Source organism: Streptomyces sp. NBC_01591, assembly GCF_035918155.1.
GTDB lineage: Bacteria > Actinomycetota > Actinomycetes > Streptomycetales > Streptomycetaceae > Streptomyces.
The window spans coordinates 454,944-682,751 of sequence record NZ_CP109328.1; the positions used below are offsets into that span (position 1 = coordinate 454,944).

Genomic DNA, 227,808 nt, shown 5'->3' on the forward strand with positions numbered 1-227,808 from the left:
GGGGGCCGACCGCCTCCATCGCCTCCACCCGGTGGATCGCCGGCGCCGCCCGCCACGTCGCCGACACCCGCCGCCCCGACCTGTCGTTCATCTACGTACCCCACCTCGACTACGACCTCCAGCGGTACGGGCCCGACAGCCCGCAGGCCGTGCGCGCCGCCCGCGAGGCCGACGCCGCGCTCGCGCCGCTCCTCGGTGACCTGCGCGACCGCGGCACCACCGTCGTGGCTCTCAGCGAGTACGGCATCAGCCCCGTCTCCCGGCCCGTCGACATCAACCGCGCGCTGCGCCGTGCGGGACTCCTCTCCGTCTACAGCCAGCGCGGCATGGAGTACCTGGACCCGTGCACCTCCCGCGCGTTCGCCGTGGCCGACCACCAGGCCGCCCACGTGTACGTCGCCGATCCCACCGACATCCCGCACGTCCGCGACGTCCTGAAGCACACCGAGGGCGTCGACGAGATCTGGGACCGCACCGAACAGGCCGCGTACGGCATCGACCACCCCAACGCGGGCGAACTGGTCGCCGTCGCCGAGCCGGACGCCTGGTTCACGTACTACTACTGGCTCGACGACACCCGCGCCCCCGACTTCGCGCGCGGCGTCGAGATCCACCGCAAGCCGGGCTACGACCCGGCCGAACTCTTCTTCGACCCCGCCGATCCGGCGGTGAAGGCGAAGGCAGCACTCACACTGTTGCGCAAGAAGGCCGGGATGCGCGCACCGCTCACCGTGGTGCCGCTCGACCCGGCCCATGTCAGAGGCAGCCACGGACGGCTGCCCCAGGACCACCGGGACGGGCCGCTGCTGCTGTGCTCCGACCCGGGGCAGGAACGGGACCGCTACCACGCCACCGAGGTGAAGGACTTGCTCCTGCGCCTCAACGGACTGGCCTGAGACCGGCCGTATCGAAAGGATCGAGAGGAGGCCAGATGACACCTCGGCGGAACACCGCGATCAGCGAGGTGCGCATACCACGATCGGCGCTCGAAGCGGTCAGCCGGATGCAGGAGTCGGGCGAGGTCCACGTGTGGTGGTGGCCGCTCGGCGCACGGACCGACCCGGCGGACTACGCCCTGCTCGACGAGGTGGAGCGGGGCCGGGCCCAACGCTTCCACTCCGAGGCGGACGCGGCCGCGTTCACCGCCACCCGGGCCGGCGCCCGGCGGGCCGTGGCCGGGTTGCTGGGCGTCGAACCGGGGGAGGTCGGCTTCGGCCGGCGGATCTGCCCCGGGTGCGGCGACCCGGAGCACGGCCCGCCAGCCGTGGCCGACCCGCCGGTCCCGCTGGCGGTCAGCCTGTCCCGTACGGCGGGGGCCGGAGCCCTCGCGGTACGGGCGGGCGACTGGGTGGGCGTCGACGTGGAAGCCCTCCGGCCGGTCGAACCGGCCGGCCTGGCCGAGGTGGTCCTCACCGCCTCGGAGGGCGCACACGTCCTCGCCATGCCCCCGGGCGCGGCCAGGGACGCCGCCTTCCACCGGGCCTGGACCCGCAAGGAGGCGGTGGTGAAGGCCGTGGGCCTCGGCCTGCTGGGCATGGAGCTCAACACGCTGGACGTCAGTCCGGCGCAGGACGGACCCGTGCGGGTGGTGCACCGCTACCGCGGTGAGGAAACGCGCTGGCAGGTCACGGACGTCGACTTCGGCGACCGCTGGGCGGCCTCGCTGGCCCGCCCGGAGACCAGCCTCCTGGGCCCCGTCCACATTCACGCCCCGGCCTGACCCAGGGCTTCGCGCCGCAAGACCCCGGTTCTTGCGGCGCGAAGTCATGCCCGGACGGCGCCCGTGCACCGCACGCCCACCCACCACCCGGAGAACCGATGGCCCTCACCCACCACCCCACACCGACACCCACACCCGCCACCGCACCTGCTCCCCCCAGCCGCCGGAACGGCCCCCCGCACACCCCTCTCCCCGGCCCCCTCCCGCTCCTCACCGCGACGCTCCTCACCACCGCACTCATCACCACCGCAGCCCTCGCCGGAGGCCCGCTGCGGTCATGGCTGGACGCCATGGCCGGGGTCGTCGCCCTGGTCGCACTCTCGGGCTCCGTGCTCCTCGGCCTCACCACGGTCTTCCGCGACCTCCTCGCCCCCCACCACCGCCGTTACGCCCAGCACCTGCACCGCGCGGCCGGACTCCTCGGTATCGGCTTCCTGGTCCTGCACATCACCGTGAAGATCGCGGGCCACCGGATCGGCCCCGGCGACGCCCTCCTCACCCGGGGCCTGCCCACCACGGCCGCCGACTTCTGGCTCGCCCTGGGCACCCTGGCCTGCTACCTCTTCCTGCTGGCCGCCGCCACGGGAGTCTGGCGCGGTGCCTTCGCGACCCGCCGCTGGATCCGCCCCTTCCGTGTCCTGCACGGCGCGTCGTACGCCGGCTGGGGCGCCGCCGTGGTCCACGGCCTCACCGCGGGCCGGACGCCGGCCCCCTGGGTGGTCGCCTCGTACGCGGTCTGCCTGGCCGCCGCCGTCGCGGCCCAGGTGCAGCGCCGCAGGCGCGTCCTGGCCCAGCGGCGAGCACAGGGGCAATCACCCCAGAAAGTACCGAAGTAGATCGCATATAGAAGTACGGGCCACGATCGGACCGATGCCATATACGCTCGAAAACAATCCCCCTAAGACCCGGAACCCCACTACGGAGAGGACAGGTCGCAACATGGTGACCGAGACGAGCCGCCCTTCCCTCGACAACGGCTACAACACGGTCAACCGGGGGCACGCCCTTCGTCTGGCCGACGTGACCAAGGTGTACGGCAAGAACGGCCGCGGCGTCCGCGCCCTCGACGGGGTGTCCGTGGGGATCGAGCGTGGCTCCTTCACCGCGGTGATGGGCCCCTCGGGCTCCGGCAAGTCGACATTCCTGCACTGCGCGGCCGGCCTCGACAAGCCGACCACGGGCCAGTCCTACATCGGCGACACCCAGCTCAACGACATGAACGAGACCCAGCTGACGAAGCTGCGCCGCCAGCGCATCGGCTTCGTCTTCCAGGCGTTCAACCTCATCCCGTCCCTGTCGGTCCGTCAGAACGTCGAGCTGCCGCTGCGCCTCGCGGGCGAGAGCCTCGACAAGAACTGGCTCGACGAGATCCTCGGACGCGTCGGCCTGGGCGGCCGTGCCGCCCACCGGCCCGCCGAACTCTCCGGCGGCCAGCAGCAGCGCGTGGCCATCGCGCGCGCCCTCATCACCCGGCCCGACGTCATCTTCGGCGACGAGCCGACCGGCGCCCTCGACACCGTGACCGCCAAGGAGATCCTCTCCCTGCTGCGCGCCTGCGTGAACGAGACCGGCCAGACCGTCGTCATGGTCACCCACGACCCGGTCGCCGCCTCGTACGCCGACACCGTCCTCTTCCTGGCCGACGGCAAGATCGCCGGACAGATGGAGGCCCCGACCGCCGACCTCGTCGCCGAGCGCATGACGCACCTGGGAGCGTGGGCCTGATGCTGCGCTACGCACTGCAGACGCTCAAGGCCAGGAAGGGCGGCTTCATCGGCGCCTTCCTCGCCTTATTCTGCGCCGCCGCGCTGGTCACCGCCTGCGGCATCCTCCTGGAGACCGGTCTGCGCGGCACCATCGCCACCGAGCGCTACGCCGCCGCCCCGGTCATCGTCGGCGCCGACCAGAACGTCCACCAGACCACCATCAAGAAGAAGAAGGGCAAGGTAAAGGAGAAGCACAAGGCGAAGCCGCTCGCCGAGCGGGTCTGGCTGCCCGCGGGGACCACCGAGACCCTCGCCGGTCTGCCCGGTGTGCGCAAGGCGGTGCCCGAGACCAACTTCCCGGCGTACGCGGTCGGCCCCCAGGGCCAGATCGTGCCGGGCATCGACGGCAAGCCGTCCTTCGGCCACGCCTGGTCGTCCGCCGAGCTGACCCCGTTCGAACTGACCGACGGCAAGGCACCCGCGGGCGCCACCGAGGTCGTCCTCGACCAGGAACTCGCGGCCCGTACCGGCCTCAAGACCGGCAGCAGCCTCGTCATCCAGTCGACCGGTGCCCCGACGACGTACAAGGTCAGCGGCATCGCCGCGGCGAAGGGCGGCGACCTGCACCAGCAGACGTCGCTGTTCTTCTCCGACGAGACGGCCCGGAACCTGTCCGGGCGGGCCGGCCAGGTCACGACCGTCGGCCTGCTGCCCAAGCCCGGCGTCTCCGCGAGCGAGCTCGCGGACCAGGCCGAGAAGGCCCTCGCCGGCGACGGCCGCAAGTACGCCGTCGCCACCGGTGGCGAGCGCGGCCCCATCGAGTTCCTCGACGCGGGCAAGGCCCGGGTCAAGCTCGTCTCCATGGGCGGCGCCATGGGCGGTACGTCGCTGCTCGTCGCGATCCTCGTCGTCGTCGGCACGTTCGCACTCTCCATCCAGCAGCGCTACCGCGAACTCGCCCTGCTGCGCGCCATCGCCGCGACCCCCAAGCAGGTCCGTCAGCTGATCGGCCGCGAGGCCCTGATCATCGGCGGCCTCGCGGGCGGCCTCGGCTCGGTCGTGGGTCTGCCCATCGCGTACTGGCTGCACAGCAAGTTCATCGACTTCAAGGCCATCCCCGACACCCTCGAACTCACCTTCAGCTTCGTGCCGTTCACCGCCGCCGTCGGCGCTGCCCTGCTCGGGGCGTGGGTCGCGGCCCGCATCTCCGCGCGCCGCACCGCCCGCATCCGCCCGGCCGAGGCCCTGTCCGAGGCGTCCATGGAACAGCGCCACTTCGCGTGGGGACGGCTCGGCGTGGGGATGCTCGTCCTGGCCCTCGGTATCGGTGTGGTCGTCCTGCTGGGCTTCCTGCGCACCGAGCCGGCCTCGCAGCCCGTCACGTTCCTGTCCGTCGTGGTCCTCGCCGTCGCGGTCTCGCTGCTCGGCCCGGTCATCGCACGCATCGCCGTCGCGATCCTCGGGATCCCGCTGAAGTTCTCGCGCGTCGGCGGCCACCTCGCGACCGCCAACGCCCGCGCCAACGCCAAGCGGATGGCCGCGGCGGTCACCCCACTGGTCCTGCTCATCGGCATGGCATGCACGGTCCTGTTCGTGCAGACCACCATGGGCGACGCCGCCTCGGCCCAGGCCAAGGCGGGCAACAAGGCGGACTGGGTGGTCGCCTCGAACGGCCCCGGCGTCCCCGCCGAAGCGACGGACGCACTGCGCACCGTACCGGGTGTCACCCAGGTCACCGAGATCGTCCGGACCCAGGTCCGCGTCGGCCTCGACAAGTACCCGGCGCAGGGCATCTCCGCGCAGGGCCTCACCACGAACTGGGACCCGGACGTCTCCCGGGGCAGCCTCAAGGGCTTCGGGGACAAGAGCATCGCGATGAGCGACGTGTCCGCCGACCACCTCGGCAAGAAGCCCGGGGACACGCTCAAGGTGACGCTCGGCGACGGCACCGTGGCCCGGCTGAAGGTCGCCGCCGTCTACGAACGGGGCCTGGGATTCGGCGACCTGACCATGTCGCACGCCCTGGTCTCCCAGCACGTCGACAACCCGCTCGCCTCCTCCGTCCTCGTCAAGACCGCCGGCGACGGCAAGGCGGGCCGTGAGCAGCTGACCGGCGCACTCAAGCGCTTCCCGGGCATCGGCGTCCTCGACCGCACCCAGGTCGACGACGTCCAGGCCGATGTCCAGCAGTCCAACGCCGAGGTCAACTACCTCGCGATGGGCCTGATCATCGCGTTCACCGCGATCGCCGTGGTCAACACCCTGGCCATGTCGGTATCGGACCGCACCCGCGAGTTCGCCCTGCTGCGGCTCGTCGGCACGACCCGCCGCCAGGTGATGTCGATGCTCAGGATCGAGTCCGCGCTGATCGTCCTGGTCGCCGCGGTGCTCGGCACGGCCATCTCGCTCGCGGTGCTCACCGCCTTCAGCGTCGGGATGACGGGCGCCGCCCAGCCGTCCATCGACCTGCCGATGTTCCTCGGGGTCCTCGGCTTCGCCGCGGTGCTCACCGCGGTGGCGACGCTGATCCCCGGCCGCTTCGCACTCGGCGGCCGCCCGGCGGACGTCATCAGCGCCCGCCAGTAGCCGGGCGCACCGCACCAACACCCCAGGGGTGTACGGGAGTTCTGCTCTCGTGCACCCCACGGTGCTGCGCGCGGGGCGGCGCACACGAACGGCCGAGGGGCCGGCCCCCGGTGCGGGGGCCGGCCCCTCGGCCTGCCGGTCGGATACGCATGTCGGATACGGGCGTCGCGTGCGCCGCCCCGCTCAGCCGAGGACCGCGCCGTCGCCCGCCCGGTCCACCCGGCTGCGCCGGTGGTCCAGGTGCGCGTACACCCGGTGCAGCCAGCGGTCCGCACCGTCGTAGGACGGAGTGAACGACGTACGGCCGTGCACCGCGAGGCGATTGTCGACGACGGCGAGGTCACCGACGCGCAGCGACAGCGCCGACATCGTCTCCATGAACGCGTCCCGCAGCTCCGCCATGGCCTGCCGGGCCTCGTCGTCCAGCGGGTGCGTGGCGGAGAAGTCCACCAGCACATTGGGGTCCTCCGGGTCACCGTTCAGCACCGCGTGGGCGGGCGTCACGCTGTTCAGGACGCCGAAGGACGGCGGCGGCTCGGTCAGGAACCGCGGCTCGGACAGCACCGCCCGCGTCTTCGGGGAGATTCGGGGAAGCGCCCGGCGGATGGACGACGTGCACAGCTTCGCGTCGCCCGTCGGGTCCTCCCGCACACACAGCAGACCGACGAAGTCGGGGCGATTGTCATGGAATGCGTTCTCGATGTGGAGTTCCAGCAGAACGGAACCCGCATTGCTCTGGGAGGCCTCACTCCCCGGCACGGGTACGACATTCTGCACGAGCGCGCCGGTCTTTTCGTTGCGGAATGCTATGACCTCTCCGAGGTGGAGCATCGCGGTGGTGATGACGGAAGCGGCGACCGTGGGAACGCGCTCCACCGACCCCTTCACGGCCGGAGTCGGACGCAGCGGGTCGTCCGCCACCACCGGCAGGTTGCGCAGCAGCAGGACCCCGTCGGGGCCCGCGTCGTGCCGGAACGCGCGCAGCGCGGTGAGGAGTCTGCGCGGGAGCTGCACGGAGGCGTGACGCGCGGCGTCCAGCCAGCGGAGATCGTCGATCCTGCCGTCCGCGATCCCCTTCGTGGTCAGCTGCTCGGCGACGGCGACGAGTGCGTTCTGCTCGGCCTCGGTCAGTTCCACGACGGTGCCGGCCGCTGCTGTCGAAAGCGGTACGGAAAGCGTATGGGTCTCGTACATATGAATATTCCTCGGGTCGTTCGGAAATTACCGACCCAGTCTCCGAGGAAGTGCTATCGCGACCCTACGGGGAATTCACGCACAGGCATATATAGACGACCCGTAGCCGCCAGGCGGACGATCGCACCGTGGCATTTCTGTCCGCACGGTCAGCCGGGCGGAAGAACACAGGGGCCACGAGAAACCGAGAGAGGTCGACAAGGACCGTGAGGGAATGGAGGCAGTCCATGGCGTTCGTACCCGGAACACCGAAGAGCACCGGGACCCGGCAGCCGTCCCGGGCAGCGCCCGGGGTGCCGGAACTCGCCGGTGAGGCCCATGTCTGGTGGTGGCAGCCGCCGCAGCGGGTCGTCCCCGAGGACCTCGCCCTGCTCGGCACCGACGAGTTCCGCCGTGCGCTCAGCCTGCTGGCCGAGCGGGACGTGGCCGCCTTCGTGCACACGAGGGCCGGGGCGCGCCGCGCCCTGTCCGAACTACTGCTCGTGGCACCGGAGTCCATCGAACTGGGCAGGCGCCAGTGCCCCGGCTGCGGGGACTTCGGGCACGGTCCTCCGGTGATCGAGCACCCCGAGGTGCCGTGGGCGATCAGCCTGTCCCGCACCGCCGGGTGCGGTGTCCTCGCGATCGGTGACGGGCCCGCCATCGGCGTCGACGTCGAGGTGGTGCGTCCCATGCGCCAGGCCTCGCTGTACGACTCGGTGCTGACCGACAACGAACGCGCCCATCTGGTGTCGCTGCCGCCCGGACCGACGCGTGACGCGGGGTTCCACCGCGTCTGGACGCGCAAGGAGGCCGTCGTGAAGGCGGCCGGACTGGGGCTGGTGGGCACCGCGCTGAACCGGTTGGAGACCTGGCCGGCCCGACACGGACCGGTCCGCGTCCTGCACACGCACTCCGGCCGCACCACCGTCTGGTCGGTGCAGGACCTGCGGCTCAGCGACCGGGTCGCCGCCGCCATCGCCCGCCCGCCCGGCGGTTCCGTCCTCGGGCCCGTTCACATCCACTCCGCACCCGGCCCGATCGAGGAGGCCGATGTGCCCCACACCGAAGGAAGTTGACCGTCATGACGATGCATCCCCTGGAGACGGCCCCGGCCCCCGGGACCGGCCGTGCCGACGAACCCACCAGTCGCGACCGGTGCGCCGACGCCCTCGTGGAACTCGCCGACGGCCTCGGGGAACTCGACGACACCGAACTGACCGGATACTTCGCCGAGCTCGCCGCCGCCGTCGAGCAGGCCGACCCGGGGCCCGCCGCACGCGGTGGCTGGGAGGAGCGCGAGCGGGTCCGGGTCTCCGTCTGGGTCCGCACCGCCTACGAGCACCCCTTGTCCGCTGCCGTGTTCGGCCGTCCCGGCGGCAGGGCCGACCACGAGGTGCGGGCCGCCCAGGCCGCCGAGCTCGGTTTCCGCATCGACGTCGGCAGGGGCCGCGCCATTCCGGCCAAACCCTCCGCCGAGGTCCGGGCCGCCGCCGCGGTCGCCGCGATGTGGGCGGTCACCGCGGCCGCCTTCGGCCCCGCCGCCCGCCCGCCCCGTGAACGCGTCGTCGCCGACGCGTGGACCGTGGTTCGCGAGACCATCGCTCCCGCGCTCGTCCCCGAGATCCCGACCTACACCTGGAGCCGCGGGACGTGGTGACGCCACGGACGACGTGGTTTCCAAGGACGGCAACGACGCAGACGCAGACGGCTTCCCCCCGGCCACCGCGGTCACCCGACCGCGGTGGCGCCGTCGTGCGCGGCCGGCTCCGCCGGGTCCAGCGACGCCGCGTACAGGAGGACCAGTTCATGGCACCGGTACAGCGGCAGCCCCTTCGGGTCGAGCCCCGAGAGGTCGAGCAGCGCGGTGTCCACCAGCGATTCCAGCAGCCGCTCGGCCTCGTCCTCCGACACCGCGAGGCGCATCGAGGCGTCCCGGGCCGAGAACGGCTCCGTCCCGGCACCGGACAGCGCGGTGAGCGCGAGCGGGCCCTCGGCGGCCACGCGCCGCAGCGACGGCAGCAGGGCCCGGCGCACATCCAGGTCACCGAAGGACAGCTCGGCGAGCCGGTCCGCCGGGTCCGCGAGCCGGTCGGCCAACCGGCCGGCCGACCACAGCGGCCGTGCCGCGAGGCGGGCCCCCACCACAGCGAGCGCCAACGGCAGCCCTCCGCAGTACGCGACCAGGTCGTCGGCGGCATCCGGGTCGTCCGTCAGCCGCTCCTCGCCGGCCGCCGTCGCCAGCATCTCCAGGGACTCGTCGTCGTCCAGCGGCGCGAGGGCCACGGTGTCCGCCCCGGCCACCCGGGCCAGCCGGGCCCGGCTGGTGATCAGTACGGCGGCCTGCGGGCTCGCGGGCAGCAGCGGCGCCACCTGGAGATCACCGGCCGCGTCGTCGAGGACGACGAGGAGCCGCTTGCCGGAGGTCCGTGCACGGTAGAGGCGGACCAGTTCGTCGCGGTCGGTGGCCCGCGGGGAGTCCCCGTCGAGACCGGGCTCTCCGAGTGCGCGCAGCAGCCGTACCAGCACCTCACTGGCGTCCTTGGGCGCACCGTCGGGGTGGCACAGCTCGACGAAGAGCTGACCGTCGGGGAAATGACCGGAGCTCTCCTCGGCGGCCCGCACGGCGAGCGCCGTCTTGCCCACCCCCGCCATCCCGGTCACCAGCAGGCGCCGGGGCCGATTCGTACTGGTCGCCAACCGCGTGGTCAGCAGGGACAGTTCGGCGGACCGTCCGACGAACTCGGCCTCCACGGCCGGAAGCATGGTGGGAACATCGGACCGCCCCCGCGCGGCCCCTGCTTCCTGCAACCCCAACTCCCCGCCCAGCACGGCCTGGTACGTCGCCCCGAGCGCCTCACCCGGGTCCACGCCCAGCTGGTCGACCAGCACCTTGCGTCCCTCGTAGTACGTCTGGAGAGCGTCGGCCTGCCGGCCGCACCGGTACAGCGCGGTCATCAGCTGGGCACGCAGCCGCTCCCGTACGGGATGCTCGGCGACAAGACCGGTCAGTTCGGCCGTCACCTGCTCGTGCATGCCCAGCGCGAGATCCGCCTCGATGCGGTTCTCCAGCGCGAACATCCGCGCCTCCTCCAGCTGCGGCAGCTCGGCCTCCAGCAGGAACTCGGTCGCGTTCGACAGGGCCGGGCCGCGCCACCAGCCGAGCGCCTCGGTCAGCAGGGCCTGCGCGTCGGCGTAGCGCCGCTCCCGCAGGGCCTCGCGGCCGAGCCGGTCGAGCCGTTCGAACTCGACGACGTCGATGCGGGCTCCGGGAGCCCGCAGGACGTACCCGGGCTGGCGCCGCACGATCTCGACCTCGCCGCCGAGGAGCTTGCGAAGTCGCGACATGTACGTGTAAATCTGCGCGCTCGCGGTGACCGGCGGGTCCCAGCCCCACAGCAGCGCGCCGAGCCGGGAGTCGGAGACCACTCGCCCCTGTGCGAGCAGCATCGCGGCGAGGACCGTGTGCACCTTGGAACCGGACAACGCGATCCAGTCCCCGTCACGCCGGGCCTCCACCGGCCCGAGAATCCGGAAGTCCATGCGGCAAACCCCTTTCAGGTATGAGCCTCCTGCATGAACTCCGAAGTTAGGCGGGGCCCTTATCCATGGGTTATCGCCGACGGGCGGGCGCCGATACCGGCCAGGAGACGGGCGATGTCCACGGAGCCGGATCGTCGTGGGCGGCAGGAAGATGACCCCTGGAAACCGCCGAGGGAGGGGAAGGACCCTTGAGTCCTTCCCCTCCCTCGCGGACTTCCGTTCCTGACCCGGCGGATCAGGAACGCGCGGCGGCTGCCGGACCGCCGCGGGCCGTTCAGACCTGGAGCCCCGTGGCCTTCACGTCCTCGACCTTGCGGACCTTGATCTCCATGCGATTCACCTCCTCGTAGCCGAACCTCATCCCCCGCGCCGGCGGTGCACCGGGCAGGGGCGGACTGTGACCCGCGGATCAGGCTCTCGCCGTGAGCCGCCGTGCGTACTCACGGGCCGAGAGAGCCGCGGGCAGAATGAAGGGGGTCAGATACACGGCGGTGCACAGCAGCGCCCACCAGAACCGGCCGTCGGCCGGACCGTCACCGAGGCGGTCGGCGGCCCAGCCCAGCACCTCCCATGCGAAGGGCGCCAGGAAGACGCCTGCCCAGGCCAGTGTCACGACGGCCCCGAGGAACCGCACCCAACGGAACCAGCGCCCGGCCCGCACATCGGCCGGATGCGCGTCGGCCAGCTCGGCGGTCCCGGCGGCGTCCAGCCGATGGACGGCGCGCCGGAGCATCAGGGTCGAGACCCGCCACAGATTGCGGCAGCCCAGCGCGTTGACCAGCACCGCGTAGAGGTCGGTGCGCAGGAAGACCATGCACTGCCAGAGCATCGCGGTGAGCTTCACGTAGATCCACGTGGCGAGGACCGCGTCGAGCAGGCCCGGCGCCGACCACACGCCGGTGTCGATCAGCAACCGCACCGCCAGCGGCACGGCGAGCAGCACCGCGTCGAGGGCGAGGCCGGCCAGCAGCGGTCCGTAGCGCTTGCGTTTCGGCACGGTCCACAGCTGGGTCAAATCGGTCTCGAAGACCAGCAGGAACACCATGCGCCGGTCCACGCCGAACCTGGCCCGCAGCCCGAGGGACCGGGCCGCGGCCCAGTGCCCCAACTCGTGGATCGCCGTGGCGACCGTGGCGAGCGGGACGAGGATCAGGCTGCCCAGACCGATGTCGTCCACGACGAACGCATCGGTGGACGGGTCCGGGAAGAGGCCCGGCCTGAACACGAACGCGGCAAGCGCGAACACCGCGCACGCGGCGTAGCAGCTCCAGGCCACCCGTCCGAAGAAGGGCTGCACGGTTTCCTGGCGGACGCTGCTGAGCCACCGCTTGCCCTGGATGGGTGCCGAGCGGACCGGTTCGCTCTGCTGCCCCTCGTCGAGGAAGCCGAGCCCGCGCAGGGTGTCGACGAAGGACGGCACATCGACGGGCTGGCCGGCGAACTCCTCGGCCACGGCCGCGGCTTCGGCGGTCGTCGCGCCGCGCCGCAGTGCCTCGATGACCACGCCGCCGACTTTCGGGATGGTGACGAACAGCCCGGTCTCGGGGTCGCCCACCAGGACTTCGTCCTCGCCCTCGGGCACCATGCTCAGCGGCCTCAGCCGCACGGTCGCCCGTTCGGGCCCGGTGACCTCGGTCATGCCGCGGCCGCCCGCACCGGAGCCAGCGCGCACACCGGGCAGTCGGGGACATCGGGGAACGGCACCCGGCTGCCCGCGAGACCGTTGCGCAGGTCGAGGCGGATACGGGCACCGGCGGCCAGCGGCTCCTGGAACCCGGTCAGGTAGCGCAGGCTCTCCAGCGCGATCAGCGAGCCGACCTGCATGGCCACCGGGCCGATGAGCGGGTTGGTCGTCCGCATGCCGTACACGATGTCCTCCGCGGCCGCGGAGGCGGTGCCCTCCGCCGGCCGCTGCGAGAACTCGCACGCGAGGCAGGGGCTCACACCGGGGTTCACCGAGATGTACGAGAGCAGTGTGCGGGTCGCGCCACCGGCGACCATCGGCACGCCGGCCCGGACGGCGGCCTCGTTCACCCACAGACCGGCGTCGGGATGGCCGTCCAGGCCGCCCGCTATCAGATCGATGCCATCGGTGACGTCGGCGAGGTCCTCGGGACCGGCCACCCAGCGGTCGACGGTGTGCACCTCGATGTCCGGGTCGTACGCCCGCACCCAGGCCTTGGCGCGCTCCACCTTCGAACGGCCGATGTCCTCGTGCCGGTAGAGGAACTGCCGGGCGAAGTTGCGGGACTCGACACGGTCGTGGTCCAGCAGCGTCAGCTCGCCGACGCCGAGACCCGCCAGACACTGCACCAGCGAGGAACCGCCGCCGCCCACTCCGAGCACGAGGACATGCGCGTCGCGCACCCGCTGCAGGAAATCGGTGCGGTGCCGGTCGAGGTCGGCGAAGGTGCCGAAGAACGCGAGGTTGGAGAAGTGCCGCTCGTCCACCGCCGGATCGTCGGTGGACCGGCCCTCGGCGCGCTCGATCAGGCCCAGGCCGGTCAGTCCCTCGATGCCCTTGCCGAGATCCTCCTCGGTCACGTCGACGTCCTGGGCGGCGAGCTCGGCACGCAGTTCGGAGATGCTCCGCGGTCCCTTCCGGAGCACGGAGAGGAGCGCCCCGATCTTTCCCTCGGGGTCCTCCAGAGTGATCGACTCACGGGGATCGAAGACGATGACCAGGTCCTCTCCCACCGCTCGCCAGGAACACTCCTTGAGCGCGACACGCATCGACCCACTCGCTTTCGGCCAGCAACACCGGACGTCCGGGATGTGGCCGCAACCCTGCGGGACGGGGCTGAACTTTCGCTTTGACGACGCTTTTGCTCGTGGCGCGGCACCGTCCGCGTGCTTCGCCTGCCCGACGGGCACTGCCCGACGCGCACTGCCCGACGGGCTCAGTCCACCGCCCGCAGCAGCCCGCGCACCACATCCGCGTCCGCGTGTTCGAGCTCGTCGAGGATGTCGAGGGCGGCGCGCCATGCCTCGCGCGCGGCCGCCGGGTCGCCGGCCGTGCGGAGGGTCTCGCCGAGGCTGTGCAACGCGTCCGCCTCGCCGTACCGGTTACCGAGCCGGCGGAACCCGTCCCGGCACTGGCGGTAGCTGTCGACGGCCTCGGCGTACTGCCCCAAGGCGCGGCGGGTGAAGCCGAGGGTCTGCCAGGTGTACGCCGCCCCGAGCGGGGTCCCCGCCGCACGGTGCAGCCGCAGTGCCTCGTGACTGCAGGCGAGCGCCTTCTCGTGGTCGCCCAGATGGGTGTGGCACCAGCCGATGTTGTTCAGCGCGCCGCCCTGCCCGGCCAGGTTGCCGACGGCGCGCTGCAGTTCGAGCACCTGCTCGAGGGAGTGAAGGGTGGCGCGGTAGTCGCCCTGTTGCTCGTACGACCAGGCGAGCGTCCGCAACGTGTCGGCCTGCGCCGTCAGGTCGCCCAGCCCCCGCTGGAGCTCCAGCGCCCGGAACAGCTCGCGGCGGGCCTCCTCGTACCGTCCCATACGGATCGCGGCCCGGCCCGACTCGCAATGGCACAGTGCCGTCCCGGCGGGGTCGCCCTGCCGCCGGACCGCGGCGATGGCCGTCCGCTGGGTGGCCACCCAATCGTGCCAGCGGCCGCTGAGATGAAGGAAGTCCGCCATGGCGAGCGGTAGTTGCCAGGCATGGCCGTCGAATCCGGCCGGGCCCGCCGCGACCGCGGCCGCGAGCAGCACGGCGTGCTCCGCCTCGAACCACGCCATCGCCTGCTCGTACCCCTCCGGGCGGTGGGGTACGGAGCCGGGCACCGGCGCCGGCAGCGGCAGCTCGCCGCGGGCCGGGGCGAGCTGCCGACCCGCGGCGTGCGCGGTGTGCAGGCAGTGGTCGAGCAGGCGGTGCAGCGCCGCGGTGCGGTCCGCCCCGGGATCCTCGGCCGCCGTCAGGTCGGCGGCGTAGGCGCGCAGCAAGTCGTGGAAGGAGTACCGGCCGGGGCGGTGCTCGGCGATCAGATGGACGCGGGCCAGCGCGGTCAGCGCCGTTGCGGCCTCCCGGACGGGCAGACATGCCAGCGCCGCCACCGACGACGCGGCGACGTCCCGGCCGGGGTGCAGCCCGAGCAGCCGGAACACCCGTGCCGTGGTGGCGTCCAGCCGACGGTACGACCACGAGAACACCGCTCGTACGCTGCTCGCCCCCTCGCCGGCGTCCAGCGCGTCCAGCCGCCCCCCGGCGTCGCGGAGTTCGGCCACGACCGCGCTCAGCGCGAACCCGGGCCGGCCGGCGGCGCGGGCGGCGGTCACGGCGAGCGCCAGCGGCAGGCGGGCGCACAGCTCGATCAGCTCGGTCACCGGCTCCGGTTCCGCGGCCACCCGGTCCGTGCCGAGCCGGGCGGCGAGCAGTTCGCGCGCCTCCTCCCGCGGCAGCACGTCGAGGGAGAGCAGCAGGGCGCCGTCGGTGACGGCGAGACCGGCCAGCTGGCTGCGGCTGGTGACGACCACGGCACAGCCGGCGCTGCCCGGGAGCAGCGGGCGGACCTGGGTGGCGTCGGCGGCATTGTCGAGGACGAACAGCATGCGGCGACCGGCGGTCTCGGTGCGCAGCAGCGCCGCCCGCGCCTCCAGCGCGTCCGGGATCCGTTCCGGCGGCACCGACAGCGCTTCCAGGAAGCCGCGGATCGCCTCGCCGGGCGGCATCGGTCCGGCAGCGGGGGCGAAGCCGCGCAGGTTCACGTACAGCTGGCCGTCCGGAAAGCCCGGCGCCGCGCGGTGCGCCCAGTGCAGCGCCAGCGTCGTCTTCCCCGCGCCCGCGGTGCCGGCGATCACGCAGACGGCCGGGCCCGGCCCGGTGGCTGCATCGCCGGGCAGCCTGTCCAGCATCCGCAGCTCGGCCCGGCGGCCGGCGAACCCGCCGACAGCGGCGGGCAGTTGCCGAGGCGCCGCCGACGGCCGCCCGGCGCGGGCGGCCCGCTCGGACGGCCGGGGCTCGGGCCGGGGCAGGTCGAGCCGCGGGTCGCCGCGCAGCATGCGCAGCTGCAGATCCCCCAGCGGGGCGGACGGCTCGATGCTCAACTCGTCGGCCAGCAGCCGATGCACCTCCCGGTAGGCGTCGAGTGCTTCCGCCTGCCGCCCCGACCGGTACAGCGCCAGCATCAGCTGTCCCCACAGCCCCTCTCGAAGGGGGTGTTCGCGCACCGACTGCCGCAGCTCCGGCACCAGCGCGTCGTGCCGGCCGCAGGCCAGGTCCGCTTCGATGCGGGCCTGAAGAACGTCGAGCCGTTGCTCGGCCAGCCGCGTGGCCTCCGCCTCCACCACCGGCCCGGTCGGGACATCGGCGAGCGCGGGGCCACGCCACAGCGCGAGCGCCTCCGCGAGCAGGCCCGCCGCGCGTTCCGCATCGCCGACCGCCAGCGCCGCGCGGCCGGACTCGCCGAGCCGGGCGAAGGCGGCGGCGTCCAGGTCGTCCTCGGCCAGCACCACCTGATAGCCGGGCGGCCGGGTGACGAGCAACCGGCCCTGCCGATCGCCGAGTTCGCGGCGCAGCCGCATCACGTACTGCTGAATGAGATTGGCAGCGGCCTTGGGCTCGCGGTCACCCCACAGCTCCGCCCCCAGCCGGCCCGTCGGCACGGGGACATCGCGCTGCACCAGCAGGGTGGCGAGCAGCGTGCGGGGCTTGGCGGCGGAGATCCCCCGCCAGCGGGTGCCGTCGAAGACTTCGAGCGGTCCGAGGATCCGAAAGCGCATCCGCCTCCTTTGTGCTCGGGACCGTATGGCAGGTGATCTTGCCACTGGTGGAGGCGGGGGACCAGGCCTGGGCCCGGTCCTGCCCTGCTAAGTGGTTTCGAGGTGGTAGCCGGCGCGGTCGCGGGCGTAGAGGGCGGCGAAGGCGGTGAGTCGTTCGGCGGGGTCGGCGGCGTCGATGCCGCACAGGCGGGCGATGCGGCCCAGGCGGTAGTCCACCGTGTTGGGGTGCAGGTTGAGGTCGGCGGCCGTGGCCTTGCGGTCGAATCCGTGACGCAGGTAGGCGCGGAGGGTTTTCTCCCAGTCGGGGTGGTCGTCCAGCGGCTGCAGCCGCCGGAGCAGCAGTTCGCGACCGGGGCCGGGACGGGTGAGCTGGTAGGTGACGACGACGTCCAGGAGGTAGGCGCCGGGGGGCTGCCCGGTGGCCAGGGCGATCTGGAGGATCTCTTCGCTCTGGGCTCGGGCGTCGGGAACCGCGTCGGGGACGGCCACGACGGCTGCCGCGTGCACAGGGGTCGCGATCAGAGCGGTGAGCCGGTCGGTGAGGTCACGCAGCAGCGGCTCGGGACTGTTGTCGGAGCCCGGTGGCAGAGGGATGAGAGCGGTGGCGGCCGGGTCCTGGACGAGGGCCAGCGCGTCGTCGCCGGCGTGGTCGGCCAGGATTCGGCGGACGGCGTTGGCGCGGCGGTGCCGGGTGATCTCGGGGGCACGGCCGGGGTCGGCGGACGGTGCGGTGCCGAGGCGGAGGCTGAGCACGAGGTACTGCTCGGGCAGGGCCTGCTCGGCACGGTCCACCACATCCAGGGGCGCAACGACGAAGCACTGAGCTGCTTCACCGGCGCCTGCACCCATGCCGAGACCAACGGCAGACCCCGCACGCTCAGCCGGCCCCTGTCTCCGCCGGGCGCCCACCGACGGACCGACGCCCAGGGCGCGATCGGCAGCGAGACCCCGGTGACCGTGACCTTCGCGAGGTCGTCACCGGGGCCGGGAACGCGTCGCGGCGGCGGTCAGGCCTCCCCGGTGTTGATGTTGACGTCGATGACGGCCCGCTCGATCGCGGCCTCGACCGCGGAGACGATGGTCTCCGTATCGGCACCCGTGCCGACCTGACCCGCGAGCGCGGTGATCGCGGCCGTCTGGGCGGCCATCCGCCTGTCCATGGACCGGATGCGGGCCTGCATGTCCTTCAGGATGGACTGCGGCTGCCACGTCGGGTTCGTCGAATGGTCCGCCGCGTCCGCCGGACCGCCGATCGCGTCGGTCTTCCACACGGCGTCGAAGATGTCGCGCTTGGTGATTCCCGCCATGGGGTCCTCCTCGTGGTCGGAGCCGGGGTTCCAGCTCGCGGGGTGCTTGAGTCGTTCGGAAACGTCGGTGCGGAGCTTGGGCATGGTGAAACCACGGGGGTCGACCTTGTCGTTCGACCACTCCAGATGGCCGATCACGGACTTCGCCGACCATTTGTGCGCCCGGCACAGGGCGGCCTGGACGCGGACGATCGCGTCGTACTGCGCCTTGGGCCAGGGGTCCTTGCCGTCGCCGAGGTTCTCGCACTCCCACCCGTAGAACCGCGCGTTGCCGTCGACCCCGTTGCTGTTGCCGTGGGTGGGCGGAGTCGGCCGGGTGCCGTACGACTCGGCTATGACCTGCTCCAGCACCTTGGGGTCGCCGCCGCCGGCGTGATTCGCGCGGCCCCAGCCGACCATGTGCACCCGGCCGTCCTTCGCGATCATCCCGTGGCACAGCGGACCGGGCAGGTCCGCATAGCCGTCACGGACGATCCGGACCGTCGCCGCGGTGCCCTTGGTCACGGTGTGGTGCACGATGCTGCCGTTGACCGGGCCCCAGGGGCCCTTCGAATTGCGGTTGTGGGTACGCCAGTTGCCGACCTCGACCACACGCACGCCCTCGGCGCGCAGCGCCTTGAGGACAGCAGAGGCGGACAGAGGAGTAGCCATTCGTTTCCCTTTCAGCCCGGGGTGTACGCGACGTTGCGGACCTTGCCGGTGAACCCGATCCGTCACCGTGTACTTCGTATTGTCTGCCACCGTCCGCGTGAACGTGAATCGGGTCGAGATGACGACCGGTTCACAGGAGTTCCATACCCCTGCAACGGCAGCCGGACTCGACACTTCTGCCCGCCATTCCGTCTCTGATCAACACCGGCTTCGCCGAAGGCCCCGCCCGCAACCGGGCGTTGGCGACCTGGGGCGGTGCCGGAGGCGTCGGACTCGCCTCCGGATCCCTGCTCGGCGGTGTCCTCACCAACAGCCTCGGCCGGCAAGCGGTGTTCTACGTCAACGTCCCGCTCGCCCTGGGCGTCGCACTCGCCGCCGCCCGCCCGCACCGCGGCGAACGCGGACATCGGGCGGCCGTTGTATGACAGTTCGGAGGCGTGAACTACCGGGACAGGCGCAGGTTCCGGCTGCTGATCCCAAGTCTCGGCTTCGGTCTACGTCTGCTCGGTGGACTGCGGGGCGGCCTCGTTTCGTGCGCCGGCGCTGACCAGCCCTGTCTCGTAGGCGACGATGACGGCCTGGACACGGTCACGGAGTCCGAGCTTGGCGAGGATGCGGGCGACGTGCGTCTTGACGGTCGCCTCGGCCAGGTGGAGGCGGGTGGCGAGTTCGGCGTTGCTCAGTCCTTGGGCCAGCAGGCCGAGGACCTCCAGTTCGCGCGGGGTGAGCGAGGCGAGGTCGCGGTGGAGGACGGCGGTGTCGCTGCCGCGCTGGGTGAACCGCTGCACGAGACGGCGGGTGATGGCGGGCGCGAGGAGAGCGTCGCCGGTACGGACCGTGCGGACGGCCGCGGTCAGTTGCTCGGGGGTGACGTCCTTGAGGAGGAAGCCGCTGGCCCCGGCGGACAGCGCCGCGTAGACGTATCGGTCGAGGTCGAAGGTGGTCAGGATGATGACGCGGGGTCTGTCGGGGAACGGGGTCTCCCCTGCTCTGTGGGGTCTCCCCTGCTCGAGCGAAGCCGAGAGCTTGGGGAAGGAGTTGAGAGCTTGGGGAACGGCGAGGATGCGGCGGGTGGCCTCCAGGCCGTCCATCTCGGGCATCCGGACGTCCATCAGGACCACGTCGGGACGTGTGCGGCGGACCGCTTCGACCGCTTCGGTTCCGTTGGTCGCCTCGGCGACGACGTCGATGCCGTCGGCGCCGAGGATCAACCGGAATCCGGTACGGACCAGGGTCTGGTCGTCGGCGAGGAGCACACGCAGCGGCTCGGTCACGGTGTCTCCAAGGGGATCAGGGCCTCCACACGGTAGCCGCCGGTCAGGCGCCGGCCGGTGTTCAGGGTTCCGTCGTGGACGGCGAGGCGCTCGCGCAGGCCGATCAGGCCCCGGCCGCTTCCGGCGGCCGCGCCCGCGCCCGGGTGTCCACCGGTGTCGGTGACTTCCACCCGGAGCCGTTCCGGGCCGTATGCGACGGTCACGGCGGCGGTGGCGCCGGACGCGTGCTTCACGGTGTTGGTCAGGGCTTCCTGGACCACGCGGTAGGCGGCGAGTTCGAGGCCGGGCGGGAGGGGACGGGGCGGGCCCGTCACGGTCAGGTCGACGGGCAGTCCGGTGTCCCGGACCCGTCCGACCAGCGCTTCCAGCTGGTCCAGGCCGGGTTGCGGGGCCAGCTCCGCCGCCGTGTCGGCCAGGTCCGCACCTTCGTCCGTCCCCTCGCCCTCGGCGGCCATGGTGAGCAGTCCCATGACGTGGCGCAGCTCGGTCATGGCCGCCCGCCCGCCCGCCTCGACGGCGAGCAGCGCCTCACCGGCCTGCTCGGGGGAGGCTTTCATGATCTTGCGGGCGGCGCCCGCCTGGATGATCATCACGCTGACGTTGTGCGTGACGACGTCGTGCAGTTCGCGGGCGATCCTGGCCCGCTCATGCTCGACGGCCCGGCGCAGCGCCTCGGCCTGTTCGCGTTCCAGGGCGGAGAGCCGGGTGCGGCCCTCGGCGGTTCGGAGTTTCCAGGTACGCAGGCCGACGGCGGCCACGGCCATCGGGGCCAGGATCAGCAGGGCGATGTACTCGTTGGGGACGATCGGTGTCACCGAGTTCCCCGATGTGCCGACCAGGACGACCGACACCGGCAGCGCCGCCAGGGTCGCCACCCGGTACGGGCTGTACACGGCGGCGCTGTAGACGGCGATGACGAACGCGTAGAAGGTCAGCCGCAGAACGCTCTGCGGTGTCGCCAGTGTCGCGGCCGTCACGATGCACAGCACGGCGAGCGGGTAGCGGCGGCGCAACGCCAGGGCACCCGAGGCGATGACCGCGAGGGTCACCATGAAGGCCATGCCGCCGGGGCCGGACGGGCGCGGCACGACGCGCTCCACGCCGGGTGCGATCTCACGCACCACGACGTTGTCGGCGTTGTCGATGCCGTAGTAAACGGTGACGATTCCGAGTGCCAGTGCCACCAGCACGTCGAACTGCCAGGCGCGCCGGGTCGGCCGCAGCGGTGGACCGCTCGGCAGCCTGGCGTCGCGGACCGTCCGGCGGGCGGCTTCCCGCAGCCGCTCCAGCGTCGTACGTACGTCCATCACCGGTTCATTGTCGTCGCCGCGCGGACCCGCGGAGTCCGTCCCGGTGGTCATTCCCACCGCACCGGATACATCACCCGCCTACATCGCAGGGATGACGTTTCTCAGGGCTCATCCCAGCGCGGTACCGCAATGGGTTCGGGCGGGCGACGCGTGGGGGCCGGGCCCGCTCCTAGCGTTCACGCAGCCAACTGCCCGTACCCGAGGAGCCCTCTCATGACCATGCCGGTGATCGAACTGCGCGAGGTGAGCCGCCGATACGACGACGGCCCGCCCGCTCTGCACGAGGCGTCGCTGACCGTGCAGCCCGGCGAGGCCGTCGCGATCCTCGGCCCTTCCGGCAGCGGCAAGTCCACGCTGCTCAATCTGATCGCGGGCCTGGACCGGCCCGATACGGGGACCGTCACCGTGGACGGGGTGCGGGTGGACCAGCTGGGCGAAGCCGGATCCGCGCTCTACCGCCGGTCAAGGATCGGCATGGTCTTCCAGTTCTTCAACCTGCTCGACGATCTGACCGTCACCGACAATGTCGTCCTGCCCGCGCGCCTCGCGGGTGCGGCACGTGGCGAGGCCGACCGTCGGGCGGCGGAACTCCTGGAACTGCTGGGCATCGACCGGCACGCCCGCGCCTACCCGGGGCGGCTGTCCGGCGGCGAGCGGCAGCGCGTCGCGGTGGCCCGGGCGTTGATGAACCGGCCGGCGCTGCTCCTGGCCGACGAGCCGACCGGGGCCCTGGACACGGCCGCCGGACAGGACGTCAGCAGGCTGCTCACAGGCCTCAATGCCGAGGGCCAGACCATCGTCGTGGTCACCCACGACCTGGCTCTGGCCCGGTCCTGCACGAACCGTACGGTCCGGATCGCCGACGGCCGGATCACCGAGGACGTCCGGTCGCAGGCCGTCGCCCCGGAGGCCGTCCGATGAGCGCGCTCGGCAAGGTGGTGCGCTCGGGGGTGGGACGACGCCGGGTACAGACGCTGGCGATCGGGCTCGCCACGATGATGGCGGTGGCCGCCTCCGTCCTCGGCGGGTCGCTGCTCGTGGTGTCCGGCGCGCCCTTCGGCGACGCCTTCGCCAAGCAGCACGGCGCGCATCTGTCCGTCCAGTTCGACGCGGGCAAGGTGAGTGCCGGGCAACTGTCGAAGTCCAGGAACGCCGAAGGAGTGAGCAGTGCGGCCGGGCCGTTCCGTACGGCGACGGTCACCCCGCGGTCGGACGGGGCGGGCCCCGAGTGGCCGATGACCGTGGTCGGCCGGGGCGATCCCGGCCGGGACGTGGACGAGGTGGCACTGCTCGACGGCCGGTGGCCCACGCACTCCGGCGAGATCGTGCTGTCCGCCAACTCCTCGCTCATCCCGACCATGGGCATGAAGATCGCCTTCCCCGATCTGCCCGGCGGCCCGACGCTGACGGTGGTCGGTGTGGCCCGCTCGGTCACGCAGACCGCTGACGCCTGGGTGGTTCCGTCCCAGATGCCGGCGCTCACCGCACCCGGCAGCGGCGGCTATCAGGTGCTCTACCGCTTCACCGACGCGGGCACCGCCGCGCAGATCACCGCGGGCGGCAAGGCCGTGACGCAATCCCTGCCGCATCGAGCGGCCATCGGCGAACAGTCATGGCTCACCGTCAAGAAGACCGCCGAGCGCGACACCGCCCTCTACGTCCCGTTCCTCATCGCGTTCGGCGCCCTGGGCCTGGTCATGTCGGTGCTCATCGTCGGCAACGTCGTCGCGTCGGCCGTGGGCACGGGAACGCGCCGCATCGGCATCCTCAAGGCCGTCGGCTTCACCCCGGCCCAGGTCGTGCGGGCCTACGTTGGCCAGGCGCTGATCCCGGCCGCCGTCGGCACGGCCCTCGGTGTCTTCGCCGGCCACCTGCTCGCCGTCCCCGTACTGGCCGAGACCGAGGAGGTCTACGGCACCTCGTCCCTGGCCATCGCCCCCTGGGTCGACCTGGCGGTGATCGCCGGGGTGCTCGGCCTGGTGGCGGCGACCGCGTGGGCGAGTGCCTGGCGGGCCGGCCGGCTGCGTACGGTCGATGCGCTCGCCGTCGGGCGTACCGCTTCGGCAGGGCGCGGCCGGTGGGCGGCCCGCCTGGCCGGACGGCTGCCGTTGCCGCAGCCGGTCGCCCTGGGCCTGGCCCGGCCCTGCGCGCGGCCCGCCCGCGCGCTGGCCATGGGCACGGCGATCCTGTTCGGCACCATCGCCGTCACGTTCACCGTGGGGATGGGCGCCTCGCTCGGCCAGGTGATGAAAGCCAAGGCCCACGACGCCGCCGATGTCGTCGTGCCCGCGCCCTTGCCGGACTTCGGACCCCAAGGCCCTGGCCCCGAGAAGCAGCCCGAGGCCGATCCCGCAGCGGTCGCCGCGACCATCGATGCCGCGGCCGGAACCGGGAAGTACTACAGCGCCGCGACGGTACGCACGACCGTGTACGGCCTGACCGGCACCATCGACGTGATCGCCTTCACCGGCGACGCTTCCTGGGGCGGATACGCGATGGTCTCGGGCCGCTGGATCGACAGGCCCGGCGAGGCCGTGGTCCCGACCCCCTTCCTGGCCGCCACCGGCATCCGCATCGGCGACACCGTCACCCTGAACGGCCTGGCCGAGCCGGTCACGGTCCGGATCGTCGGTGAGGTCCTCGACCCGCGCAACGACGGCATGCAGGTCTTCACCGACGCCTCGAACCTCACGGACGCACATCCCGACCTGACGGAGACGAGCCATCACATCGCGGTCACGTCGGGCACCGACGTGACCGGCTACGTCGACGCGCTCAACAAAGACCTGGCACCGCTGGGGGCCACCGCCCAAGCCGGCGGGCTCCGCGCCGGCGGCGACATGGTCGTCACGCTCAACGCACTGTCCATGATCCTCACGCTGATGCTCGTCGCCGTCGCCGCGCTCGGCGTGCTGAACGGCGTGCTGCTCGATACCCGCGAGCGCGTCCGGGAGATCGGTGTCCACAAGGCGCTCGGCATGACCCCCCGGCAGACCATCGCGATGGTCATCACCTCGGTCGTCGTGACCGGACTGGTCGCGGGCACTCTGGGCGTGCCGCTCGGCGTAGCCCTGCACGGCTGGGTCTTCCCCGCGATGGGCGACAGCGTGGGGCTCCGCCTCCCCGCTTCCGTCATCGCCGTCTACCACGGGGCCGAACTGCTCCCGCTCGCACTCGGCGGCCTGCTCATCGCCACCCTGGGTGCGCTGCTGCCCGCCGGCTGGGCCGCCAGGGCCCGAACCGCCACGGCCCTGCGCACCGAATAGGAGGTCAGGTTCAGAGATTGTGCCTTGCCCGGCTTCTTGAAGATGGGGGCTCGTCGGACTCAGTCGGACGGACCCCCATCAGGGGTGGGACGTGTCAGGGACCGACGTGGGGAGCGCGCGCGGCGGACGAACCGTCACGGACAACCTCGCCCGTGAGGTTGCCATTGGCTCCCGAGCCGAGGAACAGCACCAGCTTGGCGACGTCGTCCGAGTCAGACAGACGCCGGGTGGGCGTGCCGACAGCCAGCCGGTCGATGAGGGCCTGCGGGATGGGCGGGCGACTGTCGGTCAGCGTGAATCCGGGCGCCACCACATTGACCAGGATGCCGTCACGCCCGGCCTCCCAGGCAACGCTGCGCGCGAGGCCGTAGAGACCAGACTTGGCGGTTCCGTACGGTCCGGGGCCGGGCAGTCCCTCCTCGGCGACGCTGGAGGAGATCAGCACGATCCGGCCCCAGCCGCGCGAGCGCATGCTCGGCAGGACAGCGCGGACCTGGGCGGCGGCACCGATCAGGTTGGCGCCGACCATGGCCTGCCACTCCTCGATCGGCAAGTCCTCGAAGCGGATGCTGGGGTCCGGAGGACCATCGCCGCCCCAGCGGACGGCATTGGCGACGAGCACGTCGATCCCGCCCCACTGCTCAATGACGGCGCGGGCCGCCTCCTCGAACCATCCGCCTGCGGCTGATGCACCCCGAGATCACCGTCATCTGGGCCGACTCCGGCTACGGACTGGTCATGGCTGCGACAGACGGCTGCTCAGACCGTGAACCAGCGATCGACGGCCGCCCGCAGGGAGGCGGCCGACTCGGCCGGGTCCGGGCCGGGGGAGTCGCAGGCCCAGGCCACGTATCCGTCGGGTCGGATCAACAGGCCGGTGAGGCCGGCCGGGCCGCCGCCCTTCGCGATGACGAGGTCGACCGCGTCCTGATCCTTCGCCAGTACGGCTGCCAGAGACCGATCCTCGGTCAGATCTATCAGCAACGGCCGGGCGTTCCGGGCGAGTTCGGCGAGCCGGACCTTCCCCGCCTCGGTGATCAGCTCCAGCTCCGGTGCGAAGTAGCCGACTGCGGGGTGGGGATCGGTGATGCCCATCTCGTAGCGCACGTCGGTGCCCGCGGTGAGGTCGGCGAGGTGCTGGACGACGTCCTTGCGGGTGAGCAGCTCGGTGAAGAGTTCGCGCAGAGCCGTGGTGTCGCTCCCCGGTGCGGTGAGCGCGGACTGCGCCTCGGAGTTGAGCACCATGCGGCGGGCGGCCTGGCGGCGCTCGGTCTCGTAGCTGTCGAGCAGGCCGGGCGGGGCGGTGTCGCGCAGTGCGGCGGCAAGCTTCCAGCCGAGGTTGGCGGCGTCCTGCAGGCCGAGGTTCAGCCCGGGGCCGCCGCCGGAGGTGTAGACGTGGGCGGCGTCGCCGACGAGAAAGACCCGGCGGTCGCGGAACCGGTCGGCGACCCGGGTGTTGCCGCCGGCCAGCCGCCGCAGCACATGCGGGCCCGTTCCGTCCGGCGGGCCGAGCGGCAGGTCGACGCAGAGGACCCGGCGGATACTCGCCTCCATCTCGGCCAGGGTCATCGGCTCGTCCGTCGCGGGCTGGTCCCACTCGGTGGTGCTGACCAGCGGCGGCATGCCGGGGAACGGCGCGTAGGAGAAGCCGCCCCGGTCGGTGCGGTGGGGCAGGAAGGGCAGGACCGGCCCGTGGCCGGGAATGGTGAGGGCGCCGTTGCCCGGGTCGACCCAGTCGGCGGGGACGGTGGCGTGGGCGGTGCGGTTGGTGCGGCGGTCGTAGCTGACGCCGGGGAACCCGATCCCGGAGAGCTTGCGGATCACGCTGCGCGCGCCGTCCGCGCCGACCACGTAGCGGGCGCGGAGCTGCTGGTCGCCGTCGGGGCCGGTGACGTCGAGGGTGACGGCGTCCTCGTCCTGGGCGACGGCGCCGACCCGGTGTCCGCGTCGCAGGTCGACGCCGAGTGCGAGGGCGCGCTCCTCCAGGACCTGGACGATGCGGTGCTGCGGGACGGCCAGGCCGTAGATCGGACTGGCGTCCAGCAGGCCGAGGTCGAGGCCCATGGCGGCGAACATGAAGTAGGTGGAGCTCGGCTGCGGGGGCTCCGGGCTGCCGCTGAGCGGCTCGTACAGGCCGCGGTGGTCGGCCAGGCGCACCACCTGGCCGAGCAGGCCGTTGGCCTTGGGTTCGGTGCTGGGCTGCGGGAGCTGCTCCAGGACGATCGGGCTGATGCCGGCCAGGCTCAGTTCGCAGGCCAGCATGAGCCCGTTCGGGCCGCCTCCCACGATGATCACGTCGGCTGTCACGGTCGTGCCTCCTTGGTGCGGACGGGAAAGGGCGGCGCTGAAAGTGCGGTGGTCACCGCTTCTCGCTACGGGACCGGCAGGCCGGCGGCGAGCTGCTCGAAGACCTGGGTCAGGGCCGCGCCGAGCGGCACGGGTTCGTCGGCGCGCAGGCTGTGCTCGACGGCCACTGCACTGCTGGCCGCGACCACGGCCGCGACCAGCTTCGGGTAGACGTCGCGTTCGGCGTCGGTGCCGGTGCGCCGAGCGACGGCCTCGGCCAGCTCCTGCTGGGCGGCGGCGTTGGCCTTGACGATCTCACCGGCCAACGCGGGCTCGGCCAGCATCAGCCGCACCCCCGCGCTCCACCGCTCGTTCTGCGGCGCGGTGTTTTCCGACGGGACGAACTGGCCCAGGGCGGCGTGGAGCAGCGAGTCCCAGAGCGGTTCGCCGACCGGGCGAGCGAGCAGGTCGTCGGCGACCCGGTGCATCCGCTCCACGTGGCTGGCCGCGATCGCCTCGGCCTTGCCGGCGAAGTAGTTGCGGAAGGTACGTACGGAGACGTTGGCCTCGGCAGCGATCTGATCAACCGTCACATCGGCCCAGCCGTGCAGGACGCAGAGCCGGATCGCCGCCTGACTCAGGGCGACCCGGGTCTCCCGTTTCTTGCGCTCGCGGAGTCCGGGCTGCCCGGTCGTACGGGCTTCGTCTGCGGGTGTCATGCGAGCAGCGTAGAACGAATCTTGCCGTCACGGCAAGATTGCCGAGATGGCAAGAATTATCTCCTCGGGTGGCACGGCAACCAGTGACGGAGTCCAACGAGCAAGCCAACGGCGAGGTCCAAGCCTCGGGCATTCCGGTTGAGGAGCTAAAGGCTGTCCCAAGCACCTTCCTCGCCCGAGCAGTTGACCATCGTCCCGGCCGACGAGGCCTCCTGGGGCGACATCGCCGCAGTAGCTTGGCACTACCGACGCGGGCCGCTGCCAGTGCCGGCGGTTCAAGGTCGTCGGCTGTGATGCGGATCGGCTTTCAGGTCATTTCGCCGGCTTTGAATACGGATGGCTTTGCGCAGCCGACCGGTCCCCGGAGTTGAGGAACCGGCGGACAGTTGTTTTCACTGAGAATGATCACGATTCGAGTTAACGTGAAGATCTTCTACGGCTGTAGCCGACGGGAAGACCTGATCGAGGCTGTGCACCGGCATCAGCCCAAGGAAGGAAGATCTTGCCCACCAAGACACTGCAGATTCCCACCGCGGACGGCCAGGCCGACGCTTTCGCCGCCTTCCCCGATGGTGGCGGGCAGCACCCGGGAGTACTGCTGTACATGGACGTCTTCGGAGTGCGTCCGGTGCTGGAGGAGATGGCCCGCGAACTGGCCGGACACGGGTACTACGTGCTCGTCCCCAACGTCTTCTACCGGAACGGCCCCGCACCGGTGGTCGAACTTCCCGGCCACATCGGAGCAGAGTCCCGGCCCACGTTGTTCGGCCGGCTGGCGCCCGTGATGGAGGCGCACACCGTCGAACGTGCCCTGCGTGACGCCGATGCCTATCTCAGGTTCCTCACCGACCGGCCCGAGGTCGGCGCCGGACCGGTCGCCGCGATCGGCTACTGCATGGGTGCCGCCCTGGCGATGCGCACCGCGGCGGCCCACCCCGACCGGGTGGCCGCCGTCGCCGGATTCCACCCCGCCGCCCTGGTCACCGACGCGCCGGACAGCCCGCACCGCCTCGCCCCCCAACTCACCGCCCAGCTCCACCTCGGCCTCGCCGAGAACGACATGTCGCCCGAGGCCGTCAGCGAGCTCGACCAGGCCCTCGATGCCGCAGGCGTCGGCCACACCTGCGAGATCTACCCCGGCACCGTCCACGGCTTCACCATGGCCGACACCAGCGCCTTCAGCCCCGACGCATTGCAACGTCACTGGGACCGTCTGCTCCCCCTCCTGGACCGCACTCTGGCCAAGAGCTGAGGCTCCGGCTCGGAAACCGAGCCCGAAGTCGGCTCAGACCAGTTCGGGTTGCGGTTCCGGTTGCCGCTCCGGTGCGGCAACCGGTTCCCACCGCTTGGCGGTCCGTACATAGCCGTAGATCACTGAGACCATCGCAAGAATGAGAAGTGGTCCAAACACCCACGGATATTTGGCCATCTCCATCGGAAGATAGCGATAGGACACCAAGAGCGCGGCGAAGACCGCTGTGCCGTAGGCGACCAGCTGGATTCCTGACCGGTCCCAGCCACGTTCGAGCGAGCGCAGCGCTGCCTCGATCGTGAGCGTGAACACCACACCGGCAATGATGTCCGCGCCGTAGTGGTAGCCGAAGCCCAGCGTTGCGCCGAGCGTGGCGATCAGCCAGAACGCGCCTGCGAATTGCAGAATCCGTGGGCCCTTGCGGGAATGAATGAAGATCGCGGTGGCCCACGCTGTGTGCAGGCTGGGCATGCAGTTGCGTGGGGTGATCTCGTCGAATGGCATGAGGTGCGGGGTGCTGATCGACGGCGGCGTGTCCGGCCACAGGTTGGCCACCGCCCAGTGCCCGCCGTCGGCACCGTAGGCGAAGATCGGTCCGACCACCGGGAAGATCATGTAAATGCCTGGCCCGAGAAGGCCGATGACCAGAAAGGTGCGCACCAGGTGATGGCTCGGGAAGCGACGCTCGACCGCCACCTTACGCAGCTGGTACATCGTGACGATGACCGCGGCCGCCGGAAGCTGGGTGTAGACGGCGTCCAGGAAATGGGCGCCGATCGGGCCGGTGGCCGTGACCATCCGGCCCACCAGCCACGACGGGTTGCCCAGCGCGTGATCGGCGGTGGCCACATACTGGTCGAGCACATCCGGTCGGGTCTTTGACGTGATGAGTAGCCAGGTGTCGCCGGTCTTGCGGCCGGTCACCAGCAGCAGGCCCAACCCGACGCCCTTCAGCAGCAGGAGACGTTCCTGGCCTGTGCGGCGTGTGACAGCGATGACCGCATAGCCCAGAATCACCCACAACGCGCCGTTGCCGAAGGGGTGGCCTTCGGTCACCTCGGCGTCGGCCACCCACCGCACCAGCAGGATGGTGGCGTCGATGCCGATCGCGACACCGGCCGCGATGAAGCGTTGCCGCCAGGTGAGCACCACCATCATCAATGCCATGCTCGCGTACAACAGGAAGCCCGATTTGGGGGCGAGTACCACCTCTTGCGCCTGGGTGGTCATCGGCCCGGGTAGCCCGTAGTGACGCGCGGCGATCTCCAGCGCGACGAGGAATCCGAGGGTCACCACCGCTGCCGCGGCCCACAGCTTCGCCCGTGGCCGACGCCACGCGGCGAGCATGGTTCTGCCGTTTATTCGCGAAAACACCCGCGATGCTATAGATATCAATTGTTTGGCCGATTTGTTAGATGTTGGTCAAGTGGGTCACTCTTCATGCCGGATATCACGGATTTCCGGCGAAGAGCGGGCGATGAGGGTGATCGCCATGAATTCGATCATGTTATCGGATCGGCGCGGGTGAGTTCGTTGGTCATGGATGGTGCGAAGATCCAGTCGATCCTGGCCCGCTGGTCCCGCGCCCCGGGAATGGCCACGGAGCTCTCGATGTCCGGCGGGCACCGAAGGCGAATCGGTTTGCCCAGTGGCCGTAAAGCGTGCGCAAGGGCCGTGAACCGGCAGCCTGGGCGGGGGCGTTGGCATCCCGCCGGCGCGCCGAATGCGGTCTGCGCGAGGTACTCCCACGCATTCTGCAGCGGTTCGATCCCGGCACGAAATCCCCTGCGGGCCGGCACCTGGCTGCGGTGGCCGTCGGCGCCGATCACGACATCGGCCGCAAGGATACGGTGGGATCCTCCCGCCGGTGCATAACCCTGGAGGCTGACTCGCGGTCATCCCCCGTGCCGACGGCGGTTCTACCTCGGGGACGATGACCGGCCGTCGAGGATCGAAAAGGCTGAAGCCATGACAGCGATCGACGGACCCTGCCCGACCACAACCGCGCACGGTACCGAACGACCGGTTCCGCAATGCGCCTACTACACGCGCCGCTGCCGCCCCGCCGAACACCAGGGACACGGTGGCGGTTCCGTGGCTGCCTGAAAGCACGTCACGAGCTCCGGCCCGGCGTCGCGGCAGCGCCTGTCCGGACCTCTTCGCATGCTGGAAATCAACAGGCCTCCCGGCCGACGCGAGTCACCCGGAAGAGCGAGAAGCCCTCCGGAACTCCGCCATTTCCTGCCATCCTGAACCCGACCTCGCCGAACCCCCGTCGTCGAGGCCACCCCGGGGAGGTCTGCGATGACATGCGGAAACTGCGGCGCAGCGGCCACCGAGGGCCCCGACGGGTCCTGGACCTGCAACAACCAATGCGGCTGGTCTTCCAACTCGCCCGGACCCGCCATGACCCCGGAGATCACCACCACCCGCTGCCGCGGCTGCGGCGCCGAAGTACACGGCCTCAACGGCCGATACGCGTGCGGACTGTGCAGCTGGTCCAATCACTGGGACGAAGGACATCAGCCGCTCCCCGCCGCAGTCAGTACCCCCAAGGGCACAAACACTCTGCAGTGAACGCACGAAGCGGCGCCGAAGGTTGCCGCTGATCTTCCCCGAGATCGCTCAGGCTTTGCTGCGAGAGGTCACCTCGGCGGCGGGGTCCGGGGTGCTGTGTCGGGTGAACGCCCACAGCACGAGCCCGAGGCAGCTGAACGCGGCACCCAGTGCGCATACGGCGCCCCAGCCGGCCACCGTGTAGAGGGAGGTCGCGGCGATGGCGCCGGTAGCGCTGCCGATCGAGTAGAAGACCATGTATCCGCCGATCAGCCGGCTGCCTGCGTCCGGGTGCAGCGCGTAGATCAGGGTCTGGTTGGTGACGTGGACCGCCTGCACGGCGAGGTCGAGAAGGATCACCCCGACGGCCAGGGCCCAGAGCGAACTGCGGGTGAAGGCCAAGGGCAACCACGAGGCGGCGAGCAGTGCCAGGGCGATGCCGGTGGTCCGCCGGGAGAGTCCGCGGTCGTTCAGGCGGCCCGCCACGGTCGCGGCCAGCGCGCCGACGACACCGATCAGGCCCAGCGCCCCGATCGCGCTGTGGGACAGGAAGTACGGGGCCTCGCTGAGCGGCAGCGCCACGCTGCTCCACAGGGTGCTGAAGGCGGCGAAGACCAGCAGACCGAACAGGGCCCGGAGCCGCAGCAGTCGTTCCCGTGCGAACAGGGTGATCGTGGAGCGCAGGAGCTGTCCGTAGCGCAGGGTTGTCGGCGGCGCGTCACTGTGGCGCGGCAGTACTCGGTACAGGACCAGGGCGAGCAGAGCGGTGAGCGATGCCGAGGCGAGGTAGACGGAGCGCCAGCCCGCGAGATCGGCCATGAGGCCGGATGCGGTGCGGGCGAGCAGGATTCCGATGACCACGCCGCTGGTGACCAGCCCGACGACCCGCCCGCGCCCGGCGAGAGGGGCCAGTGATGCCGCGAAGGCCACCAGCGTCTGCGTGACGACCGCGAGAAGCCCCGTCGCGGCCATGCCCGCGAGCAGCATCGCCGCCGTGTGGGCGGTGGCTACCACGGCCAGCGCCACCACCAGGAGCAGCAACTGGGCCACGATGAGCCGTCTGCGGTCGGCCACGTCGCCCAGCGGCACGAGGAAGAAGAGTCCCAGCCCGTATCCGACATGCGTGAGGGTGACCACGCTGCCGACCAGCGCCGGGCTCATGGCGAGGTCATGGCCCATGGTCACGAGGAGCGGCTGGGAGAAGTAGACGTTGGCCACCGCTGCCCCGCAGGCGACGGCGAACAGAATGACGACGCCACGGGACAGGACGGACTCGGAACCCTCCCCGCTTCGGGCCTCGGTCCGTCGTGTCGCAGCCTCACCGTTGCCGGGCATCAGCACCCCTCCGTACATCTGGTTTCATCTTGCTACCAGTGGTGACGGTAACTTCCTTGGTAGCATGTTGCAACCATCGTGAGAGTGAGTGAGGGACGCCATGGTGACCAGGACGCGCTTCGACGACAGCGAATGCCCCGTCGCCCGGTCGGTGGACGCGATCGGCGACTGGTGGTCCCTGCTGATCGTGCGGGACGCCTTCGACGGAAGCCGGCGCTTCGGGGAGTTCCAGCGCAGCCTCGGCGTGGCGAAGAACATCCTCACCGCGCGTCTGCGCACCCTGGTCGCCGGCGGTGTCCTCGAATCCGTCCCCGCCTCGGACGGCAGCGCCTACCGCGAGTACGTGCTGACTCCGAAGGGCAAGGCGCTCTTCCCCGTCATCGTGGCACTGCGGCAGTGGGGTGAACAGAACTTCTTCGCCCCCGGTGAGCCGCACTCACAGTTGATCGACCGCCGGCAGGGACATCGCCTCCGCGCACTGGAAGTGCTGTCTGCGGACGGACGGCGACTGGACTCCGACGACACCACCGTCCACAAGATCTCCGCCCAGTGACCGGTCGTACGGGAACGCGCCGTCGACCATGACCGTGCCCAGGGTGCGGTCCGGATGCCGGTCGGCCCGGTGCGCCCCGGCGAACGCCCCGTAGGGCCGGCCCGCCAGGAGCGCCCGGGTCCGCACCCGTGGCCCTCCGTCCCGTCAAGTCCCATCAGGCGGCGTCGAGGGCTCCGGTGATCTTGCGGGCCATCTCGGCCAGGGTGGGGCTGGGCTCGCCCTTGTGGGCCCGGGCGGCTGCTTCGCCGGCGACGACGACGGTGCTGCGGAAGTTGTCGGCCTCTTCCGGAGCCTGCTTCTTGAGCAGGCTCATCGCCGCGGTCAGGGCCGGCAGCACGCGGTCGGCGAGTTCGGCTGTGGACTTGCCGTTCAGGTTCATGCCCTTGGACTTCTCGGCGAGCACGTGCCCGACCAGCCCGGTCGCGGAGGACAGGGCGATGCTGCCGTGGGTGGCGGCCTTGTGGGGCGAGCCGGCGGCGTCAGCGGCGGCCAGCAGTGTGACGGCGCCGTACGCGGCGGTCCGCAGGGTGTTCTTGTCCTGGTCGGTCAGGGTGATGGACATGGTGGTGTGCTCCTTCGAATCTGTTTCGGTTCCTGATCTTCGCGGTGGTGGTTGACCGGCCCCGCTTCCGTGACGCCATCATGGCACACGTATGGCGCCATTGCGAGCCATTAGTGGTGCCATGTTTGGCATCACGGGTGCCACGGTCTGGTCGTGATTCATGAAGCCGCAGGTCGGAGGCTGTCTCCCTCTGGCGCCGACGCGGCCAAAATCTCTGTGAATCCCATGGATGGGCTGTGCTTCTTCATGGGCGGCCCGACCACCTGGGGGCCTGACCACCTGGGGCGGTCCCACTGCCGCGGTACATCGACAGCCCCCGAACGACGACGTCGGTCTTCAAGACCACATCCGGGTCTTGGAGACCGACGTCACGTCAGGCTCCGAATTCGCCGACAGCACCCCATGGGTCGGGTGCGGGCCGCTGCCGTACGCGGGACCGGTGGGGTTGTCCGGCCCGGTTGCTGGTCCTGCGCCGGCGCATCCACCACACGAGTGCACCACCGGCGGCTACGACAGCGGCGGCGATTCCGCTGATGAGGCCGATGGGGGGTGTCACCACCGGTGTCGGCGAGGCCGCCGTCGGGGTCCTTGGTGGCCGGGGGCTGGTCGCCGCCGGTCGGGTCGGTTCCGGCGTCGGCTTGCCGGCCGGGCCCAGGAAGTGAGTGCGGACGCCACACTCAACTGGGCCGCGATCAGAGCAAGATGCCGCTCACCGCGACCGGGCCTGTGACGTTCGTAGGAACCGGCCTCGGCGAAACCGGAGACCGACCGGACGACCTCGTCGAGCAACGCCACCGCCCGGCGGGGATAGAAACCCTCGACGTTGTACGCCTGCCGCAGATCGGCAACCGCGGCCGTCAGCCGTCGCGGCTCCGTGTGCCGGCCGGGCCCACCCGGCGCGACGTCCGGCACACGACCTCCGTACTCGGCCCGGACATCGCACCGGCGCGACGTCCGGCACACGACCTCCGTACTCGGCCCGGACATCCCCGAACAGGACGCTCGAACGCCTCACGGAGTACGTACACGGCGCGTTCGACGGGGGAGGGCTGCTCCGTCAGGAGCCGGACCGCGAACTCGAGCGCCTCCCCGCGTTCGGCCTCCCGCACCGGATCGACGGATGCGAGATCTCGTTCCGGACCCCATCCGCCGGTACTGACCTCGCGACGAGCGCGGGCCGAGGTTGCCGCGCTTCCCCGCCCCCAATGGTCTGAACCGCCGGGACCGGATCATCGTGCGCCAAGGCCCGGCTCAGTGACCTGGCCACCGTCGCCCGGAGCGGGTGCCGGGCGCACCCGTGGAAGCCCGGGTGTACCGCCGGGCGAAGCGCGACCCCGTCATCCGGGCCCCGGTGCGGGAGCGGCGTGCCCAGCGGTCGAGGCCGGAAGCGGGAGTGCCGCCACATGAGATCAATTCAGGCCACAAATACGACACTTCAGCGTATCTGCACAGTTGGATGCCGCGCCTCGGATAGTTAGTGGATCTTCCTGATCCCCCGACCGAGGAGCCCTCGTGCTTTGTCGTCGTGTCCTGGGCAAGCGTGCCGTGGCAGCACTCACCGCCACAGCCTCCGCCGCGCTCACCTTCACCGCGTCCTCCGGCGAGGCGGCCGCCGCCGACCGGTTGCTCTCACCGCAACGGCCGACGAGCCTGCCCGCCGAGCACGGCGACGTGCTCAGCTCGGAGCCCGGCGTCTTCTACCTGGATCCGCTCAAGGCGATCAAGGTCAATGCGAGCGTGCACCGGATCATGTACCGCACCACCGATCGCGCCGGGAAGGCCATCGTCGTCACCGGCACCGTGCTGAACCCCAGGACTTCCCAGTACGGCCAACGTCCGATCGTCGCCTTCGCCCCCGGTACCCAGGGCCTGGCGGACAAGTGTGCCCCCTCCCGCCAGCTGGCCGACGGCACCGAGTACGAGGCGCTGCCCATCAAGAAGCTCCTCGACCAGGGCTATGCCGTGGTGGTGACCGACTATCAAGGGCTGGGCACACCCGGCATCCACACGTACATGGACCGCGAGGCGCAGGGCCGCGCCGTCCTGGATTCCGTCCGGGCGGCCCAGCGTCTGAATGCCGTGGATCTCCCGGACGCCGGGCCGGTCGCGCTCTACGGCTACTCCCAGGGCGGTGGTGCGACGGCGTCCGCCGCCGAACTGGCCCCGACCTACGTGCCCGAACTGAAGATCAAGGGCGCCGTCGTCGGCGCTCCGCCCGCGGACATGAACAAGGTGGCCGACAGCATGGACGGCTCCGCCTACGGGGCGTTCTTCAACTACGCCCTCTCCGGCCTCTCCACCGCGTACGGCATCGACATCGACCCGTACCTGAACGCCCTCGGTAAACGCGTGACGAACGACCTGCGGGACAACCTGTGCACGACGCAGGCGCTCGCCAAGTACCCCTTCCTGAACTCGCGTTTCCTGACCGTGGACGGGCGCCCGCTGACCGAGCGCCTCAAGCGCGCCCCGTGGGACACGATCGTGGCCGAACAGCAGCTCGGCAAGCGCAAGCCTGCGGTGCCTGTCCTGCTCTCCCACAGCGCCCTGGACGATGTCGTCCCCCAACAGGTCGGCAAGAACCTGGCCGCCGACTGGTGCCGCCGGGGCACGACGGTGAGGTTCGCCGGCAACTACATCCCCGGCCACATCGCCGCAACCGAGGGCACCAGCGCCGAGGGCCTTCCCTGGCTCGCGGACCGCTTCGCCGGCAGGGCCGCATCGAGCACCTGCTGACCTCGGTGATGCCCCTCTGCCCCTCCGTCCGCAAAGGGGCAGAGGGGCATCACGGCTGACGGAGCATGTCGGGCCCGCGGTCGCTTCCAGGAACTACCGGAGTGATCCCGGAGCCGGCCCACCGCTGCTGCAGGTTGTCCATCACTGCGCGGAAGGACCCACCCGTTCCGTTCGGCGCGTTCTTCGAGTTGACGGTAGCCGCTCCATCATGCCGACGAACTGCTCGATGCTGTGCGCACGTTTGGGCTCGACACCCTCCGTGGTTGTCCATGGCGCCGTCCTTGCCCCTCCGTCCGACAGGCAGCAAGGCTCTGTCGCGGCCCGGACCTTTGTCCGGGAAGTGGCGGTGACCAGCCAGGACAGCAACGGACTGTCCGGGACACCGGGCATCCCTTGCCGGACGGCGCCCCCGGCCAGCAGGGTCGGTGCTGCCGGCGAAACAGTCACGTACAGCCACACGCCACACAGGAGTGTTCTCATGCGAAAGAACGCACGGTCCGCACGCATCATCCCCCTCGCGCTCGCCGCCGTCTTCGTCGGTGGCCTGAGCGCCACCACGGCCGCCCCGGCGCAGGCGCGCACCGAGACCCAGGCGTCCACCCAGGCGTCCGCCCGGACGACCGACGCCTATTACCTGCGCTTCAACAAGGGTTCGGTCACCAACTCCCGCCTCGAGCTGGTCAAGCGCACTCCCGGCCGGGACAAGGTGATCAAGACGTACAAGGCGGGCTCGGGCCAGGTCAAGAACACCTGCGCCGTCGGCAAGGGCTGGCTGCCCAACGCTGGGGCGAGCAAGCCGTACGCCGTCCAGTGGCACCGCAAGAACTTCGACGGCATCATCAACGGCTTCGTCATCAAGATCTCTGACCGCAAGTGCTACAACGGCACCAAGCGCACCGAGCTGTTCATCCACAGCGAGATGAAGCCGAACGGCAAGCAGGGCACCCGCGAGTCCGAGCGGTGGACGAACAGCGGCCCCAACGACTACTACTCCAACGGCTGCATCAAGCTCAACCCGACCAACATCAAGGACCTGTTCAAGCGCCTGGACCGCCTCGGCTGGCCGAAGAAGCTGTACGTGGTGAACTGACCCGCGTCAGTGCTCTGTCCGTGGTGCCCGGGAGGCCCGTCGAGGTGTCCTCCCGGGCACCACGTGTTGCTTGCGGGGCCTGGACGGCCACCGACGGGAGCGGCATGGGCACCGGCCTCGCCCTCACCGGCGCCGAACAGCACACCGCGCAGCACCACGTCCTTGAGCCGCAACCTCGGCAGAAGTACGCCGTCCTCGTCCTTGTCCGGCTGTGCATGGGGGCGCTGGGCGGAAGTCACACCAGCACCGTATGCCGCAGCCATGACAGGATCCGCGGCGGGTCCGCAATGCGCACAACGGTGGGAGCAGCCCCGGCAACGTACGGGACGGGTCGGCACTGTCGTCCTCCCACGCTGCTCATGGACAGCGTGTCACTCGCCCTTGCCACGACTCCCCATCAGCTCGGCAGCATGCTGACCAGCGAGTCGCGCAGGCGGGTGCGCTCGGTGCTCATGAAGCGGTGCAGGCTCCGGGAGGGGTTCTGCGCGTCAGTCCTGGTTCGCTGCGGACAGAGCCTCGGTGACCATGCGGGCGGCGAAGTCGCGGTCGCCGGTGAGCCGGTTGATGTGCTCCGCGAGCAGCAAGGCTGTGGCTTCCAGCGGATTCATCTCGTCCCCGGTCCAGTCTCCGTACTGCTTGCGCCACAGGCTGGGGCTCAGACCAGTGCCGGCCGCGACGACCAGGCCGACCATGGTGGGGATCACTTCGGGACGGATGCTCTTGGGCATCATGCGCATCGAGGCCACGAAGCCGGGCACCACGTACTCGATGACGTCCTTGTCGTGCTCTTCGTAGGTCATCCGCAGCCACTGCATGAACATGTAGATGAGCGTGCACGCGCCGTCCACCACGTCATTGGCTTCCTCGGGGCCCAGTGACGCGGTGAATTGGTCCATCAATTGCTGCTGTTCGGAGTTGGCCCCGGCCTGGCCGTCGTAGATGGCTTTGAGCCGAGAGTCGATCGCCATGAGCGCTACACCCACATCGCCGGCAGGAGCGTACGCGGGGTCGCAGGGTGATGACACAGGATCCTCCTTGGGTGACCGTGGGCAACGCGGCATGTTCGTACGGTAGTCGCTGATGGGGGTGCCCTGCGTCAATGTTCGGTGTTACCGGACAGCGGGATCGGATCGTTCCTGCGGGGCGGCGCAGCGCCGTGAGCCCCGCGCCGACGAACGCGGTCGCCCACGCCGTCCGTCGCGGGCCATCCGGGCGGGGCGCCCGGCCCGTACGGCATGGCGCTCGGAGCCCCGACGCCCGGCGGGGGATGCTGATGGCTCCCTGCGCAGGAGAGGTCTGTGAGCGATCCCAGCCCCCGAGTGACCCAGAGGCCTGCGTCCGCAGTAGCAGGCGAATTCATTCCCGCTCCCGGGGTCATCGGCATCGGGCTCGCCGCGGTGCTGACGTTCGCACTCGCCCAGGGCTCGTGGCAGTGGTTCGCCACGTTCATCGGGGTGACACTCCTGGCGGTGATGTTCGCCTTCCAACGACGGGCGGAGTGGGCGCCGGGCATCCGCTCGGCGTACATGCGCGGCCTGGTCGCGTACGCGCTGGTCGTCGGCCTGTGTGTGGCCATCGCACTCGCCCCCCTGCTGCAGCGCCAGGCCTGGCTGTTTCCGATGCCGGGCACGCGCGGCGACTGCGAGCTGCTGGGCAGGTACCAGGCCCTTCAGGCGGAGGCCGCGCTGGGGAACCTGGCCGGCAGCGACGGTGCGGCCCTGGCGTTCGCGCAGGAGGACCAGGCCCGTGAGGCCGTTGCCGACTGCCTGGCGGCCACGACGACGATGTGACTACCTCTGTACGGGGTGGGTGTGGCGGTGCTGGTGGGGACGGGTGTCTGGTTCCGCGACCGGGCCCGGTCGCGGTCGCGGGGCAGATCAGGCCCTGTGGCGCGAGTGGAACGCCACTCGACTCGGTAGCGAAACCCGCGCCGTGCTTGACCATCTTGCTGATCAGGAGGTGCTGCCGCGTCGGGCGTAGGCGCGGGCGGCGCGGGCTCGGTCGCCGCAGCGGGTGGAGCACCAGTGGCGGCGGCCGTGCCGGAGCAGGTAGCGGTTGCAGGGCGGGGAGCCGCAGGCGATGAGGCGTTCGGCGTCGGGGGAGGTGAGCAGGTCGGCGGCGTCGGCGGCGAGGGTCGCGAGCGCGTGGTCGACGATCTGCGTGGTGGGGTGCGGGGCGGCGCGGTAGGGGCCGGTCTTGTCATCCCACTGCAGCAGTGGGGCGGTGGGAACTCTGATCAGCGCGTCATTGACGGCGCCCAGGGCGGCGGGGAGGGCGGGCAGCCCGTCGACGCGGGAGGCGAACAGTGCCCTGATCTGCTCGCGCAGGGAGCGCAGCTGCGTCGCGCACATCTCCCGCATCCCGATCTCGACCGGGGCGAGACCGCGTTCGGTCAGCCACTCGTTCGCCGCTGCGGGCGTCCCGAGCTGGTCGATGTAGTGCCCGCCGGGCAGCGCGATGGCGCTGTTGGCGAGAGCGAGAGCCGGGTACTGCTCCGCGCCCGGTGCGGGTGGCAGGCCGGATTCGGGGGGCGCGATCTCTTCCATGACCCTCATGGTACAAGCTCCATTCATCCATGACTCTCACGGTTTGGTTTGAGTTTATCCGTGAGGTCTGGTTATGGTGACCTCACGGTTCAACCGCAACTATCCGTGAGGTGCGTTTCTCATGCCTTCCCCCACCGCAGTGTCCGAGCAGTTCCCCGTCCGCGTCTTCGGCGGCCCGACCGCCCTCTTCGAGTACGGCGGCCTGCGCTTTCTCACCGACCCGACCTTCGACGGCCCCGGCGACTTCCAGGCGCCGGGCGGCCCGGTCCTGACCAAGACCGCGCCCTCCGTGGGCAGCCCGGCTGACCTCGGCCGCGTCGACGTGGTCCTGCTCTCCCATGACGAGCACGCCGACAACCTCGACGACTCCGGACGCGCCCTGCTCGCCGATGTCCCGCTCACCCTCACCACCCCCGGTGGCGAGAAGCGCCTCGCGGACAAGGTCAAGGGCCTGGCCGACTGGGAGTCCATCGAGCTGGACCGCCCGGGCGGCGGCACGATCACTGTGACCGGCGTGCCGGCCGTTCATGGGCCCGGGGTACGCGAGGAGGTCGAACCGTTCGTCGGCGAGGTCGTCGGCTTCGTCCTGACCGGTGTCGGCCTGCCCACCGTCTACGTCAGTGGCGACAACGCCTCGCTCGACCTGGTCAAGCAGATCGCCGAACGGTTCGGCCCCGTGGACACCGCCGTCCTCTTCGCGGGCGCACCCCGCTTCCCCGTCCTCTTCGACGGTCAGTGCATCGTCCTCGACAGCGCCCAGGCCGCCGAAGCCGCCCAGCTTCTCGGCGCCCGCCGCGTGGTGCCCGTCCACTACGACAGTTGGGCCCACTTCACCGAGGGCCGTGACGACCTGGCTGCCGCGTTCACCGCCGCGGGGCTGGCCGACCGCCTGGACTGGGGTCACCGGGGCTGACCCGGGTGTGAATCGATGTCGCTCAACAGTTGTGCGGCCAACCCGCGGTGCGGAGAGCTGGGCCACGGTTTGGGGCCCTGGGGCTCTGCACGTTGAAAAGGGGCTGAAGGGCGAACCAGGCCCGTGCTTACATGGGCGTCATGGTGTCTGTTGAGCGCTTGCTTGCCTTCGCGGCTATGTCATTCCTGCTGATCGTGATTCCAGGGCCCAGTGTGCTGTTCGTGATCGGGCGGGCGTTGGCGCAGGGGCGGCGCGCCGCGCTGACGACGGTCCTGGGGAACACGTTGGGCGCCTATGTGCTCACCGTGGCCGTGGCTCTCGGCATCGGGTCGGTCGTGGAGCGCTCCGTGCTTGTCTTCACGGTGCTGAAACTGGCCGGTGCTGCCTATTTGGTGTATCTGGGCGTCAAGGCGTGGCGGCAACGTGGCTCGCTGCAGTCCGCGTTCACTGCTGACAAGTCCGCGCAGGGCGGCATGCGTACGTTGTGGGAGGGGTTCGCCGTCGGCGTGGCCAACCCCAAGACCATTGTGTTCTTCGCTGCCGTGCTGCCGCAGTTCGTCGACCGCGCTCAAGGACACGTCGTGGTTCAGATGCTGGTGCTCGGGCTGGTCTTCAACATCATCGCAGTGGCCTCCGACAGCCTGTGGGGACTGATCGCGGCAACCGGACGGGATTGGTTCGCCCGCTCACCTCAGAGGCTCTCCCTGGTCGGAGGAGTCGGCGGGCTCACGATGATCGGCCTCGGTGTCACCATCGCCGCGACAGGACGCAAGGACTGATCCCGCACCAGAGGGGCGACCGGGTCAGCCGGCGGCGGGTTCGGCCCGGTTCCACCCGCGCGCTGACCTCGCCACCGGCTGGAGCCGCAACCAGGGGTGGCCACGGTTGTGAGATGAAGATCGGCGGTGCCGCTGCCGTCCGCCGGCTTTCCGTCTCACCGCCGGGCAGGCAGGTGACGCACCCGCCTTCGCCCGTGTCATGGCCGGGCTGCGGGTGCTGCGGGTGCGGGGGCGGCCCCGCGCCCGGCCCGAGGTGGTCCTGGCCGACAAGGCCTACTCCTCCGGGCCGGACAACCGAACTCGGTCAGGTGCGTGATGTAGCAATGGCTTGTGCCCGCAGAGGCCGTGTGCGGGTGACCCGGTGCGGTGATTGAGCAGGCGTGTTGTCGCGGACCACCTCTGCGACGCAGGCAGTCGAAGGTGTTGCATTCCGAGACCGTGGATATGATGTGGACCACTCTCCGGCGGCTCCGGGTCAGGCGTACGCGATCATGACCGGAATGGACACTCGTTTCGTTGGCATCCCTGATCTGGTCGAGGCCCCGTCCGTGGCGGTCGTGGTCGACGTCATGCGTGCTTTCACCGTGGCTGCCTGGGCCTTTGCCCAGGGGGCGGAAAAGATCATTCTTGCTGAGTCGCTGGACGACGCTCTGGCGCTCAAGGCTCGCCACCCGGATCGGGTGGCGATCAAGGACGGGCCGCCCGCGCCCGGGTTCGACATGGTCAACTCGCCGGGCCTGCTGCGGTCTGTTGATCTTGGCGGACGGACCGTTGTGCAGAAGACCACGGCAGGGACGGTCGGCGCCCTTGCGGTCAAGGAGGCGTCGCTGGTGCTGTGCGCCGGCTTCGTAGTGGCGGAGGCAACGGCTCGGCTCTTGCGGACACGCAAGAGTGACAGTGTCACGTTCGTGGTCACTGGCGAGGATGGGCAGGCCGATGAAGATCTGGCGTGCGCTCAATACATCGCTCGGAGAGCCACCGAGGCTGGGACGGATGCTGCTGGGTTCCTTCGCCGCGCTGCCGAGTCGCGCGCCGCCGCCGAGCTGGCGGAGGGAGTGCGTCAAGGAGTCCATCCTGATGACGTTGCACTCTGTATTGAGCTCGACCGGTTTCCCTTTGCCATGGTGGCGGCCTTGGAAGACTCGCTCATGGTCCTGCGTCCGTGCGCCGTGCCTTCGCCGGCCGACGACGCCTCGGCCCGGAGACCGGCATGAGCGGAACAGCCGAAGGCCCCGCGGCAGGAGTTCGCTTTGGCGCCGGAGGTGCTCAGGCCTGCCCGGGCAACTCCTACTCGATCCGTCGACTGAGGTTGTCCCGCGATCTTTGGCCGCTTGTTCCCGAGGGTCTTCAACTTCTCAACCGTTGCACGGCGATGAGCGCGGTTCCCGGCGGACGGTTCTGCCCACGTCGTAGTACCGAACGCGGCCGGCCCTCACTCCGGGCTTCGTCCCGCTGAACACCCGTGCCCATGACAGGGGTGCTCAGGTTGCCGCCCGGTACCGCCTTCTCACGCCCGGCGGCGAGAACATGTTCACACAGGCTGACCGGGCGGGTTCGGCCCCCGGTCGGCGAGCAGTGACGTTGAGACGGGCCTGACTTCGGGCCGGGAATTGAGGCCCACCGCTGCGTGATCAAACGGCCGACTGCGATGCTCGGACTGGCCAACCACGGTGATCAGTCACCTGTGCAGTCTCGGGACAGCGGTGGGAGCAGCCCGCCACGGTCGCCATCACGCCCCAGGGCGTCAGCTGCGCTCTGCAGCTGTTGTCCTTCCGATCCTGGGCAATCATGTCCGCCCCGCACCGGTCAGCGCGGGACGGACGCATTCGGCGAGTCAGCTGCAGAGAAGGGCCCATGAGGTGTTGGGACGCCAGGTCTTCTCGCCGGAGGCCGCACCCTTCCAACTGAACGTCGCCACCACGCTGAAGCTCGACTGTGGCCAGTTACACGGGTTGACGGTGCTGGTGCCGGCCAGGTCCTCGGTGCCGTGCCAGCCGTCGTAATCCTTCGCGGTGCGCAGCGTCACCCAGCTACCCGTGCTGGTAAAGCGCTGAAGCTTCACGTTGGTGACCTTGACCTGGTAGCTGCCGCCACCGGCGACATCGGTGATCTTCGCCCGTGCTCGGTAGGTGTCGGCGGTCTCGTCCCACCAGACGGTGGCGCAGCGCTTGACCGCGGTGCCGTAGCACTTCCACTCGCTTGCTGCGGATGCCGGCGACGGGGTGATGACGATCGACGCGCCGAGCGCCGCGGCGACCAACGCGCCGGTGGTACCGAACCGGCCCGCACGCTTGAGCCTCATGAAAATCCTTCCTGATTTGCCAGTGATTCCGGTGGCACCGTATCCAGCAGGTCGGAACAACTGCCCAGCCGTGCGAGGCGGTTGCGCTGCTGTGACAAAGTCAGAGTTCGGTCTCCTTCGGCCAGGGTGCGGGTGAAGGAGCGGCCGAGAGGCCGTATTTCTATCGATGGCGCGAACGTCGGCGATGGCCCCTTCCACGCGGCCGAGCAGGGCCTCGCAGTCCCGGCCTGCGGGCTTCAGTGACGAGTTGTGGTGTGTCATGTGTGGCTACGGGGCAGTTCCGGCTCGTGCTGTGGCATGTGGTCCTGTCGGGGGAGCAGCAGTGGGGTCGCCAGCAGGAGCACGCCGGCCAGGCCGATGGCCGTACGCGGGCCGAGCAGGCTGCCCAGCACGCCCCAGACGGCTGTCAGGAGCGCGGTCGTGGCCTTGGTCGTCACCGCCCATGCGGACAGTGTGCGGGTGACCCGGTCGGTCGCGGTGCGTTCGAGGCGGTAGGTGGCGTAGACGGGGTTGAAGACCCCGCAGCAGAAGATGAGTCCGAGCTCGACGCCGACCACCAGCAGCAGTCCTCCGGTGCCCGGCCCCAGGAAGGCCAGGCCGACGGGCCAGATCGCGCGCAGCCTCCCGGCCACGATGAGCACCTGATGCTGCCCGAACCGGGTGACGAGCGGCCGGGCCAGTCGCGAACCGAGCAGTCCGCCGATCGAGGGCGCGGCGAAGGCGAGGCCGTACTGCCATGGTGCGAACCCGAGTTGGCTGAGCATCAGGACGGCCAGCAGCGGCTGGGCGGCCATCACCAGGGCGTTGAACAAGGCGGTGTTGAAGAACAGCGGGCGCAGCGTCGCGTCGGCGAGGATGTACCGCCAGCCGTCGAGGAGGTCCCCGGCCCTCATGCGCGGGGCCTCCCAGCGCTCGGGCCGCGGCTCGTGCCCGCCCGTTGCGCGGATACCCAGGGCCGAGAGCAGGTAGCTGACCGCGTCGGCCACCACCGTCGCCACCGGACCGAGGAGCCCTATCGCCGCGCCGCCCAGGGGCGGTCCGATGATCGTGGTCGTCCAGGCGGTGGACTCGAATCGGGCGTTGGCGACGAGCAGGTCCTCGGCCGACAGCAGTGTCTTCAGGTACGCGCCGGAGGCGGCGCGGAAGGTGATGTCGGCCGCCGCGACGACGACCGAGACCAGCAGAAGCTGAAGAAACGTGAGGACGCCGAGCGCGAACGCGGCGGGGATGGTCAGCAGCGCCGCGAACCGCACCAGGTCCATCGTGATCAGCACCGGCCGCTTGCGGCGGAACTCCACCCACGGGCCGAGCGGCACCGCCACGGCCGCGCCCACCGCAGCCCCCACGGAGGCGAGCGTGGCGACCTCGGCCGGTCCGGCGTGCAGCGCACCGATGGCGATCAGCGGGAACGCGCCGAAGGCGAGCCATGTGCCGAGCGCGCTGGTCGCGTACGCTCCCCAGAGCCACCCGAACCGCCGCCCCAACCGGTGCCCGCTTCTCATGCCCGACGCCCCTTGCCACTCACCTGCACAACCGATCCGCGATCGGAAGCATCAAAGCGAGCACCGCACCCGGGGATCAAACAACCGCAGGACCACCTGGCCACAACCAACGGTTGTACCCATAGGGTGTCCGGCATGGACCTCGACACCGTCAGGACTTTCGTCGCCGCCGCCGACGCGGGGCAGTTCCAGGAGGCCGCCGCCGAGCTGGCGGTCACCCAGCAGGCTGTCTCCAAGCGCATCGCCGCACTGGAGCGCAACCTCGGGGTGCGGCTGTTCACCCGCACCCCGCGCGGCGCCGAGCTCACCATCGACGGGCAGGCGTTCCTGCCCCACGCGCGCGAACTGCTGCGCGTCGCCGAGCGCGCGGTCGCGTCCGTGCGCACCGGCCGCCGTCCGCTGCGCGTCGACGTGATCGCCTCGCGCGGCGCGCAGTCGGGCCTGATGCGCGGCTTCCACCGCGCACACCCCGACATCGAGCTCGACGTGATGATGCTCTTCGAAATCGAGACGGCCGTCGCCGCCATCCGGTCCGGTGCGATCGACGCGTCCTTCCGCGCCGTCGCCGCGCCTGGCCGGCCCTTTCCCGAGGACATCGAGTCCGTCCGGGTGCTCGACGAGCCGCTCCAGCTCCTCACCGGCCCCGCCCACGCGCTGGCGGGCGCCCGGTCGGTGCCCCTCGCTCAGCTCGCCGGGCACCGGATCTGGATGCCCGGCATCGTTCCCGGTACCGAGTGGGCCGCCTACTACGAGGATCTCGTCGCCGAGTTCGGCCTCACCATCGAGGCGACCGGCCCCAACTTCGGCTCCGACGCGCTCCTCGACACCATCGCCGACACCCCGGCCCTGGCCACCTTCATGGGCGAGCAGACCCGGCTCGTCTGGCCCGCCGGCCACGGCCTGCGCCGCATCCCGGTGACCGACCCGACGCCCGTCTACCCGCACTCGCTCCTCTGGCACCGCGACAACCCCCACCCGGCGCTGGCCACTCTCCGCGCCCACCTCGCCGCCACAGCAGCCGGCCACGACGCCGCCGGGACCTGGGTGCCGGGGTGGGTGATTCCGCGCTGAACGCCGCCGCGTCCTCGACCATCGTCGCCGCGGCGAACGCCGCCCTGATCAAGGCCCAGGCCCAGGACCAGGTGCCCATCGACCAGCACTGGGGCAAGGGCCTGCTCGCCTCCGTCGACGGCCTGCGCTTCGTCGTCCCCGTCCGCACCAGGGATCCACCATGAAGCCGGCACTCGCGATGTGCGAGGCGCCCCCGCGGTGATTGCGGACGCTGTCGGCGGTGCCGAGGAGCTCGCCACCGTCGCCCACGGCGACTCCCGACGTGCGCGGCTACGGCCGCTCCTCCAAGCCGACCGCGACGGACGCGTACCGGATGCTCGCCCTGGTGGAGGACAACGTCGCGCTCGTGCGCGCCCTGGGCGAGGAGACAGCGGTGATCATCGGGCACGACTGGGGCTCGAACATCGCGGCGACCTCCGCGCTGCTCCACTCCGAGGTCTTCCGTGCCGTCGGGCTGCTGAGCGTCCCCTACGCCCCGCCCGGCGGGCCCCGCCCCACCGATGTCTTCGCGCAGATGGGCGGCGACCAGGAGTTCTACGTCTCGTACTTCCAGGAGCCCGGCCGTGCCGAGGCCGAGATCGAGCCCGACGTCCGGGGCTGGCTCGCGGGCTTCTACGCGGCCCTGTCCGCCGACACCATGCCGACGCAGGCCGAGTCCGACCCGCACTTCGTGAACCGCACCGACCGGATCGACCACCCGCAGCAGGTGCAGGGACTGGGCGATCCGCCCGTACTCCGCGAACGCCGTGCCCAGCGGCATCGGGCGTGAGTCCCGGTCCATCCCTGGTGGGCCTGCTGCGGAGATATGCACGAAGCGCGTCAGGCATGCCTCGTGCATATCTCCGCAGACCTGTTACTCGCGGAAGTAGCCCCTGCCGGTGCAGCCCTTCTTGGCGCCGTCGTTGTAGCCGCACACCTTGAAGTAGATCTTCTTGCCCTTCTTGATGTTCACGTCGATCGTCGCGGTCTTGCCGTTGTAGACGTGGACCTTCTTCCACAGCTTGCCGGTCTTGCTCTTGTAGACCCTCAGCTCTGAAGAGCGGGCGTCGAGGTTCGCGTCATCGATGGTGAGACTGTCCACGTCCGCACCGTTGGAGGTGTAGTCGTCCCAGACCACGGTGGCGTAGCGGTGGTTCTTGATGTACGCGTCCCAGCCGTAGCCATCCGGAGTGCCCGCCGCCTTCGTCTCCGCCTTCGTCTCCGCCTGGACGACGGTGGCAGCACCACCTGCCCGGGATCCGGAGCTGTCGGCGAGTGCCGACGTCGCACCGAGTGCGCCGGCCGACAGCAGGACTGCCGCGCCGGAGGCGACAAGCGTCCGCTTGAACATGCCTGACTGTGCCATGGGTCTTCCCCGTTTCTCGTTGCTGTTGATGTCCGCCGGTGCCGGGGTGCGGCGTCGACGCTGAAGTGAGCATGCTGCCGAGCGGCCGACGGGATCCATGTGTTTCGGGCCGGGCCGAAAGAGCACCGGGTCCGAGTAGTTACCGCGAGGGCCAGGAGGATCGGCACGCCGTCCTCGGCCCGGTCCTCGACGCCGTGGTTCTGTGGAACACCCGATACCTGGACGTCGAGCTGAACGCCATTCCGGGTAGGTGCCGGGGCCGATGTGCGGTGTCGGTCGTCTATCGGGGGCTGTTGGTCCATGTCGGCGGCTCGTCGGCGGGGCTTGGCACCTTTCCAGAGACGGCCGGCCGGAGTTCGCCGGGCGGCCTGATCCCGAAGGAGCCACCATGCACACCCCTGTCACGATCACCGGCGCCGGGCTCGGCGGCCTCACACTGGCCCGCGTCCTGCACGTTCACGGCATCCCGGCCACGATCTACGAGGCCGAGTCCTCCCCGAGGGCGCGCACGCAGGGCGGGATGCTCGACATCCACGACTACAACGGGCAACTCGCCCTCGCGGCGGCCCGGCTTGATGGACAATTTCCACGCCATCGTCCTGGAGGGCCGCGAGGCGATGCGGGTCCTCGACAAGGACGGGACCGTCCAGCTCGAGATGGCCGACGACGGTAAGGGCGGACGCCCCGAGGTAATGCGCGGCGAGCTGCGCCAGATCCTGCTCGACTCGCTCCCGGCCGGGACCGTCCGGTGGGGCCACAAGGTCACCGGCGTCCGCCCCCTCGGCGGCAGCCGCCACGAGGCAGCCTTCGCTGACGGCAGCACCGTCGTCACCAGCCTGCTGGTCGGTGCGGACGGCGCGTGGTCACGGGTCCGGCCGCTGCTCTCCACCGCCACACCCGAGTACGTCGGCAAATCGGTCGTCGAGACCTACCTGTTCGACGCCGACACTCGGCACCCAGCCGCCGCGAAAGCGGTCGGCGGCGGGTCGATGATCGTGCCCACGCCGGGCAGGGAGATCTTCGCTCACCGGGAAAGCGGCGACACTCTGCACGCCTACGTGGGGCTGTCCGAGCCGCAGGACTGGTTCGCCGCCATCGATTTCGCCGATGCCGCCGCGGCCACCGCGCGGATCGCGCAAGAGTTCGACGGCTGGGCGCCGGAGCTCACCGCGCTGATCACCGACGCCGACATCGCGCCGGTCCTGCGCCCCCTCTACGCTCTGCCGACCGGGCACCGGTGGGACCGGGTGCCGGGGGTGACCCTGCTCGGCGACGCCGCCCATCTCGCGCCCCCGAACGGCGAAGGCGCCAACCTGGCCATGCTCGACGGCGCTGAACTCGGCAAGGCCCTCGCCGCGCACCCCGACGACATCGAGGCCGCGCTCACCGAGTACGAGCAGTCCATGTTCCCCCGCAGCGCCGAGGCCGCCACATTTGAAGGTGCCGAGGTCCACGGGATCGACTCCGACGACAACACGGCCCACGGACGGAGCGGTGGACGCCGCGCTTGAGCTTCTTCTGGGTGAGCTCGGCGAACCACCGCTCGACCAGGTTCAGCCAGGACGCGCTGGTCGGCGTGAAGTACAGGTGGAACCGTGGATGCGCCAGCAGCCATCGCTTGATGTCCACGCTGCACGCGGACGGTATTTGACGCGGAGGGAGTGAGCACCGACGAGGAGGCCCGGAAGCTGTTGGCGACTGAGAAGTTCGGGGTGCTGATCATTGGCGGGTTGTGGAGCCGGACTCCCGCGCAGCGATCAAGGAGTTCGCGGCGGAGCACCGGGTGCGGCGGGTGATCGACGGCGCGCTGACGGAGCCGTTCGACACCTGTGTGCGACGGGAGTTCGAGCCGCTGATCCGGGAGGCCGCCTCGAAGGGGTAACGGCCATGGTCCGCCCGGGCGTTGATCCGGGCGGACCCCTCACCCGCACAACGCTGGGTGTTCTGTCCGGCGGATCAAGGCGTCGTAGGCTCCAGGACATGCACAGCACCTTGACGGCGCATGCCCGGTGTCTCTACGGAGATGAGTACCGACCCACGCAGGAGTGTGGCCTCGAACACCGAGAACACTACTTCGTCGAGGAGTTGACCTTCGCCGACGCGGATTCGATCCTCGCCATGCTGCGTGAGCTGTGCCCGCACAGAGTTGATGGCCGCCTGCCGGTCTGGGTCCGCAACCTGTCCTATCGACTGGTGCTATTGCAGCGACCGGACGAACCGGCGCTGATGCGAGAGGCTGCCGAGAACCTGTGGCTGCACGGACCGGACTGGGACGACATCGCCACAGACCTGACGAGGCAGGCAGACGCTCTTGGCTCAGGCTGATCACAGCCTGAGCCAGAGGTGGATCGAGGCCACGGTGACCGTGCGGTGGAAGACATACGCGCACTTGTCACAGCGCGTGGCCACGGCTCGGGAGTGCTTCAGTCGGTTGATCGTGCGCTCGATCTCGTTCCGGCGCTTGTACATGCCCTTGTCGAAGCCGGCGGGCCTACCTCCTCGGCTGCCGCGGCGCTGGCGGTTGGCCCGCTGGTCCTTCGGCTCCGGGATGGTGTGCTTGATCTGGCGCCTGCGTAGGTAGCGGCGGTTGCGGCGAGAGCTGTAGGCCTTGTCGCCGCCCAGGTGCTCAGGGCGGGTGCGCGGATGGCCACCGCCGGGGCGCTTGACCCGGATGCGTTCGAGGACGGGGACCAAACTGCGGGCTGTCACCCCACCGGCCCGGTGTGACCGTCCAACGCGAGGCGGTCATGTGATCCGCCGGACAGAACCTCACGCCGGGGATGTGGCGGGCGGCTTCGTAGGGGCCCATGTTGGTGCCCTTGACGAAGGTGGTGATGACGTACCGGCCGATGGGGTCCTTCGGGCGACTCGCATAGGATGCGATTTCCTGGCATCTGATGCGAGTCACGGAGAGTGGTGAAGCGGTGGGGTTCAGCGGATCGATACCAGGGGCTGCGAGGTTGCACCTGGTCGACGGGGTCGCGTTGCCGCGGCCGGAAGAGCAGGTCTTCGCGGCGATGCTGACTGGGTTCGCCAACCGGCAGCTCGCTCGGAATCCGGCCCGGACGACCGTGGAGGGCCGGGAGAGCACGGTCAAGGCGTTCTCCGCCTACGTGAACACCTATCCCTGGCACCGGACGCTGGCGATGGTCGACGAGTGGCTCGGTGACCTGCGCTCACTGCGGGACCTGAAGCGCTCGACTATCCGCTCGTACTGGCCGTGCGAGCCTTCTGCCACTTCATCCCAAATCCGCTCTACGAGTGGACGGCGACCTGCGAAGAGCGGTTCGGTACCCACCCGGCAGAGTCTGCTTCCCCGTGTGCTTTTGATTCCATGGCGCTGAAAGTCGTTACGGAATTCTCCTCCTTCAGTGCCACTGCGGCCGACGAGGGACGGGCGTCATTTGCAAATACGATGGTGCAGTGCGGGCAAATGATGACATCGGCCTACGGTGCAAAAATGTTTATGCGAGGGGTGCATCCATGAAGTTTGCTGTCATTATTTCCGTTATTCTCGTCGTGGGCAGCATTGCCTATATCGTTCATCTTTTTAACCGCGACCATAGGATCCGGTCGCAGGGGCGGGATCTTCGGGCCCTGGTGGAGGATGTTCGTTACATCAGCTCAAACGATGGCGGGAGCGCCAACATAAAATACCGGCTTTCGTGGTGCGAGGGCGGCGTAACCAGACATGTGGAAGGAAGGGATACCATTCCCGCCTTTTACTCATCAAAGGTACAGAAAGGCTGTGAGGTTGATATCACGTACTTGGATGATGACCACATTTTGTTTGTTTTTGATAAGTAGATAATGCAGGAACGGGTGGGTGGAGTGATGCTCCAGGGCAACAACGCTTCCTGGAAAGCGCTGAAAAATCACGCTTGAAGCACCGGAGTCGCGATCGAGGGCGAGGATGTGCGCGCGACCTCGCCGCCCAGCTCGATGAACTGGCCGACTTGCCCGTCGGCGACGGTGGTACGGCCGTGATCGGCAGAAGATCGCGCTGCGGGACTGCCCGGACCCCGCAGAGCCTTCAAGAACCCTTTCAAGAAACCCTTCAAGAACCAAGCGCATTCAACGGCTTGAAGTCGAAACCGCTCAGGAGACTCGTCTCTCTTCACCCAATGTGTCAGGGACGCGCTCGACGTACCGCGCCGATAACCGCCCCCCCGCAGGGCAGGGGACACCAGCCGGACCTCGACCACCGCGTCGCGGTTCCGGCCGCGATGACGCACACCAGAGCAAGGAGTGCGTCGACGGACAAGGCGGTGAGTCTGCGCATCTCTGTGCTTGCCGGAAGTCCTCTGCGAATGGACCTGCTCCGTGACAGAGTGCTGTGATGACCATGGTGACGGTGGAGCCTTTCCTGCCGCGGCACGCGGCCGCAGTTGATCTCGCTGCCTGGTGTGCGGTGTTCAGCGACGGCTACAGGGATTCGTCCGGAAGCACGGTCCCGCAATCTGCTCTGGCCGAGCGGCTCCTGGCTGAGGAGCCACCGGCGATGCGCTGGGCCGCTCGCGCCGGTTCCGGCGACGCGGTCAGCGGGGTCGCGCAGTTGCGGTCGCAGCCGCACCAGCCAGGTACTGGTTTCCTCCGCTTGTTCGTTGCGCCGTCGACCCGCCGTAACGGCATCGGCTCCGCGCTGCTCTTCGAAGCCATGCGGACTGCTGATGAGGCCGGGATGGACCGGCTGCAAAGCACGGTGCTGGCTGGTGCCACCGGAGAGTCCTTCGCTCGCACCGTTCCCGGTCTACGCGTCGTGCTGCGCCTGGAACTTCAAGAACAGCGGCTCGACCAGGAGTGGGTGCTGGCACGCTGCCGGGAACTGGTGGCGCGCCGGCCTTCCGCCTACCGGCTGGTGCACTGGATCGGACCGGCGCCCGAGCAGCTGGCTGCCTCTTTCGGGCGGGTGATGGGCCATGTGCTGGATGCCCCGGGCGCCGCGCTGCAGATGTCGTCCCGGACGTGGGATACCGCTGCGGTACGCGCATGGGAGGCGACGATGATCACAGGTGGTGAGCAACTGTTGGTGAGCGCTGCCGTGCACTCGGCCTCCGGCGAGGTCGTCGCTGCCACAGTGGCCACCGTCCCGGCGAGCGGCGGCCCCGTGGCAGACCAGCACGACACCGCCGTCCTCCCCGAGCATCGACGACAAGGACTGGCTCGATGGATCAAGGCTGAACAAGCCATCCGGTTCCACGAGCACTTCCCTGGAGTCCGTGCCGTCGTCTCGACCGTCAACCAGGAGAACCTGCCCATGACAGCGGTGAACCGATTGCTCGGATACCGGCCGCTTTCCGGAAGACTGCTGGTGGAAGCACCGGTAGTGGCTGGACATGCCGGCCCGTGATCGAGATTTGTCGACTTGCCGGCGGCGTCACCACGCACGCCGCCGGAGAGGCGCTTGTGACTTCCTGGGAGCTTGGTCCAGACGCCCTGTCACTGTCTTGTCCACCTGCCCGGCTGGTGCGTGCCACCCCCGGAACGGACTCGCGAGGACGGACACAACAAACATGACGTACGACAGCCGTGAGATCACCTGCGGAGTCGACACCCGCGCCTGACGCACGATGCCGCGGTGATCGATTCCGTGGGCACCGACGCCGCGGCACCGGGCCAGTCACCGACCCTGTTCAGGCGGATTCGAGGATCGGGCGGATCTCGATCGTCTCCGGGGTGGGCAGCCCCTTGGCGGTGACCATCGCGCCGGCCGCGATGATGGCGCCGTCGCCGATCCGTACGCCGGGCATGACGGTTGCCTGGTAGCCGAACCAGATGTCGTTGCCGACGACCGTGTCGCCGCGGCTGGGCATGGCGGTGACGATGTCCAGGGTCTGCTCGGCCCACCGGCCGCCGAACATGGTGAACGGGAACGTGGACACACCCATCGCCGGATGCTCGGCACCGGCCATCAGGAACCTGGTTCCCGAGGCGATCGCGCAATACCTGCCGGTGATCAAAACGCTCCGGCCCGTTGGCGTAGAGCACATTCCGGTGCTCGAAGTCCGTCCGGGTTGCGGGATGTCGCACACGGTCCGGGCCGTGTGTTGCCGAGCCAGGGCCCGGGTTTACCTGACGCGGTGGGGTGTCAGGCGTTCTCGTGTCCGGACGGGGCGACCCACTCGACGAATTGGACGATCACGCCGTTGGGGTCGGTGACCTGGAAGAGGCGTTCACCCCAGGGCTCCTCGCGCAGCGGCATGGTGATCTCGACACCCTCGGCGCGCAGCCGCTTCTCCTCGTTCTCGATGCCGGTGCTCGTGAAGGCGAGGATCAGGCCGGAGGCGTGCTGGTCGCGCTGGTCGGCCGGCAGCACCTCGGTGCCGCGTGCGAGCAGGACGATGTCCACTGCGGCGTCGTCGCGTGACAGGGAGGCGAATCCATCGGCGGCGGCCTGCTCGCCGTAGCCGAGGTGGGTGGTGAAGAACCGCTGGGACGCGGCGACGTCGTCGACGGTGAGCGAGACGGTGGACGCGGTGATCTGCAAGACGGTTCTCCTCATGGCTTCGGGGAGCCCGTCGCCACCAAGTCGGCGAGGCGGTCGGGCGTGGTCGTCGGTGTGGTTGTGGGTGTGGCTCAGTAGCCGCCGCGGCGCGGCAGGCTGTGGACGGGCGGGGCAATGCGCCGGGCCGCGGGCGGCTGCCATCCGGGCGAGCAGCCGCCCGTCACGGCGACGCGACGCAGGGCTCGGTGCGGAGCTATGGCCGTCGGACCCGGTCAGGGCCTCGCCCGAGGTCGACGGTGAGGGCGGAGGCTGCGGTGCGGTTGAGCTCGGGCATGGACTCTCCTCTTCGCACACCGGGATCTCCTGGGAACACCAGCCGCAGGGACTCGGCTTGGCTCGGGTATGACCTGCCTGCGCCGTCCGGCCGAGTGGACCGAGGCCGGTGTGTGGGTCTTTCGTCTGGATCAGGCCGGGCTCGATCCAGACGAAAGACCCTGGCCCTCCCGTGCCCACGGCCGCAGCTTCTCCGGGTTGCGGACCGCCCAGATCCGGGTGACGCGCCCGTCGGAGACGTCGAACGAGGCCACGGTCATGACGACGCCGGCACGCTGGGCCACCAGGCCCGGCACACCGTTGACCGACCGCTCCAGGAGTTCGAGCCCCGGAGCCTTATCGGCAATGGCGACCATGTACTGGGCGATGCGCGCGCTGCCCTCGACCGGGCGCAGGACGGTGCCGACCATGCCGCCGCCGTCGGCGGTCATCACGGCAGCCGGGTCGAGGAGACCGACGAGGGCCGCGATGTCCTTGGTCTCCCAGGCCTCTTTGACGCGCCTCACCACGTCGGTCCGGCCGGTCGTCGGCACCGGAGCGCGCGCGACGTCCACCCGCCGCCGGGCGGAGGCCGCCAACTGCTTGCAGGCTGCAGGGGTGCGGCCGAGAACGCCGGCAATCTCGGCGAACGGGTACCGGAAGACGTCGTGCAGGACGAACGCCACCCGCTCCGCGGGCGTCATCGACTCCAGGACGACAAGGAAGGCCATGGCCACCGACTCGTCCATGACGATCTGGTCTGCAGGGCCGGTGGGGCCGGCGCCGCCCGCAAGGTCCCACTCTGCGCGGTCGGGCAGCGGCTCGGGCAGCCACGCGCCGACATAGCGTTCACGGCGGGCCCGCGCCGAGCCGAGCAGGTCCAGGCAGATGCGGCTGGTCACCGTCGTCAGCCAGGCGCCGGGGGACAGGATTTCCTCCCGTCGGCTCCGTGACAGCCCGTACCAGCGTGCGTAGGCGTCCTGTACGGCGTCCTCGGCCTCGGTCACCGAACCGAGCAACCGGTAAGCGACATTGATCAGTTGGCGTCGCTCGCCGGCTATCTCATCTGTGCTGGTCCCGACAGTCCCCATGCTTCCGGCCGCCCCCGCCTTACCTTTCGCAGGCCCGCGTCGTCGGGCTGGTGAGACCTTATCGATCCACTGCCCGAGGGCGGAAAAGGGGACTGTGACATGGCCACTCAGGTGACGGCGACGGCGACGGCGAGCGCACAGCGCAGATCCTCGTTCCTGCAGGTCGCGATCGCCCTGCAGACCCTGACCATCTTCCTTCAGGCGGTCTCCGCCGGACTGCTGCTGACCTCGTCCTACGGAGAGACGTTGCACAGTGTCGGAGCCCGTGTGATGTACGGGGCCTCGATGCTGTACGTGCTCGCGGCGGTGCTGGCGTGGAAGCCGGGCGGCGGCTCACCCCGGCCTGTCTGGCATGCGTCAGGTTTCCTCGTACTCGCCTCGGTCCAGGTCGTGCTCGGCATCGCGCACGTCCCGTCGGTCCATCTCCCCCTGGGTGTCCTGATGTTCGGTCTGAGTGTGCTGGCGCTGGCCCGGCGCTGAGGTCCGGTACGGGGCCGCCGGGATCAGCCAGACCGCTTCTTGCGAATCATCTGATCGTCGGTCCGGGTGCGTTGTTGACTGATGCCCAGTGGGCACGGATCGAGCCGTTGCTCCAACGCATGGCCGATTCCCCGGACCATCGCCGCCCGCGCGGCACGAGCCGATGTCGACCAGCGGGGAAGACTCCGTGAACCGTCAGCCGCGACGGGGGCCGGGCTCGTGGCCGCGGGCCTGTTCCCCCTCCTCGGTGAGCCACAGCTTGTTCTCGGCGTCCCGGGCCAACCAGCCGCGCTCCACGAGCACTTCGGCCTCCGCCGCCAGGTCGTCTTCGGGCCGGATATCGGAGTTCATGGCCTCCCGGAGCTCGGGGAGGGTCCTCCCCTCGCCGTCGGGCGAGATGTCGTTCTCCGACAGGTTGCGCAGCAGCCAGAACTGGGGCTGGGCACAGCCCTTTTCGACCTGCCGGGCCCGGGTGTACGCGATGAGCGCCGCGTAGGCGACACCGGTCCAGTATGCGGCGGGTTGTCCGGCGAGTTCGGCATCGGACAGCTGCTGGGTCGTCATGGGGTGTCCCTCTTGGTGCTTCGGTGCGGAGTGGAGCCTGCGCACCGTGCAGGTCATGCGGAGACCGTAAGACCTCAAGTGTGGTTGAGGGCAAGTGGGTGATCGCTCCGTAGAATCATGGCAAAGTCGGAGCAGAGGGAGGTCAAATGGCAGGACGGCGCAAGGACAGCAGGGACGGAAGGGACGGCAGCCGGAAGGAGAACTGCGGCGACGCGTGCGCCGACAGCTGCTTCTGGGGCCGTACGTGCTGCCCCGACATGTGGCTCGTCTCCCTCCTCCTGGTTGTCCTGCCCCGGGCGGCAGGGCCCTTGAGGCCCGCTGGTGATGATCCGGCGGCGCCCCGCCCGGTCGGCCGGGCGGCGGGCGCGCTGTATGAGGTCGTCCGGCGTTACCGGACGAAGGCCAGTCCACTGCTGCCCGCGTGCTGCCCGTACACGCCGAGCTGCTCCACGTACGCCGTCAAGGCGCTGCACCGGCATGGTGCGTTGCGTGGTGGCCGGCTGGTTCTGGGGCGCCTTCTGCGGTGCCGGCCGGGAGCTGCCCGACGGCGGGGGTTCCACGACCCGGTGCCCGGCTGACGGGACGGGATGTGAGAAGGGGCCTGACCAAGGGGTGTCCCGCATGTCACCGCCAGCGGGTGGGCCGATCCCAGGAAGTTGCGCGGCGACTCCCTGGAACCGCCGAACGCCGAACGCCGACCGCCGAACGCCGAACGCCGGCCGCCGCGCTCGCCGCCCAGGAGCGAGGAGTCGGATGAATCAGCGAGACGGTGTCGGCGACCAGACCCCGGCAGCGGTCCCGTCGCGGACGTGCCTCTCGTAGGCGACGACCTTGCCGTGGATGACCTTCAGGTCGGCGTTCAAGTCGGAGATTTTGGCCCGTACGGCCTGCTCATGTTCCCGCAGCAGCGCCAGACGTTCCGCTTCATTGCCCGGGCCCGACCGGACGAGCCGGGCGAACTCCTTCAGCATGACGATGGGCATGCCCGACGCGCGGAGCCGGTTGCACAGCAGGAGCCACTCCACGTCTGCGAGTTCGTAGACCCGCTGCCCGCCGCCGGAACGGGGGATCGGCCGGAGGAAGAGGCCCTCGCGTTCGAAGAACCGCAGAGCGTGCACGCTCAATCCGGTCGCTTCGGCGACCTCCCCGATCGACAGATCACCCGCATGCTTGCCCATGCCGCCGACAGTACCTTGACCTAGAGCGCAGTCTAGATTTTAGCGTCGCGGTCATGACGACGCAGCAACACAAGTCCGGCACCGGATTCGGTGCCCACAGCACGGCGGACGACGTCCTCGCCGGAATCGACCTGTCGCGCAAAACCGCCCTGGTCACTGGCGGCTACTCCGGCCTCGGGCTGGAGACCACGCTTGCCCTCATCCGGGCGGGAGCACATGTCATCGTCCCCGCACGCAGGTCCGCCGCAGCGGAAGAGGCCCTGCGAGGCGTCCCCCGGGCGGAGGTGCACGTCCTCGACCTGGCGGACCTGGAGAGCGTCCGGACGTTCTCGGTCGGCTTCCTGGAGACCGGTCGCACCCTCGATCTCGTCATCAACGGCGCGGGCATCATGGCCTGTCCGGAGACACGCGTCGGCCCGGGCTGGGAGGCGCACTTCGCGGTCAATCACCTCGGCCACTTCGCTCTCGTCAACCGTCTCCGCCCGGCACTGACGGAAGGGGCACGAGTGGTTTCGGTGGCCTCGTCCGGTCACTTTCTTTCCGACATGCGCTGGGACGACCTCCACTTCCGTGATGGCTACGACCGGTGGCTGGCCTACGCGCAGTCCAAGACCGCGAACGCCCTCTTCGCCGTGCACCTCGACGCGCTCGGCGCCGACAGCGGGCTGCACGCCTTCGCGGTCCACCCGGGCAGCATCCTGACCCCACTGCAGCGGCACATCCCCCGTGACGAGCAGATGGCCCAGGGCTGGATCACCCCGGACGGCACGCCGGCAGCCGGATTCAAGACGCCGGCGCAGGGCGCGGCGACGGCTGTATGGGCTGCGACATCACCGCTGCTCGACGGCCACGGTGGCGCGTACTGTCAGGACTGCGACATCGCCGACCCCGCCCACACCGACGACATGCTCATCGGTGGGGTCAAGCCCTGGGCCGTCGACCCGGACGCGGCATCCCGGCTCTGGCAACTCTCCAGCGAGCTCACCGAGTTGGACCTGTTCACCTGATGGCAGCCATCCCGTCAACGGTCCTCAAGTGGATGCGGGCCATGACGGGCCTGACGCGGGGTGCGTGGGACGGAGCCGTCCACGCCCGCACCTGCCCCGCGCCTCTCCCAGGACGTCCTCAGAACCGGCTGCCGAGCCACTGGTGGATGGCGAGTGCGGTGGTACGGGCATGTTCCTCCAGCATGGTGAAGTGGTTCCCCGGCACAGTGACCTCGGCGTGCGGCCGGCTCCAGTCCGGGGCGGGGTCGGCGCCGGGCAGCGGATCCCGGGCCCGTACGTACAGTGTGGGACAGGCGAGCGGCGCGGGTTTCCAGTCACGGAAGAGCTCGAAGTATCCGGCCATGGCGGTGAGCCGATCGGGACTGGCAGAGGCGAACTCCGCCGCCCGGCGCAGCATGTCCGACGTCATCGTGGAGAGCGCCTGCTCCTGGTCACCGTGACCGGGGGGATAGGTGTCCACCAGGACGACGGCCGCCGGGGCAGCACCCTCGGACTCCAGACGCTCGGCCACGGCATGGGCCACCCAGCCACCGGCCGACCGCCCCAGCAGTGCCAGGGGGCCTTCGGCCGCGGCTGCGCGGACGGCAGTGGCCTGGGCGGTGACGAGAGCGTCCAGTGTGGCGGGCAGAGCCTCTCGGGGCTCGAACCCCGGGTGCCGCACTGCGGAAACCGGCCGCAGCCCTCGCAGCCGGGCACCGAGGCGCGCGTACTCCTGCGGTCCGGACAGCGCGCTGAGCGCGGGGGAGCAGACCAGCCGGGGCCCCGTGCCGCCCGCCGCGAGCATGACGGGTTCGTGCGTCGCACCGGGTGCCCCGGTCCTGTCGAAGACCGGGCGGAGGCGCGCGGCGATGGTGAGCAGTGCCATGCCGTCCCAGCTCTGGCCCAGGGCGCATGCGGTACGGAAGAGCGCGCCCAGGGAGTCCGGAGATTCCCCGGCATGCGGTGCCTCGGCGATCTGCACCCGGGTGTCCGGCGGAGCGCCTGCCCCCGGACCGCTTCCCGGACCACCGTCCGGACCGATCCCCGGACCGATCCCCGGACCACCGTCCGGACCGATCCCCGGACCGATCCCCGGACCGATCCCCGCGCCGACGCCCGCGCCGTCGTCCGTCGGCCGGCCCGGGGAGCCCGGCGAGCCGGCGTCCTCAGGCTGTGCCCGGCCGTCGGACGCGGCACCCGCAGAAGGCGCCTCGGCGGCATACCGCCGCGTCAGCTCGACGGCGAGCGCGCGCGGCGTCGGGAAGTCGAACAGCAGCGTGGACGGCAGTGCCAGACCCGTCCACGCCGCGAGCTCATTGCGCAGATCGACAGCGGCCAGGGAATCCAGCCCCAGATCCGCCAGCAGGGCGTCCTCGTCGATCTCGCTCGCCTCCTCCCGATGGCCCAGGACCCGGGCCGCCAGGATCCGGATCTTTGTGAGCAGCACCCCGCCCATCTCGCCGGGGGAAGCAGCCGCCGACGCCCGGCCGAGCCGGTCCCCGCCCCCGTCGCCCGTGCCATCCCGGTCGGCGGCAGGGGTTCGTAGCCGGTTCGCCGCCGTGCCACCGCCTCGGAGAGCGGCCGGGGCGAGGCGGGCCGCCACCACCACGGGTTCGTCACCGGCCACGGCCGCGTCGAAGAGAGCCAGGCCTTCTTCCGGCCCGAGCGGGCCGAACCCGGAGCGGGCCATCCGCTGCCGGTCCGCGTTGCCGAGGTGCGCCATCATGCCGTCGTTCTGCTGCCAGGGGCCCCAGACGATCGACGTACCGGGCAGTCCGAGCCGCCCTCGGTGCCGCGCCAGGGCATCCAGCACACAATTGGCCGCGGCGTAGTTGGCCTGGCCCGCAGAGCCGAAGGTACCCGCCACCGAGGAGAACAGCGCGAACACGGCCAAGTCGTGACCCCGGGTCAGTTCGTGCAGAGCGAGAGCGGCGTCCGCCTTGGGGCGCAGCACCTGCCTCACCCGGTCGGTGGTGAGCGCCGCGACGACGCCGTCGTCCAGCACCCCCGCAGTGTGTACGACGCCGGTCAGCGGGTGGGCCGCCGGTACCGTGTCGAGCAGGGCCGCGAGCGCGGTCCGGTCCGCGACATCACAGGCGTGAACGGTCACCCGGGCGCCCGCCTCGCACAGCTCCGCGACGAGTTCCCGCGCCCCCGGAGCGTCCGGCCCGCGTCGGCCGGCGAGCAGCAGATGCCGGACGCCGTGAGCGGTGACCAGGTGCCGCGCCACCAGCATGCCCAGGGAACCGGTGCCGCCGGTGACCAGGACGGTGCCCTCCTGGTCGAGCGGCCGCCTCTTCCGTGGCTTCGGTGCCGCCTCGGCCAGTGGCACCAGCTTCGGCACGTACACCGTCCCCCGGTGTACGGCTGCTTCCGGCACCGAGGCAGCCAGCAGGGCGGGCAGGGCACTCCAGGAGTCGGGGTGCTCGTCCACGTCGATCAGAGCGAAGCGGCCCGGATTCTCCCGCAGGGCCGAGCGGACCAGTCCCCACACCGGCGTGTGCAACGGTACGGACGCCGTCTCGTCGGACTGGCCGTCACTCCTGCGACCGGCGGCATCATCCGTTGGGAATACGTCACCTGCCGAAGCGACGGCACCGGACGTCACGAGGACGAGACGGGAGCGGGACAGGCGCGGCTCGGCGAGCCACTCCTGCACGAGCCTCAGCGCCCAGTCCGCTGCCCGCAGCAGACCGGCGGCCTGGTCCTGCCCGCCGCCGGTCGTGCCCGGCTGCGGGCACGGTGCCACGACGACGGCCGACGACGCGTCGCACGCCGCCGGGCCGGGATACACCGGGACGCCGGAACCCGGCGGCGCGAGAGCATCCACCAGCCGTGTGCCCGCCGCGCCCAGAACCCCCCAGCGGGGCATTGCCACGGGTGCGGGCGGCTCGCCCGGTGGCACCCAGTCCGTCCGGTGGAGAGTACCGGTGACCGCGTCCGCCGTCGTCGAGCCGGTACGCGGAAGCTGCCGGAGCGTCAGCGAACGTACCGTCGCCACCGGTGAGCCCGTCTCGTCGGCCAGCTCCACTCCGGCCCGACCGTCCGGCCCGGGGGCCACCCGTACCCGTAAGCGCTGCACACCGGTGGTGTGCACGCGCACCCCGCTGAAGGCGAACGGCAGGGACAGCCCGTCGGCCGCCGGACCGGCTGCCCCGGAACCGTTCGCGACAAGGCCGTTCAGGGCCAGGGCGTGCAGCGCCGCGTCGAGCAGTGCGGGATGCAGGACGAACTCCGGGCCGTCCGCCTCCCGGCGCGGAGTCCGGGCCGCTTCGGGCAGCGCGACGTCCGCGTACAACTCCTCCCCGTGCCTCCAGACGGCGCGCATGCCCCGGAAAGCGGGGCCGTAACGCAGCCCGTCGGCGGCCAGTTGCTCATACGGTCCGGTTCCGGTCCCCGGACCGTCGGCATGCAGTGGCATCGCCGCCTCCGGTGGCCAGGGCGCGTCAGGCCGGGGCACGCCGCTGGTCTCGCCTGCGGCCGCTCCCCGGTCCGTAGGCGGCTGCGCCGGCGAAAGAGTGCCGACGGCGTTCCGGAGCCAGGGCCCATCACCCGCCGGAGTATGTGGCCGGGAGTGGAAGAGCACGGCCCGCCGCCCCGCGTCGTCCGCCCCCGCCACCCTCACCTGCAAGGTGACAGCACCGTCCGAGGGCAACGGCAGAGGCGCGGTCAGAACGAGCTCGTCCAGGACAGCAGCGCCCGTCAACTCACCGGCGTGGAGGGCCATTTCGACGAAAGCAGTCGCCGGCAGCAAGATCTCCCCGGCCACCACATGGTCGGCGAGCCACGGCTGGTCCTGCACCGACAGCAACCCGCTCAGCAGCAACCCGTCGTCGTCGGCCGTGCGGGTGCACGACCGCAGGAACGGATGGGTGGACTCGGCCGTCGGGGACACGGGCAGATGCTCCGGGACGGTCTCCAGCCAGTACCGGCGGCGCTGGAAGGCGTACGTGGGCAGCGCGACGCGCCGCCCGCCGCACCCGGCGAAGACAGCCCGCCAGTCGACGGGAACGCCATGGGCATGTAGCGCGGCCAGCGTGTCGAGCAAGGCATCCGCCTCCGGCCGCTTCCCGCGCAGGGTCGGCAGAACCAGCGGAACCGGGCCCCGCTCGCCGCCGCCCGCTTCGCCCGTGTCCGGGCCGGCCCCGGACGGCCCGGACACGGCGAGGCAATCACGTACCAGGCCGGTGAGCACCCCGTCCGGCCCCAGTTCGACGTAGTGTGCCGCGCCCTGCTCACCCAGGTACGCCACCGAATCGGCGAAGCGAACCGGACGGCGGACATGGTCCACCCAGAACTCCGGCGTGCACACCTCCTCGGCGGAGGCCGCCCGGCCCGGCACAGCGGTGATCAGGGGCAGCCGCGGCGCGACGAAGGACAGACGCCGGACCACGTCCGCGAACTCGGCCAGCACGGGCTCCATCCGAGCGGAATGGAAGGCATGACCGACCCGCAGCGGCGTCACCGAACGGCCCCGCTCCCGGAAGTACGCGGCCACCTCCCGCACCGCGGCCGCGTCGCCGGAGACAACCACCGAGGCAGGCCCGTTGACCGCGGCGATCTCCACCACACCCCCGGCCGCGGAGAGGTGGGCAGCCACCTCGTCCGCGCCGGCGGCCACAGCCGCCATCGCGCCGCCCGAAGGCAGCGCGTCCATCAGCCGACCCCGGGCCGCCACCAACGTGCACGCGTCCGCGAGGGACAACACCCCGGCGACATGCGCCGCCGCCACCTCGCCCACCGAGTGCCCGGCCACCAGGCCGGGGCGTACCCCCCACGCCTCGAACTGCCGGAACAACGCCGTCTCCAGAGCGAAGAGCGCCGGTTGCGCGAACCGGGTCGTATCCAGCAACGCGCCCGTCTCCGTACCGGGCGCGGCGAACATGACGTCCCGCAGAGGCACCGGCAGCAGCGGGTCGAGCAGGGCACAGCACTCGTCCAACGAACCGGCGAAGGCCGGATGCAGGCCCCGCGACTCGTACAACTCACGGCCCATGCCGACACGTTGACTGCCCTGACCGGTGAACAGAAAGGCCGGCGAGCCGTGCTGTCGGGACGTGCCTGTGTGCACTCCGGACCGGCCGCCGCCCTCCGCCACGGCCCGTAGGGAGCCGAGCAGTTCGGCACGGTCCCGGGCCGCCACCACGGCCCGGTGCTCCAAGGCCGCACGCGTGGTGGCGAGTGAGTACCCGAGGTCCACCAGGGACGCGTCAGGAGCGGCGACCACATGGTCGTACAACCGTTGCGCCTGGGCCCGCAGCCCCGGAACGCTCCTCGCCGACACCGGAAAGGCCACCGTGGCCCGCCCGGGACTTGTCGCACATTCCAGCCCCGCCCCGGCTCCGACACGGCCGCCCCTCGCAGCCCCGCCATCCGCCACGGCACACGGTGATGCGGCCTCCCCGTCGCCCGGAGGCTCTTCGAGCACCACATGGGCGTTGGTGCCACTGATTCCGAACGACGACACCCCCGCCCGGCGCTGACGGTCCGTCGCGGGCCACTCCGCCGCCCGGGTCAGCAGCGCGATCCGCTCCGACGACCAGTCGACACGGGGCGTCGGCTCGTCGGCGTGCAACGTACGCGGCAGCACACCATGCCGCATCGCCTGCACCATCTTGATCACACCGGCCACTCCGGCAGCGGCCTGGGTATGACCGATGTTCGACTTCACCGAGCCCAACCGGAGGGGACTCTGCCGCGCCTGCCGCCCGTACGTCGCGAAGAAGGCCTCCGCCTCGATGACGTCTCCCAGCCGGGTGCCGGTGCCGTGCGCCTCCACGGCGTCGATGTCCCCAGGATTCAGCCCCGCGTCCGCGAGCGCCTGCCCGATCACCCGCTGCTGCGCCGGCCCGTGCGGTGCGGTCAGCCCATTGCTCGCGCCGTCCTGGTTCACCGCCGAGCCGCGCACCACGGCCAATACCGGAAGCCCCGCGCGGCGCGCCTCGGACAACCGGCTCAGCAGCAGCATTCCGGCACCCTCGGCCCACCCCGTGCCGTCGGCGGACGCACCGAACGCCTTGCAGCGGCCGTCCGGCGCCAGCGCCCGCTGGCGACTGAACTCCACGAACGACGAGGGCCCCGACATCACCGTGGCGCCACCGGCCAACGCGAAAGCACACTCACCCCGGCGCAGCGCCTGGGCCGCCAGATGCAGGGCCACCAGGGACGAGGAACACGCCGTGTCCACGGTGATGGCCGGGCCTTCGAGGCCGAAGGCGTACGCGATACGACCCGAGGCGACGCTTCCGGCGTTGCCGAGGCCGAGGTACCCCTCGACCTGCTCCGGCGTTCTCGCCAGGCGGCGCGCGTAGTCGCTGTACATCAGCCCGACGTACACCCCGGTCGCCGAGCCGCGCAGAGTGCCCGGGACGAGACCGGCGTACTCGAAGGCTTCCCACGCCACTTCGAGCAGCAGCCGGTGCTGCGGGTCCATGGCCAACGCCTCGCGGGGCGAGATACCGAAGAAGGCGGGGTCGAAGCGGTCCACACCGGAGAGGAAACCCCCCTCGCGCACATACGTCCGTCCGGGCCGCCCGGGGTCCGGGTCGTACAACGACCGGACGTCCCAGCCCCGGTCGGTGGGGAAGGGACCGATGGCGTCCCTCCCGTCGGCCACCAGCCGCCACAGCTCCTCGGGAGAGGTCACATCTCCGGGATAGCGGCACGCCATCCCCACGATCACCACGGGATCGTCGTCCGACCGGGCCGCACTCCGGTCCACGGACCCGGCGCCGGCCGGTGCGACGGCGTTCCGTTCCCCGAGGTGGGCGGCGAGTGCTGCGGCAGTGGGGAAGTCGAAGGCGACGGCCTCGGAGAGCGGCAGGCCGGTCACCGCCGACAACCGCTCCCGCAGCACCGTCGCCGTCAGGGAGTCCATCCCCAGGTCCCGCAGCGCCGTGCTCGGCTCCACCGCCTGAGCCGTACAACCGAGCACGGCCGCCACCTCGCCCCGCACCAGGGCGAGCAGGTCCTCCGACGATTTCCCGTTGCCGGCGGCCTCCGCACCCAGCGCCCGTGCCGGCAGGTCGGCAAGGTCCCGCCGCAGGATCTTCCCGGAGGAGGTGCGGGGAAGGTCCTCCACCTCGAACAGCTCGACGGGCACCTTGAATCCGGACAGTTCCGCACGGCAGGCGGTGAGGATGCGCCCCCTGTCCAGCACGCCGCCGGGCTCGGCAACCAGATAGCCGACGGGCACCTCGCCGAAGACGGGGTGCGGGCGTCCGGCCACGGCGGCGTCCGCCACCCCCGGCAGCCGCCGCAGCACCGCCTCCACTTCCGAAGGATGGATGTTCACCCCACCCCGAATGATCAGATCACTCGCCCGGCCGGTGATCGCCAGTGCACCGAAGGCATCGATCCTGGCCAGGTCACCCGTGCGGAACCAGCCGTCGCGCAGTACCTCCGCGGTGGCTTCCGGCCTGCCGTGGTATCCGGCCATCACCCCGGGCCCACTGACCCACAACTCGCCCTCGCCCGTGTCCCGGCCGTCGGGGCCCCCGCCGACCCGGACCCGGACGCCGGGCAGCACCCGGCCGCACGCCCCGGACGGCGTCGCCCCGTCCGGCGCCGGCATGGTGACCGGGCCCACTTCCGTGCTGCCGTAGTGCTCCAGATAAGGCACACCGCAGACTGCCCCGAAGGACTCACGGAACCCGGGCCCCGCCGCCGCGCCACCACTGACACAACCACGCAGCGTGGGGCCGCCGAGACCGCCGCCGCCCTTATCGCTCTCCTCGCCCCGGACCGCGTCGAGCAGCGCCGAATACGTGGTCGGAACCCCGCCGAGCAAGGTGAACGAGGCGTCCCCACCACGCAGTTCGCCGAGCACCCCCGCCACCGAGAACCGGGGCAGCAGCACCGCGCTCGCCCCCACCGCGGTCACCCCGAGGAAACACACAATCTGGCTCATCGCGTGATGCAGGGGCAACGGCCACAGCACACGGTCCTGTTCGGACAGACGCAGGACACCGACAAGGCCCGTCGCGACCGGCGAGAGCCGGTTGCGCTGGGTGGACAGGACGCCCTTGGGCGCGCCGGAGGAGCCCGAGGTGTAGAGCAGCCAGGCCACTTCGTCCAGCGCGAGATCGTCCCGGGCCGGCGTCCGCGGCTCCGTACCCGCCAACTCCTCGAACCGCAGAACGCGGTCCGCGCCCGCCGCCTCCTCGATGTCCGCGCCCGAAGCCGAGTCCCCGGCCCTGTCCTCGACACCGCCTTCGGCCACCACCACAATCAACCCGGGTCGCAACGGCAGCGTTCGCCTCCGCGTCAGGCAGGCGTCATCGGTGATGAGCACCCGTGCCCCGCTGTCGTCCAGCAAGCGGGTCAGTTCCTCCTCCGAGTTCCCGGGGTCCAGAGGTACGCCCACGCCGCTCGCCCGGGTGACGGCGAGCAGGCTCTCGACCGCCTCGACACGGTTGCCGAGCAGTACGGCCACCCGGTCACCGCGCGCCAGGCCGAGTCCGGCCAGGTGACCGGCCAGCCGTGCGGTCCTCCGCTCCAGCTCCCGGTAGGTCACACGCCTGAGCCGGTCCTCGAAACAGATCTTGTCCCCGAGGCGCCGGGCGTGGTGCCCGAGCAGTTCCGGCAGTGGTTTGACGATGTCGGCGTGCCTACCCACCGCATGACCTCCTTGAGACGACCCTCCGTTGAGGACGACGGCACGGTGGACCAGGTTGCCTCCCGGCGATGGGGTGACACAGACGGGGTACGACTCACCTTCCATTTCCATGCACGCGGAGTGCCGCTGGACCAGGTGGAGAGCGACGAGGACCTTGAAGGGTTCGTGTTTCCCGTGCCGGGCGGGCGGCTCCGGGTCCCGGCCGTTGACCCCCGTTCAGCCTGCGCCGGGCGCAGTGCGTTAACAGGGCGGTTACGGCCACTCGCTTCCGGCCGAAATCCGGAAACCAGCGGCGCATGACATGGCCTCACCTCCAGAATGATCCGGGAGTACTCGAATTCTGCTGCAGCCAGAGCCCGTTCCGCCTCGACGGCCAACGACGGCCGGACGCAAGGGTCCCGCCCCACGCGACGGCGGCCCGCAGATGACACACGGGGGAGACCATGACGGAGCACGACGACATACACCGGCCACCCCAGGATTCCCCCTTCGGCCCGCCGCCCGGCGTCTTCGGGCCACCGTCTCAGGGCCCCTACTCTCCGCAGTTCCCGCCTCCTCCGCAGGTACCGCCGCAGTACGCCCCCTACGGACCTCCGTACGGCCCGCCCCCACCACTGCCGCCCGGGCAGGGTGTCGGGCGACGCGGACGGCTCCTGTTGTTCGGCGGTGTCGGTGTGCTGGTCACGGCGCTGGTGGCCGGACTGCTGGTCTGGAACGGCGTCTTGGGCTCGGAGGAATCGCAGGCCAAGCGCGACCTGAAGCCGTTCCGGCAGGCCGTGGCCGCCATCGCCGACGCCCCCGGCCTGCGGTACCAGGACTCCGGCTCGGGCCTGAAGCGGGACGTCACCGTGACCGCCTCCGGCAGCCGCTTCGGTACCGCGGGCTCCGAGCGCGAGATCCTGCACATCGGCGGCAGGACCTTCACCCGGCAGAAGGACCCGGCCGCCGGTACGGAGTCCGGCGAGGGCGCCTCGGGCAAGTGGGCGGCCGCGGAGGAGAGCGACAGTGTGACGCCCGAGGTGGTGAAGCACCGGCCGGCGCCGCCCGATCTGGCCACAAAGCTCTCGAAGGCTCTCGACAAGCTGGAGGGCACACCCGCCCCGAGCGAGCCCTCGAAGCCTCCTGTCGTCGACGGCACACCGGCTCTCGCGGTGGACACCTCTGCGGGCCGTCTGCTCGTCACGGAGAAGAAGCCCCACCGGGTGCTGCGCCTGGAGTCCTACGACGCCTCCCAGCCGGCCGGGCCCTCCGGCGGCTCGACTGATTCGTCCTCCGTCCGGTTGACGACTGCCGCGGTGCAGGAGGACTCCGAGGACGAGGGTCCCACCGAAATACCCGAGGTGACGGACGGTCCCCTTGAGGACAGTGATGCCGAGGGCCTGGACCTGGAGCCGGTCACCGGGGATGACGTCGCCCCCATGTTCGACTCCCTGGAGAAGCAGACAAAGGAGCTGAACAACGCGACCGACAGCGGGGTCACGCTGGCCCTCAGCGGCTCGGGAACGGTGAAGTGCAGTTCCGGTGGCTGCACAGCCAGGAACAGCGTCGCCGGTCAGGTCACCACCAGTGCCAAGAGCCGCCTGGCGGACGGCAAGGTCACCGCGGTCATGACCGCTACCTTCAGCATTGACGGCAAGTCCGCGGGCCAGTGCACCAGCCCGCGGAGCTCCTTCCCCGTCACCGGCACCAGCGTCTCCGGCAGTCTGTCCTGCTCCAACCCGGGCGCCGGACCGACCTTCGCCTCGGTCGAGTCGCAGAAGAAGGCCGAGGCACGGGCCCGCTCCCGGGCCAGCGGTGGCCGTCTGGTCCAGTACCGCATCCCCTACCGCGCCGAAACACTGATCACTGCCTATGCCTTGGCTACGACCGAGGTCAAGAAGCTGGTCGACAAGGTACGGCAGGAACGGGACGACATCGGCTGCAGGCCCGGCAGCTCCGTCTCCGGCGCGGGAACCCGCTCGGGCGGCACCGCCGAGCCCATGGTTCTGCTGTACGCCGCTGTCCCTGTCCACCGCCCGTCCAACTGGGCCGAATTCCTTGCCGCCGGCGACAAGTGCCCGGACAAGAAGGCCCTGAGCGCCGCGGACACGATCACCGAGCGGGCCAAGGAAGGCAAGGTACGCAAGTCCAGCAACTACCATCCTCACTTCAGCGACGAACGCGTGAAGGAGATCCTCACGAACCCGGACGCGGTGTACGTCTCCCAGGGACAACGTGGGAACCTCATCTTCCGGCAGGGCGAGGACATCGTGGTCACGAAGGGCCCCGGAGCCGGTGCCGGCGACGTGATCACGGGCTACGGCCCCTCCGGGAAGAAGGGGCCGACGGGAGCCAAAACTTTCGGTGGGTCACCTGACGACCCGGGGCCTCCGGTGAGCCACGAAGACATCGTGAACGGGACGGTCCCCAATACCAAGGGCGGCTTCTTGCCCGCCGCCAGACCCATCCGACGATGAGGCAACGAGCACGGTGAAGATCACGATTGGCGACACCCTGATCGCCGAAACGACGGACAGGCCTCTCCTGTTCACCCCGCGCTTCGACTTCCGCGATCTCCAGCTGATCGTCGCGGGGTACGAGGATCCGGCCGGACGGGAGGGGCAACTGCCGGACACCTTCGGCAGCATGCAGTGGTTGTGGTCGCAGGACGAGCACTTCCGTTTCGACCGGGGCAGCCGGGAACTGTGCAGTCTCACGTTCTTCGTGCCTCCCCAGTACGTCTCCGTGCCACGGGGCCACGCTGTGCACGACAAGCCGCGGACGCAAGCGTGCGGGCTGCGCGCGGACGCTGCCCGGGAGTTCGCCATGCCCCAGACCACGGTCTTCAACTGTGACCCCGGGGCCACCGAACTTATCTGCCTCCGGGACATCGGCGTCCTCGACCGGGAACTGGACGCGCGGCTCGGCATCGCCCCTGACGTGGCCCTCCTTGTCCAGGAGGGGGCGGTGGTCGGCTGGAGCCTCGGTGATCCCGTGCGGTATCTGACGGACGGGTTCGCCGACCCCCGGCCCACCCCGCCGGACCCCGCCATCCGGCTTCGGCTGGCCGAGTGCCTGGAGTTGGTCTCCTCGCCACTCGTCGACCTGGTGATGGACGAGGACGCGGACGCCTGGCACCGGCTCCGGGCGACTGAACACGCCCTGCGTGAACAACAGGACGACCGGCACCGCGCGGAGATCCTGCGAGGGGTCATCAGCCGCCTCATCGAGGACTACGAGGCCTGAGAGGGCGGTAAGTTCCCGTACGCAACTGGGGAGCCGGGGCCGTACGCCGACATCCCATAGAGGACTGGTAGCAATTGATGACGCCCACTGAAGCCCTTGAACCGTTGGAACGTCTCATCGCAGAGCGAGCCTGCGAGCGGCTGATCGTCGAGTTCGTGCGCCGCCTTGACCTGGGAGATCCGAGCAGTGTCGCGGACCTCTTCACACCTGACGGGGTGTGGGAGTGGCCCCACGGCGACCGCAGGGTGGAAGGGCGTGAGGCGCTCCGCAGCTACTTCGGTTCGCGTCCCAAGGACCGGCTGTCACGCCGCATGACTACGAACATCCTGGTCACGGTGAATTCCGCGTCGGCGGCCACCGCCACCTCCTACTTCGCCACTTACCGAGTCGACGGCTATACCGATGGCATGGTGCCCCCGAGGCTTCCCGCCAACGTGGGCCACTACGAGGACACGTTCCGGAAGATCGAGGACACCTGGCTCCTCACCAGCCGAGTCACGCACCTACCATTCGGCGGAGAGACGGTGCGAATCAGTCACCCCGACCAGTCCTGACTGCGGGGCCCAACCTGGCTATGTCCACCGAGTGGGTCGCCCACTCCAAGACCGACCAGGCCGTGGCCCACCCCTCCGACGAGATCGATTACGTACCGCCTGTTCAGGAAGCAGGACAGCAGCTACGGGGAGATCAGCGCCGAGCCCGGCATCCCGAAGGCCTTCCTGCACCGCTGCCTACAAGGGGGGCGGCACTGGAGGTGCTGCGGCGTTCAGGCCGGACGGCGCCTCCACCGGAGACAGGTCAGCCACGGCGGCCCGCACCCGTGGTTGCCGCGGTGCGCGGCCTCGGGGCCAGTGCCGCGCGCAGCGCCGGGGTGAGGATGTGGCGGGTCTCGGACGGGGTGAGGGTGGCGGGGGTGGGGAGGGGGTTGAGGTAGCGGGTGTAGATGAGGCCGCCGAGGATCGTCACCACGGCCGTGGCGCGTGCGGCCGCGTCCCGGCCGCCGAGGAATTCAACAAGCCGGGCCAGCAGCTCGTGTTCCAGGTACTCGCGGATCACCTCGGCGGCCTCGTCGCCCCGGGCGGTGAGCTGTCGGAAGTCGGCGTCCTCCCACAGGTCGGTCACCGCGTCGATCAGGCGGTCGGGGAGGGTGGCCGGGTCGCCGCCGAGGACGTCGTCCACCGCCAGCGCGTTGGCGCACTGGAACTGCATCACGTCCGCGAACAAGCCCTTCTTCGAGCCGAAGTGGTACGCGATCAGCGCCGGGTCGACCTCGGCGGCCCCGGCCACCGCGCGCAGAGTGGTGCGCCGGTAGCCGCGCTCCAGGAAAAGCGCACGGGCCGCCGAGACGATCGACTCGCGGGTCGGCGGGTTGCCGCGGGGGCGGCCTCGGGTGCGGGCGGAGGCAGGAGCGGCGTTATTCATCAGCGTTGAGCCTGCGTTCGGTGATCGGGACAGTCAAGGGCGTTCCGCGAACCACACGAAGGGATGACCCGACACCATGCCTATCGCAGTCTTCGGCGCCAACGGACCGACCGGCCGCCACCTCACCGGCCAGGCCCTCGCCGCCGGCCACGAGGTCGTCGCCGTGACTCGCCGCCCCGGCTCTCTCACCGAGCGGCCCGGCCTCGCTGTGGCCGTAGCCGACGCGACCGACCCGGCGGCCGTCGACGCCGCGATCGACGGTACCGACGCCGTCCTCTCCGCGCTGGGCGCGCGCTTCAGTTCCCGGCCGCCACACGGGCCTTCCTCACCCGCCCCCGTACAGCCACCCTTACCTCCCTGCGCCCCGACGGCATCCCGCACGTCACCCCCGTCCGCTTCACCTTCGACGCGGCCACCGGCCTGGTCCGGGTGACCACCCGGGCGGGAGCGCGCAAGGCCCGGAACGGGCGGCCCGTCAGCCCGTGTCGCGCTCTGCCAGGCGGACGGCTTCCGCTGGGTCACCCTCGAAGGCCGGGCCACCGTCACCGACGACCCCGTACGCCTGGCCGAGGCGGTCCGCCGCTACACCGCCCGCTACCGGGTGGCCCCGCCCACCCCGCCGGACCTGGCCGTCATCGAGATCGCCGTCGAACGCGTTCTGAGCCTCAACCTCTGAATCCCCTTACGGAAAGCGAAGTGACACCGCGATGCCCACCCTCCCCGTCCTCGACTCCACCCTCCACTACCGCGAGTCCGGCGACCCCGACGGGCTGCCGTTCGTCTTCCTCCACGGCAACCCCACCTCCTCCCACCTGTGGCGGAACGTCCTGCCAGGGGTGGCCGCGCCCGGCCGCCGCCTGCTGGCCCCCGACCTCATCGGCATGGGCGACTCCGGCAAGCCCGACCTCGCCTACTCCTTCGACGACCACGCCCGGTGCCTCGACGCCTGGTTCGACGCCCTCGGCCTTGCCGAGGCCGTCCTCGTCGGCCACGACTGGGGCGGCGCGCTCGCCTTCGACCGCGCCGCCCGTCTCCCGGGCCGCGTCCGCGGCCTCGCCTTCACAGAGACGATCATCAAGCCGCTGGTCGGCAACGAGTTCCCGGCGGCGGGCCGGGAGCTGTTCACCCTGCTGCGCACCCCCGGGGTGGGCGAGGAGATGATCCTGGAGAAGTCGCTGTTCATCGAGGGGCTCCCGGACACGCTCGCCACGCCGCTCGACCCAGCCGACCTGGAGGTCTACCGCCGCCCCTTCCCGACCCCGCACAGCCGCCGCCCGGTACTGGCGTGGACGCGCATGATGCCGCTGGACGGCGAGCCCGCCGACATCGTGGCCCGCATCGAGCGCTACGACGCCTGGCTGGCCGCCAGCCCCGAAGTCCCCAAGCTGCTCGCCGCGTTCGAGCCCGGCCCGGGCGCGATGACCGACCGGGGGACGGTGGCCTGGTGCGAGGAGAACATCGCGGGCCTGGAGGTCTCCCACCACGGCCTCGCCGGCCACCACTCCCCGGAGGACCGCCCCGAGGAGCTGGCCGCGGCGATCAGCGCCTGGGCGGACCGCCACGAACTGGTGTGCCAGTAGGCCCAGTTCTTGCTCCCGGCCGTGCCGGATCGTCCCGGAGGCCGGGACGATCCGGCACCAGCGCAATCAAACAGATCAGCGACTGTGCTGGTGCTGATCAAGCCAAGCAGGCTCACGTCTTCTGCCGAGGTTGAGGCGTTCGCTCTTCGAACTCAGTTCTACGAGGTCCTGCTTGCTCACATACTTGATCGCTTCGGGCAGCTTCTCAGGCATGGGAGCAGGTCAGCCATCAACGGCCAGAACGCGATCTGCTGCACAGGACGCTACACAGACGGCCCACCCCGTGATGCCCCAGCACAAACAGTGACGACACCGACGTTTGGACAGCAGTACTCGCGACAGTTGATTACGCGACCTCACCAGCATCACTCACGGCCGGTTTCGGTGAACTCGCGAGGGTCTGTGAGACACGGACCAGGGGCCGAGGCCGGACTGGTGACGGCCCGCGCTGGGGGATATCCCCCGTTCCGAACCCGGGGTGTTCCGGATCGTGCGCCAGTCCGTTCGGGCCCGGACTGCTGGGAGTATGGGTCAAGATGGCCTAGGCAAGTGGCCGACGCGGATGAAGGAGGACACCTGTGAGTGCCCAGCCGGAGCACCCCTCGGACCCGAGAGTCCGCCCGATCCCGCACACGATCGACGCGGTGGCCGGCGCGCTGGCCGGGGCCAAGCGCATGGCGTTCTACGCGGAGATCGGCCGGGCCGAGGAGGGCGAGGCCATCAACCGCGTCCTGCGGAAGTGGTGGATGGAGGCGATGTTCGAGAGCCGTCCCGGCCGCGACCAGCGCCTCGCGGACACCGCCGCAGGCCTCCGACTCATCCCTCTTCCGCCCCTGACCGGTGAGAACGAGTGAGCGCTCCCGGCCGCCGAGGCTGGACCCTGTTCCTTGCAGAGGACCCTGCCGGTGTCCTGGAGACGATCCGCAGCGAAGACCGCGAACTGCACGACCAACTGGTGCGTTTCCTCCGGGCCCTTGCCATCGAGGCCGGCGCCGCGATCGACGCCGACAAGGAGCCGCCCGGCCTGCCCATGGGAGATGGCCGGTACAACCTCGACGTCCCCCGGCTCCCGGTCCTGATCAGCTACACCCAGTACTCGGGCCTGCGAGAGTTCCGGGTGACGGACCTCCTCTGGCTCGGCTGACAGGCTCATCACAGAAGCGACCCCCGGCAGGGAAGTGTTGGGCGGCGAGGCTGCGAAGGTGGAGATTGTCGTTCCCGAGGGCGGCGGACGCGCCAAGTTGTCGGTGGACAAGCTCGGCGCGGTGGGTGAGCCGGAGCCGCTGACCTGGCTGAAGAACACCACGGAGGCGATGCTCCCCAGGATCGACCTGCCGGATCTGTCGTTCGGGGTCCACTCCTGGACCCGGGTTCCTCGACAGCCACGTCTCCGAGCGACGCACCCGCGTGGAGGACCTGCTCGTTTCCCTGGTCGGGCTGCTGGTCGCGCTGCTGTCTCGCAGAGCTGCGACGAGGCCGCCGTCCTCCACCAGGACATCACCCGCCGCCGCACCGCCGTGCTGAAGCGGGCCCAGACCGACAAGCTCATCGAAGAAGCGGCCGACCTCGACTGGGTGCGCCGGGTCTACTACGCGCTCATCGGGGAGTCCCTGCGCGGCAACGCGGACGGCGCCGACCCGGACGCTCTCGCCGCCCGCATCATCGACACCTTGCTGGGCGGCGCCGGCCCGCGCGCCTGGGTGGAACAGGTCATCGGCCGGATGCGGGACCGGCTCGAAGCGGGCTCAGCGCAGGCGTGGCAGCAGGCCGCTGCGGCGTGGCACCGGGTGGTCGACCTCGCGGCCCCCGGGCCCATCCCCGGCTTCCTTCTCCGAGCTACGAGATCGTCCGCCAGGGCAAGACGGTCCAGCTGCCCCGGGTCACGCCGCACCCCGGTGCGGTCATCTCCCACACTGCGGTCGTACGGGTCGGTCAGCTGCTGTTCGGTGCGCACTGGCAACCGGAGGAGCGGCCCGGCGAGCCCCGGTCCCGTACTGTCTCGAAAAATCGCAATCAACACCTGGCGGTACTCAGCCCTTGCCGGACCGCCACACCCAGCGGAGGGCATCGGGGAGCAGGACGCCACCATGGTTGGGGCTGTGACCGCCGTCGCCCAGGACCAGGCGGAAGTCGTAGCCGGCTTCCGCGAGCGCGGCCGCGACGCGCAGGTTGTTGGCGAGCCAGTTCCTCTCGGGCTCGTTCCAGCGCAGGTCACGATGGCCGGCTTGAAGGAAAGCGCGCAGCGGCTTGCGGGGAACGCGGGGAATGAGTTCGGGGTAGGGGTTGCCGCCGGGCATCTGCGTGAAGCTGGACAGGAACGCGGTGATCCGGCGGAACTTGTCGGGGCGCAGCCATGCTGCGGTGAAGGCACAGTTGCCGCCGCTGCTGCCACCGCAGATGCCCCACCGATCGGGGTCCTCGGCGATCGAGTAGCGCTTCGTGACCTCAGGGATGATCTCGCTCAGGAGAAAGTTGACGTACCGATCGTCGAACGCGTCGTACTCGGTGTTGCGGTTCTTCGGATCCTCAGCGCCGGGGAAGACACCAGGGTCGACGAACACCCCGATGGTGACCGGGATGTCACCCCGGTGGACGAGGTTGTCCAGGACGATCGCGCCGCGGACTTCCCCATCCGGGTCCAGGTACCACCATCCGTCCTGGAACACCATGAGCGACGCCGGCTTGGAAGGGTTGTAACGTGCGGGCACGTGGACCCAGAACTTCCGGGACGTGCCGGGGTAGATCGCGCTGTCGTTCCAGTCGAACTCGATCGTCTCGCCGGCGGGCACGCCGGGCTGTGCAGCAGAGTCGGGGCCGTGGGCGTAGCGAACGTCTGACTGGTGAATCGGAAGCGGCTGGTAGGGCACCTCGATCGTCACGCGGGCCAACCTAGGAGGGATCGCGACCCGACTCAAAGGGGTTTAGGGTCTGTTGTGAAAGTGCTGGTCACAGCAATTCGTTGAGGCCGTTCAGAGTCGATCTGCTCGCGAGCTTGCGAACGTCGGTGATGCGGCCTCCGTCGACGCCGGAGTCGTAGGCGGGATTCCCTGGACGACAGCGTTCTGGTCTTCGCGCAGGGCGGAGTTGATTCCCGCGAGGTCGCGAGCCCGCTGTAGGGGATTTCGTCGAGCCATGTCGGTAGGTGTGAGGCGTCGCGGTCGTCGAGCATGTCGGCCAACTGGCGTACCGGTTCGTGGGTGGGACGTAGTTCGGCGGCGTGCGTTCTCCGAGGGCTCGCACGTGCCGCAGCAGCGTGTCCAACATGCGGGTGAAGCACGGCTCCCGCGGTGGTCGTCCGCCGAAGTTCGACTCGGAAGACCACAAGGCCCGGCACGCAGTCGAGTGCGGCATCAATCAGCGGGGTTCACGTTCCATGCCGTGGGCAGATCGCTGCCGCAGAAGACACAGACGAAGTCGTCTTCACGCACGATCGAGTGTTCCTGGCAGTCAGGACAGCGTCGGAACACCACCGCGTGGGTGAAGCCGGACGGCCGCCCGAGCCTTACGCAATCCAGGGCCTGGGCGACCGCCGGCCATGAACTGGTGTCCGGGCAGTACCCGGTCGAGTGGTTGCTGACATCGCCCACGACCCACCGGCCTGCCTGGCGGTTGAATCCGACCTCGCCGGCGCTCAGGACCGATCCGCCACCGGCACAGGCCACATGCTCGCTTCGTCGTGGCGCCAGCCGAAGCATGCCTTCCATGTCGACCACGAAGGTGAACGGCTCGACAAGCTCGGCCGCCGATCGCTCTGAAATCCAGCTGTTGAAGTCAGCCGCCGAGCCGATCCGACAGCCGCCACTGCCGGGCCGGACCGCAGCTTTCAGATCAGCCGGCCCCACGTACCGATAACTGCGCCCCTGCATGCTCACACGAGCCAACGTAGAACACTTCCGACACACGCCCTGGTCCCGGCCGCCCAGGCAGGCCCGAGGCGACAACCGCGTGCGCGCCCCACACCACCGGCGTGTGCAGGGCCGTCAGCGCGCCGCACCCGGCAGGTGCGATCGCCGAATTCAAGGACGGGACCCACAACTACGCGTAGCTTCTGCATCGTTGTGACCGTGGTGTCGGGGGCATCTGTGATCTGGGTGGCAGCGCATTGCCCTCGTAGGCCCGCTGCGAGGCATTCAGGCTGCTTGGCGTCGTGGGCGCATACCCGCAGGGTCCGGTCTCCCTGACGGGCGCGGTACGGCCGGTATGTCCCCGTGCCATTGCGGGACGGGCAGGACCGGAGTGCAGCGGGCTCGGAGCTTCTGGTCGGTACTGCCCGTCGATCACGGACGATCACGGAGGATCACGGACCAGCGTGGCGGCGGGGATCTGAGCGGCCTGATCAACGCTCCGCGGTGCAGTTGCAGCCACTCGCGGAAATCGAACCAGAAATTCGGAATACCCGAATGTGTGTTTTATCGAAATTGTGGGTTCATGGCTGCATCGAGCCCCGGTGTATTCGGTCGGATGCTCACGATCAGGTGATTTCTTCCGGGGTTCTCCCGAAGGGGTGGGCCGCTTCGTAAGATGCTTATTAAGTACCGATGCGCCCATAATGGCAAAGTGGGTTCTTGGTTCCATATTCAACTCAAGGGAAAATATGTTCTCGAGGAAGAGGAGCGTTGCGCGCACCATGGCCGCAGCGCTGGCCGTAGCCGCCACGTTCACCCTGGCCGGGCCGGTCGGAACGGCTTCCGCCATTGACCACGTCACCTGCGACCCCGACGCAGACTTCTTGAAGATCTGGTCGCACAGCGGTGATCGTCAGAGCGTGGACTGCTACGCGAATGGCGGAAAGATCGACTTCGGTAATTGGTGGATCGACCAGATCTCCACGGGGAACAACGACGTGAAGTACTACGACGCCAATGGCGATGTGGTGAAAATCCCGCGGTGGAGTAATATCAAGTACACGAATACGCCGAAGGTCAAGGCCATCGAAATTCTGTAAGGGCTGCTTCCGGGGACGTTCGAAGTCCCGCTGAGCACAGGCATCCGCAGGCCGTAACGGGCTGAGGAGTCCGCGTCGGCCCGCTACGGACGCAACGAAGCTCCGGTCGAACGGGGTGACCTTCCCAAGTCACCCTGAACCGCCGGAGCTTCGGTGTGCCGCCACCTCTCCTGTAGGTCGCGCTCCTTGGCAACAAAGGTGTTCGTCGCTTCCTTGCCGAGGACGAGGAAGTCGGAGTAGCCGGCGAGGTTGGCGAGATGCATGTCGAGAGGAACGCTCCGGGGCCACGGCACGTGCCGGTGGACGAAGCCGAGCTCGGGCGGCAGTCCGCGGAACCGAGCGGGCCTGCGAAGTGATGGGCATACGAACATTGTTGAGGGCCCACCGTCACCGTCACCGTCGTCATTGCCTCGATCCGGTTCCGGTTCCGGCTCCGGTTCCGGCTCCGGACCCGGCTCCGCCCATGATCCGCCGGACAGAACCTGGCGGTGAGGCGCCCGAAATCCAGTGGAGCAGTGCCGCTGTGCGCCATTACCGTGCTGCCGAGCCAAGTCGTCTGGTCAAGGACATGCCGTTGTACACCTTGTGAGACCTCCCGAGTGCTGATCTGTCGCGCGTCGCACATGTGCGCCGTGCTGATTTCTGCTGCGGTCTTCTCACTGGAACCGGTGTACTTCTGTGCTCAACAACTGGGTTGTCATGCCCACCTGCCTGCCTCTCGTCCTCCGCCGTTGCCACACGTGCGCGTCCGAGCGCTTCCGGGCGAGCGGCAAATTCCGCGTCAACGCAAACCACAAGCTCCTCGACGCCTGGCTCCTCGTGCTCTGTACCGCTTGCGGGGAGACTGCAAAGCTCACGGTCCTGGAGCGGGTGAATGTGCGCTCCGTACGGCCTGAGTTGCTGGACCGGCTGCATGACAACGACCTTGGTCTGACGGCTGAGTTGCTCCAGGATCCGGTCGTGCGGCGCCGTAATCGCATCGCCCTCGACTGGGACAACGCTTGGCGCCTCGACACCGGCGGATCGGATCACCTGGACCGCGAGGTGATCGACGTCTCGGTCCGCTTTGCGGCGCGGATCCCTGTCCGGCCGGTGCGACTGATCGCTGAAGGTTGCGGTCTTTCGCGGGCCGAGGTCGAGAGACTGATCACGGAGGGGAGTCTCGTTTCGGCAGTCCGGCTGAGCGGCAAGCTCTCCGGCGACTTCACCTTCACGCTCAAGCGCTGAGCCCTCCTCTGGACCAGGGCCTGTCCGGCGAGCTCTGCCGGACAGGCCTCAGCGGTCTCCCACGGGGTGGCCGGCGGATTGCGCGGCCCATGAAGCGAGGATGCGCAGACGGTCGTGGCTGGGTGTGCCGGGCTCGGCGGTCAGGGTGATGAGTTGCTGGTCGGGGTCTTCGGTGCAGGTGAGGAAGGACCAGTCGAGGGTGAGCCGGCCGACGATCGGATGGTGCAGGACTTTCGTGCCCGTGACCTGGACGGCGGCGTGATGGGCGCCCCACCACCGCCGGAAGTCGGGGTCCTGAAGTGACAGCTCACCGGTGCCGCCTTCACGTGGCTGTGCCAGTTCGACGGAACCTCGGTAGAAGCGGAACGGTCCGCTCACGTTCTCGTACACGAACCGCCTGTCGGTGATCAGCTCAACGATCCTCTCGTGCGAGACGGCTCGGCCGGTACGAAAGACTCTGGTGTCTCCGGCCTGCTGCGGATCGCCCGGAGCGCCGACTCCGACCTCAACGGCGTCGATCGGTGACCACAGGGGCCACGTACCTGCGCGGACCCGCGAGGAACGCCGCAGCCGACTCGGCGTACAGGTCACCCGCCTCCCGGTGGGCCGGCAGCGACCGCAGGAGGTGTTCGACGACCGGGTCGTCCATGCCCAGTCCGGCGGATGACGGCTTGTCCCGCCGTGCACAGCACGAGATGCAGGTCGGAGGTTCCAGGCAGCAGCAGGTCCTCGACTTGGCGCGCGTGCGCGTAACTCTGCACGAGCAGCGATCGCCAGTTGGCGTCATTCCAGCTGCAGTAGCTGCGCCGTACGTACTTCGCCATGTCGATATCGCCGTACGGTGCCGAATCGAGATCAGGTGAATCGAACACAGGTGGTTCCTAGTGGCATTCGATGCGGACGCGAAGCCCGGCTGCCCGGACGAAGCCCGGCTGCCCGGACGAAGCCTGGCCGCGCGGACGAAGCCCGGCTGCGTCCTTCCCCGCCCGGACAGGACCTGACCGCCGCCGACTTCGGTGTCAGCCGGTCTTGGTCGCGAAGGGGGAGCCTTCGCCGAACGCGAGCCGCCCGAAGTTCTCGCCGATGCGGCGGTGTCCTGCCGGATCAGGGTGGACCTCGTCGGGCAGCGGGAATTCGGCGTAGTCCTTCTCGCCGTAGAGGTCACGGCCGTCGAGGTAGTGCAGGTTCGGGTCGTCGGCCGCCCGCTGTTCGGCGATCCGGGCGAGTTCGTCGCGGATGATGTTGAGCGTCAGGCGTCCGGCGGCGCGTTCGGCCGGATCGCCCGTGGCCCTGAACCGCAAGGTCCCGCCGTCGAAGTCGGGTGCGAGAGGGCCGGGGGTGTCCTCCTGGACCGGGCACAGGATGGGCGACACGACCAGCAGCGGCGTGGTCGGATGCCCCTCGCGGATGGTGTCGAGGAATCCGTGCACCGCAGGGCCGAAGGCACGCAGGCGCATCACGTCGCTGTTGACGACATTGATGCCGATCTTCAGGCTGATCAGGTCCGCGGGGGTGTCCCGCATCGCACGGGCGGTGAACGGATCGAGCAGCGCGCTGCCGCCGAACCCCATGTTGACCAGCTCCACTCCGCCCCGGGCGGCTGCCAGGGCCGGCCAGATTGCGGTCGGGTGGGCGGCGTTCGAGCCGTGGCTGATGGAACTGCCGTGGTGCAGCCACACCCTGCGCCCGCGGTCCGGCGCCGGCTCGACGGGGGCATCGGTGCGCAGGGCGATCAGCTCGGTGATCTCCGTATGCGGAAGCCAGATCTCGACGTCCTTGTCATGCCCGGGCAGACCGGTGAACCGGGCGGTGCCGACAGGCCCCTCGGACAGCTCGGAGGACTGGGTGATCATGTCGGTGATCGTGCGCACGTTTCCGCCCGCCACCGTGGCCTGGGCAGCGAGACGGCCATCGACCAGCAGGTCGTACACGCCGTCGGCCGGGGCCGGAAAACCTCGGTGGACCCGCTTGGTGGGCAGCGTGTCCAGATCGATGTTCGTGGCCCGGGTGCGGAAAGCCAACCGCACGCCGGAGGGCTGGGCCTCGGCCGTGGCCATTTGGTCGTCAGGCATCTGCCGGCGCGCCCGGGCGGGCAGACGATGCGGCAAAAGACCGTGTGCGGTCGCTTCCACGTCGAGGTGACCGCGCAGGATATCTGCGGTGACAGGTGTGGTGATCCAGTCGTGCTCGGTGTTCATGGCCTCAGCCTTGCTCAAGATTTTTGGTATCAGATGCGCCGGTGCCCGGCGCGGCCTACCGCCTCCGGCGGTGCGGCCCTCATCCGGTCAGCGTGTGGCGCGGTTCCGTAGCAGAGCGTCGAGGGAGCCCACGATCCAGGCCCAGGACTCCTGCGCGTCGGGGGCGCTGTGCTCGAAGCCGCCGGCCAGCTCCAGGCTGACGTAGCCGTGGAAGACGCTGCCCAGCATCCGGACCGCGTGCGTCTGGTCCGGCTCCGTCAGGTCGTAGCCACGCAGGATCGCCCGCGTCATCTGTGCGTGCCGCACCCCGGCGCTGGCGGCCGCCGTCTCGGGATCGAGCCTGAGACGGGCGGCGGCGTAGCGCCCGGGGTGCTCCCGGGCGTAGTCGCGGTAGGCATCCGCGAAGGCGGCCAGGGCGTCCTTGCCGGCACGTCCGGCCAGGGCATCGGCGACCCGGTCGGCGAGTTCCTCCAGCGCGAACAGCGCGATCCTGGTCTTGAGGTCCTGGGAGCCCTTCAGGTGCGAGTACAGACTCGCGACCTTGACGTCGAACCGCCGGGCGAGCGCCGAGACGGTCACCTGATCGAAACCGACCTCGTCGGCCAGTTCCGCCCCTGCCAGGGTCAGACGCTCCGATGTCAGTCCTACTCTAGCCATAACCTTCCTCCTATCTAGCGAGAATCATTATGCATTTGCCTAAAGCTTTTAGGCAAACTAGCCTGCCGTTTATGAGACCCCTGACCGCGCGGGAGATCCGCACCGCCTTCGTGAACTGCACCAAGGGCGAGGCCAAGCGCCTGTTCATCCCCCACGACCTGGCCGAGCGACCCTGGGACGACCTGGACTTCCTCGGCTGGAGGGACCCCCAAGCCCCCGACCGGGCCTACCTCGCCACCGAGCTGGACGGCCGCCTGATGGCGCTGGCCCTGCGCTGCCCCAGCACCACCTCCTGGCAAACGCGGCGCAGCATGTGCTCGATGTGCATCACCACCCACACCGGCGGCGTCTCGCTCATGGTCGCCGCGAAAGCCGGCAAGGCGGGACAGCAGGGCAACTCCGTGGTCGCCTACATATGCAGCGACCTCGCCTGCCCGCTGTACGTGCGGGGCAAGAAAGACGCAGGCATCGGTGCACGGCTCCACGAGTCGCTCACCTTGGAGGAGAAGATCCAGCGGACCGTTACGAACCTCACGGCGTTCATCGCCAAGGTCACCGCATGACACAACCAGCCACGCACATCACGCTGTGAGTTGTCGCGTTCACTGTGCTGTTCAACGTGTCGATCATCGGCTGGGGCATGTTCGTCCGCTCCGAGCCGCGATAGAGGACCGGGGGAGGGGGGCAGGGCGGGCTTCTGGTGTGAACTGACAGCATGGGCTCATGGATGATGCAGTGGGCCCCGGTGAGTTCGTTGTGCGCCGCGCGAGTGAGTCGGAGTCGGACGCGCTGGTCGAAATCGACGCGGTCGCGGTCGAAGGTGACGTCGGGCGACGGGCGAGCATCCGAAGGTGGTGCGAGCAGGGCCTGGTGGTCGTAGCGGAAGACGCGTCCGGCCTGGTCGGCTACTGCGTGGTTGAGTACACGTTCTTCGAACAGGGCTTCGTCACAATGCTGATGGTGGCCCCATCGGCCCGCGGCAGAGGGGTTGGTCATCGGTTGCTGGACGCCGTGGCTGCCTCGTGCACGACCTCGAAACTGTTCACCTCGACCAACGTCTCCAACCAGCCGATGCAGCGACTGCTCCAACGAGCCGGATGGAGCCCGGTCGGCCTTCTCCACGGCCTCGACGAGGGCGACCCCGAGCTGTTCTACCTCTGCCGACCGCAGACCGGGCGGATGCACCTGTGATCGGTGACCTGTGACGTGAAGCGGACCGCACGGGTTCATGGGATGTGTCGTCCCGATGGGCCCGCGCGGCCTCAATCGCGGACCATGCCCGCTGGCGTATCGAAGGCACACCCCACGTAGCCTTTCTCCCGTGCCAGCCTCCCGCCTGTATCGCGTCGCCGTCCTTGTGCTCGAAGGTGCGAAGCCGCTCGATGTCGGAATTCCCGCGCAGGTTTTCGCGACCCGCGCGAGCATGCCGTACGAGGTGCGGGTGTGCGGGGCGGCACCCGGTCTCGTGACCGGCGGCGACGGCCTGTCGTACGGCGTCGCCCACGGCCTCGACGCACTTGCGTGGGCCGACATCGTCTTCGTCCCCGGCTACCGGTTTCCGGACCGCGACGACCCCCCGCGGGCCGTCCTCGACGCACTGATCGCTGCCCATGCCCGGGGCGCGCGGCTCGCCGCCATCTCGACGGGCGCCTTCGCGCTCGCCGCCACGGGCCTGCTCGACGGCAGGCGCGCCACGACGCACTGGCACTACACGCGGGCACTGGTGGCACGGCATCCGCTCGTTCAGGTCGACGAGAACGTTCTGTTCGTCGACGAGGGCAGCGTGCTGACGTCGGCCGGCGCCGCCTCGGGCATCGACCTGTGCCTGCACATCCTGCGCGGCGACCTCGGAGTGGCCGCGTCGAACCATGCGGCCCGGCGCCTTGTCGCGGCCCCTTACCGCAGCGGCGGTCAGGCGCAGTACGTGCCACGCAGCGTGCCCGAGCCACTCGGCGAGCGGTTCGCCGCCACCCGCGAGTGGGCGCTGCACCGGCTCGGCGAGCCCCTCACCCTGGAGGCGCTCGCCCGGCATGCGGCGGTGTCGCCGCGCACGTTCTCGCGGCGCTTCGTCGAGGACACGGGATACACGCCGATGCAGTGGGTCATGCGTGCCCGCATCGACCTGGCCCGCGAGCTGCTCGAGCGTTCGGAGCGGAGCGTCGAGCAGCTCGCCACCGACGTCGGTCTCGGCACCGGTGCCAATCTGCGGTTGCACTTTCAGCGGATCCTCGGCACGACACCGAGCGAGTACCGGCGCACCTTCACCCAGGGCGAGTAGTCCGCTGCCACGTGGCGAGATCCTTTTGAACCGTGGCGATCATGCCGCTGTCGCGGGCGGACGCAACACGCGAAATTGATGGCGAACCGAAGGGACACCATTCATGACTCGCATCGCCATCAACGGATTCGGCCGCATCGGACGCAACGTGCTCCGCGCGCTGCTCGAGCGCGACAGCGACCTCGAGGTCGTCGCCGTCAACGACCTCACGGAGCCCGTCACCCTCGCGCGGCTGCTCTCCTACGACTCGACGGCCGGCCGGCTCGGTCGCCCGGTGACCGTCGATGGGGACGCCCTCGTTGTGGACGGCCGCCGCATCACGGTGCTCGCCGAGCGCGAACCGGCGCAGCTGCCGTGGGCCGAGCTCGGCGTGGACATCGTGCTCGAGGCGACCGGCCGCTTCACGTCGGCCAAGGCCGCCCGCGGCCACCTCGACGCGGGCGCGAAGAAGGTGCTCGTCAGCGCTCCGTCGGAGGGCGCCGACGTCACGCTCGCGTTCGGGGTCAACACGGATGCGTACGACCCGGACGTGCACACCATCGTCTCGAACGCCTCGTGCACGACCAACGCGCTGGCGCCGCTGGCTGCGGTGCTCGACGACCTCGCCGGTATCGAGCACGGCTTCATGACGACGGTGCACGCCTACACGCAGGAGCAGAACCTGCAGGACGGTCCGCACCGTGACGCCCGCCGGGCCCGTGCCGCCGCTGTCAACATCGTGCCGACCACGACGGGCGCCGCCAAGGCGATCGGCGTCGTGCTGCCGAACCTCGACGGCAAGCTGTCGGGTGACTCGATCCGCGTGCCGGTTCCGGTGGGCTCGATCGTCGAACTCAACACAACTGTCACCCGCGACGTGACGCGCGACGAGGTGCTGGCCGCATACCGCGTCGCAGCGGAGGGGCCGCTCGCCGGCGTACTCGAGTACTCGGACGACCCGCTCGTGTCGTCCGACATCACGGGCAATCCGGCTTCGTCGATCTTCGACTCGGCCCTCACCCGCGTCGACGGGCGCCACGTCAAGGTGGTTGCCTGGTACGACAACGAGTGGGGCTTCTCGAACCGCGTGATCGATACGCTCGAGCTCCTCGCCACCCGCTGACCGGACGCCAGGGCGGTACCCCACCTCCGGTGACCGTGCCGCCCAGCACCTTCTGTGAGCGCTCTGGTCGGTCAGTCGGGCCGACTGGAGCGCTCAGTCACAACAGTCCGATGGACGGGCCGGTGCGGACGCTGGTCGACCTGGCGCTCGCGTCGGTCGCGGGCGGCTCCGCCTGTCACCCGATCCACAGGGAATTCACGTTTCCTTTCGGTGGCCGTGAGCGCCGGATCCGCTGTCCGCCCGCCGGTCGAGGCGCAGCGTCGCGACGCCGTGCGAGCCCAGCCATTCCAGGAGACCGTCGAGAACCGGCAGTTGCTCGATGTGATGGACCCCGGCGGGCAGGGTGCCGCCCATCAGTTCCCGGGCGACATAGGCAGCGACCAGGCCACTGACGCGGCTTTGCGCACGCCCGGAGAGGCCGTACGCGGCGTGCCGGTCACCGTTCCGGGCGTCGGCCCGTACGGCGAAGGCGTCACCGCCGGTGTGGATGCGGCGGAAGAGACCGGTCAGCATCCGCCGCGCACCTGGCCGGCGAGCGACGCGCAACAGTCCTGCACGCCGCAGAGCGAACAGCATCCCGGTCAGCGGCCGCGAATCGAGGCAGAGCCGGGTGGTCACGTCCGGCACGCCGAGAGTATGCGGCAGCGTGTGCTGATCGGAGAACGGGAACTGGTGCGCGGTCCGGGTTCCGAAGCCGGGGAGGGCGGCCCGCTCCGGGGGAGCGGTGGCGGGCTCGGCCAGACCTTCGACCGTCCAGCGCACGGCGTCGACTCCGTGCCGTTCACCGGAGCCGAGCAGCACCGTCAGGCGGAGGCTCCTGGCGCCGTCGACGGCGTCATGAGCACGTCGGGCGAGCAGGTTCGTCAGGCCGGGAGCGACTCCGACGCTGAGCAGTGCGGTGGCTCCGGCGTCGACAGCCAGATCGTTCAGTTCCGCAACCGCGTCGAGCCGCCGCCGGGTGGCTCCGACGTCGACGAGGTGGATCCCGCGTTCCAGACAGATCCGGGCGGCGCCCGCGTCCGGGGGCTCGACGCACAGAACGATTACGGCGACATCGCCGAGCCCGTCCAGCACTTCCCGGAAGTCGTCGGTGTCGGACACGTCGACCCGGACTCCCCCGCTCTGCCGTGCCCGCGCCTCATCGCGCCCGCCGGGAATCACCCGGCCGGGAAACCATGTGTCGAGTGTGGACGTCACGGTCGCGCCGACGGATCCGTAGCCGCCGACGACCAGGATCCGTCCCGTGGAACCACCAATTTTCGCTGTAGTCATGCTCCAATGAAATACACTGTAGTGTCACTACAGTCAAAATGTGGAAACAAGGAGAGTGCACGTGACAGCCCCCGTCACCCGCGCGGAGAAGGCCCGCCGCACGCGCCTGCGGATGCTTGACGCGGCCACCCGGCTCTTCATCGAGCGCGGCTGGGCCGGTGCGACAGTGGAGGACATCGCCCGTTCCGCGGAAGTCGGCACGCAGACCGTCTACTTCACCTTCCGCAACAAACGCGCCCTGCTCAAGGAAGTCCTGGACAGCACGATCGCCGGCGACTCGGACCAGGTGGCGACCCTGGACCGACCCTGGGCCCGGCAGGTCGTCGAGGAGCCGGACCCGGCCGCGCAGCTCGCCCTCCAGGCCGCCGGAGCCCGCCGGATCCTGGAACGCGCCGCGCCGGTCCTGGAAGTCGTACGCGGCGCGGCGGCCTCGGACCCGGCACTGGCCGAGCTGTGGCGGATCAACCAGGAGCAGCGGTACGCCGTTCAGCTCCGCTTCGCCCAGGCCCTCACGGAAAAAGCCGGCGGATCGCTGCGGGACGGACACGATGCCGCGTCGGCCGCCGATGTCGCACTGGCGATTCTCGGCCCGGAAACCTACGGCCTGCTGATCACCGGCCGCGGCTGGTCCCCGTCACGATGGGAGCAGTGGGCCACGGACACACTCGTACGGCAGCTGCTCCCATGAGGCCCCGGTCGGCACCGCTGGAAGATCGCGTCGGGCTCAGTCGGCCGACCCCACGTAACCCGGCAGCCGCTCCATGAACTGCCCGACGGTGGCGACGGGCTCCGGCCAGTCCAGGCCGCGCGCGAGGCGTGTGATCTGCGGTGGCTCCAGGCCGTACCGCTCGAGTTCCCGGTCCGGCCCCAGCCAGTCGGTCGTCGGCACGTCCAGGTGGATCCGGCCCTCGGCCATGACCAGCACCCGGTCGAAGTTCTCGGCGCAGAAGTCCATGTCGTGAGTGATGGCGAGGACCGTCTTGCCGCGTCCCGCCAGCTCGGACACCAGCCCCCCGATCGCCTCGACGGACCGGTGGTCCTGACCGGTGGTGGGCTCGTCGAGGACCACGACCGCTGAGTCCATCGCGAGCACGGACGCCAGGGTGACGCGCTTGCGGTCGCCCAGCGAGAGGTGGTGCGGATGCGCCGCGGCCAGTTGCGTCAGGCCCATCGCCTCCATGGCCCAGGCGACCAGCTCCGCCGTGCGCCCGGCCGAGAAGCCGAGGTTGCGCGGCCCGAACCGGACCTCCGCCTCGACCGAGCGGGCATGGAGCTGGTCGTGCGGATTCTGGAAGACGTATCCGACCTTCCGGGCCAGTTCGGCCACCGAGTGGTCGGCCGTGTTCCAGTCGTCCAGCCACACGCTTCCGCTCGACGGCCGGGCGATTCCGATGAGGTGCCGGGCGAATGTGCTCTTGCCGGCGCCGTTGGACCCGACGATCGCCACCCGCTCGCCGGGGTCGATGGTGACCGACACCCGGTCCAATGCCAGGGCGCCGTTGGGATAGCGGTAGACCAGGTCTTCGACACGTATGGTCATGAGAGACCTCCGGTGGCGATCGCGCTGCGGGACATGGCCGCGAAACCGGCCACCGCGGGTTCGAGAGAGACGGGCAGCGAGCGGCCGTCGGGCCACAGTCCCTGTTCCTGTGCCAGTCGCGCCGCGCGGGTGTAGCGGGTCGTGCCCACCGCCCATTCGTCGAGCCGCGGATCCGCGAGTACGACGTCCGGCGGCCCGTCCAGGACCAGTCGGCCTTCGGCCAGTACCAGCAACCGGTCGGCGAACCGGGCCAGTTGCTCCAGTTTGTGCTCCATCAGCACCACCGTGATGCCCCGGCCTCTGAGACCTTCCAGCACATCGAAGACCAGGCGGCTGCCTGCCGGGTCCAGCTGGGAGGTCGGCTCGTCGAGCACCAGCACCGACGGCCGCATCGCCAGCATCGAGCCGAGCGCCACCATCTGCTGCTGGCCGCCGGAGAGTTCGTAGGGCGAGCGGTCCGCGAGCTCGTCGATACGCAGCTCGTGCAGCACGTCGTCGACCCGCCGGATCATCTCCTCGCGCGCCACCCCCAGGTTTTCCAGGCCGAAGGCGAGTTCCTCGCGGACGGTGAACTTGGCGCCGGATATCTGGTTGAACGGGTTCTGCAGCACCATGCCCACCGTGCCCGCCAGTTCATTGACCGGCGTCTCGGGGACGATCCGGCCGCCGACCTTCACCTGGCCCACCAGTTCGCCGCCGGACAGATGCGGGATCGTGCCGCTGATCGCTCCGGCCAGGGTGGTCTTGCCCGCTCCCGCCGCCCCGACAACTCCGCAGATCTGCCCGGCCGGAACAGTCAGAGTGATCGAGCGCAGTGCGGCGTCGTTCGCGGTCGGATAGGCATAGGACAGGTCTTCGAACTCAATCACCGTACGACTCCCAGTACGTTGACCGCGACAGCGCCCGCGGCGATGACGCACATGACGATTCGGGCCGCACGCTGGGCGCGCGTGTCCGGAACGGGAACAAGAGCGGTGGGTTTGCGGGTCGCCCCGAAAGCGCGGGCCTCCATCGCGGCCGCCCGCTCCTCGACTTCGGCGAACGCGCCCAGGATCAGCGGTCCGACCATGGGCAGCAGGGCCCTGGCGCGCTGGCGCGCGGTCCGCAGCTCCAGGCCGCGGGCCTGCTGGGCCCGCAGGATGCTCTGCGCCCGGCCGCGGAAGGCCGGAATGATCTGAAGGGTGGTGGAGACGACGTAACCCGTGTTCGACGACATTCCACGCTGGGCCATGGCACTCATCAGCGTTCCGGGGTGAGTGGTGAGCATCAGGAAGAAGAAGCCCCCCATGAGCACCAGAATGCGCAGCGAGGTCTGGGCGGCGAAGATCAGACCTTCCTGCTTCACGCTCAGGGGGCCCCACTGGGCGACGATCGCGGATGGCTCCGGGAAGAACAGCCCCTGGATGAGAAAGACCACGACGAGTACGGGCGTGTAGAAGACCAGCATGAGTCTGAGGAACCGGCGCAGCACTCCGGCGGCCAGGACGGCCGGGAGCACGGTCACGGTAAGCAGCAGCAGTGGCCACCAGACCATGGTCAGGGCGAAAGCAGCGACGGTGGTCGTCAGGGCGAAGACGAGTTTGGTGACTGGATTCAGCCGGTGCATCGCGCTTTGGCTCCGGACTGCGAGGGCGAGGGCCATGGCACTCACACCCCCTTCGCGGCGACGGAGCTGCGGCCGAATACACCGTGCTGTCTGGCGAAGGGGAAGCGGTGGCGGAAACTGGCCGGCAGCCCGCCGAGGATGGCGAGGGCGAGAGCGACGGTCAGCGCCTTGTCGAGGGGGTCGGCGACCAGTCCCTGGAGGCTGGCCGCTTTCAGCATCCCGTGCCCGTAGGCCTGGAAAGTCGCGATGAGCGCCGACTGGCCGACGGAGCCACTCGCGTTCCCGAATACGAACGCCGTGATCGGCGCGGAGATCGTGCCGGCTATGACACCGATGAACACACCGGCCAGAAGAGCGGTGGCAGTTCTGCGGAACCAGCCGTAACGGGCGAAGACGCCGGCGGTGAATCCGATCGCCGCGGCGGTGACGGCGTACGGCAGCGCGCCGGGCGTGATCGTCATTCCGACGATGATGTTGGCGAGCGCCCCGGTGGCCGCACCGGCGGCCGGACCTGCGAGAACCGCCACCAGCACGGTGCCGATGGAGTCGAGCTGAAGCGGAATTCCGCTGAAGTAGACGATCTTCCCCATCACGATGTTGGTGGTGATCGCCATGGGGAGCAGCGCCACTGTCGAGGTGGGCATTCTCGCCATGGAACCGGACACGATCAACATGGCGCCGACGGTATAGCCGACCAGTGCGAGAAGTGCCGCGGAACCGCCCACTCCGTGCGACGAAGTGGGTCGCGCAATGATGAGACCCGCGTAAGTAATAACGATAACTAGGGCGCCTGAACCAATGCGCCACCGTTCGGAAAGATACAGCGATCCGACTTTATCAAGGTCCGTCATCGCGTTATTCCGCCCCTTTTTGGCCCCCTTTCTCTCGAGAGGGGAAATGGACCGAAGAAAGTATTACAGGTGAGTTACGGGCTGGACGCTAACATGATCGTCCGGGGGCCACAAGGGCGCGTCGGCAAGGTGGCTCGATCTTGTTTTGACGGGGAATTATTCGTTGACAAGCGGCCTTCTGGGCTGGAAGTGTCGGCCGGGCTGCGGGGTCGGAGCGCTGACCGGGGGGAGCTGGTCGTAGTGACTGATAGTTCGGTTCGCCTTTACTCGGATTTAAGGTTTCGGTACTGCGCGCACAAGGTGTGACGCCATCCACCACCCCCCCTTCGGCGAGGACCCTTCCGCCCCCTCCGCTTTCTGGCTGTCGCGCACGGCGTTGTCGTTGTGCGGTTTTACTCAAAGAGGGAAGGTCGCTTTGTCCACCTATGAATCCTTTGCGGACGCCTATCTGGGCGGTCTGCACGCTGTCCTCACCGAAGGGAAAGAGGTTCCCTCGGTTGTCGACCCGCTGTCCAAAGCATCCGATTTCGGCAAGAACGACCGTCCTTACCGCGAATTGATAGCCAATACGTTGCGGGTGAACGACCCGCAGTCCTCCCTCGCGGTGACGCCGGCTCTGCCGGTGAACCTGTCGTACTGTTTCGGGTTGCTGGCCTGGTCGCTCGACGGCCGCAACGACGTCGACACTCCGGCCTACTACCGGCGCGGGGCGCATGAGTACTCCGACGACCAGCACACGCTCAGCGGCGCGTTCGGCCACCGGCTGCTGACCTCCAGCGGAGACCAACTGGAAGCCGTCGTCGAGCGGATCCGCAAGGACCCGGCGCACCGCCGCACCTTCGCCCTGGTGCTGGAGCCGGAGGACAACTTCCGCATGTCACGGGAGTATCCGTGCGCTGTCGGCGTTCAGCTCTTCCTCCGCGACGGGGCCCTGACCTGGATCACCGTGATGCGCGCCCAGCAGGCCCTGACGGTCCTGCCCTACGACGCCTTCCTGTTCATGGGTATGCACCAGTACGCCGCCTCGCTGCTGAACGTGGCCGTCGGTCCTTACATCCACCAGTCGGGCACGTTCCACTTCTACGAGAACGAAGTGGAGCTCGCCCGCAAGATCGTGGCCGAGCCGCCGACCCCCGCCCGGCTTCCCGCCTTCCCCGGATCCGCCGACGGCGCACGCGAGACGGCCCGCGAGCTGATCGACGTCGAGCGCCACCTGCGGGAGGCCGTCGGGGCCGGGGACAAGGCCGCCGTCGACAAGATCGCGGCGACCGAGACCTTGTCCGGCTTCGCCGATGTGGCGCGCGCCTGCCTTGCCACTCTCGCGTACCGCAAGCTCGGCGAGGCGACCGTCGTGGTGCAGTCGCCGGCCGCCTCCCGCGAAGTGGCCGACCTGATCGCCGCCATCTGACGCCCCATCACCAGCATCCCCATTTGCAAGAGGAATGAGACGCATACGTGAGGATTACGGTGCGGGAGCCGTCGGACCCCCTCTGTCCCCAGCCCGGCGTGCCCGAGGAGACGCTGGCAACGCGCCTCGCGCGCAGACGTGAGCGATTAGCGCACTCGTCCCCATCCGCGGGCGACGCGGCGTACCGCTACCCGATCATGGCCGCCCTGGTGCCGGTCGCCACCAGCCGCGGCGGTGAAGTCGCCTACCCCGGCGACCCGATGTGTCTGTACGCGGCCCTGTCCCTGAACATCGCGCGCTCGGTGGGACGGCGGACCGCGGGGCTGCCGGCCGAGCCGGACCTCGACGACGTCTACCCGGACTGGGGCGTCTACCCCGACGACGAGTACCGCAGGGCGGCCGGCGGCCGGCGGCAGGGCCTGATCGCCGACAACCCGACGACCGACGGCAAGGTCTTCGACCCGCGGGTCTGGGACGAGCAGGCGCGCGAGCGCTACGTCGCCGAAGTGAAAGCGCTGCGTCCCGAGGTCGTGCTGCTCAGCGCGGTCTCCGCGGGCCACCGCTACGCCCTGGAGATGGCGGAACTGGCCAAACGCCACGCGCCCGGCTGCCTGGTGATTCTCGGCGGCCGGCACACCGACGAGACGCTGCGCTACAACCAGGCCTCCAAGAGCGTCGATCTGGCCTGGTGCGGCACGGTCGAGGTGATCGGTGACGGGCGCTTCGAGCCGGTGGTCGACTTCCTGGTCTCCGGCGACGGCGCGCCCGGCCTCGACCTGCTGTTGCAGGCCGTCGCGCTGTGCGCCGGCCCGGAGGCCGGGAGGACCCCGGTGCGCGAGATCGTCGACGCACTCTGTCTCATCGCGCGCGAACGCGACGAGCTCGTCGGCGCCGCCACGATCGTCGGGCTGGAGGCGGACGAGGCCATCGTCGTACCCGTCCTGGGCAGACGGCTCTCGTCGGCCGAGATCTGCTCACCGTACGAGGCGTTCTCCATCCGGTCCCGGTTCGACGTCTTCGGGGGAACGGGGCTCGGCAGCCGTACGGCGCACATGATGACCCTGGACTCGTGCCCGTTCAAATGCACCTTCTGTTCCGAGAGCATCCAGGTCTCCAACCGGCCCACCCGGTTCGCGGTGAGCGAGACCGAGCATGTGGCCTCCCGCGTAAGGCAGTTGATGAGCTGGGGGGCCGAGGCCGTCTTCTTCGACGACCCCGTCTTCTGGGGCGGCAACTGGAAGGCCGTCATCGACTTCTGCCACGACCTGAGCGCCCAGCGCGCGGCGGACCCGGCGGACGGCCCATTGGAGTGGGGCGCCCAGCTCACCGTCGACGTCGTGCTCAACCGGGCCAAGTGGGCACAGGTGAAGGCCGGTCTGGACCTGATGCGTGAGAGCGGATGCACCTACATCTACATCGGCATCGAGAGCATGGCCGACCAGGTGATGGCCCACGTCGGCAAGAACCTGCTGCGCAGAAACCCCGAACCGTGGGTCGGCAAGGTCCGTGAGGCCCTTCAGACCATCAAGGCCCACGGGATCCGCGTGGGCAGTTCGGTGCTCTTCGGCCTCGACGGCGAGGACCGGAACACGATCGAGGAGACCATCGAGCAGATCGGCCGGCTCATCGACGACAACCTGCTGATCATGGCGAGCCCCAACATCCTGACCTACCACCCCGGCACGGCCATCACCGCCGCCCACGGCCAGGACCGGCTCGACTACCACTCACGCAAGCAGAACCGCCCGCCCTACACGTACTTCGAGGAAGCCTATCCGGAGGTCGTCTCCCAGCTTCTGACGGAGGATGACATCTGGTACATCCACGAGACCTCGGCGAAGCGATGGGGCACGGTCCGCAACAGCGCGGCCGAGCCCCTGTCCGAGGCGGCGGTGTCGTGAACCACTCCCCGAAAACCGGCGTACAGCACACGGACCGAACGCACCACGAGAACGGCCGCGAGAAGCGGCCGAAAGGAAGCCCCATGCTGGAAGTGGACCGTAAGAGCTACTGGGGAAATCTCTTCACGTACTTTCCCGCGCTCAGCCGCTACATTCCACTCGGCGACTACGCCGTCAACGTCCGCCCCCGCGCCTGCGTACTGGGCGCGTCCGACGGGAAGTTCGCACTGCCGCTGCTGCGGGCCGGCTGGGAGGTCGTCGCGGTCGAGACGGACGCCCTCTTCCTCGACGGCGGCAGCTTCGACCTCATCGACGGCCACCACGAAGTCACCGGGCTGCGCCAGCGACTGGCTTCGGAGAGCCTGGAGGACCGCTGCACGGTGGTCGAGCAGGACTACATGACGCTGCCCGCGGACGGCGGATTCCAGCTCGTCATGGGCAGCGGCCTGTGGTCGATGCCGCCCAACCGCGTCCACACCCTGCAGGCCCTGATCGACCAGGCGATGGGCATGGTCGCCCCGGGGGGAATCTTCTTCGGCGACTACCTCATCGCGCTCAACGACGAGGAGCGCGCCTGCGGTTACTACCCGAAGACGGACGAGATGGAGAAGATCGTCTCCAGGCCCGGCTGGGAGCTGTTCGAGAACGCCGACCTCGGCATCTACGGCGAGAGCCACCTCGGATACGAGCAGTGGCACTACCACCGGTACGCGGCCGTGATCGCCCACCGGATGCCGCTGCCCAGCGTGCCGGCGGCTGTCACCAAGTGACCACCGCGCACACAGCGACGGCAGGCGGCCATCCTCCTCACCGGGAGGAAGGCCGCCCGGCCGTCGTCGTCACCGACCTGGACGGCACCCTGCTGCGCTCCGACGGCGGCGTTTCCCCCCGCACAGCCGGCGCCCTGCGGGCAGCGGCGGAGGCCGGGACCCGCATCGTCTATGCCACCGCACGTCCCGCCTGGTCGGCCCGCGCCGCCGTCGCGGCGGTGGCCGTCGAAGCGACGATCATCTCTTCCAACGGAGCGGTCGTCAGCGATGCGGCGACCGGCCGGACTCTGCGCGTACGGGCCATGGACCCGGCGCGGGTCCGTGCGGCCATCGCGGCCCTGCGCGCCCTGGGGCCGGGCACTGTGTGGGCGGCGGACCGTCAGCACGACCGGCTCCTGTCACCGGCCTGGCCCGGTCTGCTGGCCAGCACCGGTACGCACGTCGTCCACACCGAGCGGGTGCCGGACGGCGAGCCCGTGCTGTGCCTGATGGTCACCGGCGGCCCGGACGACCCGGGCGCCGCACTCCGCGCACTGCCGGAATTGCAGTGGACGTCCTCGCAGCCCGGTCTGCTGGAGGTCTCGGACGCGGGCGCTGACAAGTTGTCAGCCCTCGACTGGGTACTGGCGAAAGAGGGGCTGACCAGAGCGGACGTGCTCGCATTCGGCGACGGGGAGAACGACTTGGCCCTACTGAAGGCCGCCGGGTACGGTGTTGCGATGGCGAACGCCTGCCGCCCTTTGCTGGACATCGCCGACGAGACAACCCTCGGCCATGACGAGGACGGTGTCGCGCACTGCCTTGAAACGAGATTCCGGTGACCGTGAAACGAACGGCTACGGCCGTGCCCGTCCGCGCCTCTATGCCACCCTCCCCATCACGCAAGGAATTGAAGGATGCTGATCTCGGCTTATACGTCGCCCGGTGACGTCCCCGCCAAGGAATGGGATTCGCTGACGGAGGGCTCCACCATCTACTCCGCCGCCGGATGGCTGTGGGTGAGGGACGAAGAAAGGCCGGAAGGGGCGCGGGCCGAGTACTTCATCGTCCGGGACGAGGACGGCGTCGCGTCGGCAGGCATGGAGACGTACTCCTTCGCGCAGCCCCCGCACGTCCTCTACACGCCCGCGTTGCTCCTCGACGGTCTGGTCGACGCCGACCGGTTGCGGCACATGAGTGAACGGCCGCTGGTCATCGGCGCCGGCTGGTCGGAGTTCCGCGGACAGCTGCCCGTGCGCGAAGGGCTGCCGGACAAGGAGAGTTCGGCCGCCGTCGACATGCTGACCGGACGGGCGCTCGCCCACGCCGAGTCCGTCGGTGCGAGCGTCCTCAGCTACTTCTACCTGACACGGGAGGACGCCCTGGAGGTCGCGCGCGCACACGGCGACGCCGACCCGGTGCTGCTCTTCCACGACGTCGAGACCGCCCTGCCCGTCGGACAGTGGCAGGGCTTCGACGACTACGTCTCCTGGCTCCCGGCGGGCCGTCGCCCGCGCGCCCGCAAAGAGGCCCGCATCTTCCGGGAGAGCAAACGCACCATCCGTGAGGTGTCCCTGCCGGACGTGGTGGACATCATGGCGCCGCTCAACAGCTCACTGATGCGCAAGCACGGCCACGACTACGGAGTCGAGCGGGCCAGGGCGGTGTACGGCAGGCAGGGACGCTTCCTGGGCGAGAGCAGCACCCTCCTGCTGGCCGAGGAGGACGAGCGCGCCGTCGGCTTCGCCCTGCGCTACCGGCGTGGGGACATGCTCTACGCGCGGGTCGCGGGCTTCGACTACTCGGCCCCCAACCTGGCCGACTACTTCAACCTGGTCTTCTACCACCCGATCACGCAGGGCTTCGACCGGCCCACCCGCGAGATCCACCTCGGTCTCGGCACCTTCCAGGCGAAGCTGGCGCGCGGAGCCCAGCCCCAGGCCCTCTACAGCGTCTTCGTCGGCGTGGACAGCCCTCTGAAGGCGTCGGCGGGCACTGTACGCGACCGCAACGACCTGCAGATCGCCGCTTTCGCCGACGAGAACGGCCATCATGTCGTGGGCGGGCTGGACACCTCCGAATGGCTGCGATGAAAGTGCCCGTCCGCTCACGACCGACGAAGCAGGAGGAGAACACCGGTGTCTGACGCCAGAGTGGTGCACCGTATCGAGGACATCGCCCCGCAGGCGTGGGACGCGCTGGTGTCGGACACCGGCTTCTACGAGAGCCATGGCTGGCTCAGGGGACAGCAGCGTCCCGAGTTCGCGGCTCCCGCGTATCTGTGCCTGGAGCGCGACGGCGCCCTCGTCGCGGCCGTCCCGACGTACGAGTTCCCGCCGGAGAACGCGCCGCCGCTGCCGGCGGTCGCCGCGGGCCGCAAGGTGCTCAGGGTCGGCACCCGCACGGGATACCACAACGAATTCCTCGTGGACGAATCCGCGGGCACCGCCGAGGACCGGCGCCAACTCGTCGCCGAGCTGCTGGAATTCACCGCCGAGTACGCGGCCGGGCGAGGCTACGACACCCTGCTGTTCGACTGCCTGACGACGGACAGCCTGCGGACCGTCACCGGACTCTTCCCGGCACGCGCCCAGTTGCGTACCGCGGAAGCCGTGGTGCACAACGAGGGCGGCACCTTCGCGTCGTACCGGAAAATGCTCGGCCGCAACGTTCTCAACCGCGACAAGGAAATGCGGCGCTTCGAGAAAGCCGGACTCCGGCTGGAGACCGGTCCGCTGTCTCAGTCCGTCGACGAACTGGCCCCGCTGATCGGGCAGACGATGGACCGCTACGGCGCCGGACTGGATCTCGGTGAGATCCGTACCTTCCTCTCCGAGCAGGCCCGCGCTCTCGACGCCGACAGTGTGGTGTTCCGCTGCGTGGACGAGTCCGGCCGGCTCCTGGGAGGAAACGTCTCCTTCGTATGGCGGGATTCACTCTATTTCCGCGTGGCGGGGTTCGACTACGACCGCACCGGAAAGGCCAACGAATACTTCAACGCCGTTTTCTACGGGCCGGTGAAATACATGGAGCAGGAAGGTCTGAAGACGCTCCATGTCGGGCTTGCCTCCCTTGAGGCCAAGGTGCGCAGAGGCGCTTCGCTGCATCCCATCTGGTCCTGCGCGGTGGACCTTCCGCTCACCCGGGGCGTGAAAGTGGACCGCGACCTCCGGGCCGACCTGGCGCTGATGGACAGTGTGCGCGAGGAGGCGGGCGCCGGAATGGACGCCGGGGAGTGGGACATGGAGGCCGCCCTCCGGCCGTCGTAACAGCGGCACACGGCGTTACGTTTCCGGATTCGGCCTTGCTACAGGGAGCTGTGCAGTGTTGTTCGACAAAGAACTCCGGGGCTTGTTGGCCGACAACAAGAACTTCCGGCAGATCTGGCTGGGGGAGACCACAGCCCATTTCGCCACCCAGCTGACCAACTTTCTGCTCCCGCTCGTCGCCGTCACCATGCTTCAGACGAGTGCAACCGCCGTCGGCGCCATCTCCGCGGTGCAGTTCATTCCGATCGTGCTGTTCTCCCTCTTCGCCGGCGTCGTGGTCGACCGCCATCCGCCGCGCCGCACACTGGCCCTGAGCAGCCTCGTACGCGGAGCTGCCCTCGGCGCCCTGGGCCTCTTCCAGGCCATGGGAGGGGTCACCCTCACGCAGATCCTGGTGGTCGCGGCCGTCATCGGCACGGCCACCGTTTTCTACGAAGTCGCCTACCAGTCCACGATCCCCAAGGTCGTACCGACCGAAGCGATCGCCCCGGCGAACGGGCTGCACCAGGCGACGTACTCGGTCAGCCAGCTCGCCGGTCCCGCCGCCGCCGGAGCGCTGGTCAGCCAACTGGGCCTCTCCCTCGCGCTGAGCGTGACCACCGCGCTCTTCTGCGGCGCCATGGTCAGCGGCCTGCTGCTGAAAGGAGTCGAGGCCCCCGGCGTCCCCCGCCAGTCCGCGCTCAAGACGATCGGCAGCGGGCTGCGCTACACATGGTCGCTGCGCCCGATCCGGGACCTCTGCGTCCAGGCGGGCCTGTCGAACATGCATGAGCAGGCGTTCCTGACCGTCTTCATGGTGTTCGCGGTACGGGAGCTGGGCATGTCCGGGACGACGGTCGGCGTCATCATCGGCGTCGGCAGCGTAGGGGCGCTGGTCGGCTCGCTCACCGCCACCCGGATCGCGGCGCGCTGGACGGTGGGTCTCGTGCTCGCCTCGGGAGCCGTCCTGGCGGCCGTCGGCTTCCTGCTGGTCCCCGCGTTCGCCCGCCTGGACGTGTACGTCGCGGTGCTGGCCGGAGTGGCCTTCGTGGTGAACGGCTTCGGAGTGGCCCTCTTCAACGTCTTCGCGGTGAGTCTGCGGCAGTCGATCCCGGTGGAGCACCAGCTCGGAGCGGTCACCGCGAGTTACCGTTTGGTGGCCCTGGGTACGCTCCCCGTCGGCGCGATGCTCGGCGGCGTGCTGGCAGACGCCGCCACACCGGGCAACGCCCTGTGGATCATCGGCATTTCGTACCTGCTGGTCTCGTTCTGGCTCATGTTCTCGCCCCTGCGGCGCGCGCGGACGATGGAGGAGTCGAAGGTCCTCGGCCAGACGCCCCAACAACGGACCTCGAAGGCCTGATCAGTCCCTCAGGGGGCTCTGTTCACTGCCCTCGTCAGCCGGTCGACGGGGAGGCCGGTTCGGCCGAGGGCTTCATCACCCGGGGCCGACGCCCCAGAGCGATCAATTGGGTACCGCTCTCCTCGGATCGGCCGGAGCCATGTCCCGTGCGATCTCGCGTGCTGTGCGACCGAAGAGTTCTATCGCCCGGTTGCCGCCGTCGGACCGCCACATCAGGCCGTGTCCGAGGGGCTTGTCCCCCTCCACCGGGACGTAGGAGATACCGGGTCGGCCGTGGTGCAGGGCGACGTGCGCCCCTGCCGGCAAAGCCCCATTGCCGCCCGCGACGAGTGTCAGTGCCTCCTGGAAGTCGGTGACGGACGGGCCCTGCTCGATCGGCCTGCCGCTGGGGGTGCTCGTCGGCAACCGATGCTCCAGCCAGTACTCCGGAATGTCTCCCGCGATCGTCAGCAACGGCACACCGGTCAGGTCCTCAAGCGTCACCGTGTCCCGTCCGGCCAAGGGATGCCCGGCGGCGACTGCCAGCACCCTGTCCTCGGCGAGGAGCGTCGGTCCGCGGGTCAAGTCGTCCTCGTGCAGCGGGTGCCGGTAGCGGGATCGAGAGATCCGTCCACGATCTGACCGGCAATCCAGTAGGCCATGGCCCACTTCGCGGCCCGAGGGTCGGCCGGCGGTTGGAAGAGGAGTCCGAGCTCCTCCAGGACCTGGTCGAAGAGAGCTGGGGCTCCGGTTCTTCGCTTCGCAAGAGGCCGGCGAGCATGGCGAGCGAAGGGCTCTCAACCCCGGCCATGAGCGCGTCCAACCCCATCTGGATGAGACGGTCGGACCCGACATACCGGCCGAACGCCCTCTCGTGCGCTATGTGGCTGAGCTGCTGGAGAGCGTCGTCGTGGTTCATCTCGGTCTCTTCGTTGGTGGCCGTGGCGAGAACCTTTCCACAGCCGCCAAAGGTGACGCCATCCAGTTGCCTGCTCGCTCGGTTGAGGCTGGTGATCAGGACATCAAGACGCGTTTGCGGAGGAGGTGAAGGCCTGCAGATACGCCTGGCCGCATCTGGATCCGGGCCGACGGTCAGAAGCCGCTGCCGCTGCCGCTGCCGCTGCCGGTCGTCCGAGGCTCCTGCCCGGCGGGTGCGCGATAGGTTGCCCCCCATGACTGAACTCGGACCCGTTGCCTGGCCACCTGCTCCGATCAGAGCCGAACGGCTCGTACTCCGCGAGCCCGAGGCCCGAGACCGTGCGGCGTTCATCGAGCTGCTCGCCTCACCGGAGGTGCATACCTACCTCGGTGGCCCTCAACCGCGTGATGAGCTCGAGCGCGCGGTGCCCGAGATACCCGGACGGCGGCCTGGCCTTTTCGTGATCGATCTCGACGGAGCGATGATCGGCATGGTCAAGCTCGATCGGCACGACGCGGAGAGTCCGGGGCACGTCCGTCCGGATGTCGGGGAGGCCGAGCTCGGCTACCTGTTCCTGCCGGAGGCATGGGGACGCGGGTACGGCGCCGAGGCGTGCGCAGCGGCACTCGACTGGTTCGCCGACGCGCTTCCCGGCGCGCCGGTGGTGCTGCGCACCCAGACCGCCAACGAGCGCTCGATGCGCCTCGCGGCAAAGCTGGGGTTCACCGAGGTGGAGCGGTTCGAGGACTACGGCGCCGAGCAGTGGTTCGGCGTCTGGTCCTCGGTCACGCCGTCCGGTTGAGCTCGTGATTGAGCAATCTCATCAGGAGCTGGGTGCCGGACGCGTGAGGAAGACACCCCTGGTGGAGCACCCGGAGCCGGGCGGGCCGATCGCGTCGGAGCGGCGCCGGGTGCGGCGGGAGGATCGCTTCCCGTGGAGCCCTGCCTACGGTGCCGAACCACCCGGACGCCAGCCTCGGCGGCGGGCCCGGGGGAGGGCGAACGCGGCGAAGGCCGTGACCAGAACGGCCGCCCCGGCGGCGGAGGTGATGACGACGGCTGTGGTGCGGCCGGAGTGAGCCTCGGGGGGGCATTCGGAGGCCGCCCCGGGCGTGGGGGATCGGGGGCGCGGGATCGGGGGCCGGGGCGGTGACGGCCGCCGCGGGCCGGGCTGCCCTTGGCCAGGGCGATCGGGCTTCATCGTCGGCGCCACGCGGTGCAGCAGTGCTGTCGAGTGCGAAAGCCACTCCTCGGGGGCCGAAAGCCGGACCACGCTGAGCGACCACGCCTGTTGGAGGACGAGCGTGGAGAACAAGGCCCCGGGGTGGTCACCGGAAGCCGGGCATTCGAACTGGAGAGCCTGTCGAGAAGATGAGTACGACTACTCACGCCCAGGTCGGCGCTTGCCTCGACGATGAAGATCGACACCGTCGAGACGGGGAGACCGTTCATGCTCAGCCGTATCGCCGACATCCTGGTGCCCACCGTCGGCCGCCTGTCGGTGACCACCGCCCCTGGTGCCGAGTTCGCGCCCGGCAGCATCATCGCCGCGAACCACACGTCCTTGGCCGATCCCGCGATCGTGGTCGCCGCCCTGCACCGCCTCGGCGCCGAGCCGGTCATCATGGCGGCCGCGGGGCTGTGGCGCGTCCCGCTGCTCGGTCGCGCGCTCGCCCGCGAAGGACACATCCCCGTGATCCGCGGAGACCGGCGCGCCGCGGCCGCGCTGGACGCTGCGGCGGAAGCCCTGGAACAAGGACGGCTGGTCCTCATCTACGCCGAGGGAGGCCTGCCCCGCCGCAGGGACGCGGCGGAAGCGGCACCCGGCATCTTCCGCAGCGGCCTGGCCCGGCTCGCCGAGCGCACCGGCGCCCCCGTCGTACCCGTGGGCCAGGCCGGCGCCCGCCGGGTCACCTCGGGCAACACCGCCAAGCAGGTCGCCGGCCTCGTCACAGCCCCTCTGCGCCGACCGGACCTCCACGTCCACGTGGGCGCCCCGCTGGAACTGACCGGCGACCGCACCGTCCGGACGGCGCGGGCCCGCACCGCGGTGACCACCGCATGGCGGACGGCCGCCGCCCACCTGCACGAGCCCGCCGCGCCCGCCGCGTAGTCCCCATCGCCCGCAGGCCACTCGCGCCGCACGGGAACGCCCAGGTCCGGCCGGGTTCGGCGGACCTGGGCGTACCGGTGAACGGGGCGCGCTTCACTGCGCGTTGATCGCCCGCAGCATGTTCAGGCGAGCCGCCAGCCTGGCCGGCCAGATCGCGGCGAGGACGCCGATGAGCAGGGCCAGGGCGAGGAACAGGGCCAGGCGTGGCCAGGGCAGCTGTCGTGTAGTGGGGCAGGCCCGAGACTGTGAGGCTGCCGCCGGTCCAGGCGAGGAAGACGCCGGTGCCAATACCGAGGATCGCGCCGAACAGGGAGATGACGACCGACTCCAGGCGGACCATCCGGCGGATGCCCGTGCGGTCCAGGCCGATGGCGCGGAGCATGCCGATCTCGTGGGTACGCTCGTACACCGACATGGCGAGGGTGTTGATCACGCCGAGGACCCCGATGATGACGGCCATGCCGAGCAGCCCGTACATCATGTCGAGCATCAGGTCGATCTCGCCGAAGCTCTCCTTGGTGAGCTGTTCCTGGCTCTGCACCTTCAGCAGCGGGCTGTTGCCGAGCGCAGAGCGGATCCCGCGTTCGAGGCCCGCGGCCTCGCCGGGTTCGGCCTTCACGAGGACGCTGTCGTACTTGCCGCCCACGGCGTACGGCAGGACGTCGCCGAGGTCGCCGATGACGCCGCCGGCCACGACGGGGGTGCCGCCCTGCAGCATCCGCCGGATGACGGCGCCGGTCACGCCGGGGGAGAGGACCGCGTCGCCGGCCGCTGCCGCACGTACCGACAGCAGGACCGTGCGTACAGTCCGGTGCATGGCGACCAACGACGAGGCCCGGGCGACCCGGCGAACCTTCCCAGTCACAGCGGGTCGAGGAGCGGGCGGGGGCATACGGCAGAATCCCGCTGTGGCGTCTTCGGGGAGCTTGGCCGAGCTGGAAGTGGGCATGGCAGAGCTGTCCACGCCGATGCGGGTGTACGTGGAGGCCGGGCGGTTCACCGAGCCGGAACCCGACTTGCCGGAGCTGGCGGCCCGGATCCGTGGGCTGCTGGCCGCGGTCGCAGAGAACGAGCCCTGGCGGCGCTTCCTGCCCGGATACACCCCGCCGTCCGTTCCGGAAATCTGTGCCGCTCTGGAACCGGTGGAAACGCACGGCGCCGCCTCGTTCCTGGCGCGGGTCGCGGCTGTCGACCTGGTCTGGCCGAGCCACCGGCACCTGCCCGCCGAGGCCGCCGAGCGCGCGGCGGGCCGGGTGGTGTCCCTGCTCGGACCGGAGGCCAGCTGGTGGACCAACCACGACGTCGGCTGCGGTGCCGTGAACGGGCTCACCCCGCTGTTCGACAGCCTGCTCGCCGGGACGAACGGTGAACACTTCACGCTGGCCCTGCAGATCGCCGACGACTGAGAGCCCCGACTCGCAGGAATGATCGCCGGTATCTCCACCTACCGGTCTCCCACGTGGGTACGTCTCGGAGGAACACCGTGTCGATGGCGTCCTTGCCGCGAGCCCCGGCCGTCAACGCCTGCATGGACTCCGGCCGCGACGAGACCGGCTTCGTCGACTCGGACGACGTTCTCGGCGCCCGCCGGTGACCGGTGGGCCGTGGGCGGTGCGCCTGGCCCCGCAGGCCGCGAGGACGCTCGCCGGACTGCCCGAGCACGCGAAGGAGGGGCGGAAGTGTGCCGGGTTGGCGCTTCGCCCGGTGGGCTTGTCACCGGTTGTGGTCAAGATTCGCCGGGTTACGGATCTGTGCCAGTGGGCGGCGGCCGCGAACAGGTGCGGAACGGTGGCGGGAACCGCCGTCCCGACCCATCGGTGGCGTGCCCCGGAGTGGTGTGGCGCACTGTGTTCGGGCCCCGTTTCCCGCGCCGGACGGCGGCGGGGGAGGGGGTACGGCAGGGGTGCGGGAGGGGCGGTGCGGGCGGGGTGTGCCCGGTCGTGGTGCGCGTTGTGCCTGGCTGTGCGTGTAACAGGGATGTATTAGGGGGCGGTTGGGTGGAACGGGCCGCCGGGCCGGGCAGGTCTTGGTGATCAGAAACGCTCGCTCGTACCGAGCAGCGGCACCCCCCACCGATACTGAGGAAGAAACGATGCGCGTTCACAAGCTGACCTTCGCCGCCCTGGCCGTTGTCGCGGGTCTCTCGCTCACGGCCTGCCAGAACGGTGACGAAGACATGGGACAGAGCGCCCCGTCGTCCGCGTCTTCCGCGAGCGGCGGTTCGGGCTCGGGCGGTTCGGATCAGGGCGATGCGAAGGACTCCGCCGGGAAGGACTCCGCCGGTAAGGCCTCCGGCGGGCAGGGCACGGCCGCCGGGACCGGTTCCAACGAGAACGGCAAGGTCGGCAAGTGCCGCACCGACGAGCTGGAGATCACGGCGATGGACAGCACCATCGACGGCGACACCGATGGGACCGTTGCGGTGGAGCTGAAGAACGGCGGCGGCCGGGACTGCGTGCTCTCCGGGTACGCGGGCGTCGACCTGAAGACCAGCTCGGGGTCGCTGTCCGCGGAGCGCACTGGTGAGAAGGCCACCCCGATGACCCTCAAGGACGGGAAGTCGGTGTACTTCGGCATCAACTACCCGATCAACACGTCGGGCGGCTCCGGCGTCCGTATCACGGGTCTGGTGGTGACCCCGCCGGACGAGACGAAGTCGGTCACCCTCGACTGGCCGGGCGCCGACACGCTGCCCGTCACGGACGGCTCCGGCTCCCAGGTGAAGGTCGGCCCGATGGGGAGCGCCGGTCAGGGCGGCTGACCCGCACGTTCCAGGGTGCTCAGGCCGCACCGTGCCGCTGCCCGAGCACCCGCCAGCGCGTAATGCAAAGCCCGCTCCAGCCGAAGCGGATGACAGGGCCGTCTGCCCTCATGTGGGGCCGCCCCCCGGTGGTGATTTCACCTCGAAGCCGATGCCACCACTGGGCTCAGCCCCGGCCCCGTGAGCCGTCCCAAGTCCGCTCGGCAACCCCAGTTCAATCGCCCGTCGGCCTCACCATCCAGCAGTCCCACCGCCCCGGGAACACTCCGTGTGAGCGTGAACACGGAGGGCACGAACACGCAGCGCGAGATCCCTATCCCCACCCTGGCCTCCCGCCGACGACAGCCCGGGCCTCTGAGCGGGCTCGCCCAACAGAAAGGGCGCCCGCAGCCGGCTTACAACGACCACCTGGCGTAGTGCGCCGGGTCCATGCCGGCGTCGTCGGGCCCGTGGTCATCACCCGGGCGGGTGGTGACGGAGCACTGCAGAGCGGAGAGCCTCTGACCGTTCACACGACTGCGGTTCTCTTGGCGTACGGAGCTGACCCGCAACTCGCCGATCCCGATGGTCGAACTCCTTTGGACATTGCCCTCAGCTACGACCACGAGCTGGCCATAAGCCTGCTAAAGAAGCACATCGAACGCCCAGCACGGCCGGGATCAGGGGGCTGACCGACTGACGAGTCCGCTGGACCTTCTCCGGACCAAGGAAACGATCAAGGGTGAGGGCTTGTTGTGCCTGAGCGTCCCAGTTGGCAATTGCGCGCTCCGGTTGGCCAACGCGACGCTCAGCGGCGCGGTGCGGCGATGAGCCAACGCCGCGTCCGCGGGATGTCGGCCGTCCGGCGGGACTGTCGGTGATCCATAGGCGATGTGTCGGTGGCCGCTGGAACCGTGGGGTTGTCGAGTTACCCAAAGGCAGCAGCCGCAGCCGCCTTCAACAGCAAGGAACCCCCGTCGCCATGTCGTCCACATCCTCAACCCCGCGCTGGAATGTCCGACGACTGCCCGGTGCCGATGGCCGAGTCTTCCTGGTCACCGGCGGTAACGCCGGCATCGGGTACTTCACCGCGGAGCAGTTGTCGGCAACCGGAGCCACCGTCGTACTCGGCAGCCGGAATCCCACCAAGGCCGAAGCCGCCACGGCCTCGATACGTGCGCGTGTCCCCGGCGCACGGGTGCGGGCTGTACGGCTGGACCTCGCCGACCTCTCGTCGCTCGAAACAGCAGTGGAATCACTGGAGGTGGAACGCCTCGACGCGGTAATCCACAACGCTGGCGTCGCGCTTGACGACCCGCCGCGCAAGGAGACCGGGGACGGTCACGAGCTCATGTTCGGCACGAACCATCTCGGGCACTTCGCCTTGACCCAGTGGCTGATGCCGCTACTGTCGGCTGCGCCGGCGGCCCGCGTCGTGACCATGGGCAGCTTCGCGGCAAAGTCCGAACGGCTCGACCTGGACGACCTGCAGTCCCGGAAGGACTACCGGCCCAAGCGCACCTACGGACGCTCCAAGTTGGCACAGATGTACTTCGGCGTCGAACTCGACCGCCGCCTGCGTGCTGCCGGCAGCACGGTAGCGAGCGTGGTGGTCCATCCCGGCGGCGCGCTGGACTCCCTCACCCCGTCACGGCCACCGGTCCACGTGCGAACCACCGGCGCACGGCTGAGCGCGGCACCTGCGGCCCTCCTCATTCAGGGCAAGCACGCCGGCGCATGGTCCGCAGTCCGAGCGGTGCTCGACCCGGCCGGGCGTGGAGGCCAGCTGTGGGGACCGCGCGTCTTCGGCCTGCGCGGCGAGCCCCGACGTGAACCGGTGTGGAACCACCTCGCCGACCCCTCCACCGCGGCACGGTTGTGGGACGCAAGCTGCGATCTGACCGGCGCCGACCTCAGCACCATCTCCGGATAGCTCAGGCACGCGCGCGTTGGCCAACAGGTTGTCGAGCAGTCCCTGGTCACCTGAGGTGTGCAGCAGGACGGCCTGGACGCGTGGGTGGAAGCCGTCGAGGTCGAGGATGTCGCGGGCAGCTGCCGGGTCGCACAGGCGGTCGCGGACGTCTTCGACCCGGACGGCCCGATGAAAGACCATTTCCACGGACGATCCACCGGTGCGATGGGGCCGAAGACGCCCGTGCTCGGCTGTGAATGCGGCGAGTGGGGGTGCTGGCCGCTGATGGCCGATATCACCGTGACTCCTGACCACGTGACTTGGAACTCCTTCGAACAGCCCCACCGCACGACACGCGACTACTCGGGGTTCGGCCCGTTCCAGTTCGACCGCCGTCAATACGATGACGCCGTGAAAGTCCTGAGTGCAGCGGTCAGTTCTGACGACACGTGAGTACACCCCATTGATTCAGCACGGGAACGAGAGGTCATGTTTGACCACGCCATCGGACTACGCCCCGAGGAGGCCGCACGCCAGGCCGCGCTGGTCCAGCAGTCCCGACCAGTCCTTGAGAGTGACAGGACGGAGGCTGTCCAGACCTTCCTGGCCGAGCGCGGTATGAGCATCATCCAGGCGATCGCAATCACCCGGGCGCTACTTGGGAATGCGGCGACACCGCTTCGAGTCGCCATCCACACCGTGGCCACGAGTACGGCTCGGCAGTAACTTCAGAGAAGCAGGCGTGTTCGTGCTGGCAGAGGGTTCTGTAGGGCCGCCCACAGGTGCCCTGTGACACCTTGCGGAGCTCGAAGTGCTGCTGGAAGCCGTGCCACTCCTGCTCGGTGGGCTCGCGGTACTCGTCCTGCGGTCGATCAGCCCGGCGCCGGTCGAGGAAGCCCGCGGTAGGTCCGCATGAGGTCGTCCTGGAAGACCGCTGATGGTGGAGTCGGGTATTGGAACTGTTCGAATACCCTCTTCAAGCGCCGGTGGCGCCGATTGCGGCGCGTCAGTCGTCAGCTGCAACCAGGAGAGTGAGTGTCCCTGCCGCGCGGTCGATGAGGACGAGTTCGTGGTAGTCGATGTGAATAGGGCCGTAGTCGTGGACCGCATCGTCGGGAAGCTGTCCGAGCAGGTAGCTGCTGGTTGCTTTGCGGATCGGGGCGTCGATCTCCTGACGCAGGCGAGATGCGAGTGATTCTGGGACGTCTCCATGCTGGTTGGCCCAGGAGCCGATGACGTCGATGGCCTTCGCGGCATCGACGGTCTCGTAGGCGTCAGGGGTGATGCGGGCTAGCCACCACTGACCGTGCCGTGGCCAGTCCTGAACGCCGGCTCCGTCGTACGTGTCCCGAAACTGAGGATGTGCGATCAAGGCGGCCAGCACGTCTCGGTCGTCCAGCGCCTCGGACGATAGCTGGAATCGCTTGGCGTTGACCCAGCGGTAGCCATGGGAGCCCTCTCCGAAGTCGAAGTCTCGGAAGTTGATGAAGGGGCTGTCCAGGTGGACGAGGGCGGACACTGGTTCCATGGTGGTCATCGTAGGTCTCGCCGCTACTCAACTCCGTCAGTGATCTTCGGCCTGACCGGCGCCTGCACCAGTCCCGTCTCGGGCCGGCACACCTCGCACGGCTCGATGTCCGGCTCGGCCAGGGCGATGAGCGCGTCCTCCCGGTTCAGGAATCCGAGCTGCGCGCTGTACAGGCCGCACCTGCCACGGTGCAGCAGCGCCGTCTTGCCCGACCGTTGCGGCTGGGTCTTCCACGACTGGTCGGCCCGCGCCCGCTCCCTTGCGCGAGCCTCCTGCTGCTCCTTGACCTCGCGGATGCGAATGGCGCGCCGAGCACCCCACTGTGGTCGGGTAGCTGGAGACCATTGCTGATCTCCGGCTACCCGGCCTCGGCGCCCGCGGTGGCGATCGCATGGAGACGAGGCTGGAAGACACGCCTCAAGAGTCAGCCGAGCAGCGCAGTTGCTTCGACTTCTACGAGCACATCCGGCTCGAAGAGGTACTCGACACCGATCAGGGAGGCCGGCGGCATGGGGAGCTGGAGCCCGATCTCGTCGGCGACGTCCTCCACACCGGCCATGAAGTCGCCGATCTTCTCCGGGCTCCATCGGGTCACGTAGAACGTCAGGCGCAGCACGTCTGCGAACGACGCGCCCGCGCCCGCCAGCCCGACGTAGGTGTTGCGCAGTGCCTGGGCGACCTGCCCGGCCAGGTCGCCGGGTGCGACCGGAGTCCCATCGGCCCGGCGTGCGACCTGCCCGCTGACGTGGATGTGTGTCGCGCCGGTGCCGACGGCCACGTGGTGATACGGAGCCGGTTGCAGCATGCCTTCCGGCGTGAAGTGCTGGACAGTCATCAGTGTTCTCCCTCTGATCTAGGTATCCGTAAGATACTTAGTGGAAGAAGGACACTTCAACGAGACCAGGTTTCTCCATGGATACCGAGGACGAATTCCTCATCGGCCCTCCGCATCGCGAACTGCTCGACCAGGTCCTCGACAAGTGGTCGCTCAGTGTTCTAGGCGAACTGTGCGAACGCCCATGCCGTTTCAACGAGTTGCGCCGAGCCATCCCGCAGGTCACGCAGAAGTCGCTGACCGCGACACTTCGGCGACTCGAGCGAAACGGCGTGATCGAGCGCGAGGTCGTCTCCACCCGCCCGGTGGCGATCAGGTATCGGATCACGCCACTCGGCAAGACTCTGCGGCCTCCCATCGACGTGTTGCTGGCGTGGGCCTCGGAGAACATGCCCGCTATCACACGCGCCCGTGAAGCCTTCGACACGCGGGAAGAATCAAGCCGCTGAGTCCAACGCCGCAGCAAACTCGGCTCAGGAGCGAAGAGCCTGGTTGAGTCCGTCGGTGGTGGCGGCCCGCAGCTCCGGCGTGTATGCGGCGGTCACCTCGTCCGGCGTGACGCCGAGCCCGCGGGTAGGTGACACTTGGTCGGGCTGGTTGACACTGGCGGTGGTGTCGCGGGGCTGTGCACGCGGTGACGCGGGATGACGGGTCATGCCTCGGATTTCTCTGAGTCAGCCGAAGTTGGTTCCGGTGTTGTGGGGGCGGGCGCAGTGGGGCGGCGCGTGGTTCCCAGGTGCCAGAGGAGGGTCAGGGCGGTGATGCCGGCAGCTACCGGTCCTAGTTCGGCCGGGGCAAGCCCGAGCCACTTCTGCGCCAGCCCGCCGAATCCGCCGCTGAGGGCGATCCCGATGTAGAGCGCGGAGGAGTTGAGGCCGAGCAGGACCGGCGCGGCGGCGGGGCTGAGGGAGATGAGCCGGTGCTGCTGGGGGACAACGATGACGCCGACGGTCGCACCCCAGACCACAGCCCAGACCAGGGTGGAGGCGAGGGCTCGGGTCGCCAACGGGGTCAGCACCAGGGCGAGAGTTGCGAGGGTGAGGGCGCCGGTGAGGACGCGCGCGGAATCGTGGCGGTCGACCAGGCGCCCGGCGGTGATGTTCCCGGCCAGGATGCCGACTCCCCAGGCCAGCAGGATCAGGGTCAGGAGCGATTCGTTGCCGTCGGTGGCATCCCGCAGGGCCGGGCTGATGTAGGTGTAGAGGGTGTAGGTGCCGAGGAAAGCGAGTGAGGTGACTGCCAGCAGCGCCAGTACGCGGCCCTGTTTGAGCTCGACGAACTGTCCGTGGTCGAGGGACACGACCGTCGCCACTTCGAGGCTGGAGAACCATCCGAACGACGCCACGTCGCGCATGGGCGACAGTCGGCACCCGGGTGCGCTGGAGCGAATGCCCCACCGCGGTGTCCACGGCCACGTAGGCACCAGACCGCTGCCCGACGGCGCCAGACCCACTGCCCACCTGAAGGTGTGACACGACTTGCCGTACGTGCCGATAGCCGCCTACCAGCGCATTCCCAACTGGTCAAGGCCGATGCGGCGTTGTTCGGCAACACTGCCAGCAGGCGCAGCTGTCGGTATCTCCCCGGGCGTCCCTGGCGCCAAGGCCGGCGGCGGGCCGCCCGGGGCACCGGGAATGCCTCAGACGAGACCGGTCAACAGCTCCGCGAAGAGCTGCGGCCGGCTGAAGTAGCCGACGTGCGAGGTGGCCAGCGTGTGCACATCGAAGGGGTTGTGCGGGGTCAGCGCGTCTGCTTTGCGGATCATGTAGTCCTGGACGGCCGGGGTGATGCTGCGGTCCGCGGAGAGACGGACGTAGGTGTGCTGGACGCGTCCCCATCCGTCGGCCCGGACCAACGCCGCCGGCTCCAGCACCGAGTGGTTCTCGTCCGGGTCCATGGAGTCCAGCAGCAGCCGGAACTGGTGGTCGGTGGAGTCGGCCATGATGGCGGCCTTCAACTCGGCGAACAGTGCCGGATCGGCGTGAGCACTGCGCCAGTTCAGCCGGGCCACACCGGGATCGCGCACGTCCGGCACGGTTATCCGCGCCGCCACGGCGTCCAGCAGGCTGTCGTCGACCACGTCCCACGGCTCGGTGAGCATGGCCGGGTCGCTGAGGCAGAGCGCGGAGAGGTAGACCACGCGGTCGAGCAGTTCCGGTGCGGTGTTGGCGACGGCACTGATCGTCAGACCGCCGAGACTGTTGCCGACCAGGACGACCGGACCCCATTCGGCGAGCCGACGCAGGGTGTTCACCACATGCCGCACGTTGTCCTGCAACGTGACGCCGCGCAGCGGAGAGGGGGCGGCGGCCAGTGCCGCGACGTCCTGGGGTTGCCGGTAGTAGGCGGCAGGGCCGTCGGCACGGTCGCCGTGGCCGGGCAGGTCAACGGCGTGCGAGCAGTGCCCGAGCAGGGCCAGCTCGTTCTGCAACGGGCTCCAGGCCCGAGCGTTGCTGGAGCTGCCGTGAACGAATACGAAAGTGGGGCGCGAGGTTGCGCGCATGGTGAAGATCCTCGTCATCCTGAGGCGTACGGCGAACGGTGGACGTGGGGCCCTGGTGCCGACAACGGCCGACACCACGGTCAGAGTGTCGACCGGGTGCGGGTGGCCTGCCAGTTGTGGATGACGGAACACATGATGACGACCATAGCGGATGTGACGGCCCTTGGGTGCCCCGGGCCGAACCGACGGGAGGATTCGGCAGGTTTGGCGAGCTGGACCAGGCGGCACCCATCGTCACGGGCCAGATGGTGTCCCGAGAAGAACAGTCACCTGCGCCAGCAGGCGCCGGCCGCCATGCTGTGATCCGCGCGCTGCCCACGCAGGCCTCAACTCCGCACGTAGCCGGTCAGCCGCCCTCAACCGGGCTGGTGGCAGCCTTCGCCGTAGCCGGGGCCTTGGAAAGGTCGACGGCTTGTCTCTCCGAGGTGCCGCGGACGGGGCGCATCCACAGGTGCGTGGCATCAGTCGGCGTCGAGACCGTCAACCAGGCGGCCCAGGAAGCGGGCGAAGGTGGCTTCGGCGGTGAGTGGGCGTCCGGGGGCGGAGAGGGCTTCGGCGAGTTCCGGGTGTCGGCCGTCGGCGGCGACAGCGGCGAGGTAGCGGGCCTCGGCTGCGACCTGGTCCGGGGATTGTGAGGCTGCGGCCTGCACGATCTCGTGAGCGACGTGTCCGGCCACGAATGCGGTGAGCTGGGCGAAGACCTCCAGCTTCGCTGCACCGTCCAGCCCGGTGGGCTGCAGGGCGGCGAGAGCATGTTCCAGAAAGGCCAGCGTGTTGGGGCCCGGAACGCGACGGGTGGACAAGGCGGCGGGCAGCCAGGGGTGCCGCAGCATGTGGGCGCGCTGCAGGTGGGCGATGGTCTTCAGATCGGTACGCCAGTCACCACTGGGTGGGTCCGTGACCGTGAGTTCGCCGCTGACGTGGTCGACCATCAGTTCCAGCAGTGTCTCCTTGTCGGGGGCGTAGCTGTAGAGCGACATGGCACCGGCTCCGACCTGGGCAGCCACCCGCCGCATGGTGACCGCTTCGAGCCCTTCGGCGTCCGCCAGCGTGACGGCTGCCACGATGATCTCCTCCCGGCTGAAGGAGGGCCTGCGGCCCCTGCGGGGCCCGGTGGGACGCAGCCAGAGCTGTTCGGGGTCGACGCCTGCGGCGCCCGACCCCCCGTCACGGGACACGGTCTCGCGCTCCTTCCCCTGGTTGTTGAGGCGGCTCTTGCGAAGGTCATCCAAGCATCCTCTATTCTCGTACATCGTACGGAATAGAGGAGGGGAACGATGCCATCACGCACGCCCGACGCCGTAGCCGGACCGGTATGGGTGCCACCTGCCGGAAAGGCACCGCTGTCCTCACGGATGATGAGGGCGACCTGGCGAGGCCTGCCGGCGAAACGGCACGAGGTCGGGTGGGAACCGGGGCTGGTGGTGCCGGCCGCCGACGGAAGCCCGTTAGTCACGGACCACTACTTCCCGCGTACGGAGGGCGACTTCCCGACCCTCTTGGTCCGCTCTCCTTATGGCCGCGGCCTGCCATGGTCTCCCCAGTACGGCCTGCTCTTCGCAGAACAGGGCTTTCACGTGGTCCTGCAGAGCTGCCGCGGCACCGGCGGTTCGGGAGGCGCGTTCGACCTGTGGCGCAACGAGGTCGCCGACGGGCAGGCCACGGTGTCGTGGCTGCGTGAGCAGCCCTGGTTCAACGGAACACTGGGGACCGTCGGCCCCAGTTACCTGGGTTACGTGCAATGGGCCCTTGCCCTGGACCCGCCGCCGGAACTGAAGGCAATGGTGGTGCAGGTGGGCCTGCACGATCCCTACGCCCTGTTCCACGCGGACGGTGCGCTACGCCTGGAGAACGCCCTCGCCGTCGGTATGGGCATGACGTACCAGCACCAGGGCATGGGGCCGTTCTTGAGGGCGACGCTGCGCCTTCAGCGCCGCCTGCGCGACGTCTCCACCGCGCAGCCCTTGCGCGGGGCGTACGTGTCCGCCCTCGGGAGCGAAGTGCCCTGGCTGGACGACGTCATGACGCACCCTGACCCCAAGGACACGTACTGGCGCGGCGCGTCGCTGGCGGAGCCAGCAGAGCGGCTCAGCGTGCCCACGGCTCTGATCACCGGATGGCATGACGCGCTGGTCGACCAGACCTTCGAGCAGTACGACCGGCTGCGTCAGGCCGGATGCGAGACCGCCCTGCTCGTCGGCCCCTGGACCCACACCTCGGCCCTGCAGCGGGGATGGCCAGAGGTGTTCGCCGAAAGCCTCGCCTGGCTGCGCGCCCACCTGTACGCCGACCCATCCGGCCTGCGCCCCACAGGGGTGCGCGTGCACATCGGCGGCGAAAACGCCTGGCGGGACCTCGACAACTGGCCGCCGGCCTGCGCTGCCACCTCGTGGTATCCCGCCTCGGGCGGGCACCTCACCCAGCAGGCCCCCACGGACTCCGCCCCACTGACGACGTTCCGCTACGACCCGGCCGACCCCACCCCTTCCATCGGCGGCCCGCTGCTCTCCCGCACCGCCGGCCCTCGCGACAACAGCAGCCTGGAGGCCCGAGACGATGTCCTGACGTTCACCGGCCCACCGTTGACCGAACCCGTGGACATCCTGGGCCAGGTCTCCGCACGGCTGAGTATCTCCACGGACACCGGGTACGCCGATGTCTTCACCCGCTTGTGCGACGTGGACGCACAAGGACGCTCAGTCAACGTCTGTGACGGGCTGGGCCGGCTTCGAACGACTGGACATGCGCCCTCGCAGGTCAGCGTGCCGATGAGCTCCACCGCCCATCGCTTTGCCGCGGGTCACCGCATACGCTGGCAGATCAGCGGAGGCGCCCATCCGCGCTACGCCCGCAATCCTGGCACCGGGGACTCGCCGGTGGACGCCACCATCTCCACACCAGTGCGCATCACGGTCCACACGGACTCGGCACTGATGCTCCCCTTTAGCTCTGGGCTCACGTAATTCCTCTGCTCTCCGGAGAACGGACTGACGAGCCGGGCCGTCCGGCCCGGCTCGCTCCTCGACGACCAACTGCTCGCGCGCCCCGGCGACACCGACCATCACCTCGACCAGGTCCGTGCTCCCGGAGCAGGCGCCAAAGACAAACTGACCACGGCCGACAGAGTCCTGACCACCGTGCTCTACCTGCGCAAACTCGGGCCCCGAGGCCTGCTTGCCCAGCTCTTCGGCGTCAACGGCAGCACCCTCACCAGGGCAATCCACCAGGTTCAACCGCCCTCGCCGAACGCAGCCGCACCATCCCACCCTCAACGGCCAGATTCCGAACCCCCGCTGACGTGGCCGCATTCCTCGCCACAACTGACGACGGAACGGAGATCAAACCAGCGTGTTGATTTTCTGCAAGCCCTGGAAGACATCCTGCGGGGATTGCATGAGAGGCATCCTTCACCGGCGGTGCAACTCTGTGATCGGGTACCTCGGCGATGACCCAGACAAGTTTGAACGGATAGCCGACTACCTCCGGGGCTACTGAGGAGCCACTGCCACCGGGCAGTCATCGAGTCGTTGCCCCGCCTCGTAGCTGAACCGGCGTTCATCCAGGGCTCATTGACGGTGGTCGTCCGCCGCTGCTGTAATCCACTCGCCCCCGAAAAAGCGACGTTCCGCATTGCAGAACAAAGGGAGGGTGGAATCAGATGAAGCTGGGCAGGGTCTCGGCGGTCGCGGCAATCGCGGCCGCGACACTCATCGGGAGTGCGGCGTCTCCCGCCATGGCCGCGACCTGGACACGGACGGCGGACTATCAGCGGTGGACAGGGCTCAATGCGCTGGAGCGCGGGCAGGGTGTGGCGACGGACGGGACGTATTTCTACTATGCCGGGCCCGGCGGGATGGTGAAGGCCGCCGTCGCAAACGACTCGGAGGTCGCATCATCGGTGGCCCCGATTCCCTGGGAGCTGAGCGGGACGTACGGCAGCGATCACATAGGGGACGTGGAGTACTACGGCGGCTATGTGATCGCGCCGATCGAGGATGGTGACAGTGGCTACCAGCATCCGCTGCTGGCGCTGTACAACGCGAGTGACCTGAGCTACACGGGTCGCTATGTGCAACTGCCCCTTGCGCAGATGCCGGGCGGGGTGCCGTGGGTCGCGGTGGACGCTGCTGCGGGACTGGTCTACACCTCGCCCTGGGATCAGGATGCCGCGCAGGGCACGAACAAACTAGTCGCCTATAGCCTGAAAGACCTGCTGAATCTTCCGGCCGGTTCGACGCTTCCTGTGGTGAGGACCGTGACGCTGTCACAGCCCCTGAGTAGGATCCAGGGCGCCGCGATGTGGCAGGGCAAGCTCTATGCCTCCGTGGACGACTCGGCGAAGTCGGTTCACTCGATCGACATCAGTTCCGGTCGGGTTGCCTACGAGTTCCATCAGGACGTCGAGTCCGGAGATGAGGTTCAGGGGATCGCCGCCTGGGACTTCGGTCCGTCGGGCGGTCAACTGCACATCGTCAACGTGGGATCGGGCTGGAAGTCGATCTTCCTCTATCTGCAGCACTACACCCAGACCGGCTGAACCGGCGCAGCATCAGGAATTCATGGATGAGCAAGATGGTGTCCCATATAGCGATCGCGCGTTGTGCTGTCCACGGAGCGGGGCACTTGGAGTTGGATTGTTCCGGACAGGCTGCGGGAGATCGCGAAGCCGCTGATCCCGCCGTCGAGGGTGCGTCCGCAGGGCGGCGGGACGCAGGACACGCCTGATGAGACGCTGTCCCAGATGCCGGCTTCGTTCCATGAGTCAAGCCGCCGCCGGCACGTCATGCCAGAACCGAAGCGCAGCTCCTGCGGCGGGCCATCTCGCCGAGGTCGACCAGCAGCGCCGGACGCGCGATCGGCTCCCACACGTCATAGCCGAGCATGGTCGCCACCCATTGCGGCTGGCCGGTAGTGGCGTAGTTGCGGCTGCCGGACGGCCCCGGCATCCATGGCTTCCGGATGGGCCGCTGCCACGCTGACACCCTGCTGGGCACTCCAACATTCCTTTAGCGACGGTGGGGGTGGCCTCCGGCGGCGGTGCGATGAGTCACGGGCCGGGATGGTGAGGTCGTCGCGGGGCAGGAGCCGGAGCGGGGTCTCCTGTTCTCTGTTCCCGTGGAGGGCTGGGGCCTCATGTGATCGCTCGGCCCCGAGGCGGCTTCCGGGCGAAGTGCCCGCTCGATGTGGCCTGGTGCCCCGCCGGTGGTTCCGGGCTGCATGACCGGTGCCACCGGCGGGGCTGAGTCCGAGGCTGAGGTCAGTCCTCGTTGGGGTTGAGGATGCGGCCCTTGAGTCTGGTCGGGCTGGCGTCGCCCACCTTGAGCTGGGGTGTAGCGGCCCGGCGTCGGCCGGTGTGATGGCAGGTATGGGGGCTGCCGATGTCGGCCTTGTGAAGCCGCCGCGGGGGTCGAGGGTTTCCTCGCGGCGGAGTGAAACCTGGCAGACCTCCCTGGGGCATGGACCCAGGGAGGTCTGCGATCCTTCGCCCATTCAGTTCCGCCGGTCGTCGGCGCGGGCCTCGGCGGCGGTCTTCAGTTCGTGCAGCCATTCTTCGAGGCCCTGGCGGAGGATCTCCGTCGCGGTGGGCACATCCGCGTCGACCTGGGCACCGGTGTGGGTTTCCTCGGTGCTCACGCGGACGCCGCCCTCGACCGCGGTGAAGTTCCATACATGGACACCGTCGATGCGCAGCCCCTCGCCGATCGCGGGGCCGGTCCAGCGGATGCAGGAGTTGGGCCTGAGCTGCTCGACGGTCGAGGTGATCTCCAGCTCGGTCGCCGGTGTCGCGGGGTTGGGGGGTATCGGGGTCATCCACCGGAACGCCGAGCCCTTCCGGAAGGGGCCGTGATCGAGGCGTTCGGCAGTCTTGACGGAGGCCTGCCAGGACGGCCAGCGCGTCACGTCCGTCTGCAGTTTCCAGATGGTGCGCAACGGCGCGTGGATCAAGGTCTCGGTCCTGTGGCGAACACGCGCGTCGGGATCGACACCTTCCCCGTGGCAGGTGAGGGACGTGCCGGGGTGGTGGTGGGCGGCTCCGGCGGGTGCGGCAGCGGTGCCGAGGACGGCGAGGGCGAGCGGGACGGTGAACAGGACGGTGCGGATGCCGGGCATGGTGTTCCTCTTGTCGGTTGCCGAGCGGAGCTGTCTGTTGAGTGCGCCCTGACTGTCGGGCGGATGTTTGTCGTCGGACGGGCGGCGAGCGGGACGGCCGCGCGGCGCACCCCGAAAGAGCTAGAAGCTTGTATGTTCGTTAGAGGTTATAACTAGCGATGTGATGGAAGGTCAAGGCCTGCGTGATAGCTTCTAACGAAACCTTGAAGATGTAGCAGAGAGAACAGGGAAGGTGGCGGGCCGTGGGGGAACCGGATCCGAAGACCCCGCGGGCGCGGTACCGCGCCCAGGTCCGTTCGGAGATCAAGGAGCACGCCTGGGAACAGATCGCCGCGGCAGGAGTGCCCGCGCTGTCCCTCAACGCGGTCGCCAAACAGATGGGCGTGAGCGGCCCCGCGCTTTACCGCTACTTCGCCGGCCGCGATGAGCTGATCACCGAGCTCATCCGGGACGCGTACCAAAGTCTCGCCGACACCTTCCGCACGGCCTTCGCCGCCGGCGCCGACGTGACCGGGCTGGCGCACGCCCTGCGCGACTGGGCCCTGGAGGACCCCCAGCGCTACTTCCTCATCTACGGCACCCCCGTGCCGGGCTACCACGCCCCCGAGGACACCACCAGGATCTCCTCCCAGATCATGGCCACCCTGCTCGACGCCTGTGCGGCCCTCACTCCGGACGGCCCTGCGACACCGTTCGGCGCCCACCTGGAAGAACACCGGGACTGGGCCGACGGCCACGCAGCCCCGCCCGCGGCCCTTCACCGGGCCCTGACCTTCTGGACCCGGCTGCACGGCGTCCTGTCCCTGGAACTCGCCGGTCACTTCACGGGAATGGGCCTCGACCCAGCCCTGCTCTTCGCAGCCGAACTCGATGACCTGCTCACGCAGCGGGCTTGACGCCACCAGGCCCCTGCCCCATAAGTCAGGCACCGCATCAACGTGCTCGGCCGGTACGCATCCCCTCTGCCGAACCTGCAGGGCGGCCTGCGGCCGCGTGGGCAACCGCGCACAGTGCTGGTCGCGGCGCCCGCGACGCTCGCCAAGGCGGTCAGGCCGGGACGTCGAGTCCGGCACCGAGCAGCGGGCTGAGGACCGACTGCTCATACTCGCCCGAGCGGATCCGGCCGTGGAGAAAAGAACTCCCTCATCATTCTGGCAACGTGAGGATTCTCCACCTTGGACTTTCGCCTGCAGTGCACATCGTGAAGCCACGACACAATGCTGGGCAGCACACAGGGATGGTCGGGGCGCGAGGTCATCCGGTCAGAGTTCCAGTTCTGCATGTCCGCAGTGGCACCTTTCGAAGGGATCGTCAGATCAGAGGATGTGAAGGGGCGAGAACGTTCTTGCGCGCCCGGCCCACCACGCCGAGGCGCCCCGGAGCCCGTGCGCGACCCACGAACGACGAGCCCGGCCCGGTACCGGCTGCGCAAAGTCTGTGAGCGGGGGACCGGACCCGACGCACTGTCACGACGCTCCACTGCGGCCCCCGGTACGACTTCCCACCTGCGCGGGTGACACCTGCCGGGCAGCAACGATTCTTCGCTGATCAGACCCGGAGCACGATCGGCATGACTCGTCATCTGCGCCGTACCGCGTTCCTCACGGCTGTTTCGGCTCTCGCCGGGCTCGCGTTGACCGTCGCCCCGGCCACCGCCACCGCCACCGCGGCCGTCGCCGGCCCCACACCTTCACCAGTCTTGATCCGGCCCAAGGTTCAGCGCCGGTCCTCCCAGCCATGCGCGCGGCCGGGCCCTTGGTGAGCTCCCGCTCCAGCTGAGCGAACTGCTCGTCACTCAGCCGAGGCAGCGACGCCGGGCCACCCGAGTTCAGAGCCCGCGAGCCGCCCTCCGCCCAAGTCCGGCGCCACCGCTGCACAGACTGGAGGCTGACCCGCAACTCCTTGGCGATCACCGCGCTCGTCTCACCCCGCTCGAACCGCTCAGCGGCCTCCAGCCGTAACCCGCTCCCGGAACTCCCGACGCTCAGCGGTCAGTCCGCCCCCTTGTGGATACCGCATCCAACGGTGATACCGCACAGCACAGGGCCCGGTCAGCCGAATGCGACAGCACGAGTTCAAACTCAGTAGCTCGGCGACGGCCGCCGGTGAGGGCGTTGAAGTACCGGCGGCCGTTCTCCGTCTTCTTGTGCCGCGACTTGGCCATCAGCATCAGCAGCGACGCCCCCTGCTCGCCGAGGTGGGTCAGGGCAGTGTGCCTTGTGTCCGCAGAGGTCGTGTGCGGATACCTCGTGTGGCGATTGAGCAGGTCGCTATCCGAGGCTCCGTTTGCGACGCAGATCGTTGACCGTGTTGCATTCTGCAGGATCTTCTGTGATGCGAATCACTCGTCTCTAGTGTTCGCGGGCCCTCGCTGTCAGTGAGGGCTGAGATCGTGCCTTCGTGAGCGAACTGGTTGAACATGACCGCGTGTTGGGAGTCGTCGAGCGGGATGAGGCGGTGCGTGAGAACTGGCCGCATCGCATTGCAGCGACGATCTGTCGTGGTGGCCAGCAGGTTGAGCACATCGCGGTCACTGCGCTGGGTCTTCGGCGCCGCCGCTGCCATCGGTTCGAGCTTCGCGTCGATGCTGGCGAAGAATTCGGTCAGGCTCCGGGCTCCCGGCCCGGATGGGAGGACGCCCTGCTGGTAGTTCAGCGGCGCGTCGATCCGCCGGGCGCTCGACGATCGCGGCGCGGTCCCGCGCGGGCAGGCCCGCGTCAGGTCGAGTTGCTGCCGCTGGCTTGAGCCGGCCGTGGTCGTCAGGCCGGCATCAGGCAAAGGAGCCGGAACGTGGCTGCCTACCCGTGATCGTCTGCACTGCCGGCCCGGGTGGAGCGGTCGAGGAGGCGTACGGCGAAGTCGATGGCGCGGTCCGCTCGTGCGCGGTCCCCGGAGATGAGGAGATCGAGCTGCAGGCCCCGCACCTGCGCGAGGACAAGGGTGGACAATGCGGAGGCATCCTCGGGCGGCCAGCCGTCCGCGGCAAGCCTGTTGGCGATGATCCCGATCCAGTCGTGGACGATCGACCGGGAGAGTTTCTCGTCTTCCCCGGACCTCTCCCCGTGATGTCCGACGAATTCGAAAAGCAGGAGGAACTGGCGCTGTTCCTGCGGTTCGCACAGCCGACGCCATAGCGCCCTGACGAGTTCGGCCGTCGAGTGTGCCTCACGGAGTTCCACGTCCGACATCAGCCATGCGGCCAGATCCGTGCGGACCTTCTCCGCGATGGCCAGGAGCAGTTCGTCCTTCGAGGAGAAGTGCCGTAGCAGTGTCGCGTGGGTGACACCGAGCGCCTGCGCCACGGGGCGCAGGGACAGGCCGCTGACGCCGTGTTCAAGGACGTACTCGGTCGCCGCGGCCAGCAACTCGGGCCGCCGGTGCTGGAACCGGAGGGTGCGCCCGTCGACGCGGGAAGAACTCATCGCTGCCTTCCCCTACTCGTGTCAATGGAACTTTAACAGTACCACCCGGTTGCCCTAACCAAGTGGTACTGCTACTTTCGGTATCGCAGCCGGGTCCTCCGGCCCCCAGGACGAGCCCACCCCAGCAGTGGTGTCGGCCCGCCCGCTCCCCCTATCTCCTTCCGGATCCCTCGTTCCACTCGAAGGACGGCAATGACTGATCAGAAGCGCATGACCCTGCCCGACCTCGGCCTCTTCACCGGCGCGCCGCAGCACGAGCACTTCTGCCGGATGAAGGACCTCCTCGACACCCGCGAGATGGCCCCCTCCGCGCAGCCTCATCCCTGGCCACACGGTGAGACGACCCCCCTGCCGGAGACCTACGACTACGACGGCACCTCACGGCCGACCAAGGAGTTCCTGGCCCGCACCGACACGTCCGCACTGCTCGTGCTCGTCGACGGGGTCATCAGACACGAGAGCTACTTCCTGACCGGTGGCCCGGACGTGCAGTGGCTGTCCATGTCGGTCTCCAAGAGCTTCATCTCCGCGCTCGTCGGTATAGCGGTCGCCGAGGGGCACATCACGAGCATCGACGAGCCCATCAGCTCCTACGTGCCGGTGCAGCCCGGTTCCGCGTACGACGGTGTGTCCATCAAGGACGTGCTCCAGATGTCTTCCGGCGCCCGGTGGAACGAGGACTACAACGACCCGACCTCCGACATCTACCGGCTCACCGCCGCGACGGCGGGCATCGGCGGCACGCTCGACGACTTCGTCGCCCACATGGTGCGCGAGAGCGGGCCCGGCACCGTCTGTCGCTACAACTCCGGCGAGACGCAGGTACTTGGCGCCTTGGTGGCCCGCGCCACCAGCCGACCGGTCGCCGACTACATGAGCGAGAAGCTGTGCGGGCCGCTCGGCATGACGTCGGCGGGTTACTGGCTGCTGGACCCTGCCGGGACGGAACTCGCCTTCGGCGGGCTCAATCTGACCGCCCGCGACTTCGCCAGGCTCGGAGAGCTGTACCGCAACGGAGGTGTGTGGCAGGGCCGGCAGATCGTGCCCGCGCAGTGGGTGCGCGACTCGGTCACCGTGACCGCGCCGCATCTTCGACCCGGCCGCCCCCTTGTCGGCGGCCAGCAAGCCGATGGGGTCGGCTACGGCTACCAGTGGTGGCTCCCGGCGGGAGACCGTGGCGAGTTCAGCGCGGTCGGCGTCTACAACCAGTTCGTCTACGTCGATCCGGTCAGCCGGACCACCATCGTGAAGCTCTCGGCCAGCCGCCGGTACGGGACGTCCCTGGACGAAGCCACCAGCGGCGAGGAGGAGACCATCGCCTTCCTGCGCGCGATCGCCCGGCACGGCCACTGAGCTTGCCCTACCTTCTTACAGGCCCCAGCCCCGTGGACAGGGGCAAGCCCGGTTCCAGGATGCACGTCCTGTCGGACGCGGCCGGACTGCCCCTGGTCGTCGGCGTCTCCGCCGCCAACACCCACGACAGCCAAGGCCTGAAGCCCATGGTGGCCGGTCTCCAATCGAGACACGACCCCCACCGCGGCTGGAACCAAAAACCCCGCAAACTCCACGCCGACAAGGCAGTACGACACACCTGAACTGCGGAAGTGGCTGCGCGGTAAACGCATCGGCGTCCGCATCGCCCGCAAAGGCATCGAGTCCAGCGAACGGCTCGGACGCCGAAGGTGGGTCATCGAGCGCACCATGTCGTGGCCGACCAGCTACCGCAGACTCAACCACCGCTACGAACGCCACCCCCGCAACTACCTGGCCTTTCTCTGCCTCGCCGCGGCACTGTGCTGCTACAAGCGACTTCTCCGGCTCACCACATAGGACACCGTCTTACTCCCAGCGCGGCGGTCCGGTGGACAGCGAGGCGGTCTGGCGTCTTGCGCCCAGACCGCCTCGCTCCACACGGCTTGGAAGAGGTGACCGCGCCGCCCGTGCCCGCTCACCCAGCCCGGGACGGAATGACGGGTCGGGTCCACCCGGAAGGCCGGGGTCTGTCGGGTACCGGCCTTCACGGCGCTCATCAGTGGCGGGCTGATCGGAGTTGTGTGCTGTTCGGCGGCCGGGCGGGACTGCAGGGCATTGCCGTGACCGCAGTCGCTGTCACCGTGTTCTGTGATTCGCGGGGCGGTGTTCCTGGGGGTGTACAGATGAGCCGGATTGGCTGGTCTATTGTGGCTGTGCTCGTACGACCCTTGGATTGGTGATGATGAGGCTGCCAGCGGCACGCGGACCGGCGCTCGCCGGTTTCCGCGCCGTGCTGGGCCTGCTCGTTGCCGTGGTGGCGCTGTTGTGCGTGTCCAGCCAGGCGGAGCAGGCAGATCACAGTGCCGCGCCGACGCCAGCTGGGTTTTCTGCCGACGTCGAACAGTTGCAGTTTCAGGAGCGGGTCTCGCTCGTTGTGGAAGGTGACGTTTCCGCGCCGCCGTGCGGTAAGAAGATGGTCCTCGAGCGGCGCGCCCCTCGCGTTGACAGCCATTCCTTCGTGACTGTCTCGTCATGCCTGTCCGCCCAGGACCTGGCATTCATGCCGGGGTCAGAGTTCGACTTCCGGGCCTCGCCCGCGGGGCCCGCACCGCCTCGCCCGTCTGCGCTTCACTCCGTTCTGCGGATTTAGACCGACCGCTGCGTCGTGTCCCTGAATCCGATGGAACGGAGTAACTGAACATGTCTTCTTCCCCGCGCTCACTGAGCCGGGCGGGTATGGCGCTACGCGGTTGGCGGCCCCGGCAGTGGGCCACGGCCGGCGCCGGCGCACTGATGACCGCAGTAGTGGTCGGCGTGCCAACCGATGTGGTCCCCAGCCCGCTGTTCTCCCGGTCGGTTCCGGTGCAGTGGTGGAACTATCCGGCACTTGCCGTCACCGCCGTCCTGGCCGGCGGCCTCGTGCTGGGCACCTATGTGCGCCAGCCCGCCACGACCGGAACGGAGCAAGCTCCGCGCGGCAACCGTCTGGGGTGGCTGGGCGGCCTGCTGTCGTTCCTGGCAGTTGGCTGCCCGGTCTGCAACAAAGTCGTCCTGCTGCTGCTCGGTGCCTCCGGGGCGCTCAGCTACTGGGCGCCTCTGCAGCCGCTGGTGGCTCTCGTCTCTGCCGCCCTGCTCGCCGAAGCCGCGCTGCGTCGTTTGTCGGCACAGGCTGCGTGCCCCGTGCCGGCTTTCGTCTGAGGTCAGGCGCCCCTTCTTCGCTCTTCCTCCGCCTTGGGAGATGTGCTGTGTGAATTATTCGCTGTGACGTGACGAGGAACGTCCATAGGGTTCGCGCATGGGAAACGAGAGTGAGTGGGACGTTCAAGCGGCCATTGAGGCGGAGATGCGGCTTCTCGACGCTGACGTGCGTGCTTCGCCGGTCCTGGTCTCGGAGCTCCTGGACCCGGAGTTTCTCGAGATCGGGGCGTCGGGGCGGCGGTGGGACGCGACGTCGATTCTCACGGTGACCAGCGACGGTTCGGTGGTCCCCGAAGCTCCGGTCAAGGTCAGCGAGATGTCAGGGGTCGTGCTCGCTCCCGGCATCGTTCACCTGACGTACTTCGCTGACCACAGCGGGCGCCGGGCATGGCGGAGCTCCGTGTGGCGTCTGACGGAAGTGGGCTGGCGTATGTACTTCCACCAGGGCACGCCGGCCGACGATGGCGCACGCCGACCTTAGGCGAGGTTGCGCAACGGGTTGCCCAACGGGTTGCGCAACGGGTGGTGCTGACCTGTTGCGCAACAGGGGGCCCGAGGTTGCGGGCGGCGTCATGAAGGGGGGTGTGATGGTGCGGCTGCGCCGGATCGCGGTGACCGGACTGATGTCGAACCTGTGGGGGAGCTTGGATGGTGACGGTACGTAAAGTGTGCGCGGCCCCCTCTGCCGAACCCCGGCCCCGCAGGCAAGCTCCCTTCCGCCCCAGTGAAGAACGGACCGGCCCACCTGCGCACTGCGCAGATACATCGAGCCACACCATGCGGTGAAACACCCTTCGACCAGCCTGAACGCGTCTGTGGCCGGTGGGTCGGGGTCAGGAGGCGGGCAGGACCTTCCAGGAGCCGGTGCCGGTGCCGCGGTCCCAGTAGTGGCTGGTGGATACGTCGTACTTGGCTCCGCCCTGCTGGTTGGACAGGCCGTTGGTGTCGAGGAAGCCGCCGTTGGCGGAGCCGTAGTCGTTGAGCAGGTGCACGATGTCGTTGGTGCGGATACGGCCGTTGGTGGGGGAGGAAGTCTTGCCGAAGATGTGCCACTTGCCGGTGCCGGGGCCGCGGTCCTTGGTGGCGGTGGTGGACACGTCGTACTTGGCACCGGAGCGGGCGGAGCGCCCGTTGGTGTCCAGGTAGGTGCCGCTGGAGTACTGGTTGACGAGGTAGACGACGTCGCCGCTGGTGACGCGGGTGCCGTTGGCCTTGCCGGTTGCGGAGACGATCTTCCAGACCGACGTCTTGGGGCCGCGGCTGTTGGGGGTCTCGTTGGTGCTCACGTCGTAGGTGGCGCCGGACTGCGCAGAGCGTCCGTTGGTGTCCAGGTAGCCGCCGTCGCCCTGGTACTGGTTCTGCAGCAGGAAGTCGCTGCCGTAGGTCAGTTCGTTCGGGGCCACGGAGCCGGCCGCCGCGGTCGGAGCGGTGAACGTGGCGGCCGCGGCGGCCAGAGCGGCCGTGGCCGCGAGGACGGGCATGGCGAAGCGGATGCGCATGGGGGTCTTCCTCTGCTGTCTACGGAGGGATGGACACGGACAACCGACCCACAAATCACACAGGGTGATGGGGGGTGCTGAGCGTAGCAATGTGTGATCTTGGTTCGGTTGGGACGCGCCCGGGCCTCCGTCCGCCCCGGTAGCCGTGGGCGTACGGCCAGGGGCAACCGCAGCCGAGGGGCTGCCGAAGCCAGGGGGGTCGCGTGCGTCGGCCGATCCACCGGCTCTCCGGGCAGGCCTCCCGCCGCTCACGATCGTGCCTCGGGCTCGGTGACGACGAACTCCTCGCCGGGTCCAGGGCGGGGCCATGCCGACGATGACGTCGGCGTCATCATCTGAGGCTGAGCACCCGCAATGCCGCCGGTACCAGCCCCCGCCCACCGACACCACCGACACCACCGACACCACCGTCGCCCAGGTGCGCCTGGTCTTGGTCTTGGTCCTGGTTCGTGATGATGTCGGAGGCGAACTCCTCCAGCACGGCGCGCCGGTGGACACGGGTGTTCGCCGTACAGCCAGTCCGCCCATACCCGCCCCGGTTCCGGGTACTGCCAGGGAATCCGGCGACCGAAGAGGAATTCGCCTCGATTGCGGCGGGTAGGGCCATCGCCGCGGCCTGCGGGCAAGGCCTCAAGCGGGTGACGCTGGAGCTGGGCGGCAAGTCCGCCGCAATCCTGCTCGACGACGTCGACCTCTACGCGTTCAAGCCCTTCGTGGCCTCGGCCTGCATGCCGAAATACCGGCCAGGTCTGCCGGGCGCTGACCCGCGTCCTGGCCCCCCGATCGAGGCACTCCTGGCTGCCGCCCACCGCTCGGCCCGCGCCGGAACAACCCGCCCGTGGCCCTGGACGACGACGGCCAGGCCCACCACGTGAACAGAAATGCGGCAGCGCAACACCCTCTGCCTTCGCCCAGCCGCAGACTGACCAGTCGCCAGGTCCTGCGGGCCCGGTCAAGACCGTGTGCGCAGGCGGGGAGCCACACCTGGTCGGGCCGACGTCAGCTTCGCCGCCCCGGCCCGCCAGGAGGACGACAACGGCTCTCTGCCCTGGGGGACCGTGACGGACTTCAGTCCTGCCGAGCAGCTGCTGACGGACGTCTCCGAGCCGGACAGGGCCGCTGTGATCCGGCTGTCCCTTACTGCCACTCCGGAACAGATGGGCGGCGCACTGCTGGACTTTGAGCACTTCCTGTCGACCGTGTGCCAGGACGATAGATCCGTCCGCCTAGCGCTGTGGTCCACCGTCCACGGCCGGAGCTTCTCGGGGTTGCGTACGGCCCAGATGTGCGTGATCTGGTCGCCTGCGATGCCGAATGCGTACACGGTCACGATGACGCCGTCCTGCTGGGCGACGAGGCCGGGCTGACCGTTGACGGTACGCTCCAGGATCGTCAGGTTGGCAAGCCTGCCGGCGAGATCGACGAGGCCGCGCGCGAGCTGCTCGGCGTCTTCGAGCGGGCGGCGCACGGTGGTGGCGAGGCCGCCTCCGTCGCTGGTTGTCGTGACGTCCGGGTCGAGGAGGCCGATGAGGGCGTCGATGTCCTTGGCTTCCCAGGCCTGCTTCAAGTTCCTGACGATGGCAAGTTGCCGGGCGGCCGGGGGCGCGGGTGTTTGCGAGGTGCGGATGCGCCGGCGGGCCGATGAGGCCGGCTTGTGGCAGGCCGCCGGCGTGCGGCCGACGATGTCGGCGACTTCGGCGGACGGGTAGCGGAAGACGTCGTGGAGGATGAAGGCGACGCGCTCGGCCGGGGTCATTGATTCGAGTACGACGAGGAAGGCCATGTTGATCGACTCGTCGAGGGTGACGCGGTCGGCCGGGTCAATGGTGGTGTCGCCCGCCCGACCGCCTGACCACTCCGCAGGTTCGGGTAGGGGCTCGGGAATCCAGTCGCCGACGTAGCTCTCCCGTCGGGCTCGTGCCGAGCTGAGCAAGTTGAGGCAGATGCGGCTGGCGACCTTGGTCAGCCAGGCGCCGGGGGATTCGATGGCTTGTTGCTGCGGAGACAGGGTGTACCAGCGGGCGTAGGTTTCCTGCACGGCATCCTCGGCTTCGGCGAAGGAGCCGAGGAGCCGAGGAGCCGGTAGGCGAGGTTGATCAGCTGACGCCGCTCGCTCGTGATCGCGCTGAGGCTCGGGTTGGGTCGGCCGTCTCCCGGCTCGGGGGTGGTCATGGTGTCGCCGGCTCCCTTGGTCGCGCCTGTCCTCACCAGTCCGACAAGACAGCGCCCCTGAACGTGACGATGTACCCACAGGGGCCCGCAGCTCCTGATCAGCGGCCGAGTCGTCGTGAGGCGCCGGGCGGCCAGGTGACGTGAACCATCGACGGCAACCCAATCAGAGCCGTACCCGGCGCCTCTGGATCCCAGGACCATACGACTGGCCCGTCCGACCCACCAACAACGTAGGACCCAATCAAGTTCAGTAGCGCTGCCATCGCCGCGCCAAGCACATCCGCTCGTCGCGGTCCCCCCGCGCTCCCCCTGGCCTAGGACAAGCCATCGAGCGGCCGGAGGAAGCGGCGCTCATACCGCTTGATGCAGCGGGTGCTACGAGCCAGTTCGAACGCGTCCTGGCACTCCGGGTCGGACATGCTGTCCGCACGGTACTGCTCGTAACTGGCCAGGCTAGCGAAGGAGAAGAGGGCGTAGGCGATGTCGCTGTCGCCCTCACTCGGCAGGAAGTAGCCGTGGTGCGTGCCGCCGAAACGGTTGACGAGCCCGACCCAACGGCGACCGTACTCTTCGAAGTCCTCAAGCTTGTCGGGGTCGATCTCGTACTTCAGATGAATGGTGATCACGCCTACATGATGCCGCGTGACCCAGCCGTACGGGGTGGAGATGACCTGCACCTTCCCGCCCAGCGGCGCCGCACCACCATTCCCGAGCCGTTGCCGTCCGCCCCCAGACCGCCGGACCTGGTCCACCGGCGCTTCACCGCCCACCGTCCCAACCAGTTGTGGGTCGCCGACCTCACCTGTATCCGCACCTGGTCGGGCTGGGTCTTCGTCGCCTTCGTCCTGGACGTGTACTCACGGATGATCGTCGGATGGCAGCTCGCCACCCACAGGCGCACCGATCTCCCCCTGGACGCCCTGGAGATGGCGCTCTGGCGGCGTGGAATCAAGAAGGGATCGGGTCTGATACGTCACAGCGACCGCGGCTCGCAACCCGGACTCAATCGGTTACGGCGAGCGGTTGCTGGAGACCGGTGCGACCGCGTCCGTCGGCTCCGTCGCGGACAGCTACGACAATGCCATGGCCGAGGCCCTCAACGGCTCGGTCAAGGCTGAGCCAATCCCGCACCAAGGACCCTTGGCGGGACGCTGACCAGGTAGAACGTGCCGTCGTCCAGTGGGTCGGCTGGTACAACACCGAGCGCCTGCACTCAGCCCTCGACTACCTCCCGCCCGAGGAATTCGAGGTCCAGCACTACCGATCCCAGCAACCACGAACGCCGCCTGAAACCACACAAACCGGCTGCTACGAAACTCGGAACAGCTCATGGCTGATGCCCGTAGCGGGCGTGCCCAATGTGCCACACGTAGGAGGCTGCGACGGCTTCCATGGCGTGAGCGTGATCCGCGAGTGCGTTCTTGCTGTTGGCGGCGAGTTCGGTGATTCGAAGGCGTGCGGTGGAGGCTTGGTCTTCACACATGCGGGAGGCCAGGCGGAACGCCCCTTCGAGGTCGCACTCGCGGTGTCGGATCAGCAGTGTTGGCAGGCTCAGAGGAGTCGGGTCACCGCGACCCGTCTCCTTCGCGTACGAGGCAAGGTCGTTGATCCACCCGGCAAGGTCGGCAACGGCCTTCTCCAGCTCCCGCACTCCTGCCGAGGCTCGCTGATCCTCGGTGAGTTCGTACCCGAGCACGACTTCCGCGGTCGCCATAACGGTCCGGACGAAGACCGTGTGTGGGCGCATCGCGCAATAGTCGCTCAGGGTGACCTGGTCGAGCCTGTCGAGGTGATGGGCCTCCCAGAGGATGCCGAAGAGGTTGTCCCGCAGGTGTGCGGTGAGCCGTAGGTACTGCGTGGGCGTGGCCCGTTCCCGGAACCGGTGCAGGAGGTCCCGCAGGGCGGCGATGCAGGCGTCGTCATCGGCCGCCGGCTCGTCGTGGCCGGCCAGCAGGTGGACACAGTGACTGATGCGGCGGACCAGACGGGCGGTGTCACGGCCTCCTTCGGCCTCGCCGTGTACGTCGTCGAACGCGGTGAGCCACAGAAAGAGATCGGCGCAGAGGAACACGCCGTCCCGGTCCGCCGTGGGCAGGACACGAGCCACCCCCTGGGCCGTGATGTTGCAGAGGGCCTTCGCCTCGCCGGGTGAACCGATCAGGGGGAAGGTCCGGAGCCAGTGGGTGGTCTGTTCCTCGATGGCGTCGGCATACGGGCTGGTGGCGAAGGGGCCGGGGAAAGAGCCTCGGAGGTCGGGCATCGGCAGGGTACGCGCGTCCGAGCTGCGGGTGTGGCTCATGCGGCTGTCCCCGCGACGGCCCGCTGCCTGGTTTCGGCGACCATACGGGGGTCCGACGGGTGCACGGTGAGCAGGCCGACCGGCTCCACGGTGGCGCCGGGAACGGGCCGCAGCCGCCAGCGGGACGCGATGAAAGCCGTGATGACGATCGCCTCCGTCCAGGCGAACGCGTCGCCGATGCACATGCGTTTTCCCGATCCGAAGGGGATGAAGGCTCCCCTCGGCGGCTGGGGGCGCTCCGGCAGCCAGCGGTCGGGGTCGAAGCGCAGCGGGTCGGGGTACAGGGCCGGATCCCGGTGCAGTGCGTAGGGACTCCACAGCACCTGCTCACCCGCCGGGAGGCTGACCTGCCCGAGGCGCACGGGCTTGGTGGCCTGCCGGGTCACCAGCCAGCCGGCGTGGTGCAGGCGCAGGGTCTCACTGACCAGCCTGCGCGTGAAGGCGAGTCGGGGGACGTGCTCGGCGGTGATCGGGCCCTCTCCGACCACGGAGTCGACCTCCTCGTGCAGCCTGCGCTCCAGCTCGGGGTCGCGGCCCAGCTCGTGGAACAGCCAGGCCAGCATGACTCCCGTCGTCTCGGAGCCCGCAGCCAGCAGCCCGATGATCTCCGACAGGATCTCGTTGTCGGGCAGTGGCGCACCGGTTTCGTCCCGGGCCTCCAGGAGCAGTGTCACGAGGTCGTCGTGGGCGTCGGGGACCGCCCGGCGCTCCGCGATGATGTCCGCCACCTCGCTGCGCAGCAGGCTGCGGGCGGCCTTGAGCCGCCGGTTGCTGCGGGTGGGCAGCCGTTCCAGCGAGGACACGGGCACCATGGTGCGCCAGATGGCGGCCGTGAAGACCGTGTCGACGGCGTCGAGGATCGCGCGCGCCCGCTCCTGCTCCGCGCGGAAGGAGCACAGCACTGACATGGCCACGTCCTGGGCCATGAGCCCCATCTCGGTCTTCAGGTCCAGCAGTTCCCCCTCACGCCAGTCCGTGATGGACGGCTCCACCGTTTCCCGCATCGTGTTGACGTACCCGCTGATCCGCTCGCGGTGGAAGGCGGGCTGGAGCAGACGGCGCCGACGCAGGTGGGGCTCGCCTTCCGCGACCGGCAGGGCCGACTGACCGAAAAGCTTGAGCTTCTCGCCCAGCAACCCCTTGGAGAATGAGCCGGACTTGCTGGTGAGCATTTCGTGGATCAGCTCATGAGAGTTGACCACGGTCACCTTCTTGAGGCCGACCGACATACGGACGATCGGCCCGTATGTGCGCAGGCGTTCGACGAACTCCAGGCGGTCCTTGAGCAGGGGCACAACGTGTCCGATGAGCGGCAACCGCCCCGGAGCGGTCGGCGGAACGTTCATGTCGGCAGTCACATCTATGTCAGGAGTCACGCGTCCGTCCTTTCCACATATGCTTCTGTACATGCGGCTGCGCGACGTGCCCGCAGCAACTCCCGCGCAGCGAGCACCTCCGCTTCGATCACTGCGATGGGCGCATACAGGGTTTTGTCGTGCCACAGGGCGGGGTGCTGGTGGCTCGGGTGCGAGGCGGCGCGCAGATACGTTTCGGCAAGGTCCAGGGCCCGGGTGTGCTGCGGCTGCGGTGTGGGTGTGGCGGCGCTCAGCAGGATTTTGACGGCGTATGCGGTTTCTTCGACGGTGCTGCCCCACACGCCCCAGGAGCCGTCGGCGCGCTGAGTGTCAGTGGTCCACGCGGCGGCGCTCCGGACGGCGCTGGACGCGTGGTGGCCGCCGTACTGTGCGAGCGCGGTGACGCTTCGCGCGGTGGCGTAGTAGGGGGAGGCATGCCACTTGTCGGTCCAGTGCCCTTCGGGTTGCTGCTGGCCGGTCAGCCAGTCGCAGAGCTTCGCCGCTCGGGGGCCGTATGTGTGCTCTGCCGTCGGGCAGCGCCGCAGGTAGCTCACGAGGGCCTGGAGGGCGTGGGCGTTCGCGGTGACCGATCCGGTGTCCTCGCCGATGTAGCAGTCGTAGTGGCTGCCGTTGTGGAACAGGTCCAGCGGTGCCGGGTCGTACGGCAGGCCGACGAGCGAGGCAACCAGCACTGCCATGGCAGTGTCGTCGGCATCGGTCATGAGGCCGGGCGCACCGCGCACGCCTTGCGGATCGTAGATCTCCTCGGCCCACCCACGGACAGTGGGAAGAGCGGCAGCGGGCAGGTGGGCGCGCGCCAGTGCGGCGGCGACCCATAGCCGTTCGACCACGCGGAGGGGCGCGGCCTCGGGGAAGAGACCGCCGTAGCGCTGCGCCACCGCGGTGAGGTCGTCGACGGCCCGAGCGGTAGTGGCAGGTGACCGCGTTGCCCGTGCCGCGGTGGCGGCCGGCGAGCTGCCCAGCAGGCCTTCGACGTCAGGGACGAGCGACGGTGGTATGTAGCTGCCTAGGCCTTCGAACGTATGGTGAAACTTGACGGGCAGGCTGCCCGCCGACTCGTACCGCCTGGCAACGGAAGCGGGTGCCGACGCGTGGAAGCCGCCCGGAACCGGCAGCCGGGGGCCACCGAAGCCGGGCATGTCCCCGCCGGTGATCAGGGAGCCCAGCTTCTCGTTGATCTCGGCCACCAGGCTGGGTACGAGAATTTCCGCTGCGGCCGTGTCCGGCCACGGGCCCGCCGATGGCATTGATCGCAGTACGTCGAGGCCTCTGTTCACCGCGGCTGTGAGCCGGCCGGTGACCTCTGCGGACGCGGTGCCCCTTCGCAGGACGGCCAGTGCGGCCTCCACCCCGCTGAGTGTCGGCAGCAGCCGGTAGGGCAGCGGCCCCTCCCCCCAACTGCCGTCGGGCGCCTGCTGTTCCAGCAGGTACGTGATCCGCCGTGGCTCCTCGGGCAGCCACGGCGCCGCCGAGAGGACGCGGGCCGTCTCGTACAGGGAGGGACGGACGCTTCCCCACCCGTCCTGGTCGGCCCTGGCCACCAGGCTGGTGGCTCGTTCGGCGTAGGACGTGCTGATGGGCGTGCTGATGCTCATGGGGCGACTTCCTCCTCGGGGTTCTGACTGGCGGAGTGCGGCGATGCGTTATGTCTGCCTGGCCGTCGCGTCCAGGGCGAGCCGGCGCAGGGAGGCTGTGGCACTTCCCGGGAAGGGGGCGTCGTCCAGGGCGGCGAGGGCGGCGGCCCGTCGTGTGGTGATCATTTCCTCCACGGTCTGCCGGGCGCCGGTGGAGTTCAGGATCGTGCGGACCGCGGCTGCGTGTTCCTCGTTGAGGTCGCTTCGGCCGACGAGCTCGCGCAGTGTTTTCAGTTCGGCCGTGGAGGCTCGCTGGACCGCGAGCGCCATCAGGACGGTGGCCTTGCCCTCGCGCAGGTCGTCCAGTACTGGTTTGCCCGTTTTGGCAGGATCACCGAAGACCCCGAGCAGGTCGTCCCGCAGCTGAAACGCTTCTCCTAGTGGGATGCCGAAACCGGTGCAGGCATCGAGTACGGGCGGGGTTGCTCCGGCCGCTGCTGCCCCTATGTGAAGGGGTCGTTCTATGGTGTATTTAGCCGTCTTGTATCGAATAACGTGCAGTGCCGTATCCACATCACCGGTGAGGCGGCCGGTGGTCTGCAAGTCCAAGAGCTGGCCGTACATGACCTCGCTCCGCATCTCGGCCACCAGTGGCAGCACCTGCGCCAGCCGCCCCGGGCTGAGGTCCGCTGTTCGGAGGAGTTCATCGGACCACACCAGGGCCAGATCGCCGAGCAGGACGGCCGCGCCCAGACCGTGTGCCTCGGCCCTGCTGCCCGGGCCGCCGCTGTCGGTATACGCGGTGGCCAGTGCACGGTGGGCGGACGGCCGGCCGCGGCGGATATCGCTGTCGTCCATCACGTCGTCGTGTACCAGGGCGAACACCTGGAAGAGTTCGAGGCTGGCGGCAGTGCGAACGGCAGCAGTCATGTCACCTGTTGCTCCGGCGGCTTGCCATCCGTACAGGCACAGCAGGGACCGAAGTCGTTTTCCGCCGGTCAGGAGTCCGCGCAGGGCGGTGGTCAGGTAGAGCAGCTCGATTCCTGGCGCAGCACGTTCCTTGTCGTCCAGGAATCCGGTCAGAGCCGCGCCGACCTTCTGTCGTAGGGAAGAGAGGTCGGGCAGTCCCGTGGGAAGGGTTTGTGTCACCGGCGGTTGATCCTCTTTCGTTCGGGAACCGTCGTCGCGGTTCCGTTCTTGCAGAGGACGGGTCAACGGACCCGCGTCTCCTCCCTGAGGTTGTAGCGGTGGTGCCGGCCGGCTCCCGGGCGGCACCACCGCGACGTGACGATCGACGGCAGGTGATACGGCTTCTACGCCTCAGTGCCGCCTGACGTCGGGGAGAACGGTGTGTCCCGCTCGGGGCGGGAAGGGCTCCGGCTCCAGGGGGTGGCCCCGTTGGCGTCGGGGGTCAGCGGGGTGAATCGGGCCGGGAGCGAGGTGAGCGTCCGGTGGACAGCCCCGGGGCGGTAGGTCAGCCTGTCGGCGGGAACATCCAGTTCGATGTCCGGCAGATAGGTCAGGAGCCTCTCGATGGCGGCCGTGGCGATCAGTGTGGCGACGTCACGGGCAGGACATGTATGGGGACCTGCGGCGAAGGCCAGGTGGGCCTTGTTCCCGGAGCGGTAGCCGTCCGCCGGAATGCCCGAGTGGGGACAGGTGTTGGCGGCTGCGTACGACACCATGACGGGCGAGCCCGCGGGGATGCGAGCGCCGTGGAAGGTCACGTCCTTCTTGGGAAAGTGGACGCTGTAGTTGGCCAGCGGCGCGTCGTGCCACAGCGCGTCGTCGATGGCGTTCTGGATGGGCAGGCTCCCGGTGGTCAGGGTGCCGAAATAGCGGTCGTCGCTGAGCATGCGGACGAGCGTGTTGGCGATGAGGTTGCCCAGCGGCTCGTTCCCGGCCCCGAGGGTGATGAGGATCTGGTTGACGGCCTCTTCCTGGCTCAGCCCATTGGGATGATCGATGAACCAGGAGGTCAGATCGTGGCCGCGCTGTGCCGCCTTGGTCGCGTAGAGCGTTTCGAGGTAGGCGCCGAACGACTGCCCGCCCGCAGCTTGCGTCTCCGGATCGCTGTCCATCATCGCCCCGAGCGCCCACACAAGCCGCCGGCCCTCCTCGTCCGGCATGCCGAACAGAGCGTTGAAGACCATCAGGGGCAGCTGCTGCGCGTACTGGCGGACGAGGTCAACCGTCCCGGTATCGGCGAATTCCTGGAGCAGCGTGTCGGCGAAGCGGAATGTCAGGGCGCGCACATCATGGGGATCCAGGAGACCGAAGCTGTCCGTGATCACACGTCGCAGGTGCGCGTGTGCCTCGCCGTCGGCGAAGAACAGACTCGGCCGCCACTCCACCAGGGGCCGGATCGGGCTGTCCTCCGGCACCTGGGGCAGCCAGCTCCGGGTGTCCTTGGTCCACGTATCGGTGTCCTGGAGGAGGTCGAGGGCGGCTCGGTAGTCGGTGACCAGGTTGACCACGACACCGGGGGCCACCTCGGCTACGCCGACCGGTCCCTGTCTGCGCAGCAGTTCATAGCTGCGCTGCGGGTTCGCGGCGTGTTCGGCCCCGTGCAGGGACACGGGGGCTTCGGCTGGTGTGAGCGTCACGAGGCTTTGACTCCGGCAACGGATATGGAATGGGCGGTCAGTTGGGCGAGGGCGTGCAGGCCGCTGTTCTTCTCTCGTGCGTCACAGGTGACCAGTGGTGTCTCCGGGGCGAGGTCGAGCTTCGAACGGATGAGCGCCAAGTCGTACTTGGGTGAGTCAGGGAAGACATTGACAGCGACGGCGTACGGCAAACCGCGCTCCTCGATGAGTTCCATCACTTCCCAGGAGTCCTTGAGCCGCCGGGTGTCGACCAGGATGAGGGCACCGAGTGCTCCGAACGCGATGCCTTCCCACAGCGGAAGGAAGCGGCGCTGCCCCGGAGTTCCGTACAAGTACAGAACGATCTTGTCGCCTGGCAGCGTCAGACGGCCGAAGTCGATGGCGACCGTGGTGGTGGTTTTGTCGCGCAGGACATCGTGGCTGAGGTCATCGGTAGCGACCGCCGCGTTCGTCATGACCTCGTCGGTGTGCAGTGTCGGAATCTGCGACAGCGACTTGACCACGGTCGTCTTGCCGATACCGAGCGGGCCGGCAACGAGGATCTTGATCCTTCGGTGTTCCCCCTCGGGCAGGTAGACGGGGGGCGAGCTAGGCGGCAAGGAGAGCGTGGAGTCCACTCAGAACCTCCTCCAGGACTTCTTTCGACGGTCGGCCATCGTTCGACGCGCGGAGGGCGTCCGGAAGCGGGACGGTGGCCTTTAACTGACCGTCACTGACGAGTTGTTCGGCGAGCACCAGAGTCACGCTGACCGGGAGGCCGAGGTAGCCGGCCAGTTCGACGACGCTGAGCGATCCGTCGGTGAGGAGCTCGATCACGCGCTGGTGCACCGCTGTGTGGTACCTCGCGAGGGGCAGACCACTGGCACGCAGAGCGGCCAGCGAATCGAGGGTGCCCGAGAGGCCGGCGCCGGGGCTGGTCCCGGTCGCGAGGTAGGCCGGCAGCAGCCGTCGCTGTTCCTGGCCCCGGCTCATGACGCCCCGTCGCTGGTACGGGCGGGAACGGACATTATCTGTTCCCCGAGTTTCATTGCCTGGCGGGCCATGGTGGCCGCGACCACTCCCATGGGCATGTCCTCGTCGCCCGCCGCCGCGATCAGGGTGTTGGTTCCCTCGCCGACCGGCATGACCATGTAGATACCCCGGTCGTTGTGCGAGGTGACGGTCTTGAGCGGAGTGCTTCGAGGGGCTCCCAGAACGGCGTTGGTGGCGGCGCGGGAGGCGGAGTGCAGCGCGGCGGTCATCGCACCGATGCCGTCTGCCTCGTCCTTGGTGAGATCCTCGGAGATGGCCTGGACCATCCCGTCGAGAGTCATGGTCAGGGCGTGCCGGACACCACGGATTTCGGTGATGGGCTTCAGGACCCAGGCGGACGGGCCGGTCTCTTCGTGGGTTTCAGGCATGGTCACAGTGTTGACTCCGAATCGGTGACGGACCGGTCGCCGGTGAGGCCACTTTGGAAATCGCTCCACATGGCACCGGTGTCTTCCGGGTTCAAGGGGCGGGGCGCTGCGGCGGCCTCATTATCGGTGGCTGTCGCTGAGAAACGGCGGCGGCGCTGCGGAAGCGCGGCCGCGCCGGTCGGCGCGGGCGATTGCGCGGGCGAGTCGGCAGCGGCGGGCCGCTTGTGGGCCTGTGGCGCCACGGCAGGTTGGGGAGCCATGACCGACGGAGGTGTGGCGTTTTCGTCGATCGAGGTCAACAAGTTCTCGGGAACGGACACCACAGCGCGCACCCCGCCATAGGGAGAGGAAGTGTCGATGGAGACATGGAGGCCGTAGTCGGCGACGAGACGGCCGATGGCGGCGAAGCCCATGGACGGCGGATCGCCGAGTTCGAGGAGCAACACCTCCTGCTGGTCACCCGATATCAGACTTCGGCCGCGGGCGAGCGCCTCTGAGGTCATGCCCTTGCCGGCGTCGTCGATCGTGATGCACACACTGCCGTTGCCGGTCTGGATCAAGCCGACGTCCACCATGAGGTCGTCACGGGAGTGCTCCAGCGCGTTGGCCATCAGCTCGGCGCAGACCACAGCAACAGGCTCGGCCGCACGCCCGACCACGCCGATGTTGGAAAAACCCAGCCGAGAAACGATGTTGATGCGGTCGAAGCCGCGCAGTCGGGAGGAGGCGCCACTGACGACCTCGCTCACGTAGGTGTCCTTGCGGACGTGACCCGGCCAGCCTCCGCACACGATGGCGGATCTCTGCGTGAGGCGCAGGTTCTGCTCATTGATGTGGTCGGACTCAAGCAGACTCTGCGTCAGACGGGGCGGCGCGCTGAACTCGTGCTGTAGACCCACGATATTCGTCTGCAACCGGTAGGAGAGGGCCTGGGACTCCTGAGTCGCGCCACGCAGAGCAGCCCGAGCAGCGGCGTCGATGCGGCGCCTTTCCTTGAGGACGATGCCAGAAACCGCTTCGGGTAGGGCGTCGAGGAGCTGTGCAGCCTCGGACCCCGCGAGGTGCTTGTGCAGGAGTCCGGGGACGGGGTGATGAGAGCTGATCAGGTGCAGTGCGAGAGCGGGAAGCCGATCGGAGACGAGGTGACGAACTTCGTCGAGAAGCTCCGCCTCGCGGGTACTGAGTTCCTTCGTGCGGGACTCTGCGGCCTGCCTGTTCTGCACCTCGGTTCGGGTGCGGCCCTCGGCAGCCTGCACACGGGAATTGGCGGCCTGCGCCTCCGCGGACAAGTCTCTGACCCGTCGTACGTGCTTGCGGCGCGAGCGTGCCAGGAGCAGCGCCCAGACTGCTAGGAGGAGGGACAAGACGCCGAGGGCAAGGGCGATTTTTGAGGACAAGGTCACGGAGGGTGGTCCTAGAGGTCGGTCGAGCCTTCGAAGAGCGGCGCAGCGGTTCACTCCCCCGTAGGGGTGGTGAGTGCGGCCTCCGGAGAACTGGCGGACAGGAGAACAATGTGGCAATTGGTGAATAGTGCGTGGACCGTTCATACAGGGCGAAGAAGTGCACCGCAGACAAACGACTGCGAGGCCGAGACGGGGCCCGGTGAATCGCCCGAGCCGGCCAAGGCTCCAGCGGCGCGATCCCCACGGGCAGCGTCGGCCGTGCGGCCAGCCCTCGCGCAACTCCCGGCCCCGGAAACGGTCGCAGGGCGGAGCCCGCTGAACGCAAATGAACAGGTTCATCAGAGCTCCGTTGATGACTGCGAACGTCGGCTACATCGGGTGCTTCCCGCCATCGCACGCAGTCGCCGCGGCCCTGGCACTTCCTAAAGCGCCGTCAGTTTACTGGAGTTGATCTGTGCACGCGGCGTTGGTGGGCCCGCGCAGTTACGAACCGGACGATCTTTGCTCGCCGGGTTCTCGCTGATCGCACGGCGTAGACAGTGGCACTCTCCGGCAACTCGCCGTATCGCCCCGTACTGGGTGATCGTTGGCGGCGGTGTCGAAGAGAGCGACACCAGCCGGGAGGCCGCGCTCCTGAGTGAGGTCCGTGAGGAGATCGCCGGTGATGCGGACATCGTGCGCCTGCTCCACGAGATGGAGAATGCAGAGGGGGAGAAGGAGTACTTCAGAAGTTGCTCGCCTTCCTACCGGTCTTCCGTGCCTCCGCACGCCTTCAGCACCTGCATCTCCGGGGCGGTGAATCTCCTCGACCCGCGCGCGGTGGTGCTGGGCGGCGAGCTCTCGCGGCTCGCACCGTGGCTTCTGCCGTCCCTGGAGCGGGAGTTGACGCGCCGGATGGCGACGTCTGCGCCGGCGGTGGCGTTACAGGCGCAGATCGTGCTGGCGTGTGCAGGCCCTGACGTTCCGCCGATTGTTGTGGTGGCGCGGGATCTTCGGGTAGCGGCGGATGCGGTCCGCAAGTGGTGTCGGCGGACCCTCGCCTGGACGCGGCACGTCTCCCTCGGTGGGCGCGTCGCCGATCTCCAAGATCCCGCCGAGGAGTTCCGTGACCCTGACTCTCCGCTGTGGGGCGTGCGGTTCGAAGACCCGATGGGCGTCAAGCATCACGCGTACCACGAGACAGTCCTCAGGGGCCTGAGCACGGCTGTGTACACGGACGACGCGAAGGAGTCGGCCCCCATCTCCACGTGGGTGCAGGACGGCCGAGAAGCGAAAGCTGGAGCCGCTCCCTGCATCGGGGCCTTCCCGGTCGTGCAGCTCGGGCTGTTCTCGGACGCCGCTGTCCGATTCCCATACCAGGGGCATAATGCTGACACGGCCGAGTGACATTCGGGCGTGAGCGCGAGCCGCGTACGTCGGGCGGGCGGCACTCACCACAGGGTGCTGCCCGCCGACGTGTGAGGTCACCGCCAGCCACCCCCGACTATCGCTGCTGCGCCGCACCCACCCCCGGAACACCTCCAGGTGCTTCCACGGCTGATCAGCATCCGCATCCAGAGCCCACCCGCCCGTGCCTCCCGCACATCCGCTCCCACTGTGGTACGTACCGCCGAGACCGTCACACCCCCGGCCCCAGGCGCCTCGGACGGCGCTCGAAGCGACCGCTCCGGTGTCCGGGCGGGACGCATCCCAATGGCCGTGGTGCCCGGCGTAGCCCCCGGTTCGGCCGTCACCGACCCCCGGAAGTCGAGCCGTGCGAGGTGGGTCCGGGCTCAGTTGCCGGGCGGAAGCAGGTTCCTGGTCAGGGTGAAGGCGGAACTCGCAGTTGTGAGAAGGGCGTTGACGCGACCGAGGACGCGGTTGGCCCGGTCGGTGTCCTGCGCACCGGCCGCGTCCGTCAGGTCTTCGGCATACTCCCGTGCCCTGACCGCCTCCTCGGGCTGGGCACTTTCCGAGTCGGCCCTGAGAGCGGTGGCCAGCTGATGGTACGAGATGCCGGACAGGTCGGCGCTGCTGTCACGCCCGCTGCTCTGGGCCACCCCGTGAGGGCTGTTGACGTTGACTGCCGCGAAGCCGCCCGCTGAGGCCGTTATGTGCATGGATTCGTCACTGATCCCTGTCCACATGAAGTGCTTCCGGTACTCGCGCCAGCCCTTGCGGGTGAGGGCGTAGGAACCGCGGAGAAGCCTGCGGATGGACGAGCTACCTTGCGGACAGCTGCGGGTTTGGACGCGGATGGACGGTCGACCGAGCCGTTGGCGCGCTTTGGCCTGCTCCCGCTCGGCCAGCGTCCACTGATCCGGGGCCGGGAACTACGCCACCGCCAGCACGACCACAGGGCATTCGCCTCACGAGGCGCGGCGGGATGAGCGCGACCATGCGCAGCGCACGCCCACGAAGCTCGGCGGGGTAGGGGGACGGACGGGCCATGGCTCGATCCTCTCAGGGAATCGAGCCTCCAACAGACCCGGAGCGCTTCATCCCAGGATGCCCCGCACAGCAGATGCTGCATGCCGTGCGGACTTGCTTCCTCGGCCCATACCGGCTCGACCAGCAAGATCACACCACGCGAGCTGCGGAAATCCTTCCTTGAACCCGTTGACCCCCCTGCAACCCGCGCTTAATATCGTCAGTACACCAATGATTGGTGTACTGACTATTTGGCTGGCAGTGGGCGCCGCCCCGCGTTCCGCTCGCCGCCCATCCCCCGTCTCAACGAGGAGGCCGTATGCCGTCGTCCTTTACATCCCCGCAACTCGCCGTGGTCGGTGGAGGCATCGGCGGGCTGGCTGCCGCCCTGGCCGCCGCCCGCGCGGGGAAGCGGGTGACGCTCGTGGAACGCGCGACCGAGTTCGGCGAGATCGGAGCCGGCCTGCAGTTGGCCCCCAACGCATCCCTCGCGCTGGAAGAGCTGGGCGTTCTGCCCGAGGTGCGGCAGACGGCCGTGGTGCCGCCCCGACTGGTCATGATGGATGCCCTCAACGGCGACCGGATCACCGAACTCGACCTGCACAGCGACGCGTTCCGCGAACGCTTCCGCCACCCGTACCTGGTCACCCACCGCACGGACCTGCACACGGCCCTGCTGACCGCTTGCCGGGCACATCCCGCCATCACCCTGCACACCGGGTGCACTGTCGTCCGCGTCGAGCAGGACGGCTCCGGCGTCCGCCTGCACTTCGCGGAGACCACGGAGGTCCTGGAGTCCGACGCGGTGGTGGCCGCCGACGGGCTGCGCTCCGTGTTGCGCCAGGCGCTGGTCGGCGACGGTGATCCGGTCTGCTCCCGCTACGTCGCCTTCCGCGGCGCGCTGCCCACCGTCCGGATGACGGGCCGTATGTCGGAGATTGCCGCCTCGGAGGCGGTGATGGTGTGGGCCGGCCCCCGTATGCACCTCGTGCAGTACCCCGTGCGCCGTGGCGAGCTGTACAACCAGGTCGCGGTCTTCGAAAGCGACCACTACAGGCCCGATTCGGACGACTGGGGCACGGAGGCCGAACTTGAGGAGCGGTTCGCCGACACGTGCCCGGCCGTGCGTGCCGCACTGCCGCTGGTCTCCCGCGACCGTCGCTGGCCGTTGTTCGACCGCGCACCGGTCGACACCTGGGTATACGGACGCATCGCCCTGCTCGGCGACGCGGCACACCCCATGCTCCAGTACCTGGCCCAGGGCGCCTGCCAGGCCCTGGAGGACGCCGTGGCCCTCGGCCGTGCGCTTGCCGAGTCCGAGGACGCGGCCGACGCCTTCGCCTCCTATGCAGAGCGGCGCCAGGGACGAGCGGCCCTGATCCAGACCACGGCCCGCAGCTTCGGGGAACTGTGCCACCTGGAGGGCATGGGCGCCGCCGTCCGCAATGCCCTGCTCGCCACCCGTTCCTCGCACGACTTCGACGACATCTCCTGGGTGTGGACACCGGCCCCCGACACCGTTTCCGCCGCCTGACCGACCGTACGGAGGACCACCATGACCGACGACGCCGCCTACAAGGCCCTGGAGAACCTGGGCGCCGCCCCGCTGTGGCGCTTCTACGGCAACCTCTTCCCCGCCGAGCCCCGCAGCCGTGCGCTTCCCCATCGCTGGAGCTGGCAGGACCTGCGCCCTCACCTGCTGCACTTCTCGCGGACTCTGTCCCTCGACGAGGCCGAGCGCCGGGTACTGATGCTGGTCAATCCCGGTCTCATCGACCCGCCGGCCACCGTCAACACCCTGTACGCCGGGCTCCAGATCATCCTCCCCGGCGAGACCGCCCAGGCCCACCGGCACACCTCCAACGCGTTCCGTTTCATCCTGGAGGGCACCGGCGCCTGGACCACCGTCAACGGGGAACGCGTCCACATGGCCCCAGGCGACCTGCTGCTGACCCCCGGCTGGAACTGGCACGACCACACCCACCAGGGTGACGCGCCCATGATCTGGCTGGATGCCCTGGACTACCCGCTGGTCAACGCACTGGAGGCGGGATTCTACGAGCAGTACCCGCAGCGCCTGCAGCCGGTCACTCGACCTGACGACGCGGGCAGCCGGCAGTTTCTGCACGGCCGGCTCACACCGGCCTGGCTGACCCCCGACGGGCCCAACTCACCCGTCACCCGCTACACCTGGGAGGAGACCGCACGAGCCCTCGAGGCCGTCGCGGACACCGCCGAGGGCAGCGACATCGACGGCATCGTGCTGGAGTACACCAACCCCTGGACCGGTGGCCCCGTGATGCCGACGATCGGCTGCCGGGTGCAGCGTCTGCGCCCCGGGTTCCAGGGAGCGGGCCGCCGGCACACAGCGTCCACGATCTTCAACGTGGTCCGCGGCGAAGGTGCCACCGTGGTCGACGGCGTACGGCTGGACTGGTCCGAACACGACACCTTCGCGGTCCCCGGCTGGGCCTCGTACCGGCACCTCAACGCGTCCGCCTCTCAGGACGCCGTCCTCTTCTCCTACAGCGACGAACCGGTGATGCGCTCGCTCGGCCTGTACCGCACCGAGACATCCGACCCCGGCGCCTGACATCCCGGACGTCCAACCGCTCACCACAGCAAGGAACATGACATGCGTCTGACTCTCTTCAACGAGGGCCGACTCGGACTCGTCGACGGCAACGACATCATCGACGTGACCGAACAGCTCGCCGGCACCGGCCCTTACGGGCCCGAAGGCCCGCTGCACCGCCACATCGAGCGCCTGGCCGACGGTCGTACCGGGCCGCTGGACCTCACCGGAGCGCCCCACACGCTTCTGGCCGAGGCGACGCTCGAAGCGCCGCTTCCCCGCCCGGGGAAGATCATCGGCGCTCCCGTCAACTACCTCGATCACAAGGCCGAGATGGAGTACACCACCTCGGTCGCCGACCTCGGCGTCTTCCTCAAGGCGAACTCCTCCGTGATCGGGCCAGGTCAGGACATCCTTCTGCCCTACACCGACAAGCGGACCGACCAGGAGGGCGAGCTGGGCGTCATCATCGGACGCACCGCCTCCCACGTCTCACGTGACGACGCTCTCGATCACGTCTTCGGATACACCTGCGTCCTGGACATCACCGTCCGCTCCGGCGAAGACCGTTCCACCCGCAAGTCCTTCGACACCTTCACTCCCATCGGACCCTGGATCGTGACCGCGGACGAGATCCCGGATCCGGACACACTGGACCTTCGCTGTGACGTCGCCGGGACCACACGACAGCGGACCAATACGGCAGATCTCATTTTCGGCGTGCGAGAGCTCATCGCTTACACGAGTTCCGTCATGACCCTGCACCCCGGTGACGTGATCGCAACCGGAACCCCAGCGGGTGTCGGCCCGCTCAGCCATGGCGATCGCGTGGTGCTGGAGATCGAGCGCGTCGGACGCCTCGAAGTCGGCGTGGACGGGTCGGGGGCCACTGCCTACGCGCAGCGTCCCGGGTACCACTCCCGCTGACGGACGGGACAGCGCACACCGAGGCAATGCCGCTCGCTCGTAGACTCCCGGATGGGCCCGCCGTCCGGGAGGAGGGCACCACCTCAGCGGAAGAAAGATGGAACACCGTGGTACGCGCATTGAATCTGGAGAATTACATCGGGCATCTGATCCGCCGAGCGGAGCAAGTGCATACCGCGATGTGGGCTGCTCAGGTTTCCCAAGAGATCACCTCTCAGCAATTCGCCGTTCTCAACGCTCTGCGGCAGCAGTCCGGTATCGATCAGCGCACTCTCGCCTCCGTCACCTCGCTGGACCGCTCCACCGTCAATCTCATTGTCCGCCGCCTCACCGATCAGCAGTACGTCACCCAGGTGCGGGACGCCGCGGACCGCAGACGCACTCTGCTGAGTCTGACCGACAATGGCGACCGCCTTCTGGGGTCCCTCATCCCGCCCGCGCAACGCGTCAACGAACAGCTTCTGTCGGCTCTGCCCGCCAGTGAACGCGCTTCGGCCGTGAGCGTCCTGCGCACCATCGCCGACATGGAAGTCACGTCGCCAATGGGCAGTTGACAGCCTCCTGCACTGCGGCTCATCCACCGGCCGGATCAGGACGACTTGCGAACTCTCTATCTGTCCGAGGAGTCAGCCGTTGCTGCAAGACCACTCTCGCGCCACCAGGGACGACGGACCGGAACACAGCCCAGTAGCACAGGCCCAAGGAGCCACCGGTACAGGACCTGTGATCAGCCGCGCCCTGCAGATCCTCGACGCCTTCAGCGCTCAGTCCCCTCACCTGTCACTCAGCGAGCTGGCGCGAAAAGCGCAACTGCCCGTGTCGACCGTCCACCGGATGCTGGGAGAACTGCTTGCCTGGGGAGCACTGGAGCGTGACGCCCAGGGACGCTATCGCATCGGGCTGCGCCTGTGGGAGCTCGGCTCGCTGGCACCACGCGGTCAGGGGTTGCGCGAGCGAGCCTTGCCCTACCTCGAGGATCTCTCGCTGGTCACCCGCGAAAATGTGCAGCTGGCCGTGCGCGAAGGCACGGAGGCGGTGTTCATCGAGCGGATCGGGGGAAGCTGCGCGGTACCGACACTCACGCGTGTAGGCGGCCGGCTTGCCATCACCGCGACAGGCGCGGGGCTGGCCCTGCTCGCCCACGCACCGGCCTCTGTCCAGAACGACGTGCTGGAACGGCCCATCGTACGTAGCACGCCTTACACGATCACCGATGCCAACCGGCTGCGAGGGGTGCTGGCACAGGTTCGGGCACGGGGCTACGCGGTGAGCGACCGACAGCTGTCGCTCGACACGCTTTCGGTGGCCGCGCCGGTGCGGTCCCCGCAAGGAGAGGTCGTCGCGGCCGTTTCACTTGTCGTGCCTTGCGGCTCTGCCACCCCGGCTGCCCTGGCTGACCTCGTCCTTACCAGCGCCCGTGCCATCAACCGCGCACTTCACATGCCCGTTTCCTGACCGGCTCTCCCGCGAAGTAAATGGTTTCCCGGCATACGGAAAAGCGGCTGGTTGCAGCCGCGCCGGATTCAGACCATGTGTGCGCCGACTGCTGGAGCGAGCCACTGGATGTGAGCTGGTTCAAAGGCGTCGGTCATATCGCAGTCGACGACGGAGTGCTCCCATGTTCATGCGTTTCGAGTTCCATGCCGCCCAGCGAGTCGTCCGGTGAGCGCGCCCCTGCGCGAGGCCGTGGACAACGGGCCCATGACCCGTTTTCAGTGGACCGCGATCGGTGTGTGTGTCCTGCTGAATACGCTCGACGGGTTCGACGTCCTGGTCATGGCCTTCACCGGGAAGACCATCTCCAGTGAGTGGAATCTGAATTCCGGCACACTGGGGCTTCTCCTCAGCTGCGGCCTCATCGGAATGGCTGTGGGAGCACTGCTCGTGGCACCCTGGGCGGACCGGATTGGACGGAAGCCCGTCATACTGGCCGGTCTGGCGCTGGCGGCTGCGGGCATGCTGCTGTCCGCGGCAAGTCAGAACTGGCAGCAGTTGGGATTGCTGCGTATCGTCACGGGCATCGGCATCGGCGCTGTCCTTGCGTGCAGCAACGTCATCGCCGGCGAGTTCGCCTCCCGCCGCTGGCGCGGCCTGGCCGTCAGCCTGAACTCCACCGGTTACGCGGTGGGCGCGACAGTCGGCGGCCTCGCGTCGGTCACCCTCATCGACCATTTCGGATGGCACTCGGTCTTCCTCGCCGGCGGCATAGCCACCGTGGTCGTCATTCCCCTGGTGATGCTCCTGCTGCCGGAGTCTCTCGACTTCCTCATCACGCAGAGGCCACCAGGGGCTCTCTCCAGAATCAACAACCTTGCCCGGCGCATGGGACACGCGGAAATCGACTCGTTTCCCCCCGCTGCTGCTACTCACCGGCTGAGTGCGGGATTCCGTCTCCTGCTGGCACCAGGCCTGCGCCGTGTCACGCTCGTGCTGTGGTCTGCGTTCTTCCTGGTGATGGCCGCTTTCTACTTCGTGACCAGTTGGACGCCGACCCTGCTCGTCGAAGCCGGCCTGTCCTCCACCCAAGGTCTCACCGGCGGCACTCTGCTCAATCTCGGCGGAATGTTCGGCACCGCGCTCCTTGGCGTAATGGCTGCCCGCTACGCACTGGTGAAGGTGAACCGTGGCTATCTGTTCGCGTCCGGTCTGCTCGTGGTGGCGTTCGCGGTCTCGACCGAGAACCTTGCCCTGGCCTTCAGTTTCGGTGCGGTCGTCGGTGTCGCCGTCAACGGGTGCATCGCGGGTCTCTACGCGCTGACCCCAGCCATCTACGAAACCCGTCTGCGCGCTACGGGAGTCGGTGCTGCCATCAGCGTCGGCCGCGTCGGGGCCATCGCCGCCCCCACTGCCGCTGGTTGGCTGCTGGATGCCGGCTGGACACCGCACGCCCTCTACATCGCCGTCGGCGTGATCTTCGCGGCTGCCGGACTGCTGTTGTTCTTCATGCAGCCCGGCAGTAGGCCCGCTGTCACAACTGCGGATCAGGCCGCCGCTACGATGTAGACCGACCGGCAGATGGATCACTTGAGGCGTCGGGTGATGGGACGGCCGCCCCGGCGACAGCGGCTCGCCGAGCTTCGGATGACCACGCGGAGCGTGACGGAAGCGGCTGTCCCAAAAGCCCGGGGCGATTCACCCTGCTGCTGCGACAGCGGGTTGGTGCAGGTCTTCCACCTCCACTCGAACCAACAGCGCCTCACGGCGCAAATAGAAGTTGAGCCAGAACCAGGGAAAAGACGGCACTTCGCGGGACGGCCCCTGGAATTCGCCGTGAGGGCGGCGGGCCGTCGAGGTGGGCCTGCCGTTGTCAGTACGTGTTTGGGTCAAATGAACTCGCATTGACTGATTAGCGATCACCCGATGGAGTGGCGGGCGAATGGGTGAATACTGCCCAGGGAAGGACCCCTGCGTCCGCCGTCGATGACGTTGGAATCCGAAGCCGCAAGGACGCAAGGAGTCACACATGTCCATGGTCCAGACTGGAAAGCTCGACCTGTCGTCGAACCAGCCCATCGAGACACGTGGGGGGAACACCTCCACTTTCACCCGCGTCAACTTCCCCACCCCGTTCCCCAACGGATCCCAGGTGATCGTGCTGGCCCAGACCCAGACGTTCAACGGCACGGAGACGCCCGGCATCCGCCTCCATGACGTCACCCCCAGCGGATTCCTCATCCGCTTCAACGAGGTCAACGTCAACGCCAACGTCCGCAGCGACGGCCACCACGTGACCGAAACCGTCGGTTGGGTGGCCACCACCGTCTGACAAGACTCCTGCCGTCTCTGGTCCCGCCCGCACCCAGGACCAAGGCGTCAGGCGCTGCTGGCACCAGCGGCGAACCAGCCCGCTGAACCGCGGTCGGCCCGGTGAAGATCGGACATTCCTGGGTGCGCCGGCGCACCCGCGGCATGACCCACATCGCGGCGGCGGCCACCCTTGACGCTGGAGGCAGATGGACGGGGCGGGTGGCGTGATCGGGGGTGATGGTGGGTGTTTGGGCTGATCGCCGGGGGGTCAGCCCATGGTGATGAAGGAGAACCCTCTGTCGGCGTAGTTGTCGTCGGCGTCTCCGGTCACCAGCCGGGCTCACGTGCGGGGACGGTGTGGTCGGCAGGGACGGAGCTGAGCTCCTTCTCCAGTGCCTCACGAGGGTGTGGGGGATGAGAAGTCGGGGTGACCCGGGCAGTGACCACACCAGTGGCTGGTCAGCACACGCCGGTGCGGCGGCTCGGTGCACAAGCAAGCGAAAGGACCGCCCGCTCCCGCCTCACCCGCTACATACTCAGCCGCTGCCCCCGTAGAACGTCGCCGACGGCGCTCTGCGGGCTGGTGAAGCCCACCACGTAGCAGGAGGTACCGCCGTTGGCGAAGAATCCGTAGACGGCTTCGGCCAGAGGGAAACACCGCTCCAGCGCGCGAATCGCGGCCGGGTCGGTCGCCTCCGCGAGCTCCTCGGCGATTCCCTTCACGCTGTAGCGGTCTGTGAACTCCTGCCAGCCTCTGACCAGCTGCGGGTGCTTGCGCTCATCCTCTGTGAACGGCGGCGTGGACGGCGTTGGGTCGCCCTTCGCGGAGACCTTCGTGTAACCGAGGAACGCCGGAGTAGATGTGCCCACCCCGACGATCACGCGCATACCGGCGGAGGATTCGCGTGCATAGATCCCTGGTGGTTTCGAGCTGGACATCTGCGCTCCTAGAAGAGGGGTGGCTACGTGCTGGTGGCGCCTTCGCGGACCTGGCATCCTCGAGGGCCTGGTGAAGCGGGCGATCTCGGCAAGGCGTACACGCCGATGGCACAAGCCGAGACAGCCGTACCCATCCCCGCACACTGCACTGAGCGGTGACCCCGTAGAGAGCGCAAACCATTCTCCCGGGTGAAACCCCATGAGACCCGGACACGAGGCAGCAGGTACCCAACGGGCTTGCCGCCCGCGGGGGAAACGTGGTTCAGCCCTGGCTGCGTGCCGCCGGTCGAGATACTCACCCCTGTGATCAGCGGTGCGCTCGTGGTCATCTCAGGTGATGGGCGTCGTGGGTATGTCAGTGGTGAGGTCATGGGTATTCACACGGGTCCCGAAGCATCGTGATACGCCGGGGCACTCCGACCATGAGGGAGAGACTATGGCGAGGGTGGTAGTCGAGGGGACCGATATCGTCGTACACCTGTCCTGGCGGGAGAAGGCGCTCGCACGCCACCGCAATGTGCGGGTTCCGGTGTCGGCGCTGCGCCAGCTCCATATCGAGCCCGACTGGTGGCGTGCGCTTCGCGGTGAGCGTGATCGGGGCACGTGCATCCCCGGACAGGTGTGCGCGGGTGTCCGGCACCTACGGGAGGGGCAGGACTTCACGTTGGTACGGGCCGGCACACCGGTGCTGTGTGTGGAACTCCGCCGGAGCGCGTCATTCAGCCGGCTGGCGATCTCTGTCCCCGATCCTGAGAAGGCGATGCGAACTCTCTTGCCGCTGGTCCCACGGGATCGGCTGGGATGAAAGCGAGCGGCCCCCGCTTCCCACTGCGTACCGTTCTCGCCCCTGGCCGACAGTCGTTCGACGATTGTCCGGTCGACGGAGGCCAGGAGCTGTCCGCCTCGGCCGCTGGCGTCGCCCGCCCCGCCGCGCCGACGCGCGCCAGCGCGCGGCCCTCTCCTCGGCCGACGAGGTTCCGGTGCCGGTGGAGGCCCTGGTCGAGGCGGCACTCAGCGAGACGGAGCCGAACGTCGCCGGAGCCCTTCGATGGGCGCTGGCACGATCGGGCGACGGCGGCCCGGCGCTGCTGGCGCAGGGCCTCGGCTCACCGGTGGCCGCGGTGCGGAACGTGCCGTTCAAGCCCTCGCCGAGATGCCCGGTGGTGAGGCTGCCGCGCAGCTGCGGGACGCTCTCGCGAACCCCGACGTCGTGGTCCGCGGGCATGCGGCTCTGGCGCTCGGGACATGTGGAGTGGCCGATGCGGTCCCGACGCTCATCGACATGATCGTGGAGGGAAGAAACGACACCGATGCAGCCGATGCACTGAGCGTGCTGGCGAGCGACACCGCGACGGCGGATCGGATCGCCACCGGGCTCGTCGCCCGCCTCGCCCACGACACCACCCAAAGCGCCTGCGCGCGGGCGGCTGACCCAGGCGCTGGCGGACATCCCGGGGACGAGGGCGTCAGGTGCCCTCGTGGAGCTGTCGCATGACGTGGACCGTGCTGTTGCGCTGACGGCGGCGTACCCTTTTCAGCTGCGCGACGCACCGTGACGGATCTCTCCTGGGGGGCCGTGTACGCGGCCCGCGGGGCGAAGTGGTCCCGGACTTATCACCGTCCGCCGAAGGAGGACAGCGGACCTCCTGGCCCGGGCACTACCCCGACAGCCGCGGACGACGAGGTCACGGTCGTCCACTTTGGGATGCTGCTCCAGCGCCCATGGCTACGGGACGTCGTCATCCCAGCACGCCACAACTGAGGTTCAAAGAACACCCACCACCCAGCCCGCCCCCGAGTGGCCAGGTCAGCAGCGCTCGCCCCATCTGGCGGGCCAACCGCGATGCTCAGCCAAGCCACCTCGGGCGCTACTAAAGGTCCTGTCCGGCGGATCATGTGGCTGCCGGGGTGGGGCGGGGGAGTTGGGGTTGACCTCAAGTCTGGTTGAGCTTCTAGGTTCGGGTGCGCCGATGTCGACGTACCTGAGGGGAACAGCCATGAGGACGCTGGTGCTGGGAAGGACGCCCGCTAGGGTGACGGAGGTGCTGGCCACGCTGCGCGCGGACGGTTTTGACGCGGAGGGAGTGAGCACCGACGAGGAGGCCCGGAAGCTGTTGGCGACCGAGGAGTTCGGGGTGCTGATCATTGGCGGGGGTGTGGAGCCGGACTCCCGCGCAGCGATCAAGGAGTTCGCGGCGGAGCACCGGGTGCGGCGGGTGATCGACGGCGCGCTGACGGAGCCGTTCGACACCTGTGTGCGGCGGGAGTTCGAGCCGCTGATCCGGGAGGCCGCCTCCAAGGGGTGACGGCCATGGTCCGGGCGTTGATCCGGGCGGACCCCCTCACCCGCACAGCACCAGCGCAGCTCCGACCGAACGACGCATTACGAGGTTCCGCCCGGTGGATCACGGGCGGAACCAAAGTCGGATCGCTGCGAGGGCGGCGGTGCCATGGAAGATGTAGGCCCTTTTGTTGTACCTCGTGGCCACGGCCCGGAAGTTCTTGAGCCGGCTGATCGTCCGCTCAACTTCGTTCCTGCGCTTATAGATCGTCTTATCGAATCCGGCGGGCCGCCCGCCGTCGCCGCCGCGACTCAGCCGGTGCCCTTCCTGGTCCGCCGGTATGGGGATTACGGCGCGGATTCCACGCCTGTGTAGGTGCTCACGGATCGCGCGGGAGGAGTACGCCTAATGGCCCAGCTACTCGGACTGAAGCCGCATCAGTGCATGGGGTGTTTCCCGAAGCTGGACGAGGTCCCGGACGCGGTCGTCGGCTTCACCCATTGCGAGGCGGCGATCCATCCGCGTCGGCGACGGCCAGGCTGCCTGGTCCAGTCTGCTGCGGGCCGAGTTCAGATCCTGGTCATGGTCGATGAATATCCGCCCCCTCCGGGGTAGACCCAGTCACCGGTCATCGTGGTGCCGTCGGCGCTGAAAGTGCCCTCGAAGAAGGCTGGGCTGCCCTTCGCCCCGGCCCAGATGGTGAGCTTGTCGCCGGTCAGTTCGTAGACGTAGTCGAAGGTGTTGCCCGTCGAGTCGTAGTACCGCGACATCACGTCCGAGCTGGTCGGCTCCCCGAACGGGCGCAGGTTCCCGATCAGCTCCAGGCCTCTGATCGGCTCGCCGAACTGGGTGAGTTCGACGTGCTGGCTCAGGAAGAACCGGCCGGGCATCCACTCGTACTGCACGGTTCCCTCAGCTCCGCCCGTCACTGCCCAGGTGCCGACCAGGCGATCCAGGGCCTTCAGTTCGGCGCTCGGCTGGTTGGTCTCAGACATCTCGTCCTCCTTGGTGGGTTCTCGTGGCTACCTCGAAGTCGCCGACCCGTTCTCGACACCCCTGAAATGCGATGTGGATCACATTTTGAAGGTGTCGAGATCGCGGACCCGGCCACGAGGTAGCCGCGAGAACCCGCCAAGGAGGAAGCCATGACAGCCACCATCGCCGTCCCCGTCGTCCGCCGCTCGGACCGCCTGCTGATCGCCGGAGCGCTCGCGGGGCCGGCTTTCTTCGCATCGGCCGTCATCCCGATGGCCACTCGCGAGGGATTCGACATCACCCGGCACCCGATCAGCCAGCTCGCCACCGGCGGTGCCGGCTGGATCCAGATCGTGACGTTCGTGCTCGCGGGCCTCGGCGCTCTCGCTCTGGCCGTCGGCATCAAGTGCACCCTCACCGAGGGAGTCGGGCGGCGAGCGCTGCCGATCCTCGTCGGGATCTTCGGCGCCGGGCTGATCGCCTCCGGCCTTTTCCCCATGGATCCGGAGAGCGGTTTCCCGGTCGGAACCCCGGACCAGCCGGTCGCCCGGATGTCCTGGCACAGCGTCGCGCACTCGGCCTCGGCGGTCGCCGCCTACAGTGCCCTGGCCATCGCCGCCATCGTGCTCACTGTGCGATGCATGCGCCACCGGGCCGTCCTCCCGGCCGTGCTGAACGGCGCCACCGTATTTGTACTGGTATTGCCCATGTCGCCGGACTACATGAGTATCCAGATCGCCGTGAACGGGCTGGTCGCCTTCACCTGGACGACCGTCCTCGCACTTTCCCTGCGCCGCACGCGCTGACCTGCCCTACGATCGCCAAGCATGATCGGAGAGGGGAACCCGTGAAGTACCTGCTGCTCGGATACACGTCAGCCGCCGGCTGGGACGCCGCGACCGCCGACGCCCCGACGGAGGAGGCGCTGGCCGCGTTCGCCACGTACCAGAAGTTCGAGAAGGAACTGCTCGACAGCGGCGAGCTGGTGACCACCGAGGGCCTGGGCCACCCAGCGGTCAGCATTACGGTGAACCGGACCCCGGACGGCGTGACGGCGACCGACGGACCGTTCGCCGAGCTCAAGGAGGTCCTGGCCAGCTTCGCCGTCATCGACGTGGCCGGCCAGGAACGAGCCGTGGACATCGCCTCGCGGATCGTAGAGGTGCTGGGCGAGCCCATCGAGATCCGGGCGATCATGGGAGAGGACTTCACGGCATGACCGGCCGTCCCCCACGAGGCCCGGCGCGGACAGCGCGCCACCCCGACCGGTGAACGACGGACCGGACACGACCACGGACGTCGAGCCCCTGCTCCGCGCCGAAGCGCCGCAGGTGCTCGGCGCGTTGGTACGGCGCTTCGGCCGCTTCGACATCGCCGAGGACGCGGTACAGGAGGCGCTGCTGGCAGCGAGCCGGACGTGGCCGGCCGAAGGTGTGCCGGAGAATCCGCGCAGCTGGCTGATCCGGATCGGCTACCGGCGGATGGTCGACCTGCTCCGCTCCGAGCAGGCACGGCGCCGACGTGAGCAGGAAGTCGGCATGGCCGAACTGGCCATGCAGGAACCGGCCCGCCAGGCGGGTCCTGCGCAGGAGACTGACGACGGTCTCACCCTGCTGCTGCTCTGCTGCCACCCCGTGCTGAGCACCGCCTCCCAGGTGGCTCTCACCCTGCGCGCGGTCGGCGGTCTGACGACCGCCGAAATCGCCCATGCCTATGGAACGACCGAAACCACGCTGGGGACGCGGATCAGCCGCGCCAAACAGCAGCTGGCCCGCTCCGGCGCCCGCTTCACCACGCCGACTGCCGCCGATCGGGACAGCCGCATGACCGCCGTCATGCGGGTGCTCTATTTGATCTTCAACGAGGGCTACACGGCCTCCGCCGGTGACGAACTCGCCCGCATCGACCTGACCGGAGAGGCGATCCGGCTGACCCGGATGCTAGGCACCGCGGTGCCGGAAGACACCGAGATGACCGGCCTGCTGGCGCTGATGCTGCTCACCGAATCGCGGCGTGCGGCCCGCATCGGCGACGACGGCGGGCTGGTGCCGCTGGACAAGCAGGACCGCACGCGCTGGAATCGCGATCTGATCCGCGAGGGGACCCAGCTGATCGACGGCGCCTGGAGTCGGCGCGAGACGGGCCCGTACCAGTTGCAGGCGGCGATCGCCGCCCTGCACGCGGCGGCCGCGACGCCGGAGCGGACGGACTGGCCGCAGATCGCGATGTTGTACCTATGGCTTGAACGGCTCACCCCAACCGCGCCGGTGCGGCTGAGCCGGGTGGTTGCGGTGGCCCAGGCTTACGGACCGGCCCGAGGGATGGCACTGCTCGACGATCTCAACCAGCGCCACGGACTGGATCAGGACCCTCTCACCCGGCAACGGGAACGCGCGGTGCGCGCCCACCTGCTGCAGATCACTGGCGACGCGGGCGGTGCGACGACGCTGTACCGCGAGGCGGCCGCCCTGACCGACAACCAGGTCGAGCGCCGCTACCTGCTCGACGAAGCCGACCGCCTCACCTGACCGTCTCAGCGAGCCCCGATCATCGGCTGCGGCTCGCTCGCCGTTGTTCGGCACTGAGCTGCTCCTCGGCATCGCTCATACGGCGGGGCGCGTCGTCATCGAGACTGCGGGGCACGAACTCCTCCTCTCCTCTTCCTATCGGGTCAGCGGGCGAAGGCTTCGGTGAGGCGCACGCTGTAGCCGTCCTCTTCCATCAGCACGACGGTGACGCCGAACGGGTCGGGATGGTTCAGCTCGATGGGGATGAAGGCGAAGTCCACCGCGGCCTGGATGGGCGGCACCAGCTCGCCGCCGGGCTGCGGCGCAGGTACTGGCCTCCAGTCGGGGGCGACCGACGCCCAGCCCTCGGGACTACGGGACAGGAGCTGCTCGTCGTAGGGGAACTGGTGCAGCACATGCCCGTTGCGGGTGGCGAGCACCATGTTCATGCACGGCGCCGGGCCGACGACGGGCAGCTCGCAGGCGGTGGCGACGTCGTGGGTCTCCCAGGCGAGGACGACCTCGTCCGCGCCGGCGGCCGCGGCGATGTTCGCGAGCTCCGCGATCCCGGCGAGCGCGTCCTCGCCGACCTTGATCGGGCGGACCCAGATCAGCCCGACCAGCTCGCCGCGGACCAGCGGCATGATGACCGGACGCGGCACGGTCCCCTCACCCAGCCCCGCGGTGTACGCGTCCTTCATCACGCCGACCAGTGCGTCCCACATCCGCGCTTCCACGGAAGCCCCTCCATCTGCCGATCCGATTACCCACCCTGCCACGGGGGTTGAGGTCGTGTCAGCGGGATGATCAGCCGGCCCCTGACCGCGTGCGTCGGGGAGGAGAAGCGCGGTCGCAGGCGGTGACCGCCTGCGGGGAGCCGGTGCCGCTGTGCTGCTCGTCCCACTCCTGGATGACCGTGCGCAGCATGGCGGCGTATTTGAGCGTGTGCCATCGAAGGTTGGTCGCGAGGACCTGAGATCTCGTCAAGGTCAGGCGTTCTACCACTCGTCAGTACCGCGGCCGACTTCGTAGTGCCACCAGCCTTCCTTCTGCCCTCGATCCAGAAGTGCCTTGATCCCGGCGAAGTCCGCGCCGGCCGGAGCGGTGAAGGCCACCATGGGGAAGTCCGCACTGAAGACCTCGCCTCCGAGCGCGAAGGCGGAGAAGCTCTGGTGCACCGCCTGAGGGCTGGGCCCCAACGGGCGACGGCTCGGATCCAATCAGATCCGATGGCTTCTGATGACAGGGTTTGATGACAGCAAGGTCGGTTCCCTCCTGCGAAAGAGGGCGTGATGGCCAACCTGGTCTACAAGCGGGTGTCGCCCGATCAGCAGTTGACCGACCGTCAGAATCTCGTCCTCGCCGAGGCCGGGATCGAGGACCCGATCCCGTTCGAGGAGGAGTCCGGTACCTCCAGCCGCCTCCACCCGCTCCAGCGCCCGAAGTTCGGCGAGCTCCTCACGTACGGGCGGCCGGGCGACACCGTGCACATCCCTGAGATGTTCCGCCTCGTGCGCGGTACCCAGCACATCCTCGACGTGCTCGACGTCCTGCACCGCGACCGTCTCGCCCTGCGCATCCACGACGGCGCGTTCTCCGCCATGGACCTCACCGCCCGCCACCCGCGCACCGGCGAGCTGCTGTCCACCGTGAAGTTCATGGTGCAGACCCTCGCCGCCGCCGGCGAACTCCAGCGCGACCTCCAGGGCGAGCTGACCTACGACGGACTGCGGGCCGCCGAGGCCAAGGGCAAAAAGGGCGGCCGATGCCCGGCGATCAAGGCCGACAAGACCAGCGACGTGCGCACCGCATACCTGGACGGCCGGTCCATCGCTGCCCTGGCCCGCGAGCACGGCGTCAGCCGGGGCGCCGTCCGCACGGCCGTCGGCGACCTCATGCCCGAACACGCCGCGGGCCACGAGGACACCCCGGCGCTGGAGCTGCCGGTCACCCTCGACATGCCGGGCAAGGTCGCCGACTTCCTCCGTGCCGCCGAACTGGACGACGCCGAGCGGGCCGCGCTCGACCACGGCGTGACCGTACGGCGCGTGCCAGGGCTACACCCTGCGCGTCAGTACCACGCCCGCAGTCCACCGCCAACTCCTCGACCGCTGCCAGCCCCTCGGCGGCACCCAGGGCGCCCGGCGATCCCGGCACAGCGCAAGGCCCGCCGCGAGTACGGGAACCACGTCAACGCCCTCACGGTCGGCACTCGACGCTGAGTGGACCCAAGCCCTGGCTCACCTCGGCGATAAGCCTTCGGCGAGACCGATCCTGCGCGGAGCCGTCCCAGGTCAGCGATAGCGCTGAAACCTACTGGCGGGTTGCTTGCTCCCTGGTGTCTGGGCTAGGACTCCGGGGCCGTGCCGGGTCATTCAGCGGTTGCGGCCGCTCCTGGCGATCGAGCCGACCACTCGCCCGGCCAACGCCGTGGAACGGCTGTGGATCGCGGACGGCACCCTGATCCCGGTGCGGGACCGGAAGGTCGGCGCGTCCGATCCGAGCCGCAGAGACACGTTCAAAAGCCGGGGTCAAGGTCCCATAATGACCGCTGGTCAGGTTGTCATCAACTGACCGCCCAGTCAGTGGGGCGGCGGAGTCGGGGCCGTCATGAAGTCCCGTACGCGCAGGGGGCGTTCGACGATCCGGATGTCGCCGAGCCAGCCGTGCATCAACTGGTCGAGCCTGCCCCCGTATTCATAGGCGCCGAGCAGCCAGGGCAGACCCGCGGTGGCGAGACCGGTGGTGCGGGTGGCGGGGTTGCGGGCGACGACGCAGCCGTCGACGTACATCGTCGTGTGTTTGCCGTCGTTGACGACCGCCACGTGCCACCACCGGTCGCGCGGCAGCTCATGGCTCCAGTTGGTGACGGCTCCCGGCTGGTTCAGCGGCGCCGCCGCCCACTGGAGCCCGGGGCCGTCCGACACGGAGAGGGTGGCGACGGGCTCGTCCAAGTCGCCGGACGTCTTGCCCGCGGCCCCGAGCGTGCCCCGTCGGCCGAGTACGGCGCTCCAGGCATTGCGTCCGGCGTCCCAGTCGGCGGGGAGACGGAGGAAGGCCTCGATGGTGTAACCGGATCTGAAGGTCTTGGTGTTGAGCGGTGCGTTGTTCTCCGTACGCAGATACGCGCCCCGCAGTGGCGGCTTCGAGCCGTCGAAGTAGAGGCTGCCGTGGCCGGGCTGGTCGGGGTGGTGGCCGGTGGACCAGCGCAGCGCATCGGGCGCGCTTCCGGGCACGGCTTCGCGCACCAGGTCGTTGCGGTGCCCGGACAGGTCGGGGACGCGCAGATCGGCGGCGGCGGAACCGTCCGGGTGCGTGGGCGAGTCGAAGCGCCAGTAGGCGACGGTGCCCGGTATCAGCAGTCGCTCCGCCGGGCGGGGGCCGCGCACCGGCACGGGCGCGAAGCCGGCGAACCGCTTCTCGAAGTCGATGGGGACGGCGAACCGGTCCTGCGGGCCGGTCAGCTCGATCTCGCCGCGTTCCAGTTCGTTGAGCCGCTCGCCCGCCCGGCCGAGGATCCACGGCGAGATCGTCTCCACGTCGATGGTGTTCCTGGCCAGGTCGAAGCGGTAGAGGCGGATCATCGCGCTGCCGCCGTAGTAGCGGTTCTGGTAGTTGGTGAGGTGCAGATGGACGTCGTTGCCCGCGGTGTTCTTGCGGGTGGTGCGCCCGGCGGGCCAGTAGTGGCCGTTGAGGGTGAGGAAGATCTGGTCGTGCCCGGCTATCAGCTCGTCCCACAGATGCTCTCCGTGGTCGGAGAATTCGGCCTCGTCGCCGTCCGCGTCGGCGTACACCAGCTCGTGGGTGGTGAGGACGACCGGCGTGTCCGGGTGCTTGGCGATGACGTTCCGGGCCCAGGTGAGGGACGCCGCCGACGGCCGCCAGTCGAGCGCCAGCACCAGCCACTCCCGCCCGGCGGCGCGGAACACGTGGTACGTGTTGTAGCCGTCCGGGGTCGCCCCGCCGAACGTGGGCAGCTGCCGCATGCGCCGCGGACCGAAGGTGTCCAGGTACGGGGTGCGGCCGCGCCCGTCGTCGGTGGACGACTTGATGTCGTGGTTGCCCGCGACGACGCTGTAGCCGACCTGCCGCCGGTCGAGCAGCTCGAAGGCCTCGCCGATCGCCTCGAATTCGTCGGCCCGGCCGCTCTCGGTGAGGTCGCCCAGATGGGACAGGAACACGATGTTCTCGTCGCGCCCGTGATCGAGGACGTAACGCAACGAGGCCTCGACCGGAGCCTTGTTGATGCTAGCCCCGTCGAAGAGGTACTGGGTGTCGGGCATGACGACGAGCGTGAACCGGGGGCTCTCCGGATCGGGTCGCCAACGGGACGTGGCGGCACCGGCGTTCTGCTGGGGGAGAGCCGCGGCGGGGGTGGCGGACACGAGCCCCGTGGCCGCGGCGGCGGCACCGGTGAGCGCGGCCGCCCGCAGGAACGTACGACGCCCGGCGTCGGGCAGGAGTGGTCCGTCGGGCTGGTGGAGGGGGCTGCACATGGGTGTCTCCGCGAGGACGATCGTCGGGGGTGATCGTCTGCAAGCTAGCCGCGGGACCGGGGAGGAATGGCCTGTAAGGGCGACATCCGGGCGAAGACTCCATGAATTGCCCGCTCCGGGGCCCGCGGTGGGGCCGCAACGCTTCACGATCCGGTCGGTTTCCGCGTTCGACTCCGACGTCACCTCCCCGACCAACAGGGTCTGGTCGGGGAGGAGTGCCCCGCCGCCCTTGGTGAGTTCAGGCTCCCTCCGGTACCTCGTGGCCGGGCCGGTGGCGGCCCTGATGGCTACCCCGATCGGGTAGCTGCTTCGATGCGACGCTTCACCTGTCCGAACGCGCTGTATCGGATCTGACGTGACGGCAAGAATGGAGTCCGATCCGTCGAAAAGATGGCATTCGCGAGAGTTCATCGTTGAGTCGCCGTCGCCGCCACACCCGGAAAATCGACTGATCCGGATGATTCGACTGACTTCGGCTGACGAATATTCCTCACCTCGGCTTGAGAGGACGAACGAAATGAATCTGCATCTGGAATCGTATTCCGATGTGGCCACTGATGCGGAGCTCTCGGAGTGCCGGCTCGAGAACATGGAAGTCGGGCGGCGATCCGGCCGGTTCCCGCAGGCCGATGCCCGGCTGGTCGGGATGGAGTCGCAGATCAAGGTCTGGTGCAGCAACGACTACCTCGGCATGGGGCAGAACTCCAAGGTCATCGCTGCCATGAAGACCGCGATCGACAACCACGGAGCGGGTTCCGGCGCTTCCCGCAACATCGGCGGGACCAGCCAGTACCACGTCCAGTTGGAGCGGGAACTCTCGGACCTCCATGGCAAGGAGGCCGCGATGATCTTCACGTCGGGGTATACGGCCAACGATGGAGCCCTCACCGTTCTGGCGAGCACGCCCAAGGACACCATCGTTTTCTCTGACGCGCGGAATCACGCATCGATCATCGACGGAATTCGGCACAGCGGATCGCAGAAGAAAATTTACCAACACAATGACGTCGCACACCTGGAAGAACTGCTGGCGGCCGCTCCCGCCGACCGTCCCAAGCTGATCGTGCTGGAATCCGTCCATTCGATGCTGGGCGATATCGCGCCGGTCCGCGAGATCGCCGATCTCGCGGACCGGTACGGTGCCACGACGTACCTCGACGAGGTGCACGCGGTCGGCATGTACGGTCCTCAGGGTGCCGGCATCGCCGCGCGCGAGGGCATCGCGGACCGGTTCACGATCGTGATGGGCACCCTGGGGAAGGGCTACGGCACGATCGGCGGATACGTCGCGGGACCGGCCACCGTCATCAATGCGGTCCGCAGGCTGTCGCGCCTGTTCGTGTTCACCACCTCGTTGCCGCCGGCGATCGTGGCCGGCGCGCTGGCGTCCGTCCGCCACTTGCGGACGTCCGAGGCCGAGCGCAAGACGCTGTCGGAGAACGCGCGGATGATGCACCGTCTGCTCGGTGAGGCCGACATCCCGTGCCTGTCGCCCGACTCGCACATCGTCTCCGCGATCGTAGGGGACTCCAAGGTCTGTCGGCAGGCGTCCGAACTGTTGCTCGACCGGCACGGGGTCTACGTCCAGTCGATCGCCGCTCCGGATGTGCCCGCCGGTGAGGAACTTCTCCGGATCACCCCGTCCGCGATCCACGAGCCGCAGGAGGTCGAGCAGCTTGCCGACATCCTGCGCGGTATCTGGCGAGAGCTGGGCATCGCCACGGCAAGCGATCGGAGCGGGCGTTCATGACCGGGTCGATGGCTTCCATCCTCGCCGATTCCGCTGCCCGCAGGCCCGCGCATCCGGCTGTGGTGTACGGCTCCGAGCAGTTCTCCTACGTGCAGTTGTGGGACCGGGCCCGCCGGTACGCCGCGACACTGAGAGAGCAGGGGGTCGGCCCCGGGGACAAGGTTTCGCTGCTGCTGGCGAGCTCTCCGGAGTACGCGGCCCTGTACTTCGCCGTACTGGCGCTCGGTGCCGTGGTCGTGCCGATCAACCCCCTCCTGAGGCCTGCGGAGATCGATCATGTGCTGAGGGACTCCGGATCGCGGGCCCTGGTGTTCGCTGGCGCCCTCTCCGCGGAGACCGCCCGCAGCGCGAAGGAGGCCGGGGCCTACCTGCTCACGGTCGGGGACACGCACCCCGAGGCGGTCCGTATCGGCGAAGCGGCCAAGCCCGTCGACACGTTCGTGGAGCGCGCGCCAGGGGACCTCGCCGCGATCCTGTACACGTCCGGCACCACCGGCAGGCCGAAGGGGGTGCTGCTGACGCACGGCAACCTCGTATCGAACATCCGGAGCGCGGCTGTGGCACCCTTCGCGTTCGATGGCGGCGACGTCCTCCTGTGCGCTCTCCCGCTGTCGCACAGCTTCGGCCAGATCTGCTGCATGGCGGTCAGCTTCCACGTCGGCGCGACCATGGTCGTGATGCCGCGCTTCGTGGCGGGCGAGGCCCTGCGGCTGATGCGTGTGCACGGGTGCACGGTCTTCATGGGCGTCCCGACCATGTATTACACGCTGCTCGATGAGGTCGCGAACGGCGCGGAGAGCCCACGGCTCTCCCGGGTGTACAGCGGCGGGGCCGCTCTTCCGGTGCCCGTGCTGGAGCGGGTTCGGACGATGTTCGGTTGCGAGGTCTACGAGGGCTACGGGCTGTCGGAGACGTCCCCGGTGGTCGCGTACAACATGCCAGGCATTCCCTGCAAGCCGGGCACGGTGGGCCTGCCCATCGAAGGCGTGGAAGTGGGCATCGCCGACGCCGAGGTGGAAGGCCGCATCAAGTTCGTGCGGCAGGGCGAGGTCGGTGAAGTCGTCGTGCGCGGGCCCAATGTGATGGCCGGATACCTCAACCGCCCGAAGGAGACCGCGGAGGTTCTGGTCGACGGCTGGTTCCGCACCGGTGACCTGGGCATGCAGGACGCGGACGGATATCTGTCGATCGTCGACCGCAAGAAAGACATGATCATCCGCAGCGGCTACAGCGTCTATCCGCGCGAGGTGGAGGAGACGCTGCTGGGCCACCCGGCCGTGGCCGGCGTCTCGGTGGTCGGGGTGCCGAGCGAGAAGTTCGGGGAAGAGGTGTGCGCCGTTGTCGTGGTCGGCGCCGACTACACCCCGGGCGACGACCTCGCGAGCGACATCATGGCCTGGAGCAGGAAGCGGATGGCAGCCTACAAGTACCCGCGCCGCGTCGAGTTCGTCGAGACCTTCCCGCAGGGGGCCAGCGGGAAGATCCTCAAGCGCGAACTCGCCAGCCGCTACGCGTGACGTGAGCCGAGGCACCACCCGTCGACGCCAGGGGTGCCTTGTCGCCCAGGTCGGGGAGCGGGTCCGGCAACCGGCGTCGGCGCCACTCCCCGATGAACGCCGTCGATGCGGGAAGGTGATGCGGAGAACGGGCCGGACCCGCGGCCCTGCCCCACTTCCGGCGGTTCGGTGCCGGGGCGTCGAGGCGGCGGTCCGCCTCGACGCTCGGGTCAGAGGCTGGACTTCACAGGGGTGTCCTGGGGCACCGGTTCCACGGGCTGCCGGTCCGGACGCAGTGCGATCGCCAGCAGGAGCGCGCCGCACAGGGCGATCAGCATGGTTCCGGCGGCGCTGACGTGCATGGCTTCGATGAACGCGTCGTTGGCGACGCGCACCAGGTCGGGTTGGTGGATCGTGGCTGCGGCGTGCCGGGCCTGCTCGGCGGAGATCTGCGCCTGGGCCCGCACTTGCTCGGGATACCCGCTCAGCGAGCCGTCGACCGCGTACCGGTAGGCGAGCGACATGATCGTGCCGCCCACCGCGATCCCCAGCAGACTGCCGCTCTGGCGCACGGTGCTGAGGACGGCCGATCCGGCGCCGGCCCGCTCCAGCGGCAGGGTACTCATGAGCCCCCCCGTCACTGGGCCGATCACCATGCCGATCGACAGCCCTTGGATCAGGTAGGCGATCTCGTTGATGACCAGCGGGGTGTGCAGCCCGAAGAACATGTTGCAGCCCATGGCCAGCCCCGCTGTGGTCAGCGCCGTCGCAGTGACCGCGCGGAGCGTCCAGCGGCGGGCCAGCTGGACGCCGAGCGGCGCTCCCACGATCGCCCCGAGCGCGGTCGGGGCGAACGCCAGGCCCGCCTGCAGCGCGGAGAAGCTGCGTGCGCCCTGCAGGTAGAAGGCGCCGTAGAAGCTGGCGGCGGTCATGGCGAACATCAGCAAGCCGAGCGCCACGTTGCCGAGGCCGAACATGCGCTGGGCGAGCAGCCGGGGGTCGAAGCTGGGCTGACGGTGGCGCAGTTCGACGAGTGTGAAGGCGGCCAGGAGGGCCACTCCGACCGTGATCGAGCCCCAGACCGACACCGAGCTCCAGGAGGCCACCTGCCCCGCGTGGATCAGCCCGTAGGCCAGGAAGGCGAGCCCGCTGATCGACAGCAGCAGCCCGGCCGGGTCCAGCGGACGCGGGGTGGGGCTGCGGAAGTTTGGGACCAGCGTGGCGATCCCGATCAGTGACAGCACCGCGATCGGGATGTTGACCAGGAAGATCGAGCCCCACCAGAAGCGGCCGAGGAGGACGCCGGCCAGCAGCGGGCCCGCGGCGATTCCGACGCCGGCCGACGTCGAGGAGATGCCGATAGCGGTCGCCCGGGCGGGCCCGCTGAAGGCCCACATGAGGACAGCCATCTGCGCGGGCATGATCAGCGCGCTCCCCAGACCCATCGCGGCCCGAGCCGCGATCAGTTGGTTCGCGTCGCCCGCGTATGCCGCCCACACCGAGGCGCCGGCGAAGACCGCCATCCCTGTGGCCAGCACGGTCCGGTGGCCGAAGCGGTCACCCAGGGCGCCGGAGGTGAACATCAAGGTGGCGAAGACCAGGGTGTACGAGCCGGTGGCCCACTGCAGCTGGCTGGGGCTGGCGCCCAAGCCGCGGACCGGGTCGGAGAGGGTCTCGAAGGCGGTGGTGAGGATGGTGTTGTCCAGCCAGATCAGCAGCGAGGACAGCAGGAGCACGGCGAGGATCAACTGCTGCCGGGACTTCGGCAGAGTTGGAGACGTCGTCATGGGAGACCTTCAGTGAGATCGACAGGAACCTGACGAACTGATTGTGTGCGATCGTCAAGAAACCTGTCAATCTCGGGGTCCGTCGCACATCCACCGGACCGGCGGCGGCTCCCTGTTCCGGCCAGGGGTACCCGGGCGGCTACACCGGTCGGGCGGTCGTTTCGATGCGCCGGTCCAGCCGGTCGAACGTTCTTTCCTGCGCATCCGGTGAACCGGCAGGATCGGGCTGCACCCGGGCCGGCAGATCGCAATCCACCGGGGTATATACCGAGAGGCAGGGCCATGACCCCACAGGACCAATGGTGGCGCGAAAGCGACAGCTACGTTTCAGATATTCTTTCGGCTTTTGCGGCGGCACCGGATCGTCCTGCCCTTTTCTGGCGCGGCCGAGTGTTTTCCGGCAGTGAGCTGATCCGGTCCACCGCCGAGATATTCTGCGCGCTGCGCGACCGCGGCGTGGGCAGAGAAGATGTCGTAGCGATTCTGGTCGCTCCCAACAGTCCCGAGATGCTCACCGCGCGGTATGCCGCGCACCTGCTCGGCGGCACTATCTGTTACCTGCGGTCCACCAATCCGGGGACCAGCTCGACGATCCTCCCGCTTGACCACCAGATCCAGATCCTGCGCGACACCGCGGCCGCGACGGTATACGCGGATGCCGAGAACACGCAGCGCGCACTCGAACTCTCCGAGGCCGCCGGCGGACTTCGAGTGACCCGGATCGGCGGCACCGGCTACGACGCGGCGGGCCGAGCCGACACCCCGCGGGCCGCGCCGTGGGATCCGGGCGCCGTGGCAGTGATCGGGTTCACCAGCGGGAGCACCGGGCGGCCCAAGGGCATCCGGCTCTCCGCCCGGGTCTGGAACGGAGCGGTCCGCGGTATGGCGGCGGCCGATCGCGCGGCTGAGGACGTGAAGCTGCTGGTGACGACTCCGCTGAGCCACACCGTCGGCACCATGGCCGACGCGGCCCTGGCCCTGGGCGGAGAGGTCCACCTCCACGAGCACTTCGACGCGGGGGAGTTCACCAAGACAGTCGAGGAGTCGGCGATCTCGTGGACCTTCATGGCGACGGTCCAGCTATTCCGGCTGCTCGACCACCTGGAGGAACTCGGGGCGCACGACCTGGAATCCGCCGGCCTGTCCTCGCTGAATCGGCTGATCTACAGCGGCAGTGCGGCGGCGCCCGCCAGGATCGCACAGGCAGTCCGCATCCTCGGCCTCATCATGGTGCAGGCCTACGGCACCTCGGAGACCGGCCGTATCACGTCGCTCAAGCGCGAGGAGCACCTCGACCCGTGGCTGTCGACCACTGTCGGCCGCCCTTTCCCCGAGGTCGAGGTCGTCGTTGGCGAACTGGTCTCGGGAGCGCCGGTGCCCACCGGGGAGGCGGGCCAGGTCCGCGTCCGCTCACCGCACCTGATGGACGGCTACACCGGTGATCCGGAACTGACCGCGAAGGTGCTCCGGGAGGGCTGGTACTACACCGGCGACATTGGCTATTGCGACGAGAAGGGCTATCTGCACCTGCTGGGCCGGGTGGCCGAAGTGATCAAGGTCAACGGGGTCAAGGTCCACCCGACGGTGGTCGAGAGAGAAATCCTCTCCCTGCCGGGAATCCGACATGCCGCCGTCTACAGCGTGCCGGACCGGAACGGTTCCGAGCACATTCACGCCGCGCTGGTCTGTGACCCCGCGGCGGAGGTCGAGACGGAGAGCATTCGTGCCCACATCGCCGAATCGCTGTCGGTGCTGCACGCGCCGGAGAGGATAACCATTCTCAGTGCGCTGCCGCTGAACGAAAACGGAAAGCCCGACAAGCTGCGCCTGCGGTTGCTCGATATCTGATCCGGAGAATTCGACGTCCGGAACCACAAAATTCGACAGAGAAGGCGAACGGAATGAATCCTCACCTGGAGTCGTATTCCGACGGCCCCATCGCCGAGCGGGTCGCTACCCACCGGCGCGATTTCCTGGAGATCGCCCGCCACTCCGGCAAGTTCCCCACCGCCACCGCGCGGCGGGACGGAGTAAGCCTCCAGATCAGTGCCTGGTGCAGCAACGACTACCTCGGCATGGGCGAGAACCCCCGGGTCATCGAAGCGATGACGAGCGCGATCCAGGCCCATGGCGTAGGTTCCGGCGGTTCCCGCAACATCAGCGGAACCAATCAGTACCACGTCCAGCTGGAGCGGGAGCTCGCGGAGCTGCACGGCAAGGAGGCCGCACTCCTCTTCACCTCCGGCTTCACCGCCAACGACGGAGCCCTCACCGTGCTGGCCGGGCTACCGAAGGACACCGTCGTGTTCTCCGACGCGGAGAACCACGCATCGATCATCGACGGCCTGCGGCACAGCGGCGCACAGAAGCACGTCTTCCGGCACAACGACGTCGCCCACTTGGAAGAACTGCTCGCGGCCACTCCCGCGGACCGTCCGAAGCTGATCGTCCTGGAGTCGGTCTACTCGATGTCCGGCGACATCGCACCGCTGGCCGCGATGGCCGAGGTCGCGAACCGCTACAACGCCACGACGTACCTCGACGAGGTGCACGCGGTCGGCATGTACGGCCCCGAAGGTGCGGGCATCGCCGCCCGGGAGGGCATCGCCGACCAGTTCACGGTCGTCATGGGCACCCTGGCCAAGGGCTTTGGCACGGTCGGCGGCTACATCGCCGGACCGGCGGCCCTCATCGAGGCTGTCCGTACGCTCTCGCGCGGCTTCATCTTCACCACCTCGCTGCCGCCGGCGATCGCGGCCGGGTCGTTGGTCTCGGTCCGCCACCTACGGAACTCCGAGGCCGAACGGCAGGCACTGGCCGAGAACGCGCGGCTGCTGCACCGTCTGCTCGACGAGGCGGACATCCCGTTCATATCCGCGGACTCACACATCGTGAGCGCCTTCATCGGGGACGACCAGGCCTGCAAGCAGGTGTCCAGGCTGCTGTTCGAGCGGCACGGGATGTATGTGCAGCCCATCAACGCCCCCAGCGTGCCGGTCGGTCAGGAGATCCTGCGAATCGCTCCGTCCGCGGTGCACACTCGCTCCGACGTAGAGGACTTCGCCGAGGCGCTCCGCGACGTCTGGAAGGAGCTGGGCATCCCGTCGGTGAGTGACCGGCGGCTGGCCCTGCAGAGCTGAGACAGGCCCTTATTCCCCTGCCTCGTGCGCCCGAAACACCTGTGCCGGAGCGCACGAGGCCGCCACGCGTCCGCCTCCGACCGGGCCCCCGGCGCGCCGTTGCAGGCCGCGGGCAGATGGCCACGGGGCGGAACGACCGGGGTCGACAGGTTTTTTGGCACGTACCTGCCACTGATCGGGAGAGCCGTCCGGGCGGCCATAGCATCGACTGCGAAAGGCAATTCAAGGGGGCGAAGATAATGGGCGAGCGAGGGTCCGCAGTTGTCACCGGCGGCTCCCGGGGAATCGGTCGGGCGGTCGCCATCCAATTGGCGGCGGACGGATATGATATTGCGTTCTGCTATCGCTTCGGCGGTGACGCGGCCGTGCAGACCGAGAAAGAAATTCGTGATCTGGGCGTGGAGTGCTATCACGCGCCCTGCGATGTGGTTGACCTCGATTCGGTGCAGGCGTTCCTCAAGACCGCCGAGGAGAAGCTCGGCGACATCGCCGTGCTGGTCAACTCTGCCGGTATTGTCAAGGACAATCCCATGGTCCTGATGCCGGCTGCGGACTGGCATGCGGTCATCGACACCAATCTCTCCGGCACCTACAACTTCTGTCGCAGCGCGGTTTTCGGATTTATGAAACGCAAGAGCGGCACCATCGTGAACATCTCGTCGGTCGCCGGCGTGTTCGGAAACCCGACCCAGGCCAACTACTCGGCGGCGAAGTCGGGTATCCACGGCATGAGCAAGGCGCTCGCCAAGGAAGTCGCTAAATACGGCATCCGCGTCAATGTGGTGGCGCCCGGATTCATCGAGACGGACATGACCTCAGGGCTCGCCGAGAAGGCCAGGAAAGCTGCACTCGGGATGATTCCGATGAATCGGATCGGCGACCCGAAAGACGTCTCCGACCTGGTGTCCTTCCTCGTTTCGAAGCGCGCCTCATACATCACCGGACAGGTCATCCAGGTCGATGGCGGAATCGCCTTCTGATGCCGGAAATACGCAGGTTTTCCGCACCTCTGGACGCGGTCGACGACGTCATTCAGGTCAGCGAATCCGGGATCACGGCGACAAAAATGGTCCACGCCGGGGAACCGTATCTCGAAGGGCATTACCCGGACTTCACGATCTATCCCGGCGTGTTCATCATGGAATCGGTGAACCAGGCGGTCGACGCATACGTGGCACGCGCGTTCGGCGCCGACCGGATCGCGGATCTGGTCACTGTCACGTCCGCGCGCTTCACCTCACCCGTCCTGCCGGGGGACACGCTGCAGGTGTCCTGCGAGCTCGTCGTCCAGGGTGACGAACTGGTCGTGGACGCGAACTGCCGTACCGCCGCCGGTGCCGCCGCGGCGCGATTGAAACTGATGTACCGGATTGCGGGCGGAGGCACCCGGTGATCGACCACGCCGGAATTCGGAATGTCATCCCGCACCGTCACCCGATTCTCCTCGTCGATGCGGTCCTGGAGCTGTATCCATTCGACCGTATCGTCACCGTAAAAGCAGTTTCCGGCAGCGAGCCATGCTATGCGAATATGGCCGAAGGTCTCGGTTCGAGTGCTTTCGCTTATCCGAAGTCGCTGCTCATAGAATCTTTCGGCCAGAGTGGTGCCGTGCTCTGGCTGGAAAGCGTCAAAAGTCGTGGTGAGTCCCTGAACGGAACGCTCATATTTGCCGCGGCCAGGAATGTCGAATTTCATTCGCCGGTCCATCCGGGCGACACCGTCCGGCACACCTTGAAGATTGACCAACTGGTAGGCGGCAACGCATTCCTGTCCGGCCAGAGTTTCGTCGGTGACGAGCTCGTCATGACCGTCGGCGAGGCCATCGCGGTCGTGCGCCCGAATGAGGGGATCACCCGCCGGACATGACGTCCCACGGGCGGAATCCCATCGAGTCGAAGCCCATTATCCGGCTCGGAGATTCAGCAGGGCATTCAGTAGCGAACAGACATCCCAGAAAGTTGTGACGCAATGACGACTGCAATCAACCAGCAGCTGATGGATGAACTTCGCGAGATGATCGCAGAGGTTCTCGAGGAGGAACTGGAGAAGATCACCGAGACCAGCCTCTTCATCGACGCCCACGAGGCCGACTCGCTCCAGGCGATCGAGATCCTGGCCCGCATTGAGAAGAAGTACAAGATCTCGCTGCCGCAGGAATGCCTTGCCGACATGGTGAACCTGCGGGCCGTGTACAACACCCTGGTCGAGCACTCCGACGGGAATTTCTGACATGACCCGCCGAGTGGTAATCACCGGCCTCGGACCTCTGTCAACCATCGGTGTCGGTCCGGACGCATTCGCAGCCGGTTTACGCGCCGGCAAAAGCAACAGCGGGCCCATCCGCAGCTTCGACGCCTCCGGATTCCCTCACAACATCGCGAACGAACTGGGCGACGTTCACCCCTCGGACTACGTCACGAACATCGACCCGGAGGCCTGGGGGCCGGCCAGCCTCGCCGCGGCCGCCGTGGCGAGGCTCGCGGCCGACGACGCCGGCCTCGACCGCGCCGAGCTGCGGCGCGGTCGGGCCGGGTCCGTCTTCGGCACGACCGGAGGCGAGACCCGCCTCCACGAGGACGCGTACAGGAAGTGGCTGGATGAAGGGCCCGCTGCCGAGTTCGGCGACCTCGTGCAGAAGATCCCCGCCTACCGGCTCGCTGTCGCGGCCAACCGCGAACTCGGCATCGACGGCGAGGCGGTGACGCTCGCGACCGCGTGCTCGGCGAGCAACTACGCGATCGGCTACGCCTACGACGCGATCGCGGGCGGTGACAGCGACTACATGATCGCCGGCGGTTCGGAGGCCATGTGCGCGTTCGCCGTGGCCGGCTTCTACCGGCTCGGCGCTCTCGCGAAGGACGTGTGCACGCCCTTCGACGCGAACCGCAAGGGCATCCTCATCGGTGAGGGCAGCTCCGCGCTGCTGCTTGAGTCACTGGACTCGGCGCTCGCCCGAGACGCCAGGATCTACGCCGAAGTGCTCGGCTACGGGCTCAACTGCGATGCCAACCACATGGTTTCCCCGCTGGCCACGTCGATCGCCGAATGCACCCGCCGGGCCCACAAGAACGCGGGGGTGAAGCAGGAGGAGATCGACTACATCTGTGCCCACGGCACCGGTACGCCGTCGAATGACTCCGCCGAGATCGCCGCCATGCGCGAGGTCTTCGGCGACGGACTCCCTCCGATGAGCTCGATCAAGTCGATGCTCGGCCACTCGATGGGTGCGGCAAGCGGCTTCGGAGCGATCGCGTCCTGCCTGGCGATCCAGGACGGCTTCATCCCGCCGACCATCAACCTGAACACGCTCGACCCGAACTTCGCGGGGGTCGACGTGGTGCCCAATGTCTCGCGGGACGCCGACGTACGGATCGTGCAGAACAACGGGTTCGCCTTCGGTGGCAACAACGCCATCACGATCTTCGGGAGGTACGAGTGAGCGTCATGGCTGTGACCGGTTGGGGGGTGCTGTCCGCCATCGGTACTGGTGCGGAGGAGTTCTCCGAGAACTGGGGCCAACGCCTCAGCGGCCGCAAGGACGTGACGGAGATGTTCGAGCAGAAGCTCCCGTCCGAAACCGCTTGTGCCATCCCCGACTTCAACGCCAAAGCACACCTGAGCCGGAAGGGGAGCAGCTTCTTCGACCGCTCGACGGCGCTGTCCGTGGTCACCTGCAAGCTCGCCCTCGAAGACGCCGGCCTGGTCCATGACCCGGCGGACGAGAAGACGGACCGAGACATCGGGCTGGTGCTCGGCCTGAGCAGCGGTGGGCCCCAGGCGATGTCGGACTTCATCCACGAGATGTACACCAGTGAGAAGCCCTACCTCGTCAACCCGGTGCTGTTCCCGTACGCGGTGATGAACGGCGCGGCGAGTGCCACGGCGATCTGGCACCACCTCAAGGGTGTCAACGCCACGGTGTCCGGTGGGCAGATGGCCTTCCTTACCGCGCTGCGCTACGCCCGTAACAAGGTACGCAACGGCTATGTGAACGCCGCGGTGACCGGTGTGGTGGAGGAGTTCTCTCCGACCCGGGCCTGGGCATCGCACCAGGCCCGGGCCGGAGAGGAGGCGCGTGTCGACCTCGGCGAGGGCGGCGCCTTCTTCGTGCTGGAGGACGCCCAGACCGTACGGACGGCCGGCCGTGACCTCGACGCGGAGATCCTGGCGGTCGAGTGCGGCCTTTACGGAGAGCCCGGCGACGAGGACGACCCGACCGTCGGCATGACACAGTGCATCGTCCGGGCACTCGAATCCGCCGGTGTCGCGCCGGGCGACGTCTGGGCGGTCGCACCGTCGCTCTCCGGTTCGCCCAAGCGCGACCGGATCGAACGGGCGGCCATCACCGCCGCGCTGGGCACCGACACACCGGACCTCCTGCCGGTCAAGGAACTGGTCGGAGAGACCTACTCCGCAGCAGGCGGACTGCAGCTGGCCGCGCTGCTCGCGGAGCACCGCAAGAGCCCCGAGCGCGACGGCGAGGTCTCCCTGGTCACGTCGCTCACCTCCGAGGGGATGGCCGGCGTGGCCGTGATCCGGGGGTGGAGCCGTGCGACGAGCGCATAGCGCCTGGGAACCGGTTGCCCGGTCCGTGGTCGACGGCGTGTCACTGAGCGCTCACAGCGCGGCCCACCGTCCGACGATGGTCATGCTGCACGGCCTGGAGGACGACTGGCGGAGCTGGAAGCCGATGGTGGACGGGCTCGGCGACCGGTTCCACTGCTACGCGATCGACCTGCCATGGCGGGCCGGCGGCGGCTACGAGTGGCGCGCGGGCGGGACGGCAGCGCAGTGGGTGGAGCACTCCCTGGCGCTGGTCTCCCAGCCGATCTCGGTCATCGTCGCCCACTCCATGGGAGCGAACGCCGTGCTGCACTGGCTGGCATCGGGTCCGACGCGGCGGGTCGATGCCCTGGTGCTGCTGTCCCCTTTCTACCGCCTGGTTTCCGCCCCGGTGGACTGGGCGATGTTCGACCGCTCGCTCGCCGACTTCCGGACCATCATGGAGGCCGGGCTGCGGGCGCGTCTCGGTGAGCGCGCCGAGCGGCTTGAACCGGAGATCGTCGACCTGATGGCCAAGAAGGCCCTCGACCGTATCGGTCCGGAGGGCTTTCTCAGCCTGTTCGACATCTTCATCTCCTCGTCCGGGATAGACCTCTCCTCGAACACCGTGCCGACGCTCGTGGTCGGCGGGTCGGCAGATCCCGGCATCAGCGGTCCGCGCGCCGAGGCCCTGGGCCGTGAGATGCCGACCGCGGAGATCCGGCTCGAGGACGAGCTGACCCACTTCTGTCACATCGAGCGGCCCCACCGGGTGACCGAACTCGTCTCGGAGTTCCTGCTCCGCCACCTGCCCGCCGACCCGAAGGGCGGGCGGCGGCCGGTACCGGAAGGAGTGCGTCTGTGAGCAGCCGCTACCCCCCGAAGTTCTACTTCTCCCTGCACAGTCCCTACAGCTGGATGGCGAGCAGGCTGCTGGCCGAGCGCTGCCCGGAGGCACTCGACGCGCTGGAATGGATCCCGTACTTCTACCCGGACGAGCAGACCTGGAAGTCGATGGCGGAAAGGGGGATCGAGCTGCACTACCGGGACATGAGCAAGGCCAAGCACCTCTACATCCTCCAGGACGTCAAGCGGCTGTCCGCGCGGTTCGGTTTCGGCGTGACCTGGCCGGTCGACCGCGAGCCGTGGTGGGTGCTGCCGCACCACGCGTGGCTCGCCGCCAAGCGGACCGGCGACCAGAACACGCTGTACTGGGCGCTGGTCGAGGCCCGTTGGGGGCGTGGCGAGAACATCTGCGACCGGGAGACGGTGCGCAGGATCGCCGATGCTGCCGGGCTCGACGGCGAAGCGCTGAGCGCCGCCCCCGAGGACCCGGAGCTGCGGGAGGAGGGCATGGCCGCTCAGGAGGCGGCCTACCTGGACGACGTGTTCGGCGCGCCGTACTTCAAGGTCGGCTTCCAGCGGTACTGGGGCCTGGACCGTCTCGACGACTTCATCGCGGGATTCCGTCAGTGGCAGCAGAAGGGCAAGGCGGCATGACGACGCAGCCGATCGCCGACCGGGCACCAGAGACGGAGAGCCTGACCGGCCTGCGTCGCCCGGTACCGGTCGTCCTCGACATCGACGACGATCCGATGGAGGGCGTTCCGGCCGAACTGGCAGACCTGGTGGGCCGGTTCGACCAGGACACCGCGGGTGGCTGCGGCTGATGGCGTCCCTACCCGTACAGACACACTGGATCGACGGAGCCTGGACCACCGGGCACACCCGATGGATCGACGTGGTCGACCCGACGACCGAGGAGCGCCTGGCGGCCGTGCCGGCGGGCACCGCGGCGGACGTGGAACTCGCGGTTGCTGCGGCCGGGAAGGCCTTCGGCCACTGGTCCGCCGTGCCGCTCGAATCCCGCGTCGCCGCGGTACGGGCGATCGCGAAGGGACTGTCGGCCCGGCACGACGAGATCGCCGCGACGATCACCGCGGAGGTCGGTGTGCCGACGTGGTTCTCGCAACGGGTACAGGCGAGCCTGCCGGCCGCCACGTCGGCTGCGGTCGCCGCCATCGCGGAGAAGTTCGCCTGGATCGAGCAGATCGGGCATTCGACCGTGGTCCGCGAGCCGGTCGGGGTAGTCGCGGCGATCACTCCGTGGAACTTTCCGCTGCACCAGGCCGTCGCCAAGGTCGTACCGGCGCTGCTGGCCGGGAACACGGTGGTGCTGAAGCCGAGCGAGACCGCCCCGCTGACCGCGCGTTTCCTCGCCGAGGTCATCCGCGACGCAGGGATCCCCGACGGCGTCCTCAACATCGTCCATGGCAAGGGCCCGGTGGTCGGCGAGGCGCTCGCCACCCACCCCGATGTCGACATGGTGTCCTTCACCGGATCGACGGCGGCGGGCAAGCGCGTCGCGGCACTCGCCGCGGGGACCGTCAAGCGGGTCGCCCTGGAACTGGGCGGCAAGTCCGCCAACCTGGTGCTCCCGGACGCCGACCTCCTCGCCGCCGTCCGGGCCGGCATCGCGAACTGCTTCATGAACGGGGGCCAGCTGTGCTGGGCCTGGTCCCGCATGCTGGTGCCCGCCGCGCTGCACAGCCAGGCGGTAGCGGCGGCGGCCGCGGAAGCGGAGGCCTTCACTGTGGGTGATCCCACCCAGCCGGACACCCGCCTGGGCCCGCTGGCGTCCGCCGCCCAGCGCGACCGCGTACGGGGCTACATCGAGCGCGGAATCGCCGACGGCTCACAGCTCGCGGCCGGCGGCCCGACGCCGCCGGACGGGTTCGAGCGCGGCTACTTCGTCCGGCCTACCGTCTTCGGAGGCGTCGACCCGACCGCGGTGATCGCCCAGGAGGAGATCTTCGGGCCGGTGCTGTCGATCATCCCGTACTCCTCCGAGGACGAGGCGGTGGAGATCGCGAACGCCACCCGGTACGGCCTCGGCGGCGCGGTGTTCTCCGCGGACCCCGACCATGCGCTGGCCGTCGCCGGGCGACTTCGCACCGGACAGGTCGACATCAACGGTGCGGCCTTCAACACGGTTGCCCCGTTCGGCGGCTACCGCCAGTCGGGCAACGGCCGCGAGCTCGGCCGCTTCGGGCTGGAGGAATTCTGCGAGGTCAAGTCAATCCAACGACCGGCATCCGTGTGACGGCCGCTGCAGGGAAGTGAGACACCGTGCCGACCCGCACGCTCGACGACGGCATCGAGATAATCCTGATGATCCGCGACGACATGCAGCGCTACGGGATCGAGGGAATGTTCCGTTCGCTCGACACCCCGCCGGCGACGCATGCCTGCACGGACTTCGACGAGCTCGCCGGATTCTCCAACGGCCAGCTGATCATCTCCTCCAACGACGTCGCGGGTCCCATATCCGACGAAACCGCCGAGGTTCTGCGCGCACACCGTATCCGCATGCTGATCCTGATCGACTCGGCCTCCGCGCTCGACCAGTCGTGGGCCGATCGCGCTCACGGTTTCCTCGACTGGGCGGACCTCCGCCCGGATTCCCTGCGCGAGGCGATCGCCGACATCGCGTCCGGGCGGTTCCACATGTCGGAGACTCTGGCACGGCGGTCGGTGACGGCATCCGAGTCGGCCGCGAACGCCCCGGCCGCGCGGCGGGTCTCGATCTCGCTGACGGCACGTGAACTCCAGGTGCTGCGGCTGATCGCCGGCGGGCTGAGCAACCGGCAGGTCGCGCGCTCGCTGAGCATTTCCGAGCACGGCGTCAAGCGCTTGGTCGGAATCGTCCTGGCCAAGCTCAACTGCCCGAACCGCACCCTCGCCGTGGTCCGGGCCATCGAGTGGGGGCTCCTCACCCTATGAACCGACCGTTGCTCGGAAGGAGCATCGACTCATGTCACAGGTCCACCGCGGCCGCCATACCGCACACATCGAGGGCGACTTCGTCGTCTTCCTGATCGGCATGCACGTGAACCGCCCCTGGCGGATCCACAGGTGGTGGCCGGTCTTCCGGTCGATGTTCGGCATGGTCAAGGACCTGCGCGAGCATCCCGAGAAGGGCGCCCTGTGCACCTACTTCGCGCTGATCTCCGGCGTCGGGCCGACGGTCGTGCAGTACTGGCGCAGCTTCGAACAGCTCGAAGCCTTCGCCCGGAACACCGACGACCCGCACCTGCCGTCCTGGCGGCGGTACAACCAACGGGTCCTCAAGTCCGGGGACGTCGGCATCTGGCACGAGACGTACCTGGTGAAGGACGGGCAGTACGAGACCGTCTACGCGAACATGGGACGCATCGGGCTCGCCCGGGCCGGCGGGCTGAAGCCCGTACAGGCCAAGGGGCACACGGCCGGGCGCCGGCTCGGCCGCACCGCCGAGGACGACTTCCCCGTCGGCACCCGCCCCGGGGACGGGGCGCCGTCGTAGTACCCGGAAGCGCCATGGCCGGTGACCACGACACGGCGTCCGGCCGACGTATCGGGACGACCGCCCTGCCCCTTGGACACGACCCCTCGATCTTCTCGAACTTCTCGGTCTTCAACGGCCGGTGCGACAGAAAGGTGATGCACGATGAACGCTGCCACGACAAGTGAGGCGTCACTGCCGCCCGTCGACAGGTCGTGGCGGACCTGGTCCGGTGCTCTCGGTGGTCTGGTGTCCACGTTGATGCTTCGGCACGCGGGTGACCAGCTGACCGTGGACCTGGCGCCCAGATCGCTGCACAGCTCCTTCCTCGCCCCGGTGTCGGATCACCCGCTGCTGGTGCGGTCGGAGGTGGTACGCCAGTCGCGGACCAGCGCAGTGGTGCGCTCGATGCTCGAACAGCACGAACGGCCGGTGGCGCTGGCGACGGCGCTGTTCGGCACCACTGGGGACAAGCCGACGCTCCAGGCGGCCGAGACACCGGTCGTGCCGTCACCCGCGGACTGCCCGGATGCCGGCTTCCCGGCCCAGATGTTCCCGTATGCGGCCCACTTCGAGACCAGAATGGCGGGCGAGGAGCGGCCGTTCGGCGGAGGGACACACCCCGAGATGACCGCCTGGCTGAGGCTGCGGGACCCCGACCTGCCGATTGCCGAGGCGGCGCTGGTGCTGCTCGACGCGATGCCTCCAGCGGTATACGCGGCGACCTCCGAGCTGGTCGCGGTACCGACCGCCGAGTACTCGGCGCACTTCACCGACGGACTGTCGTTCGCCGAGAGCGGCGACTGGGCGCTGGTCCGGGTCGGGACGGATCAGTCGAGCGGCAGCTGGGCGGTGGAGTCCAGCAGCCTGTGGAGCGCGGACGGCACCCTGCTCGCGGTCGGTCGGCAGACCCGTCAGATCCTGCGCCCGACGGGGCGCGAGGGTGCCCTCAAGGTTCCGCCTACCTGGTGGCAGGGCGCCTGACCCCGCTCACCCGGAACCGACCAGAATCCCTTCAGAGAAGAACCACAAAAGTAAATCAAAAAGAAATGCCTGCCTCCCGCCCTCGACTGACCGAGGGCGGGAGGCAGGTTTCAGGCAGAGCTCGGGTAAAGGAATTCTTCCTCGCGCCCTCCGCGGCTCACCAGGCCGTCCCGCAGTGCATGAACACCGGCTTGGAACCGGGAATTCGCATCTAGTCGGCTCATTATTTCCGCCACTCGTCGTCGATAGGTTCGGAGCGATATTCCCAACCGGCGGGCGGCCACCTCGTCCTTGAGTCCGCATGCCAGCTCGTTGATGATCTGACGATCCGCCTCATCGAAATTGGACCGGAGGTAACGCAGGTAACTCACCGGCTCGCTGGCACCATTCCAGGCGGCCACGAGCAATGACTGTAAATTCTTGATCAGTGGCGGTGCCCAGGTCGCCAGGTAGTGCTCCTGGGAGAGGCCCACCTGGGTCCGCATGAAGGCGACCTGGGAGTCCACGATCACGAGTTCCTGCAGTTTGGTGTCGGTGATCCGGACCTGGCTGCCGCGCTCTGCGGCGGACAGCAGGTATTCCGGAGTGCACCAGTGGGGGAGGTCGTCGCGATGATAGAGCTCCCGTACGGTGACTCCCCGCCGTTCCGCTTCACCAACAATTTTCCGTACCGCCCGGCCTCGTTCACCGGAATACCACTCCGGGCTCAGTGCCGATAATGTAACGTCATAGCGGGCCCGCGTGACGGACTTCAGAGCAGAAACTCGCATCTCGTTCGCACTGTCGAATTGCTCAATGAACCTTCCCCGCTCAACTCCCGAAAACCTTTCCGGGCGGGTTGCCTGATGAGTCCCCGAAGGCGCCGACAAGAATTCCCCCATGACCTTAGTCTCTGGACTTTCTCCAACTAAACTGTAAGGCGGTCAACAATTCAGCTCAAGTGGTCTAGGTAAAATTCGTGCATATGTTCAGGCGGATTGGGGTCAATTACGCGTTCTGGAGATCCCTTCAAGCCATTCGCGGATCGCGACGCGCTGCTTTGGCGTGAACGAGGCTTCCAGTTCGGCTTCGCAGCGGTCGACGGCTTTGCGGGCATCAGTCAGACGTGCTCGCCCGGACTCGGTGACGAAGATCTGATGGCTGCGCCGGTCGGACGGATTCGGCCGCCGCTCGATCAGCCCCTCCTGTTCGAGCCCGACGAGCATCTCGTTGGCGGCCTGCCGGGAGCTCGCCACCTCTCGTGCGATGGCCGACGCCGACATCCCGGGCTGCGCCTCGGTCATCAGGAGGGTGGCGTACTGCGAGGTCGACAGCCCGAACGCCGTGAGTTCCCCGGCGATCGCCGACCTCATGTTCAGCCAGGCCCTGCGGACCAGAAAGGTCAGCGAGCCGACCGCGGCCCTGCGGGGATCCAACGCTCCGCCTCCTCGGCTAGTGGCAAGTTCCCGATGACCGCAGATCACCGAGCTTGTCAAGTTCTTGTCGATCATAGCGGAGCTCCCGATGTTCAGGGGCTCCGATTAGGACATAGTTTCTAGTCTTCTGAGTCAGGAATTCTGTTTAGACAGCTGGCGAGGCATTCGAGGATCTCGTCGGCGGTCTTGGTCCAGACGTAGGGCCTGGGGTCGGTGTTCCAGGCGGCGATCCAGTCGCGGATGTCTTTCTCCAGGGCCTGGACGGACTTGTGGACGCCGCGCCGTATCTGCTTGTTCGTCAGCTCGGCGAACCACCGCTTCACAAAGTTCAGCCAGGACGATCCGGTCGCAGGCCGGGGTGCGGTGCGCAGTGGGGGATGGTCGTGCAGACGCAGATCGGAGGTGAACAGGACGACCGCGACGGTCATGGCGTCACTCCTGGTGTCATGAGGTGGTGCTGAGCGGCGCCAGCGGCCGACTCATCGCCGGGAGTTCCGGGCGTGGCCGCCGTGCGACGAGGTTCCGTGCGCGCTCATGCCCTGGGCGGACAGCAGCACCATCTGGGCCCGCCGCCAGGTCACCACCGAGCGGGTGCCCCTGCGGATCATCCGCAGCAGGCGCTTGCCCTCGTCGTCATCGATCTCGCGGACGCGTACTCGTTCTGCCACCCGGACAGCCTGGCGGGACGGCGCTTGCCGGACCAGGAGGTGACTTCGGTTGGTCAGCCTGCTGTTGGGCTCTGCAGGACCTACGCTCGCATGAACCCGTGGCTCCGCTCCACTTTCGCCACATGCAGCGTATAGCTCTGGTACCACTCGGCTTGCCCACGCTTTTGCGCCGCGCGGTGCTCGGCGTTGCACCGCCACTCCGTGAGGGCGTCGGCGTCGCGGAAGTACCCGACGGTGATGCCCAGCCCGCCGGGAGTCTGCGCGTGGTCCATCCCCAGGAACCCAGGGACGTCCTTCACCAGGTCTTCCATGCGTGCATTGGTCTCGCTGTAGCCGCTCTGATCCTGGGTTCGCACCGTAGTGAAGACAGCCACGTAGTAGGGGGGTCATAGGCCTCGACGGGCGCGACAGGCGCTTCCGAGTGATCGCTCATGGCGCCACCGTAAGGCGGGATGCGCCCAACGATCCAGCGTCTTTCCTGAACGGGATACATGAGGGATCGGGCTCTTGACCAAAGCCGTCTGAGCTCTCCCCCAGCTCCCGGAAACGGCCACGAGCCCACCGGCTCACAGAGCGGCGCAAGGGACGGAACGGGGCTGGCCGAGGGTGATGTTCTCCCGGGCGGCGAGCGGCCAGCGAGTGTAGTCCTGCGGGACGAGCGCCACCTTGGCAAGTACCCCGGCGGGGTCGGCGTTTGTCAGGTCGATTCCGTCCCACCGCACCGATCCCTCGGTGGCGAGGAACAGGCCGGTCAGGATCCGGGCGAGGGTGCTCTTGCCGGCGCCGTTCTCGCCAACCAGGGCGATGACCTCGCCGCGCTTGAGGTCCAGGTCGATGTCGTCGAGCGCGGGGGTGTCGGCGCCGGGGTAGGTGAAGGAGACTTCCCCGGGCGGTGATCACCTGGGGTCCGTCCTCGGTAACGGCAGTAGTGCCACGGCGGGTCGTCCACGGCTTGGTTACCGTGAGGAAGCGGGCCCAGTCGTCCAGGGACAAGGACGTGCGGAACAGCCGGGCGCCGGCCCGGACCGTCGTGGTCGGTGCGGCCCCGGAGGTCCGCTCGGCGAGGGCTGCGGTTCCCGCAACAGCGAGGTCCATGCGGCCGGTGGTCACGAGGAGGACGAGCACTACCCAGGTGGCGGCGGTGCCAATGGCGGTGAGGGCGTCGCCGATGCCTTGGACGACGAGGGCCTTGCGGGTGGCTTTGAGCTGTTCGGTCTCCAGGCGGCTGGAGACGATGCGGTACTGGCGGGTGAGGAAGTCGGCCATGGTGCCCGCGCGGACCTCGTCGGCGGTGTTTCGCTCGGTGGTGTAGGAGTGGAAGACGTTCCGGAGCCGGGAGTCGGCGAGGTTGCGGTGGTGGGTGGCGTGTTCGATCCGCGCTCCTCGTACGGCGCCCCACGCGCACGGGATGACGGAGAGGACCAAGAGGGGCAGCATCGTCGGGTGCAGGACGGTGACGACGGTCGCGGCGGCGGCCATCTGGGCCGCGGCGGAGGTCAGGAGCTGGGCGTCGAGGATGAGGTCGCCGGTCTTTTCCGCGCCGTCGGAGGCGGCGGCGTGAGCGTCCTCGAAGTCGGGGTCCTCGTACGCGACGAGCTCGGCGGCGGTCGCCGCGGTGACGACTTCCAGGTCGGCCTCGCGCACGGCCTTCGGCGCGAGCCGGGCGGCCGACGCGCGGGCGGCGGCGTCGAACAGGTAGCGGGCGGATGCGGCGAGGGCGAGCACAACCAAGGCGGTCAGGTTTTCGCGCAGAACGGCGGCGATGTCGTCCCCGGTGAAGATGGCGGACAGGACGCGGGTGGTGGCCGCGAGCGCGGTCGCGGTGAGTACGGCGGCGCCGGGGCCCCGACGTGACGATACGGAACGACACGTGACGACCCGTGACGAGTCGTCACAACCGGGTGGGCACCGCGCGGGTGAGGCAGGCGGGCTAAAAAACGGGGTGGAGCGCCACATGCTTCTATGAGTCTGTGTGCAGGTCACAAGCACAGTCCGGGGCCTCCCTCGGATATCAGAAGGCGACCCTACGAACCGAACAGGACATGTCGTCTGCCATCAGAACGTCAGTGGGTTCTGCCAGTGAGTGTCAGTGGTTTCACCAAGAGGCGTGTCAGTAGGCAGAGGTCTCGTCGGCTTGGATGACACGGAGGCCGTACTGGGCGTCGTCGGCCAGGACGGCGGCGTCGGCTTCGGTGAGGACGAGAAGGCCGGCTTCGGTGAGCCCGGCGAGGGCGGCGGCCCATTCCGGTGGCACCCTGTCGTGCGGGGATACGGACCCGGCGTAGAACGCCTGGAACAGCACAGTGGCGTCCATATCGGTGAGGACGTCGCGCTCAGCAAGCACCCCGAGTTCGGGTACCTCACCCGCTCGGAACCCGAGCCGGACTGCAGCGCGGCTTCACCCCCGCAGCGTAAGCAACCGCTGTCCGGCATCAGGGGGACTTCAGTACACCGCTGGGCCCTCGGCCCCGTGGCTGTCGTAGGCTGACCATCCGTGGACCGGTCCCAGCCATGCGGTGATCCGGTGAGCATTTTCCCGGCATACGGCACACGGACCCAGAGAGCGGCGCCCCGATGACAGAGACAGCACCTACCGCGCCAGGCTCCCCCTTCGGAGTCCTTGCTCCCGGCTCCGCCACCCCCGCCCTCGACTCGCCCGGAGCCCCCTGCCCCGGTACGGCGACCTGGCCTCAGCCCAGTCGGCCGGACAGGATGCACAGTCTGCTGGATGCCGTGATGAGTCTGGGGCGGGGCCTGGAACTGCCCGAGGTGCTCCGCGGGATCGTGGAGGCCGCAGTGACCCTGACCGACGCGGAGTACGGAGCGCTCGGCATTGTCGGTGACGGGCAGAAGCTGCTGGAGTTCCTGCCGGTCGGCATATCGGAGCAACTCGCCGCCGTGATCGGCCAGACGCCGTGCGGACGCGGAATCCTCGGTGAGCTGATCCATCACCCGCAACCGCTGCGGCTCACCGATCTGAGCAGCCATCCGCGCAGCTTCGGATTTCCACCCCATCATCCCCCGATGCGCACCTTCCTCGGGGTGCCGGTGCGGGTTCGCGACGAGGTGTTCGGCAACCTCTACCTCACCGAGAAGCGGGGCGGGGTGAGCTTCGACGCCGACGACGAGGCGGTGCTGACCACCTTGTCGATCGCGGCCGGCGTCGCCATCGACAACGCCCGCATGTACGACGAGAGCCGTCGCCGGGAGCGGCGTCTGGAGGCACTGGGCGAGATCACTCGCACCCTGCTCTCGGGGACGGACGCCGACGAGGTTCTGCAACTGATCGCCGAGCGGGCGATGGAGGTGGCGGGGGCCGACCGGGCCGCGATTCTGCTGCCGACGCCCCCCGTGTCGCTCTCCGGAGCTTCGGAGACATCCGGGGCTGAGGCACGTCTCACCGTTGCCGTCGCCCATGGCAGGGACTCCGAACGCGTGACAGGGTTGTCCGTACCCGCGCGGGGATCGCTGGCCGGTCTCGCCGCCCGTACCGGGACACCGGTGCACTGCGCCGATGTCCGTACCGATCCCCGGGCCCACCCTTTCGGCGACGGTGCCGAGGACGGTCTGGGGCCGGTTGTGACGGTGCCTTTGCGGGTCGATACGGGGACAAGGGGCGCACTGCGCCTGGGGCGGCCGGTGGACCGCCCGCCGTTCGACGACACCGAGGTCGCGCTCGTCTCGGGCTTCGCCGACCAGGCGGCCATCGCCCTGGAACTGGCCCGTAGGCGGGCCGAGTCCGAGGAACTCGCCGTCATGCACGACCGGGACCGGATCGCCCGCGATCTGCACGATCTGGCGATCCAGCGTCTCTTCGCGACCGGGATGACTCTCCAGAGCACCACGCGCGCCATCGCGGACCGGCCGGACGCGGCCGAGCGTGTCAGCCGGGCGGTGGACGATCTGGACACCACGATCCGGATCATCCGGTCCACCATCTTCGATCTGCGGACAGCGGACGGTTCGGGCCGCGACGGGCTGCGGCGCCGGATGACGGAGACCGCTCACACGGCGGCACACGCCCTTGGCTTCCGGCCCTCCGTGCGGATCGACGGACCGGTGGACACCACGGTGCCGGACGAACTGGCCGAACACGTGGTGGCGGTCGCCGCCGAGGCGGTGTCCAACGCCTCTCGCCATGCCCATGCCACTTGTATCGCCATCGTACTGTCCGCCAACGACGCGGTGACCCTGACCGTCACCGACAACGGCATCGGGATCCGGGACGGAGTCACGACCACTCCCGGGACACGGGCAGCGGTTGCTGACGATCCGGCAGCCGGGCGCCTCGGAGGGCTGGCCAACATGCGTACGCGGGCAGAGCTGTGCGGCGGCACACTGGCCGTCGAACGGCCGGCGGACGGCGGAACCCGGATCATCTGGCGCGTGCCGCTCCACGACTGAAGCTTGAGTGCCTGTCAGCTCCCCGGGACCGGGGGCCGCCGCTGGCGGTCCTTGAGCCGGCGGACGAGCATCGCGGCCTGGATCCGGCGGCCCACGCCCAGTTTGGCGAGAATCGAGGAGATGCGGTTCTTGACGGTCTTCTCGGCCAGGAAGAGACGCTCCGCGATCTCACGGTTGGTGAGGCCCTCGCCGATGAGATCCAGGATCTGCCGTTCCCTGGGCGTGAGCCGGTCCAGTTCCGATGTCTCGGACTCCTCGGCAGGGGTTCGCTGGGTGCCCCGCAGCCGTGACATCACGCGGGCGGTCGTCCGTGGATCGAGCATCGACGTGCCTGACGCGACCGTGCGTACGGCGGCGATCAGATCGGCCCCGTTGATCTGCTTCAGCACATACCCCGCAGCACCCGCCATGATGGCGTCGAACAGCGCCTCGTCGTCATCGAACGACGTCAGCATCAGGCAGGCGAGTTCGGGCATCAGGGCACGCAGTTCCCGGCATACCTCGATACCGGCGTGGTCACCGCCCTGGTCGTCGCCGAGGCGTACGTCCAGCACGGCGACCTGCGGCCTGCTGGCCGGTACGCGGGCCAGCGCCTCACGTGCGTTGGATGCCTCGCCGACGACCTCGATGCCGTCCTCGGCCTCCAGCAGATCGCGTACGCCGCGCCTCACGACCTCGTGGTCGTCGAGGATGAAGACGCGTACGGGGGCCGCAGACTGCGACGGGGTCGTGCTCAGTGGGGACTTCGCGGATTCGTTCACATCATGCTCGATCGGTTCGGGGAGAGGGCCTGAACCAGTATGTGCCCGTCCGCAGGCCTGCTCCCGCAGGGGTGCCACAGCATGGCAAACGGTGTTTGAACAGGGCCGAAAGGCCCTGCCGCCAGGGCCGGTCAGCGGGCTGGACGCGGTGCCATACTGGGCGCCGCCAAGATCGTCCGGGCGCCACGGACATCTCCCTTTCCCGGCCACCCCACTGCGCTGCACCGAGGAGTCACCGGCCCATGAATACCCCGAGCGAGGACTACCACGCACTGCTCGCACGGCATGACGCGATGCGGCTGCGACGACGCATCCTGGCCCCGTCCGGCAGCCGTCCCGAACCGTGGAGCGCCAAGGCTCCGCAGGCGTACGACGGAACAGCCGACCAACTGCTGATCCACGACTCCCTACCACTGGTGAGCCCTCTGGAGGAACTGATCGACGAGCTGTACCGGCTTCTGTTCGAGCGGCATCCGTATCTACGGTCGCTGTTCCCCGAGTCGATGGCGTTCCAACAGGTCCATCTCGTTGGGATCTTCCGCTATCTGATCGACAATCTGCACCGCACGGACGAGATGATCGGCATCTTCGGGCAGTTGGGGCGCGACCATCGCAAACTCGGTGTGCGCCCCGCGCATTTCGAGGCCTTCGAGACGGCGCTGATCGAGGCTCTGCGCGTGCGCGCAGGCGCCCGGTGGACCAGTGGGCTGGAGTGCGCCTGGCTGCGGATGCTGCGGCTGGCTGTTTCGGCGATGGCCAGGGGCGCGGACGAGGCGATCGCCGAACCGCCCAGCTGGGAGGCGACAGTGACCTCGCACGAACTCCGCACGCCCGATCTCGCGGTGCTGCGGGTACGGCCCCATCAGCCCTACGCCTTCGAGGCCGGGCAGTACGCGTCCTTGGAGTCGCCGCTGCTGGAACAGGCATGGCGTCCCTACTACCTGGCCCGTGCGCCGCATCCGGACGGTGAGCTGGAGTTCCATGTACGGGCCCGGGGCGCCGGAGGGGTGAGCGATGCGCTGGTGCACGGTACGCGGGAGGGCGGCGCCGTCCGTCTCAGCGCCCCGCGCGGCGCGCTGGCGCTGCCCGATGACATTCCGTCCGCAGACATTCTGCTGATCGCCTCCGGTACAGGCTGGGCTCCGATGAAGGCGCTGCTCCAGCAGATGGACGCCGACCGGTCCCGTGCGCACCAGGTACGGCTGCTGCTGGGTCTCGCCGCGCCGGAGGAATGGGCGGCGCCCGAAGAATTGTACGACGCGGCGTATCTGGAGGCGTTGCGGCGCGGACGCCCCTGGCTGACCGTCATCACGGCTGATGCGGCGGCTGCTCGCTTCGCAGGGGCCGGGCTGCGGGCCCTGAACGGAATACTGACCCCGCATCCCGGGGCCGCCGCCCGGCAGCACGCCTTCCTGGCCCTGGCTCCCGAGGCCTCCACGACCGGGCCGGTGCGGGCCATCGCCGCGCGGCTGGCCGCCGCCGGAGTGCCGGCCGCGCACATCCATCACGAGACCACCGGCATCGTCGCGGTCACAGAAACGTCTGCCAGTACGACCAGAACCGGGTTGCTATCAGCATGACGATGGCCAGGCACCAGGTCACCGGCACCACGAGCGGGAACTCCAGCACCGCCGCGACCAGGGCGCGTGGGGCGGGCAGGACGCCATGGCGCAGATTGTGCACCGTGGTGTGCCAGAACATGAAGATGGTGGCCCCCCACACGAGCACGCACCACAGGCAGAGGGCGCCTATGTCGTACAACGCCTGCGTCATCAGCCACATGCAGAAGCCGACGCCGAACAGCGTGCCGAGGTTCAGCCCCAACCAGTACCAGTGCCGATAGCTTGCGCCTGCAAGCAGGCCCGCGCCGGTCCCCATCACCACCCCGAAGGCGACCAGCCCGATGAGCGGGTTGGGAAAGCCGAACACCGACGCCTGCTCGCTGCGCATCACATTCGTGCAGGACACCACGGGGCTCAGCGAGCAGGCGGGCACGAAGCCGGGGTCGGCGAGCAGTGCGAACTTGTCGATCGTGATGACGAACGAACCGAGCAGCCCGAGCGCGGCGGTGATCACCAACAGCCACCCGAACCCCCGCCTCGCCCCGGCACACTCCCGGTCGTAGCGCGTCGCGGACGCACCGGCGCAGACCCGGTGGTCGGCCTCGGGTCCTTCCGCCGCCCGCCCTGCCCCATGCTCCGACAGTTTCATGTCCGCCCCCGTACGGAACCGTCCGGCCAGACGACCTCCACCGGAATTCCTCGCGCACGCGCGAAGGCAACCAGATGTGCGGTGGCGTCCCGGCCGTCCGACGGCGATCCGTCCCACACGGCGAGCACGGTCCGGCACGTCTCCACCAGACGTTCATCGGCGCTGACACACGCGTTGCGGTCGGCCGGATCGAAAGCCAGCAGCCGTACGTGTTCGGCCAGGACCAGCAGTTCGCCCGCGGCCGACCGGTCCCGCTCGGGCAGCACTGCGGGAACAGCTCCCTGGGTCGGCAGCAGCACTGTCAGCTTCCGCCCGGCCTCCCGGGCGGCCCGCCCGAACACCAGCGGCAGCCCCGCCCCGACCCGTACCAAGGCAGCCGCACCCTCTGCCAAGCGGTCCAGCCGCGCTCTCAGTTCAGCTTCCACCAGTTCCAGGGTTCTGTTGCCGAGGTCTCTGTGCCCGACGACTGCGATCACCACGATTCCCTCCTGCGCGCACCCGCGCCGTCCGAACGCTCGCGCATGCCACGGACCGGCCCGGCCCGGGAGGCGATACCGGACCGGCCCGCAGCATGCGATGTACTGCAGTGAACCCATCGGAGGTCCGACGCCGCTAGGGCCGTTCGGCCCTGGCGTGGGGGCGGCGTCACACGTTGTACTCGTGCGGCAGGTGAGCAGACCAGGAGACGAGGCAGCCCCATGAGCCACTCATGCCATCAGCCGCCCCAGCCATCCGTGCGCACGGCTGTGACCACACCATCGGAGGCGGCACCGTTTTCGGGTTCGGCGGCCACCGGGACGCGCAGCACGGTCGAGTTGACAGGTACCCAGGCACTGAGCCTGCTCGGCGGGGCGTCGCTCGGGCGGATCGTCTTCACGCAGCACGCGCTGCCCGCCATCCGACTGGTGAACCATCTGCTGGACCACGGTCAGATCGTCATCCTGACCCATGAGGACTCGGATCTGTTCGCCCAGGCCCGCAACCATGGCGATCGGGGAGTCGTGGTCGCCTACCAGGCCGACGACATCGATCCGCTGACTCATCTGGGCTGGAGTGTCGTCGCCACGGGGTACTGTCGCCCGGTCGCTGATCCGGACGCGCTGACACGCTACCAGCGGCTGCTCCGCCCCTGGTCGGGCCCGGCGATGAACTGTGCGGTACGCATCCGTCCACATCTGGTCACCGGAATCCGACTGGCCGTCTGACACCGTCCTTGCACGCGGCGAGTCGGCCCACGCGTGCTGCGGACCGTGGCCGTGGACCCGAGCGGCCGTAGCCCGGAGTGAGAGGCCCCGGCGGGGAACGGCACGTCGGGACATCTTCGGCACGGCCTGTTTCAGTGGGTGGTGGCCCAAGGCGCCGTCACGGCCACAGGACGGTGGTCGGTGTCGGCACGGTGACCGGGAGGCGGGGGTTGATACTGGTGGGCGCGCGTAATCGTCTGTCGCCAGTTGTCGGGGGAAGCGAGGGCGATGGTAACCGCGTGTAGTGAAAGCAGCTCGTGGCCCGTTGCCTTGTCCAGGCCGGCGTGGGCGGTGCCGCCGAGTGTGTTCGGCGGCTTCCCTGCCTTGATGCTCAGTTGTGAGTCACCGAGGGGGTGTTGAACGAGATCCAGATGTCAGGAGGCAAGTCGGGCCGACCGGGTATCGGTCTGCGTTCCTCGGTCCACGCCTCGTCGGCGATCTCCGTGGCGACGCGACGCCAGAAGTGCACCGCGGCGATGTTGGCATCCTGAAATGCGACTTCCCACGAGCCCGGGTGCCTGGCCGTGATCTCCTGAACAGCGTGCAGCCCGATCCCTGTCCGCCGTGCCCCGCGCACCACGAAAAAGCTGTTCAGCACGCGCGTCGGGTCCGTCAAACTGCGGACGAACGCGAATCCGGCAGGGCTGTCACCGCTTGTGAGGAGGTATGGCGCCCAGTCGGGCTCAGAGAAGGCCATGTGGAGCCGGTCGCTGCGGAAGGTTCCGTCAGCGTTGGGCAGCAGACTGTGGAACTCCGACATGTCATGGCGGAACATCAGCCACAGCCGCTCCACTACGGGACGGTCGGCGATGCCTGCGAGGCGAATGGATACGTCTGGCACGAGACTCCTTTGCAGAGGTGGTCAACCGGCGCGCTCCGCATGCCCGGATCGGCGATGCCCAGGCTCGGGGCTGACGCCCGTTCAATCAGCGCTGTTCCCCGGACAAGCGGCCCCAGGGCAGGAAAAAAGCCTCCCCGGCGGATGTTGTATCCGGGCCAGGAAGGCTCACTACTGGCGGAGATCTTAGCAGGTGAGTGCGCGAGCCTGCCCTTCGCATGACCGCGGGCACAGGTCTGGCGCGCGCATGGTCACCGTGTGTGGTCGCCTTGGGCGTAGCGGCTCCATGTCCCGCCGGTCTCCTTGAGGAGCCGGGTGGTGGTCTTGTCGTGGTAACCGAGAGCGTCCGCGACGACGGGTGCGGGAAGTTCGAGGAGTTGCTGCCGGATGGCGGCACCGCGGGCGGCGGTCGGGATGCCGACCTTGTTCAGGAGCGCGGACAGGTGGTGAGAGCCGAGCGGCTGGCCGGTCCGGCGGCCGGGGAAGAGCCATCGGGATGCCGGGTTGGTGGCGGTGTTCATGTTGCCGCGGTTCGGGATGTGCTCCAGCTGCAGGGCGGCGACCGATGCAGGAACGGGCGAGGGCGGCTCGCCGAGCCGCAGAGCCGGACGGCATCAAGGCTGAGCAGGTCACTCCACACCTCACCAGGAGTCTCCTCGGTATCCCGCCCCAATTGCGGCGGACGCTCACCCGGGACCGGGCCGGGAGATGGCCGAGCACCAGGCCATCACCGCCGAGACCGGAATGCCGATCTACCTCTGCAAGCCGCGGAGCCCATGGCAGCGCGGCACCAATGAGAACACCAACCGGCTGCTTCGGCAGTACCTCCCCAAGGGCGCGGACCTCCGCACGTTCAGCCAGGCCGACCTGGACGCCATCGCCCATGAGCTCAACCATCGTCCGCGCAAGACCCATGGCTATCGCACTCCGGCAGAGGTCTACGCTGGCCTTCTGAACAGCGGTGATGCGCTGACCGCTTGAGCTCGCCATCTGAGAAGGCGACCAATTCGTCATCACCAAACTTGACCGGTTTGGTCGATCCCTTGAAGATCTGCTCGCGCTCTCCCACAAGCTTGATGAGGGCGGCGTCGGCCTCACGGTCCTTGATCAGGGGATCGAAACCTCTACTCCTGTCGGCCGGATGTTCTTCCAAATCCTGGGGGCAGTGGCGGAGTTCGAGCACTCGCTTATGTCGCAGCGCACGATGGACGGAGTTGCTGCGACCAGGGCTCGCGGGCGCACCGGCGGGCAGAAGCCGAAGCTCCGCCCTCGCCAGATCCAGCTCGCCCGGGAGATGTACGACGAGCTCGGCCCGGACGGCAAGCGCAAGTACACCGTGCAGCACATCGCCGAAGAGTTCGGCGTCAGTCGGCCCACCATCTACCGGCACCTGGAGAAGACGTGACAGCGGTCGCCACCCAGAGCCCGTCAAGTCCTGCCGGGGCTGCTCCGAGGTAAAGCCGGCCGAGGAGTTCTACCGCCACCAAGGAGGTCGGCACCCTCCAGGGGAGGTCATGCGGGCGAGCGCAGATCCGCCATCTGCGGGCCCGCGCCCAACGTCTCCACCTGACGCAAAGGGCCCCCGCAACCATTGGAGCTGGCTGCGAGGGCCCTTTGCGCACTGTACGCGGCCGGCCAACATCGTCCGGCGGACAGGATGCGCGAGGAATCAGGTGTCCGAAATCTGCTGACGCGCCCGCTCGATGCGCTGGGCTCGGCAGTAGGGGTGTCCTATCCCCGATGCCCCGCTTCTACAGGGGCCAGTTCACCAGGTCGTCACGGACCCAGCCGTAGGTGCCGGAGTGAGCCCCTGAAGTGACCTTGAGGTAGAGCCACGGCTGCACGGTGACGCTCGTCTGCCGATAGCAGATGACGGTCACCTTCGTCCCCGTGGACAGCAGGCCATAAGACGAGTAGGGCGTCGCCGGCCCACTGCGGAGGTTGGTGCTGCTCGCGCTGACCTTGCCACTGAAATCGGCGGTGCACTTCGAGTTCCCCCCAACAGCGGCGGCCGACGGGGCCAGGGCTATCGCCCCACCAGTCAGGAGGCTGGCCGACAACGCCAGTGCCGCTACGCGCTTCCGGAATTTCAAGACGTAGTCTTTCCGCTCGATTCCCCACGGGAAGTCTGGCCGTACTGCGGTCCGTGGAGCCCCGCCCTTCCAGTGATCTTCCCATCACGCGTGGTCAGTAGGGCCCGTGCTGTGATGACGCGGGGGTGCGCTGACCGTGCGGGTAGAGGAGCCGGCGTGGATGCGTCAGAGTAGGGACAACGGGCTCAAAGCTTGGAGAGATCTTGATCGCCAGCAGGGCAGTCGATGCCAGCACATTGACCGGAGAGGAGTGCCCCGCGCTCGGTGAGCCGTAGGAATCAAGCTCAGAAGCCGAGACCTGGACCTGCCGGGCAACGTGGCGGTGCACTTGGTGGTTCATAAGCTGACAGCACGGTGCCCGGGCCAACCAAGGTGGACCTCGCCGATTCGATCCCTACGGAGTCGACCGGCTCGACTGCGTGTCTGTCTCCTTGAGGTGATACAGCTCGGGCACGGAGACCTTGATCGGCTCTTGGGTGGTCCGAGCGATCACGACGACTGCGGGCTCATTCGGGTCGGGGTTCTCCTCTCGGTGCGGGACGAACGGGGGGACGAGGAAGAAATCGCCCGGGTTGGCGGCGAGCCGTACCTCCTGTGTGCCGTCGTGGTAGACGAACACGGGGTGACCACTGACCACGTAGATACCAGCCTCCGAATCGCCGTGATGGTGGTTGTCCGTCGAGCTCAGCGGCGGGTTCTCCACCAGGCCCATCCAGAGCTTCTTCGAGCCGACCGTGCCTCCGCTGATAGCGGCGTAACCGTCCAGTTCGCCAGATGCCACGTGGTGGACGCGGTTGTTGATCGGCGCGCGGTCACCAGAGTCCGGTGCGGGCCCGGCGCCTTCATGGGTAGTCATTGTGCAGCCCTTCGGGTTCGATTGCCTTGACCGGAACCAGACTGCAACTCCCCTACTGAAGCGGGCAATTACTCTTGCTGTTCCGGCAAAGTGCACGCTTCCGGCACATGGGAATCCGATTAACTTCGATGGCACACGCTCAACATGCGATGGCACAGGACAGACGGGTCGTAGCCTGCCGCCGTGGCCTTTCACCTGACGCTGTCGATCGGAGCCCAGCCCGTCATGCGCGGCCGGTGGCCCGGCCTACCGACGGCTGAGCGGAAGTATTTGCGGTGGATTGGCGAGCGCGGTGGCAGGGCAGGCGCCCGGATCACGCTCACCGATGAGGATGATCCTGTGGAGTGGACACCCTGACAATGGATCTTGACGGTCCAGGGAGGGATGTCCAGGTGGGACGCAAGTCTTCGTATCCGGAGGAGTTCAGGAAGGATGCCGTCGCGCTCTACCGCGCCGCGGCCGGGAAGCGGACGTACGCGGCGGTGGCCGCAGATCTCGGCATCACCGCGGAATCGCTGCGGACGTGGGTGCGCAAGGACGAGATTCGGGCCGCGCCCGAGGGCCGCGACGGCAGTGTGAGCGCGGCCGAGGAGCTGGCTCGGCTGCGGGTGGAGAACGTCCGGCTGCTCAAGGCGGAGAAGGCGTGGCAGCTGGAGCGCGAGATCCTGCGCCGGGCAGCCGCCTGTTTCGCTCGGGAGGTGAAGTGAGCCCCCGCCGCTGGGGCTTCATCTCCGACAACCGCGCCGACTTCGGCGTTACTGTAGACGTCAACCATGCCGCGTCTGCCATTACTTGACGGTTTCAGGCCAAACACTGGTTCTCCTCATTGCCCACACGATGCGCACGGTCAAGCTGATGCGCGCCCGCCGGTACAACCGGCGCCAACAGATGGGTGAAATAGTGAGAAAGTCCGTCATCCCCCTTGCCGCGCTCGCCATGCTGGCGCTGCCCCTGGCAGGCCAAGCGACAGCCTCGCCAACGGGGATCCAGGGGGCCGAATCGGAGCCCTGTCCCCAAGAAGTGTGGGTAGGGGGAGACCTTGCATGCACCATCAGCTACACGGGGTCCAAGTGGTACAACGGCGACTGGGTTGCGCTTCACGCTACTGCAGACAACCTCTGGGTCAACGGGTACACCCCCAACAACGTCGACTTCAAGGTTCGTGTGGTCAACGCGGTCGGCTACAACGACTCACCGTGGGCGCGAGGCGGCACGGGCAACGGACTCTCTGTGGGCGGGATCTACCCGTCAGACATCCGTGGTGGACATCTGATCTACGCAAACGGACAGACCCTGTCCGTATGGTGATTTAGCCGCAATACCGTTCAGTTAGTGGATTTGGATGGTGATGTGGGGGTTGTGTTTGGGTTGGGGCGAGTGTGTGTGGTGGGAGCGTTTCGCGGCCCATTTCAGGATCTTGCGTTTGACGACTCGTGGGTGTGTGCGCTTTCGGCGTGGTGGGTTGAGGTGTTGGGTGAGCCATCGGATGGCGTGATGCCAGATCGTGTCGGCCGTGTCAGTGCTCGGAGGGGGGAAATGCGCTCTGCGCGACTGAACGGCGAGCGATGCGGAGGGCTTTGACGAAGGAGACTCTGTCGGGGTCGTGGCCGGCGTGTGCGGCGGTGTCGGCCATCAGGGTGCGGATGGCGTAGTGGCAGCACAGGTGTCCCCAGATTTCTTGCTGGACGAGCTCGGGGGCTTTCGAGCGCAGTACCGCGCGGGGCCCGCGCTGGTGGGTTTTCAGTTCGTCGAAGGTGGTCTCGATTTCCCACCGTTGGACGTAGGCGGCTGCGAGGTCCTCGGCGCCGGCCTCGGCCGGGTCGAGGATCGTGGTCAGCAGACGGTATTCCTCGGGGTTGTCCCGGCCGTCATCGACCGTGTAGTCGATCACTCTGACCGTGAGTGGATCCGTCGTGGCCCGGTTCGGGCCCGACGTCGGGACGATCCTGGCCAGCCACGACCCGTCGGCCAGGGTTTCCAGATACCGGGGCCTCAGGTTCGTCTTCACTCGCCAGAGCAGATCCGCGCCCGTGGCTGCGGACTGCTGCCAGAGGCGGAACCCGTAAAAGCCCCGGTCGGCCAGGACCAGCTGGCCCGGCTCAAGTCGCCCGACGAGCTGCCGGGACAACTCGATCTCCGACACACTGCACGGGCCGGTGACAGCGTCGAAGACCGCATGAGTACCGCATTCCGCCAATGCCACCAGGCGGGCCTGCGGAAACGCGGACCGCTCCCCCCTGCTGGAAGCGGGCCGCCCGAAGAACTCCGCGTTGGCCGCCGTGTCCGCCACGTCCAGGCACGTCCCGTCGATCGCCACCAGGCGACGCCCGGCCAGCCACGACCCCGGCGTGTCCGGCCCCGCCAGCGGACGCGCGACACGGGCGAAGAGATCCCGCACTGGCTCGAACCCCAGACGAGCCCTGGCCTGGAAGATCGCCGACTTCGAGGGCGGCGGAAACGACTCCGACCACCCCGACGCCCACGACAGCCCGTCCGTGAGCTGCGCGAACACATCCTCGTAGGAACCATCCGAATACAACGCCATCCCCATCGAGAAGTACGCCATCACCCGGGCAGGCAACGACCGGTGACGCCGCTCAGTACGCCCCGCCTCCTCGATCACCGCGTCAACCACGTCCGCGGGAAACACCCGCGTCAGCAACCCCACAGACACCAAATCCGACAACCGGACATCAGAAGACGGCTTCACCCAACCAGAACGCGGCATGCACCCACGATAACCCAGCAGGGCTTAACTGAACGGTATTGGATTTAGCCGAGGCAAATACCTCAGATCCGATGCCCATCACAACACCTCACCGCTGAGGAGCACCGCCGGGAGAGCCGACGGGCCACCCTGGCACGGCCGGGGCGGCTGGGCCGACGTCTCTGTGATGCGATCACGCCCGTCCCGCACAAGGGGGTGAGCCAGCTGGTCACGTCACGCACGGACGGGTTCCTGCGGGGCGGATCGTTGTGCGGGAAGGCTTCACGGAGCCGGTGGACGTACTGCTTCACAACGCTCTCGCCGCCGGTGTAACCGCGCTCGCGGAGTTCCTCGAACAGGCGGCGGGCAACGGTGCAGCCCTCGGCCCACCGCCGGTGCAGATAGGGCTTGCAGGTGTCGAGGATGCTGGTGCGTCCGGTCCGCCGTCCGACGAGGAGTTCGTCTGCGGTGGCTGCGTGGGCGAGGCGACGCACGGTGTTGCGTGCCAGACCGAGCTGGCGGGCGATCGGTCGCAGCCCGGCTCCCTGATTGAGCAGGGAGTGGACAGCGGCGTGCTGTTCCCGGACCCGGTCAGACGGTCGGCCGGACTGCCGCGGTCCGGCCGAGGTGCGCGGGTCCAAGTCCGTGGCCTGCAACGACACTGCAGAGGACGTCGGGGCGGTCTCCTCCGGTTCGCGGAGCAGGGCGCGGTGTTGGGTGACTGTCTTCTGAACGGCCTCGGCCAGGTTGTGCCAGATGTGCCACCGGTCTGCGACATGAATCGCGTTCGGGGCGCCGAGGCGCCCCGCCTCAGCGTAGGCGACGGAGCGGTCCCGGCATATCACCTCGACCCCGGGGTGGTCGAGGAGCCATTGGGCCACCGTTGAGGTGGTCCGGTCAGGCAAGAGGTCGACCGGCTGGCGTGTCTCGATGTCGATCAGGATCGTGCCGTAGTTATGCCCCTTGCGCAGAGCGAAATCATCGACCCCGAGCACGCGCGGAGTGTGACTCATGGGGGCGGGCAGACGGCGTATCAGCCGCAGGAGAGTCGACCGGCTCACACCGGCCACGAGCGCATGGGCGAGGCGAGCGGTCATGTCCCCTGGTGTGGTGTAGCGGCGCGCAGCTGTTCTCCGCCCTGGGCGGTCAGCAACCTGTCGCGGTGCCCGTCGCGTCAAGTGGTGATGGCATGGACCGTCGCGTGCGCCGGGCCAGGAAGCGGTTCGCGAAGAAGGTGCTCCATGGGCTATTTGCGGCCTGACCGCGATCGGCCGCTGTGGTTGCGGTACTCGCTGCCGTACCGCCTCACGCCTCGTGAGGAGTGGCCGCCGACGACTGAGACTTGAACGTGTTCAAACTCCGTGCCAGAGTACGGCATGAGTTCTTGAGCCCATCGGTCGCGCACGCGGCCTGCGGAACCCGCTAGGGGTGGAGTGCGCTGCGTTACTGTCGTACTGCGCTGATCTTGCTCGCCATGGCCCTCGCCCTGACGGCCTGCGGCAGGTTCACCGTCATGCCGCCGCCCGACGGCGAACCGGTCGTTCTGAAGCCGGCCGAACTTGCGACCACGTGGACCGATGCCGACGGCGGCACCCTCACGCTGAAGCAGGACGGGACGTTCATCGCCGATAAAGTCTGCGTCGCCGTCGGCTGGTACGACGGTTTGGCCTGGTCCGGAACAGGCTCCTGGGAGCAAGGCTCCAACAAGAAGCAAAGCTTCGTCGCTGTTTCCTTCGACGCCGCTCACCCCGTGGGCTTCGACGCCGCTCACCCCGAAACGGGTGAGCGGGAGCCCGACTCCTACGCCGCCTTGAGGCAAGGCAAGGTCCTGATGCTCTGGGTTCCCGTCGGCGATCCGGACAACGATTATCCACACTGTCAACTGACCAGCCCGGCGAGCTGACCCGGCTGTCGCGCGGCCGGGTGAGCTGCACATGGTCCGGCATCGCAAAAGCGCGGTTCTCGTCGATCGTGTCCCCCTGCCGTGATGGAGGGGATCAGCCCTCGGTAGTGCCGGGGAGGGCCTCGGTGTCGGCGGTGGCGTAGACGGTGGCCATGCTCTCTTCGGAGAGGTAGCGGCGGGGGAAGGCGATCCATTCGTCGTGCATTTCGGCCAGCACTGCGGTGGCCAGTCGTAGGACGGCCTCGGGGTTGGGGAAGACCTGGACGACGTCGGTGCGGCGTTTGGTCTCGCGGTTGATCCGTTCCAGCGGGTTGGTGGACTGGATCTTTTTCCAGTGCGGCTGGGGGAAGTCGGCGAAGGCGGTGAGGTCTTCCTTGGCATCCAGCAGCATGGTTTTGACCTTGGGGGACTGTCTGCCGAGCATGTCGGCGACGGTGTCCGGCTGGGCCCGGACGGCTTCGGCGGTGGGCTGGGCGAAGATGGTGCGGATGGTCGCGGCGACCATCTCCCCGGTGCCCTTTTCGATCACCGAGAAGACGTTGCGCACGAAATGAACCCGGCAGCGCTGCCAGCCGACACCGAACATGACCTTGCGGATGGCCTTGACCAGCCCCGAATGGCTGTCGGAGACCACCAGCCGCACCCCGCAAAGCCCCCGCTCGCGCAAGGAGCGTAAGAACGCGGTCCAGGACGCGTCGCTCTCGCTGTCATCCACCATCACCCCGACCACCTCGCGGTTTCCCTGCTCGCTATGGTTCACCCGGGCCTTGACGTAGGTGGCGTCCAAGAACAGATAGGGAAAGGGGTGTGATCCAGCGGCCGGGTACGGAAAGCCGTCAGTTCCGCATCCATCCCGGCACAGATCCGCGAGACCTCGCTCTTGGAGATGCCGGTGTCCGCGCCCAGGGCATTGACCAGGTCATCGACGCCGCGGGTGGACACCCCGAGCACGTATGCCTCCATCACCACCGCATACAAGGCCCGGTCGATCCGGCGGCGGCGCTCCAGCAGCGAGGGGAAGAAGCTCCCCGCCCGGATCTTCGGGATCGCCAGCTCCACATCGCCGGCCTGCGTGGTCAGCGTCTTCTCGCGGTGCCCGTTGCGCCAGGTGGTGCGGGACTCGGTGCGCTCGTTCCACTCGGCGCCGATCCGGGCGGTGGCCTCCGCCTCGATCAGTTCCTGCAGAATGCGCTCGCACACCGCGCGGATTGTCTCGACTCCATCCGCCGCACGTAGTGACTCCAGCAGCCGCAATAGGTCAGACTGGGACAAGGCCATCGTGCACTCCCCGGGTTGGACTTAGCCGTTTTCCCGGAGCGTTGCACGATGGCCGTTGCCTGTTCAGGGGGCACGAACCGGAGCAGCGGAAGCACATGCAGGGCGCACCGACCCAGGCTCACCGCCTTGATCCCCTACACCACGGCAGGGGACACGATCAGGCGAGCTCCAGCCCTGCCCGCCAACATCACGGCCAGGTGCTGCAGCATCGTCTGCAGCCCGGCGCTTCGCCTCCCGTGCCGGAAGGTCAGACCTTCGACCTGCTCGACGAACGTGGCCTGCGAGCACGCGTGTTGGCGGCAGCGGAACCTGCGTACCTGTAACTCGATCGCAACGGGGCGACCGCCGACCGCGCTGTCAGCGAGTCGGCGGACGTACCGGCTATGCACCCGGGCCGACGCCGTCCCGCAGGCAGGACACGCAACCCGCTCCGCTGACGTGCGGGCCTGTACGACCACCAACTCGCCGTCGGCCAACACCTTTTCGATCACAACGTCGTCGACCTGGTGAAACCACAGATCATGAAGGAGGACATCAGCCACGGCGGTTCATGATCCCGGTTGTGGTGACCCTCCGTGGCCCTGGCACTGAAAGTGATCCAGAACCCAAGTTCAGCCGCCGCCGACAAGCGGCAGCCCGGAGCCGGAGCCGCTCGCGGGCGGCACGTCGTTGTGCGGTCAAGCCACCGCCTTGCGGAAACCTCACGACAAGGGCATACCGCAGGCTTCACGACCCGTCAGCACCCCACGACATCACGCACTGAAGGTCAGTAACAAGGTCTCCGGACACTCCGGGGCAGCTCAGCAGGAGACGCCGTCGGTAAGGAGAAATGTTTCGGATTTATCCTTGCGTGCCCCTCGCAGGCCGTGGCATGGTACCGGCATTGATCTGAAGCTTCCGCCACGGGAACACACACGCGAGGATGGTTGCAGAATGCTCGACAGGAGACACTGCCTTTCTCTGCTGGCGGCCGCCGGGGTCGGTGCGAAGATCACTCTCGAACCGACGATCTCGCGAGCCCAACCGCTCGACGCAGGGGTTGGCGGGGCGGGTGGCCCGGCTGCCGAATTGAGCCGTTCTCTGCGAGAGTTGCACGGCTCCCTGCGGGTGTTGATTCGGAAATATGAGGGCACGACGCTGCGCCAAGCCCAAGAATTTGACGGCGACACGCTGACCGACGGCCCGCGGCAGTGGCAGCTGGAGTGGGAGACGCGGCGGGTGCCCGATGATCACGGATGGGAGGTCACCCTGACATGCACTCTGGAGAAGGGGGAAGCGGAACAAACCGCGATCTCTGTCGATTTCCCATTCAAGAACTGGGAGACCGCGAACTACGTGATGATTCCCGGAATAGTCTATAACGGCAATCGCTATCGCGCCATCGGCGATGGATATAATCCGGACTACCCGGTCGACATGTACTACAATCCCCGGACGCCGCTGACGATATCGAATAACCCACGACTGGCCTCTGATGTCGCGATGCCTTCGCGGATCGAGCTGGAAACCTGCTCTACTGCCGCCCCAGCGATGAGCTTCTTCTCGGCTAAGTTGAGGAAGGGCTGGATCGTCCTCACGGAGCAAGGAACCCGACTGGGCAATAGTGGACTCTCGGTTGAAGAGAGCGCGAGCAGGGCAAGCTGCGAATTCCGCATTTCGACGCCCGTCATGCGCCAGCAGGTGGCCGGTTTCGGCGACTTTCGACCGAGCGACGATAGGGCGTTGAACTGGGCTCCCGGTGACTCGGTGTCGATTCGCTTCCAGGTCTTCACCTTCGATGCTGACGGAATTCCGGCAGTCCTGCAAAAGTTCATGGATGTGCGAAAGTCGCTTACTGGCCCCACCATGCCTCGCAACCTGCTTCCGATGAGCAAGCTGGCGGAGCTTGGCACCGACATCTGCCGGGGAAATTTCACCGAAACCAAGGCTGGCAGGTACTATCTGCCGGAAAACTCTAAGCACTTTCAATTGGGTTGGGTCAGCGGCCTGATCAACACCTACCCCATGTTGGCTCTGAATGACCCGACGGAACGCGGCAGGGTCTCCGATGAGCTTGACTTCGTCTGTTCCCGCATGAAGGGGCGAAGCGGATTTTTCTACGGCTTCATCAGCGAAGATGGCGCGATCCGCTCAGAGAAGGATCACCCCGACTTTCCGGCGGTACAGGCGATGGTGCGCAAGAACGGAGACGTACTCTTCTGGCTGATCAAGCATTTGATGCTCCTGAAGGCGCAAGGGCATGGCGGCGCCATCAAGGAATCCTGGGAATTGGCCGCGGGTGGCCTGGCCGCGGCCTTCACCCGGATCTGGCGAAAGCACGGAGAATTCGGTCAGTACATCGTGCCCGAAACAGGCGATATCGCCGTCTACAACTCGACGGCCGGCGCCATCGCTCCGGCCGGGCTTGCCCTGGCAGCTGAATACTTCCATTGTCCGGACTGGTTGGCCGTAGCCGAGGAAGCGGCCGAATTCTACTATGAGCGCGACATCAAGTCCCGTGGATTCACCAGCGGAGCGTGCGCGGATATTTCACAGGATGCAGATTCCGAATCGGCATTTGGTTTCCTGGAGTCATTCATGGCTTTGTACCAGTACACCGGAAAGAAGGGTTGGCTGGATCGCGCGAAGGTCCAAGCCGCACTTTGCTCGTCCTGGACGCTTGCGTACGATCCTCTGTTTCCGGCAGACAGCGATATTGCGCAACTGAATGGAAGGATGGCCGGCGCGGTTTGGGCAAGCAGCCAAAACAAGCATGCCGCGCCCGGCGTCTGTACGTCCTCCGCGGACCACCTGTTCAAGCTATATCGAGCGACTGGGAACAAGAAGTACGCTGAACTCATCAGGGATATCCAGCATGCCCACGCCGAGGCCGTCAACATGCCGGGACATATAACAACCGACTACCTAATCGGTTCGAGCATGGAGCGGATCCAGCCCAGCGATGCAGAGGGTAAGGGGGCCGTCGGCAATTTCATCAAGACGAGAAACTCCTGGACCGAGACCAATGGCATCTTGATGGCACTCGAACTTCCCGGAATCTACGTGCGACCCGGGGAAGGGGTCCTCTTTCCCTTTGACCATGTCGAGGCTGAATATGTCCGCGAGAGCCGCCATGCCGCCGTAGTCCGCTTGACGAACGACACGGCCTACGCGGCACGGGTGTCGGTCCTGGCGGAAACGGCCCACCAATCGGCCCGCCCCCTTGGGTACACGGCGTTCCTCGGGTGGCCGCGAGTCGAAGTCCCGGCCGGCGGGGTGGTCACCGTGAGGGTCACGAGGGATGGCAAGGTCACAGGTCAAGCCTGATCCGGCTGCATCCGACCTCAGGCAACGGGACGACGGCCATGGCGACTGGTCACACACCCCGAGCCGTTCCACGAGATCGTCCATGGTGACGGTCTTGAAGCGGCGGCGCCTAACCTCCAGACCGCCAACTACATGGTCAGACGGCGATGGCAGATGAGAACGGCGGCTATGCCGACGAAGGCGAGGAAGTGTTCGGCCTTGCGTTCGTAGCGGCGGTGCAGACGTCGGCAGCCGGCCAGCCAGGACACGGTCCGCTCGACCACCCAGCGGTGGCGTCCGAGTCGTTGTGAGGACTCGATGCCCTTGCGGGCGATGCGGTGTTGGATGCCGCGTTTGCGGAGCCATCGGCGCAGGTGATCGTAGTCGTAGCCCTTGTCCGCATGGAGCTTGCCGGGCCTTCGGCGGCGTGGGTCTCGCCGGGATCGGATGGGTGGGATGCCTCGCACGAGCGGCTCAAGGCCGAGGCTGTCGTGCATGTTCGCGCCGGAGATACCCAGCGACAGTGGCAGTCCGTTCCGGTCAACAATCAGGTGGATTTTCGATCCCGGCTTTCCGCGGTCGGTCGGATTCGGTCCGGTCAGTGGCCTGTGGGGCTCGAAAAGTCGTCGTTGCAGGTCACGCAGCGTATCGATACTCGTTGTTGATGCCGCCGGGGACCCTGGTGCGGAGCATGCTTCGGTCGTCGGGGTCGTGCACGATTGCGGGCTGCTCGGTCGCGCTGGGCGGTAGCTGTTGCCGGGATCGGTGCGGCCGGTGTCCGTTGTAGTGGTCCTGGTGGTCAGTCAGGACCTTCCTGGCGTGGTTCCCGCCCAGGATCAGGGCGTGGTCGAGGGCCTTGCGGCGGATGGTGCCGGTCACGCGTGCGCAATGCGCGTTCATGCGCGGTACCCGGGGCGCGCTGAGCAGCACCTGAGTCGCCCATCGAGTCCGCCGCCTCGGCAACGACGGCTCAGCCGCGACAGGTGCCTGACGGGCCGGTAGTGGTGACTCAGAGCAGGGACGGGGCTCCTTCGATACGGCACGCGAACTACTGCAACAACTTCGTCAACTACGGCACGTCGTGGAGAGCGGACTGCAACGTCGACTATGGAAGTTCCGGATCGTGGACCCAGTGCTCGGACGGTACCGAAGTCTGGGGTCCGTTGGTCGGCCCGGGCTACTGGGTCTTCGGCGGTGACTGCTCCGGTCACGGCAGTGTGCGGGACTGGGGGGTTTACGACGGTTAGCAATCCCGCATGTGCACTCCTCCCGTTCCTGCCCGTCACGGCTGCACCGTAGGAATCGAGGCAGGTCTGCGCAACTGCAGCGGACCCTTGTCGGTATCGGCGTAGCCGAAGATCTCGCGGCGTGTTCCGCCCGGCCGGAGTCTCTCTTCACGACCGGTCGAGGAAGTGTGCCGAGAGCCGACATCCGACGAAGGCGCTGGCGACTGGAATGCGGTGGTGCCCTCAGCCACGTGTGGCTGAGGGCACCACCGGCTGGGCTCAGCGTGGAGTCGGCGTTTGGGTAACTGCCGTCTCGTCGTGCAGCAGGTGGGGCTGGTCGGACGTGCCCCCAGGACCCGCGCCCCGGAGGGGCCGGGATGTTGCCGTGCCAGTCCCACCTGCCCAGGTCAACAGGCCGTGGCTCGTAGTCGGCCCGGCCGACCGCCCCCGTACCGCCCGACCTCGCAGATCAGGGCCCGGCAACTCGTCACGCGTCAGCTGGCAGGCTTCTGGAAAGGGGTCGGCTCGGTGGTGAGCAGTGCGGTGATCTCCTGGGCGAGTTCCGGGCCGAGTTCGCCCCAGCCGTCCTTGTAGCCGTAGACGCTCGCCAGGGTGCGGGCGTCGTAGTCGCCGTTCATGATCTCGATGTCGGTGGTGATGAGTGCCGGGTGGGCGACGCCGACAGCTCTCGAGACCTTCAGCAGCTCCTTACGCAGGGTGCGCAGGTGGACAGCGGCCCGGGTGGCTTTCGATGAGGGACATGTCGGATGCCAGAGCGCGGGCAGTGTCCGCCAAGTACTGCTCGTCGGCACCGTGGGCGAGGCCGAGGGTGAAGCTTCCCCAGGGCCGGGTCGCGCCCACATCCGGGCAGAGCAGCCGGCCGCCGACAGCACGAAGCCCCGGGCGATGACGCCGCCCGGGGCCTCTCACCAGACGGTGGGAACAGGACGAGTGGGCCGCGAACCTCGTCGCGGCGAAGTATTTCCGCAACGAAATCGGCATCGACCTCGACCACGGCCTCGCCGCCCGCCGCTACGCCCTCACCTCCGACCGCCGCGCCCTGCGCGGCGGTCTTGCGGACCCTGATGTGACGTACGTCTCGTCTCTCGGGTGTGTTTTCCGGCATGGCGCTGTAACGATCAGCCCGTTCGGCCCACTACCCAATGACAGAACACACCAGGAGGGACAGGAGGTGCGGCAGTGCCCGACTACGACGCGGATCGTTTCACCGCTATCTATGACGGCTGTCGGCAACGTGTGTGGGCCTACGTGGTCAGCCGTGCGGGACGGCAGGTCGCCGACGAGGTGGTGAACGAGACGTTCACCGTGGCCTGGCGCAAGCTGGACGACGTCCCCGAGCCGCCGCTGCCATGGCTGCTCGGGGTCGCCCGCAACATCCTGCGGGACAACATCCGGGCGGAGGCCAGGCGCGCGTCGTTCGCCGCCGAACTGCGCTCCTGGGCGGAACCCGCCGAGGCGGACATTGCCGAGGAGGTATCCGAGCGAAGCGCGCTGCTCAAGGCGCTGGCCACGCTGCCGGAGGACGATCGGGAACTGCTGATCCTCTCCGGGTGGCAGGGCCTGACCCCGGCACAGGCGGCCGCGGTGGTCGGCTGCTCGCCCATCACCCTGCGGGTCCGTCTGCACCGGGCGCGCAAACGTCTCACCGAGGCCGCTTCCGCCTACCCGCTCATGGAGGAAGCCGCAGCCGTGCGGCGCGTGTCCACCCGAGTCCGGATCACTGTAGGAAAGGAAGCCCGGTGAAGAACGACATCCTGCACCGCCTGACAGCCGCCCGCCCCGCCCACCTCGACCCCGGCCGCCCCACGCCGTCACCGGTTCGGGAAGAGGAGCTTGCAACAGTCATGACCCGTCCGCGCGCAACGCGCAGGGCTCGCGCCACCCCCCAGCCGCGGAGGGTGGGCCGCCCTCTCCTCTCGGGTCTCGCCCTGGCCACCGCGGCGGCGGTGGCGGTTCTGGCGATCATCGAAACCGCGCCGCAGGAGCCAGGACCTGCGCCCTCCGCGACATCGGGCTCCGGCAGCCAGGTCCTTCTCGCTGCCGCCTCCCACGTTGAGCAGCAACCGGCCGGTTCCGGCACGTACTGGTACGTGGAGAAACACCTCGGTTCCCTCCACAAGGTCCCCGGCAAGAACTACACCGTCGCCGTGCGCACCGAGCAGCGGTACTGGACCGCCGCCGCCAGGAACAAGCAGTGGTCGCAGCTCCTGGACCTGGGGGCCCGTCCGGCCACGAAAGCCGACGAGGCGGCGTGGAAGGCGGACGGTTCCCCCACGTCGTGGAACCTGAGGGGTGAGACCGTCACCTACGCCGGCAAGGGCGAGATCCAACACGACGCCCCCGGCGGAATCGCGGACATCGGCACGATGGGCGACCTCCCTCTCCGCCTCCTGGCCACGCTCCCCACCGATGAACAGGCCCTCCGCAAGCGCCTTTTCGCCCTGGTCGACAAGGACTACAACGCCCCCGAGGAAATCCTCGACCGGACCGTCGTCGACACAGCCGTCCGAATCGCCACGACCCTCCCGTCCACTCCGGCCCTGCGCGCCGCCGCCTACCGCCTCCTCGCCGCCGAACCCGGCGTGCGCTCCCTAGGCGACGTCAAAGACCACACAGGCCGCACCGGCTACGCCGTCGCCCTCCCCAGCCCCCACGGGCCCGCCGAACTCCGCCTGATCTTCGACAAGTCCACGGGCATGCCACTCGGCACCGAGACGGTCGCCACCCGGAGCGGTGACGGTGTGAGCAAGGGCGAGCTGCAGGGCTACACGACGATCACCTCGATGAAGTGGACCGAGGACGCACCGCCGTTCGACACCGACACCGAGGACCCGGGCCCGATTTCCGCTCCGGGCGAGGAGCCGGATGCCGAGCCGGCCCGCTGAGGCTGTTCTCGCCTTTGAAGGCACATGTGATCAGTTGGATCAACCGACCACATTCGAGGGCCAGTTCGACTCCAGTTTGGAGAATTTGCTGTGGATAGGTGAGTCTGGAGAACCATTCTGCTGCCGACGGTGGCATGTCTGTCGCTGACCGGCTGCGGGGCGGAGGAGCCCTCTGGCCGGACCCCTTCTGCGGCAGGATCCAGTTCCGCAGCCGGGGACGTTGCGGCTCCTGAAGTCCCGAAACTTCCCGCGACTCCGGAGGACTCCCACCCCTCACGACAGCCGGACCCGGCCCTCCCTCCGGAGGACCGGGCATGGCGTGTTTCTGGCGCTGTCAACGGGCGTTGCCCTCGGCTTCCACGCGATAGCCGTGGGAGAGCCTGAGGGCATCCGGCAGGCGGCGGGTCAGTAATCGGGTCAGCGGGATGATCCTGGAGGTGGGAGGTCGTCGGCCAGATCATCAACTGGGCGCAGGAGACCAACTACTACGCCCCGAACAAGAAGTTCAAGTCTCCGGAGCAGTACATCCGCGGCGGCTACCCGACCAGCATCGAGTACGGTCTGCGCACCACCTCGCTCTCCGCCCGCGTCGTGTTCAAGGTCAAGGAGCACTGCCTGGCGGCCGGCACCGCCTGCGACGAGGCCAAGTTCGACAACACCAGGGACCCCGCTTCCTACCGCCCCTGGTGGGACGGCCCCGGCAACCTGAGCTTGACTCTGTCGGGGATCTTGAGAGTGCCGAGTCAGCCGCTGACGGCTCGCCAGGATTTCAGGCGGGGGATCCCGTGCTGGTCCAGGAAGTTCTGGAAGGCTGTCGGTGGCCGGGGCCGGGGTGCTTCGCCGGTGGAGCGTAAGTCGCTGAGGCGCTCGATGTTCACGGCGATGGCCGTGAGGACGTGCTGCAGGTGGGCCTTCGGCTGCCCCCGGTAGCGGCAGCGGCGCATGCCGTGTCCGTGGGCGAACTCGTTGACGGTGCCCTCTACTCCGGAGCGCAGGGCATACCGGGCCTCACAATCGGGCGTCTGCTGTTCGGCGCCCCTCGCCACCCGATGGGCCCCTGGTGCGGAGGCGGGCCCATCGGGTGGCGGTGTCTTCGGCCTGGCTCGGTCCCACGGGCCCTGTCCCCTCACTGCGCGGAGCCGCACGGCGTCGGTACGGGAGACCGGCCAGGTAGCGGTGCCAGTCGGCGGGCGTCAGGCCGGCGGCGCCGTCCGTCCGTCGGCGCGTGGTCGGGGACCTTCCGGGCCCCATCCGCGTTCAGCTTCTTCGGGATCGCCACGGCCTCCATGAGGCCCTCGGTGCCCGTACCGCCGGCGAAGCTGATCGCCTGCGGCACATCCCGGGTGAACTGCCGCAGGTATGAGTAGGAGTTGTCCAGCATGGCCAGATGCCCGTTGTCGCGCGGCAGCCTGCCGGTGGCCGGGGCGAGCGCGGCCCGCAGCCGGTCCCAGAAGGTGCGGTAGAGGGGCTCGTCAGTGGTCGGGGTCTCGAGGGTGACCAGGAGGTGCAGGGAACTCGTCGTGCTCGCGTAGAGCGGTTCGTCGAGCTGTTCGACGTTGCCGATGTGCAGCCGGGTCAGACCGCCCCTGCGGGTCTCCGCGCGGACCTTGACCCAGTGCAGCGGGGCCCGGTACGAGCCGATGATGCCGCCCCGCCGGAACACCTTGAAGACTCCGTGGTCGACCGCATGTGCACGGTGTCGTGCTCGAAGACCACCGGTTCCACGTCAGACCACCGGCCGGTCGGCGAGCCGGGCCACCTCGGTGAAGTAGGCGCGAAACAACGGCTCGTCTCCGGGCGGTACTTGGAGCGCGGGTGAGGTCGAGTGCCGGAAGGCGAGCCGGTCGGTGTTGTAAAGGGCGGCCTGCGGATCGCGTACGACACCGAAGTACAGTGTGCCGGGTCGGTCTGGCTTCTTGTGGTGCAGCGACACCCCGAGCCAGCGCAGCGGGACACGGAACGTGTGCGCCGAACTGTCCAGGTTGAACAGCTCGAACACCCCCCGGTCCACACGCGCATGCAGGTTCTCGTAGTCGAACGTGAACGGTTCCATAGGGGAGAAGGTAACCCACCTGGTCCAGAGCCCCTCCTGGGCATCAAAGCAACACCACTCCGACCACGGCCGTCGCCACGAGCACGACGAACACCAGGACGTTGAACCTCACGTCCCGCTCCTCCGAGCGGTGATCGGCCGCGCGGTCCAGCGTGAATTCGGCCGGGTCGGCGGGCGTGTAATGAACCGTCACATCGCGGCCGTACGCGCCGGCGGGGTCCGGAAGGTTCGACGTGCAGTAGGCCGTAACGGCCGTGCCCTCGCGAGTGGTGAACGACACGACCGGGGTGATCGTGGTCCAGGTGTGACCGTCGTCCTGGTCGACGCTGACGTCCTTGAGGACCGCGACGACCCGTCCCGGGACGGTCTCCATCGCAGCCAGCCTCTCGATGCGGCGGTTCTTGGCGCGTACCGCCCCGGGCAGGTGAACGGCGCCGGAGACCGCCCAAGGACCGCCGAAGCCGATCAGCGCCCACGGCCACCCCCAGTCGACCGCGGCGAGGACCACCAGCCCGACGTAGACCAGGAAGACCGCGAAACCTGGCCAGCCCAACCCGCGACTGGGCTCCTCGGGGATGTTGGAGAACCGGTAGGCGTGCGGTCTGCCCCGCGGGTGGCTGACCCCGATCTCCCGGCCCTCCCACGCGGAGGTGATCATCTCGCCGCGCTCACCGTCGTTCGTCACGGTGACCTCCTGACCGGAGGCCGGGTCACGGTAGGAGACGACCACCGATATCCCGCCCACCCGGGACCCGCCGTGCCGCGGCTCCCGCACCCGCTCGATCCACCCCGTGAGCCGGACCGTCCGCTGCGCCTTCGTCACCCCGGCCAGCGACCGGACGAACCCGACCACCGCCACCACACCCCACACCCCGCACCACAGCACCAGAAACTCGTCCCACCCCATGCGCCCTCCTCCTCCGGTTCCGATCAACTGCCGCTGCGCCGCATCACTTTGCCCCGCCCGTCCGCCTCCAGCGTTCCCGTGCCCCCGTCACCGGTCACCACGACCCTGAGTGTGAGCGAGCCGGTGACGCCGTCGGCGGTCAGCTGCCAGCTCCGCGGGGAGTCGACGCCGAGAGTGGTCCTGGCCTTCTCGACCAGCGCGGGGACGCGATCGTAGGGCAGGGACCTAGGGTCGAACCCGGCGGTCTTCACACCGGTGGGGGAGAAGACGACCGTCAGCAGGTGGTCCTGCACGACGACGGTGAGTGCCCGGCGCTTGTCCCCGCCCTGCGTCAACGACTCGACGGCCTTGCGCAGTTCGCCCTGGTCGAGCATCGACTGGCCCGGCCCGAGGGTGACCGTACCGGTCGCCGACGTCACGGTGGTCGTGGACGACGAGGAGGAAACGGACGGCCTTGGGGAGGCGCCGCTCTCGTCGGGGCCGAACAGATCGGCGCGGAACAGCAGGAGCACGGCGGCCGTGCCGAGCAACAGGCCGAGGAGCGTGAGGAGACCGCCGGCACAGCCCGCCGGGGGATCGCTCTTCATGACCGGTCCGGGCGCCGAGTCCAGGCGCGCCCCGGCTGCCCGCTCCTCCCACTTCGGCGTTGGCCGTTTCACGATCCGCACCTTCCACGGCCTGTCCGGCGGATACTCGACCACCACGACCCCGCGCGGCCGGTAATCGGGCAGCTCGACGAGGTTGACGTCCTGCCGTATCTCGACGCGGAACGCGGGCGCGTCGTCCGGCGCGACGGACAGCTCGAACCGCACCGGCACGTCGCTGGTCTCACCCCCGACGGCCTCCAGGCTCTCGATCACCGCGAGCGCCGTGCGCGGTGCGACGGCCGCCTCACGGGCGCGGCGCGGCAGGGTGCAGAGGAAGAAGAGCAGACCGTAGGCCGCGGGCAGAACCAGCCCCGGGACAATCAGGGACGCCTTCTCGACGACGCACCCGCTGATGAAGGCGGTCAGCGACGCCCCGATCACACCACCCGTCAGGAACCCCAGGGCGAGGTCGGCAGGCGTGCTGTGCGTGGGCGGCGCGCCCGCTGTGATCTTCATGTGGCTGATTGTGCACATCCTAGACTTCGAGCCAGACCGCGTGATCCGTTGCCAGCACACTGTCCTCGACAGAGGCGCTGCCGAGGAGGACGGAGGAGTGGTCGGGGAGTGGGTTCGGGGCGGCGGAGAGGTTGACCACGCAGACGAAGCCGGGGTCGCGGCGGAAGGCGAGGACGCCGGGTGGCGCGTCCAGCCAGGTCATGGTGCCGTCGCCGAGGGCGGGGTGTTCGCGGCGCAGGCGCAGGGCGGTGCGGTACAGCTCCAGAATGGAGGTCTGGTCGCCGGCCTGTGCCTCGACAGTGAGCTCGTTCCAGTTGGCGGGCTGGGGCAGCCAGGGTGTGGCGGTGGCGTTGTCGGGGCTGAAGCCGAACGGCGTGTGCTGCCCGGACCAGGGGATGGGCACCCGGCAGCCGTCGCGGGCCGGTGTCGGTGTGTCCGGAGCGTTCCCAGATGGGGTCCTGCAGGACGTCCTTGGGCAGGTCCTCGACTTCGGGGAGGCCGAGTTCCTCGCCCTGGTAGATGTAGGCGCCGCCGGGGAGGGCGAGGGTGAGGAGGGCGGCGGCGCGGGCGCGGCGTGTGCCCAGGTCCAGGTCGAGGGGGCCGACGGGTTCGTAGCGCTCGCCGGCGACCCAGCGTTTGGCGGCGTTTCGGCCGTAGCGACTGGGGTGGCGCATGACGTCGTGGTTGGAGAGCCCCCAGGTGGCGACTTGAGATACGGCAGGCGGGAGCGGATGCCGACGATGTCGCCGACGCCGACGATGTCGCCGACGCCGTTGCGGTCGGCGAAACTGCGGATGTAGACCTGGTAGATGACGGCGCTGCGCCACCACGGTGGGGTACCGGGAACGGACATGCGGCTGATTGCTCCTTGGACGCGGGGGTGTGGGGCGGCTGCTTCGCCGCGCCGGCGGTCAGTCCGGCGACGATGCGGCGCTGGAAGAGCAGCACCGTGGTCACCAGGGGGATGGTGACCAGGACCCCTGCCGTCATCTGGCTGCCGGATGGGGTCTCGAACCGGGTGGCGCCGGCGAACGTGGAGACGGCGGCCGGCGCTGTCTGCATGCCGGGCTGGTTCGTCATCGACAGAGCGATGAGGAACTCGTTCCAGGCCGCGGTGAAGGTGATGATCGCGGTGGTGAAGATGCCCGGTGCGGCGAGCGGGATGATCACCTTGCGGAACGCCTCTCGGATGGTCCGGGCGGCTGCAACGGCCGGTCGCTGGGTTGTTCGCCGGGCCTCCGCCAGCGGCAGCCCGCCAGCGTATTGGCGCCGGGCTTGGCCAGTGGTGTCAGGCCGTAGAAGATGCGTGGTGAGCCGTCGAGCGTGAGTGTCACCTGGCCCGGGGCCGATGACAGCTGCCAGCTGCGGCCGATGGCGTCCAGCTGGCGTACGGCGTTGCCGGCAGTGACCGTGAGGAGGGTCTTGGTCGGCCAGGGGTCGACCCAGACCTCGGGGGCGGGGAAGTGCCAGTCGGTGCGCTGGCCGGAGGTGTTCAGCAAGTAGCCGTCGGCCCGGTTCCACAGGACGACCGCCGGGCCGTCGGGTGTGTCGAACCACAGGCCGAAGGTCTGCGGGTCGGGGAAGGTCAGCCAGCCCTGGAAGGTGGCCTGATCGAGTATGCGGGCCGCGGTCGCGTACGCCAGGAGCGACGGCTTCGGGCTGAGGTCGCGGTTCATCAGCCCGTAGTGGTATTCGACGTTGTCCGGATCGGCGACCTGCGGCATGCCCAGCACGCTGTCGTGGAACTGGTACCAGCACACGCAGGCGATGCCTTCGGCTTTCGCCAGTGCCAGGCTGAGCAGGACGTTCTCGGCGGCGTGCCGGTAGGTGTCGTGCCACCAGCTGTTCGGCTTGGTCGGCGCGTAGGCCTCGGTCAGCCAGACCTCCTTCTCGCCGTGCTGCGCCATCAGCGTCTTCAGTTGCTTCAGTCCGCCGTAGAAGTTCCAGTACGTGCCTTCGGGGCCGGTGCTCCAGTCGTCGCCCGGAGGTATGTAGTCCGGGGTGAAGTTGCCGCGGCCGGGGTGATAGGCGAACGCATCGATCAGGTCCCAGCCGCCGGCGGCGATGAAGGTCTCCACCCAGGGTTTGTCCATCCCGGCGAGTCCGTTGTTCATCAGCTTGACGGCGGCGCCGGTCGCAGCCCGTCGGTCGAAGACCGGGCGCAGCGCCTTGTCCAGGTAGGTCTGGGCGGCTGCTCCGGTGTTGAACGGCCGGTTCAGTTCGTTGCCGACCTCGAAGTAGCCGGCTCCGGCCCCTTGCGCCACGGTCAGTTTGTCGGCTGCCCAGGCTGCAGCCTCGGTGTCGGTCGCGTCGAGTGACGGTTGCAGTTCGATGTTGTGGCGGATGCCACGTGCGTCGAACGCGGAGGGCGGCAAGCCCGGGCCGCCGTCGTAGGCGATGCGGACCAGTGCGATGCCGACCCGCTGCCAGAGGTCGAGTACGGCGTCGGCGCTCGGCCGCTGCAGCCACGGGTAGTTGGCGATCCCGAACATGCTGTCCGCGCCGGCCTGGTAGGCGAACGGTGGCAGGGTCGCGAGGTTGGTCCGGGCAAAGGCCTCGTCGTCCGCGGACCGTACGACGACCTCGGCGAGCGCGATGCCGGCGGCCGGCGCGGGCACGGTGAAGGTGTGCTGCCAGGTGCCCGCCGCGGCGATGCTGCCGGTCACGTTGGTGGCGGCCAGTTGCGCGCCGTCGAAGTCGCGTACCGACAGCTGCAGTTCGGCCGGGCGTGCGGTGCCGCCGTTGGCGACCAGGGCGGTGAGCTGCATCGGCTCGCCGGGGACCTGGTAGAGGTTGAAGTCACGGTCGGTGGTCAGCTCGAGGCCGAGTTCGCGGCCGCGGCCGATGGTGGCTGTGGCCGACGGCCTGGTGTCGGAGAAGAAGAAGTCGGCCCGGCTGGTCCACCCGCCGGCCGGGTCGGCCGTTCCTGGTGCGTGGACCCAGGTCGCGTTCGTCCAGGCCTGGCGTGAGCGGGCCAGCAGGAACAGTCCGTGCCGGCTGCCCCAGGTCGAGGTGTGTGCGACGCCGACGGTTTCCTCGTAGGGGATGCCGCCGCCGGCGTCGCGGACCCATTCGGTGATCGCGATGCAGTCGTCGGGCGCGGTCGGCGCCTGGATCGCCCGGCTGAACAGGAAGCCGTCCGGCACCAGGGTGTCCGCGCCGGTGATCCGCCACTCCAGCCGGGCGTGCTCGGTGGTGACGCTGAACCAGCCGGTGACGGTGGCCGGCCCGGCGGCCGCGTCGAAGGCGTAGTCCATCCGGATCGCCGGTGTTCCGTCCTGCAGGGTGGCCAGTGCGGGGGTGCCGCCGGTCGACAGGTGGATGCCGGTGAGCTGGTCCTTGATCTGGAACTTCGACCCGGCGGTACGGGTGACACCGGCCGCGTCGCGTATGGCGAGCCGGCCGCCGATGCCGGCCAGCAGGCTGATCCCGCCGGCGGTCAGGGTGACATCGCCGTCCGCGGCGTGGGCCGTCACGGGGGTGGGCTCGGCGATCAGTACGACGCCGGCCGCGAGCGCCGCGCCGAGAAGACCGCGACGGCTGAGGTGGGCGCCCTTGGCATGTGGGGTTGTCATCGTCTGCTCCTGTCTGGGCCGCGCACTGTCGTGATAATGCCTATCTTCAATGTCGTGACACGGACGGTCTCAACCGGGCAGCCCGTTGGTCAAGGGGTATTGCGCTCTTGTTTCCAGCGGTTTAATGTCGCCGACGTCTGTTGAAGTTACGCATTATCACCGGAGGATCGATGTCAACGAAGCCGCGCCGGGTCACCCAGCGCGAAATCGCCAAGATCGCGGGGGTCAGCCAGACCACCGTCTCGGTGGTGCTGAACGACCGTGACGGCACGAACGTGCGTATCCCGGAAGAGACGCGGGCGCGGGTCAAGCGGGCGCTTGAGCAGGCCACCTACGTCGCCGATCCGGCGGCCCGCCGGCTGGCCGGTCTGGACAACCAGATCATCGGCGTCTTCACCTACGAGGAAGCCCTGTCGCCGGAGAGCCTGGACTTCTACGGCCCGCTGTTGAACGGGATCGAACGTGCGGCCGAGGCGATCGGCTGGGACCTGCTGTTCTTCACGTCCTCGCCGGTCGAGAACGGCACCCGCAGTCTGTTCCATCGCAAGACCCGGCTGCGGCTCACCGACGGCTGCATCCTGCTCGGCCAGCAGATGGTCGGGTCCGAGCTGGAACGGCTGGTCGCAGAGCAGTTCCCGTTCGTCGCGGTCGGCCGCAGGGACGAGACGGCTGCGGCCGTGCCGTACGTCGGCATCGACTACGTCACTCCGGCGGACGCCGTGATCGACCTGGCTGCGAACAGCGGACACCGCCAGGCCTTGTATGTGCACCGCGGCCGCGACACCGCCACTGCGCGGGACCGGCGCGGCGTGGTCGAGGCCGCCTCGGCGGCGGGCCGCATGGCGTTCATGCTGGTGGGTGAGGAGCGCGTCGCCGAGCTGCCCCGACTGGCCCGGGCCACGGAGGCCACGCTGATCATTGCCGAGGACGCCTTCCTCACCGAAGATGTCATCCTCTCGCTCGTCGGTGCCGGGGTGGACGTGCCTGGCGAGATCTCGGTCGCCGCGTTCGGTGAGGTCCGCGGTCATCGCACCGACGGACGGGCGCTCACGGGCTTTCGTGTGCCACGCAAACAGGTCGCCGCCGAAGCGCTCGAGCTGCTGCAGCAGCTGGTCACCACCGACCCGCAGGAGTGGGCCGATCTGGACACCCAGCGGCTCCTGGTGGCCGAGGTCGAAGCGGGCGACACCATTGTCGCCCGGTCGGCAGGGCTGTCGTGAACAAGATCGCCACAGAGGTGGCGGTCATAGGCGGCGGTCTCGGATCGGTGGCAGCCGCTCTCGCGCTGCTGCAGCGCGGACACCGGGTGGTGATGACCGAGGAGTACCCGTGGCTGGGTGGCCAGCTGACGTCGCAGGCGGTGCCACCGGATGAGCACATCTGGGTGGAGCAGTTCGGCGTAACCGCCCGCTACCGGAGGCTGCGGGAGAACATCCGTCGCTACTACCAGGACCACTATCCGCTGTCGGCGGCGGCTCGCGCGGACCGTGAGCTCAACCCAGGGCGCGGCCGGGTGAGCCGGCTGTGCCACGAGCCGCGGGTGGCGCTCGCGGTGATCGACGCTCTCCTCGCGCCGTATCGGTCGAGCGGCCGGCTGACCGTCCTGCAGCCCGCGGTTCCGGTCGGGGCCGAGGTCGTGGACGGGGTGGTCCGCACGGTTACGGTCGCGGATCCGCAGACCGGGGCGCAGAGCGTGATCACTGCGGAGTTCGTGCTGGACGGCACCGAGACCGGTGACCTGCTGCCGCTGACCGGCACCGAGTACGTCGTCGGTACCGAGGCGCGGTCCGAAACCGGTGAGCCGAGCGCTCCCGACGTCGCCGACCCGGCCAACGTGCAGTCGATCGCGTGGTGTTTCGTCTTCGACCATGCCGCCGGGGATCACACGATCGCCCGGCCCGACGACTACGACGACTGGCGCTCGTTCGAGCTGCCCTACTGGGGCGCGCCGATGCTGTCGTTCACCGCGCCCAATCCGCGCACCCTGGTGCCGGAGCAGCGCACCATGATCGTAAATCCGGAGCAGGACGTCTCCGGTGATCCGCGGTTCGACGCCGGCGATCAGGACCTGTGGCAGTTCCGGCGGATTGCCGCCCGGCAGACCTTCACCGACAGCCTGTACGACAGCGACATCGTGCTGGCCAACTGGCCCCAGCTGGACTACGTCGGCGGCTCGATCATCGACACCGCCGAACGACTGCAGCACTTGGCCGCGGCGAAGGCGCAGTCCCGGGCCTACGTCTACTGGCTGCAGACCGAGGCGCCCCGGCCCGACGGTGGCCGCGGGTGGCCGGGACTGCGGCTGCGCGGGGATCTGGTGGGAACCAGCGACGGCTTCGCGCAGGCTCCGTACATCCGGGAATCCCGCCGGATCAAGGCGCTGACCACCGTCCGCGAACAAGACATCTCGATCAAATCCCGCGGGTCCGGCGGGCCGGCCCGGTTCGACGCATCCATCGGGGTGGGGATGTACCGGATCGACCTGCACCCCTCGACCGGCGGCGACAACTACATCGACGTCGAGTCGGCGCCGTTCGAGATCCCGCTGGGCGCCCTGGTCCCGGTCCGGACCCAGAACCTGATCCCCGCCGCCAAGAACATCGGCACCACCCACATCACCAACGGCGCCTATCGACTCCACCCGGTCGAATGGAACGTCGGTGAGTCCGCGGGCGAGCTCACCGCGTTCTGCCTCGACCGCGGACTGAGCCCGCAGCAGGTCGCCGCCGAACCCGCACTCGTCGATCAGCTTCAACGTCGCCTGGTCGAGGCCGGCGTCGAACTCCACTGGCCCGAGGTCGTCGGCTACTGAGCCGGACAGATCGACGTCGAACTGCACTGCCCGAAGTCGCTGGCTACTGAGCCGGACCGGCCGACCAGCACGTCGAAGGGAACCCACTCATGATCAGAACCAGAAAGGCGCTGAGCGCTGTCGCCTTGACGACGGTCCTTGCACTCAGCGCGGCCTGCGCCGGGCCGGCGGCCGACACCCCGGACAAGGCAGCAGAGCTGCGGATGACGGTCTGGACCTCGGACGAAGCTCAGCTGAAGCTACTCGACAGCATCGGCGACGCCTACCGGGCCGACCATCCCGACGTTGCGAAGATCACCTTCGAGAGCCTGCCGTTCGCCGACTACAACACGACGCTCACCACGCAGATCGCCGGCGGCAACGCCCCGGATCTCGCCTGGATGGGCGACCTGTCGCGGGATCTCATAGCCTCCGACGCACTCGTCGGTCTGACCGACGAGCTCAAGGCCGCCCCGGGCTGGAAGTACGACGACCTGCTCGACAGCGTGACAGCGGAGTTCAGCCGCGATGGCACGCTGTACGCCTACCCGTTCTCCAACTCGCCGTACGCCCTCTACATGAACACCGACCTGCTCGCCAAAGCCGGACAGAAGATCAATCCGGCCACACTGACCTGGGATCAAGTCGCAGCCGCCGGAGCGGCCGTCCACGCCAAGACCGGCAAGGCCGGCTTCGTCGTCCGCGACTTCGACTACAAGGCGTGGAACATGCTGGCCACAGTGTGGACCGGCTGGGGCGCGTCAGCGTGGAGTCCGGACGGCAAGACCTGCACCTTCGCCGGCCCCGAGATGCAGCAGGCCTTCACCTTCCTGCACGACGCGGCGTTCAAGACCCAGGCGATGCCCGGCCCGGGCACCACCGCCGACTTCTTCGCAGGCGATGCCGCCTTCACCATCGCGCAGGTCTCCCGCGCCTCGCTGCTGACCGGCACGTTCGACTTCGGGCTCTACCCGCTGCCCGCGGGCCCCCGTGGGAAGTACTCCGTCCTCGGCCAGGCCGGGGTGGGTGTACTGGCCTCCAGCAAGCATCCGGACCAGGCGGCGGACTTCCTCGCGTACCTGACCGATCCGGAGAACGCCGCCAAGCTGGCCCAGTACTTCCCGCCGCCGCGGAAGTCGTTGCTGACCGGGGACAAGCTCGCCGCGAACAACAAGGTCCTTAACGCCGCCCAGCTGCAGGACGCGGTGGTCGACCAGATGCCGGACGCCGTCACGCTGCCCAACCACACCAGCCCGGCGGAGATAGCCCAGAAGGGCAAGACGGCGCTTGATGCGATGTGGCGCCCGGATGCCGACATCCCGGCCGTCCTGCGCTCGGTCTGCGCCGCGATCGATCCGATTCTGGCCAAGTGACCAGGACACGGGCCGCTGAGCGGGCCACCCCGCAGGCCGCCGGGCAGGCGGCTGCGCCGGCCGCCGCCAAGGCCGCACGCGCATCCGGGCCGACCTTCTGGACGACCGGCCGGCGGGACGTGCTGACCGGCTACCTGTTCATCCTGCCGCAGCTCGTCGGGGTGGCGGTGTTCGTCCTGCTGCCGGTCGGCATGGCGATCTGGTACAGCCTGAACGACTGGAACGTCTTCACCGGCAAGCAGACCTTCGTCGGCGGCGAGAACTACGCGGCCCTGGCCGACGATCCGCAGCTGCCCAAGGTGCTGCTGGCAACGGTGCTCTTCTCCGGCGGGGTGGTGGTCGTCAACATCACGCTCGGACTCCTGATCGCCGTCCTGCTGAACCGCAAGTTCCGCGGTGTCACGGTGTTCCGGATGCTGTTCTTCTCCCCAGTGGTGGTCTCCGTGGTCGCCTGGACCCTGGTCTGGGGCTTCCTGCTGCAGGACAACGGCGGCATCAACGGCCTGCTGGGCACGGTCGGGATCGACGGGCCGAACTGGCTGCAGGAGGGCGACACCGCGATGGTTTCGGTGATCCTCACACAGGTGGTGCGCAGCGTCGGGGTCAACATGGTGCTGTTCCTGGCCGCCTTGCAGGGCGTGCCGCGAGAGTTGTACGAGGCCGCCCGGATCGACGGTGCGAACAGCCGCACGGTCTTCGCCCGGATCACGTTGCCGATGATCTCACCGACGGTGCTGCTGACCGTCATCGTCACGGTGGTCGGGGCGTTGCAGTCCTTCGCCCAGATCGCCGTCCTGACCGGTGGCGGGCCGGAGCTGTCCACCACGGTCCTCGTGTACTACGTGTTCCAGCAGGCCTTCGAGTTCAACGACATCGGCTACGGCTCGACGCTGGCCCTGATGCTGCTGTCCTTCGTCATGCTGCTCACCTTGCTGCAATGGCAGCTGCGTCGTAAGTGGGTGTTCTATGAGGACTGACAGGGTCCGGTCGGTACTGCTGGTGATCGCTCTGGGCGTGCTGGCGATCCCGTTCGTGGTGCCGACGATCTGGATGGCCGCCGCGTCGGTCAAACCACTGGCGGAAATCTTCGATGCCCCGCCATCGCTGTGGACCGACTCGCCGACACTGTCCGCATACGCCGAGGCATTCAGCTTTCAGCCCTTTGCCCGGCAGTATCTGAACAGTGTCTACATCGCCGCACTGGTCACACTGATCACCCTGTCGGTGTCCAGTCTGGCCGGGTACGCCTTCGCCCGGATCCGGTTTCCCGGGGCGAATGCGCTGTTCCTGGTGGTGCTGACCGGGATGCTGGTGCCGAGCGAAGTGACGATTGTGCCGCTGTTCCAGCTGTTCAAATCGGCCGGCCTGATCAACACGCACTGGCCACTGATCCTGGTGACCGCACTGGCCGCACCGTGTGTGCTGGCCACGTTCATCATGCGGCAGTTCTTCATCGCTCTCCCGGTCGAGCTGGAGGAGGCTGCCCGACTCGACGGCCTCGGCCGGCCCGCGATCTGGTGGCGGATCTGCCTGCCGCTGGCCAAACCGGCCCTGTCGGCGGTGGCGATCCTGACGTTCCTCGCCTCCTGGAACCTCTACCTGGAACCCACGGTGTACCTCACGTCACCAGAGCTGTTCACGTTGCCGCAGGCCCTGACCCGCTTCACCGACGCCTACGGCGGCCAGATGTGGAACACTCAACTCGCCGCTGCCACCATGACCGTCGTGCCGATGCTGATCGTCTTCGTCCTGGCCCAGCGCCACTTCGTCGAAGGCCTGTCTCACTCCGGCCTCAAATGAACGCCAGGCCGGCGACCGTCGGCAGCCGCCTGTCGCCGCCCACCTCTTGGCCTGCGGAACGAACCCGGCGTCATCGGGATTGCGCTCAACGATGTCGACCTCGATGCCCACGGTCGCGCCGTGCTGCACCACGGTCCTCTTGAACCCCTGGTCCACCAGGGCCTTCTTCACGGAGTCGGTATCGGCCGCGATCTTGTCGAGGAGGGCGATGCCGGCGCGGTTGTCATGGGCGGAGGCGGTCATGACGACCACCGCGATCACGAGTCCCAGGACGTCCACGGCCAGGCACCGTTTCCGGCCTGGCACTTTCTTGTTCGCGTCCCGGCCCGTCGTGGCCGAAGGCACCCCGGCGGCGGCATGCAGGCTCTGGGTGTCGAGGACGACCAGGGACGGGTCCTCAAATCGCCGCTTGCTCTCCCGCAGCGAGCAGCGCAGCAGGTCATGGATGGTCTTGCCCGTCCCATCGTCGCGCCAGGTGCGGAAGTAGCACTGCACCGCGCTGGTCGGCGGAAAGTCATGCGGCAGCAGCGTCCACTGGCATCTGGTCCGGCGCCTGGTAGATGAGCGCATTGACGATCTCTCGCATCGGGTAGCGGCACTCGTGGCCGCTCACGGGCGGATGCCGGGCCTTCCAGGCCAGGATCACAGGCTCGATCAGTACCCAACGCATGTCGGACAAGTCGGTGTTGTGTGGCAGGCGGTCATTCACCGACCGAGTCCAACACGCACCGCACCGGCGATCACGGCCCGGCAGAAAGCGCCACACGATCAGGCGACGCCATAGCCGGCGAACCGTTTCTTATCGCCCTCTGAGATGATCTCTCAGCCGCCGAGGACCCGCTCCCACAGCAGCCCGTCCCGCCAGCTCCCGTCGAGAAAGATCGAGGAGTGCGCGACGCCGTACGGACTGAACCCGTTGCGGCGCAGCACCCGCTGCGACGGCAGATTCTCCAGATTGGTGGACGCCTCGGCGCGGTGCAACCCGAGTTCGTCCGTCATCACCCGGAGTACAAGCCCGACGGCGTGCCCGGCGTGCCCTTGATTCTGGGCGACGCTGGCGATCCAGTATCCGACCGAGCCGCGGCGCAGGTGAGGCTGCGGCAGGATGCCTCCGACGGTGACCTGCCCGATCACCTGGTCGTCGGCGAGCACCACGCCCGGCCAGACCGTGCCGGCCCGGTATCCGGCCAGCAGGCTGTCGATCCGCTCCGCCTGGCCCTCCGGGGTGAAGAAGTCAGCCGGCTGGGCCGGTTCCCACGGCCGGAAAGCCTCGAAGTCCCGCACCCGATGCGCGGCGATCGGGGCGGCGTCGGTGGGCTCGATCAGGCGGATCCCGGTGCTGCTGCGCATGGGCTGATCCTCGTCGCGGCGCGTCGGATGAGACGGCCAGCCTATGCGAGGGTGCCCGCGCCGCCGCACCCTACCCCCGCCGGAGGATCGAGTCGATCGCGCAGCTCGTGTTCTCGCCGAACAAGTCCATATACCGGGTGCCGAGCTGGCACTGATGCGGGCTGCTCCGGAGGAACTCCGGAGGGTAGGCCGCTTCGCCAGGCTGTCCTCGACCAGTAGGTAGTCACCGGCGGCCAGTCGGGCGTCGAAGAGGTCGAGCACGGCTCGGACGTGCGCGTCCTGAATCACCAGTCGTCGTCTCGCTCCAGGGCATCCCCGAACTGCTCTCGGATCACCGTCAGCAACCAGCAACTCATCATCGCGCGAACCGACCAGCCCTCGGGTGGCCGACACATCTCACGATCGAGGACCATTCCGCCGCGGCGGTCCTGAGTCGCTACCTGGGCGCGGTCGTCACGGACTCGACGGGTTCCGGTCACCTGGTGCGTGCTGCGCTCGCCTGACGGTCTGGCGACGGGATCCCCGCGGTCCAGGACGCCTGCAGGGAAGCTCCCATCGCCGTTCCGTACGGCTCGCATGTCCCACGCACGGAACTTACGCAAAGAGGTCATGGAGGTGTCTGCAGCAGCAGAACGAGCGCCGGGGTATCGGGTTAGCATGCGGCCGCCGGGACGATCATTGGGGGGCTGTGTTGTGGGTGAGGCATTGCTGGCTGGGCGCTACCAGTTGAAGCGGCTGGTCGGACGCGGCGGAATGGGCGAGGTGTGGGAGGCGTTCGACGAGCGGTTGGGGCGCACTGTCGCCGTCAAGGTCGTCTCGCTCTTGGCCGGCGGGGGCAGTGCGGCCGGTGAACTGCGGGCGCGCTTTCTGCGGGAGGCGCGGATCACCGCGGCGCTCGAGCATCCGCGTATCGTGGCCGTCCACGACCTCGGTGAGGCGGTCACGGCAGAGGGCAGCGCGCCGTTCTTGGTGATGGAGTTTCTGCGGGGCGAAGGGCTGGAGACGGTCGTGCGTCGCGGTCCGGTCTCTGGGCTGGAGGCCGCCCGGTGGGGTGCGCAGATCTGCGAAGCGCTGGCCGAAGCGCACGCCGGCGGCATCCTGCACCGTGACATCAAGCCTGCGAACGTGTTCATCACGACGAACGGCGGGGTGAAAGTTCTGGACTTCGGGATCGCCCGTGCCGCAGATCCCGCCATGACCGGGGACCTGCTGACCCGCACGGGCGTGGTGGTGGGGACGGCCGCGTACATGGCGCCGGAGCAGGCCCGCGGCCGCCCCGAGGAGCGCAGTGATCTGTACGCGGTGGGATGCCTGCTCTTCGAACTGCTCACCGGCACGCTGCCGTTCAGCGCTCCGGACGCGCTCGGTCATCTCACCGCGCACCTCAACGACACGCCACCGGCACCCAGCAGCGTTCTGCCTGGCATCTCGACCCCATGGGACGAGCTCGTCCTGCGGCTGCTGGAGAAGGAACCCGGCGGGCGATACGCGTCGGCCGCGCAACTAGCCGCCGAGCTCCGTGCGTTGAACGGGAGCGTGGGGCGGCAGGCGGTGCCGTCGCCGCGCACGCCGACGGTGGTGGATCCGGGCGGACCGTCCCCGGATGCCACGACGGCTACGTCGGATCCGCAGCCACCTCGCCCGCCCGCGCTCACCCGCCGCAGCGCCCTGCGGTGGGGCGCGGGGGCGCTCGCGCTGGGGGCCGCCGGCACCGCAGCCGCCGTGTATCTCTCCGAGGACCCCGACAAGGGCCCGGTCGCCTGGTCGCAGGCCATCGGTGACGCGCAGAAACTCGACAGGAACAACCCCACGTTCGTCGTCAGCGGCGGCCGCTGGTACGTGGCCAGCGGCGACGACCCGGTCATGGTGCACGCCTTCGACGCCTCCCACGGCAAGCGCCTGTGGAAGGCGACGCAGAACGCGCAGAACTGGAACGTGGGCGGCAGCCCGCAGTTCGCCGTGGCCGGGCCCGCGGCCATCGTCCGGACCAAGCAGACCGCCGAACCGAACCCCTGGATCGATGCCTTCGACACCGCCGACGGCAGCCGATTGTGGCGCCGCGAGCTCGACTCACAGCGCTGGGACGTGCACCGGCCCAGCGGCCTGCTCGTCGTGGCCGGAGAGCAAGGCGTGATCGGCGTCGACCCACGCACGGGCCGGGACCGGTGGAGGTTCGACCCCGACGTGTCGGGAGAGGCTCTGTCCGTGGGGGACCTGGTGATCAGCGGCGGCACAGCGCTGTCGGGCCGCACCGGGAAGACCGTGTGGCGGCAGCCGGGTTTCACCGCGAAAGGCCGCCTGGCGCATCCGCTCGGAAGGTTCTTTCTCTGCTACGAGGCTGGCAAGCACGCCGCCACCGATCTCGTATGCCGCTCGGCGCGCACCGGCGACGAGGTGTGGCGCAAGCCGTTCAACGACAACGAGGAACGCGCCGGCTCGGCCGAGCCCGCCTGGCAGGCCGTCGTGTCGGGCACCACCGTCTTCCTGCCGCTGGCGGCGGGCGGCCGCCGCAGGCCCACGGCCGTCGACGCCATCACGGGCACGGTCAAGTGGACCTACGACGGCCCCTACCAGCGGGCTTCCGACTACGGCGACGACGGCTCGGTCAAGCGAGTCGCGGGCGTCCAAGGCGTGCTGGGAGTCTCGGGCGGATTCGCCCTGCCTACCGGAGAGGGCACAGTGTGCCTGGATGCCGACAACGGACGGGAGCGCTGGCGCTGCCCCGACGAGGGTGCGCGTCTCACCGGCAGGTACCTGCTGTTCACCACCTCCCGCGAACGGCTCTTCACACACTGGGGACGCCTGCGCATCCTCGACGCCGGGACCGCCCGCGAGCTCTGGACCGGAGACTTCACCACCACCTTCGCCACAGACCCGCAATCCGGCGATGGCCGCGTCTTCATCGCGGACAAGGACTCCAGACTGTGGGCCCTACGGATCTGAAGGGGCCCCGTCGTCGCACAGCCAACGGCCGACTGCTTCGCTCCTCGACCTCTACCTCCCCGGCGACTTCGCTGCCAGGATTCATTCTCAGAAGGCGATAAGAAAGCGTCGGAACCGTCCTAATCCGGTGACAGCGACAGTCCTTGAGGGACGTACACCCGACGGAGCGTTCGAGCAGTAGACGCTTTGGTCGCGATGGCGGTCACGTGGGTGTCGGGCCGACGCCTTGAGCCGTCTGGGGACTTGATCCCTATATCCAGAGCGGTGGTGCCCGATGCTCTTGTGACCGCCATCATCGTCAGCACGGCCCACTTGATCACTCGTTGGTGAGTGTGGTGCGAGCCCGCCGCATGGTGACCCCTCGTGATGCCCGAGCCTTCAGCTCCAACGCAGACCGGGGCCCATGCGGTGAGCTGGTGCCACGAACAGCTACGGCGCCGGCCCGTGCCGAAGCCGAATGCGCGGCGCCAGGCGGAAGGGGCCGTTTCCTGCCGGGGGGTGGAGGCGGTCCGCCGACCGGCGACGAATCCGCCCACTCCGGCCCGAGGGCGGTGAGCACGGTGTGCGGTTTCAGAGGCGGATGCCGGAGAGCTGGGACAGTCTCTTCAGTTCCGGGTTGGCGCGCCGGTGCAGGGAGACCAGGACGCGCAGCACTTCTCGGCCCATGGGATGGATGCGGGCCATCTGGGGTGCCACGTCGAACGCGCGGGACAGGTTCTCCAGCGCGCCGGCGCGGTTGCCGAGGTCGAGCTGGGCGCGCGCGGCGTTGATCCGGGTCGGTGCGACCCGGGTCGGCGGCAGGCCTTCGAGCGCTTCGTCCAGGTCGTCCGTGACGGCGAGAGCGTCCTGCGGCCGGCCGAGGTCGACCTGGGGCGCGAGTACGTGCGTGAAGGTGTTTTGCTCCGGGTTCATCGTGCTGGCCCGCCGCTGGGTCGTCGAACGAACATGGGCCTGGATGATGCACGCCCGCCGACGAAAGCGCGTTGACCAGCGAGGTGACCGCCCCAAAGCCCATCCCGGGCAACGAGGCTTCCAACCGTGATCTTCATACCGAGAGCGTATCCAGTGCGCTATGACGCCCCGCCGAGCGGCGGCCGCGCCGGTACGGCGATGTGCTCCTGGTCCTGGTCGTGGTCGCCCATGACTCCATCGTCCTCCGGAGCTGTGGGCCGGGCCAGGGCATGCGGAAGCACGGCGCGGGGAACAGCTGGGGCGCGACGCGGGGCCGGGTATGGAGCTGCCGGAGCGGGTCGTGGTGCTGTCGGATGCGGCGTGCGAGGTGTGGGAGGGCGTGGTCGCGGGCGGCTGGTCAGCCGAGTCGGGCGAGGCCCGGCTCGGCTGGGCGCCGGCACTGCGGGCACTGGAGACACCGCGCTGAACCGGGGCCTGCCCCTCAGGCCGTCGGGCCGGAAAGCTGCAGCGCCGCGGCGTTCCGTTCCCAGCCGGACCACAAGGTGGCATCCGCGCAGTAGCCGCAGTCCGGGCCGAAGAACATCCGGCCAGCCGCTTCATCGCCCATCAGCCAATAGCGGAACCAGGCGGTGGCCGGGGCACGGAAGTACCCGCCGTCGCCGATCGAGTCGAGATGGCTGGCGCCCCGGACCTCACCGTAGACGGCAGGGACGTGGTCGGAGTCCTGGTACATCGCCTTCACCAACGCCGGCCACACGATGTGGTCCTGCTGCCCGGCCAGATAGAAGACGGGCTCGTCCATCAGATCCGGATCGGTCAGGGGACCCGGCTGGATGGGCACAGCGGTGATCACCCGTGGATCGATCGCCGCATTGACGGCGGCCGCGCCACCCTGCGAGTGACCGGCGGAGCCGATGTGCGCCAGATCCACCTTGTGGTAGTAGGGACTTGAACTGTCTGCGTTCCGTTGCTCCAGCACGTCGATGCCCAGGCGCATACTGATCGCGTAGTTGGAGGTCGGCGTATTGGCGGCAGCCACGATGAAGCCCTGGCTCGCCCAGTGCCGCAGCAGCGAGCTGTACACCCCGGGCACCGCACCTGTGCCGTTCCCCCAGATGATCACCGGGTGGGACTCGCCCGACTGCCCCAAATTCTGCGGCCGGTAGAAGGTGTGCACAACCCCGACATCCACACTCACGGCGTACGGCCCCGGTGCACCCCAGTCAGTGCCGACGGACGGGATACTTCCCGCGGCCGCTGAAACCGCCGACGGCGGCCGAGCCGCGTCACTCGCCCCGACGGCGACTGCGGACACCCCAGGCGCCGCACCTACCATCAACACGACGGCGGCCAGAAGCCCGCCAAACGTACGCCGCCTTCTTATGCCCGACATGGCAACTCCTCCACGGATACGGCACGTTGCGCGTCCTCGCATCGTGACCAGAGCCATGATGGGATCTCGTGTTGCTCCTGTCTGTCCACAGGCGCCCAGTCGTCACGCCAGATTCCTGGGCGTCTGCACAACGCCGCTCCATGTAGTTCAGGGGCGGGCGTTGCTCTGGCTGCCTGGCCCAGCGGCCGTCGCCAGAAGCGCTCGGGCCACTCGTGCTTTTGCTCGCAGCTACTCAGTCGCGTATGACTCTGCGTGCTCAGCTGCGGCCGGGTGGCGAGGCCGGCGGACGAAATGGGACGACGTTGACGGCTGCCGGCGCCTCCGACGTGGAGGAGCGCGGTGGTTCCCGGCCGCGGCCGGGCCGATGACGATCAGGGAGGGCCGTGCGGTCGTCGTCTGGCGGCGGCCGAGGATCATCAGGGTGCGGACGCTGGTGGCGAGGGTGTCGATGGCCGGGGTGCGGAGGGTGACGAACGCGGAGTGGTAGGCAAGGCGTTCTTCCGTGCTGCGTGGCGGGGCACCGGGCTCGGGCGGCGTGATGGGTGGTGTGGTGGCGAAGTGCTGCCAGCCCTGCCACGTGGTCACCGGCCATCCAACGCCGCCCGCTTCAAGGACAGCACCCGCGGCCCCCGGTCCGGGCCCGCTGCCGGCACGTTCGCCGCGGGTACCGGCAGGCCGGCTTTCCCGGGCCGCGGACGGGCTGGGGTTCACCACTTCAGGGCCTCCGTCCGCGCGTCGTACAGCCCGTACCCGGTGTGCGGGACGCCAGGCGAGCCGTCGTCGTCTTCATCGGTGTCCTGGTCCGTGTAGCGGCTCGTCCGCGGCGTCGTCGAGATCGTCGAGGCTGTCGGCATACGCCCCGGGGCTGTTTCGCCGACAGCCCGGTCCGGGTCCTGCGGAGGGAGTACGGGGTGGCGCAGTCCTTCGTGGGGCCGGTGGTGCCAGTGCACGAGCCACTCATCGAGGAGATCCTGCAACTGGGCGACGGTGTAGCACGCCTCGCGTTCGATGTCTCTGCCGCGGCGTGCGACGTCGGAGCCGGTGTAGCCCGGCAGATGCTGACAGAACAGAGCGTTGATCGACCCGAAGGTACGCTCCACGATGCGCGTGGGTACTGGCCGACCACACCCTGCGTCCGCCGCGAGGAAGCCGCCCAGCCGTGGATCGAGTGCCTCGCCGCCGATGCCGCCCGCACCCTCGCCACCGACGTCAGCCCGGACGCCGCCCACTGCGCCCACAGCCGCGCCACCGAACTGGCCGCCGCCCAGCACCAGGCCCGCTTCGACGCGTACGTCCCCGACACCCTGCGCAGAACCGACCTCGACACCC

The 227,808-nt window shown here is 68.8% G+C and carries 200 protein-coding genes and 40 pseudogenes (2 of these 240 running past the window's edge); 131 read left to right on the forward strand and 109 right to left on the reverse strand.

Going from position 1 to position 227,808, the window contains the following annotated elements; all coding sequences use genetic code 11:
- From OG978_RS43060 to OG978_RS43080, 5 genes are all read left to right on the forward strand, one after another.
- A protein-coding gene (locus tag OG978_RS43060) for a nucleotide pyrophosphatase/phosphodiesterase family protein (protein ID WP_326770547.1) crosses the window boundary here: on the forward strand, positions 1–896 show its 3' portion. It extends 481 nt beyond the left edge of the window; only the last 896 of its 1,377 coding nucleotides appear in the window; its start codon lies beyond the left edge, outside the window; its stop codon occupies positions 894–896.
- Between the two features lie 35 nt (positions 897–931).
- Positions 932–1,720 (forward strand): 4'-phosphopantetheinyl transferase family protein, encoded by a 789-nt coding sequence (locus OG978_RS43065; RefSeq protein WP_326770548.1) that lies wholly within the window; start codon positions 932–934, stop codon positions 1,718–1,720.
- 98 nt (positions 1,721–1,818) lie between these two features.
- A complete protein-coding gene (locus OG978_RS43070) occupies positions 1,819–2,556 on the forward strand; it encodes a hypothetical protein (RefSeq protein ID WP_326770549.1) in 738 nt (245 codons plus the stop codon).
- Positions 2,557–2,659: 103 nt separating this feature from the next.
- On the forward strand, positions 2,660–3,445 hold the full coding sequence (locus tag OG978_RS43075) for an ABC transporter ATP-binding protein (RefSeq protein ID WP_326770550.1): 786 nt from the start codon (positions 2,660–2,662) through the stop codon (positions 3,443–3,445).
- Entirely contained in the window at positions 3,445–6,012 is a 2,568-nt protein-coding gene (locus tag OG978_RS43080) for an FtsX-like permease family protein (RefSeq protein ID WP_326770551.1), read from the forward strand. Before OG978_RS43075 ends, OG978_RS43080 begins: the two co-directional genes overlap by 1 nt.
- Before the next feature lie 183 nt (positions 6,013–6,195).
- Here OG978_RS43080 and OG978_RS43085 read toward each other — a convergent pair whose 3' ends face one another.
- Entirely contained in the window at positions 6,196–7,206 is a 1,011-nt protein-coding gene (locus OG978_RS43085; protein ID WP_326770552.1) for a TauD/TfdA family dioxygenase, read from the reverse strand.
- A 227-nt stretch (positions 7,207–7,433) separates the two neighbouring features.
- Here OG978_RS43085 and OG978_RS43090 point away from each other — a divergent pair, with 227 nt between their 5' ends.
- Together OG978_RS43090 and OG978_RS43095 are read left to right on the forward strand one after the other, a co-directional pair.
- On the forward strand, positions 7,434–8,264 hold the full coding sequence (locus OG978_RS43090) for a 4'-phosphopantetheinyl transferase family protein (protein ID WP_326770553.1): 831 nt from the start codon (positions 7,434–7,436) through the stop codon (positions 8,262–8,264).
- 5 nt (positions 8,265–8,269) lie between these two features.
- Positions 8,270–8,845: a hypothetical protein gene (locus OG978_RS43095; protein WP_326770554.1), complete on the forward strand. Its 576-nt coding sequence runs from the start codon at positions 8,270–8,272 to the stop codon at positions 8,843–8,845.
- Between the two features lie 71 nt (positions 8,846–8,916).
- Here OG978_RS43095 and OG978_RS43100 read toward each other — a convergent pair whose 3' ends face one another.
- From OG978_RS43100 to OG978_RS43125, 6 genes are all read right to left on the reverse strand, one after another.
- On the reverse strand, positions 8,917–10,728 hold the full coding sequence (locus OG978_RS43100; RefSeq protein WP_326770555.1) for an AfsR/SARP family transcriptional regulator: 1,812 nt from the start codon (positions 10,726–10,728) through the stop codon (positions 8,917–8,919).
- 409 nt (positions 10,729–11,137) lie between these two features.
- The gene (locus OG978_RS43105; RefSeq protein ID WP_326770556.1) at positions 11,138–12,367 is read right to left on the reverse strand and encodes a hypothetical protein; all 1,230 of its coding nucleotides are present in this window, start codon (positions 12,365–12,367) and stop codon (positions 11,138–11,140) included.
- Positions 12,364–13,461, reverse strand: a complete 1,098-nt coding sequence (locus OG978_RS43110) for a HesA/MoeB/ThiF family protein (RefSeq protein WP_326770557.1) — start codon at positions 13,459–13,461, stop codon at positions 12,364–12,366. The genes OG978_RS43105 and OG978_RS43110 overlap by 4 nt, the downstream gene beginning before the upstream one ends.
- Positions 13,462–13,628: 167 nt before the next feature.
- Positions 13,629–16,442: an AfsR/SARP family transcriptional regulator gene (locus tag OG978_RS43115; protein WP_326770558.1), complete on the reverse strand. Its 2,814-nt coding sequence runs from the start codon at positions 16,440–16,442 to the stop codon at positions 13,629–13,631.
- Positions 16,443–16,529: 87 nt separating this feature from the next.
- The gene (locus tag OG978_RS43120; RefSeq protein ID WP_326770559.1) at positions 16,530–17,291 is read right to left on the reverse strand and encodes a PucR family transcriptional regulator; all 762 of its coding nucleotides are present in this window, start codon (positions 17,289–17,291) and stop codon (positions 16,530–16,532) included.
- A gap of 158 nt (positions 17,292–17,449) precedes the next feature.
- Positions 17,450–18,400 carry a peptidoglycan recognition family protein gene (locus OG978_RS43125; RefSeq protein ID WP_326770560.1) on the reverse strand — a complete coding sequence of 317 codons (951 nt, stop codon included), beginning with the start codon at positions 18,398–18,400 and terminating at the stop codon, positions 17,450–17,452.
- 173 nt (positions 18,401–18,573) lie between these two features.
- Here OG978_RS43125 and OG978_RS43130 point away from each other — a divergent pair.
- Positions 18,574–18,774: pseudogene (locus OG978_RS43130) on the forward strand (MFS transporter); the annotation flags it as partial.
- 120 nt (positions 18,775–18,894) lie between these two features.
- Here the strand turns inward: OG978_RS43130 and OG978_RS43135 are convergent.
- On the reverse strand, positions 18,895–19,674 hold the full coding sequence (locus OG978_RS43135; protein WP_326770561.1) for a response regulator transcription factor: 780 nt from the start codon (positions 19,672–19,674) through the stop codon (positions 18,895–18,897).
- Positions 19,671–20,981 carry a sensor histidine kinase gene (locus OG978_RS43140; protein ID WP_442817907.1) on the reverse strand — a complete coding sequence of 437 codons (1,311 nt, stop codon included), beginning with the start codon at positions 20,979–20,981 and terminating at the stop codon, positions 19,671–19,673. The genes OG978_RS43135 and OG978_RS43140 overlap by 4 nt, the downstream gene beginning before the upstream one ends.
- 216 nt (positions 20,982–21,197) lie before the next feature.
- Between OG978_RS43140 and OG978_RS43145 the strand changes: the two genes are divergently transcribed.
- Positions 21,198–21,905, forward strand: a complete 708-nt coding sequence (locus tag OG978_RS43145) for an ABC transporter ATP-binding protein (RefSeq protein WP_326770563.1) — start codon at positions 21,198–21,200, stop codon at positions 21,903–21,905.
- The gene (locus tag OG978_RS43150) at positions 21,902–24,250 is read left to right on the forward strand and encodes an ABC transporter permease (RefSeq protein WP_326770564.1); all 2,349 of its coding nucleotides are present in this window, start codon (positions 21,902–21,904) and stop codon (positions 24,248–24,250) included. The genes OG978_RS43145 and OG978_RS43150 overlap by 4 nt, the downstream gene beginning before the upstream one ends.
- 94 nt (positions 24,251–24,344) lie before the next feature.
- Here the strand turns inward: OG978_RS43150 and OG978_RS43155 are convergent.
- From OG978_RS43155 to OG978_RS43165, 3 genes and pseudogenes are all read right to left on the reverse strand, one after another.
- Positions 24,345–24,905 (reverse strand): annotated as a pseudogene (locus OG978_RS43155) (SDR family NAD(P)-dependent oxidoreductase); the annotation flags it as partial.
- A 104-nt stretch (positions 24,906–25,009) separates the two neighbouring features.
- Complete coding sequence (locus OG978_RS43160; RefSeq protein WP_326770565.1) at positions 25,010–26,557, reverse strand: FAD-dependent monooxygenase; 1,548 nt, start codon at positions 26,555–26,557, stop codon at positions 25,010–25,012.
- A gap of 65 nt (positions 26,558–26,622) precedes the next feature.
- Complete coding sequence (locus OG978_RS43165) at positions 26,623–27,255, reverse strand: TetR/AcrR family transcriptional regulator (RefSeq protein ID WP_326770566.1); 633 nt, start codon at positions 27,253–27,255, stop codon at positions 26,623–26,625.
- 502 nt (positions 27,256–27,757) lie between these two features.
- Between OG978_RS43165 and OG978_RS43170 the strand changes: the two genes are divergently transcribed.
- Complete coding sequence (locus OG978_RS43170; RefSeq protein WP_326770567.1) at positions 27,758–28,507, forward strand: dienelactone hydrolase family protein; 750 nt, start codon at positions 27,758–27,760, stop codon at positions 28,505–28,507.
- Between the two features lie 33 nt (positions 28,508–28,540).
- Here the strand turns inward: OG978_RS43170 and OG978_RS43175 are convergent, their stop codons facing one another.
- Together OG978_RS43175 and OG978_RS43180 are read right to left on the reverse strand one after the other, a co-directional pair.
- A complete protein-coding gene (locus OG978_RS43175; protein WP_326770568.1) occupies positions 28,541–29,854 on the reverse strand; it encodes a phosphatase PAP2 family protein in 1,314 nt (437 codons plus the stop codon).
- A gap of 1,278 nt (positions 29,855–31,132) precedes the next feature.
- Positions 31,133–32,398, reverse strand: a complete 1,266-nt coding sequence (locus OG978_RS43180) for an MFS transporter (protein ID WP_326770569.1) — start codon at positions 32,396–32,398, stop codon at positions 31,133–31,135.
- 100 nt (positions 32,399–32,498) lie between these two features.
- On the opposite strand from OG978_RS43180, the gene OG978_RS43185 reads away from it, so the two are divergent.
- Positions 32,499–32,951, forward strand: a complete 453-nt coding sequence (locus OG978_RS43185) for a winged helix-turn-helix transcriptional regulator (RefSeq protein WP_326770570.1) — start codon at positions 32,499–32,501, stop codon at positions 32,949–32,951.
- 154 nt (positions 32,952–33,105) lie between these two features.
- Here the strand turns inward: OG978_RS43185 and OG978_RS43190 are convergent, their stop codons facing one another.
- Positions 33,106–33,513 carry a hypothetical protein gene (locus OG978_RS43190; protein ID WP_326770571.1) on the reverse strand — a complete coding sequence of 136 codons (408 nt, stop codon included), beginning with the start codon at positions 33,511–33,513 and terminating at the stop codon, positions 33,106–33,108.
- A gap of 1,512 nt (positions 33,514–35,025) precedes the next feature.
- On the opposite strand from OG978_RS43190, the gene OG978_RS43200 reads away from it, so the two are divergent.
- Positions 35,026–36,249 carry an alpha/beta fold hydrolase gene (locus OG978_RS43200; protein WP_326770572.1) on the forward strand — a complete coding sequence of 408 codons (1,224 nt, stop codon included), beginning with the start codon at positions 35,026–35,028 and terminating at the stop codon, positions 36,247–36,249.
- 478 nt (positions 36,250–36,727) lie between these two features.
- Entirely contained in the window at positions 36,728–37,339 is a 612-nt protein-coding gene (locus tag OG978_RS43205; protein WP_326770573.1) for a L,D-transpeptidase family protein, read from the forward strand.
- A gap of 488 nt (positions 37,340–37,827) precedes the next feature.
- Here OG978_RS43205 and OG978_RS43210 read toward each other — a convergent pair whose 3' ends face one another.
- Complete coding sequence (locus OG978_RS43210) at positions 37,828–38,364, reverse strand: hypothetical protein (protein WP_326770574.1); 537 nt, start codon at positions 38,362–38,364, stop codon at positions 37,828–37,830.
- 273 nt (positions 38,365–38,637) lie between these two features.
- Between OG978_RS43210 and OG978_RS43215 the strand changes: the two genes are divergently transcribed.
- Entirely contained in the window at positions 38,638–39,129 is a 492-nt protein-coding gene (locus OG978_RS43215; protein ID WP_326770575.1) for a hypothetical protein, read from the forward strand.
- 162 nt (positions 39,130–39,291) lie between these two features.
- Here OG978_RS43215 and OG978_RS43220 read toward each other — a convergent pair whose 3' ends face one another.
- Positions 39,292–39,894, reverse strand: coding sequence for a CGNR zinc finger domain-containing protein (locus tag OG978_RS43220; protein ID WP_326770576.1), 603 nt, complete (start codon positions 39,892–39,894; stop codon positions 39,292–39,294).
- A gap of 112 nt (positions 39,895–40,006) precedes the next feature.
- Here OG978_RS43220 and OG978_RS43225 point away from each other — a divergent pair, with 112 nt between their 5' ends.
- From OG978_RS43225 to OG978_RS43240, 4 genes and pseudogenes are all read left to right on the forward strand, one after another.
- Positions 40,007–40,798, forward strand: coding sequence for an MBL fold metallo-hydrolase (locus tag OG978_RS43225; RefSeq protein WP_326770577.1), 792 nt, complete (start codon positions 40,007–40,009; stop codon positions 40,796–40,798).
- Positions 40,799–40,929: 131 nt separating this feature from the next.
- Positions 40,930–41,577, forward strand: coding sequence for a LysE family translocator (locus OG978_RS43230; RefSeq protein WP_326770578.1), 648 nt, complete (start codon positions 40,930–40,932; stop codon positions 41,575–41,577).
- Positions 41,578–41,713: 136 nt separating this feature from the next.
- Positions 41,714–41,860, forward strand: a pseudogene (locus tag OG978_RS43235) (IS5/IS1182 family transposase); the annotation flags it as partial.
- A gap of 217 nt (positions 41,861–42,077) precedes the next feature.
- Positions 42,078–42,791 carry a 2-phosphosulfolactate phosphatase gene (locus OG978_RS43240; RefSeq protein WP_326770579.1) on the forward strand — a complete coding sequence of 238 codons (714 nt, stop codon included), beginning with the start codon at positions 42,078–42,080 and terminating at the stop codon, positions 42,789–42,791.
- A 620-nt stretch (positions 42,792–43,411) separates the two neighbouring features.
- Here OG978_RS43240 and OG978_RS43245 read toward each other — a convergent pair.
- Positions 43,412–43,879 (reverse strand): hypothetical protein, encoded by a 468-nt coding sequence (locus tag OG978_RS43245; protein WP_326770580.1) that lies wholly within the window; start codon positions 43,877–43,879, stop codon positions 43,412–43,414.
- A gap of 257 nt (positions 43,880–44,136) precedes the next feature.
- Entirely contained in the window at positions 44,137–45,381 is a 1,245-nt protein-coding gene (locus tag OG978_RS43250) for an MFS transporter (protein ID WP_326770581.1), read from the reverse strand.
- Positions 45,382–45,516: 135 nt separating this feature from the next.
- Between OG978_RS43250 and OG978_RS43255 the strand changes: the two genes are divergently transcribed.
- The 3 genes and pseudogenes from OG978_RS43255 to OG978_RS43270 form a co-directional block, all read left to right on the forward strand.
- Entirely contained in the window at positions 45,517–46,452 is a 936-nt protein-coding gene (locus tag OG978_RS43255) for a LysR family transcriptional regulator (protein ID WP_326770582.1), read from the forward strand.
- Between the two features lie 26 nt (positions 46,453–46,478).
- A pseudogene (locus tag OG978_RS43260) lies at positions 46,479–46,601 on the forward strand (Tn3 family transposase); the annotation flags it as partial.
- 110 nt (positions 46,602–46,711) lie between these two features.
- Positions 46,712–47,143, forward strand: a pseudogene (locus tag OG978_RS43270) (alpha/beta fold hydrolase); the annotation flags it as partial.
- A 162-nt stretch (positions 47,144–47,305) separates the two neighbouring features.
- On the opposite strand, the gene OG978_RS43275 reads toward OG978_RS43270, so the two are convergent.
- Positions 47,306–47,797 (reverse strand): hypothetical protein, encoded by a 492-nt coding sequence (locus OG978_RS43275; protein WP_326770584.1) that lies wholly within the window; start codon positions 47,795–47,797, stop codon positions 47,306–47,308.
- 388 nt (positions 47,798–48,185) lie between these two features.
- On the opposite strand from OG978_RS43275, the pseudogene OG978_RS43280 reads away from it, so the two are divergent.
- Positions 48,186–49,308 (forward strand): annotated as a pseudogene (locus OG978_RS43280) (FAD-dependent oxidoreductase).
- On the opposite strand, the pseudogene OG978_RS43285 reads toward OG978_RS43280, so the two are convergent.
- Positions 49,280–49,420 (reverse strand): annotated as a pseudogene (locus OG978_RS43285) (IS630 family transposase); the annotation flags it as partial. The pseudogenes OG978_RS43280 and OG978_RS43285 sit on opposite strands and share 29 nt — an antisense overlap.
- 109 nt (positions 49,421–49,529) lie before the next feature.
- Between OG978_RS43285 and OG978_RS43290 the strand changes: the two are divergent.
- Together OG978_RS43290 and OG978_RS43295 are read left to right on the forward strand one after the other, a co-directional pair.
- Positions 49,530–49,679 (forward strand): hypothetical protein, encoded by a 150-nt coding sequence (locus tag OG978_RS43290; protein WP_326770585.1) that lies wholly within the window; start codon positions 49,530–49,532, stop codon positions 49,677–49,679.
- Between the two features lie 98 nt (positions 49,680–49,777).
- Positions 49,778–50,122: a hypothetical protein gene (locus OG978_RS43295; protein WP_326770586.1), complete on the forward strand. Its 345-nt coding sequence runs from the start codon at positions 49,778–49,780 to the stop codon at positions 50,120–50,122.
- On the opposite strand, the pseudogene OG978_RS43300 reads toward OG978_RS43295, so the two are convergent.
- A pseudogene (locus OG978_RS43300) lies at positions 50,123–50,525 on the reverse strand (transposase); the annotation flags it as partial. It abuts the gene before it with no gap.
- Positions 50,526–50,757: 232 nt separating this feature from the next.
- On the opposite strand from OG978_RS43300, the gene OG978_RS43305 reads away from it, so the two are divergent.
- From OG978_RS43305 to OG978_RS43315, 3 genes are all read left to right on the forward strand, one after another.
- A complete protein-coding gene (locus OG978_RS43305; protein ID WP_326770587.1) occupies positions 50,758–51,141 on the forward strand; it encodes a hypothetical protein in 384 nt (127 codons plus the stop codon).
- A gap of 139 nt (positions 51,142–51,280) precedes the next feature.
- On the forward strand, positions 51,281–51,604 hold the full coding sequence (locus tag OG978_RS43310; protein ID WP_326770588.1) for a hypothetical protein: 324 nt from the start codon (positions 51,281–51,283) through the stop codon (positions 51,602–51,604).
- Positions 51,605–52,136: 532 nt separating this feature from the next.
- On the forward strand, positions 52,137–53,147 hold the full coding sequence (locus OG978_RS43315) for a GNAT family N-acetyltransferase (protein ID WP_326770589.1): 1,011 nt from the start codon (positions 52,137–52,139) through the stop codon (positions 53,145–53,147).
- 340 nt (positions 53,148–53,487) lie between these two features.
- Here OG978_RS43315 and OG978_RS43320 read toward each other — a convergent pair.
- The 3 genes and pseudogenes from OG978_RS43320 to sigJ (OG978_RS43330) form a co-directional block, all read right to left on the reverse strand.
- Positions 53,488–53,818 (reverse strand): annotated as a pseudogene (locus OG978_RS43320) (antibiotic acetyltransferase); the annotation flags it as partial.
- Between the two features lie 67 nt (positions 53,819–53,885).
- Positions 53,886–54,284 carry a VOC family protein gene (locus OG978_RS43325; protein WP_326770590.1) on the reverse strand — a complete coding sequence of 133 codons (399 nt, stop codon included), beginning with the start codon at positions 54,282–54,284 and terminating at the stop codon, positions 53,886–53,888.
- 422 nt (positions 54,285–54,706) lie between these two features.
- Positions 54,707–55,645 (reverse strand): RNA polymerase sigma factor SigJ, encoded by a 939-nt coding sequence (sigJ, locus tag OG978_RS43330; protein WP_326770591.1) that lies wholly within the window; start codon positions 55,643–55,645, stop codon positions 54,707–54,709.
- A 99-nt stretch (positions 55,646–55,744) separates the two neighbouring features.
- Here sigJ (OG978_RS43330) and OG978_RS43335 point away from each other — a divergent pair, with 99 nt between their 5' ends.
- A complete protein-coding gene (locus OG978_RS43335; protein WP_326770592.1) occupies positions 55,745–56,125 on the forward strand; it encodes a hypothetical protein in 381 nt (126 codons plus the stop codon).
- A 225-nt stretch (positions 56,126–56,350) separates the two neighbouring features.
- Here the strand turns inward: OG978_RS43335 and OG978_RS43340 are convergent.
- A pseudogene (locus OG978_RS43340) lies at positions 56,351–56,689 on the reverse strand (MarR family transcriptional regulator); the annotation flags it as partial.
- 146 nt (positions 56,690–56,835) lie between these two features.
- On the opposite strand from OG978_RS43340, the gene yidD reads away from it, so the two are divergent.
- The gene (gene yidD / locus OG978_RS43345) at positions 56,836–57,267 is read left to right on the forward strand and encodes a membrane protein insertion efficiency factor YidD (RefSeq protein ID WP_326770593.1); all 432 of its coding nucleotides are present in this window, start codon (positions 56,836–56,838) and stop codon (positions 57,265–57,267) included.
- Positions 57,268–57,447: 180 nt separating this feature from the next.
- Here the strand turns inward: yidD and OG978_RS43350 are convergent, their stop codons facing one another.
- Entirely contained in the window at positions 57,448–57,867 is a 420-nt protein-coding gene (locus OG978_RS43350; protein WP_326770594.1) for a MerR family transcriptional regulator, read from the reverse strand.
- A 53-nt stretch (positions 57,868–57,920) separates the two neighbouring features.
- Here OG978_RS43350 and OG978_RS43355 point away from each other — a divergent pair, with 53 nt between their 5' ends.
- Positions 57,921–58,874 (forward strand): SDR family NAD(P)-dependent oxidoreductase, encoded by a 954-nt coding sequence (locus OG978_RS43355; protein WP_326770595.1) that lies wholly within the window; start codon positions 57,921–57,923, stop codon positions 58,872–58,874.
- A 118-nt stretch (positions 58,875–58,992) separates the two neighbouring features.
- Here OG978_RS43355 and OG978_RS43360 read toward each other — a convergent pair whose 3' ends face one another.
- Positions 58,993–67,470, reverse strand: a complete 8,478-nt coding sequence (locus tag OG978_RS43360; RefSeq protein ID WP_326770596.1) for a type I polyketide synthase — start codon at positions 67,468–67,470, stop codon at positions 58,993–58,995.
- A gap of 443 nt (positions 67,471–67,913) precedes the next feature.
- Between OG978_RS43360 and OG978_RS43365 the strand changes: the two genes are divergently transcribed.
- The 3 genes from OG978_RS43365 (at position 67,914) to OG978_RS43375 (ending at position 71,249) form a co-directional block, all read left to right on the forward strand.
- Positions 67,914–69,926, forward strand: coding sequence for a hypothetical protein (locus tag OG978_RS43365; RefSeq protein WP_326770597.1), 2,013 nt, complete (start codon positions 67,914–67,916; stop codon positions 69,924–69,926).
- A 13-nt stretch (positions 69,927–69,939) separates the two neighbouring features.
- On the forward strand, positions 69,940–70,695 hold the full coding sequence (locus OG978_RS43370; protein WP_326770598.1) for a hypothetical protein: 756 nt from the start codon (positions 69,940–69,942) through the stop codon (positions 70,693–70,695).
- 77 nt (positions 70,696–70,772) lie between these two features.
- Positions 70,773–71,249, forward strand: a complete 477-nt coding sequence (locus OG978_RS43375) for a nuclear transport factor 2 family protein (protein ID WP_326770599.1) — start codon at positions 70,773–70,775, stop codon at positions 71,247–71,249.
- Between the two features lie 244 nt (positions 71,250–71,493).
- On the opposite strand, the gene OG978_RS43380 is transcribed toward OG978_RS43375, so the two are convergent.
- The gene (locus tag OG978_RS43380) at positions 71,494–72,117 is read right to left on the reverse strand and encodes a TetR/AcrR family transcriptional regulator (RefSeq protein ID WP_326770600.1); all 624 of its coding nucleotides are present in this window, start codon (positions 72,115–72,117) and stop codon (positions 71,494–71,496) included.
- A gap of 76 nt (positions 72,118–72,193) precedes the next feature.
- Here OG978_RS43380 and OG978_RS43385 point away from each other — a divergent pair.
- The 5 genes and pseudogenes from OG978_RS43385 to OG978_RS43405 form a co-directional block, all read left to right on the forward strand.
- Positions 72,194–72,427: pseudogene (locus tag OG978_RS43385) on the forward strand (NAD(P)-dependent oxidoreductase); the annotation flags it as partial.
- 47 nt (positions 72,428–72,474) lie between these two features.
- A pseudogene (locus tag OG978_RS43390) lies at positions 72,475–72,793 on the forward strand (pyridoxamine 5'-phosphate oxidase family protein).
- A 25-nt stretch (positions 72,794–72,818) separates the two neighbouring features.
- Positions 72,819–73,697: pseudogene (locus tag OG978_RS43395) on the forward strand (haloalkane dehalogenase); the annotation flags it as partial.
- Positions 73,698–74,275: 578 nt separating this feature from the next.
- Entirely contained in the window at positions 74,276–74,551 is a 276-nt protein-coding gene (locus tag OG978_RS43400; protein WP_326770601.1) for a hypothetical protein, read from the forward strand.
- Positions 74,548–74,841, forward strand: a complete 294-nt coding sequence (locus OG978_RS43405; RefSeq protein ID WP_326770602.1) for a hypothetical protein — start codon at positions 74,548–74,550, stop codon at positions 74,839–74,841. Before OG978_RS43400 ends, OG978_RS43405 begins: the two co-directional genes overlap by 4 nt.
- An 886-nt stretch (positions 74,842–75,727) precedes the next feature.
- Here OG978_RS43405 and OG978_RS43410 read toward each other — a convergent pair.
- Positions 75,728–76,576: an alpha/beta hydrolase gene (locus OG978_RS43410; protein ID WP_326771054.1), complete on the reverse strand. Its 849-nt coding sequence runs from the start codon at positions 76,574–76,576 to the stop codon at positions 75,728–75,730.
- 471 nt (positions 76,577–77,047) lie between these two features.
- A complete protein-coding gene (locus OG978_RS43415) occupies positions 77,048–77,563 on the reverse strand; it encodes a hypothetical protein (RefSeq protein WP_326771055.1) in 516 nt (171 codons plus the stop codon).
- Positions 77,564–78,324: 761 nt separating this feature from the next.
- On the opposite strand from OG978_RS43415, the gene OG978_RS43420 reads away from it, so the two are divergent.
- Both OG978_RS43420 and OG978_RS43430 read left to right on the forward strand, forming a co-directional pair.
- Positions 78,325–78,642 carry a beta/gamma crystallin domain-containing protein gene (locus tag OG978_RS43420; RefSeq protein ID WP_442817882.1) on the forward strand — a complete coding sequence of 106 codons (318 nt, stop codon included), beginning with the start codon at positions 78,325–78,327 and terminating at the stop codon, positions 78,640–78,642.
- 678 nt (positions 78,643–79,320) lie between these two features.
- Entirely contained in the window at positions 79,321–79,869 is a 549-nt protein-coding gene (locus tag OG978_RS43430) for a DUF1062 domain-containing protein (protein ID WP_326770604.1), read from the forward strand.
- 48 nt (positions 79,870–79,917) lie between these two features.
- On the opposite strand, the pseudogene OG978_RS43435 reads toward OG978_RS43430, so the two are convergent.
- The 4 genes and pseudogenes from OG978_RS43435 to OG978_RS43450 all read right to left on the reverse strand — a co-directional run.
- Positions 79,918–80,181: pseudogene (locus tag OG978_RS43435) on the reverse strand (MmyB family transcriptional regulator); the annotation flags it as partial.
- A 193-nt stretch (positions 80,182–80,374) separates the two neighbouring features.
- Positions 80,375–80,518, reverse strand: a complete 144-nt coding sequence (locus OG978_RS43440) for a hypothetical protein (protein ID WP_326770605.1) — start codon at positions 80,516–80,518, stop codon at positions 80,375–80,377.
- A 370-nt stretch (positions 80,519–80,888) separates the two neighbouring features.
- A complete protein-coding gene (locus OG978_RS43445) occupies positions 80,889–82,067 on the reverse strand; it encodes a GDSL-type esterase/lipase family protein (RefSeq protein WP_326771056.1) in 1,179 nt (392 codons plus the stop codon).
- Positions 82,068–82,154: 87 nt separating this feature from the next.
- Positions 82,155–82,724, reverse strand: coding sequence for a TetR/AcrR family transcriptional regulator (locus OG978_RS43450; RefSeq protein ID WP_326770606.1), 570 nt, complete (start codon positions 82,722–82,724; stop codon positions 82,155–82,157).
- Between the two features lie 71 nt (positions 82,725–82,795).
- Here OG978_RS43450 and OG978_RS43455 point away from each other — a divergent pair, with 71 nt between their 5' ends.
- From OG978_RS43455 to gap, 4 genes are all read left to right on the forward strand, one after another.
- Complete coding sequence (locus OG978_RS43455; protein WP_326770607.1) at positions 82,796–83,287, forward strand: FBP domain-containing protein; 492 nt, start codon at positions 82,796–82,798, stop codon at positions 83,285–83,287.
- A 160-nt stretch (positions 83,288–83,447) separates the two neighbouring features.
- Positions 83,448–83,915: a GNAT family N-acetyltransferase gene (locus OG978_RS43460; RefSeq protein WP_326770608.1), complete on the forward strand. Its 468-nt coding sequence runs from the start codon at positions 83,448–83,450 to the stop codon at positions 83,913–83,915.
- 130 nt (positions 83,916–84,045) lie between these two features.
- Positions 84,046–85,002, forward strand: coding sequence for a GlxA family transcriptional regulator (locus tag OG978_RS43465; protein ID WP_326770609.1), 957 nt, complete (start codon positions 84,046–84,048; stop codon positions 85,000–85,002).
- A 103-nt stretch (positions 85,003–85,105) separates the two neighbouring features.
- Positions 85,106–86,104, forward strand: coding sequence for a type I glyceraldehyde-3-phosphate dehydrogenase (gene gap, locus OG978_RS43470; RefSeq protein ID WP_326770610.1), 999 nt, complete (start codon positions 85,106–85,108; stop codon positions 86,102–86,104).
- 195 nt (positions 86,105–86,299) lie between these two features.
- Here the strand turns inward: gap and OG978_RS43475 are convergent, their stop codons facing one another.
- Positions 86,300–87,376: a saccharopine dehydrogenase family protein gene (locus tag OG978_RS43475; protein ID WP_326770611.1), complete on the reverse strand. Its 1,077-nt coding sequence runs from the start codon at positions 87,374–87,376 to the stop codon at positions 86,300–86,302.
- 112 nt (positions 87,377–87,488) lie between these two features.
- Here OG978_RS43475 and OG978_RS43480 point away from each other — a divergent pair, with 112 nt between their 5' ends.
- Positions 87,489–88,064 carry a TetR/AcrR family transcriptional regulator gene (locus OG978_RS43480; protein WP_326771057.1) on the forward strand — a complete coding sequence of 192 codons (576 nt, stop codon included), beginning with the start codon at positions 87,489–87,491 and terminating at the stop codon, positions 88,062–88,064.
- A gap of 36 nt (positions 88,065–88,100) precedes the next feature.
- Here OG978_RS43480 and OG978_RS43485 read toward each other — a convergent pair whose 3' ends face one another.
- Genes OG978_RS43485 through OG978_RS43500 form a run of 4 tightly spaced genes read right to left on the reverse strand, consistent with a single transcriptional unit; the run spans position 88,101 to position 91,166 of the window.
- Positions 88,101–88,916 (reverse strand): energy-coupling factor ABC transporter ATP-binding protein, encoded by an 816-nt coding sequence (locus OG978_RS43485; protein WP_326770612.1) that lies wholly within the window; start codon positions 88,914–88,916, stop codon positions 88,101–88,103.
- Positions 88,913–89,785: an energy-coupling factor ABC transporter ATP-binding protein gene (locus OG978_RS43490; RefSeq protein ID WP_326770613.1), complete on the reverse strand. Its 873-nt coding sequence runs from the start codon at positions 89,783–89,785 to the stop codon at positions 88,913–88,915. The genes OG978_RS43485 and OG978_RS43490 overlap by 4 nt, the downstream gene beginning before the upstream one ends.
- The gene (locus OG978_RS43495; protein ID WP_326770614.1) at positions 89,782–90,522 is read right to left on the reverse strand and encodes an energy-coupling factor transporter transmembrane component T family protein; all 741 of its coding nucleotides are present in this window, start codon (positions 90,520–90,522) and stop codon (positions 89,782–89,784) included. Before OG978_RS43495 ends, OG978_RS43490 begins: the two co-directional genes overlap by 4 nt.
- Before the next feature lie 41 nt (positions 90,523–90,563).
- Entirely contained in the window at positions 90,564–91,166 is a 603-nt protein-coding gene (locus OG978_RS43500; protein WP_326770615.1) for a hypothetical protein, read from the reverse strand.
- A 622-nt stretch (positions 91,167–91,788) separates the two neighbouring features.
- On the opposite strand from OG978_RS43500, the gene OG978_RS43505 reads away from it, so the two are divergent.
- The 7 genes from OG978_RS43505 to OG978_RS43535 all read left to right on the forward strand — a co-directional run bounded on the left by OG978_RS43505 (position 91,789) and on the right by OG978_RS43535 (position 100,042).
- Positions 91,789–92,781 (forward strand): thymidylate synthase, encoded by a 993-nt coding sequence (locus tag OG978_RS43505; protein ID WP_326770616.1) that lies wholly within the window; start codon positions 91,789–91,791, stop codon positions 92,779–92,781.
- 47 nt (positions 92,782–92,828) lie between these two features.
- The gene (locus tag OG978_RS43510) at positions 92,829–94,682 is read left to right on the forward strand and encodes a B12-binding domain-containing radical SAM protein (RefSeq protein ID WP_326770617.1); all 1,854 of its coding nucleotides are present in this window, start codon (positions 92,829–92,831) and stop codon (positions 94,680–94,682) included.
- An 83-nt stretch (positions 94,683–94,765) separates the two neighbouring features.
- Positions 94,766–95,452, forward strand: coding sequence for a hypothetical protein (locus OG978_RS43515; protein ID WP_326770618.1), 687 nt, complete (start codon positions 94,766–94,768; stop codon positions 95,450–95,452).
- Complete coding sequence (locus OG978_RS43520; RefSeq protein WP_326770619.1) at positions 95,449–96,273, forward strand: HAD family hydrolase; 825 nt, start codon at positions 95,449–95,451, stop codon at positions 96,271–96,273. Before OG978_RS43515 ends, OG978_RS43520 begins: the two co-directional genes overlap by 4 nt.
- 75 nt (positions 96,274–96,348) lie before the next feature.
- Positions 96,349–97,524 (forward strand): peptidogalycan biosysnthesis protein, encoded by a 1,176-nt coding sequence (locus tag OG978_RS43525; protein ID WP_326770620.1) that lies wholly within the window; start codon positions 96,349–96,351, stop codon positions 97,522–97,524.
- 45 nt (positions 97,525–97,569) lie between these two features.
- Positions 97,570–98,700 carry a hypothetical protein gene (locus tag OG978_RS43530; RefSeq protein WP_326770621.1) on the forward strand — a complete coding sequence of 377 codons (1,131 nt, stop codon included), beginning with the start codon at positions 97,570–97,572 and terminating at the stop codon, positions 98,698–98,700.
- A gap of 55 nt (positions 98,701–98,755) precedes the next feature.
- Positions 98,756–100,042, forward strand: coding sequence for an MFS transporter (locus OG978_RS43535; protein ID WP_326770622.1), 1,287 nt, complete (start codon positions 98,756–98,758; stop codon positions 100,040–100,042).
- A gap of 102 nt (positions 100,043–100,144) precedes the next feature.
- Here OG978_RS43535 and OG978_RS43540 read toward each other — a convergent pair whose 3' ends face one another.
- Complete coding sequence (locus tag OG978_RS43540; protein WP_326770623.1) at positions 100,145–100,606, reverse strand: LysR substrate-binding domain-containing protein; 462 nt, start codon at positions 100,604–100,606, stop codon at positions 100,145–100,147.
- Positions 100,607–100,904: 298 nt separating this feature from the next.
- Between OG978_RS43540 and OG978_RS43545 the strand changes: the two genes are divergently transcribed.
- The 3 genes from OG978_RS43545 to OG978_RS43555 all read left to right on the forward strand — a co-directional run bounded on the left by OG978_RS43545 (position 100,905) and on the right by OG978_RS43555 (position 103,053).
- A complete protein-coding gene (locus tag OG978_RS43545) occupies positions 100,905–101,069 on the forward strand; it encodes a hypothetical protein (protein ID WP_326770624.1) in 165 nt (54 codons plus the stop codon).
- A gap of 124 nt (positions 101,070–101,193) precedes the next feature.
- The gene (locus OG978_RS43550) at positions 101,194–101,742 is read left to right on the forward strand and encodes a GNAT family N-acetyltransferase (protein ID WP_326770625.1); all 549 of its coding nucleotides are present in this window, start codon (positions 101,194–101,196) and stop codon (positions 101,740–101,742) included.
- 648 nt (positions 101,743–102,390) lie between these two features.
- A complete protein-coding gene (locus OG978_RS43555) occupies positions 102,391–103,053 on the forward strand; it encodes a lysophospholipid acyltransferase family protein (protein WP_326770626.1) in 663 nt (220 codons plus the stop codon).
- 93 nt (positions 103,054–103,146) lie between these two features.
- Here OG978_RS43555 and OG978_RS43560 read toward each other — a convergent pair.
- A pseudogene (locus OG978_RS43560) lies at positions 103,147–103,735 on the reverse strand (ABC transporter permease); the annotation flags it as partial.
- A 265-nt stretch (positions 103,736–104,000) separates the two neighbouring features.
- On the opposite strand from OG978_RS43560, the gene OG978_RS43565 reads away from it, so the two are divergent.
- From OG978_RS43565 to OG978_RS43580, 4 genes are all read left to right on the forward strand, one after another.
- The gene (locus OG978_RS43565) at positions 104,001–104,459 is read left to right on the forward strand and encodes a hypothetical protein (protein WP_326770627.1); all 459 of its coding nucleotides are present in this window, start codon (positions 104,001–104,003) and stop codon (positions 104,457–104,459) included.
- Positions 104,460–105,145: 686 nt separating this feature from the next.
- Positions 105,146–105,814, forward strand: a complete 669-nt coding sequence (locus tag OG978_RS43570; RefSeq protein ID WP_326770628.1) for a DUF4232 domain-containing protein — start codon at positions 105,146–105,148, stop codon at positions 105,812–105,814.
- 961 nt (positions 105,815–106,775) lie between these two features.
- Positions 106,776–107,726, forward strand: a complete 951-nt coding sequence (locus OG978_RS43575) for an SDR family NAD(P)-dependent oxidoreductase (RefSeq protein WP_326770629.1) — start codon at positions 106,776–106,778, stop codon at positions 107,724–107,726.
- 57 nt (positions 107,727–107,783) lie between these two features.
- Positions 107,784–108,158 carry a hypothetical protein gene (locus OG978_RS43580; RefSeq protein ID WP_326770630.1) on the forward strand — a complete coding sequence of 125 codons (375 nt, stop codon included), beginning with the start codon at positions 107,784–107,786 and terminating at the stop codon, positions 108,156–108,158.
- Between the two features lie 553 nt (positions 108,159–108,711).
- Here OG978_RS43580 and OG978_RS43590 read toward each other — a convergent pair.
- From OG978_RS43590 to OG978_RS43600, 3 genes are read right to left on the reverse strand one after another with little or no spacing between them, the layout of a single operon-like run.
- Positions 108,712–109,233: a hypothetical protein gene (locus tag OG978_RS43590; RefSeq protein WP_326770631.1), complete on the reverse strand. Its 522-nt coding sequence runs from the start codon at positions 109,231–109,233 to the stop codon at positions 108,712–108,714.
- Between the two features lie 23 nt (positions 109,234–109,256).
- Entirely contained in the window at positions 109,257–109,661 is a 405-nt protein-coding gene (locus OG978_RS43595) for a DUF6233 domain-containing protein (RefSeq protein ID WP_326771058.1), read from the reverse strand.
- Complete coding sequence (locus OG978_RS43600; RefSeq protein WP_326770632.1) at positions 109,658–110,068, reverse strand: RidA family protein; 411 nt, start codon at positions 110,066–110,068, stop codon at positions 109,658–109,660. The genes OG978_RS43595 and OG978_RS43600 overlap by 4 nt, the downstream gene beginning before the upstream one ends.
- Before the next feature lie 77 nt (positions 110,069–110,145).
- On the opposite strand from OG978_RS43600, the gene OG978_RS43605 reads away from it, so the two are divergent.
- Entirely contained in the window at positions 110,146–110,517 is a 372-nt protein-coding gene (locus OG978_RS43605) for a winged helix-turn-helix transcriptional regulator (RefSeq protein ID WP_326770633.1), read from the forward strand.
- Between the two features lie 24 nt (positions 110,518–110,541).
- Here the strand turns inward: OG978_RS43605 and OG978_RS43610 are convergent, their stop codons facing one another.
- From OG978_RS43610 to OG978_RS43625, 4 genes are all read right to left on the reverse strand, one after another.
- Positions 110,542–110,724 (reverse strand): hypothetical protein, encoded by a 183-nt coding sequence (locus tag OG978_RS43610; RefSeq protein WP_326770634.1) that lies wholly within the window; start codon positions 110,722–110,724, stop codon positions 110,542–110,544.
- Positions 110,721–111,422 carry an MFS transporter gene (locus tag OG978_RS43615; protein WP_326770635.1) on the reverse strand — a complete coding sequence of 234 codons (702 nt, stop codon included), beginning with the start codon at positions 111,420–111,422 and terminating at the stop codon, positions 110,721–110,723. Before OG978_RS43615 ends, OG978_RS43610 begins: the two co-directional genes overlap by 4 nt.
- Positions 111,423–111,707: 285 nt before the next feature.
- A complete protein-coding gene (locus OG978_RS43620) occupies positions 111,708–112,571 on the reverse strand; it encodes an alpha/beta hydrolase (RefSeq protein WP_326770636.1) in 864 nt (287 codons plus the stop codon).
- Between the two features lie 461 nt (positions 112,572–113,032).
- The gene (locus tag OG978_RS43625; RefSeq protein ID WP_326771059.1) at positions 113,033–113,749 is read right to left on the reverse strand and encodes a TetR/AcrR family transcriptional regulator; all 717 of its coding nucleotides are present in this window, start codon (positions 113,747–113,749) and stop codon (positions 113,033–113,035) included.
- A 180-nt stretch (positions 113,750–113,929) separates the two neighbouring features.
- Between OG978_RS43625 and OG978_RS43630 the strand changes: the two genes are divergently transcribed.
- The 5 genes and pseudogenes from OG978_RS43630 to OG978_RS43645 form a co-directional block, all read left to right on the forward strand.
- On the forward strand, positions 113,930–115,534 hold the full coding sequence (locus OG978_RS43630) for a CocE/NonD family hydrolase (RefSeq protein WP_326771060.1): 1,605 nt from the start codon (positions 113,930–113,932) through the stop codon (positions 115,532–115,534).
- Between the two features lie 105 nt (positions 115,535–115,639).
- A pseudogene (locus OG978_RS43635) lies at positions 115,640–115,926 on the forward strand (helix-turn-helix domain-containing protein); the annotation flags it as partial.
- Positions 115,927–115,964: 38 nt separating this feature from the next.
- A complete protein-coding gene (locus OG978_RS48620) occupies positions 115,965–116,066 on the forward strand; it encodes an endonuclease domain-containing protein (protein ID WP_442817883.1) in 102 nt (33 codons plus the stop codon).
- Between the two features lie 163 nt (positions 116,067–116,229).
- On the forward strand, positions 116,230–117,108 hold the full coding sequence (locus OG978_RS43640; RefSeq protein ID WP_326770637.1) for a hypothetical protein: 879 nt from the start codon (positions 116,230–116,232) through the stop codon (positions 117,106–117,108).
- 66 nt (positions 117,109–117,174) lie between these two features.
- Positions 117,175–117,306 (forward strand): annotated as a pseudogene (locus OG978_RS43645) (IS5/IS1182 family transposase); the annotation flags it as partial.
- 46 nt (positions 117,307–117,352) lie between these two features.
- On the opposite strand, the gene OG978_RS43650 reads toward OG978_RS43645, so the two are convergent.
- Together OG978_RS43650 and OG978_RS43655 are read right to left on the reverse strand one after the other, a co-directional pair.
- Entirely contained in the window at positions 117,353–117,565 is a 213-nt protein-coding gene (locus tag OG978_RS43650; protein WP_326771091.1) for a hypothetical protein, read from the reverse strand.
- Positions 117,566–118,061: 496 nt separating this feature from the next.
- Positions 118,062–118,682 (reverse strand): SRPBCC family protein, encoded by a 621-nt coding sequence (locus OG978_RS43655; RefSeq protein ID WP_326770638.1) that lies wholly within the window; start codon positions 118,680–118,682, stop codon positions 118,062–118,064.
- A 242-nt stretch (positions 118,683–118,924) separates the two neighbouring features.
- Here OG978_RS43655 and OG978_RS43660 point away from each other — a divergent pair, with 242 nt between their 5' ends.
- On the forward strand, positions 118,925–119,578 hold the full coding sequence (locus OG978_RS43660; RefSeq protein WP_326770639.1) for a TetR/AcrR family transcriptional regulator: 654 nt from the start codon (positions 118,925–118,927) through the stop codon (positions 119,576–119,578).
- A gap of 823 nt (positions 119,579–120,401) precedes the next feature.
- Here the strand turns inward: OG978_RS43660 and OG978_RS48625 are convergent.
- A pseudogene (locus tag OG978_RS48625) lies at positions 120,402–120,701 on the reverse strand (helix-turn-helix domain-containing protein); the annotation flags it as partial.
- A 381-nt stretch (positions 120,702–121,082) separates the two neighbouring features.
- On the opposite strand from OG978_RS48625, the gene OG978_RS43675 reads away from it, so the two are divergent.
- Positions 121,083–121,427, forward strand: coding sequence for a hypothetical protein (locus OG978_RS43675; protein WP_326770641.1), 345 nt, complete (start codon positions 121,083–121,085; stop codon positions 121,425–121,427).
- A gap of 53 nt (positions 121,428–121,480) precedes the next feature.
- Here OG978_RS43675 and OG978_RS43680 read toward each other — a convergent pair whose 3' ends face one another.
- Complete coding sequence (locus tag OG978_RS43680; RefSeq protein ID WP_326770643.1) at positions 121,481–122,104, reverse strand: TetR/AcrR family transcriptional regulator; 624 nt, start codon at positions 122,102–122,104, stop codon at positions 121,481–121,483.
- A 192-nt stretch (positions 122,105–122,296) separates the two neighbouring features.
- On the opposite strand from OG978_RS43680, the gene OG978_RS43685 reads away from it, so the two are divergent.
- From OG978_RS43685 to OG978_RS43705, 5 genes and pseudogenes are all read left to right on the forward strand, one after another.
- On the forward strand, positions 122,297–123,457 hold the full coding sequence (locus tag OG978_RS43685; protein WP_326770644.1) for a serine hydrolase domain-containing protein: 1,161 nt from the start codon (positions 122,297–122,299) through the stop codon (positions 123,455–123,457).
- Positions 123,458–123,471: 14 nt separating this feature from the next.
- Positions 123,472–123,934: pseudogene (locus tag OG978_RS43690) on the forward strand (IS5 family transposase); the annotation flags it as partial.
- Between the two features lie 382 nt (positions 123,935–124,316).
- On the forward strand, positions 124,317–124,727 hold the full coding sequence (locus tag OG978_RS43695) for a hypothetical protein (RefSeq protein ID WP_326771061.1): 411 nt from the start codon (positions 124,317–124,319) through the stop codon (positions 124,725–124,727).
- 50 nt (positions 124,728–124,777) lie between these two features.
- On the forward strand, positions 124,778–125,275 hold the full coding sequence (locus tag OG978_RS43700; protein WP_326770645.1) for a hypothetical protein: 498 nt from the start codon (positions 124,778–124,780) through the stop codon (positions 125,273–125,275).
- 97 nt (positions 125,276–125,372) lie between these two features.
- Positions 125,373–125,756: a nuclear transport factor 2 family protein gene (locus OG978_RS43705; protein WP_326770646.1), complete on the forward strand. Its 384-nt coding sequence runs from the start codon at positions 125,373–125,375 to the stop codon at positions 125,754–125,756.
- A 352-nt stretch (positions 125,757–126,108) separates the two neighbouring features.
- Here the strand turns inward: OG978_RS43705 and OG978_RS43710 are convergent, their stop codons facing one another.
- The gene (locus OG978_RS43710) at positions 126,109–126,774 is read right to left on the reverse strand and encodes a hypothetical protein (protein WP_326770647.1); all 666 of its coding nucleotides are present in this window, start codon (positions 126,772–126,774) and stop codon (positions 126,109–126,111) included.
- A gap of 638 nt (positions 126,775–127,412) precedes the next feature.
- Between OG978_RS43710 and OG978_RS48630 the strand changes: the two genes are divergently transcribed.
- Positions 127,413–127,649 (forward strand): hypothetical protein, encoded by a 237-nt coding sequence (locus OG978_RS48630; protein WP_442817884.1) that lies wholly within the window; start codon positions 127,413–127,415, stop codon positions 127,647–127,649.
- 368 nt (positions 127,650–128,017) lie between these two features.
- Here OG978_RS48630 and sigJ (OG978_RS43720) read toward each other — a convergent pair.
- Both sigJ (OG978_RS43720) and OG978_RS43725 read right to left on the reverse strand, forming a co-directional pair.
- A pseudogene (sigJ, locus tag OG978_RS43720) lies at positions 128,018–128,946 on the reverse strand (RNA polymerase sigma factor SigJ); the annotation flags it as partial.
- A 314-nt stretch (positions 128,947–129,260) separates the two neighbouring features.
- On the reverse strand, positions 129,261–129,572 hold the full coding sequence (locus OG978_RS43725) for an NIPSNAP family protein (protein WP_326770648.1): 312 nt from the start codon (positions 129,570–129,572) through the stop codon (positions 129,261–129,263).
- A 9-nt stretch (positions 129,573–129,581) separates the two neighbouring features.
- Between OG978_RS43725 and OG978_RS48635 the strand changes: the two genes are divergently transcribed.
- Positions 129,582–130,064: a DDE-type integrase/transposase/recombinase gene (locus OG978_RS48635; RefSeq protein WP_442817908.1), complete on the forward strand. Its 483-nt coding sequence runs from the start codon at positions 129,582–129,584 to the stop codon at positions 130,062–130,064.
- Positions 130,025–130,171: pseudogene (locus OG978_RS48640) on the forward strand (integrase core domain-containing protein); the annotation flags it as partial. The gene OG978_RS48635 and the pseudogene OG978_RS48640, both read left to right, overlap by 40 nt.
- Positions 130,172–130,273: 102 nt before the next feature.
- Here OG978_RS48640 and OG978_RS43730 read toward each other — a convergent pair.
- The 9 genes from OG978_RS43730 to OG978_RS43770 form a co-directional block, all read right to left on the reverse strand.
- Positions 130,274–131,245 carry a terpene synthase family protein gene (locus OG978_RS43730; protein WP_326770649.1) on the reverse strand — a complete coding sequence of 324 codons (972 nt, stop codon included), beginning with the start codon at positions 131,243–131,245 and terminating at the stop codon, positions 130,274–130,276.
- A complete protein-coding gene (locus OG978_RS43735) occupies positions 131,242–132,621 on the reverse strand; it encodes a cytochrome P450 (RefSeq protein WP_326770650.1) in 1,380 nt (459 codons plus the stop codon). The genes OG978_RS43730 and OG978_RS43735 overlap by 4 nt, the downstream gene beginning before the upstream one ends.
- Positions 132,618–134,216: a prenyltransferase/squalene oxidase repeat-containing protein gene (locus tag OG978_RS43740; protein WP_326770651.1), complete on the reverse strand. Its 1,599-nt coding sequence runs from the start codon at positions 134,214–134,216 to the stop codon at positions 132,618–132,620. Before OG978_RS43740 ends, OG978_RS43735 begins: the two co-directional genes overlap by 4 nt.
- Positions 134,217–134,264: 48 nt before the next feature.
- Complete coding sequence (locus tag OG978_RS43745) at positions 134,265–135,344, reverse strand: polyprenyl synthetase family protein (RefSeq protein ID WP_326770652.1); 1,080 nt, start codon at positions 135,342–135,344, stop codon at positions 134,265–134,267.
- Positions 135,345–135,508: 164 nt separating this feature from the next.
- Positions 135,509–136,801, reverse strand: coding sequence for a cytochrome P450 (locus tag OG978_RS43750; protein ID WP_326770653.1), 1,293 nt, complete (start codon positions 136,799–136,801; stop codon positions 135,509–135,511).
- Positions 136,798–137,418, reverse strand: a complete 621-nt coding sequence (locus OG978_RS43755) for a GTP-binding protein (RefSeq protein WP_442817885.1) — start codon at positions 137,416–137,418, stop codon at positions 136,798–136,800. Before OG978_RS43755 ends, OG978_RS43750 begins: the two co-directional genes overlap by 4 nt.
- Positions 137,390–137,773, reverse strand: a complete 384-nt coding sequence (locus OG978_RS43760) for a DUF742 domain-containing protein (RefSeq protein WP_072485399.1) — start codon at positions 137,771–137,773, stop codon at positions 137,390–137,392. The genes OG978_RS43755 and OG978_RS43760 overlap by 29 nt, the downstream gene beginning before the upstream one ends.
- On the reverse strand, positions 137,770–138,201 hold the full coding sequence (locus OG978_RS43765) for a roadblock/LC7 domain-containing protein (protein ID WP_326770654.1): 432 nt from the start codon (positions 138,199–138,201) through the stop codon (positions 137,770–137,772). Before OG978_RS43765 ends, OG978_RS43760 begins: the two co-directional genes overlap by 4 nt.
- 2 nt (positions 138,202–138,203) lie before the next feature.
- Positions 138,204–139,604, reverse strand: a complete 1,401-nt coding sequence (locus tag OG978_RS43770; RefSeq protein ID WP_326770655.1) for a sensor histidine kinase — start codon at positions 139,602–139,604, stop codon at positions 138,204–138,206.
- A 501-nt stretch (positions 139,605–140,105) separates the two neighbouring features.
- Between OG978_RS43770 and OG978_RS43775 the strand changes: the two are divergent.
- Positions 140,106–140,327 (forward strand): annotated as a pseudogene (locus OG978_RS43775) (NUDIX domain-containing protein); the annotation flags it as partial.
- 63 nt (positions 140,328–140,390) lie between these two features.
- Positions 140,391–140,519, forward strand: a pseudogene (locus OG978_RS43780) (ROK family protein); the annotation flags it as partial.
- Between the two features lie 857 nt (positions 140,520–141,376).
- Here OG978_RS43780 and OG978_RS43785 read toward each other — a convergent pair.
- Positions 141,377–141,703, reverse strand: a complete 327-nt coding sequence (locus tag OG978_RS43785) for a hypothetical protein (protein WP_326770656.1) — start codon at positions 141,701–141,703, stop codon at positions 141,377–141,379.
- A 629-nt stretch (positions 141,704–142,332) separates the two neighbouring features.
- Here OG978_RS43785 and OG978_RS43790 point away from each other — a divergent pair.
- The 7 genes from OG978_RS43790 (at position 142,333) to OG978_RS43820 (ending at position 149,281) form a co-directional block, all read left to right on the forward strand.
- The gene (locus OG978_RS43790) at positions 142,333–143,547 is read left to right on the forward strand and encodes an FAD-dependent monooxygenase (RefSeq protein ID WP_326770657.1); all 1,215 of its coding nucleotides are present in this window, start codon (positions 142,333–142,335) and stop codon (positions 143,545–143,547) included.
- 21 nt (positions 143,548–143,568) lie between these two features.
- Positions 143,569–144,606 (forward strand): cupin domain-containing protein, encoded by a 1,038-nt coding sequence (locus OG978_RS43795; RefSeq protein ID WP_326770658.1) that lies wholly within the window; start codon positions 143,569–143,571, stop codon positions 144,604–144,606.
- 42 nt (positions 144,607–144,648) lie between these two features.
- Entirely contained in the window at positions 144,649–145,515 is an 867-nt protein-coding gene (locus OG978_RS43800) for a fumarylacetoacetate hydrolase family protein (RefSeq protein WP_326770659.1), read from the forward strand.
- Between the two features lie 119 nt (positions 145,516–145,634).
- Entirely contained in the window at positions 145,635–146,069 is a 435-nt protein-coding gene (locus OG978_RS43805; RefSeq protein WP_326770660.1) for a MarR family winged helix-turn-helix transcriptional regulator, read from the forward strand.
- A gap of 169 nt (positions 146,070–146,238) precedes the next feature.
- Positions 146,239–146,970: an IclR family transcriptional regulator gene (locus OG978_RS43810; protein WP_326770661.1), complete on the forward strand. Its 732-nt coding sequence runs from the start codon at positions 146,239–146,241 to the stop codon at positions 146,968–146,970.
- A gap of 207 nt (positions 146,971–147,177) precedes the next feature.
- Positions 147,178–148,518, forward strand: coding sequence for an MFS transporter (locus OG978_RS43815; protein WP_326770662.1), 1,341 nt, complete (start codon positions 147,178–147,180; stop codon positions 148,516–148,518).
- Positions 148,519–148,978: 460 nt separating this feature from the next.
- A complete protein-coding gene (locus OG978_RS43820) occupies positions 148,979–149,281 on the forward strand; it encodes a gp53-like domain-containing protein (RefSeq protein WP_326770663.1) in 303 nt (100 codons plus the stop codon).
- 509 nt (positions 149,282–149,790) lie between these two features.
- Here OG978_RS43820 and OG978_RS43825 read toward each other — a convergent pair.
- Positions 149,791–150,201, reverse strand: a complete 411-nt coding sequence (locus OG978_RS43825) for a hypothetical protein (protein WP_326770664.1) — start codon at positions 150,199–150,201, stop codon at positions 149,791–149,793.
- 436 nt (positions 150,202–150,637) lie between these two features.
- Here OG978_RS43825 and OG978_RS43830 point away from each other — a divergent pair, with 436 nt between their 5' ends.
- The 3 genes and pseudogenes from OG978_RS43830 to OG978_RS43840 all read left to right on the forward strand — a co-directional run bounded on the left by OG978_RS43830 (position 150,638) and on the right by OG978_RS43840 (position 152,507).
- Positions 150,638–151,006 carry a hypothetical protein gene (locus OG978_RS43830; protein ID WP_326770665.1) on the forward strand — a complete coding sequence of 123 codons (369 nt, stop codon included), beginning with the start codon at positions 150,638–150,640 and terminating at the stop codon, positions 151,004–151,006.
- Positions 151,007–151,133: 127 nt separating this feature from the next.
- Positions 151,134–151,757, forward strand: a pseudogene (locus OG978_RS43835) (HEAT repeat domain-containing protein); the annotation flags it as partial.
- Between the two features lie 441 nt (positions 151,758–152,198).
- The gene (locus OG978_RS43840) at positions 152,199–152,507 is read left to right on the forward strand and encodes a hypothetical protein (RefSeq protein WP_326770666.1); all 309 of its coding nucleotides are present in this window, start codon (positions 152,199–152,201) and stop codon (positions 152,505–152,507) included.
- 99 nt (positions 152,508–152,606) lie between these two features.
- Here OG978_RS43840 and OG978_RS43845 read toward each other — a convergent pair.
- Positions 152,607–152,888: pseudogene (locus OG978_RS43845) on the reverse strand (transposase); the annotation flags it as partial.
- A gap of 164 nt (positions 152,889–153,052) precedes the next feature.
- Positions 153,053–153,478: a hypothetical protein gene (locus OG978_RS43850; RefSeq protein ID WP_326770667.1), complete on the reverse strand. Its 426-nt coding sequence runs from the start codon at positions 153,476–153,478 to the stop codon at positions 153,053–153,055.
- A gap of 150 nt (positions 153,479–153,628) precedes the next feature.
- On the opposite strand from OG978_RS43850, the gene OG978_RS43855 reads away from it, so the two are divergent.
- From OG978_RS43855 to OG978_RS43865, 3 genes are read left to right on the forward strand one after another with little or no spacing between them, the layout of a single operon-like run.
- The gene (locus OG978_RS43855; RefSeq protein WP_326770668.1) at positions 153,629–154,264 is read left to right on the forward strand and encodes a DUF998 domain-containing protein; all 636 of its coding nucleotides are present in this window, start codon (positions 153,629–153,631) and stop codon (positions 154,262–154,264) included.
- 41 nt (positions 154,265–154,305) lie between these two features.
- Positions 154,306–154,677, forward strand: coding sequence for a YciI family protein (locus OG978_RS43860; RefSeq protein ID WP_326770669.1), 372 nt, complete (start codon positions 154,306–154,308; stop codon positions 154,675–154,677).
- Positions 154,678–154,726: 49 nt separating this feature from the next.
- Positions 154,727–155,986, forward strand: a complete 1,260-nt coding sequence (locus OG978_RS43865) for an RNA polymerase sigma factor (protein WP_326770670.1) — start codon at positions 154,727–154,729, stop codon at positions 155,984–155,986.
- 143 nt (positions 155,987–156,129) lie between these two features.
- Here OG978_RS43865 and OG978_RS43870 read toward each other — a convergent pair whose 3' ends face one another.
- The 3 genes and pseudogenes from OG978_RS43870 to OG978_RS43880 form a co-directional block, all read right to left on the reverse strand.
- Entirely contained in the window at positions 156,130–156,690 is a 561-nt protein-coding gene (locus tag OG978_RS43870) for a hypothetical protein (protein ID WP_326771063.1), read from the reverse strand.
- An 82-nt stretch (positions 156,691–156,772) separates the two neighbouring features.
- Complete coding sequence (locus OG978_RS43875) at positions 156,773–156,952, reverse strand: hypothetical protein (protein ID WP_326770671.1); 180 nt, start codon at positions 156,950–156,952, stop codon at positions 156,773–156,775.
- Positions 156,953–156,963: 11 nt separating this feature from the next.
- Positions 156,964–157,167: pseudogene (locus tag OG978_RS43880) on the reverse strand (DUF4265 domain-containing protein); the annotation flags it as partial.
- A 90-nt stretch (positions 157,168–157,257) separates the two neighbouring features.
- Between OG978_RS43880 and OG978_RS43885 the strand changes: the two are divergent.
- Both OG978_RS43885 and OG978_RS48645 read left to right on the forward strand, forming a co-directional pair.
- A complete protein-coding gene (locus tag OG978_RS43885) occupies positions 157,258–158,187 on the forward strand; it encodes a recombinase family protein (protein WP_326770672.1) in 930 nt (309 codons plus the stop codon).
- A 142-nt stretch (positions 158,188–158,329) separates the two neighbouring features.
- Positions 158,330–158,474, forward strand: a pseudogene (locus OG978_RS48645) (IS5/IS1182 family transposase); the annotation flags it as partial.
- Positions 158,475–158,547: 73 nt separating this feature from the next.
- Here the strand turns inward: OG978_RS48645 and OG978_RS43890 are convergent.
- Positions 158,548–160,461: a LamG-like jellyroll fold domain-containing protein gene (locus OG978_RS43890; RefSeq protein WP_326770673.1), complete on the reverse strand. Its 1,914-nt coding sequence runs from the start codon at positions 160,459–160,461 to the stop codon at positions 158,548–158,550.
- Positions 160,462–160,978: 517 nt separating this feature from the next.
- Here OG978_RS43890 and hemA (OG978_RS43895) point away from each other — a divergent pair.
- A complete protein-coding gene (gene hemA, locus OG978_RS43895; protein WP_326771064.1) occupies positions 160,979–162,211 on the forward strand; it encodes a 5-aminolevulinate synthase in 1,233 nt (410 codons plus the stop codon).
- The gene (locus OG978_RS43900) at positions 162,208–163,728 is read left to right on the forward strand and encodes a long-chain-fatty-acid--CoA ligase (protein WP_326770674.1); all 1,521 of its coding nucleotides are present in this window, start codon (positions 162,208–162,210) and stop codon (positions 163,726–163,728) included. Before hemA (OG978_RS43895) ends, OG978_RS43900 begins: the two co-directional genes overlap by 4 nt.
- A gap of 209 nt (positions 163,729–163,937) precedes the next feature.
- Here OG978_RS43900 and OG978_RS43905 read toward each other — a convergent pair whose 3' ends face one another.
- Positions 163,938–165,494 carry an MFS transporter gene (locus tag OG978_RS43905; protein WP_326770675.1) on the reverse strand — a complete coding sequence of 519 codons (1,557 nt, stop codon included), beginning with the start codon at positions 165,492–165,494 and terminating at the stop codon, positions 163,938–163,940.
- 282 nt (positions 165,495–165,776) lie between these two features.
- Between OG978_RS43905 and OG978_RS43910 the strand changes: the two genes are divergently transcribed.
- The 15 genes from OG978_RS43910 (at position 165,777) to OG978_RS43980 (ending at position 178,484) form a co-directional block, all read left to right on the forward strand.
- On the forward strand, positions 165,777–167,342 hold the full coding sequence (locus tag OG978_RS43910) for a class I adenylate-forming enzyme family protein (protein WP_326770676.1): 1,566 nt from the start codon (positions 165,777–165,779) through the stop codon (positions 167,340–167,342).
- Positions 167,343–167,395: 53 nt separating this feature from the next.
- Positions 167,396–168,634, forward strand: a complete 1,239-nt coding sequence (gene hemA / locus OG978_RS43915; protein ID WP_326770677.1) for a 5-aminolevulinate synthase — start codon at positions 167,396–167,398, stop codon at positions 168,632–168,634.
- 239 nt (positions 168,635–168,873) lie between these two features.
- On the forward strand, positions 168,874–169,614 hold the full coding sequence (gene fabG / locus OG978_RS43920) for a 3-oxoacyl-[acyl-carrier-protein] reductase (RefSeq protein WP_326770678.1): 741 nt from the start codon (positions 168,874–168,876) through the stop codon (positions 169,612–169,614).
- Complete coding sequence (locus tag OG978_RS43925; RefSeq protein WP_326770679.1) at positions 169,614–170,027, forward strand: 3-hydroxyacyl-ACP dehydratase FabZ family protein; 414 nt, start codon at positions 169,614–169,616, stop codon at positions 170,025–170,027. Before fabG ends, OG978_RS43925 begins: the two co-directional genes overlap by 1 nt.
- Positions 170,024–170,500: a 3-hydroxyacyl-ACP dehydratase FabZ family protein gene (locus tag OG978_RS43930; RefSeq protein ID WP_326770680.1), complete on the forward strand. Its 477-nt coding sequence runs from the start codon at positions 170,024–170,026 to the stop codon at positions 170,498–170,500. The genes OG978_RS43925 and OG978_RS43930 overlap by 4 nt, the downstream gene beginning before the upstream one ends.
- 102 nt (positions 170,501–170,602) lie before the next feature.
- Positions 170,603–170,863, forward strand: a complete 261-nt coding sequence (locus OG978_RS43935) for an acyl carrier protein (protein ID WP_326770681.1) — start codon at positions 170,603–170,605, stop codon at positions 170,861–170,863.
- Position 170,864: 1 nt separating this feature from the next.
- Positions 170,865–172,073: a beta-ketoacyl-[acyl-carrier-protein] synthase family protein gene (locus OG978_RS43940; RefSeq protein ID WP_326770682.1), complete on the forward strand. Its 1,209-nt coding sequence runs from the start codon at positions 170,865–170,867 to the stop codon at positions 172,071–172,073.
- Between the two features lie 5 nt (positions 172,074–172,078).
- Complete coding sequence (locus OG978_RS43945; RefSeq protein ID WP_326770683.1) at positions 172,079–173,200, forward strand: beta-ketoacyl synthase N-terminal-like domain-containing protein; 1,122 nt, start codon at positions 172,079–172,081, stop codon at positions 173,198–173,200.
- 76 nt (positions 173,201–173,276) lie between these two features.
- The gene (locus OG978_RS43950) at positions 173,277–174,041 is read left to right on the forward strand and encodes an alpha/beta fold hydrolase (protein WP_326770684.1); all 765 of its coding nucleotides are present in this window, start codon (positions 173,277–173,279) and stop codon (positions 174,039–174,041) included.
- A complete protein-coding gene (locus tag OG978_RS43955) occupies positions 174,038–174,676 on the forward strand; it encodes a 2-hydroxychromene-2-carboxylate isomerase (RefSeq protein ID WP_326770685.1) in 639 nt (212 codons plus the stop codon). Before OG978_RS43950 ends, OG978_RS43955 begins: the two co-directional genes overlap by 4 nt.
- The gene (locus OG978_RS43960; protein ID WP_326770686.1) at positions 174,673–174,846 is read left to right on the forward strand and encodes a hypothetical protein; all 174 of its coding nucleotides are present in this window, start codon (positions 174,673–174,675) and stop codon (positions 174,844–174,846) included. The genes OG978_RS43955 and OG978_RS43960 overlap by 4 nt, the downstream gene beginning before the upstream one ends.
- Positions 174,846–176,279 (forward strand): aldehyde dehydrogenase family protein, encoded by a 1,434-nt coding sequence (locus OG978_RS43965; protein ID WP_326770687.1) that lies wholly within the window; start codon positions 174,846–174,848, stop codon positions 176,277–176,279. Before OG978_RS43960 ends, OG978_RS43965 begins: the two co-directional genes overlap by 1 nt.
- A gap of 26 nt (positions 176,280–176,305) precedes the next feature.
- Positions 176,306–176,959, forward strand: coding sequence for a response regulator transcription factor (locus OG978_RS43970; RefSeq protein WP_326770688.1), 654 nt, complete (start codon positions 176,306–176,308; stop codon positions 176,957–176,959).
- Between the two features lie 31 nt (positions 176,960–176,990).
- Positions 176,991–177,521, forward strand: coding sequence for a DUF4188 domain-containing protein (locus OG978_RS43975; protein ID WP_326770689.1), 531 nt, complete (start codon positions 176,991–176,993; stop codon positions 177,519–177,521).
- 144 nt (positions 177,522–177,665) lie between these two features.
- Positions 177,666–178,484, forward strand: a complete 819-nt coding sequence (locus OG978_RS43980; protein WP_326770690.1) for an acyl-CoA thioesterase — start codon at positions 177,666–177,668, stop codon at positions 178,482–178,484.
- Between the two features lie 110 nt (positions 178,485–178,594).
- On the opposite strand, the gene OG978_RS43985 is transcribed toward OG978_RS43980, so the two are convergent.
- From OG978_RS43985 to OG978_RS44010, 6 genes and pseudogenes are all read right to left on the reverse strand, one after another.
- Positions 178,595–179,365, reverse strand: a complete 771-nt coding sequence (locus OG978_RS43985) for a helix-turn-helix transcriptional regulator (protein WP_326770691.1) — start codon at positions 179,363–179,365, stop codon at positions 178,595–178,597.
- Positions 179,366–179,467: 102 nt separating this feature from the next.
- A complete protein-coding gene (locus OG978_RS43990; RefSeq protein WP_326770692.1) occupies positions 179,468–179,974 on the reverse strand; it encodes a MarR family winged helix-turn-helix transcriptional regulator in 507 nt (168 codons plus the stop codon).
- A gap of 44 nt (positions 179,975–180,018) precedes the next feature.
- Positions 180,019–180,246: pseudogene (locus OG978_RS43995) on the reverse strand (IS630 family transposase); the annotation flags it as partial.
- Between the two features lie 186 nt (positions 180,247–180,432).
- Positions 180,433–180,567, reverse strand: a pseudogene (locus tag OG978_RS44000) (IS630 family transposase); the annotation flags it as partial.
- Positions 180,568–180,647: 80 nt separating this feature from the next.
- Positions 180,648–181,000, reverse strand: a pseudogene (locus tag OG978_RS44005) (antibiotic biosynthesis monooxygenase family protein).
- Positions 181,001–181,133: 133 nt separating this feature from the next.
- On the reverse strand, positions 181,134–181,403 hold the full coding sequence (locus OG978_RS44010; protein WP_326771065.1) for an ATP-binding cassette domain-containing protein: 270 nt from the start codon (positions 181,401–181,403) through the stop codon (positions 181,134–181,136).
- 337 nt (positions 181,404–181,740) lie between these two features.
- On the opposite strand from OG978_RS44010, the gene OG978_RS44015 reads away from it, so the two are divergent.
- Positions 181,741–182,421, forward strand: a complete 681-nt coding sequence (locus tag OG978_RS44015; RefSeq protein ID WP_326770693.1) for a hypothetical protein — start codon at positions 181,741–181,743, stop codon at positions 182,419–182,421.
- A 256-nt stretch (positions 182,422–182,677) separates the two neighbouring features.
- Here OG978_RS44015 and OG978_RS44020 read toward each other — a convergent pair whose 3' ends face one another.
- A complete protein-coding gene (locus OG978_RS44020; RefSeq protein ID WP_326770694.1) occupies positions 182,678–182,911 on the reverse strand; it encodes a hypothetical protein in 234 nt (77 codons plus the stop codon).
- A 368-nt stretch (positions 182,912–183,279) separates the two neighbouring features.
- Here OG978_RS44020 and OG978_RS44025 point away from each other — a divergent pair, with 368 nt between their 5' ends.
- Positions 183,280–184,971 (forward strand): sensor histidine kinase, encoded by a 1,692-nt coding sequence (locus tag OG978_RS44025; protein ID WP_326770695.1) that lies wholly within the window; start codon positions 183,280–183,282, stop codon positions 184,969–184,971.
- Between the two features lie 14 nt (positions 184,972–184,985).
- Here the strand turns inward: OG978_RS44025 and OG978_RS44030 are convergent, their stop codons facing one another.
- On the reverse strand, positions 184,986–185,732 hold the full coding sequence (locus OG978_RS44030) for a response regulator (protein ID WP_442817886.1): 747 nt from the start codon (positions 185,730–185,732) through the stop codon (positions 184,986–184,988).
- A gap of 242 nt (positions 185,733–185,974) precedes the next feature.
- On the opposite strand from OG978_RS44030, the gene OG978_RS44035 reads away from it, so the two are divergent.
- Positions 185,975–187,312: a globin domain-containing protein gene (locus tag OG978_RS44035; RefSeq protein ID WP_326770696.1), complete on the forward strand. Its 1,338-nt coding sequence runs from the start codon at positions 185,975–185,977 to the stop codon at positions 187,310–187,312.
- Here OG978_RS44035 and OG978_RS44040 read toward each other — a convergent pair.
- Together OG978_RS44040 and OG978_RS44045 are read right to left on the reverse strand one after the other, a co-directional pair.
- The gene (locus OG978_RS44040) at positions 187,263–187,943 is read right to left on the reverse strand and encodes a vitamin K epoxide reductase family protein (protein WP_326770697.1); all 681 of its coding nucleotides are present in this window, start codon (positions 187,941–187,943) and stop codon (positions 187,263–187,265) included. The genes OG978_RS44035 and OG978_RS44040 overlap by 50 nt on opposite strands.
- On the reverse strand, positions 187,940–188,419 hold the full coding sequence (locus tag OG978_RS44045; RefSeq protein ID WP_326771067.1) for a hypothetical protein: 480 nt from the start codon (positions 188,417–188,419) through the stop codon (positions 187,940–187,942). Before OG978_RS44045 ends, OG978_RS44040 begins: the two co-directional genes overlap by 4 nt.
- A gap of 222 nt (positions 188,420–188,641) precedes the next feature.
- On the opposite strand from OG978_RS44045, the gene OG978_RS44050 reads away from it, so the two are divergent.
- Complete coding sequence (locus OG978_RS44050) at positions 188,642–189,148, forward strand: pyridoxamine 5'-phosphate oxidase family protein (RefSeq protein ID WP_326770698.1); 507 nt, start codon at positions 188,642–188,644, stop codon at positions 189,146–189,148.
- A 370-nt stretch (positions 189,149–189,518) separates the two neighbouring features.
- On the opposite strand, the gene OG978_RS44055 is transcribed toward OG978_RS44050, so the two are convergent.
- Both OG978_RS44055 and OG978_RS44060 read right to left on the reverse strand, forming a co-directional pair.
- Entirely contained in the window at positions 189,519–190,028 is a 510-nt protein-coding gene (locus OG978_RS44055; protein ID WP_326770699.1) for a GNAT family N-acetyltransferase, read from the reverse strand.
- 248 nt (positions 190,029–190,276) lie between these two features.
- Positions 190,277–190,546, reverse strand: coding sequence for a hypothetical protein (locus OG978_RS44060; protein ID WP_326770700.1), 270 nt, complete (start codon positions 190,544–190,546; stop codon positions 190,277–190,279).
- A gap of 77 nt (positions 190,547–190,623) precedes the next feature.
- On the opposite strand from OG978_RS44060, the pseudogene OG978_RS44065 reads away from it, so the two are divergent.
- The 3 genes and pseudogenes from OG978_RS44065 to OG978_RS44075 form a co-directional block, all read left to right on the forward strand.
- Positions 190,624–191,006: pseudogene (locus tag OG978_RS44065) on the forward strand (IS30 family transposase); the annotation flags it as partial.
- A gap of 28 nt (positions 191,007–191,034) precedes the next feature.
- Positions 191,035–191,253: pseudogene (locus OG978_RS44070) on the forward strand (recombinase family protein); the annotation flags it as partial.
- Positions 191,230–191,430 carry a helix-turn-helix domain-containing protein gene (locus tag OG978_RS44075; RefSeq protein WP_326771068.1) on the forward strand — a complete coding sequence of 67 codons (201 nt, stop codon included), beginning with the start codon at positions 191,230–191,232 and terminating at the stop codon, positions 191,428–191,430. The pseudogene OG978_RS44070 and the gene OG978_RS44075, both read left to right, overlap by 24 nt.
- A 346-nt stretch (positions 191,431–191,776) precedes the next feature.
- On the opposite strand, the gene OG978_RS44080 is transcribed toward OG978_RS44075, so the two are convergent.
- Together OG978_RS44080 and OG978_RS44085 are read right to left on the reverse strand one after the other, a co-directional pair.
- Entirely contained in the window at positions 191,777–192,118 is a 342-nt protein-coding gene (locus OG978_RS44080) for an SH3 domain-containing protein (protein ID WP_326770701.1), read from the reverse strand.
- 394 nt (positions 192,119–192,512) lie between these two features.
- Complete coding sequence (locus OG978_RS44085; RefSeq protein ID WP_326770702.1) at positions 192,513–192,974, reverse strand: cupin domain-containing protein; 462 nt, start codon at positions 192,972–192,974, stop codon at positions 192,513–192,515.
- Between the two features lie 392 nt (positions 192,975–193,366).
- On the opposite strand from OG978_RS44085, the pseudogene OG978_RS44090 reads away from it, so the two are divergent.
- A pseudogene (locus tag OG978_RS44090) lies at positions 193,367–193,731 on the forward strand (transposase); the annotation flags it as partial.
- Between the two features lie 80 nt (positions 193,732–193,811).
- On the forward strand, positions 193,812–194,282 hold the full coding sequence (locus OG978_RS44095) for a hypothetical protein (RefSeq protein ID WP_326770703.1): 471 nt from the start codon (positions 193,812–193,814) through the stop codon (positions 194,280–194,282).
- Positions 194,283–194,490: 208 nt separating this feature from the next.
- On the opposite strand, the gene OG978_RS44100 is transcribed toward OG978_RS44095, so the two are convergent.
- Positions 194,491–195,702 carry an IS4 family transposase gene (locus tag OG978_RS44100; RefSeq protein ID WP_326763669.1) on the reverse strand — a complete coding sequence of 404 codons (1,212 nt, stop codon included), beginning with the start codon at positions 195,700–195,702 and terminating at the stop codon, positions 194,491–194,493.
- Positions 195,703–195,764: 62 nt separating this feature from the next.
- On the reverse strand, positions 195,765–196,778 hold the full coding sequence (locus OG978_RS44105; RefSeq protein ID WP_326770704.1) for a transposase: 1,014 nt from the start codon (positions 196,776–196,778) through the stop codon (positions 195,765–195,767).
- Between the two features lie 377 nt (positions 196,779–197,155).
- Here OG978_RS44105 and OG978_RS44110 point away from each other — a divergent pair, with 377 nt between their 5' ends.
- A complete protein-coding gene (locus OG978_RS44110; RefSeq protein ID WP_326770705.1) occupies positions 197,156–197,584 on the forward strand; it encodes a hypothetical protein in 429 nt (142 codons plus the stop codon).
- A gap of 94 nt (positions 197,585–197,678) precedes the next feature.
- On the opposite strand, the pseudogene OG978_RS44115 reads toward OG978_RS44110, so the two are convergent.
- Positions 197,679–198,862, reverse strand: a pseudogene (locus OG978_RS44115) (IS256 family transposase).
- 134 nt (positions 198,863–198,996) lie between these two features.
- Positions 198,997–199,404: a transposase family protein gene (locus OG978_RS44120; protein WP_326770706.1), complete on the reverse strand. Its 408-nt coding sequence runs from the start codon at positions 199,402–199,404 to the stop codon at positions 198,997–198,999.
- 391 nt (positions 199,405–199,795) lie between these two features.
- On the opposite strand from OG978_RS44120, the gene OG978_RS44125 reads away from it, so the two are divergent.
- Positions 199,796–202,168 carry a hypothetical protein gene (locus OG978_RS44125; protein WP_326770707.1) on the forward strand — a complete coding sequence of 791 codons (2,373 nt, stop codon included), beginning with the start codon at positions 199,796–199,798 and terminating at the stop codon, positions 202,166–202,168.
- A 128-nt stretch (positions 202,169–202,296) separates the two neighbouring features.
- On the opposite strand, the pseudogene OG978_RS44130 reads toward OG978_RS44125, so the two are convergent.
- From OG978_RS44130 to OG978_RS44140, 3 genes and pseudogenes are all read right to left on the reverse strand, one after another.
- Positions 202,297–202,749 (reverse strand): annotated as a pseudogene (locus OG978_RS44130) (IS5 family transposase); the annotation flags it as partial.
- Positions 202,750–202,783: 34 nt separating this feature from the next.
- A complete protein-coding gene (locus OG978_RS44135) occupies positions 202,784–203,077 on the reverse strand; it encodes an integrase core domain-containing protein (protein WP_326770708.1) in 294 nt (97 codons plus the stop codon).
- 790 nt (positions 203,078–203,867) lie between these two features.
- Positions 203,868–204,131 (reverse strand): annotated as a pseudogene (locus tag OG978_RS44140) (FMN-binding glutamate synthase family protein); the annotation flags it as partial.
- Positions 204,132–204,573: 442 nt separating this feature from the next.
- Between OG978_RS44140 and OG978_RS44145 the strand changes: the two are divergent.
- Together OG978_RS44145 and OG978_RS44150 are read left to right on the forward strand one after the other, a co-directional pair.
- Complete coding sequence (locus OG978_RS44145) at positions 204,574–205,137, forward strand: RNA polymerase sigma factor (protein ID WP_326770709.1); 564 nt, start codon at positions 204,574–204,576, stop codon at positions 205,135–205,137.
- On the forward strand, positions 205,134–206,279 hold the full coding sequence (locus OG978_RS44150; protein WP_326770710.1) for a CU044_5270 family protein: 1,146 nt from the start codon (positions 205,134–205,136) through the stop codon (positions 206,277–206,279). The genes OG978_RS44145 and OG978_RS44150 overlap by 4 nt, the downstream gene beginning before the upstream one ends.
- 743 nt (positions 206,280–207,022) lie before the next feature.
- On the opposite strand, the gene OG978_RS44155 is transcribed toward OG978_RS44150, so the two are convergent.
- From OG978_RS44155 to OG978_RS44190, 8 genes and pseudogenes are all read right to left on the reverse strand, one after another.
- Positions 207,023–207,424, reverse strand: coding sequence for a transposase (locus tag OG978_RS44155; protein ID WP_326770711.1), 402 nt, complete (start codon positions 207,422–207,424; stop codon positions 207,023–207,025).
- A gap of 71 nt (positions 207,425–207,495) precedes the next feature.
- Positions 207,496–207,729: pseudogene (locus OG978_RS48650) on the reverse strand (hypothetical protein); the annotation flags it as partial.
- A gap of 276 nt (positions 207,730–208,005) precedes the next feature.
- Entirely contained in the window at positions 208,006–208,332 is a 327-nt protein-coding gene (locus OG978_RS44165) for a hypothetical protein (protein WP_326770713.1), read from the reverse strand.
- A 43-nt stretch (positions 208,333–208,375) separates the two neighbouring features.
- Positions 208,376–209,239, reverse strand: coding sequence for a DUF3592 domain-containing protein (locus OG978_RS44170; protein ID WP_326770714.1), 864 nt, complete (start codon positions 209,237–209,239; stop codon positions 208,376–208,378).
- 23 nt (positions 209,240–209,262) lie between these two features.
- A complete protein-coding gene (locus OG978_RS44175) occupies positions 209,263–210,342 on the reverse strand; it encodes a hypothetical protein (protein WP_326770715.1) in 1,080 nt (359 codons plus the stop codon).
- Between the two features lie 19 nt (positions 210,343–210,361).
- Positions 210,362–211,061, reverse strand: a pseudogene (locus OG978_RS44180) (alpha-amylase family glycosyl hydrolase); the annotation flags it as partial.
- Positions 211,062–211,236: 175 nt separating this feature from the next.
- Positions 211,237–211,530 (reverse strand): annotated as a pseudogene (locus OG978_RS44185) (ABC transporter permease subunit); the annotation flags it as partial.
- The gene (locus tag OG978_RS44190; RefSeq protein WP_326770716.1) at positions 211,509–213,917 is read right to left on the reverse strand and encodes a hypothetical protein; all 2,409 of its coding nucleotides are present in this window, start codon (positions 213,915–213,917) and stop codon (positions 211,509–211,511) included. The gene OG978_RS44190 and the pseudogene OG978_RS44185, both read right to left, overlap by 22 nt.
- 170 nt (positions 213,918–214,087) lie before the next feature.
- Here OG978_RS44190 and OG978_RS44195 point away from each other — a divergent pair, with 170 nt between their 5' ends.
- From OG978_RS44195 to OG978_RS44215, 5 genes are all read left to right on the forward strand, one after another.
- The gene (locus OG978_RS44195) at positions 214,088–215,137 is read left to right on the forward strand and encodes a LacI family DNA-binding transcriptional regulator (RefSeq protein WP_326770717.1); all 1,050 of its coding nucleotides are present in this window, start codon (positions 214,088–214,090) and stop codon (positions 215,135–215,137) included.
- A 5-nt stretch (positions 215,138–215,142) separates the two neighbouring features.
- Entirely contained in the window at positions 215,143–216,729 is a 1,587-nt protein-coding gene (locus OG978_RS44200) for an FAD-dependent oxidoreductase (protein WP_326771069.1), read from the forward strand.
- A gap of 89 nt (positions 216,730–216,818) precedes the next feature.
- Positions 216,819–218,081: an ABC transporter substrate-binding protein gene (locus tag OG978_RS44205; protein WP_326770718.1), complete on the forward strand. Its 1,263-nt coding sequence runs from the start codon at positions 216,819–216,821 to the stop codon at positions 218,079–218,081.
- Positions 218,078–219,058 carry a carbohydrate ABC transporter permease gene (locus OG978_RS44210; RefSeq protein WP_442817887.1) on the forward strand — a complete coding sequence of 327 codons (981 nt, stop codon included), beginning with the start codon at positions 218,078–218,080 and terminating at the stop codon, positions 219,056–219,058. The genes OG978_RS44205 and OG978_RS44210 overlap by 4 nt, the downstream gene beginning before the upstream one ends.
- A complete protein-coding gene (locus tag OG978_RS44215; protein WP_326770719.1) occupies positions 219,048–219,881 on the forward strand; it encodes a carbohydrate ABC transporter permease in 834 nt (277 codons plus the stop codon). The genes OG978_RS44210 and OG978_RS44215 overlap by 11 nt, the downstream gene beginning before the upstream one ends.
- 39 nt (positions 219,882–219,920) lie before the next feature.
- Here the strand turns inward: OG978_RS44215 and OG978_RS44220 are convergent.
- Both OG978_RS44220 and OG978_RS44225 read right to left on the reverse strand, forming a co-directional pair.
- Positions 219,921–220,551, reverse strand: a pseudogene (locus OG978_RS44220) (transposase); the annotation flags it as partial.
- A 152-nt stretch (positions 220,552–220,703) separates the two neighbouring features.
- Positions 220,704–221,231, reverse strand: a complete 528-nt coding sequence (locus tag OG978_RS44225) for a GNAT family N-acetyltransferase (protein WP_326770720.1) — start codon at positions 221,229–221,231, stop codon at positions 220,704–220,706.
- 693 nt (positions 221,232–221,924) lie between these two features.
- Here OG978_RS44225 and OG978_RS44230 point away from each other — a divergent pair.
- Positions 221,925–224,174, forward strand: a complete 2,250-nt coding sequence (locus OG978_RS44230; protein WP_326770721.1) for a protein kinase domain-containing protein — start codon at positions 221,925–221,927, stop codon at positions 224,172–224,174.
- A gap of 570 nt (positions 224,175–224,744) precedes the next feature.
- Here OG978_RS44230 and OG978_RS44235 read toward each other — a convergent pair.
- A complete protein-coding gene (locus OG978_RS44235) occupies positions 224,745–225,086 on the reverse strand; it encodes a hypothetical protein (protein WP_326770722.1) in 342 nt (113 codons plus the stop codon).
- 319 nt (positions 225,087–225,405) lie between these two features.
- Between OG978_RS44235 and OG978_RS44245 the strand changes: the two genes are divergently transcribed.
- On the forward strand, positions 225,406–225,552 hold the full coding sequence (locus tag OG978_RS44245; protein ID WP_326770723.1) for a hypothetical protein: 147 nt from the start codon (positions 225,406–225,408) through the stop codon (positions 225,550–225,552).
- Between the two features lie 15 nt (positions 225,553–225,567).
- Here OG978_RS44245 and OG978_RS44250 read toward each other — a convergent pair whose 3' ends face one another.
- From OG978_RS44250 to OG978_RS44260, 3 genes are all read right to left on the reverse strand, one after another.
- On the reverse strand, positions 225,568–226,422 hold the full coding sequence (locus tag OG978_RS44250; RefSeq protein ID WP_442817909.1) for a poly(ethylene terephthalate) hydrolase family protein: 855 nt from the start codon (positions 226,420–226,422) through the stop codon (positions 225,568–225,570).
- A gap of 285 nt (positions 226,423–226,707) precedes the next feature.
- Positions 226,708–227,064: a hypothetical protein gene (locus OG978_RS44255; protein ID WP_326770725.1), complete on the reverse strand. Its 357-nt coding sequence runs from the start codon at positions 227,062–227,064 to the stop codon at positions 226,708–226,710.
- 122 nt (positions 227,065–227,186) lie between these two features.
- Complete coding sequence (locus OG978_RS44260; protein ID WP_326771092.1) at positions 227,187–227,333, reverse strand: hypothetical protein; 147 nt, start codon at positions 227,331–227,333, stop codon at positions 227,187–227,189.
- Between the two features lie 57 nt (positions 227,334–227,390).
- Here OG978_RS44260 and OG978_RS48655 point away from each other — a divergent pair, with 57 nt between their 5' ends.
- On the forward strand, positions 227,391–227,808 hold the 5' portion of the coding sequence (locus OG978_RS48655) for a hypothetical protein (protein ID WP_442817888.1). Its footprint extends 20 nt past the window's final position; 418 of the gene's 438 nt are visible here — the first part of the coding sequence; it begins with the start codon at positions 227,391–227,393; the stop codon falls past the right edge of the window.

Excerpts from the sequence above, each read along its gene's own strand:
- OG978_RS43220 (WP_326770576.1), bottom strand. The coding sequence starts at position 39,894 with ATGAGGGTCATGGAAGAGATCGCGCCCCCCGAATCCGGCCTGCCACCC.
- OG978_RS43570 (WP_326770628.1), top strand. The coding sequence starts at position 105,146 with ATGCGCGTTCACAAGCTGACCTTCGCCGCCCTGGCCGTTGTCGCGGGT.
- OG978_RS43125 (WP_326770560.1), bottom strand. The coding sequence starts at position 18,400 with ATGGCTACTCCTCTGTCCGCCTCTGCTGTCCTCAAGGCGCTGCGCGCC.
- yidD (WP_326770593.1), top strand. The coding sequence starts at position 56,836 with ATGGCAGGACGGCGCAAGGACAGCAGGGACGGAAGGGACGGCAGCCGG.
- OG978_RS43105 (WP_326770556.1), bottom strand. The coding sequence starts at position 12,367 with ATGACCGAGGTCACCGGGCCCGAACGGGCGACCGTGCGGCTGAGGCCG.
- OG978_RS43840 (WP_326770666.1), top strand. The coding sequence starts at position 152,199 with ATGAGGACGCTGGTGCTGGGAAGGACGCCCGCTAGGGTGACGGAGGTG.
- OG978_RS43800 (WP_326770659.1), top strand. The coding sequence starts at position 144,649 with ATGCGTCTGACTCTCTTCAACGAGGGCCGACTCGGACTCGTCGACGGC.
- OG978_RS44075 (WP_326771068.1), top strand. The coding sequence starts at position 191,230 with ATGGACGGAGTTGCTGCGACCAGGGCTCGCGGGCGCACCGGCGGGCAG.
- OG978_RS43785 (WP_326770656.1), bottom strand. The coding sequence starts at position 141,703 with ATGCACATAACGGCCTCAGCGGGCGGCTTCGCGGCAGTCAACGTCAAC.
- OG978_RS43080 (WP_326770551.1), top strand. The coding sequence starts at position 3,445 with ATGCTGCGCTACGCACTGCAGACGCTCAAGGCCAGGAAGGGCGGCTTC.
- hemA (WP_326771064.1), top strand. The coding sequence starts at position 160,979 with ATGAATCTGCATCTGGAATCGTATTCCGATGTGGCCACTGATGCGGAG.
- OG978_RS43230 (WP_326770578.1), top strand. The coding sequence starts at position 40,930 with ATGGGCGTCATGGTGTCTGTTGAGCGCTTGCTTGCCTTCGCGGCTATG.
- OG978_RS43980 (WP_326770690.1), top strand. The coding sequence starts at position 177,666 with ATGAACGCTGCCACGACAAGTGAGGCGTCACTGCCGCCCGTCGACAGG.
- OG978_RS44060 (WP_326770700.1), bottom strand. The coding sequence starts at position 190,546 with ATGAACACCGCCACCAACCCGGCATCCCGATGGCTCTTCCCCGGCCGC.
- OG978_RS43760 (WP_072485399.1), bottom strand. The coding sequence starts at position 137,773 with ATGAGCCGGGGCCAGGAACAGCGACGGCTGCTGCCGGCCTACCTCGCG.
- OG978_RS43795 (WP_326770658.1), top strand. The coding sequence starts at position 143,569 with ATGACCGACGACGCCGCCTACAAGGCCCTGGAGAACCTGGGCGCCGCC.
- OG978_RS43440 (WP_326770605.1), bottom strand. The coding sequence starts at position 80,518 with ATGGACGACCCGGTCGTCGAACACCTCCTGCGGTCGCTGCCGGCCCAC.
- OG978_RS43555 (WP_326770626.1), top strand. The coding sequence starts at position 102,391 with ATGCTCAGCCGTATCGCCGACATCCTGGTGCCCACCGTCGGCCGCCTG.
- OG978_RS44100 (WP_326763669.1), bottom strand. The coding sequence starts at position 195,702 with ATGCCGCGTTCTGGTTGGGTGAAGCCGTCTTCTGATGTCCGGTTGTCG.
- OG978_RS43925 (WP_326770679.1), top strand. The coding sequence starts at position 169,614 with ATGCCGGAAATACGCAGGTTTTCCGCACCTCTGGACGCGGTCGACGAC.
- OG978_RS43085 (WP_326770552.1), bottom strand. The coding sequence starts at position 7,206 with ATGTACGAGACCCATACGCTTTCCGTACCGCTTTCGACAGCAGCGGCC.
- OG978_RS43975 (WP_326770689.1), top strand. The coding sequence starts at position 176,991 with ATGTCACAGGTCCACCGCGGCCGCCATACCGCACACATCGAGGGCGAC.
- OG978_RS43255 (WP_326770582.1), top strand. The coding sequence starts at position 45,517 with ATGGACCTCGACACCGTCAGGACTTTCGTCGCCGCCGCCGACGCGGGG.
- OG978_RS43900 (WP_326770674.1), top strand. The coding sequence starts at position 162,208 with ATGACCGGGTCGATGGCTTCCATCCTCGCCGATTCCGCTGCCCGCAGG.
- OG978_RS43420 (WP_442817882.1), top strand. The coding sequence starts at position 78,325 with ATGGCCGCAGCGCTGGCCGTAGCCGCCACGTTCACCCTGGCCGGGCCG.
- sigJ (WP_326770591.1), bottom strand. The coding sequence starts at position 55,645 with ATGGGGACTGTCGGGACCAGCACAGATGAGATAGCCGGCGAGCGACGC.
- OG978_RS43695 (WP_326771061.1), top strand. The coding sequence starts at position 124,317 with ATGATGAGGCTGCCAGCGGCACGCGGACCGGCGCTCGCCGGTTTCCGC.
- OG978_RS44225 (WP_326770720.1), bottom strand. The coding sequence starts at position 221,231 with ATGCGCAGCAGCACCGGGATCCGCCTGATCGAGCCCACCGACGCCGCC.
- OG978_RS44215 (WP_326770719.1), top strand. The coding sequence starts at position 219,048 with ATGAGGACTGACAGGGTCCGGTCGGTACTGCTGGTGATCGCTCTGGGC.
- OG978_RS43140 (WP_442817907.1), bottom strand. The coding sequence starts at position 20,981 with ATGGACGTACGTACGACGCTGGAGCGGCTGCGGGAAGCCGCCCGCCGG.
- OG978_RS43630 (WP_326771060.1), top strand. The coding sequence starts at position 113,930 with ATGAGGGCGACCTGGCGAGGCCTGCCGGCGAAACGGCACGAGGTCGGG.
- OG978_RS44260 (WP_326771092.1), bottom strand. The coding sequence starts at position 227,333 with ATGCCGACAGCCTCGACGATCTCGACGACGCCGCGGACGAGCCGCTAC.
- OG978_RS43175 (WP_326770568.1), bottom strand. The coding sequence starts at position 29,854 with ATGCTCGCCGCGTGGCGTCGGCCACGGGCGAAGCTGTGGGCCGCGGCA.
- OG978_RS44250 (WP_442817909.1), bottom strand. The coding sequence starts at position 226,422 with ATGGTAGGTGCGGCGCCTGGGGTGTCCGCAGTCGCCGTCGGGGCGAGT.
- gap (WP_326770610.1), top strand. The coding sequence starts at position 85,106 with ATGACTCGCATCGCCATCAACGGATTCGGCCGCATCGGACGCAACGTG.
- OG978_RS43240 (WP_326770579.1), top strand. The coding sequence starts at position 42,078 with ATGGACACTCGTTTCGTTGGCATCCCTGATCTGGTCGAGGCCCCGTCC.
- OG978_RS43640 (WP_326770637.1), top strand. The coding sequence starts at position 116,230 with ATGAAGCTGGGCAGGGTCTCGGCGGTCGCGGCAATCGCGGCCGCGACA.
- OG978_RS44190 (WP_326770716.1), bottom strand. The coding sequence starts at position 213,917 with ATGACAACCCCACATGCCAAGGGCGCCCACCTCAGCCGTCGCGGTCTT.
- OG978_RS43075 (WP_326770550.1), top strand. The coding sequence starts at position 2,660 with ATGGTGACCGAGACGAGCCGCCCTTCCCTCGACAACGGCTACAACACG.
- OG978_RS44245 (WP_326770723.1), top strand. The coding sequence starts at position 225,406 with ATGGAGCTGCCGGAGCGGGTCGTGGTGCTGTCGGATGCGGCGTGCGAG.
- OG978_RS43335 (WP_326770592.1), top strand. The coding sequence starts at position 55,745 with ATGGCCACTCAGGTGACGGCGACGGCGACGGCGAGCGCACAGCGCAGA.
- OG978_RS43070 (WP_326770549.1), top strand. The coding sequence starts at position 1,819 with ATGGCCCTCACCCACCACCCCACACCGACACCCACACCCGCCACCGCA.
- OG978_RS43310 (WP_326770588.1), top strand. The coding sequence starts at position 51,281 with ATGAAGTTTGCTGTCATTATTTCCGTTATTCTCGTCGTGGGCAGCATT.
- OG978_RS43935 (WP_326770681.1), top strand. The coding sequence starts at position 170,603 with ATGACGACTGCAATCAACCAGCAGCTGATGGATGAACTTCGCGAGATG.
- OG978_RS43480 (WP_326771057.1), top strand. The coding sequence starts at position 87,489 with ATGCTTGACGCGGCCACCCGGCTCTTCATCGAGCGCGGCTGGGCCGGT.
- OG978_RS43455 (WP_326770607.1), top strand. The coding sequence starts at position 82,796 with ATGAGACCCCTGACCGCGCGGGAGATCCGCACCGCCTTCGTGAACTGC.
- OG978_RS43095 (WP_326770554.1), top strand. The coding sequence starts at position 8,270 with ATGACGATGCATCCCCTGGAGACGGCCCCGGCCCCCGGGACCGGCCGT.
- OG978_RS43415 (WP_326771055.1), bottom strand. The coding sequence starts at position 77,563 with ATGCAGGGGCGCAGTTATCGGTACGTGGGGCCGGCTGATCTGAAAGCT.
- OG978_RS44235 (WP_326770722.1), bottom strand. The coding sequence starts at position 225,086 with ATGAACCCGGAGCAAAACACCTTCACGCACGTACTCGCGCCCCAGGTC.
- OG978_RS43825 (WP_326770664.1), bottom strand. The coding sequence starts at position 150,201 with ATGTCCAGCTCGAAACCACCAGGGATCTATGCACGCGAATCCTCCGCC.
- OG978_RS44105 (WP_326770704.1), bottom strand. The coding sequence starts at position 196,778 with ATGACCGCTCGCCTCGCCCATGCGCTCGTGGCCGGTGTGAGCCGGTCG.
- OG978_RS43885 (WP_326770672.1), top strand. The coding sequence starts at position 157,258 with ATGGCCAACCTGGTCTACAAGCGGGTGTCGCCCGATCAGCAGTTGACC.
- OG978_RS43610 (WP_326770634.1), bottom strand. The coding sequence starts at position 110,724 with ATGACCCGTCATCCCGCGTCACCGCGTGCACAGCCCCGCGACACCACC.
- OG978_RS43190 (WP_326770571.1), bottom strand. The coding sequence starts at position 33,513 with ATGTCCATCACCCTGACCGACCAGGACAAGAACACCCTGCGGACCGCC.
- OG978_RS43705 (WP_326770646.1), top strand. The coding sequence starts at position 125,373 with ATGGGAAACGAGAGTGAGTGGGACGTTCAAGCGGCCATTGAGGCGGAG.
- OG978_RS44170 (WP_326770714.1), bottom strand. The coding sequence starts at position 209,239 with ATGGGGTGGGACGAGTTTCTGGTGCTGTGGTGCGGGGTGTGGGGTGTG.
- OG978_RS43100 (WP_326770555.1), bottom strand. The coding sequence starts at position 10,728 with ATGGACTTCCGGATTCTCGGGCCGGTGGAGGCCCGGCGTGACGGGGAC.
- OG978_RS43525 (WP_326770620.1), top strand. The coding sequence starts at position 96,349 with ATGCTGATCTCGGCTTATACGTCGCCCGGTGACGTCCCCGCCAAGGAA.
- OG978_RS43150 (WP_326770564.1), top strand. The coding sequence starts at position 21,902 with ATGAGCGCGCTCGGCAAGGTGGTGCGCTCGGGGGTGGGACGACGCCGG.
- OG978_RS43850 (WP_326770667.1), bottom strand. The coding sequence starts at position 153,478 with ATGTCTGAGACCAACCAGCCGAGCGCCGAACTGAAGGCCCTGGATCGC.
- OG978_RS43090 (WP_326770553.1), top strand. The coding sequence starts at position 7,434 with ATGGCGTTCGTACCCGGAACACCGAAGAGCACCGGGACCCGGCAGCCG.
- OG978_RS43225 (WP_326770577.1), top strand. The coding sequence starts at position 40,007 with ATGCCTTCCCCCACCGCAGTGTCCGAGCAGTTCCCCGTCCGCGTCTTC.
- OG978_RS43855 (WP_326770668.1), top strand. The coding sequence starts at position 153,629 with ATGACAGCCACCATCGCCGTCCCCGTCGTCCGCCGCTCGGACCGCCTG.
- OG978_RS43945 (WP_326770683.1), top strand. The coding sequence starts at position 172,079 with ATGGCTGTGACCGGTTGGGGGGTGCTGTCCGCCATCGGTACTGGTGCG.
- OG978_RS43180 (WP_326770569.1), bottom strand. The coding sequence starts at position 32,398 with ATGCCCGGCAACGGTGAGGCTGCGACACGACGGACCGAGGCCCGAAGC.
- OG978_RS43940 (WP_326770682.1), top strand. The coding sequence starts at position 170,865 with ATGACCCGCCGAGTGGTAATCACCGGCCTCGGACCTCTGTCAACCATC.
- OG978_RS43315 (WP_326770589.1), top strand. The coding sequence starts at position 52,137 with ATGACCATGGTGACGGTGGAGCCTTTCCTGCCGCGGCACGCGGCCGCA.
- OG978_RS43550 (WP_326770625.1), top strand. The coding sequence starts at position 101,194 with ATGACTGAACTCGGACCCGTTGCCTGGCCACCTGCTCCGATCAGAGCC.
- OG978_RS43620 (WP_326770636.1), bottom strand. The coding sequence starts at position 112,571 with ATGCGCGCAACCTCGCGCCCCACTTTCGTATTCGTTCACGGCAGCTCC.
- OG978_RS43870 (WP_326771063.1), bottom strand. The coding sequence starts at position 156,690 with ATGTGGGACGCACTGGTCGGCGTGATGAAGGACGCGTACACCGCGGGG.
- OG978_RS43500 (WP_326770615.1), bottom strand. The coding sequence starts at position 91,166 with ATGCCCACCTCGACAGTGGCGCTGCTCCCCATGGCGATCACCACCAAC.
- OG978_RS43495 (WP_326770614.1), bottom strand. The coding sequence starts at position 90,522 with ATGCACCGGCTGAATCCAGTCACCAAACTCGTCTTCGCCCTGACGACC.
- OG978_RS43365 (WP_326770597.1), top strand. The coding sequence starts at position 67,914 with ATGACGGAGCACGACGACATACACCGGCCACCCCAGGATTCCCCCTTC.
- OG978_RS43205 (WP_326770573.1), top strand. The coding sequence starts at position 36,728 with ATGCGAAAGAACGCACGGTCCGCACGCATCATCCCCCTCGCGCTCGCC.
- OG978_RS44040 (WP_326770697.1), bottom strand. The coding sequence starts at position 187,943 with ATGAAACTGTCGGAGCATGGGGCAGGGCGGGCGGCGGAAGGACCCGAG.
- OG978_RS43605 (WP_326770633.1), top strand. The coding sequence starts at position 110,146 with ATGGATACCGAGGACGAATTCCTCATCGGCCCTCCGCATCGCGAACTG.
- OG978_RS43065 (WP_326770548.1), top strand. The coding sequence starts at position 932 with ATGACACCTCGGCGGAACACCGCGATCAGCGAGGTGCGCATACCACGA.
- OG978_RS43990 (WP_326770692.1), bottom strand. The coding sequence starts at position 179,974 with ATGATCGACAAGAACTTGACAAGCTCGGTGATCTGCGGTCATCGGGAA.
- OG978_RS43790 (WP_326770657.1), top strand. The coding sequence starts at position 142,333 with ATGCCGTCGTCCTTTACATCCCCGCAACTCGCCGTGGTCGGTGGAGGC.
- OG978_RS43295 (WP_326770586.1), top strand. The coding sequence starts at position 49,778 with ATGCACAGCACCTTGACGGCGCATGCCCGGTGTCTCTACGGAGATGAG.
- OG978_RS43245 (WP_326770580.1), bottom strand. The coding sequence starts at position 43,879 with ATGAGGCTCAAGCGTGCGGGCCGGTTCGGTACCACCGGCGCGTTGGTC.
- OG978_RS43765 (WP_326770654.1), bottom strand. The coding sequence starts at position 138,201 with ATGCCTGAAACCCACGAAGAGACCGGCCCGTCCGCCTGGGTCCTGAAG.
- hemA (WP_326770677.1), top strand. The coding sequence starts at position 167,396 with ATGAATCCTCACCTGGAGTCGTATTCCGACGGCCCCATCGCCGAGCGG.
- OG978_RS43655 (WP_326770638.1), bottom strand. The coding sequence starts at position 118,682 with ATGCCCGGCATCCGCACCGTCCTGTTCACCGTCCCGCTCGCCCTCGCC.
- OG978_RS44175 (WP_326770715.1), bottom strand. The coding sequence starts at position 210,342 with ATGAAGATCACAGCGGGCGCGCCGCCCACGCACAGCACGCCTGCCGAC.
- OG978_RS44125 (WP_326770707.1), top strand. The coding sequence starts at position 199,796 with ATGCTCGACAGGAGACACTGCCTTTCTCTGCTGGCGGCCGCCGGGGTC.
- OG978_RS43965 (WP_326770687.1), top strand. The coding sequence starts at position 174,846 with ATGGCGTCCCTACCCGTACAGACACACTGGATCGACGGAGCCTGGACC.
- OG978_RS48620 (WP_442817883.1), top strand. The coding sequence starts at position 115,965 with ATGAGAGGCATCCTTCACCGGCGGTGCAACTCTGTGATCGGGTACCTC.
- OG978_RS43590 (WP_326770631.1), bottom strand. The coding sequence starts at position 109,233 with ATGGAACCAGTGTCCGCCCTCGTCCACCTGGACAGCCCCTTCATCAAC.
- OG978_RS44085 (WP_326770702.1), bottom strand. The coding sequence starts at position 192,974 with ATGACTACCCATGAAGGCGCCGGGCCCGCACCGGACTCTGGTGACCGC.
- OG978_RS44050 (WP_326770698.1), top strand. The coding sequence starts at position 188,642 with ATGAGCCACTCATGCCATCAGCCGCCCCAGCCATCCGTGCGCACGGCT.
- OG978_RS43185 (WP_326770570.1), top strand. The coding sequence starts at position 32,499 with ATGGTGACCAGGACGCGCTTCGACGACAGCGAATGCCCCGTCGCCCGG.
- OG978_RS43710 (WP_326770647.1), bottom strand. The coding sequence starts at position 126,774 with ATGCGCATCCGCTTCGCCATGCCCGTCCTCGCGGCCACGGCCGCTCTG.
- OG978_RS43250 (WP_326770581.1), bottom strand. The coding sequence starts at position 45,381 with ATGAGAAGCGGGCACCGGTTGGGGCGGCGGTTCGGGTGGCTCTGGGGA.
- OG978_RS43905 (WP_326770675.1), bottom strand. The coding sequence starts at position 165,494 with ATGACGACGTCTCCAACTCTGCCGAAGTCCCGGCAGCAGTTGATCCTC.
- OG978_RS43110 (WP_326770557.1), bottom strand. The coding sequence starts at position 13,461 with ATGCGTGTCGCGCTCAAGGAGTGTTCCTGGCGAGCGGTGGGAGAGGAC.
- OG978_RS43460 (WP_326770608.1), top strand. The coding sequence starts at position 83,448 with ATGGATGATGCAGTGGGCCCCGGTGAGTTCGTTGTGCGCCGCGCGAGT.
- OG978_RS43600 (WP_326770632.1), bottom strand. The coding sequence starts at position 110,068 with ATGACTGTCCAGCACTTCACGCCGGAAGGCATGCTGCAACCGGCTCCG.
- OG978_RS43960 (WP_326770686.1), top strand. The coding sequence starts at position 174,673 with ATGACGACGCAGCCGATCGCCGACCGGGCACCAGAGACGGAGAGCCTG.
- OG978_RS43950 (WP_326770684.1), top strand. The coding sequence starts at position 173,277 with ATGGTCATGCTGCACGGCCTGGAGGACGACTGGCGGAGCTGGAAGCCG.
- OG978_RS43820 (WP_326770663.1), top strand. The coding sequence starts at position 148,979 with ATGTCCATGGTCCAGACTGGAAAGCTCGACCTGTCGTCGAACCAGCCC.
- OG978_RS43115 (WP_326770558.1), bottom strand. The coding sequence starts at position 16,442 with ATGCGCTTTCGGATCCTCGGACCGCTCGAAGTCTTCGACGGCACCCGC.
- OG978_RS44165 (WP_326770713.1), bottom strand. The coding sequence starts at position 208,332 with ATGGAACCGTTCACGTTCGACTACGAGAACCTGCATGCGCGTGTGGAC.
- OG978_RS44110 (WP_326770705.1), top strand. The coding sequence starts at position 197,156 with ATGGCCCTCGCCCTGACGGCCTGCGGCAGGTTCACCGTCATGCCGCCG.
- OG978_RS43485 (WP_326770612.1), bottom strand. The coding sequence starts at position 88,916 with ATGACCATACGTGTCGAAGACCTGGTCTACCGCTATCCCAACGGCGCC.
- OG978_RS43910 (WP_326770676.1), top strand. The coding sequence starts at position 165,777 with ATGACCCCACAGGACCAATGGTGGCGCGAAAGCGACAGCTACGTTTCA.
- OG978_RS43445 (WP_326771056.1), bottom strand. The coding sequence starts at position 82,067 with ATGAACACCGAGCACGACTGGATCACCACACCTGTCACCGCAGATATC.
- OG978_RS43275 (WP_326770584.1), bottom strand. The coding sequence starts at position 47,797 with ATGGCACAGTCAGGCATGTTCAAGCGGACGCTTGTCGCCTCCGGCGCG.
- OG978_RS43380 (WP_326770600.1), bottom strand. The coding sequence starts at position 72,117 with ATGAATAACGCCGCTCCTGCCTCCGCCCGCACCCGAGGCCGCCCCCGC.
- OG978_RS44025 (WP_326770695.1), top strand. The coding sequence starts at position 183,280 with ATGCACAGTCTGCTGGATGCCGTGATGAGTCTGGGGCGGGGCCTGGAA.
- OG978_RS44035 (WP_326770696.1), top strand. The coding sequence starts at position 185,975 with ATGAATACCCCGAGCGAGGACTACCACGCACTGCTCGCACGGCATGAC.
- OG978_RS43575 (WP_326770629.1), top strand. The coding sequence starts at position 106,776 with ATGTCGTCCACATCCTCAACCCCGCGCTGGAATGTCCGACGACTGCCC.
- OG978_RS43120 (WP_326770559.1), bottom strand. The coding sequence starts at position 17,291 with ATGGGTGCAGGCGCCGGTGAAGCAGCTCAGTGCTTCGTCGTTGCGCCC.
- OG978_RS43375 (WP_326770599.1), top strand. The coding sequence starts at position 70,773 with ATGACGCCCACTGAAGCCCTTGAACCGTTGGAACGTCTCATCGCAGAG.
- OG978_RS43145 (WP_326770563.1), top strand. The coding sequence starts at position 21,198 with ATGACCATGCCGGTGATCGAACTGCGCGAGGTGAGCCGCCGATACGAC.
- OG978_RS43680 (WP_326770643.1), bottom strand. The coding sequence starts at position 122,104 with ATGAGTTCTTCCCGCGTCGACGGGCGCACCCTCCGGTTCCAGCACCGG.
- OG978_RS43830 (WP_326770665.1), top strand. The coding sequence starts at position 150,638 with ATGGCGAGGGTGGTAGTCGAGGGGACCGATATCGTCGTACACCTGTCC.
- OG978_RS44205 (WP_326770718.1), top strand. The coding sequence starts at position 216,819 with ATGATCAGAACCAGAAAGGCGCTGAGCGCTGTCGCCTTGACGACGGTC.
- OG978_RS43685 (WP_326770644.1), top strand. The coding sequence starts at position 122,297 with ATGACTGATCAGAAGCGCATGACCCTGCCCGACCTCGGCCTCTTCACC.
- OG978_RS43890 (WP_326770673.1), bottom strand. The coding sequence starts at position 160,461 with ATGTGCAGCCCCCTCCACCAGCCCGACGGACCACTCCTGCCCGACGCC.
- OG978_RS43565 (WP_326770627.1), top strand. The coding sequence starts at position 104,001 with ATGGCAGAGCTGTCCACGCCGATGCGGGTGTACGTGGAGGCCGGGCGG.
- OG978_RS43450 (WP_326770606.1), bottom strand. The coding sequence starts at position 82,724 with ATGGCTAGAGTAGGACTGACATCGGAGCGTCTGACCCTGGCAGGGGCG.
- OG978_RS43515 (WP_326770618.1), top strand. The coding sequence starts at position 94,766 with ATGCTGGAAGTGGACCGTAAGAGCTACTGGGGAAATCTCTTCACGTAC.
- OG978_RS43985 (WP_326770691.1), bottom strand. The coding sequence starts at position 179,365 with ATGGGGGAATTCTTGTCGGCGCCTTCGGGGACTCATCAGGCAACCCGC.
- OG978_RS43350 (WP_326770594.1), bottom strand. The coding sequence starts at position 57,867 with ATGGGCAAGCATGCGGGTGATCTGTCGATCGGGGAGGTCGCCGAAGCG.
- OG978_RS43615 (WP_326770635.1), bottom strand. The coding sequence starts at position 111,422 with ATGCGCGACGTGGCGTCGTTCGGATGGTTCTCCAGCCTCGAAGTGGCG.
- OG978_RS43475 (WP_326770611.1), bottom strand. The coding sequence starts at position 87,376 with ATGACTACAGCGAAAATTGGTGGTTCCACGGGACGGATCCTGGTCGTC.
- OG978_RS43165 (WP_326770566.1), bottom strand. The coding sequence starts at position 27,255 with ATGACACCCGCAGACGAAGCCCGTACGACCGGGCAGCCCGGACTCCGC.
- OG978_RS43740 (WP_326770651.1), bottom strand. The coding sequence starts at position 134,216 with ATGAGCATCAGCACGCCCATCAGCACGTCCTACGCCGAACGAGCCACC.
- OG978_RS44195 (WP_326770717.1), top strand. The coding sequence starts at position 214,088 with ATGTCAACGAAGCCGCGCCGGGTCACCCAGCGCGAAATCGCCAAGATC.
- OG978_RS43730 (WP_326770649.1), bottom strand. The coding sequence starts at position 131,245 with ATGAGCCACACCCGCAGCTCGGACGCGCGTACCCTGCCGATGCCCGAC.
- fabG (WP_326770678.1), top strand. The coding sequence starts at position 168,874 with ATGGGCGAGCGAGGGTCCGCAGTTGTCACCGGCGGCTCCCGGGGAATC.
- OG978_RS48635 (WP_442817908.1), top strand. The coding sequence starts at position 129,582 with ATGCCGCGTGACCCAGCCGTACGGGGTGGAGATGACCTGCACCTTCCC.
- OG978_RS43355 (WP_326770595.1), top strand. The coding sequence starts at position 57,921 with ATGACGACGCAGCAACACAAGTCCGGCACCGGATTCGGTGCCCACAGC.
- OG978_RS44095 (WP_326770703.1), top strand. The coding sequence starts at position 193,812 with ATGCGCACGGTCAAGCTGATGCGCGCCCGCCGGTACAACCGGCGCCAA.
- OG978_RS43700 (WP_326770645.1), top strand. The coding sequence starts at position 124,778 with ATGTCTTCTTCCCCGCGCTCACTGAGCCGGGCGGGTATGGCGCTACGC.